The 222,002-nt window shown below is 60.3% G+C and carries 216 protein-coding genes, 1 tRNA gene and 1 riboswitch (2 of these 218 cut by a window edge); of the genes, 121 read left to right on the forward strand and 96 right to left on the reverse strand.

Annotation, left to right across the window (positions count from 1 at the left end; translation table 11 throughout):
* Positions 1-698, forward strand: the 3' end of a protein-coding gene (locus tag JDW18_RS00520) for a phosphoenolpyruvate carboxykinase (GTP) (protein WP_218241841.1). Its footprint begins 1,159 nt before the window's first position; 698 of the gene's 1,857 nt are visible here — the last part of the coding sequence; its start codon lies beyond the left edge, outside the window; the stop codon is at positions 696-698.
* Between the two features lie 296 nt (positions 699-994).
* Here JDW18_RS00520 and JDW18_RS00525 read toward each other — a convergent pair whose 3' ends face one another.
* Complete coding sequence (locus JDW18_RS00525; protein WP_218241842.1) at positions 995-1,438, reverse strand: hypothetical protein; 444 nt, start codon at positions 1,436-1,438, stop codon at positions 995-997.
* Between the two features lie 134 nt (positions 1,439-1,572).
* On the opposite strand from JDW18_RS00525, the gene JDW18_RS00530 reads away from it, so the two are divergent.
* Genes JDW18_RS00530 through JDW18_RS00540 form a run of 3 tightly spaced genes read left to right on the forward strand, consistent with a single transcriptional unit; the run spans position 1,573 to position 3,899 of the window.
* Positions 1,573-2,553 carry a LysR family transcriptional regulator gene (locus JDW18_RS00530; RefSeq protein WP_218241843.1) on the forward strand — a complete coding sequence of 327 codons (981 nt, stop codon included), beginning with the start codon at positions 1,573-1,575 and terminating at the stop codon, positions 2,551-2,553.
* 14 nt (positions 2,554-2,567) lie between these two features.
* Entirely contained in the window at positions 2,568-3,446 is an 879-nt protein-coding gene (locus tag JDW18_RS00535; protein WP_218241844.1) for a metallophosphoesterase, read from the forward strand.
* A 30-nt stretch (positions 3,447-3,476) separates the two neighbouring features.
* The gene (locus JDW18_RS00540; RefSeq protein ID WP_218241845.1) at positions 3,477-3,899 is read left to right on the forward strand and encodes a universal stress protein; all 423 of its coding nucleotides are present in this window, start codon (positions 3,477-3,479) and stop codon (positions 3,897-3,899) included.
* Positions 3,900-4,081: 182 nt separating this feature from the next.
* Here the strand turns inward: JDW18_RS00540 and JDW18_RS00545 are convergent, their stop codons facing one another.
* Positions 4,082-4,996: a LysR family transcriptional regulator ArgP gene (locus tag JDW18_RS00545; RefSeq protein ID WP_218241846.1), complete on the reverse strand. Its 915-nt coding sequence runs from the start codon at positions 4,994-4,996 to the stop codon at positions 4,082-4,084.
* A gap of 42 nt (positions 4,997-5,038) precedes the next feature.
* On the opposite strand from JDW18_RS00545, the gene JDW18_RS00550 reads away from it, so the two are divergent.
* The 15 genes from JDW18_RS00550 (at position 5,039) to gorA (ending at position 19,697) form a co-directional block, all read left to right on the forward strand.
* Complete coding sequence (locus JDW18_RS00550) at positions 5,039-6,421, forward strand: D-amino acid dehydrogenase (RefSeq protein WP_218241847.1); 1,383 nt, start codon at positions 5,039-5,041, stop codon at positions 6,419-6,421.
* Between the two features lie 103 nt (positions 6,422-6,524).
* Entirely contained in the window at positions 6,525-7,202 is a 678-nt protein-coding gene (locus JDW18_RS00555) for a fumarylacetoacetate hydrolase family protein (RefSeq protein ID WP_218241848.1), read from the forward strand.
* Positions 7,199-7,963, forward strand: a complete 765-nt coding sequence (locus JDW18_RS00560; protein WP_218241849.1) for a fumarylacetoacetate hydrolase family protein — start codon at positions 7,199-7,201, stop codon at positions 7,961-7,963. Before JDW18_RS00555 ends, JDW18_RS00560 begins: the two co-directional genes overlap by 4 nt.
* A gap of 26 nt (positions 7,964-7,989) precedes the next feature.
* Complete coding sequence (gene hpaE, locus JDW18_RS00565) at positions 7,990-9,447, forward strand: 5-carboxymethyl-2-hydroxymuconate semialdehyde dehydrogenase (RefSeq protein ID WP_218241850.1); 1,458 nt, start codon at positions 7,990-7,992, stop codon at positions 9,445-9,447.
* Between the two features lie 100 nt (positions 9,448-9,547).
* Positions 9,548-10,522, forward strand: a complete 975-nt coding sequence (locus tag JDW18_RS00570; RefSeq protein ID WP_218241851.1) for a Bug family tripartite tricarboxylate transporter substrate binding protein — start codon at positions 9,548-9,550, stop codon at positions 10,520-10,522.
* A gap of 147 nt (positions 10,523-10,669) precedes the next feature.
* A complete protein-coding gene (hpaD, locus tag JDW18_RS00575) occupies positions 10,670-11,593 on the forward strand; it encodes a 3,4-dihydroxyphenylacetate 2,3-dioxygenase (RefSeq protein WP_218241852.1) in 924 nt (307 codons plus the stop codon).
* A gap of 19 nt (positions 11,594-11,612) precedes the next feature.
* Complete coding sequence (locus tag JDW18_RS00580) at positions 11,613-12,047, forward strand: 5-carboxymethyl-2-hydroxymuconate Delta-isomerase (RefSeq protein WP_218241853.1); 435 nt, start codon at positions 11,613-11,615, stop codon at positions 12,045-12,047.
* 2 nt (positions 12,048-12,049) lie between these two features.
* Entirely contained in the window at positions 12,050-12,883 is an 834-nt protein-coding gene (gene hpaH, locus JDW18_RS00585) for a 2-oxo-hept-4-ene-1,7-dioate hydratase (RefSeq protein ID WP_218241854.1), read from the forward strand.
* Positions 12,884-12,927: 44 nt separating this feature from the next.
* The gene (locus JDW18_RS00590) at positions 12,928-14,382 is read left to right on the forward strand and encodes an NAD-dependent succinate-semialdehyde dehydrogenase (RefSeq protein WP_218241855.1); all 1,455 of its coding nucleotides are present in this window, start codon (positions 12,928-12,930) and stop codon (positions 14,380-14,382) included.
* An 18-nt stretch (positions 14,383-14,400) separates the two neighbouring features.
* Entirely contained in the window at positions 14,401-15,219 is an 819-nt protein-coding gene (locus JDW18_RS00595) for an aldolase/citrate lyase family protein (protein ID WP_218241856.1), read from the forward strand.
* An 82-nt stretch (positions 15,220-15,301) separates the two neighbouring features.
* Entirely contained in the window at positions 15,302-15,793 is a 492-nt protein-coding gene (gene hpaR / locus JDW18_RS00600) for a homoprotocatechuate degradation operon regulator HpaR (RefSeq protein ID WP_218241857.1), read from the forward strand.
* A gap of 23 nt (positions 15,794-15,816) precedes the next feature.
* A complete protein-coding gene (locus JDW18_RS00605; RefSeq protein WP_218241858.1) occupies positions 15,817-16,449 on the forward strand; it encodes a 3'-5' exonuclease in 633 nt (210 codons plus the stop codon).
* Positions 16,450-16,698: 249 nt separating this feature from the next.
* On the forward strand, positions 16,699-17,220 hold the full coding sequence (locus JDW18_RS00610; protein ID WP_218241859.1) for a flavin reductase family protein: 522 nt from the start codon (positions 16,699-16,701) through the stop codon (positions 17,218-17,220).
* 117 nt (positions 17,221-17,337) lie between these two features.
* Positions 17,338-18,249: a TauD/TfdA dioxygenase family protein gene (locus JDW18_RS00615; protein ID WP_218241860.1), complete on the forward strand. Its 912-nt coding sequence runs from the start codon at positions 17,338-17,340 to the stop codon at positions 18,247-18,249.
* 89 nt (positions 18,250-18,338) lie between these two features.
* Positions 18,339-19,697: a glutathione-disulfide reductase gene (gene gorA / locus JDW18_RS00620; protein ID WP_218241861.1), complete on the forward strand. Its 1,359-nt coding sequence runs from the start codon at positions 18,339-18,341 to the stop codon at positions 19,695-19,697.
* Positions 19,698-19,836: 139 nt separating this feature from the next.
* Here gorA and minE read toward each other — a convergent pair whose 3' ends face one another.
* The 3 genes from minE to minC are packed head-to-tail and all read right to left on the reverse strand — an operon-like array spanning position 19,837 to position 21,735.
* On the reverse strand, positions 19,837-20,112 hold the full coding sequence (gene minE, locus JDW18_RS00625; RefSeq protein ID WP_218241862.1) for a cell division topological specificity factor MinE: 276 nt from the start codon (positions 20,110-20,112) through the stop codon (positions 19,837-19,839).
* A gap of 5 nt (positions 20,113-20,117) precedes the next feature.
* On the reverse strand, positions 20,118-20,930 hold the full coding sequence (minD, locus tag JDW18_RS00630) for a septum site-determining protein MinD (protein ID WP_218241863.1): 813 nt from the start codon (positions 20,928-20,930) through the stop codon (positions 20,118-20,120).
* 58 nt (positions 20,931-20,988) lie between these two features.
* Positions 20,989-21,735, reverse strand: a complete 747-nt coding sequence (gene minC, locus JDW18_RS00635) for a septum site-determining protein MinC (protein ID WP_218241864.1) — start codon at positions 21,733-21,735, stop codon at positions 20,989-20,991.
* A gap of 148 nt (positions 21,736-21,883) precedes the next feature.
* On the opposite strand from minC, the gene JDW18_RS00640 reads away from it, so the two are divergent.
* Positions 21,884-22,633: an enoyl-CoA hydratase/isomerase family protein gene (locus JDW18_RS00640; RefSeq protein ID WP_218241865.1), complete on the forward strand. Its 750-nt coding sequence runs from the start codon at positions 21,884-21,886 to the stop codon at positions 22,631-22,633.
* On the opposite strand, the gene JDW18_RS00645 is transcribed toward JDW18_RS00640, so the two are convergent.
* Positions 22,630-24,801 carry an acetoacetate--CoA ligase gene (locus JDW18_RS00645; RefSeq protein ID WP_218241866.1) on the reverse strand — a complete coding sequence of 724 codons (2,172 nt, stop codon included), beginning with the start codon at positions 24,799-24,801 and terminating at the stop codon, positions 22,630-22,632. The two genes, JDW18_RS00640 and JDW18_RS00645, sit on opposite strands and share 4 nt — an antisense overlap.
* Positions 24,802-24,968: 167 nt before the next feature.
* On the opposite strand from JDW18_RS00645, the gene JDW18_RS00650 reads away from it, so the two are divergent.
* The 4 genes from JDW18_RS00650 (at position 24,969) to JDW18_RS00665 (ending at position 30,864) form a co-directional block, all read left to right on the forward strand.
* Positions 24,969-26,876, forward strand: a complete 1,908-nt coding sequence (locus JDW18_RS00650; protein ID WP_218241867.1) for a B12-binding domain-containing radical SAM protein — start codon at positions 24,969-24,971, stop codon at positions 26,874-26,876.
* Between the two features lie 233 nt (positions 26,877-27,109).
* Entirely contained in the window at positions 27,110-28,432 is a 1,323-nt protein-coding gene (locus JDW18_RS00655; protein WP_218241868.1) for a solute carrier family 23 protein, read from the forward strand.
* A gap of 234 nt (positions 28,433-28,666) precedes the next feature.
* Positions 28,667-30,181, forward strand: coding sequence for a succinyl-CoA:acetate CoA-transferase ScpC (gene scpC, locus JDW18_RS00660; protein ID WP_218241869.1), 1,515 nt, complete (start codon positions 28,667-28,669; stop codon positions 30,179-30,181).
* 209 nt (positions 30,182-30,390) lie between these two features.
* Complete coding sequence (locus JDW18_RS00665) at positions 30,391-30,864, forward strand: PaaI family thioesterase (protein ID WP_218241870.1); 474 nt, start codon at positions 30,391-30,393, stop codon at positions 30,862-30,864.
* A gap of 707 nt (positions 30,865-31,571) precedes the next feature.
* Here the strand turns inward: JDW18_RS00665 and JDW18_RS00670 are convergent.
* The 8 genes from JDW18_RS00670 to JDW18_RS00705 form a co-directional block, all read right to left on the reverse strand.
* On the reverse strand, positions 31,572-32,273 hold the full coding sequence (locus tag JDW18_RS00670; protein WP_218243725.1) for an ABC transporter ATP-binding protein: 702 nt from the start codon (positions 32,271-32,273) through the stop codon (positions 31,572-31,574).
* 43 nt (positions 32,274-32,316) lie between these two features.
* Complete coding sequence (locus JDW18_RS00675) at positions 32,317-33,087, reverse strand: ABC transporter ATP-binding protein (protein ID WP_218241871.1); 771 nt, start codon at positions 33,085-33,087, stop codon at positions 32,317-32,319.
* Positions 33,080-34,174 carry a branched-chain amino acid ABC transporter permease gene (locus JDW18_RS00680; protein WP_218241872.1) on the reverse strand — a complete coding sequence of 365 codons (1,095 nt, stop codon included), beginning with the start codon at positions 34,172-34,174 and terminating at the stop codon, positions 33,080-33,082. Before JDW18_RS00680 ends, JDW18_RS00675 begins: the two co-directional genes overlap by 8 nt.
* A gap of 2 nt (positions 34,175-34,176) precedes the next feature.
* Positions 34,177-35,049 carry a branched-chain amino acid ABC transporter permease gene (locus tag JDW18_RS00685; protein ID WP_218241873.1) on the reverse strand — a complete coding sequence of 291 codons (873 nt, stop codon included), beginning with the start codon at positions 35,047-35,049 and terminating at the stop codon, positions 34,177-34,179.
* Between the two features lie 155 nt (positions 35,050-35,204).
* On the reverse strand, positions 35,205-36,368 hold the full coding sequence (locus JDW18_RS00690) for an ABC transporter substrate-binding protein (RefSeq protein WP_218241874.1): 1,164 nt from the start codon (positions 36,366-36,368) through the stop codon (positions 35,205-35,207).
* A 178-nt stretch (positions 36,369-36,546) separates the two neighbouring features.
* Positions 36,547-38,118 (reverse strand): benzoate-CoA ligase family protein, encoded by a 1,572-nt coding sequence (locus tag JDW18_RS00695; RefSeq protein WP_218241875.1) that lies wholly within the window; start codon positions 38,116-38,118, stop codon positions 36,547-36,549.
* Positions 38,119-38,121: 3 nt separating this feature from the next.
* On the reverse strand, positions 38,122-39,684 hold the full coding sequence (locus JDW18_RS00700) for a 3,4-dehydroadipyl-CoA semialdehyde dehydrogenase (RefSeq protein WP_218241876.1): 1,563 nt from the start codon (positions 39,682-39,684) through the stop codon (positions 38,122-38,124).
* Between the two features lie 44 nt (positions 39,685-39,728).
* The gene (locus JDW18_RS00705; protein ID WP_218241877.1) at positions 39,729-40,223 is read right to left on the reverse strand and encodes a 4-hydroxylaminobenzoate lyase; all 495 of its coding nucleotides are present in this window, start codon (positions 40,221-40,223) and stop codon (positions 39,729-39,731) included.
* 167 nt (positions 40,224-40,390) lie between these two features.
* On the opposite strand from JDW18_RS00705, the gene JDW18_RS00710 reads away from it, so the two are divergent.
* Positions 40,391-41,293, forward strand: coding sequence for a helix-turn-helix transcriptional regulator (locus tag JDW18_RS00710; protein ID WP_218241878.1), 903 nt, complete (start codon positions 40,391-40,393; stop codon positions 41,291-41,293).
* Between the two features lie 21 nt (positions 41,294-41,314).
* On the opposite strand, the gene JDW18_RS00715 is transcribed toward JDW18_RS00710, so the two are convergent.
* The 3 genes from JDW18_RS00715 to JDW18_RS00725 form a co-directional block, all read right to left on the reverse strand.
* Positions 41,315-42,148 (reverse strand): M48 family metallopeptidase, encoded by an 834-nt coding sequence (locus tag JDW18_RS00715; RefSeq protein ID WP_218241879.1) that lies wholly within the window; start codon positions 42,146-42,148, stop codon positions 41,315-41,317.
* A gap of 35 nt (positions 42,149-42,183) precedes the next feature.
* On the reverse strand, positions 42,184-43,101 hold the full coding sequence (locus JDW18_RS00720; RefSeq protein ID WP_246610189.1) for a DMT family transporter: 918 nt from the start codon (positions 43,099-43,101) through the stop codon (positions 42,184-42,186).
* 231 nt (positions 43,102-43,332) lie between these two features.
* Positions 43,333-44,028 (reverse strand): helix-turn-helix domain-containing protein, encoded by a 696-nt coding sequence (locus JDW18_RS00725; RefSeq protein WP_218241880.1) that lies wholly within the window; start codon positions 44,026-44,028, stop codon positions 43,333-43,335.
* 105 nt (positions 44,029-44,133) lie between these two features.
* Between JDW18_RS00725 and JDW18_RS00730 the strand changes: the two genes are divergently transcribed.
* The 3 genes from JDW18_RS00730 (at position 44,134) to JDW18_RS00740 (ending at position 47,688) form a co-directional block, all read left to right on the forward strand.
* Entirely contained in the window at positions 44,134-45,486 is a 1,353-nt protein-coding gene (locus JDW18_RS00730) for an AmpG family muropeptide MFS transporter (RefSeq protein WP_246610191.1), read from the forward strand.
* Positions 45,487-45,611: 125 nt separating this feature from the next.
* Positions 45,612-46,358, forward strand: a complete 747-nt coding sequence (locus tag JDW18_RS00735; protein ID WP_218241882.1) for a response regulator — start codon at positions 45,612-45,614, stop codon at positions 46,356-46,358.
* Between the two features lie 109 nt (positions 46,359-46,467).
* Positions 46,468-47,688, forward strand: coding sequence for an ATP-binding protein (locus tag JDW18_RS00740; RefSeq protein WP_218241883.1), 1,221 nt, complete (start codon positions 46,468-46,470; stop codon positions 47,686-47,688).
* A gap of 59 nt (positions 47,689-47,747) precedes the next feature.
* On the opposite strand, the gene JDW18_RS00745 is transcribed toward JDW18_RS00740, so the two are convergent.
* From JDW18_RS00745 to JDW18_RS00755, 3 genes are read right to left on the reverse strand one after another with little or no spacing between them, the layout of a single operon-like run.
* Entirely contained in the window at positions 47,748-49,085 is a 1,338-nt protein-coding gene (locus tag JDW18_RS00745) for a UDP-glucose dehydrogenase family protein (protein WP_218241884.1), read from the reverse strand.
* Positions 49,082-50,092 (reverse strand): NAD-dependent epimerase, encoded by a 1,011-nt coding sequence (locus JDW18_RS00750; protein ID WP_218241885.1) that lies wholly within the window; start codon positions 50,090-50,092, stop codon positions 49,082-49,084. Before JDW18_RS00750 ends, JDW18_RS00745 begins: the two co-directional genes overlap by 4 nt.
* Complete coding sequence (locus JDW18_RS00755) at positions 50,089-51,588, reverse strand: ArnT family glycosyltransferase (RefSeq protein WP_218241886.1); 1,500 nt, start codon at positions 51,586-51,588, stop codon at positions 50,089-50,091. The genes JDW18_RS00750 and JDW18_RS00755 overlap by 4 nt, the downstream gene beginning before the upstream one ends.
* A 144-nt stretch (positions 51,589-51,732) precedes the next feature.
* On the opposite strand from JDW18_RS00755, the gene JDW18_RS00760 reads away from it, so the two are divergent.
* From JDW18_RS00760 to JDW18_RS00770, 3 genes are read left to right on the forward strand one after another with little or no spacing between them, the layout of a single operon-like run.
* Positions 51,733-52,752, forward strand: coding sequence for a glycosyltransferase family 2 protein (locus JDW18_RS00760; protein ID WP_218243727.1), 1,020 nt, complete (start codon positions 51,733-51,735; stop codon positions 52,750-52,752).
* On the forward strand, positions 52,749-53,681 hold the full coding sequence (locus JDW18_RS00765) for a lysylphosphatidylglycerol synthase transmembrane domain-containing protein (protein WP_218241887.1): 933 nt from the start codon (positions 52,749-52,751) through the stop codon (positions 53,679-53,681). The genes JDW18_RS00760 and JDW18_RS00765 overlap by 4 nt, the downstream gene beginning before the upstream one ends.
* Positions 53,682-53,714: 33 nt before the next feature.
* A complete protein-coding gene (locus JDW18_RS00770) occupies positions 53,715-54,665 on the forward strand; it encodes a WaaS/CpsH family glycosyltransferase (protein WP_218241888.1) in 951 nt (316 codons plus the stop codon).
* Here JDW18_RS00770 and JDW18_RS00775 read toward each other — a convergent pair.
* The 5 genes from JDW18_RS00775 to radA all read right to left on the reverse strand — a co-directional run bounded on the left by JDW18_RS00775 (position 54,658) and on the right by radA (position 59,206).
* Positions 54,658-55,893 carry an O-antigen ligase family protein gene (locus JDW18_RS00775; RefSeq protein WP_218241889.1) on the reverse strand — a complete coding sequence of 412 codons (1,236 nt, stop codon included), beginning with the start codon at positions 55,891-55,893 and terminating at the stop codon, positions 54,658-54,660. The two genes, JDW18_RS00770 and JDW18_RS00775, sit on opposite strands and share 8 nt — an antisense overlap.
* Positions 55,894-55,902: 9 nt before the next feature.
* Positions 55,903-56,646 (reverse strand): glycosyltransferase family 25 protein, encoded by a 744-nt coding sequence (locus JDW18_RS00780; protein ID WP_218241890.1) that lies wholly within the window; start codon positions 56,644-56,646, stop codon positions 55,903-55,905.
* Positions 56,647-56,866: 220 nt separating this feature from the next.
* Entirely contained in the window at positions 56,867-57,076 is a 210-nt protein-coding gene (locus tag JDW18_RS00785; RefSeq protein WP_218241891.1) for a zinc-finger domain-containing protein, read from the reverse strand.
* Between the two features lie 107 nt (positions 57,077-57,183).
* Positions 57,184-57,645: a glycerate kinase gene (locus JDW18_RS00790; protein ID WP_218241892.1), complete on the reverse strand. Its 462-nt coding sequence runs from the start codon at positions 57,643-57,645 to the stop codon at positions 57,184-57,186.
* Positions 57,646-57,820: 175 nt separating this feature from the next.
* Complete coding sequence (radA, locus tag JDW18_RS00795; RefSeq protein ID WP_218241893.1) at positions 57,821-59,206, reverse strand: DNA repair protein RadA; 1,386 nt, start codon at positions 59,204-59,206, stop codon at positions 57,821-57,823.
* Between the two features lie 180 nt (positions 59,207-59,386).
* On the opposite strand from radA, the gene JDW18_RS00800 reads away from it, so the two are divergent.
* Positions 59,387-59,463, forward strand: a tRNA-Met gene (locus tag JDW18_RS00800).
* A 198-nt stretch (positions 59,464-59,661) separates the two neighbouring features.
* Here the strand turns inward: JDW18_RS00800 and JDW18_RS00805 are convergent.
* Positions 59,662-60,945, reverse strand: coding sequence for a Glu/Leu/Phe/Val family dehydrogenase (locus JDW18_RS00805; RefSeq protein ID WP_218241894.1), 1,284 nt, complete (start codon positions 60,943-60,945; stop codon positions 59,662-59,664).
* Between the two features lie 210 nt (positions 60,946-61,155).
* Between JDW18_RS00805 and JDW18_RS00810 the strand changes: the two genes are divergently transcribed.
* Together JDW18_RS00810 and JDW18_RS00815 are read left to right on the forward strand one after the other, a co-directional pair.
* Positions 61,156-62,076 carry a fumarylacetoacetate hydrolase family protein gene (locus tag JDW18_RS00810; protein ID WP_218241895.1) on the forward strand — a complete coding sequence of 307 codons (921 nt, stop codon included), beginning with the start codon at positions 61,156-61,158 and terminating at the stop codon, positions 62,074-62,076.
* A gap of 209 nt (positions 62,077-62,285) precedes the next feature.
* Positions 62,286-62,789: a nuclear transport factor 2 family protein gene (locus JDW18_RS00815; protein WP_246610193.1), complete on the forward strand. Its 504-nt coding sequence runs from the start codon at positions 62,286-62,288 to the stop codon at positions 62,787-62,789.
* A gap of 18 nt (positions 62,790-62,807) precedes the next feature.
* Here the strand turns inward: JDW18_RS00815 and JDW18_RS00820 are convergent, their stop codons facing one another.
* Both JDW18_RS00820 and JDW18_RS00825 read right to left on the reverse strand, forming a co-directional pair.
* Entirely contained in the window at positions 62,808-63,707 is a 900-nt protein-coding gene (locus JDW18_RS00820) for a PPK2 family polyphosphate kinase (RefSeq protein ID WP_218243729.1), read from the reverse strand.
* Positions 63,708-64,066: 359 nt separating this feature from the next.
* Complete coding sequence (locus JDW18_RS00825; protein ID WP_218241896.1) at positions 64,067-64,981, reverse strand: LysR family transcriptional regulator; 915 nt, start codon at positions 64,979-64,981, stop codon at positions 64,067-64,069.
* Positions 64,982-65,075: 94 nt separating this feature from the next.
* Between JDW18_RS00825 and JDW18_RS00830 the strand changes: the two genes are divergently transcribed.
* A complete protein-coding gene (locus JDW18_RS00830; RefSeq protein WP_218243730.1) occupies positions 65,076-65,579 on the forward strand; it encodes a PACE efflux transporter in 504 nt (167 codons plus the stop codon).
* 124 nt (positions 65,580-65,703) lie between these two features.
* Here the strand turns inward: JDW18_RS00830 and gltS are convergent, their stop codons facing one another.
* Complete coding sequence (gene gltS, locus JDW18_RS00835) at positions 65,704-66,942, reverse strand: sodium/glutamate symporter (RefSeq protein WP_218241897.1); 1,239 nt, start codon at positions 66,940-66,942, stop codon at positions 65,704-65,706.
* Between the two features lie 387 nt (positions 66,943-67,329).
* Positions 67,330-67,424: riboswitch (S-adenosyl-L-homocysteine riboswitch) on the forward strand.
* 36 nt (positions 67,425-67,460) lie between these two features.
* Here gltS and metH point away from each other — a divergent pair.
* Complete coding sequence (metH, locus tag JDW18_RS00840; protein WP_218241898.1) at positions 67,461-70,214, forward strand: methionine synthase; 2,754 nt, start codon at positions 67,461-67,463, stop codon at positions 70,212-70,214.
* A gap of 39 nt (positions 70,215-70,253) precedes the next feature.
* Here the strand turns inward: metH and JDW18_RS00845 are convergent, their stop codons facing one another.
* From JDW18_RS00845 to cls, 3 genes are all read right to left on the reverse strand, one after another.
* A complete protein-coding gene (locus tag JDW18_RS00845) occupies positions 70,254-70,712 on the reverse strand; it encodes a hypothetical protein (RefSeq protein WP_246610195.1) in 459 nt (152 codons plus the stop codon).
* A gap of 39 nt (positions 70,713-70,751) precedes the next feature.
* Entirely contained in the window at positions 70,752-71,411 is a 660-nt protein-coding gene (locus JDW18_RS00850; RefSeq protein WP_218241899.1) for a HEPN domain-containing protein, read from the reverse strand.
* A 176-nt stretch (positions 71,412-71,587) separates the two neighbouring features.
* Positions 71,588-73,036 carry a cardiolipin synthase gene (cls, locus tag JDW18_RS00855; protein WP_218241900.1) on the reverse strand — a complete coding sequence of 483 codons (1,449 nt, stop codon included), beginning with the start codon at positions 73,034-73,036 and terminating at the stop codon, positions 71,588-71,590.
* A 214-nt stretch (positions 73,037-73,250) separates the two neighbouring features.
* Between cls and JDW18_RS00860 the strand changes: the two genes are divergently transcribed.
* Together JDW18_RS00860 and JDW18_RS00865 are read left to right on the forward strand one after the other, a co-directional pair.
* Positions 73,251-74,483, forward strand: a complete 1,233-nt coding sequence (locus JDW18_RS00860; RefSeq protein ID WP_218241901.1) for an ammonium transporter — start codon at positions 73,251-73,253, stop codon at positions 74,481-74,483.
* A 23-nt stretch (positions 74,484-74,506) separates the two neighbouring features.
* Positions 74,507-74,824, forward strand: a complete 318-nt coding sequence (locus tag JDW18_RS00865; protein ID WP_218241902.1) for a hypothetical protein — start codon at positions 74,507-74,509, stop codon at positions 74,822-74,824.
* A gap of 78 nt (positions 74,825-74,902) precedes the next feature.
* Here JDW18_RS00865 and JDW18_RS00870 read toward each other — a convergent pair whose 3' ends face one another.
* Together JDW18_RS00870 and trpB are read right to left on the reverse strand one after the other, a co-directional pair.
* Entirely contained in the window at positions 74,903-76,273 is a 1,371-nt protein-coding gene (locus JDW18_RS00870; RefSeq protein ID WP_218241903.1) for a glycerophosphodiester phosphodiesterase family protein, read from the reverse strand.
* 129 nt (positions 76,274-76,402) lie between these two features.
* Positions 76,403-77,605: a tryptophan synthase subunit beta gene (trpB, locus tag JDW18_RS00875; RefSeq protein ID WP_218241904.1), complete on the reverse strand. Its 1,203-nt coding sequence runs from the start codon at positions 77,603-77,605 to the stop codon at positions 76,403-76,405.
* Positions 77,606-77,781: 176 nt separating this feature from the next.
* Between trpB and JDW18_RS00880 the strand changes: the two genes are divergently transcribed.
* Positions 77,782-79,251 carry a DUF2868 domain-containing protein gene (locus JDW18_RS00880; protein WP_218241905.1) on the forward strand — a complete coding sequence of 490 codons (1,470 nt, stop codon included), beginning with the start codon at positions 77,782-77,784 and terminating at the stop codon, positions 79,249-79,251.
* Positions 79,252-79,253: 2 nt separating this feature from the next.
* Entirely contained in the window at positions 79,254-80,837 is a 1,584-nt protein-coding gene (locus JDW18_RS00885; RefSeq protein ID WP_218241906.1) for a DUF3482 domain-containing protein, read from the forward strand.
* Here the strand turns inward: JDW18_RS00885 and JDW18_RS00890 are convergent.
* The gene (locus JDW18_RS00890) at positions 80,812-81,984 is read right to left on the reverse strand and encodes a sensor histidine kinase (RefSeq protein WP_218241907.1); all 1,173 of its coding nucleotides are present in this window, start codon (positions 81,982-81,984) and stop codon (positions 80,812-80,814) included. The two genes, JDW18_RS00885 and JDW18_RS00890, sit on opposite strands and share 26 nt — an antisense overlap.
* Positions 81,969-82,691 (reverse strand): response regulator, encoded by a 723-nt coding sequence (locus JDW18_RS00895; RefSeq protein WP_425514759.1) that lies wholly within the window; start codon positions 82,689-82,691, stop codon positions 81,969-81,971. The genes JDW18_RS00890 and JDW18_RS00895 overlap by 16 nt, the downstream gene beginning before the upstream one ends.
* Positions 82,692-82,975: 284 nt before the next feature.
* On the opposite strand from JDW18_RS00895, the gene JDW18_RS00900 reads away from it, so the two are divergent.
* From JDW18_RS00900 to JDW18_RS00940, 9 genes are read left to right on the forward strand one after another with little or no spacing between them, the layout of a single operon-like run.
* Positions 82,976-84,334: an efflux transporter outer membrane subunit gene (locus JDW18_RS00900; protein ID WP_218241909.1), complete on the forward strand. Its 1,359-nt coding sequence runs from the start codon at positions 82,976-82,978 to the stop codon at positions 84,332-84,334.
* On the forward strand, positions 84,331-85,479 hold the full coding sequence (locus tag JDW18_RS00905) for an ABC transporter permease (protein WP_218241910.1): 1,149 nt from the start codon (positions 84,331-84,333) through the stop codon (positions 85,477-85,479). Before JDW18_RS00900 ends, JDW18_RS00905 begins: the two co-directional genes overlap by 4 nt.
* Positions 85,480-85,489: 10 nt before the next feature.
* A complete protein-coding gene (locus tag JDW18_RS00910) occupies positions 85,490-86,245 on the forward strand; it encodes an ABC transporter ATP-binding protein (RefSeq protein ID WP_218241911.1) in 756 nt (251 codons plus the stop codon).
* A 3-nt stretch (positions 86,246-86,248) separates the two neighbouring features.
* Positions 86,249-87,184, forward strand: coding sequence for an HlyD family secretion protein (locus JDW18_RS00915; RefSeq protein WP_218241912.1), 936 nt, complete (start codon positions 86,249-86,251; stop codon positions 87,182-87,184).
* Positions 87,177-87,890: an MtnX-like HAD-IB family phosphatase gene (locus tag JDW18_RS00920; protein ID WP_218241913.1), complete on the forward strand. Its 714-nt coding sequence runs from the start codon at positions 87,177-87,179 to the stop codon at positions 87,888-87,890. The genes JDW18_RS00915 and JDW18_RS00920 overlap by 8 nt, the downstream gene beginning before the upstream one ends.
* Positions 87,887-88,798: an alpha/beta hydrolase gene (locus JDW18_RS00925; RefSeq protein WP_218241914.1), complete on the forward strand. Its 912-nt coding sequence runs from the start codon at positions 87,887-87,889 to the stop codon at positions 88,796-88,798. The genes JDW18_RS00920 and JDW18_RS00925 overlap by 4 nt, the downstream gene beginning before the upstream one ends.
* Positions 88,788-89,156, forward strand: coding sequence for an EamA family transporter (locus JDW18_RS00930; protein ID WP_218241915.1), 369 nt, complete (start codon positions 88,788-88,790; stop codon positions 89,154-89,156). The genes JDW18_RS00925 and JDW18_RS00930 overlap by 11 nt, the downstream gene beginning before the upstream one ends.
* A 1-nt stretch (position 89,157) precedes the next feature.
* Positions 89,158-89,544 (forward strand): DMT family transporter, encoded by a 387-nt coding sequence (locus tag JDW18_RS00935; RefSeq protein WP_218241916.1) that lies wholly within the window; start codon positions 89,158-89,160, stop codon positions 89,542-89,544.
* A gap of 13 nt (positions 89,545-89,557) precedes the next feature.
* A complete protein-coding gene (locus JDW18_RS00940; RefSeq protein ID WP_218241917.1) occupies positions 89,558-90,769 on the forward strand; it encodes a DegT/DnrJ/EryC1/StrS family aminotransferase in 1,212 nt (403 codons plus the stop codon).
* A 9-nt stretch (positions 90,770-90,778) separates the two neighbouring features.
* Here JDW18_RS00940 and JDW18_RS00945 read toward each other — a convergent pair whose 3' ends face one another.
* The 6 genes from JDW18_RS00945 to JDW18_RS00970 form a co-directional block, all read right to left on the reverse strand.
* Positions 90,779-91,579 (reverse strand): ABC transporter permease, encoded by an 801-nt coding sequence (locus JDW18_RS00945; RefSeq protein WP_218241918.1) that lies wholly within the window; start codon positions 91,577-91,579, stop codon positions 90,779-90,781.
* Positions 91,576-92,247: an ABC transporter ATP-binding protein gene (locus JDW18_RS00950; RefSeq protein WP_218241919.1), complete on the reverse strand. Its 672-nt coding sequence runs from the start codon at positions 92,245-92,247 to the stop codon at positions 91,576-91,578. Before JDW18_RS00950 ends, JDW18_RS00945 begins: the two co-directional genes overlap by 4 nt.
* A 117-nt stretch (positions 92,248-92,364) precedes the next feature.
* The gene (locus tag JDW18_RS00955; protein ID WP_218241920.1) at positions 92,365-93,678 is read right to left on the reverse strand and encodes an SAM-dependent methyltransferase; all 1,314 of its coding nucleotides are present in this window, start codon (positions 93,676-93,678) and stop codon (positions 92,365-92,367) included.
* Between the two features lie 47 nt (positions 93,679-93,725).
* Positions 93,726-94,622 carry an arginase family protein gene (locus JDW18_RS00960; RefSeq protein WP_218241921.1) on the reverse strand — a complete coding sequence of 299 codons (897 nt, stop codon included), beginning with the start codon at positions 94,620-94,622 and terminating at the stop codon, positions 93,726-93,728.
* Positions 94,619-95,680 carry a GNAT family N-acetyltransferase gene (locus tag JDW18_RS00965; protein WP_218241922.1) on the reverse strand — a complete coding sequence of 354 codons (1,062 nt, stop codon included), beginning with the start codon at positions 95,678-95,680 and terminating at the stop codon, positions 94,619-94,621. The genes JDW18_RS00960 and JDW18_RS00965 overlap by 4 nt, the downstream gene beginning before the upstream one ends.
* 88 nt (positions 95,681-95,768) lie before the next feature.
* The gene (locus JDW18_RS00970) at positions 95,769-97,142 is read right to left on the reverse strand and encodes an aspartate aminotransferase family protein (RefSeq protein WP_218241923.1); all 1,374 of its coding nucleotides are present in this window, start codon (positions 97,140-97,142) and stop codon (positions 95,769-95,771) included.
* A 250-nt stretch (positions 97,143-97,392) separates the two neighbouring features.
* Between JDW18_RS00970 and JDW18_RS00975 the strand changes: the two genes are divergently transcribed.
* Together JDW18_RS00975 and JDW18_RS00980 are read left to right on the forward strand one after the other, a co-directional pair.
* Positions 97,393-98,301, forward strand: coding sequence for a SphA family protein (locus tag JDW18_RS00975; RefSeq protein WP_218241924.1), 909 nt, complete (start codon positions 97,393-97,395; stop codon positions 98,299-98,301).
* 164 nt (positions 98,302-98,465) lie between these two features.
* Positions 98,466-99,353 (forward strand): SphA family protein, encoded by an 888-nt coding sequence (locus JDW18_RS00980; protein WP_218241925.1) that lies wholly within the window; start codon positions 98,466-98,468, stop codon positions 99,351-99,353.
* Between the two features lie 15 nt (positions 99,354-99,368).
* Here the strand turns inward: JDW18_RS00980 and recQ are convergent, their stop codons facing one another.
* The gene (gene recQ, locus JDW18_RS00985) at positions 99,369-101,282 is read right to left on the reverse strand and encodes a DNA helicase RecQ (protein ID WP_218241926.1); all 1,914 of its coding nucleotides are present in this window, start codon (positions 101,280-101,282) and stop codon (positions 99,369-99,371) included.
* A 147-nt stretch (positions 101,283-101,429) separates the two neighbouring features.
* A complete protein-coding gene (gene hutC / locus JDW18_RS00990; protein WP_246610198.1) occupies positions 101,430-102,161 on the reverse strand; it encodes a histidine utilization transcriptional repressor HutC in 732 nt (243 codons plus the stop codon).
* Positions 102,162-102,308: 147 nt separating this feature from the next.
* Between hutC and JDW18_RS00995 the strand changes: the two genes are divergently transcribed.
* The 9 genes from JDW18_RS00995 to JDW18_RS01035 all read left to right on the forward strand — a co-directional run bounded on the left by JDW18_RS00995 (position 102,309) and on the right by JDW18_RS01035 (position 114,643).
* Complete coding sequence (locus tag JDW18_RS00995) at positions 102,309-103,691, forward strand: FAD-binding oxidoreductase (protein WP_218241927.1); 1,383 nt, start codon at positions 102,309-102,311, stop codon at positions 103,689-103,691.
* A gap of 48 nt (positions 103,692-103,739) precedes the next feature.
* Positions 103,740-104,489, forward strand: coding sequence for an N-formylglutamate deformylase (gene hutG / locus JDW18_RS01000; RefSeq protein ID WP_218243733.1), 750 nt, complete (start codon positions 103,740-103,742; stop codon positions 104,487-104,489).
* A gap of 35 nt (positions 104,490-104,524) precedes the next feature.
* Positions 104,525-105,187 carry a DNA oxidative demethylase AlkB gene (alkB, locus tag JDW18_RS01005; protein ID WP_218241928.1) on the forward strand — a complete coding sequence of 221 codons (663 nt, stop codon included), beginning with the start codon at positions 104,525-104,527 and terminating at the stop codon, positions 105,185-105,187.
* Positions 105,188-105,272: 85 nt separating this feature from the next.
* Positions 105,273-108,158 carry a tetratricopeptide repeat protein gene (locus JDW18_RS01010; RefSeq protein WP_218241929.1) on the forward strand — a complete coding sequence of 962 codons (2,886 nt, stop codon included), beginning with the start codon at positions 105,273-105,275 and terminating at the stop codon, positions 108,156-108,158.
* Positions 108,159-108,252: 94 nt separating this feature from the next.
* Positions 108,253-109,341, forward strand: coding sequence for a homocysteine S-methyltransferase family protein (locus JDW18_RS01015; RefSeq protein WP_218241930.1), 1,089 nt, complete (start codon positions 108,253-108,255; stop codon positions 109,339-109,341).
* A 133-nt stretch (positions 109,342-109,474) separates the two neighbouring features.
* Complete coding sequence (locus JDW18_RS01020) at positions 109,475-110,644, forward strand: Fe-S oxidoreductase (protein ID WP_218241931.1); 1,170 nt, start codon at positions 109,475-109,477, stop codon at positions 110,642-110,644.
* A 261-nt stretch (positions 110,645-110,905) separates the two neighbouring features.
* Positions 110,906-111,901 (forward strand): porin, encoded by a 996-nt coding sequence (locus JDW18_RS01025; RefSeq protein ID WP_218241932.1) that lies wholly within the window; start codon positions 110,906-110,908, stop codon positions 111,899-111,901.
* A 460-nt stretch (positions 111,902-112,361) separates the two neighbouring features.
* Complete coding sequence (gene bioB, locus JDW18_RS01030) at positions 112,362-113,444, forward strand: biotin synthase BioB (protein ID WP_218241933.1); 1,083 nt, start codon at positions 112,362-112,364, stop codon at positions 113,442-113,444.
* Between the two features lie 224 nt (positions 113,445-113,668).
* Complete coding sequence (locus JDW18_RS01035; protein WP_218241934.1) at positions 113,669-114,643, forward strand: porin; 975 nt, start codon at positions 113,669-113,671, stop codon at positions 114,641-114,643.
* A gap of 56 nt (positions 114,644-114,699) precedes the next feature.
* On the opposite strand, the gene alr is transcribed toward JDW18_RS01035, so the two are convergent.
* Complete coding sequence (gene alr / locus JDW18_RS01040) at positions 114,700-115,806, reverse strand: alanine racemase (RefSeq protein ID WP_218241935.1); 1,107 nt, start codon at positions 115,804-115,806, stop codon at positions 114,700-114,702.
* A 133-nt stretch (positions 115,807-115,939) separates the two neighbouring features.
* On the opposite strand from alr, the gene lplT reads away from it, so the two are divergent.
* Positions 115,940-117,241, forward strand: coding sequence for a lysophospholipid transporter LplT (lplT, locus tag JDW18_RS01045; RefSeq protein ID WP_218241936.1), 1,302 nt, complete (start codon positions 115,940-115,942; stop codon positions 117,239-117,241).
* A gap of 79 nt (positions 117,242-117,320) precedes the next feature.
* On the forward strand, positions 117,321-118,208 hold the full coding sequence (locus JDW18_RS01050) for a DMT family transporter (RefSeq protein ID WP_218241937.1): 888 nt from the start codon (positions 117,321-117,323) through the stop codon (positions 118,206-118,208).
* A 50-nt stretch (positions 118,209-118,258) separates the two neighbouring features.
* Here JDW18_RS01050 and JDW18_RS01055 read toward each other — a convergent pair whose 3' ends face one another.
* A complete protein-coding gene (locus JDW18_RS01055; RefSeq protein WP_218241938.1) occupies positions 118,259-118,774 on the reverse strand; it encodes an AmiS/UreI family transporter in 516 nt (171 codons plus the stop codon).
* Positions 118,775-118,823: 49 nt separating this feature from the next.
* Between JDW18_RS01055 and JDW18_RS01060 the strand changes: the two genes are divergently transcribed.
* Positions 118,824-118,982 carry a hypothetical protein gene (locus JDW18_RS01060; protein ID WP_218241939.1) on the forward strand — a complete coding sequence of 53 codons (159 nt, stop codon included), beginning with the start codon at positions 118,824-118,826 and terminating at the stop codon, positions 118,980-118,982.
* Between the two features lie 76 nt (positions 118,983-119,058).
* Here JDW18_RS01060 and JDW18_RS01065 read toward each other — a convergent pair whose 3' ends face one another.
* The 6 genes from JDW18_RS01065 to JDW18_RS01090 form a co-directional block, all read right to left on the reverse strand.
* The gene (locus JDW18_RS01065; protein ID WP_218241940.1) at positions 119,059-119,826 is read right to left on the reverse strand and encodes a ProQ/FinO family protein; all 768 of its coding nucleotides are present in this window, start codon (positions 119,824-119,826) and stop codon (positions 119,059-119,061) included.
* A gap of 87 nt (positions 119,827-119,913) precedes the next feature.
* Positions 119,914-121,167: a glycolate oxidase subunit GlcF gene (gene glcF, locus JDW18_RS01070; RefSeq protein WP_218241941.1), complete on the reverse strand. Its 1,254-nt coding sequence runs from the start codon at positions 121,165-121,167 to the stop codon at positions 119,914-119,916.
* Positions 121,168-121,184: 17 nt separating this feature from the next.
* Complete coding sequence (glcE, locus tag JDW18_RS01075) at positions 121,185-122,339, reverse strand: glycolate oxidase subunit GlcE (protein ID WP_218241942.1); 1,155 nt, start codon at positions 122,337-122,339, stop codon at positions 121,185-121,187.
* A 294-nt stretch (positions 122,340-122,633) separates the two neighbouring features.
* Positions 122,634-123,977, reverse strand: a complete 1,344-nt coding sequence (locus tag JDW18_RS01080) for an ammonium transporter (protein WP_218241943.1) — start codon at positions 123,975-123,977, stop codon at positions 122,634-122,636.
* Positions 123,978-124,006: 29 nt separating this feature from the next.
* Positions 124,007-124,345, reverse strand: coding sequence for a P-II family nitrogen regulator (gene glnK, locus JDW18_RS01085; RefSeq protein WP_218241944.1), 339 nt, complete (start codon positions 124,343-124,345; stop codon positions 124,007-124,009).
* A 17-nt stretch (positions 124,346-124,362) separates the two neighbouring features.
* On the reverse strand, positions 124,363-125,115 hold the full coding sequence (locus tag JDW18_RS01090; RefSeq protein ID WP_218241945.1) for a TorF family putative porin: 753 nt from the start codon (positions 125,113-125,115) through the stop codon (positions 124,363-124,365).
* A 346-nt stretch (positions 125,116-125,461) separates the two neighbouring features.
* On the opposite strand from JDW18_RS01090, the gene JDW18_RS01095 reads away from it, so the two are divergent.
* Positions 125,462-127,006: a YifB family Mg chelatase-like AAA ATPase gene (locus tag JDW18_RS01095; RefSeq protein ID WP_218241946.1), complete on the forward strand. Its 1,545-nt coding sequence runs from the start codon at positions 125,462-125,464 to the stop codon at positions 127,004-127,006.
* Positions 127,007-127,031: 25 nt separating this feature from the next.
* On the opposite strand, the gene JDW18_RS01100 is transcribed toward JDW18_RS01095, so the two are convergent.
* The 3 genes from JDW18_RS01100 to JDW18_RS01110 are packed head-to-tail and all read right to left on the reverse strand — an operon-like array spanning position 127,032 to position 129,435.
* On the reverse strand, positions 127,032-128,210 hold the full coding sequence (locus tag JDW18_RS01100; RefSeq protein WP_218241947.1) for a low temperature requirement protein A: 1,179 nt from the start codon (positions 128,208-128,210) through the stop codon (positions 127,032-127,034).
* The gene (locus JDW18_RS01105; RefSeq protein ID WP_218241948.1) at positions 128,200-128,472 is read right to left on the reverse strand and encodes a hypothetical protein; all 273 of its coding nucleotides are present in this window, start codon (positions 128,470-128,472) and stop codon (positions 128,200-128,202) included. The genes JDW18_RS01100 and JDW18_RS01105 overlap by 11 nt, the downstream gene beginning before the upstream one ends.
* A gap of 57 nt (positions 128,473-128,529) precedes the next feature.
* Entirely contained in the window at positions 128,530-129,435 is a 906-nt protein-coding gene (locus JDW18_RS01110; protein WP_218241949.1) for a LysR substrate-binding domain-containing protein, read from the reverse strand.
* Between the two features lie 108 nt (positions 129,436-129,543).
* Between JDW18_RS01110 and JDW18_RS01115 the strand changes: the two genes are divergently transcribed.
* From JDW18_RS01115 to JDW18_RS01130, 4 genes are all read left to right on the forward strand, one after another.
* Positions 129,544-130,725, forward strand: a complete 1,182-nt coding sequence (locus JDW18_RS01115; protein ID WP_218241950.1) for a YbfB/YjiJ family MFS transporter — start codon at positions 129,544-129,546, stop codon at positions 130,723-130,725.
* Positions 130,726-130,750: 25 nt separating this feature from the next.
* Complete coding sequence (locus tag JDW18_RS01120; protein ID WP_218241951.1) at positions 130,751-131,815, forward strand: NAD(P)H-dependent flavin oxidoreductase; 1,065 nt, start codon at positions 130,751-130,753, stop codon at positions 131,813-131,815.
* A 142-nt stretch (positions 131,816-131,957) separates the two neighbouring features.
* The gene (locus JDW18_RS01125) at positions 131,958-132,815 is read left to right on the forward strand and encodes an SDR family NAD(P)-dependent oxidoreductase (protein ID WP_218241952.1); all 858 of its coding nucleotides are present in this window, start codon (positions 131,958-131,960) and stop codon (positions 132,813-132,815) included.
* A gap of 68 nt (positions 132,816-132,883) precedes the next feature.
* Positions 132,884-133,711 carry a hypothetical protein gene (locus tag JDW18_RS01130; RefSeq protein WP_218241953.1) on the forward strand — a complete coding sequence of 276 codons (828 nt, stop codon included), beginning with the start codon at positions 132,884-132,886 and terminating at the stop codon, positions 133,709-133,711.
* Between the two features lie 6 nt (positions 133,712-133,717).
* On the opposite strand, the gene JDW18_RS01135 is transcribed toward JDW18_RS01130, so the two are convergent.
* The 5 genes from JDW18_RS01135 to JDW18_RS01155 form a co-directional block, all read right to left on the reverse strand.
* Positions 133,718-134,488, reverse strand: a complete 771-nt coding sequence (locus tag JDW18_RS01135) for an ABC transporter ATP-binding protein (RefSeq protein ID WP_218241954.1) — start codon at positions 134,486-134,488, stop codon at positions 133,718-133,720.
* Positions 134,485-135,246, reverse strand: a complete 762-nt coding sequence (locus JDW18_RS01140; RefSeq protein ID WP_218241955.1) for an ABC transporter ATP-binding protein — start codon at positions 135,244-135,246, stop codon at positions 134,485-134,487. Before JDW18_RS01140 ends, JDW18_RS01135 begins: the two co-directional genes overlap by 4 nt.
* Positions 135,243-137,150 (reverse strand): ABC transporter permease, encoded by a 1,908-nt coding sequence (locus JDW18_RS01145; protein ID WP_218241956.1) that lies wholly within the window; start codon positions 137,148-137,150, stop codon positions 135,243-135,245. Before JDW18_RS01145 ends, JDW18_RS01140 begins: the two co-directional genes overlap by 4 nt.
* 102 nt (positions 137,151-137,252) lie before the next feature.
* The gene (locus JDW18_RS01150) at positions 137,253-138,455 is read right to left on the reverse strand and encodes an ABC transporter substrate-binding protein (protein ID WP_218241957.1); all 1,203 of its coding nucleotides are present in this window, start codon (positions 138,453-138,455) and stop codon (positions 137,253-137,255) included.
* A gap of 238 nt (positions 138,456-138,693) precedes the next feature.
* Positions 138,694-138,849 (reverse strand): hypothetical protein, encoded by a 156-nt coding sequence (locus JDW18_RS01155; RefSeq protein WP_218241958.1) that lies wholly within the window; start codon positions 138,847-138,849, stop codon positions 138,694-138,696.
* Here JDW18_RS01155 and JDW18_RS01160 point away from each other — a divergent pair.
* Positions 138,848-139,621, forward strand: coding sequence for a ferredoxin--NADP reductase (locus tag JDW18_RS01160; protein WP_218241959.1), 774 nt, complete (start codon positions 138,848-138,850; stop codon positions 139,619-139,621). The two genes, JDW18_RS01155 and JDW18_RS01160, sit on opposite strands and share 2 nt — an antisense overlap.
* Positions 139,622-139,905: 284 nt before the next feature.
* Here JDW18_RS01160 and JDW18_RS01165 read toward each other — a convergent pair whose 3' ends face one another.
* A complete protein-coding gene (locus tag JDW18_RS01165; RefSeq protein WP_218241960.1) occupies positions 139,906-140,853 on the reverse strand; it encodes a LysR family transcriptional regulator in 948 nt (315 codons plus the stop codon).
* A 64-nt stretch (positions 140,854-140,917) separates the two neighbouring features.
* Entirely contained in the window at positions 140,918-141,901 is a 984-nt protein-coding gene (locus JDW18_RS01170) for a YihY/virulence factor BrkB family protein (protein ID WP_218241961.1), read from the reverse strand.
* A 380-nt stretch (positions 141,902-142,281) separates the two neighbouring features.
* Between JDW18_RS01170 and scpC (JDW18_RS01175) the strand changes: the two genes are divergently transcribed.
* Positions 142,282-143,823 carry a succinyl-CoA:acetate CoA-transferase ScpC gene (gene scpC, locus JDW18_RS01175; RefSeq protein WP_218241962.1) on the forward strand — a complete coding sequence of 514 codons (1,542 nt, stop codon included), beginning with the start codon at positions 142,282-142,284 and terminating at the stop codon, positions 143,821-143,823.
* Positions 143,824-143,936: 113 nt separating this feature from the next.
* Here the strand turns inward: scpC (JDW18_RS01175) and JDW18_RS01180 are convergent, their stop codons facing one another.
* The gene (locus JDW18_RS01180) at positions 143,937-144,632 is read right to left on the reverse strand and encodes an LrgB family protein (protein ID WP_218241963.1); all 696 of its coding nucleotides are present in this window, start codon (positions 144,630-144,632) and stop codon (positions 143,937-143,939) included.
* A 7-nt stretch (positions 144,633-144,639) separates the two neighbouring features.
* Positions 144,640-145,110 carry a CidA/LrgA family protein gene (locus JDW18_RS01185; RefSeq protein WP_218241964.1) on the reverse strand — a complete coding sequence of 157 codons (471 nt, stop codon included), beginning with the start codon at positions 145,108-145,110 and terminating at the stop codon, positions 144,640-144,642.
* 77 nt (positions 145,111-145,187) lie between these two features.
* Here JDW18_RS01185 and JDW18_RS01190 point away from each other — a divergent pair, with 77 nt between their 5' ends.
* Positions 145,188-146,060 (forward strand): LysR family transcriptional regulator, encoded by an 873-nt coding sequence (locus JDW18_RS01190; protein ID WP_218241965.1) that lies wholly within the window; start codon positions 145,188-145,190, stop codon positions 146,058-146,060.
* Positions 146,061-146,398: 338 nt separating this feature from the next.
* Here the strand turns inward: JDW18_RS01190 and JDW18_RS01195 are convergent, their stop codons facing one another.
* Together JDW18_RS01195 and JDW18_RS22825 are read right to left on the reverse strand one after the other, a co-directional pair.
* Entirely contained in the window at positions 146,399-146,860 is a 462-nt protein-coding gene (locus JDW18_RS01195) for a sialate O-acetylesterase (protein ID WP_218241966.1), read from the reverse strand.
* The gene (locus tag JDW18_RS22825) at positions 146,844-147,905 is read right to left on the reverse strand and encodes an acyltransferase family protein (protein ID WP_425514760.1); all 1,062 of its coding nucleotides are present in this window, start codon (positions 147,903-147,905) and stop codon (positions 146,844-146,846) included. The genes JDW18_RS01195 and JDW18_RS22825 overlap by 17 nt, the downstream gene beginning before the upstream one ends.
* 128 nt (positions 147,906-148,033) lie before the next feature.
* Here JDW18_RS22825 and JDW18_RS01205 point away from each other — a divergent pair, with 128 nt between their 5' ends.
* Positions 148,034-148,621 carry a pseudouridine synthase gene (locus tag JDW18_RS01205; protein WP_218241968.1) on the forward strand — a complete coding sequence of 196 codons (588 nt, stop codon included), beginning with the start codon at positions 148,034-148,036 and terminating at the stop codon, positions 148,619-148,621.
* Positions 148,622-148,626: 5 nt separating this feature from the next.
* Here the strand turns inward: JDW18_RS01205 and JDW18_RS01210 are convergent, their stop codons facing one another.
* The 3 genes from JDW18_RS01210 to JDW18_RS01220 form a co-directional block, all read right to left on the reverse strand.
* On the reverse strand, positions 148,627-149,733 hold the full coding sequence (locus JDW18_RS01210; protein WP_218241969.1) for a 7TM-DISM domain-containing protein: 1,107 nt from the start codon (positions 149,731-149,733) through the stop codon (positions 148,627-148,629).
* A gap of 134 nt (positions 149,734-149,867) precedes the next feature.
* The gene (locus JDW18_RS01215) at positions 149,868-150,386 is read right to left on the reverse strand and encodes a hypothetical protein (RefSeq protein ID WP_218241970.1); all 519 of its coding nucleotides are present in this window, start codon (positions 150,384-150,386) and stop codon (positions 149,868-149,870) included.
* Positions 150,387-150,523: 137 nt separating this feature from the next.
* On the reverse strand, positions 150,524-151,162 hold the full coding sequence (locus tag JDW18_RS01220) for an MBL fold metallo-hydrolase (RefSeq protein WP_218241971.1): 639 nt from the start codon (positions 151,160-151,162) through the stop codon (positions 150,524-150,526).
* A gap of 343 nt (positions 151,163-151,505) precedes the next feature.
* On the opposite strand from JDW18_RS01220, the gene JDW18_RS01225 reads away from it, so the two are divergent.
* Both JDW18_RS01225 and pntB read left to right on the forward strand, forming a co-directional pair.
* The gene (locus JDW18_RS01225) at positions 151,506-153,128 is read left to right on the forward strand and encodes a Re/Si-specific NAD(P)(+) transhydrogenase subunit alpha (protein WP_218241972.1); all 1,623 of its coding nucleotides are present in this window, start codon (positions 151,506-151,508) and stop codon (positions 153,126-153,128) included.
* 27 nt (positions 153,129-153,155) lie between these two features.
* Complete coding sequence (pntB, locus tag JDW18_RS01230; protein WP_218241973.1) at positions 153,156-154,571, forward strand: Re/Si-specific NAD(P)(+) transhydrogenase subunit beta; 1,416 nt, start codon at positions 153,156-153,158, stop codon at positions 154,569-154,571.
* 187 nt (positions 154,572-154,758) lie between these two features.
* On the opposite strand, the gene JDW18_RS01235 is transcribed toward pntB, so the two are convergent.
* A complete protein-coding gene (locus tag JDW18_RS01235; protein WP_218241974.1) occupies positions 154,759-155,394 on the reverse strand; it encodes a LysE family translocator in 636 nt (211 codons plus the stop codon).
* 104 nt (positions 155,395-155,498) lie between these two features.
* Here JDW18_RS01235 and JDW18_RS01240 point away from each other — a divergent pair, with 104 nt between their 5' ends.
* Positions 155,499-155,954 (forward strand): Lrp/AsnC family transcriptional regulator, encoded by a 456-nt coding sequence (locus JDW18_RS01240; protein WP_218241975.1) that lies wholly within the window; start codon positions 155,499-155,501, stop codon positions 155,952-155,954.
* A 177-nt stretch (positions 155,955-156,131) separates the two neighbouring features.
* On the opposite strand, the gene azu is transcribed toward JDW18_RS01240, so the two are convergent.
* Positions 156,132-156,587 (reverse strand): azurin, encoded by a 456-nt coding sequence (gene azu / locus JDW18_RS01245; RefSeq protein WP_218241976.1) that lies wholly within the window; start codon positions 156,585-156,587, stop codon positions 156,132-156,134.
* A 208-nt stretch (positions 156,588-156,795) separates the two neighbouring features.
* Positions 156,796-157,599 (reverse strand): exodeoxyribonuclease III, encoded by an 804-nt coding sequence (locus tag JDW18_RS01250; RefSeq protein WP_218241977.1) that lies wholly within the window; start codon positions 157,597-157,599, stop codon positions 156,796-156,798.
* 10 nt (positions 157,600-157,609) lie between these two features.
* Here JDW18_RS01250 and pyrE point away from each other — a divergent pair, with 10 nt between their 5' ends.
* Together pyrE and JDW18_RS01260 are read left to right on the forward strand one after the other, a co-directional pair.
* Positions 157,610-158,311, forward strand: a complete 702-nt coding sequence (gene pyrE, locus JDW18_RS01255) for an orotate phosphoribosyltransferase (RefSeq protein WP_218241978.1) — start codon at positions 157,610-157,612, stop codon at positions 158,309-158,311.
* A gap of 8 nt (positions 158,312-158,319) precedes the next feature.
* Complete coding sequence (locus JDW18_RS01260) at positions 158,320-158,979, forward strand: DUF4124 domain-containing protein (protein ID WP_218241979.1); 660 nt, start codon at positions 158,320-158,322, stop codon at positions 158,977-158,979.
* Positions 158,980-158,984: 5 nt separating this feature from the next.
* On the opposite strand, the gene JDW18_RS01265 is transcribed toward JDW18_RS01260, so the two are convergent.
* From JDW18_RS01265 to JDW18_RS01285, 5 genes are all read right to left on the reverse strand, one after another.
* Positions 158,985-159,332 carry a hypothetical protein gene (locus JDW18_RS01265; RefSeq protein ID WP_218241980.1) on the reverse strand — a complete coding sequence of 116 codons (348 nt, stop codon included), beginning with the start codon at positions 159,330-159,332 and terminating at the stop codon, positions 158,985-158,987.
* A gap of 67 nt (positions 159,333-159,399) precedes the next feature.
* Entirely contained in the window at positions 159,400-159,612 is a 213-nt protein-coding gene (locus tag JDW18_RS01270; RefSeq protein ID WP_218241981.1) for a hypothetical protein, read from the reverse strand.
* A gap of 78 nt (positions 159,613-159,690) precedes the next feature.
* Positions 159,691-160,839 (reverse strand): HPP family protein, encoded by a 1,149-nt coding sequence (locus JDW18_RS01275; RefSeq protein ID WP_246610206.1) that lies wholly within the window; start codon positions 160,837-160,839, stop codon positions 159,691-159,693.
* Positions 160,840-160,950: 111 nt separating this feature from the next.
* Complete coding sequence (locus tag JDW18_RS01280) at positions 160,951-161,517, reverse strand: nitroreductase family protein (RefSeq protein WP_246610208.1); 567 nt, start codon at positions 161,515-161,517, stop codon at positions 160,951-160,953.
* Between the two features lie 93 nt (positions 161,518-161,610).
* Entirely contained in the window at positions 161,611-162,654 is a 1,044-nt protein-coding gene (locus tag JDW18_RS01285; RefSeq protein ID WP_218241982.1) for a hypothetical protein, read from the reverse strand.
* Positions 162,655-162,952: 298 nt separating this feature from the next.
* On the opposite strand from JDW18_RS01285, the gene serA reads away from it, so the two are divergent.
* The gene (gene serA / locus JDW18_RS01290; RefSeq protein ID WP_218241983.1) at positions 162,953-164,182 is read left to right on the forward strand and encodes a phosphoglycerate dehydrogenase; all 1,230 of its coding nucleotides are present in this window, start codon (positions 162,953-162,955) and stop codon (positions 164,180-164,182) included.
* A 94-nt stretch (positions 164,183-164,276) separates the two neighbouring features.
* Here serA and JDW18_RS01295 read toward each other — a convergent pair whose 3' ends face one another.
* Genes JDW18_RS01295 through JDW18_RS01305 form a run of 3 tightly spaced genes read right to left on the reverse strand, consistent with a single transcriptional unit; the run spans position 164,277 to position 167,473 of the window.
* Entirely contained in the window at positions 164,277-164,774 is a 498-nt protein-coding gene (locus JDW18_RS01295) for a YcxB family protein (protein WP_218241984.1), read from the reverse strand.
* Positions 164,771-165,307, reverse strand: coding sequence for a YcxB family protein (locus tag JDW18_RS01300; protein WP_218241985.1), 537 nt, complete (start codon positions 165,305-165,307; stop codon positions 164,771-164,773). The genes JDW18_RS01295 and JDW18_RS01300 overlap by 4 nt, the downstream gene beginning before the upstream one ends.
* A gap of 57 nt (positions 165,308-165,364) precedes the next feature.
* Complete coding sequence (locus JDW18_RS01305; RefSeq protein WP_218241986.1) at positions 165,365-167,473, reverse strand: putative bifunctional diguanylate cyclase/phosphodiesterase; 2,109 nt, start codon at positions 167,471-167,473, stop codon at positions 165,365-165,367.
* A 231-nt stretch (positions 167,474-167,704) separates the two neighbouring features.
* Here JDW18_RS01305 and JDW18_RS01310 point away from each other — a divergent pair, with 231 nt between their 5' ends.
* The 5 genes from JDW18_RS01310 to JDW18_RS01330 all read left to right on the forward strand — a co-directional run bounded on the left by JDW18_RS01310 (position 167,705) and on the right by JDW18_RS01330 (position 174,147).
* Complete coding sequence (locus JDW18_RS01310; protein ID WP_218241987.1) at positions 167,705-168,541, forward strand: hypothetical protein; 837 nt, start codon at positions 167,705-167,707, stop codon at positions 168,539-168,541.
* 212 nt (positions 168,542-168,753) lie between these two features.
* Entirely contained in the window at positions 168,754-169,962 is a 1,209-nt protein-coding gene (locus tag JDW18_RS01315) for a hypothetical protein (protein WP_218241988.1), read from the forward strand.
* A 4-nt stretch (positions 169,963-169,966) separates the two neighbouring features.
* Positions 169,967-171,316, forward strand: a complete 1,350-nt coding sequence (locus JDW18_RS01320; protein ID WP_218241989.1) for a zinc ribbon domain-containing protein — start codon at positions 169,967-169,969, stop codon at positions 171,314-171,316.
* Positions 171,317-171,357: 41 nt separating this feature from the next.
* Positions 171,358-172,707, forward strand: a complete 1,350-nt coding sequence (locus JDW18_RS01325; protein ID WP_218241990.1) for a hypothetical protein — start codon at positions 171,358-171,360, stop codon at positions 172,705-172,707.
* 72 nt (positions 172,708-172,779) lie between these two features.
* Entirely contained in the window at positions 172,780-174,147 is a 1,368-nt protein-coding gene (locus JDW18_RS01330) for a transposase (RefSeq protein ID WP_218241991.1), read from the forward strand.
* Position 174,148: 1 nt separating this feature from the next.
* Here the strand turns inward: JDW18_RS01330 and JDW18_RS01335 are convergent, their stop codons facing one another.
* On the reverse strand, positions 174,149-176,086 hold the full coding sequence (locus JDW18_RS01335) for a hybrid sensor histidine kinase/response regulator (RefSeq protein WP_218241992.1): 1,938 nt from the start codon (positions 176,084-176,086) through the stop codon (positions 174,149-174,151).
* Positions 176,087-176,442: 356 nt separating this feature from the next.
* Here JDW18_RS01335 and JDW18_RS01340 point away from each other — a divergent pair, with 356 nt between their 5' ends.
* Positions 176,443-176,784, forward strand: a complete 342-nt coding sequence (locus JDW18_RS01340; protein ID WP_218241993.1) for a YegP family protein — start codon at positions 176,443-176,445, stop codon at positions 176,782-176,784.
* 57 nt (positions 176,785-176,841) lie between these two features.
* Here the strand turns inward: JDW18_RS01340 and JDW18_RS01345 are convergent, their stop codons facing one another.
* From JDW18_RS01345 to gatC, 6 genes are all read right to left on the reverse strand, one after another.
* The gene (locus tag JDW18_RS01345; protein ID WP_218241994.1) at positions 176,842-177,654 is read right to left on the reverse strand and encodes an alpha/beta hydrolase; all 813 of its coding nucleotides are present in this window, start codon (positions 177,652-177,654) and stop codon (positions 176,842-176,844) included.
* A 1,354-nt stretch (positions 177,655-179,008) separates the two neighbouring features.
* Positions 179,009-179,680 (reverse strand): SLATT domain-containing protein, encoded by a 672-nt coding sequence (locus tag JDW18_RS01350; protein WP_218241995.1) that lies wholly within the window; start codon positions 179,678-179,680, stop codon positions 179,009-179,011.
* A gap of 67 nt (positions 179,681-179,747) precedes the next feature.
* Positions 179,748-180,443 (reverse strand): excinuclease ABC subunit A, encoded by a 696-nt coding sequence (locus JDW18_RS01355; protein ID WP_218241996.1) that lies wholly within the window; start codon positions 180,441-180,443, stop codon positions 179,748-179,750.
* Between the two features lie 152 nt (positions 180,444-180,595).
* Entirely contained in the window at positions 180,596-182,053 is a 1,458-nt protein-coding gene (gatB, locus tag JDW18_RS01360; RefSeq protein ID WP_218241997.1) for an Asp-tRNA(Asn)/Glu-tRNA(Gln) amidotransferase subunit GatB, read from the reverse strand.
* Positions 182,054-182,156: 103 nt separating this feature from the next.
* Positions 182,157-183,647 (reverse strand): Asp-tRNA(Asn)/Glu-tRNA(Gln) amidotransferase subunit GatA, encoded by a 1,491-nt coding sequence (gatA, locus tag JDW18_RS01365; protein ID WP_218241998.1) that lies wholly within the window; start codon positions 183,645-183,647, stop codon positions 182,157-182,159.
* 21 nt (positions 183,648-183,668) lie between these two features.
* The gene (gene gatC, locus JDW18_RS01370) at positions 183,669-183,968 is read right to left on the reverse strand and encodes an Asp-tRNA(Asn)/Glu-tRNA(Gln) amidotransferase subunit GatC (RefSeq protein WP_218241999.1); all 300 of its coding nucleotides are present in this window, start codon (positions 183,966-183,968) and stop codon (positions 183,669-183,671) included.
* A 212-nt stretch (positions 183,969-184,180) separates the two neighbouring features.
* On the opposite strand from gatC, the gene JDW18_RS01375 reads away from it, so the two are divergent.
* The 4 genes from JDW18_RS01375 (at position 184,181) to mrdA (ending at position 189,044) form a co-directional block, all read left to right on the forward strand.
* On the forward strand, positions 184,181-185,224 hold the full coding sequence (locus tag JDW18_RS01375) for a rod shape-determining protein (RefSeq protein ID WP_218242000.1): 1,044 nt from the start codon (positions 184,181-184,183) through the stop codon (positions 185,222-185,224).
* A 169-nt stretch (positions 185,225-185,393) separates the two neighbouring features.
* Positions 185,394-186,410 (forward strand): rod shape-determining protein MreC, encoded by a 1,017-nt coding sequence (gene mreC / locus JDW18_RS01380; protein ID WP_218242001.1) that lies wholly within the window; start codon positions 185,394-185,396, stop codon positions 186,408-186,410.
* The gene (gene mreD / locus JDW18_RS01385; RefSeq protein WP_218242002.1) at positions 186,407-186,925 is read left to right on the forward strand and encodes a rod shape-determining protein MreD; all 519 of its coding nucleotides are present in this window, start codon (positions 186,407-186,409) and stop codon (positions 186,923-186,925) included. Before mreC ends, mreD begins: the two co-directional genes overlap by 4 nt.
* A gap of 166 nt (positions 186,926-187,091) precedes the next feature.
* Positions 187,092-189,044, forward strand: coding sequence for a penicillin-binding protein 2 (gene mrdA, locus JDW18_RS01390; protein ID WP_218243736.1), 1,953 nt, complete (start codon positions 187,092-187,094; stop codon positions 189,042-189,044).
* A 34-nt stretch (positions 189,045-189,078) separates the two neighbouring features.
* Here mrdA and JDW18_RS01395 read toward each other — a convergent pair whose 3' ends face one another.
* Positions 189,079-189,837 (reverse strand): sulfite exporter TauE/SafE family protein, encoded by a 759-nt coding sequence (locus tag JDW18_RS01395; protein WP_218242003.1) that lies wholly within the window; start codon positions 189,835-189,837, stop codon positions 189,079-189,081.
* Positions 189,838-190,293: 456 nt separating this feature from the next.
* Positions 190,294-192,024 (reverse strand): GMC family oxidoreductase, encoded by a 1,731-nt coding sequence (locus JDW18_RS01400; protein WP_218242004.1) that lies wholly within the window; start codon positions 192,022-192,024, stop codon positions 190,294-190,296.
* A gap of 320 nt (positions 192,025-192,344) precedes the next feature.
* Here JDW18_RS01400 and JDW18_RS01405 point away from each other — a divergent pair, with 320 nt between their 5' ends.
* From JDW18_RS01405 to JDW18_RS01425, 5 genes are all read left to right on the forward strand, one after another.
* Positions 192,345-193,439 carry an MlaE family ABC transporter permease gene (locus JDW18_RS01405; protein WP_425514762.1) on the forward strand — a complete coding sequence of 365 codons (1,095 nt, stop codon included), beginning with the start codon at positions 192,345-192,347 and terminating at the stop codon, positions 193,437-193,439.
* A gap of 122 nt (positions 193,440-193,561) precedes the next feature.
* Complete coding sequence (locus JDW18_RS01410) at positions 193,562-194,422, forward strand: ABC transporter ATP-binding protein (RefSeq protein ID WP_246610210.1); 861 nt, start codon at positions 193,562-193,564, stop codon at positions 194,420-194,422.
* Positions 194,422-195,375, forward strand: a complete 954-nt coding sequence (locus JDW18_RS01415; protein WP_218242006.1) for an MlaD family protein — start codon at positions 194,422-194,424, stop codon at positions 195,373-195,375. The genes JDW18_RS01410 and JDW18_RS01415 overlap by 1 nt, the downstream gene beginning before the upstream one ends.
* 28 nt (positions 195,376-195,403) lie before the next feature.
* The gene (locus JDW18_RS01420; protein WP_246610212.1) at positions 195,404-196,081 is read left to right on the forward strand and encodes an ABC-type transport auxiliary lipoprotein family protein; all 678 of its coding nucleotides are present in this window, start codon (positions 195,404-195,406) and stop codon (positions 196,079-196,081) included.
* A 160-nt stretch (positions 196,082-196,241) separates the two neighbouring features.
* On the forward strand, positions 196,242-196,742 hold the full coding sequence (locus JDW18_RS01425; RefSeq protein WP_218242007.1) for a hemerythrin domain-containing protein: 501 nt from the start codon (positions 196,242-196,244) through the stop codon (positions 196,740-196,742).
* Between the two features lie 98 nt (positions 196,743-196,840).
* Here JDW18_RS01425 and JDW18_RS01430 read toward each other — a convergent pair whose 3' ends face one another.
* Complete coding sequence (locus JDW18_RS01430) at positions 196,841-197,488, reverse strand: MarC family protein (protein WP_218242008.1); 648 nt, start codon at positions 197,486-197,488, stop codon at positions 196,841-196,843.
* A gap of 219 nt (positions 197,489-197,707) precedes the next feature.
* Between JDW18_RS01430 and JDW18_RS01435 the strand changes: the two genes are divergently transcribed.
* Positions 197,708-198,400 (forward strand): dienelactone hydrolase family protein, encoded by a 693-nt coding sequence (locus tag JDW18_RS01435; protein ID WP_218242009.1) that lies wholly within the window; start codon positions 197,708-197,710, stop codon positions 198,398-198,400.
* Between the two features lie 201 nt (positions 198,401-198,601).
* Here the strand turns inward: JDW18_RS01435 and JDW18_RS01440 are convergent, their stop codons facing one another.
* Complete coding sequence (locus JDW18_RS01440) at positions 198,602-199,798, reverse strand: magnesium transporter CorA family protein (RefSeq protein WP_218242010.1); 1,197 nt, start codon at positions 199,796-199,798, stop codon at positions 198,602-198,604.
* A gap of 118 nt (positions 199,799-199,916) precedes the next feature.
* Positions 199,917-200,927 (reverse strand): porphobilinogen synthase, encoded by a 1,011-nt coding sequence (hemB, locus tag JDW18_RS01445; RefSeq protein ID WP_218242011.1) that lies wholly within the window; start codon positions 200,925-200,927, stop codon positions 199,917-199,919.
* A 135-nt stretch (positions 200,928-201,062) separates the two neighbouring features.
* Between hemB and JDW18_RS01450 the strand changes: the two genes are divergently transcribed.
* From JDW18_RS01450 to JDW18_RS01555, 22 genes are all read left to right on the forward strand, one after another.
* Positions 201,063-201,479, forward strand: coding sequence for a CopD family protein (locus JDW18_RS01450; protein ID WP_218242012.1), 417 nt, complete (start codon positions 201,063-201,065; stop codon positions 201,477-201,479).
* 78 nt (positions 201,480-201,557) lie between these two features.
* On the forward strand, positions 201,558-202,655 hold the full coding sequence (locus tag JDW18_RS01455) for a VanZ family protein (protein ID WP_218243739.1): 1,098 nt from the start codon (positions 201,558-201,560) through the stop codon (positions 202,653-202,655).
* A gap of 12 nt (positions 202,656-202,667) precedes the next feature.
* Entirely contained in the window at positions 202,668-203,024 is a 357-nt protein-coding gene (locus tag JDW18_RS01460) for a (2Fe-2S) ferredoxin domain-containing protein (protein WP_218242013.1), read from the forward strand.
* Between the two features lie 187 nt (positions 203,025-203,211).
* Positions 203,212-203,850 (forward strand): alpha/beta hydrolase, encoded by a 639-nt coding sequence (locus JDW18_RS01465; RefSeq protein WP_218242014.1) that lies wholly within the window; start codon positions 203,212-203,214, stop codon positions 203,848-203,850.
* Between the two features lie 156 nt (positions 203,851-204,006).
* The gene (locus tag JDW18_RS01470; RefSeq protein ID WP_218242015.1) at positions 204,007-205,179 is read left to right on the forward strand and encodes a D-alanyl-D-alanine carboxypeptidase family protein; all 1,173 of its coding nucleotides are present in this window, start codon (positions 204,007-204,009) and stop codon (positions 205,177-205,179) included.
* Between the two features lie 205 nt (positions 205,180-205,384).
* Complete coding sequence (gene rpsL, locus JDW18_RS01475) at positions 205,385-205,762, forward strand: 30S ribosomal protein S12 (RefSeq protein ID WP_012202325.1); 378 nt, start codon at positions 205,385-205,387, stop codon at positions 205,760-205,762.
* A gap of 168 nt (positions 205,763-205,930) precedes the next feature.
* Positions 205,931-206,404 (forward strand): 30S ribosomal protein S7, encoded by a 474-nt coding sequence (rpsG, locus tag JDW18_RS01480; RefSeq protein WP_218242016.1) that lies wholly within the window; start codon positions 205,931-205,933, stop codon positions 206,402-206,404.
* Between the two features lie 145 nt (positions 206,405-206,549).
* Complete coding sequence (gene fusA / locus JDW18_RS01485) at positions 206,550-208,658, forward strand: elongation factor G (RefSeq protein WP_218242017.1); 2,109 nt, start codon at positions 206,550-206,552, stop codon at positions 208,656-208,658.
* A gap of 180 nt (positions 208,659-208,838) precedes the next feature.
* Positions 208,839-210,029 carry an elongation factor Tu gene (tuf, locus tag JDW18_RS01490; protein WP_218242018.1) on the forward strand — a complete coding sequence of 397 codons (1,191 nt, stop codon included), beginning with the start codon at positions 208,839-208,841 and terminating at the stop codon, positions 210,027-210,029.
* Positions 210,030-210,054: 25 nt separating this feature from the next.
* The gene (gene rpsJ / locus JDW18_RS01495; protein WP_003059431.1) at positions 210,055-210,366 is read left to right on the forward strand and encodes a 30S ribosomal protein S10; all 312 of its coding nucleotides are present in this window, start codon (positions 210,055-210,057) and stop codon (positions 210,364-210,366) included.
* A 211-nt stretch (positions 210,367-210,577) separates the two neighbouring features.
* Positions 210,578-211,252, forward strand: a complete 675-nt coding sequence (gene rplC, locus JDW18_RS01500) for a 50S ribosomal protein L3 (protein WP_218242019.1) — start codon at positions 210,578-210,580, stop codon at positions 211,250-211,252.
* Complete coding sequence (gene rplD / locus JDW18_RS01505; protein WP_218242020.1) at positions 211,252-211,878, forward strand: 50S ribosomal protein L4; 627 nt, start codon at positions 211,252-211,254, stop codon at positions 211,876-211,878. The genes rplC and rplD overlap by 1 nt, the downstream gene beginning before the upstream one ends.
* Positions 211,875-212,189, forward strand: coding sequence for a 50S ribosomal protein L23 (gene rplW / locus JDW18_RS01510; RefSeq protein ID WP_003059415.1), 315 nt, complete (start codon positions 211,875-211,877; stop codon positions 212,187-212,189). The genes rplD and rplW overlap by 4 nt, the downstream gene beginning before the upstream one ends.
* Positions 212,190-212,191: 2 nt before the next feature.
* Positions 212,192-213,016 (forward strand): 50S ribosomal protein L2, encoded by an 825-nt coding sequence (gene rplB, locus JDW18_RS01515; RefSeq protein ID WP_218242021.1) that lies wholly within the window; start codon positions 212,192-212,194, stop codon positions 213,014-213,016.
* Between the two features lie 10 nt (positions 213,017-213,026).
* A complete protein-coding gene (gene rpsS, locus JDW18_RS01520; protein ID WP_003059413.1) occupies positions 213,027-213,302 on the forward strand; it encodes a 30S ribosomal protein S19 in 276 nt (91 codons plus the stop codon).
* 10 nt (positions 213,303-213,312) lie between these two features.
* Positions 213,313-213,645 (forward strand): 50S ribosomal protein L22, encoded by a 333-nt coding sequence (gene rplV, locus JDW18_RS01525; RefSeq protein WP_158388828.1) that lies wholly within the window; start codon positions 213,313-213,315, stop codon positions 213,643-213,645.
* A gap of 16 nt (positions 213,646-213,661) precedes the next feature.
* Entirely contained in the window at positions 213,662-214,528 is an 867-nt protein-coding gene (rpsC, locus tag JDW18_RS01530) for a 30S ribosomal protein S3 (RefSeq protein ID WP_218242022.1), read from the forward strand.
* Positions 214,529-214,530: 2 nt separating this feature from the next.
* Positions 214,531-214,947, forward strand: a complete 417-nt coding sequence (rplP, locus tag JDW18_RS01535; protein ID WP_099739885.1) for a 50S ribosomal protein L16 — start codon at positions 214,531-214,533, stop codon at positions 214,945-214,947.
* 10 nt (positions 214,948-214,957) lie between these two features.
* Positions 214,958-215,155 carry a 50S ribosomal protein L29 gene (rpmC, locus tag JDW18_RS01540; RefSeq protein WP_003059403.1) on the forward strand — a complete coding sequence of 66 codons (198 nt, stop codon included), beginning with the start codon at positions 214,958-214,960 and terminating at the stop codon, positions 215,153-215,155.
* Positions 215,156-215,164: 9 nt separating this feature from the next.
* The gene (rpsQ, locus tag JDW18_RS01545) at positions 215,165-215,434 is read left to right on the forward strand and encodes a 30S ribosomal protein S17 (protein WP_218242023.1); all 270 of its coding nucleotides are present in this window, start codon (positions 215,165-215,167) and stop codon (positions 215,432-215,434) included.
* 118 nt (positions 215,435-215,552) lie between these two features.
* Positions 215,553-216,059 (forward strand): peroxiredoxin, encoded by a 507-nt coding sequence (locus JDW18_RS01550; protein ID WP_218242024.1) that lies wholly within the window; start codon positions 215,553-215,555, stop codon positions 216,057-216,059.
* Between the two features lie 13 nt (positions 216,060-216,072).
* Entirely contained in the window at positions 216,073-216,939 is an 867-nt protein-coding gene (locus JDW18_RS01555) for a hypothetical protein (RefSeq protein WP_218242025.1), read from the forward strand.
* Between the two features lie 56 nt (positions 216,940-216,995).
* Here the strand turns inward: JDW18_RS01555 and JDW18_RS01560 are convergent, their stop codons facing one another.
* Entirely contained in the window at positions 216,996-217,484 is a 489-nt protein-coding gene (locus JDW18_RS01560; protein ID WP_218242026.1) for a GNAT family N-acetyltransferase, read from the reverse strand.
* Positions 217,485-217,601: 117 nt separating this feature from the next.
* Entirely contained in the window at positions 217,602-218,294 is a 693-nt protein-coding gene (locus JDW18_RS01565; protein ID WP_218242027.1) for a cytochrome b/b6 domain-containing protein, read from the reverse strand.
* Positions 218,295-218,432: 138 nt separating this feature from the next.
* Here JDW18_RS01565 and JDW18_RS01570 point away from each other — a divergent pair, with 138 nt between their 5' ends.
* A complete protein-coding gene (locus tag JDW18_RS01570; protein WP_218242028.1) occupies positions 218,433-218,879 on the forward strand; it encodes a c-type cytochrome in 447 nt (148 codons plus the stop codon).
* A gap of 58 nt (positions 218,880-218,937) precedes the next feature.
* Here JDW18_RS01570 and JDW18_RS01575 read toward each other — a convergent pair whose 3' ends face one another.
* Both JDW18_RS01575 and JDW18_RS01580 read right to left on the reverse strand, forming a co-directional pair.
* A complete protein-coding gene (locus JDW18_RS01575) occupies positions 218,938-219,399 on the reverse strand; it encodes a hypothetical protein (protein ID WP_218242029.1) in 462 nt (153 codons plus the stop codon).
* A 104-nt stretch (positions 219,400-219,503) separates the two neighbouring features.
* The gene (locus tag JDW18_RS01580; protein WP_218242030.1) at positions 219,504-220,016 is read right to left on the reverse strand and encodes a TlpA disulfide reductase family protein; all 513 of its coding nucleotides are present in this window, start codon (positions 220,014-220,016) and stop codon (positions 219,504-219,506) included.
* A 153-nt stretch (positions 220,017-220,169) separates the two neighbouring features.
* Here JDW18_RS01580 and JDW18_RS01585 point away from each other — a divergent pair, with 153 nt between their 5' ends.
* From JDW18_RS01585 to ptsP, 4 genes are all read left to right on the forward strand, one after another.
* Positions 220,170-220,730 (forward strand): hypothetical protein, encoded by a 561-nt coding sequence (locus tag JDW18_RS01585; protein WP_218242031.1) that lies wholly within the window; start codon positions 220,170-220,172, stop codon positions 220,728-220,730.
* A 76-nt stretch (positions 220,731-220,806) separates the two neighbouring features.
* Positions 220,807-221,262 (forward strand): PTS sugar transporter subunit IIA, encoded by a 456-nt coding sequence (locus tag JDW18_RS01590; protein WP_218242032.1) that lies wholly within the window; start codon positions 220,807-220,809, stop codon positions 221,260-221,262.
* On the forward strand, positions 221,231-221,500 hold the full coding sequence (locus JDW18_RS01595; protein ID WP_218242033.1) for an HPr family phosphocarrier protein: 270 nt from the start codon (positions 221,231-221,233) through the stop codon (positions 221,498-221,500). The genes JDW18_RS01590 and JDW18_RS01595 overlap by 32 nt, the downstream gene beginning before the upstream one ends.
* Positions 221,501-221,688: 188 nt before the next feature.
* Positions 221,689-222,002 carry the beginning of a phosphoenolpyruvate--protein phosphotransferase gene (ptsP, locus tag JDW18_RS01600; protein WP_218242034.1) on the forward strand. 1,447 nt of this gene lie beyond the right edge of the window, so only the first 314 of its 1,761 coding nucleotides appear in the window; the start codon lies at positions 221,689-221,691; its stop codon lies beyond the right edge, outside the window.

The raw sequence follows: 222,002 nt of genomic DNA on the forward strand, positions 1-222,002 counted from the left end.
AAACTGGCGCCAAGGCTGCCCACCCCAACGCCCGCTTCACCGTGGCTGCAACCAACAACCCTGCGCTGGACGAAGCCTGGGACGATCCCGCTGGCGTGAAGATCGACGCCATGATCTTCGGCGGCCGCCGCTCCACCACCGTGCCTCTGGTCACCGAAGCGCGTGACTGGACCGAAGGCGTGTACATGGCTGCCACCATGGGCTCTGAAACCACCGCTGCAGCCTTTGGCGCGCAAGGCGTGGTGCGTCGTGACCCCTTCGCCATGCTGCCTTTCGCTGGCTACAACATGAGCGACTACTTCCAGCACTGGCTGGACCTGGGTGCCAAGATCGAAGCCCAGGGCGCAGCTCTGCCCAAGATCTTCACCACCAACTGGTTCCGCAAGAACGCCGAAGGCAAGTTCGTCTGGCCTGGCTACGGCGAAAACATGCGCGTGCTGAAGTGGATGATCGACCGTCTGGAAGGCCAGGCTCAAGGTCAGCAAACGGCTTTCGGCATTGCACCTCAGTACGCCGAAATCAACTGGAACGGTCTGGACTTCAACGCCGCTCAGTTCGACAGCGTGACCAATATCGACAAGGCGGCCTGGGCTGAAGAAATGAAGCTGCACGGCGAGCATTTCGACAAGCTGGCTTACAACTTGCCCAAGGCTTTGCTGGATACCAAGGCTAAGCTGGAAGAGCGCTTGAGCGCTTGACTCTCCCCCTGAGGCGCTGCGCGCCTTCCCCCTCTCTCTTCGGGAGGGGGACGACAGCATCGCTGCGGGGCGGCTGGGCCGCCCAGGCCTTGCTTGCTGTCTCTAAGTTGAGGCTGCGCCCATAAAAAAGCCCCGTAGATTTTTTCTGCGGGGTTTTTGTTTGCTTCTGTTTTTATAGCTTATAGCCAGTGTAGTTAGCTGACTGCAGGCCAATTTGATTGAGAATTCAATTCTGAATAGAAAAAAGCCGCTGGCCTTGTGAGCAGCGGCTTTTTTGTGGAGAAGCTATCGAGTGCTTAGCGGCTCTGACGATCCATGGCGCGGGCCAGGTCGGCCATCAGGCGGGCGTCTTGCAAAGCGGCATTCCAGACGCGCTCGTCGGCAGCGGCTTGCTGGCGGCTCTTGGTCCAGGCGCGGTAAGCAGAGCGAACCATTTGAATCGCACGGCGGGCAGGTGTGGAGAACAGAGCGATGGCGGCGAAAGCCATGGTCCACAGCACGACCCAGGCGGTCAGCATGGGGATGTTGCCTTGCAGCTCGGCAGATTCCAGCCACTTGGCGGCAACCAGCACCAGAACGGCAGCACCAGCGATCAGGTAGCTCAGCAGGGGCTGGCGTGGATATTCAACGCGACGGCGGGCGGGCGCAGCTGCGGCGGCCAGACGTTCTTCTTGCGTTTGATAAATGCGCACCTCACCGGGGTGCTCGACACAGTAGGAGTTGTAAATAAAGTTGCTCATGGCAGAAACCCTTTGACCCACGCTTTTGGCGACATGCCCGGGGAATAGGGTGAACTATAGGGATTACCCTAGTCATCTTCAAATTTATATTTTGAATCTGTAGCATTCATAGTGGTGATGTATTGGAGGCCGCCATGTCCTTGAACTTTCGTGCGCTTGACCTGAATCTGCTGCGTGTATTCGACGAAGTCATGTCCGAACGCAGCCTGACGCGTGCGGCGCACAAGCTCAATATCACCCAGCCCGCGGTGAGCAATGCCATGCGCCGCCTGCGTGAGGTGCTGGGCGATGAGCTGATGGTTCGCCAGGGGCAGGGCGTGGAGCCCACGCCACGCGCCCAGGCGCTGTGGCCTGTGGTGCGAGAGGCTATGCAGCAGCTGGAAGGCGTGCTGGCGCCGGACGACTTCAACCCCGCTACGGCTGAAACCACTTTTGTGATCGCCATGGCTGACGCCACCGCCGCAACGCTGATTCCGCCGCTGTATCCGATTCTGGAGAAAGAGGCGCCGGGCATCCATATCCGCCTGTTGCCGCTGATTACCCGCGACCCGCGCCCGCTGCTGGACGATGGTGAGGCCGACATGGCCGTGGGCTACTTTCCCGCCGTGCTGGCCGACCTGACGGCCCGTGCACAGGCGGGAGCTCTGGTGGCCTTTGATAACCGGCGGCTGTATGAAGGCGAATACCTGTGCGTGATGCGCAAGGGCCACCCGCTGGAGCATGTGAAGCTCACGCTGGACAACTACTGTGCCGAGCGGCATATGCTGGTCAGCTTTTCGGGGCGCTCGTTTGGGTTTATTGATGAGGCTCTGGCCTCGCTGGGGCGCTCGCGTGAAGTGGTGCTCACCGTCAACCAGTTCTTCACCGCTGCGCGCGTGGTGGCGCAGTCTGATCTGCTCACCATCTTGCCGCGCCACTTTGCGCCGGTGACGGGCATGGGTGAACAGCTGGTTCTGCGAGAGCTGCCTTTCGACGTCACGCCCGTGCATGTGGATGCGCTGTGGCGCCGCCGTGGCCCCCATCCCCAGGCGTATGACTGGCTGCTGAAAACGCTGACCCGATCCGCAGAAATCACCTTTGCGAATGGATCTGCGCAAGTAACTCAGCACGGTTGAATAAACTAGTGGCCATGAAGATTCAGCTGCTCTCCGATCTGCACCTTGAAGTTCACCCTCAATTCGAGGCCCGGCCTGCACAGGGCGCCGATGTGCTGGTGCTGGCGGGCGACATTGGCTCCTACCAGAGTGGCTCTCAGGTTCAAGGGGAATATTTCGGTCTGGAGCGCTTTTCGCCGCTGCCCCAATACGCCAGCTGGCCCACGCCAGTGCTGTTTGTTCCCGGCAATCATGAATACGACATGCAGGACTTTGACGAAGCCCGCATTCGCCTGCGCCGCACCTGTGACGCGCTGGGCCTGATCTGGCTGGACCGCGAAACCGTACTCATGAACGGTGTGCGCTTCATCGGCACCACGCTGTGGAGCGACTTTGACGCCATGGCCATGCACGAGGGCGTGACCGACATTACCCGCCTGCACAAGCTGCGCGAAAAGGCATTTCGTGCAGCAAACTTCTATCTGCAAAAAACGGGCGGCACGCGCCAGGGCGAGCCTTTTCTGGCCGAGCCCATGCGCGAGGAAAGCCTGCTGTGTCAGGACTGGTTGCGCGCCGCGCTGCAGCAGCCTTTTGATGGCCCCACGGTGGCTGTCACCCACTTCGCACCCAGCTTGCGCAGCGCCGATCCGCGCTATGGCCTGGTGCCCGGCACGGCGGGCTTTTGCAATGTGATGGATGACTGCCTGCCTTATGCCGATCTGTGGCTGCACGGCCATCTGCATTGCGCCAGCGACTACATCGCCCGCGGCCAGCGCGCCGACGGCAGCGACTGGCGATGCCGCGTGGTGGCCAATCCGCTGGGCTACGCCCGCAAGGGTGAGCAGCAACAGTTTCAGCCTGCATCCGTGATTGACTTGAGCCAAGTCAAGACGCCGGTTGCTGCAAATCATTAATCTCAAGTGATCAACAAGGAGGATCTGACCATGAAGATTTTGCTCGCCGTCGACGGCAGTGCCTACACCCAGAAAATGCTGGCCTACCTGACTTCGCATCAGGAAATGCTGGGCACCGGCCATGAATACACCATCATCACCGTGCAGCCGCTGCTGCCCCCCCGCGCACGCGCTGCGCTGGGCAAGGATGTGGTGGAGCAGTACTACGACGAAGAATCCACCAAGATTTTGCAGCCCGTGCAGGAGTTCCTGAAGGCGCGCAATGTGGAAGTGCAAAGCATCAGCAAGGTCGGCCCGATTGCCGACACCATCATCAAGGAAGCGCAGGAAGGCAAGTTCGACCTGATCGCTATGGGCACGCACGGCCACGGTGCTCTGGGCCGCCTGGTCATGGGCTCGGTCAGCTCGCAAGTGCTGGCCGGCTGCACGATTCCCGTGCTGCTGATTCGCTAAAGATCAATACTGATAGCTGCCTGCGCTTGATGTGCCTGTATATCAATATCAAAGCAGCTTGAAATCAAGGATGGATGAGCGACTCCAGCTACAAAAATCAAGATACCTCCGTTTGACTTGAAAATTCCCAAGGCCGTGCTGCAAAGCGCGGCCTTTTTTCTGGGCGCTTCATCAACAGGAATTCATGGCGCGTTCAGCAACTCTCGCGCCTTTGAGAGCAGGGCCTGACTCACCCGCGTCAGCACGCGTGACTCCAGATTCCAGCAGTGCCAGAACAGCGCAATCGGCAGCGCATGGCCGGGCGCTGCATCGACCAGATCACCGGCCTGCAGCGCTGGCTGCACCAGCAACTCCGGCAGCACCGCAAGCCCCCAGCCAGCGCGCACCGCACGCACCTGCGCTTCGCAACTGGGCAGCAGAATCTGGTGCTGCAGCGACAGCTTTTTCAGTCCTAAAAAACGTGCCACAAACTCCGCCTGCATATCGTCCTTGCGGTTGAAGGACAGATAGGGCAGCTGGTTGAAGTTCTTGCGCGTCAGCCCCTGCGGTAGCTTCTCCTGTGCGAATTCGGCCGATGCCACGGCCACATAGCGCATGGCGCCCAGCGGCTGCACCGTGCAGCCCCTCAGTGCCTGATTCAGCGTGGTCACGCAGCCCATGACTTGACCGGATCTCAGCAACTCCTGCGTGAAGTCCTGATCGTCCACCACCACTTCCAGCGGCAGGCCGCTGCGCACCAGCTCATCAAGCGCCGTCATGGCCCAGGTGGCAATGCTGTCGGCATTGATGGCGATGGAGACAATCTCGCCCGCCAGGCTCTGCCCCGTCTGTGGTGCCAGCTCCTGCAATTCATGCGCCAGATCAGCGCGCAGCAGGCGCAGCTGCTTGGCATGCTTGAGCAGCAAACGCCCCGCGCTCGTCGGCTTGACGGGGCGCGTGCGCTCCACCAGCACCGAGCCGACTTGCGCCTCCAGCGCACGCAGACGCTGAGATACGGCGGACTGGGTGATGTGCAGCTTTTGCGCAGCGCGTTCAAAGCCGCCTTCTTCGACGATGGCGGCCAGACATTCCAGTGCGGCAGGGTCCCAGGAATTCATGAAATTTCCATTAGTAAAACTGATGAAACTGCTGAAAATTTAATGATGCTTTTAGTCTGCCGCAAGAGTGCAGACACTGGGCGCATGAACATCATCGTCCTCGGCGCCGGCATTATCGGCATCAGCACCGCCTGGCATCTGCGCGAGCGCGGCCATCAAGTCACCGTGGTGGACCGCCAGGCTGGCCCCGCGCTGGAGACCAGCTTTGCCAACGGCGCGCAGATCTCTGTCAGCTACTGCGAGCCCTGGGCCAATCGCCAGGCGCCGTGGAAGGCGCTGAAATGGATGTTCGACAAAGAAGCACCACTGCTGTTTCGCCCGCAGCTTGATTCGGCGCAGTGGCGCTGGTGTCTGCAGTTCCTGGCCCAGTGCAATGACAAGGCGTTCGCGCGCAATGTGCAGCAGATTGTGGCGCTGGGTGCATACAGCCATGCAGCGCTCAAAGACATGGTCAAAAAGACCGGCATCGAGTTCCAGCGACTGGAGCGTGGCATCGCCCATTTCTACAGCAGCCAGAAAGCGTTTGACGAGGCTGCAGAAGGCGTGGAACTGATGCGCCAGTACGGTGTGCAGCGTCGCCTCGTCAGCCGCGAAGAGCTGCTGAAAATCGAGCCTGCATTTACGCCGTATTCCGATCACATCGCCGGTGGCACGTTTACGGAAACCGATGAAAGCGGAGATGCGCGCGTCTTCACCGAAAAACTGGCCCAGTTGTGTGGGGCAGCGGGTGTGAACTTCCTCTACCAGCACGACATTCTGAGCCTGCAGGCCGCACGCGCAGGCAAGCCCGCCAGCGTGCAGATTCGTGGCGAGGGCGGCACTGCTGCGCGCACGCTGAGCGCGGATGCGGTGGTGGTTGCCTGCGGCTCCTACACGCCGCTGCTGCTCAAGCCACTGGGTGTGAATGTGCCCATCTATCCGGGCAAGGGTTACAGCGCCACGCTGCCGCTGCTGCAGCCTGAAAAAGCGCCTGTGGTTTCCTCGATTGATGACAGTCGCAAGGTCGCCATGAGTCGTCTGGGCGATCATCTGCGTGTGGCGGGCACCATAGAGCTGGGCGGCTTCGATATGCGGCTGGATACGCCTACGGCGCGTGCACGCTGCGAAATGCTGGTCAAGCGCGTGGAAGAGCTGATGCCTGGCGTGTGCGACACGCGCCTGCCCGAAGAAGGTGGCGACCCGCAGTTCTGGTGCGGTCTGCGCCCTGCCACGCCCACCAACATCCCCTGCATTGGTGAGACACAGGCCGCAGGCATATGGATCAACGCAGGTCACGGCACACTGGGCTGGACGCATGGAGCAGGCTCTGGCAAGGCCATGGCTGCGCTGATGAGTGGCGAGCAGCCTGCGCTCGAATTCGGCTTCTGGGGCCGCAAATCACCAGTGCATGAACCTGCTGCGACTGCGGTATCCATGCGTGCTTGATGATTCACAAAATTAATGAATTTCTAGTAAAAACCCTGAACTACATCGGTTGACGAGTTGGCGTGGCGAGGATGAAAATTACCACGTTAACTAAATATCAACCATGCAGATTCAGCCCATTCTTCTGAGCAACGGTCTGCCGCTAGGCACCGTCTACGGCGTGTTGCTCAATGACCGCGCCACCGTGGCGCGGCTGTCACCTCAGTTCGACAGCGCGCCCTACAAGGCTGCGCCCAAGGCCCCGGTGCTCTACATCAAGCCGCGCAACACCTTTGCAGGTGAGGCTGCGGTGGTTGCTGTGCCTGCGGACCCCGGCTTGGTGCGCATCGATGCCACCATCGGCCTGGTGATCGGCAAAACTGCGACGAGTGTTTCTGTCGATCAGGCGCTCAGCCATATAGCGGGCCTGATGGTGGTGAGCGATGTCACGCTGCCGCACGAGAACTACTACCGGCCCGCCATTCGCCAGCGAGACCGCGATGGCTTTTGCCCCATGAGTGCTGTGCTGACACCGCAGGCAGGCTTTGATCTGGAAAGCGCCACGCTCAGCATTTCCATCAATGGGCAGAGCGCTTATGAACGCAGCTTTGCCAGCCTGGTGCGACCTGCTGCGCAGTTGATTGCCGATGTGACGGAGTTCATGACTCTGGCCGCCGGTGATGTGCTGCTGCTGGGCCCCGGTGAAGCTTCGCCTGAGGCACGCCCGGGTGACCAGATCAGGATTGTGGTGCCAGGCCTTGGTGAATTGAGCCACAGCGTGGTTGAGGAGAAGCTGGCATGAAGCACGGACGCGTTATCTACCAGGGCCAGACACTGGCGGTGACCGAAAGCGCCGATGGCCGCGTGCAGCTGCCCGATGGACGTCTGGTTTCCGATTCAGAGCTGCACTGGCTGCCGCCCATGGACTTCGGCACCATCTTCGCGCTGGGCCTGAACTACGCCGACCACGCCAAGGAAATCGCCTTCAACAAAGCGCCCGAGGAACCACTGGTTTTCCTCAAAGGCCCCAATGCCTTGAACGGCCACCGTGGCCACACACGCCGCCCGTCCGACGTGACGTACATGCACTTTGAATGCGAGCTGGGCGTGGTGATTGGCAAGACCTGCCGCAACGTCAAAAAGGAAGACGCATACAGTGTGGTGGCAGGCTATGTAACGGCTAACGACTACGCCATACGGGACTATCTGGAAAATTTTTACCGCCCCAATCTGCGTGTCAAAAACCGCGATGGTGCAACGCCCGTGGGGCCCTGGTTTGTCGATGCTGCCGACATTGCTGACCCCATGAATTTGCGCCTGCGTAGCTGGGTCAATGGTGAACTTAAACAGGATGGCAATACCGGCGACATGGTGCACAGCATCCCATCGCTGATCGCCCATTTGTCGAGCTTTATGACGCTCAATCCCGGCGACCTGATTCTGACCGGTACCCCCGACGGTGTGGCCGATTCCAAGGTGGGCGACGAGATCGTGACCGAGATCGAAGGCGTTGGCCGTCTCGTCAATTTCATCGGCGGCGACGAGCTGCTGGCACAGCGCTGAGCGCTGCAGAATTTCAGGAGAAAACCATGCGTATCGATCACCTGATCAATGGCAAGCAAGTCGCAGGAAAAGACTATTTCGAGACCGTCAACCCCGCCACGCAAGAAGTGCTGGCCGAAGTCGCATCCGGCGGTGCGGCCGAGGTGGATGCCGCCGTGGCTGCTGCCAAAGACGCCTTCCCCAAATGGGCCAATACACCAGCCGCCGACCGCGCAAAACTGGTGCGCAAGCTGGGCGAGCTGATCGCCAAGCATGTGCCAGAAATTGCTGAAACCGAGACCAACGACTGCGGCCAGACCATCAGTCAGACCGGCAAGCAACTGGTGCCACGCGCGGCCGACAACTTCACCTACTTTGCCGAAATGTGCACGCGGGTGGACGGCCACACCTACCCCACGCCCACGCACCTGAACTACACGCTGTTTCACCCCGTGGGCGTGTGCGCGCTGATCTCGCCGTGGAACGTGCCCTTCATGACCGCCACCTGGAAGGTTGCGCCCTGCATCGCCTTTGGCAATACGGCGGTGCTCAAGATGAGCGAGCTGTCGCCCATGACCGCCGCCCGTCTGGGTGAGCTGGCGCTGGAGGCCGGCATACCCGCAGGCGTGCTGAACCTGGTGCACGGCTACGGCAAGGACGCCGGCGAGCCGCTGGTGGCGCACCGCGATGTGCGCGCCGTGTCCTTCACTGGATCGACGGCTACCGGCAACCGCATCGTGCAGGCTGCAGGCCTCAAGAAATTCAGCATGGAGCTGGGCGGCAAGAGCCCGTTCGTGATTTTTGACGATGCAGACTTTGAACGCGCACTCGACGCCGCCGTGTTCATGATCTTCAGTAACAACGGCGAGCGCTGCACCGCGGGCAGCCGCATCCTGGTGCAAAAAGGCATTTACGCCAAGTTTGTCGATCGCTTTGTGGAACGCGCCAAGCGCATCACAGTGGGCGACCCGCTGGATGAGAAAACCATCGTCGGCCCCATGATCAGTCAGGGCCATTTGGCCAAGGTGCGCAGCTATATCGAGCTGGGCCAGAAGGAGGGCGCACAAATGCTGTGCGGTGGCCTGGATGCACCTGTGTTGCCCGACCGTGTGAAGAACGGCAACTATGTGCTGCCCACGGTGTTTGCTGATGTTCAGAATTCCATGCGCATTGCGCAGGAAGAAATCTTTGGCCCTGTGGCCTGCATCATCCCGTTCAGCGACGAGGCCGAGGCGATCCGCCTGGCCAATGACATTCAGTACGGCCTGTCCAGCTATGTGTGGACCGAGAACATCGGCAAGGCCCACCGCGTGGCAGCAGCGGTGGAAGCGGGCATGTGCTTTGTCAACAGCCAGAACGTGCGCGATTTGCGCCAGCCCTTTGGCGGCACCAAGGCCAGCGGCACGGGCCGCGAAGGTGGCACCTGGAGCTACGAAGTGTTCTGCGAGCCCAAAAACGTGGCCGTGTCCATGGGCAGCCACCATATTCCGCACTGGGGCGTGTGAGCGGTTTCAGGCGAGCAGGAAAAGCATCAAATTTGATAGCTGCAAGCGCTTTATTTAAAGGCGCTGAAGATATAAAAGATTAGCAAGTACAGGAGAGAGCATGCAACGTCGTCATTTTCTTCAGGCCAGCGCAGCGTGTTCGCTGGCGTCGGTGGCGGGCTTGTCCATGGCACAGCCCGGCGCCTGGCCCAGCAAGCCGGTTCGCATTGTGGTTCCGTTCACGCCCGGAGGCACAACCGACATGGTGGCTCGCCTGATTGGTGTGGAGCTGAGCAAGCAGCTGGGCCAGCCTGTCATCGTGGAAAACAAGCCTGGCGCAGGCACGGTGATTGGCGTGGACCATGTGGCCAAGCAGCCTGCTGATGGCTACACCTTTGTCTGCGTTGCCAACAGCTTTACCGCCAATAAAACGCTGGTGAAAAACCTGCCCTATGACACGACCAAGGACCTGCAGCCCGTGGCGCTGATGGGCTTGTCGGAGCATGTGCTGGCCACGCACCCCAAGAGCGGCCTGAAGACGCTGGACGACCTCAAGAAAGCGGCGCAGGCGAAGTCTGGTGCGTTGACCTATGCCTCGTTTGGCAACGGCACTTCGGCGCACCTGTCTGGCGCCTTGCTGTGCCAGATGATGGGCATTGACATGATTCACGTGCCCTACAAAGGCCAGGGGCCAGCGCTGACCGATCTGCTGGGTGGTCAGGTTACCGCCATGTTTGGCAACTGGTCTGAATTCCGTGGCCATATCGAAAGCGGCAAGCTGGTGGCGCTGGGCATGGCAACCAGACAGCGTTCGCGCTTCGCACCGAATGTGCCCACGCTGGCGGAGCAGGGCGTGGCGCTGGAATCGAATTCCTGGCAGGGGCTGCTGGCACCTGCGGGCACGCCAGACGCCATCGTGCAGCGCCTGAATGCCGAGGTCAGCAAGGCGCTGGCGTCACCCAATGTGGTCAAGGTGTTCAATGAAAGCGGCGTGGTTTCACAAGCCGGTTCCGTGGCGCAGTTCACCAGCTTTGTAGGCAGTGAAATTGGCAAGTACGGCGACATCATTCGCCGCGCCAATATCAGCATTGGATAGAAATGGCTCCCCCTGAGGGGACGGCAGCCTTTGCTGCGGGGCGGCGTGGCCGACCCAGGCACTTGCTGGTTGTCCTAGGCTTGAATTGCGTCAGTTTTTTGGGGCGCGGAAAAGTCTTTCATTGGTCAGGATTGCAAAGGAAAAGTTATGGGAAAGCTTGCACTGGCAGCCAAGATCACGCATGTGCCGTCCATCTATCTGAGCGAGCTGGATGGCCCGCGCAAAGGCACGCGCCAGGATGCGATTGACGGCCTCAAGGAGATCGGTCAGCGCTGCCGTGATCTGGGCGTGGATACGCTGGTGGTTTTTGATACGCACTGGCTGGTCAATGCCAACTATCACGTGCTGTGCGGGCCGCACTTCAAGGGCCTGTACACCAGCAACGAGCTGCCGCATTTCATCAGCCATATGCCATTCGAGTTTCCCGGCAACCCGCAGCTGGGCAAGCTGCTGGCGGCCGAGGCCAATGCGCTGGGTGTGGAGACACTGGCCCATGACGCCACCACGCTGGAGCCCGAATACGGCACGCTGGTGCCCATGCGGTATATGAACGCTGATCAGCACTTCAAGGTGGTGTCGGTATCGGCCATGTGCATGGCGCATTACCTCAACGACAGCGCACGACTGGGCTGGGCCATTCGCCGTGCGATTGAAGAGCATTACGACGGCACGGTGGCGATTCTGGCCAGCGGTTCCATGTCACATCGCTTTGCCCAGAATGGGCAGGCACCGGACTATGCATTCAAGATCTGGAGCCCGTTTCTGGAGCAGCTCGATCAGGAAGTCATCCGGCAGTGGAAGGCGGGCGAATGGGCCACTTTCTGCGGCATGCTGCCAGAGTACGCGGCGAAGGGGCATGGCGAAGGTTTCATGCATGACACCGCCATGCTGATGGGCGCTCTGGGCTGGTCGGCGTATGACGGCAAGGCCGAGATCGTGACCCCATATTTCGGGGCCTCGGGCACAGGCCAGCTCAATGCGGTATTCCCCGTCACACCGCAGGACGGGGCGGCCGTTCCTGCCGCGCAGGCATCTGCGGGCGCAGCGGCTTCGCTGGGTGCAAGACTCTAAGAAGAAGGAAGGCGAATTCATGCCGCATGTCGTGATTCTCTACACCGGCAATCTGGAGTCCTGCACCGACATGTCGGGGCTGTGCCGCAAGCTGGCGGACACCATGCAGACCGTGCGCGCCGAAGATGGCTCACAGGTCTTTCCCACGGGCGGCACGCGCGTGTTTGCCTACCCCGCGCCGCACTATGCCGTGGCCGATGGCGGCGCTGCTGGCATGGCTGCCGGTGGTGATGGGAACTATGGCTTTATCTACCTCAATCTGCGCATGGGGCGCGGGCGCTCTGATGCGGTCAAGAAGCAGGCTGGTGATGCCCTGCTGCAATGCGCCAAAGCCCATCTGCAGCCGGTGTTCGACAAGCATCACCTGGGGCTGACCGTGCAGGTCGATGAAGCGCCAGGGCAGGTTTATGACGGCAAGCACAGCACGTTGCATCCACTTTTTGCAAAGCACTGAATATGTTCTCTGAAGAACTCATCACACAACTGGCTCAGGAACTCGATGCCAGCGAAAAATCGCGCCAGCAGGTGGAGCATTTTTCCAAGCGTTTTGCGGGCATGACGATCGAAGATGGCTACCGCGTCTCGCGTGCCTGGGTGGCCATGCAACTGGCTGCTGGTCGCAAGGTCATAGGCCACAAGATCGGCCTGACTTCACGCGCCATGCAGATGGCCAGCCAGATCGACGAGCCGGACTACGGTACTTTGCTCGACTCCATGCTTTATACGGCCAAACCCGGCGCAGTGCTTGAGATAATTGCATCCAATTTCATAGCGCCGCGGGTGGAGGTGGAGCTGGCTTTTGTGCTTAAGTCACCGCTGCGCGGGCCGGGTCTTGCAGGTGGCAAGGAAGTGACGCTGCAAGACGTGCTGGCCTCTACCGAATACATCACCCCGGCGATTGAAATCATTGACTCGCGCATCGAGCAGTTTGACCGCCACACCAAGGTCATGCGCAAGGTGTTTGACACCATCAGCGACAACGCGGCCAACGCTGGCATTGTGGTGGGCGCAAAGCGCGTTGATTCTGCAAGTCTGGACCTGCCATGGTGCGGCGCCATCCTCCGCCAGAACGGTGTGGTGGAAGAGACCGGGCTGGCTGCTGGTGTGCAAGGCCACCCTGCGATTGGAGTGGCCTGGCTGGCCAACAAGCTGGCGCCATGGGGCGAGTTTCTGGAGGCCGGGCAGATTGTGCTGGCGGGGTCGTTTACGCGGCCTGTAGCAGCCAAGGCTGGCGATGAATTTGAAGCGGATTACGGCGCGCTTGGAAAGCTGCAGTTTCGCTTCGTTTGAGTTTGCATGGCTGGCGCGATCTGCGCGGCCATGAGGAGAGAGAAATGTCCTTGCAATTACGCGACCCCTGCCTGCTGAAAAGCCAGTGCCTGATTGATGGTCAGTGGCTGGCCGCCAGAGACGGCGCCACGATTGACGTGAACAACCCGGCTACTGGCGAATTGCTGGTGGCCGTGCCCAAGCTGGGCGAGGCGGAAACGCAATCTGCCATCAATGCTGCAGAGCGTGCTTTTGTGCAGTGGAAGGCCAAGACCGCCGATCAGCGCGCGGCTGTGCTGCACAAATGGTTTGAGCTGCTGATGGCCAACCAGGAAGATCTGGCGCAGATCATGACGGCAGAGCAGGGCAAGCCGCTGGCCGAGTCGCGTGGTGAGATTGCCTATGCAGCTTCTTATGTGCAGTGGTTTGCAGAAGAAGCCCGCCGCATCTATGGCTCCACCGTTCCTTCGCCCTGGGGCGACAAGCGCATTGTGGTGACCAAGGAGCCCGTGGGCGTGTGCGCTGCCATCACACCGTGGAACTTCCCTGCCGCCATGATTACGCGCAAAGTGGCACCTGCGCTGGCAGCGGGTTGCACCATCATCGTCAAGCCCGCGCAGCAGACGCCGCTGTCGGCGCTGGCGCTGGCCGAGCTGGCGCAGCGTGCTGGTGTTCCCGCAGGTGTTTTCAGCGTGCTGACGGGATCCTCGCGCTCCATTGGTGGCGTGCTGACGGGCAGCATGGCAGTGCGCAAGCTCACCTTCACGGGCTCTACGGAAGTGGGCCGTGTGTTGGCCGCGCAATGCGCACCAACGCTCAAGAAAATGTCGCTGGAGCTGGGTGGAAACGCGCCCTTCATCGTGTTCGATGACGCCGATCTGGATGCCGCTGTGGAAGGCGCCATGGCTTCCAAATATCGCAACACCGGCCAGACCTGCGTTTGCGCCAATCGTCTGCTGGTGCAGGATGGTGTGTACGACGCTTTCATGGCCAAGCTCAAAGCAGCGGTGCTGGCCCTCAAGGTTGGCAATGGCGCGCAGGATGGCATCACGCAGGGCCCGCTGATTGACGATGCGGCCGTGGAGAAGGTGGAGGAGCTGGTGCAGGATGCTGTGGCCAAGGGTGCAGAGGTCATCACCGGCGGCAAGCGCAGTGCACTGGGGCGCAGCTTTTACGAACCCACGATTTTGGGCAACGCGCAGGATGGCATGCGCATCGCCAAGGAAGAAGTCTTTGGCCCTGTGGCACCGGTTTTCCGCTTCAAGACTGAGGAAGATGCGATTCGCATGGCCAACGATACGGAGTTCGGTCTTGCTGCCTACTTCTATGCCCGGGATGTAGGCCGTGTGTGGCGCGTGGGCGAGGCGCTGGAATACGGCATGGTGGGCATTAACAGCGGCATCATCAGCACGGCCGTGGCACCGTTTGGCGGCGTCAAGCAGTCGGGCATGGGGCGCGAAGGCGGGGCGGCGGGTATCGAGGAATATGTCAGCACCAAATACCTGTGTGTTGGCTACTGATCGAATGAGGATTTTGTGATGCAGACCCCCGTAAATGCTTTCAAGGCTGCGATTGCCCAGGGGCAGCCGCAGATCGGACTCTGGCAGAGCCTGGGCAGCCCGTATTCGGCAGAAATTTGTGCGGCAGCAGGCTTTGACTGGCTGCTTATTGATGGTGAACATGGTCCGAATGACACGCTGACGCTGCTGAGCCAGTTGCAGGCCATTGCGGCCTACCCCGCAACCCACGCCGTGGCGCGCATTCCCATGGGGCATGGCGAGGTTGGCGAGATGCTGATCAAGCAGTATCTGGACATGGGCGTGCAGACGCTGCTGGTGCCCATGGTGGAGACCGCCGAGCAGGCTGCGCGCATCGTGCGCGGCTCGCGTTACCCGCAGGACGATGGCCGGGGCGGCATTCGCGGCATGGCGGGGGCGCGTGCTTCGGGCTGGGGGCGGCGTGCCAGCTACTACCACGAGGCCAATGCCCAGATCTGCATGCTGCTGCAGGTGGAATCGGTCGCAGGCCTGAACAATCTGGACGAGATTGCCGAAACCGAAGGCGTGGATGGCGTCTTCATTGGCCCGGCGGATCTGTCGGCCGCCATGGGCCATGTGGGCAACCCCGGTCACCCCGATGTGCAAGCGGCCATTGCCGATGCCATCGCGCGCATTCGCAAGGCTGGCAAGGCCGCAGGCATTCTGACGCCCAATGAAGAGCTGGCGCGCAAGTATCTGGCGCTGGGCTGCAGCTTCGTCGCCGTGGGGCTGGATACGGGCCTGCTGGTGCAGGCCACCAGCGCATTGGCAACGCGATTCAAGGATGTAAAGCCCGTTGCGCCCAGCAGCACTTACTGAGGGCGCAGGGCAGTAGTGACCTTGCGCTTGTTCGTGCGGCCGGGCTCTTACATACAATCAGGCCAGCAACCTCACCTTTGTTATGACTCAGCACGACACAACCAACGCAATTGAACCCATGCGCTCGTTTGCGCGTTCCCTGCCGATGGCCCTGCTCAAGGCCCGTGAGTCCGTCATGGTGCGCTTTCGCCCCTCCCTGCGCGCCCATGGCCTGACAGAGCAGCAGTGGCGTGTCATCCGCGCCATGTCGGCCGCCGATCACCGCCTGCGGCCCATGGAGCTGTCGCAGATGACCTTCATCAGCATGCCCAGCCTCTCGCGCCTGCTCAAGACGCTGGAAGGACGTGAGCTGATCAAGCGCGGCCGCCATGTGGGTGACCTGCGTGGCTCGGAGTTCGGACTCACCCCTGCAGGCCACGCCATCGTGGCTGAAATCGCACCGCACTCCGAAGAGACCTATGCCGAGATCGAGCGGCTGGTGGGCAGCAAGGAAATCGAGCAGCTGTACTACGTACTTGAGCATGTGGTGCAGCGCCTGGGCCTGCCCGGCGACGACGAGCTGGGCGCCGAATAGCCCGGCCACGGCACAATGCAGGCATGAGTTCTGCGATTGCCGTCATCGACTTTGAAACCACTGGCATGAGCCCCGCGCAGGGCGCGCGGGCGACCGAGGTCGCCATCGTGCTGCTGGAGCATGGCCGCGTGGTGGACCGCTACCAGAGCCTGATGCAGACCGGCGCCTGGGTGTCCCCCTTCATCACCGACCTGACCGGGATTACCAACGAGATGCTGCGCACCGCGCCGCCAGCCGCAGATGTCATGCGCGAAGCGGCGCGTTTTGTGGGCAGCGCGCCCATGGTGGCGCACAACGCATCGTTTGACAGCAAGTTCTGGCAGGCCGAGCTGGCGCTGGCCGGGCAAGCCGCTCCCCACGCCTTTGCCTGCACAGTGCTGCTGTCGCGCCGCATTTACCCGCAGGCGCCCAGCCACAGCCTGGGCAATCTGGCGCGCTATCTGCAGCTGCCCGACACGGGCCGGGCGCACAGGGCGCTGGCCGATGCAGAAATGGCAGCCGCCCTGCTGGCGCGCATGCAGCAGGACCTGAGTACCCGCCATGCACTGCCCTGGCCGCAGCACGAGCTGCTGATGCAGCTGCAGCGCTGCACCAAGGCCCGCATGCCCGCCTGGCTGGCCGAACAGGCTGCGCAGCGCAGTCTTACAGCAGGCTGATGCGAAGCGGCGCTGTCGCTTTCTGGCTCTGCTGATATTTCATGGTTTTTGGCCTCTTGCCATTGACAGTAAAGCGCAGACAGCTATGAATTGATGAGCGGGCTGGAGCGAATTGATCGCCTAAATCCTTACGGACCCTGAATGGGAGGGTTCCGCCCGATAATCCCCCTCTGCTGTTGCAGACCTCACGGCCTGCTGTTCGTGAACCGTGGCGCGCTTTTGCAGCGGCCATTTTGTGCTCCTGCTTTTGTGAACTCCGCCCTGCCCACCTCTGTCCTGCGTACTGCCGAGCCTTTCTCGCAGCGCGAATTTCGCGATGCGCTGGGGCAGTTCGCCACGGGCGTCACCATCATCACGGCGCGCAGTGCCGAGGGGCATGCGGTGGGCACCACGGTCAGCTCGTTCAATGCGCTGTCGCTGGCGCCTTCGCTGGTGCTGTGGAGCCTGGGCCTGAAAGCCAACTCCCTGCCCGTGTTTCGCGAGGCCACGCACTACGCCGTCCATGTCCTGTCGGCTTCGCAAAAGCCCCTGGCCGAGCTGTTTGCCCGCAAGGGTGCTGACCGCTTCAGCCACACGCCTCACCATGATTCGGGGCATGGAGTGCCCTTGCTCGAAGGCTGCAGCGCAATCTTTGAATGCCGCAATCTGCGCCAGCACGAGGAGGGCGATCACCTGCTCTTCATCGGTGAGGTCGAGCGCTGCGAGCACCATGCCAGCCGCTCCCCGCTGCTCTATCACGGCGGCCATATGCACACACACGGCCCGATCTGAGCCTGAGCCGCCTGACTGGGAAGCTACCTAGTCAGCTTGAACGATACGAGCTTCCAACGCCCGTCCTAGATTGCCCAGGTTCTCTGGACAACAACTTCACGGCATTGGAGGTTCATCATGATCGAGTGCGAAGACAGCGTTATCCGTACCCAGGCCCAGGTACCTACCCAAGGGCACAGCGGCATCCAGCTCAAACGAATTTCTCCCGTCATCGGGGTGGAAGTCTCGGGCATTGATCTGCGCCAGCCTTTGAACGACGCCCAGGCCCAGGAACTGCGCCAGGCCCTGGTGGCACACAAGGTGCTGGTGTTTCGTGACCAGAACATCACCGCAGCCCAACATGTGGCATTTGCCCGCCGCTTTGGCGAATTGGAACTGCACCCGGTTTTCCCGCATCACCCCGACCACCCTGAACTGGTGCTGCTGGGCGGCAACAGCAAGATTCCCGGCACCGAGAACGTTTATCACACCGATGTTTCCTGGCGCGAGACGCCTTCCATGGCCTCCATACTGCGCTGCGTGGAATGCCCCGAAGTCGGTGGCGACACGGTGTGGATCAATATGGAGGAGGCTTACGAAAAGCTGCCCGAGACGCGCAAGGAGCAGATTGCCAAGCTGTTTGCCGTGCACGACATCCTGCCCTCCTTTGGTGCCCGCATGACGCCTGAGGAGCAGGCCCAGGCCCGCTCCAAATATCCGCCCGTGGTGCACCCCGTGGTGCGCACCCACCCCGAAAGCGGCAAGAAAATTCTGTATGTGAACGAGACCTTCGTCACGCATTTCTCCAACTTCACGTCGGACTACTCGGGCTTCCGTTCGGCCAACGAAATCCATGCCCAGCAGCATGATCTGATGGAGTATCTGTTGCGCCAGCCCGGCATTCTGGAATACCAGATGCGCCTGCACTGGGAGCCCAACACCATCGCCATGTGGGACAACCGTTCCACCCAGCATTACGCGATTCAGGACTATTTCCCCGCGGTGCGCCGCATGCACCGCGCCACAGTCATTGGCGACAAGCCGTTTTAATGTGCGCTTAAACCGTTTGCTGCAAGCTGGATTGGGAAGCTGTTTAGAGTGAACGGCTCTGCACTCCCCATCCCGTTAGAGAGACATATATGCAGCAACAGGATTTTGATTTTCTGGTCATTGGCGGCGGCTCGGGCGGCGTGCGCGCCAGCCGTGTGGCGGCCAGCTTGGGTGCCCGGGTGGCTGTGGTGGAAGCTGCGCAACTGGGCGGTACCTGTGTCAACGTGGGCTGCATTCCCAAAAAGCTGCTCAGCCACGCCGCACATTTCAGCCAGCTGGCCGAAGAAGCCAAAGGCTTTGGCTGGCAGCTGGGTAAGCCGCAGTTCGACTGGCCCACGCTGATTGCCAACAAGGACCGCGAAATCACGCGTTTAAACGGCGTGTACGCCAAAATGCTGGCCGGGGCAGGGGTCAGCGTCATTCAAGGCCGCGCGACGCTCTCAGGCCCCAATAGCGTGCTTGTGAACGGCCAAACACTGAACGCCCGCCACATCCTGATCGCCACCGGCGGAACGCCCAGCCTGCCCGATATTCCGGGTGTGGAGCATGCCATCAGCTCCAACGAGGCATTCCACCTCAAGGAACTACCCCGGCGCGTGGTGGTCGTGGGCGGTGGCTATATCGCGGTGGAATTTGCCTCCATCTTCCATGGTCTGGGGGCTGAAACCACCTTGCTGCACCGCAGCCAGCAACTGCTGCGCGGCTTTGATGCGGATCTGGGCCTGCATCTGGCGCAGGAAATGGCACGCCAGGGCGTGGCCATACGCTGGAGTGAAGAGATTCAGGCCATAGAAAAGCAGGCCGATGGTCTGCACCTGCAGCTCAAGAGTGGCGAGCAACTGGTGGTGGACTGCGTGATGTATGCCACCGGGCGCGTGCCACTGACTGCCGGGCTGGGCCTGGAAGCCGCTGGCGTGAAGACCAATGACAAGGGTGCGATTGAGGTGGACTCGCACTTCACCACCCGTGTGCCGTCGATTCACGCCGTGGGCGATGTGATTGACCGCATGGCGCTGACGCCTGTGGCGCTGGCCGAAGGCACTGTCGTGGCGCACCATCTGTTTGGCCATGGCGGCAAGAGCGCGCCCGACTATGAGCTGGTGCCTACGGCGGTGTTCTCTCACCCGCAGGTGGGCACGGTGGGGCTGTCGGAAGAGGCGGCACGCCAGCGCTTTGGCGCGGTGCAGATCTTCCAGTCGAGCTTTCGCCCGCTGAGCAACCGCATGGGCGGCGAGCCTGAAAACGTGTTTCTCAAGCTCATCGTCTCCAAAGCCGACCAGCGTGTGCGCGGCGTGCACATGGTGGGCGAGGGCGCGGGCGAGCTGATGCAGGGCTTTGCCGTGGCGCTTCAATGCGGTGCCACCAAACCGCAGTTCGATGCGACCATTGGCATACACCCCACGGTGGCCGAGGAGCTGGTCACCATGCGCGAGCCAACCCGGGAATAAAAAATGGGCCTTTTCAGGCCCATTCCTTTATCTATCAAGCGCAAGCAGCTATGAATAGATGAGTTCTTTAGCGCGCACAGCGCAAGTGAGGACACCAAGCAAGAGCCGCCTCGCGGCGGGGCCGCCCAGGCGAAGCTCCTCAGGAGGTGGTAATCCTAGCCTCCGGCAGCTCGATCTTCACCTCCAGCACTTCCAGGTTTTCCTGGCGCTCCAGGTTCACCTTGATGTCATTGGGATCAATGGACACGTACTTGGAAATCACGGCCATCAGCTCTTTTTGCAGTGCGGGCAGATAGTCGGGCTTGCTGCTTTCGCCGCCGCCCACGCGCTCACGCGCGAGAATGATTTGCAGGCGCTCCTTGGCGACTGAAGCCGACTTCTTCTTCTCTCCCAGCAGAAACGACAACATGGACATTGCGCTTACCTCCCGCCAAAGATGCGCTTGAAGAAACCAGGCTTGACGGCTTCGGTAAAGCGCATGGGCTTGTCTTCACCCAGGAAGCGCGAAACCACGTCCTGATAGGCCTCGGCCACGTCAGAGCCCTGCATGTGCACGGCTGGAATGCCCTGGTTGGACGCCTGCAGCACGGTTTCCGATTCAGGAATCACGCCAATCAGCTCGATACGCAGAATGTCCTGAATGTCTTCCAGCGACAGCATCTGGCCATCTTCCACGCGGTTGGGGTTGTAGCGCGTGATCAGCAGATGCTCCTTGATCTTCTCGCCCCTGGTGGCGCGATCGGTCTTGGAGCTGAGCATGCCCAGAATGCGGTCCGAGTCGCGCACGGACGAGACTTCGGGGTTGGTCACCACCAGCGCTTCATCTGCGTAGTGCATGGCCATCAGCGCACCGCTTTCGATGCCGGCGGGCGAGTCGCAGACGATGTATTCGAAGTCCATGCCGGACAGGTCGTCCAGCACCTTCTTCACACCTTCTTGCGTCAGCGCTTCCTTGTCACGGGTCTGAGAGGCCGCCAGCACGAACAGGTTGTCGCACTGCTTGTCCTTGATCAGGGCTTGGTTCAGATTCGCTTCACCCTGGATGACGTTGATCAGGTCATAGACCACGCGGCGCTCGCAGCCCATGATCAGGTCCAGGTTGCGCAAGCCCACATCAAAATCAATCACAGCGGTCTTGTGACCGCGCAGAGCGAGGCCCGATGCGAAGCTGGCGCTGGTGGTGGTCTTGCCGACCCCGCCTTTGCCAGAGGTCACGACGACGATTTTGGCCATGTTTGCACGATTCCTTAAAGACAGATGAGGCAGGTTAATAGGTTGTTCGGTGCGTCTGTCACACCGGCTCGATGATGATCTTCTCGCCCTCCAGACGGACTTTGGCAGCCTTGCCAGAGACATCTGCAGGTAAATCGGTCTCGATTGTGCGATAGATACCTGCAATAGAGAGCAATTGCGGCTCCATGCAAGTGCTAAATATTCTTGCGCTGGTATTGCCACTGGCTCCGGCCACGGCGCGGCCACGCAGCGGCGCATAGACGTGGACGTTGCCGTCTGCAATCACCTCAGCACCATAGCTGACGATGTCCAGTACGACAATATCGGTTCCCTTGGCATAGACGCGCTGACCGGAGCGCAGAGGGCGGTCCACGATCAGGGCATCGGCCTGCGGTGCGGGGATTTCGACCTCGTGCACCACTTCCACTTCGCGGATGATTTCGTGAATTTCCGGCTCGGCGCGGCGTATGGGCGTTGCATCGGGGGCCGCGGTCAGGCCCAACGCGTGGGCGGCCTCCATCTGCCCGGGGCTGCCGCCGCGCACCGCCACAGGCACGGTGCGATGGGCACGCAAGGCATCTACCAGGGCCACAAAATCAATGCTTTCCCCGGCCTCGCGCACCTGGCTCAGGTCGATGAGCACGGGGTCGTTGTCGAAAAAGTCGGGGTCATCGGCAAGGCGACTGGCCAAGTCCTGCGTCAGGGCTTGCATGTCGGTGCTGCGAAGCACTACCGACAGCACCGGCAGTTGTGCGCTCTTGAGGTCAAAGCTGGGGCGCTCGGCGCCGGTCGATTCAACAGACATGGATGGGATCAGCGCACGCAAGGTGCTCTATGAGGACGCCAAAGTGTACCTGCCTGCCAGTGAAAGATATGGTCACCGAGTGTTTGCACAGCAACACTTGATGTGTCTCAGAGGGCGGACAGCCCCGGCTCTGGATGAAAATACAGTCATGTCTCCAGAGCTTTTGATCCAGGGCGCCTGTGCCAGCATCACCTTGCGCCGTCCTGAAGTTGCCAACAAACTGATGCCCGAAGACCTGATGGTGCTGCGCCGCCATATCGACGAGGTCAACGCCAACCCCCATGTGCTGGTGCTGACGCTGCAGGCCGTGGGCCGGCATTTCTGCAGCGGCTATGACATTGGCGAGATTGCCAACAGCCAGAACGAAGGCAGCTCCTTTGGCGAGATGGTGGACGCCATCGAAAACTGCCACGCCGTCACCATCGCGGCCATTCAGGGTGGTGTGTTTGGCGGTGCCACGGATATGGCGCTGGCCTGCGACTTCCGCGTGGGTGGTGCCAACAGCCAGATGTTCATGCCCGCAGCGCGGCTGGGCCTGCATTTCTATGCCTCGGGCCTGGAGCGTTATGTGACGCGGCTGGGTGTGGATACAGCCAAGCGCTTGTTTCTGACCTGTGAGAAGCTGCAGGCCCCGGCCATGAAGGACTGCGGTTTTCTGACCGACCTGGTGGATGGCGAAGACATTGCCCCGCGCGTTGCGCAATTGCAGAACACGCTGGCAGGCATGGCACCGCTGGCGCTGCTGGGCATGAAAAAGCACCTGAACGCCATCGTGCGCGGCGCGCATGACAGAGCCAGCATTGATGCGGCTGTGCAGGCGACGATTGAATCAGCCGACCTGAAAGAAGGTGGTGCGGCGTGGCGTGAAAAACGCCAGCCGCAGTTCACGGGCCGTTAAGCAGAGGCTCCGGCCTTTGCCAGGTGCTCTTTCGCAAACGCCTCATACCAGCCCAGACAGCCGGGGTTGGCCATGGCGTCTTTGTTGACAACTTTGTCCAGAGGCTGGCCCAGCAGCAGCTTTTTGATGGGCAGCTCCTGCTTTTTGCCGCTGAGCGTGCGCGGTATCTCGGCCACGGCAAAGATATCGTCGGGCACAAAGCGCGGCGACAGGGCGGTGCGAATGGCCGTGTTGATGCGCCCGCGCAGCTCTGCGTCCAGCTCCACCCCGGGGCGCAGGGCCACAAACAGCGGCATATAGCTGTCTTTGCCCAGATATTCCAGGTCCACCACCATGCTGTCCAGCACTTCGGGCAGGGCTTCCACGGCGCTGTAGATCTCGCTGGTGCCCATGCGCAGGCCGTGGCGGTTGATGGTGGCGTCGCTGCGGCCATAGATGATGCAGCCGCCCTGTGACTGGATGCGTATCCAGTCACCATGCCGCCAGACACCGCCCATCTCCGCCGGGCCATCGCCGCCACCGAGCTTGCGGCCGTGACCAGCGGGATACATGTCGAAATAGCTGCTCAGATAGCGTTTACCGAATGGGTCGCCCCCACGCTTCCCCACTGCGTGTGGGGCGCTGCCCCCCGAGGGGGCCTTCGCACCTTGAGGCGGCTCGGCGGTGCTCACATCACCCCACAGAAACAGCGGCATGGACGGAATGGGCTGGGTGCAGACTAGTTCGCCCACCTCGTCCATGACGGGCAGGCCTTGTTCGTTCCAGGCTTCCACGGCAGAGCCCAGCTGCAGGCATTGCATGACGCCCGGGGCCTGGGGCAGTTCGCGGTTGCCGCCGATAAAGGTGCCCGCGAAGTCGGTGCCGCCCGATAGGTTGTTCCACCAGATGTCGGGGTGTCCCAGCTTCGCAAACTGCGCTGTGCCCCATTGCTGAACGTCTGGCGGCAGCGGCGAGCCTGTGCTGCCCAGCCCGCGTATGCGCGAGAGGTCGCCGCAGCGGGAAAGCTCAACCCCGGCCTTCATGCAGTTGGTATAGAAGGCCGCGCCTGAGCCAAAGCTGGTCACGCCCGTCTCGGCGGCAAAGCGCCACAGCGTACCCCAGTCGGGCTTGTCTTTGCTGCCGCCGGGGCTGCCGTCAAAGATCACGCAAGTGGTGCCGCCCAGCAGGCCGGATACCTGCGCATTCCACATCACCCAGCCGGTGGAGCTGTACCAGTGATAGCGCTCGCCCCAGCTGTTGGGGTGGTAGCTGCAGCCAATGTCGTTGTGCAGCGTCTTGAGCTGTACGGCCACCAGCACCATGCCGCCATGGCCGTGAACAATGGGCTTGGGCAGGCCGGTGGTGCCGCTGGAATAGACAACCCACAGTGGGTGGTCAAACGGCAGCCACTCGGGCTCAAAGGCTGCAGTCTCAGCATCATTTCTGGCTGTAACGCTTATGTAATCAGCGGTGTCAGCTATCTTTATTGATATGTCCAGATTCGGCACCAGCACCACATGCTGCACGCTGGGCAGGCCTTCGCGCAGTTGCTGCAGCACTTCGCGGCGGTCAATGTCTTTGCCGGCGTAACGCACGCCATCCACGGCAATCAGCGCCTTGGGGGTGATCTGCGTGAAGCGGTCCAGCACGGCGTTGGTGCCCATGTCGGGGGCGCAGATGCTCCAGATCGCGCCCAGGCTGGCACAGGCCAGAAAGGCGATGATGGCTTCAGGAATATTGGGCAGATAAGCGGCCACCCGATCGCCCTTGCCCACGCCTTGCGCGCGCAGGTGCAGGGCCAGCGCGGCCACCTGGCGCTGCAGGTCGGGCCAGCTCAGCTCGCGGTGCAGGCCTAGCTCGTTGCGGCTGATGACGGCTGGCATGCCTGCCGCATGGGCGGGCTGCACATGGCGCAGCACCTGGCGTGTGTAGTTCATCTGCGCACCGGGAAACCACTGCGCACCGGGCATGACGTTCCTGGCCAGCACCGCGCTGTGGGGCGTAGGGGACTGCAGATCGAAGTAGTCCCAGACGCTTTGCCAGAACGCGTCCAGATCCGTGGTGGACCAGCGCCACAGCGCGTCATAGCTATCAAAGCTCAGGCCGCGCGTGCTGCGCAGCCAGTCCTGGTAGCGGCGTATCTGTGGAACAAAAGCGGGCGGGGTGGAGTGGGGATGTGCAGTAGCCATAAATTCAGCGTAGCGCCGCGCTTGTGGCGCGTCACCGGGACTCACCCCGGGGAAAGGTCACCGACTTGACACCGCGGCGCTGCAGACGCCCCTGCACGGCTATTCATGCATTGGGATAATCGGGGCTGTTTTCATCGTCACTGGCGGTCGCCCACGGCCCGCACTTCATGTCTGCTTTGCCCACCCGTGTGCTGTCTGTCATCCCGCCGATGACGCAGCTCAACACTCCCTATCCCTCCACCGCCTATCTCACGGGCTTTCTGCGCTCGCGTGGCATTTCGGCGGTGCAGGAAGACCTGGCGCTGGCGCTGGTGCTGCAGTTGCTCTCGCCCGACGGCCTGCGCGCCGTGGCCGCGCGCGTGGCGGCTCTGCCTCCAAAGAAGCGCACGCCAGCCGTGCAATCCTTTGCAGAGCAGCAGGATCGCTATCTGGCCACCATCGCGCCCACCATTGCGTTTTTGCAGGGGCGCGACTCCACGCTGGCCCACCGCATTGCGGGCCGTCACTTTCTGCCCGAAGGCCCGCGCTTTGCCACGCTGGATGTGTATGAGGATGAAGAGGGCGGTGACCCGCTGGGCTGGGCCTTTGGCGCCCTGGGTTTGCAGGACAAGGCCAAGCACCTGGCCACGTTGTATCTGAACGATCTGGCCGATGTGCTGCGTGACGCGGTGGATGAGCGCTTTGAGTTCGTGCGCTACGCCGAATCGCTGGCGGGCAGCCAGCCCACGTTTGACCCGCTGGCCAAGGCGCTGGCGGCCCCTGCGAATCTGGTGGACGAAGTGCTGGAGCGCCTGACGCTGGAGGTCGTGGAGCGCCATCAGCCCACGGTGGTGCTGCTGTCTGTGCCGTTTCCCGGCTCGGCCTATGCGGCGTTTCGCATCGCCCAGACCATCAAAAAGCACCACCCGCAGATTGCCACCGTGCTGGGCGGCGGCTTTGTGAATACCGAGCTGCGCGAACTGGCCGAGCCTCGCGTGTTCGACTACTTCGACTTTGTGACGCTGGACGCGGGCGAGCGCCCGCTGCTGGCGCTGCTGGCGCATTTGCGCGGCGAGCGCGGTAAATCGCGCCTGGTGCGCACCTTTGTGCGTAACGACCAAGGCCAGGTGCAGTACGTCAACATGATGGAGTCCGACATCGCCTTTGCCGAGGTCGGCACCCCCACCTGGGACGGCCTGCCGCTGGACAAATATCTGTCGCTGCTGGACATGCTCAACCCCATGCACCGCATGTGGAGCGACGGGCGCTGGAACAAGCTCACCGTGGCCCACGGTTGCTACTGGAAGAAGTGCAGCTTCTGCGATGTGAGCCTGGACTACATCGGCCGCTATGAAGGCGCCAACGCCAGCGTGCTGGCCGACCGCATTGAAGCCATCGTCGCGGAAACCGGCCAGACCGGCTTTCACTTTGTCGATGAAGCTGCCCCGCCCAAGGCGCTCAAAGCCTTGTCGCAGGAGCTGATTGCGCGCAACGCAGGCATCAGCTGGTGGGGCAATGTGCGCTTTGAGAAAACCTTCACACCCGAGCTGGCCGAGCTGATGGCCGACAGCGGCTGCATCGCCATCTCAGGCGGCCTGGAAGTGGCGTCTGACCGCCTGCTGGAGTTGATGAAAAAAGGCGTGACCGTCGATCAGGTGGCACGCGTGACCAAGGCGTTTTCCGAGGCCGGAATTCTGGTGCACGCCTATTTGATGTATGGCTTTCCCACGCAAACCGTGCAGGACACGGTGGACGCGCTGGAATATGTGCGCCAGCTCTTCCTCAACGGTTGTATTCAAAGCGGGTTCTTTCACCGCTTCAGCTGCACTGTGCATTCGCCTGTGGGCCTCAACCCCGAGGAATACGGCATTGAGCTGCCGCCGCTGCCAGAAGGCAGCTTTGCCAAGAATGACCGCCCCTTCATCGACCCCACAGGCGTCGACCACGATGCCCTGGGCGTGGCGCTGAAAAAAGCCATCTACAACTTCATGCACGGCATTGGGCTTGAAGAAGATGTGCGCATGTGGTTCCCCTTCAAGGTGCCCAAACCCACCGTCAAGCGCGACCGCATTGCGCGGGCGCTGCAGTCACGTTGATTTTTTTGATAGCTGATTGCACAAGCTAATTATGGGTTTTATGTGCATTTGAACCTAAAGTCCAAGATTGGATTGTGCTAGAAGCTATTGATTTGATAGTTGAGCCTTTGACGAGCGGGTTTTCCGCGTCAGAAAGAGACCACTGCGCGTGCAATACCAGTGCTTGCACGCCCCCATCAGACAAGCCCGGCTTGCCATAATCTGCCCCGTTTAATAACTCCAGGAGTGACGGGATGGGAATGTTTCAATGGACGGAGCGGTCGTCCGATGTCTTGCAGGGCGGTGGCGTCATTGGCCCCGATGAGCGGCTGCCCTGGGCGCAAACCGGCCTGATGGGCATTCAGCACGTGATTGCCATGTTTGGTTCCACCGTGCTGGCACCCATCCTCATGGGTTTCGACCCCAACCTCGCGGTGCTGATGAGCGGCATCGGCACGCTGATTTTCTTCATCATCACCGGTGGCAAGGTGCCCAGCTATCTGGGCTCATCCTTCGCCTTCATCGGCGTGGTGAACATCGCCACCGGCTATGTGGCCAGTCAGGGTCCAAGCAATGCCAACATCGGCGTGGCCCTGGGCGGCATCATTGCCTGCGGTCTGGTTTATCTGCTGATTGGCGTGCTGGTGCAACTGATCGGCACACGCTGGATTGAGCGCTTCATGCCGCCGGTGGTGACGGGTGCTGTGGTGGCCATTATTGGCCTGAACCTGGCGCACATTCCCATCAAGAACATGGCGGCCAACAACTTTGAAGCCTGGATGCAGGCGCTGACCTTTCTGTCGGTCGCACTGGTGGCGGTCTTTACGCGCGGCATGCTGCAGCGTCTGCTGATTCTGATTGGCCTGATTGTGGCCAGCCTGCTCTACGCGCTGTTCACCAACGGTCTGGGCTGGGGCAAGCCTGTGGATCTGAGCGGCGTGGTCAACGCTGCCTGGTTTGGCATTCCTTCCTTTCACGCCCCCGTGTTCACCACGAACGCCATGCTGCTGATCGTGCCCGTGGTCATCATTCTGGTGGCTGAAAACCTGGGCCACGTAAAGGCGGTGACGGCCATGACGGGCAAGAACCTGGACCAGTACATGGGCCGGGCCTTTATTGGCGACGGCGTGGCCACCATGGTCAGCGGCGCAGCCGGTGGTACGGGCGTGACCACCTATGCTGAAAACATCGGCGTGATGGCGGCAACGCGCATCTACTCCACTGCCGTGTTCTTTGTGGCCGCCTTGCTGGCCGTGCTGCTGGGCTTTTCGCCCAAATTCGGTGCGCTGATTCAGGCCATTCCGCTGCCGGTGATGGGGGGTGTTTCCATCGTGGTGTTCGGCCTGATCGCGATTGCTGGCGCCAAGATCTGGGTGGACAACAAGGTTGATTTCTCTGACATCAAGAACCTGATCGTGGCCGCTGTCACCCTGATTCTGGGCACGGGTGAATTCACGCTGAAGTTCGGTGAATTCGCACTGGGCGGCATTGGTTGCGCCACATTCGGCGCCATCATTCTGTATGCGCTGCTGACGCTGGGCGACCGCAAATCTGAAACTCAGATACCTAAAAAGTAAGCGCCAACATGTAATCGGGGGCATATGCCCCTGACAGCAGCGCAGGGCCTTTGCGGGTTAACCCGAAATTCGTGTTCCGCGCTGGTAACATTTCTCGCTGGAGATACGCCGCCCTACCCGGGCGGTTTTTTTTAGAGGTGCCGGCTCATCGCTGAGCATGGCCACAAGAACGCCACATCGTCCGTGCTGTCAGGCTCGAGTGTTCGGCCGGGACCTCTGAGTTTGGAGCATGCAATGTCCATCGCAGATCGCGTACGTTACCCAGAATTCCTCTCGCGTGTCATGACGGCAGAAGAGGCCGCCGCCATGATTCCCCACGGTGTCAATGTCGGCATGAGCGGCTTTACCGGAGCCGGTTACCCCAAGGCATTGCCGCAGGCCATCGCGGCCCGTGCGAAGGCAGAACATGCCCAGGGCAAGCCCTACAAGATCAATGTCTGGACCGGTGCGTCCACCGCCGCCGAGTGCGACGGCGTCATGGCAGAAGCCCATGCCCTGGGCCAGCGTCTGCCGTTCAACACCGACCCCACGGCGCGCAAGGCCGTGAACTCTGGCGAGATTGACTTCATCGACATGCACCTGTCCCATGTGGCGCAGCACGCATGGTTTGGCTTCCTGGGCCATATGAACATTGCCGTGGTGGAAGTGCTGGGCGTGACCGCCGATGGTCTGCTGATTCCCTCCACAGCGGTAGGCAACAACAAGACCTGGCTGGAAATCGCCGACAAGGTGATTCTGGAAGTCAACACCAAGCCGCCCGCCAAGATGGAAGGCATGCACGACATCTACTACGGCACGGCCATTCCGCCGCGTCGCATGCCCATCAGCATGACCCATGCCGATGACCGCATTGGCGAGCCGTATCTGAAGGTGGATCCCGCCAAGGTCATCGCCGTGGTGGAAACCCACAAGGGCGACCGTGACAATGTGTTTGCCGTGCCGGACGAGAACAGCAACAAGATCGCCAGCTACATCATCGACTTCCTCTCGCACGAGATGAAGATGGGCCGTCTGCCCAAGGAAATGCTGCCCATCCAGTCGGGCGTGGGCAATGTGGCCAACGCCGTGCTGGCAGGCCTGCTGCATGGTCCGTTCGAGAACCTGCTGGGCTTTACCGAAGTGCTGCAGGACGGCATGCTGGAGCTGATTCGCGCGGGCAAGATGAGCAAGGCCTCGGCCACCTCCATCTCGCTGGGCAAGGAAGCCTGCAAGGACTTCGAGGACAACATCGACTTCTACCGTGAACGCATCATCCTGCGTCCGCAGGAAATCTCGAACCACCCCGAGCTGGTGCGCCGCCTGGGCATCATCGCCATGAACTCGATGATCGAAGCCGACATCTACGGCAACATCAACTCCACCCACGTCATGGGCACCGGCATGATGAACGGCATCGGCGGCTCGGGCGACTTTGCGCGCAACGGCTACCTGTCCTTCTTCGTCACGCCTTCCGTGGCCAAGGACGGCAAGATCAGCTGCATCGTGCCCATGTGCTCGCACGTCGATCACACCGAGCACGACACGCAGATCATCGTCACCGAACAAGGTCTGGCCGACCTGCGCGGCCTGTCGCCCAAACAGCGTGCGCAAGTCATCATCGACAAGTGCGCCCATCCCGACTACCGCGACCAGCTGCAGGACTATTTCGACCGCTCGCGCCAGCAGGGTGCACAGCACACGCCGCACATCCTGACCGAAGCACTTTCCTGGCACCAGCGCTTCATGGACAAGGGCGATATGCGCGGGTAATAGATCCCCCCTGAGGCGCTTTGCGCCTTCCCCCAAGGGGACGACACCATCGCTGCGGGGCGGCCCTTGCTTGGTGACTCTGACTTGGAGTGTGGAGGTGGTGAAAGCTGTGCATAGTCCGCTTGGTGCTGGCGTTATGGCACCAAGCTTGTAGCATCAAAGGACGCTCTGCAAAGGGCGTCCTTTTTTCATGCACAACAAGGACTGGTATGGCGATCTGGACCCGCGAGATTGATCTCAAAGCACTGAATGCAGGCAGTGCCAACACCGCAATTTCCCACCTGGGCATTGAGTTCACCGAATACGGCGACGACTATGTGTGTGCCCGTATTCATGTCGATGAGCGCACCTGCCAGCCCTACGGCATTTTGCACGGCGGCGTCAGCGTGGTGCTGGCCGAAACACTGGGGTCCATGGCTGCCGCTTGCAGCATTCCAGAAGGCTACCGCTGCGTGGGCCTGAGCGTTACGGCCAACCATGTGCGCGCAGGCCGCAAAGGCAGTTGGATCACCGCCACAGCACGGCCTACGCATCTGGGGCGCACCACGCATGTGTGGGCGATTGAGCTGCGCGATGAAGACGGGAAGATGACCTGCAACTGCAGTTTGACGATGGCGATTCTGGCGCCGGAAGCAGCGAAGAATGTGCGGCTGGATCAGGCTTCTTTGGGTGGGGTGAAGTAGGTTTTACGCCGGTTTGTTTTTAGGGCAGGGGGCGGGTCTCGGCCCGCCAGCCGAGGTACTTTCTTTTGCTTCGCCAAAAGATAAGTACCCAAAGAAAAGGCGACCCGACTTTCTGCGTCCCTGCGCTTCGCTACGGGAAAACCTGCGTCACGCAATTCAGTCTGCGGTGCGGCAAAACTCGCTTTGCGCTGCGCGCGCCGCTCAAACAGTTGCCGCAAGTCAGTTCACGAAGCAATGCTGTCCTGCGGCAGCATTGCCCGCAGCCTGAACCGCGTGCCGCAGGCGCATCCACACGGGTGGGTACGGGCAGCCTGCAAGAGTTGTGACGAAATGGGCTTCTAGCGCTTATCCAGATTGCGGTATCAGCTATCAAATTTCACCCTGAGCTATCCCGAACCCGGTATTGCCCCTTGTGACCACGCCAGTGACGGCAAGCTCTTGGGGCTGGCAGTTGCACCGCAGAGTGCAACTGCTTCGTCATCAAATTTGCGGCAACTGTTTGAACGAAGAGCCAAAGGCGCGCAGTGAGTTTTGCCGCACAGCCTCAAGAGGTTGACGGCGCAGGTTGCCCGCAGCGAAGCGGAGGGTCGTGGACATCGGGGCTGGTGTTCTTTGCTTACTTTCTTGCACCAGCAAGAAAGTGAGTTGGCAAGGCGGGCCGAGACCCGCCCTCTGTCCTGAGCAAAACAGAGCAGTACTGAGAAAAATCACACCCCCAACAACGCCGACAATTTCTCCGGCTGCAGCAGCAGCTCAGCAGAATGTGCCTGCAGCGCAAGTCGCCCCTTTTCCATAACCGCCGCACGATCGGTGTGCGCCAGCACTTTCTTGTAGTCGCGGTCCACGATCAAGGTGGAGATACCGGTCTGGCGAATCTGCGCAATCACGCGCCAGATTTCGGCGACGACCAGCGGGGCCAGGCCTTCGGTGGCCTCATCCAGAATCAGCAGGCGGGGATTGGTCATCAGCGCCCGGCCGATGGACACCATTTGCTGCTCGCCGCCGGAGAGCTGATCGCCGCCATTGGTCAGGCGCTCCTTCAGGCGCGGAAAGGTTTCCAGTACGCGGTCATAGGTCCAGTTTTTTTGACCATCGAGACCTGCGCGTGCGCTCATCAGCAAGTTTTCCTTGACCGAGAGATTGGGGAAAACGCCGCGCCCTTCGGGGACATAGCCAATGCCCAGTTTTGCCATTTTTTCGGGGGCGAAATTCGTCACCTCGCGGCCATCGGCAAACACCTTGCCGGAGCGTGCGGGCACATAGCCCATTAGTGTGCGAATCAGCGTGGTTTTGCCCATGCCGTTGCGACCCAGCAGGCCCACGGCCTTGCCTTGCGGCAGAGTCAGCGAAACACCGTGCAGGATATGGCTGTCGCCGTAAAAAGTGTGCACCTCTTGCAGGCTGAACATGGCTTTCGCACCTTGATGAACTTCGCGCTTTTCGGCGGTGGCTTCAAGCATGTTCCTCCTCCCCTAGATACGCGGTTCGTACGACCGGATCGACGCGAATCTGATCGGGCGTACCGGTTGCCACCACTGTTCCGTTGACCATCACTGTGATGCGATCGGCAATGCGAAAGACGGCATCCATATCGTGCTCGACCAGTAGCACGGCGTGGCCTTTTTTGAGTTCCTGCAGCAGGTCCAGCATGCGCTCGGTCTCTTCGGCGCCCATGCCGGCCAGCGGCTCATCCAGCAGCAGCACGCGGGGCTCGGTGGCCAGGCACATGGCCACTTCCAGCTGGCGCTTGGCACCGTGGCTCAGGCTGCCTGCAATGCGCTCTGCATGGAGTGTCAGACCTGTACGCGCCAGCGCGGATTGCGCACGTGCCATGCTGCTGTCGCAATGCTGGGCGGGCTCCCAGATGCGCCATGGGCGCGGTCTGGACTGGGCCTGGGCGGTAAGGCGGCAGTTTTCCAGCACCGTGAATTCCGGGAAGATGGTGGTGCGCTGGTAGCTGCGGCCAATGCCTGCTTTGGCGCGTTGGGGCTGCGGCATCTGCGTTACGTCACGGCCTTCCAGCGTGATGGATCCGCTGCTGGCCGCTATCTCGCCCGAGAGCATATTGATCAGGGTGGACTTGCCTGCGCCGTTGGTGCCGATGACGGCATGGACTTCGCCCTGGTGCAGATCGATATCGACATTGTTGACAGCGACCAGCCCGCCAAAGCGCCGTGTCAGGCCGCGCACGGACATTCTGGGAGCGCGTGTTGCATCAACCATTTTTTGCTCCCGAATCAATAGCTATCAGCGCTTCATCCTTTTGCGCTGCAGCCTTTTTCTGCCATTTGTCGTTGATGCCCACCAGCCCCTTGGGCAGCAGCGCCACGAGCACGATGATGGCAATGCCCAGCGTCAGCTGCCAGTGATCGGCCGCATTGCCCATGACGGCATGGGTGCTCAGCACTTCCTTGAGCAGCACAAAGGTGAGTGTGCCCAGCACAGCGCCGCGCAGTGAGCCAATGCCGCCCAGAATCAGCATCAGCAGCACTTCACCAGAGTGGTGCCAGGCCAGCAATTCGGGGTTGACCACAGCGTCGCGTGCGGCCAGCAGAAAGCCCGCCAGGCCAGCCAGTGCACCGGCAATCACAAAGCCTGCCAGCTTGTACCAGTAGGTGGAAAAGCCGGCGGCGCGCATGCGCTGCTCATTGACGCGAATGCCCGATAGTGCATGGCCAAAACGCGAGTGGCGCAGCATGCCGATAAAGGCATAGACCAACACCAGCGCGGCCAGCACCACGTAGTACTGCACGCGGCTGCTTTCCATGTCCAGAGCGCCAATGGCAGGGCGTTGCATGAGGTAGATGCCATCGCTGCCGCCAAAGTAGCTCACGTCATGCACGACAAAAAAAGCCAACTGCGCAAAGGCCAGCGTGACCATGATGAAGTACACGCCTTTGGTGCGCAGGCTGAGTGCTCCAACCACCAGCGCATAAAGAGCGGATGCACCGACCGCTGCACCCAGCATGATGAGGAAGTTGCTGCCTTCCGTCCCCGCCGCTTTCACTGCGGCATAGGCACCCAGACCGAAGTAGGCTGCGTGTCCCAGGCTGACCAGCCCTGCGCCGCCTACCAGAATATGCAGGCTCAGCGCGAAGATGGACAGAATCATGATCTTGACGACCAGATCCGACAGATAGGCCGACCAGAAGGGCTGAGCCGCCGCCAGCAGCGCGGCGCAGGCCAGTGGCAGCACCACGCCTACCCAGATGCTTTTGGAGCGGATAGGGCGGCTTTGGTTGGTAACGGCAGGAGCTTCGGCATAGGCCTGATTGCTTTGCGGCACGGGTGTGTAGGAGGTGTTGCTCATGCTTAGCTCCGTTTACCTAGCAAGCCCTCGGGCCGCCACACCAGAATCACGGCCATCAGCAGATAGATGCTCATGCCGCTGAGCTCCTGAAAGAACACCTTGCCAAAGGTATCGACAAAGCCCACCAGCAGAGACGCAATCAGCGCGCCGGTGATGGAGCCAATGCCGCCAATCACCACCACCACAAAGCAGATGATGAGCACGCTGGAGCCCATGTTCGGATAGACCGAACTCATGGGCGCGGCAATCATTCCGGCCAGCGCTGCCAGGGCCACGCCCACGGCAAACACGATGCGGTACAGGCGCTTGATGTCTATGCCCAGGCCACGCACCATGTCGCGGTTGCTGGCCCCGGCACGAATCATCATGCCCAGGCGTGTGCGGTTGACGGTGTAGTACATCAGCAGGGCCACGACCAGGCAGGCCACGGCAGCAAAAACGTTGTACCAGGGGTACTGCATCATGCCCATCAGCGGAAAGCTGCCAGCCAGCCATGCGGGCTTTTCAAGGCCATGCACATCGTTGTCCACCAGGATGGCGCGCAGGCCTTCGAACACCAGAATCAGGCCATAGGTCATCAGCACCTGCTGCAGGTGGTCGCGCTCATAGAGAAAGCTGAAAAACGCCCATTCCAGCAAATAGCCCAGCGCCACGGCAATGAGCACGCCAACCACCAGCATGGTGATGAAATGCTGGCCCAGATAGGGCGCCAGTGAGAACGCCACATAGGCGCCAATCATGTAGAAGCTGCCATGGGCGAGGTTGATCACGCCCATGATGCCGAAGATCAGAGTTAGGCCTGAGGCCAGTAGAAACAGCAGCAGTCCGTACTGAATCGAGTTCAGGCACTGCACCACAAAGGTAGCGAGATCCACGGCAATCCTTGTGAAAGCGCGTTGACAAACTGGCGGTCAATACAGGCCAGCGAATCGCAGATTCGCGCTTGAGACGAGGCGCGTTGCCGCAGACAGCACCACAGGTGCGGCAAGGCAACGCAACGACGTATCAAAGCCTGTATTGGCCGCTTCCATTACATGCGGCAGCCGCGTGCGGGGTCTGCCAATGCCTTGACGGCAACGCCGATTTTTTTGTTTTCCTTGCCATCCACCTTGCGCAGATAAATGTCCTGCACGGGGTTGTGGGCCTTGCTCAGCGTGAAGTCACCACGAGGGCTGGGAATGGTGGCTTTTTCGATGGCGGTGCGGAACACATCTTTTTTGCTGATATCGCCACCAGCGGCCTTCAAGCCCACGGTCAGCATCTGCGCAGCGTCATAGCCTTGCACGGCATAGACATCGGGCTGCAGCTTGTAGCTTTTGGCGTAGTTGACGCGGAAGGTCTTGTCGCGTTCTGTGCCCAGTTCGTCCGCGTAGTGCAGCGTGGTCAGCATGCCCTGTGCGGCTTCGCCTTGCGCTTCCAGCGTGCCATCGGTCAGGAAGCCGGGGCCGTACAGCGGAATGGTTTTGGACAGGCCCGAGGCGTGATAGTCCTTGACGAATTTCACAGCACCAGCACCGGCGAAGAACGAGAACACTGCATCGGGTTTGGCTGCTGCAATCTCGGTCAGCAAGGCTTGGAATTCCACGTTGGGGAAGGGCAGTGTCAGCTGTTTGGTGATCTTGCCGCCGCTCTTTTCAAAGCCTTCCTTCATGCCGTTAACCGCTTCTTCACCGGCTGCGTATTTCCAGGTGATGGTCATGGCGGTTTTCTTGCCCTCCTTGGCGGCAACCAGACCCATGGGGTAGGCCGTCTGCCAGTTGCTAAAGGAGCTGCGGAAGATATTGGGCGCGCACATGGGGCCGGTCACCGCGTCGGCACCGGCATTGGGCACGATGAGCACGGTGCCGCTTTCCTTGGCAGCCTTGGCCATGGCCATGGCTACGCCAGAGTGGACCGTACCTACGATGACATCGACCTTGTCGCGCTTGATGAGGCGGTTGACGTTGTCCGTAGCCTTGGCGGGGTCGGACTCGTCATCCACCTTGAAAAATTCGATTTCACGCCCGCCCAGCTTGCCGCCCTGTTCGCCCACATACATGCGAAAGCCGTTTTCAATCGCATTACCCAGCGCCGCATAGGTGCCGCTGTAGGGCAGCATGAAGCCGACCTTGATCTTTTCCTGTGCCCAGGCACCGCTGCAGCTGGCGGCTGCGGCCAGTGCGATTGCGCTCCACTTTGCCCATTGTTTGCTCATGCTCGTCTCCTCGTGGTTGGTCTGAAATGCCGGGTTGAATCACTGGTGCTGACAGGGCGTGCGGGCCGCAAGCACACACGAGCGCACTCTAACAACTTTAGGTTTAAAGCAATACCGGCGATTGCCCTAGTGGGTGTGCTTCTGTATTGATAGCTGTGTGCGCCTGATAAATAAAGGGTTAGCTCTGTTTTGACTCCAATTCCCGCAGGCGAAAGCGTTGGATTTTTCCGGTTGCCGTCTTGGGCAGTTCATCGACAAACTCGATCAGGCGCGGGTATTTGTAGGCCGCCAGGCGCGACTTCACAAAGGCCTTGAGCTCGTCCTCTGTCGTGCTCTGGCCGGGTTTGCAGACCACATAGGATTTGGTCTTGGTCAGGCCCTGCCCATCGGTGATGCCGATGACTGCGGCTTCCAGCACGGCAGGGTGCAGTTGCAGAGTCGATTCGACCTCGAAGGGCGAGACATAGATGCCGCTGACCTTGAGCATGTCGTCGCTGCGTCCTGCGTAGGTGTAGTAGCCGTCGGTATCGCGCACATATTTGTCGCCGCTTTTGAGCCACGAGCCCTGAAAGGTGTCGCGGGTTTTTTCGCGGTTGCACCAGTACATCAGCGCGGCACTGGGGCCTTTGATGTAGAGGTCGCCAATTTCACCGTCACCCACGGGCTTGCCATCTTCGCCGCGCAGTTCCACCTCATAGCCCGGAACAGGCTTGCCCGTGCTGCCGTAGCGTATGTCGTCAGGGCGGTTGGAGATGAAGATGTGCAGCATCTCGGTGGAGCCAATGCCGTCCACGATATCGGCGTCGAAATGTGCCTTGAAGCGCTGAGCAATCTCGGCGGGCAGTGCCTCGCCAGCGGATGAACACATGCGCAGGCTGACCTGTTCGCGTGCAGGCAGCGCAGGGTGGGCCAGCATGCCTGCAAAGCCTGTGGGTGCGCCGAAGAACACAGTCGGCTGGTGCCGGGTCCAGCGCGCAAACGTGGCTTCTGGTGTGGGGCGCTCGGCCATCAGAACCACGCTGGCACCCACACTCAGGGGGAAGGTCAGTGCATTGCCCAGGCCGTAGGCAAAGTACAGCTTGGCGGCAGAAAAGCACACATCGTTTTCGGTCAGCCCCAGCACGGGCTTGGCATACAGCTCGGCCGTCCAGTAGGGGTTGGCATGGGTGTGAACGGCGCCCTTGGGCTTGCCGGTGGAACCCGAGGAATACAGCCAGAAGCCGGGGTCATCGCCCTTGGTTTTTGCGGCATGGGGCAGTGGCTGCTGCCTGTTCAGCCAGGGCTGCATGGCTTCGAAGGCGGCGGGCAGGGCGGCGCCAGATTCTTCCGGGTGAGCAACCCAGATATGGTTGACCTCATGCTGGGCATGGGCCAGTGCCTGCTGCACCATGGGCACCAGCGCGCCGTTGGTCAAAATGGCCTGAGCGCGGCTGTGCTCCAGCATATAGGCGTAGTCATCGGCGGTGAGCAGTGTATTGATTGCAACCGGCACCACGCCTGCATACATTGCTCCTAAAAACGAGATCACCCACTCGCGCATATCGTGCATGAGCAGCAGCACGCGCTCCTCGCGGTGAATGCCCGCTGCGGTCAGCCCCTGGGCCAGGCGGCGGGCCTGATCTTCCAGCTCGGCATAGCTCAGCGTGCCAACGTCGTCGGTATAGGCCGTCTTGTTGCCGCGTGCGCGGTTGATCTCAAACAGATGCTGGGCAAAGTTGAAGGGCTGGCTGAAATCGACGCTGGCGTTCATGGCTCATGCCTCCGCCGTTTTGCTCAGAGCCTGCAGTACCTGTGGCGCAGCCTGAATGGCGCTCTTGCGGTGGTAGAAGTCCAGCGCCCGCAAGCCGCCAAGCTCTGCACCGCCACCAGCGCGGCCCGGGCCGCCATGCTGGGACTGGGGCATGACATTGCCATGGCCGGAATGCAGCTTGGCCACATCGGGCGTGATGACATGAACGCGGCCGTGGCTGGCGGCCAGATCGCTGGCGGCAGCGCCCAGTGCACTGGCATCCTCGCCATACAGCGAGCAGACCAGAGAGCCTTGGCCGCGATGGGCCAGCGCCAGGCCATGCGCCAGATCGCGATAGGGCATGAGGGTGGCCACGGGACCGAAGACTTCAACGTCGTGCACCAGTGCATTGCCATCAGGGTCTTGCGTGCCCAGCAGCACGGGCTGGGCGCAGGCGGCAATGGCGGCGTCGGCATCGACCAGCGCATTGCCTCTGCCGTCATACAGCGCGCGGGTCTGGGTGAGCAACTGGCTCAGGCCTTGCTGCACGGTGTCGTACTGCGCACGGCTGACGAGCGAGCCCATGCGCACGGCTTCATTGCGCGGGTTGCCCACAGTGGTTTTAGCCAGCTGCGCGCCAATGGCCTGAGCCACGCTGTCATACAAAGCCTCGGGCACCAGCACGCGGCGTATGGCCGTGCATTTCTGGCCGGATTTGACGGTCATCTCGCGGGCCACTTCGCGCGCCAGCAAGGCCACGGCTTCGCTGTCTGCCGCATGGCCGGGCAGCAGCAACGCACAGTTCACGCTGTCGGCTTCGATATTGCTGCGCACCGAATGGCGGGTGATGGCGCTGTGGCTGCGAATGGTGGCGGCAGTATCTGCCGAGCCTGTGAATGACACCACATCCATGGGTTGCAGCTGGTCCATCAGCCCGGCCGAGCTGCCGCAGATGATGGACAGCGCACCGGGCGGCAGAACGCCAGCGTCGATCACATCCTTGACCATGCGCTGCGTGAGCCAGGCCGTGGCTGTGGCGGGTTTGACGATGATGGGCACGCCAGAGAGCAGGGCAGGTGCCGCCTTTTCCCACAGCCCCCAGCTGGGGAAGTTGAAGGCATTGATGAACAGCGCCACGCCGCGTGTGGGCACCTGTATGTGCTGCGACTGAAACGCGCCATCCTTGGCCAGAGCAACCGCATTGCCGTCCACCAGGTGATGCGCATCGCCCAGTGCTGCGCCCCACTTTGCATACTGGCTCAGTGTGTAGATGCCGCCATCCACATCCACGGCCGTATCGTTCTTCACCGTGCCGCTGTTGGCGGTGGAAATTTCGTAGTACGCATCGCGATGGGCCTGCAGCACAGCCGCAACATCGGCCAGCAACTTGGCGCGCTGGGCGTAGCTCAAGGCGCGCAGGGCCTTGCCGCCGGTTTCGCGGGCAAAGGCAAATGTGGCAGGCAGGTCCAGACCTGTGGCATCTACACGCACCAGCGCTGTGCCCAGTACGGGGTCCAGCAGGGTGGTGCCCTGGCCACTGCCGTTTTGCCAGCGGCCTGCAATATGGTTGGCGAGTAACTCTGTCATGACTTCAGCCTCTCGATGAGTGAAAGAGCGTTGGCGGCAGTTCTTCAGGCTGCGCGTCTTGTGAACTGGATTTGCCCTTGGGGTAGCAGATAGAGCACCCAGGCTTCGCCATTGCTGACCGTGGGGCTGTGGGCGCTTTGCGGGCCATAGACGCACCAGCCCGCGGCATGGCCGTCGAACAGGGCGCCGGGTGTGATGGGCAGGATGAGATCGATTTCACCCAATGGGTGGCTGTGGTGCGGGCCAGCAATGTTTTTCATCTGCACCACATCGACCGAGAAGTCGCCCAGCGCAGGGCAGGCTTCAAACACGCGGCCCCAGCGTATGCCTCCGTTTTCGCGCTGGCACAGCCAGCCTTGAGCAACGCCATCGGCACAGGCCGCATGCATCTGGGCATACCAGTCGCTGCCTGCACCATAGTGCGTGTTCAGCCAGGCCTGCAGCGAGCCATCCAGAGCGCGCCCGCGCAGTGTCTGGGCCACTGTTGCGACCAGCTGCTGAAATGTCTCAAGCGAGTACGTGGCGGTGGGGGCTGCCATGGTGTCTCCTGAAGTGCTGTTCTGAGCAGCATCAAACTCTTTGTTGAAACATGCAATATTGTGCGTGTATTTCAAAGATAGATAGGTGACAATGCAGTGTCAAGCAATATATTGCATGATTGGCGTTAACCCCCACTGTTTATCATTTACGCCCTCTGGGGAGGTTTATGGATCAGTTAGACATGGCGGCCGCATCAATGGCGGGAGTGGATGAGGCGGGCAGAAGTCCGCTGTTGCAGTCCTTGGGTGAGAGGGTGCGTGACCTGCGCGCGCGCCGTGGGCTGACCCGGCGCAGCCTCGCCTCTGCGGCGCAGGTTTCAGAGCGGCATCTGGCCAACCTGGAGTACGGCACGGGCAATGTCTCCATCCTGGTCTTGCACCAGATAGCGCTGGCGCTGCAATGCAGCATGGCAGAGTTGCTGGGCGATGTGACCACATCCAGCGCCGAATGGCTGTTGCTGCGCGAGCTGCTGGAAGGCCGCAGCGAAGACGATGTGCACCGCGTGCGCATGGCCGCCGCCGAAATTCTGGGCACTGCGCCGGGTGCTGATCCGCATCGCGGCACGCGTATTGCGCTGGTGGGTTTGCGCGGGGCAGGCAAGTCCACGTTGGGGCGCATGCTGGCAGAGCAGCTGAATGTGCCTTTTCTCGAACTCAATCAGGAAATTGAGCGCGTGGCGGGCTGCAGCGTGCGCGAGATTTACGACCTGTATGGCGCTGGCGCCTATCGCCGCTATGAACGCAGGGCGCTGGAAGAGGCCGTGCAGATTTACAGCGACGTGGTGATTGCCACGCCGGGCGGTATCGTCTCGGACCCGGCAACTTTCAATGTGCTGCTGAGCCACTGCACCACCGTGTGGCTGCAGGCCCAGCCCGAGGAACATATGGGCCGTGTGGTGGCGCAGGGCGATACGCGCCCCATGGCTGCCAACCCCGAAGCCATGGATGATCTGCGGCGTATTCTGGATGGGCGCACCGCTTTTTATTCAAAGGCAGATCACACGCTGGATACCAGCGGCAAGAGCCTGCAGCAAAGCGGGCGTGAGTTGCGCGCCCTGGTCACGCGCTGAACGCTGAGGGCGATTGATGCGCTATCGGCGGCGAGCCTGCTCATACAAGGCCATGACGCGTGGCACATTGCTCTCCAGCTGGCGAATGCGGTCCGGCCCTGTGGGGTGGGTGGAAAGGAAGCCGATGCCGCCCTCGCCCGTGGCTTCGCCCATCTTGCGCCACAGGCTGACGGCGGCCTGCGGGTTGTAGCCCGCGCGGGCCGCAAGTTCCAGGCCAACAAGGTCTGCCTCGCTTTCGTCATTGCGGCTGAATTTGAGACTTAGCAACTGACCGCCAAAGCGCGCTGCCGCGCTGCTGATATCGCCCAGCCCCAGCAGTTGCGCGCCCAGAGAAATGCCCAGACTGGTGGCCTGATTCTTGGCCATCTGCTCGCGTGAATGTTCGCGCAGCGCATGGGCCATTTCATGACCCATGATCATGGCAATTTCGTCATCGCTGAGCTTGAGCTGGTCGATGATGCCGGTGTAGAAAGCAATCTTTCCGCCAGGCATGCAGAACGCGTTGATCTGCTTGCTGCCGATCAGGTTCACCTCCCAGCGCCACTGGGCGGCGCGCTCGTTCCACTGCGGTGTGTAGGGAATGATGCGCTGCGCAATGCCCCGCAGGCGCTGCAGCTGCGGGTTGCTGGCTTCGGCCAGTGCACCTTGTGCCTTGGCTTTTTGCAGCAGCTCCTGATACTGGCCGGTGGCCGCGTTTTCCAGTGTTTCAGCGGGCACCAGCTGGCGCATCATGGACGAGCGCCCCACATCCACCTGGGCCTGCGCAGGCAGATGCATCAGTGAAGCACAGGCCCAGGCAAGCAGCAGGCCGCTACGGGTGGCGCACAGGCGCAGGGATGAGGTGGTGTTGTGCATGGGCCAAGTCTATGCGAGAGCCCGGCGTGGCAGGGTCAGACTGCGTCGTGATTCTTTTGTTCGGCTTTCACCACCAGCCACAGGCCTGCGATCACGGCCATCAGGCCCAGAATCGACCACCATGCAGGGCGCTCGCCCACGACCAGCAGCGACAGCGCAAAGGCTGTGATCGGCTCGGCCTTGCTCAGTGCTACGCCGGTCGCGGCAGACATGCCGCGCAGCCCAATGGAAAACAGCAGATAGGCCATGCCGGTAGCGACAACGCCCAGATACATCACCACCGCCCAGCCGCTGGCGCTGACTTGCAGCGGCCCGCCCAGCCAGGCGGCAAAGGGCAGAGAAAGCAGGGCCGAGTACGCGAACACGCGGGCATTGACCGAGGCGACCCTGGCCTGCACAACCAGGGCCTGATTGACCAGCGCATACGCGGCATAGGCCATGCCCGCCAGCAGGCACAAGGCCATGCCATGCCAGGGCAGTTGCTGCTGGTTGCTGGCCGCCAGGGCCATGATGATGCCGCCGCCCACACCGGTGCAGGTGCCCAGCCACCACAGGGGGCTTGGCATGCGTTTTTGCACCACCGCCTGCATCAGCCCGGCCCAGATGGGGCCGCTGCCAATGGCCAGCGCCGTGCCCAGTGCCACGCCACTGGCTTTGATGCCGGCAAAAAAGCAGAGGTTGTAGACCGCCATGCAAGCACCGCAAAACAGGATGCGCACCTGGTTCATGGGCTGGCGGGGCTGGCCTTTGTCCACCACCGCAGCCAGCAGTACAAAAAACAGAGCGGCCATGACCATGCGCAAAGCGCCCACCCAGTAGGGCGAGAGCTGCGCCGGTGCAAAGTGCTGGGCGGTGCCGGTGGTGCCCCATAGCATGGCGGCTGCCAGCACCAGACCGACAGGGCCGATGGTATTGCGGGGCGATGAAGTCAGGGATGCAGTGGTGCTGGACATGATGACTTGCATCATGCGTGGCAACGGACCTGCAAATGTCGAGAAACGCTTGTGCTGGAGCTTGTCTAGGGTCTGTTGAGATTTAGGCGAAGGGAAGGAATCTGGTCGCTGGCCACTCGTCGTTGCGCTTCCGTTATGGGGATACATCGGGTGGGCACCCGCACCGCGTCACGCGCCTAGATTAGCCAACGGCCAGAATCCTTCGCGACCTCGCTCAATTCTCAACAGGCCCTAATGACCAGCGCGCAATTGGCGCGAGGTAAGCCCGCGGTCGCGCCGCAGGGCATAGGCCAAGGCGCTGGCGGAGGCATAGCCGCAGCGCAGGGCCGTGCCTTCGAGGGCTACGCCCTGCCTGAGTTGTTGCACAGCGGTATCCAGGCGCAGATCACGCAGCCAGTCCTGAGGAGTGCTGCCCACCAGCTCTACAAAACGGGCATGAAACTGGGCCACGCTCAGGTGCACCAGCGCGGCCAGTCTGGCGGTGGGCCAGCTTTCATGCAGTGCGTTGCGCACCTGCTGCTGCAGCCATTGCAGATCAATGCTGCGCCGCTGCAAAAGCGAGGGGGCATCCAGCACCAGTGCCATTTGTGCGGCGGCTGACAGGCGTGTTTGCGGAAAGCGCAGCGGCGGCGGCACGGCAAAGCGGCGCAGTTTGTCCAGCCCCATGGCAACGGGCGCATCGATCACCAGAACCTGTGTCTGCGGTGCTGCCAGATAGCCGTGCTCGGTTCCTGCGGGAATGATCATGCCGCTGGCGCTGTCCACAAAGCTGGGCCTGCCACCCACTTCCAGCTCCATGCGCCCCTGCAGGGCAAACAGAATCTGTGCATGGCCGTGGGCGTGTGCCTGATGCTCGCCACTGTAGCTGCGCACCGAGGTCTGGGCCTGGTCTAGCAGTGGGTGCGTGGAGGAGGGCTCGCGGGTCATAAGACAAATTCTGCTTACAGCAAAGAGATGGGTAGCTTGGTGATGGTAGCGCCCGTGGGCTGGCGTGGGCAACCGATAATGGCTGCTGCCCTACCGAGCCTGACCATGACCGAGTCGTCCCAAACCAGCAGCACTTCCTCCGATACAAAAACCTCTGCCAAACGCAGCTGGGGCCAGGCCCTCAGGGTCTATGTGCAGCCCACCAGCTTGCGCATGCTGGCGCTGGGCTTCTCTGCAGGCCTGCCACCCTTGCTGGTGCTGGGCACCCTGAGCTTCTGGTTGCGCGAGGCTGATATTGATCGCACCACCATCGGCTTTTTGAGCTGGGTAGGTCTGGCCTATGCCTTCAAGTGGGTCTGGTCTCCGCTGGTGGACCGCTTGCCCCTGCCCATACTCAACCGCTTGCTGGGGCGGCGGCGCAGCTGGCTGCTGTTCGCGCAGCTCATCATCGTGGCGGGCCTGCTGGGCATGTCTTTGATGGACCCCAAACAGTCTTTGCAGGCGCTGGTCATCTGTGCGGTGGTGGTGGCCTTTGGGTCGGCCACGCAGGATATTGCGCTGGATGCCTATCGCATTGAATCCGCAGGGCTGGATGAGCAGGCGGCGCTGGCCGCGTCTTACCAAAGCGGCTACCGGCTGGCCATGATCTGGGCCGGTGCAGGCGTGCTCTGGGTGGCGTCCACCGTGCAGGGCGGAGGTGCAGGCTATGTGCTGCACGCCTGGCATGTGGCCTATAACGTGATGGCGGCCAGCATGCTGGTGGGCATGTGCATGGTGCTGTTTTCGCCTGAGCCGCAAGCCAGGCCCATGGCCCCTGCGCGCAACGCCGCGGAGTGGATCAAGGGGGCGCTGATTGCGCCGTTTGCAGACTTCATCGGACGCTATCGCTGGCAGGCCTTGCTGCTGCTGGCGCTGATTGCCCTGTACCGGGTCAGCGATGTGGTCATGGGCATCATGGCCAATCCCTTTTATGTGGACATGGGCTACACCAAGGAAGAGGTGGCAGCGGTTTCCAAAGTGTTTGGCGTCATCATGACTTTGCTGGGCGCCTTTGTGGGCGGCACCATGGCGGCGCGCTGGGGCGTGATGCGCATCCTCATGCTGGGGGCCGTGCTGTCGGCTTGCACCAATGTGCTGTTTGCATGGTTGTCCACGCGTGGCCATGACCTGACGGCGCTGATCTGGGTCATCAGTGCTGACAATCTTGCGGGCGGCATTGCTTCCGCGGCCTTCATTGCCTACCTGTCGGGGCTGACGAATGTGCAGTACTCGGCCACGCAATATGCGCTGTTCAGTTCCATGATGAATCTGGCCCCCAAGTGGCTGGCGGGTTATTCGGGCATGTTTGTGGATGCCTATGGTTACCAGTCGTTCTTCCACACCACGGCGCTGCTGGGTGTTCCGGTACTGCTGCTGATCTTTCTGGCATCAAGAGTGAAAATGAACTCTGGCGCTTGATACATAAGCGCTGGTAGCTATTGTTTTTGATGGTGGAGGCTGTTTACCCAACTTTACGCGGCAGACAAGCCTTCAATACGTGCGTGCTCCAGCATGACGCCTTGAACAAAATACAAGGCGCGAGCATGACTACACTGCCCCCTATGAGCACGCACCAACTTCTGATGATCGAGGACGATGTCCGCCTCGCCCAAATGGTGAGCGACTACCTGGGCAACAACGGACTCGAAGTGACCCACAAGGCCGACGGAAAGAGTGGCCTGGACCAATTGCAGCCCGCAGATGGCGGCAGCGCCGAGCCGCCGGATCTGATCATCTTGGACCTGATGCTGCCCGATATGGACGGGCTGGAAGTCTGCCGTCGCATTCGATCCATGACAGGTACCACTGCACAGGTTCCGGTGCTGATGCTGACTGCCAAGGGCGACCCCATGGACCGCATCATTGGTCTGGAGCTGGGTGCCGACGACTATCTTCCCAAACCCTTTGAACCACGCGAACTGCTGGCCCGTATCCGGGCCATTCTGCGCCGCAAGGGTAGCGATGGCCCCGCGCCATCGGCCGCAGTCATGCGTTTTGGCACGCTGGAAATAGACCGCGATGCACGCACCGTAGGAGTGGGTGAGCAGACGGCGGATCTGACTTCCTACCAGTTCGACCTGCTGGTCGCGCTGGCTGAGCGTGCGGGCCGTGTGCTGACGCGAGACCAGATCATGGAAGCCGTGCGTGGCCGTGAACTGGAGGCGTTTGACCGTTCCATCGACGTGCACATGGGCCGTATCCGTGCGGCCATTGAAGCCGACCCCAAGACCCCCAAGCGCATTCTGACGGTGCGTGGCGTGGGTTATGTGTTTGCAAAACAACAGGATTGACCACCTGAGCCGCTGCGCGACGACGCCTTCGCTTGGGCGGCCCCGCCGCGAGGCGGCTCTTGCTCGGCGTCTCTGGCCGGGTGTGTGCCATAACGACGAAGATGAGTGAATGAAACTGCTACATGTTTTTTCGCAGCGCCTGTATTTGCGCATCTGGCTGGCCGTGGTGGTTGGCGTGGCTGCGCTGACGCTGTGCGTGGCCTGGGCCTGGAAGATGGCCGAGGAGCAGCGTTCGCAGAGCAGCAGTGCACCACCCGCGCGCGAAATGGTGGTGCGCGGCCCTGATGGCCGCATCGTGCTGGAAGGCCGTGGCACGCGTGACCCCGGCAATCCTGCTGACGGCGTGACCTTCGAGATTGCTGGCAACGATGGGCAAGCCTACGAGCTGTGGATGGCGCCGCGAGAGTGGCGCGAAAACCGTCCACCACCACGCAACAGTGCTGTGGCGTTCTGGCTGCGTCCTCCGTTTGGCTTTCTGTGGATGCTGGGCCTGGTTGGTATTGCTGTGGTGGTGGGTGTGTTCCCCATCATTCGCCGCCTGCTCAAACGTCTGGAAAACCTGCAGCGCGGCGTCAAGCGCTTTGGTGAGGGCGACCTGTCTGTGCGCGTGCCTGAGAGCGGGCATGACGAAGTGGCCGATCTGGCCCGCCAATTCAATTCCGCTGCGGCGCGTATTGAAACGCTGATGACCTCGCACAAATCTCTGCTGGCCAACGCTTCGCATGAGCTGCGATCACCGCTGACACGCATCCGAATGGGCCTGGAGTTCATGGGGGACGACCCCGTCAGCGCCCGGGCCAAGGCGGAAATTCAGCGCAATATCAGCGAGCTGGATCAGCTGGTTGACGAGATCCTGCTGGCCAGCCGCCTGGATAGCCGAGAGGTGGATGTAGGCTCGGTGGAGTCGGTGGACCTGATAGGCTTGGCGGCGGAAGAATGCGCCCACATTGGGGCCGAGCTGGACATGCAGGCCGATGGCCCACTGGATGTCAAAGGCATTGCCAAGCTGCTGCGCCGTGCTGTGCGTAATCTGCTGGAGAACGCACGCCGCTACAGCCAGGGTGAAATCACGCTCTCTTTATCGAAGCAGGGCAATATGGCTGTTGTGCGTGTGGAAGACCATGGGCCCGGTGTGCCAGAAGCGCAGCGCGAGCGCATCTTTGAAAAGTTTTACCGCCTGCCTGGCGCCAGTGAGCGTTCTGGTGGCGTGGGGCTTGGCCTGTCATTGGTGAGCTCAATTGCCGAGCGCCATGGTGGCTCGGTGCACTGCGAAGGGCGTCAGGACGGCCAAAGCGGCGCAAGCTTTGTGATCATGCTGCCGCTGGCTTGATTAAGCCTCTGAAGACATAAAAAATCCCCGCCAACCTGAGGTTGGCGGGGATTTTGTTTTTAGCGTGGCAGTTGCGCTGGGCGCCCGATGGAGACATAGCCCAGCCCGTGGCTTGCTGGCAGCGCTGGCTCATAGAGGTTGCGGCCATCAAAGATCATTTTGTCGCGCAATGTCTGGGCCAGCAGATCAAAGTCCGGCGCACGGAATATTTGCCATTCGGTCACGATAGCCAGGCAGTCTGCACCCTGCACGGCAGCCAGAGGGCTGTCCACCAGTTGCAGATCGGCGCGCTCGCCATAGATGCGGCGCGCTTCTGTCATGGCCACGGGGTCATAGGCTTGCACCTTCGCACCCGCTGCCCAGAGAGATTCCAGCAAATTGCGGCTGGGCGCCTCGCGCATATCGTCGGTATTGGGCTTGAAGGCCAGACCCCACACGGCAATGGTCTTGCCTTGCAACTGGCCGTTGTAGAAGGCGTTGATGCGCTCGAACAGCACATTGCGCTGTGCGGCATTGCGGTCTTCCACCGCGTTGAGCAGCAATGGCTCGAACTCCACTTCCTTGGCGGTATGGATCAGTGCTTTCACATCCTTGGGAAAGCAGCTGCCGCCATAGCCCACGCCGGGGTAGATGAAGTGGTAACCAATGCGCGGGTCGCTGCCAATGCCACGGCGCACGGCCTCGACGTTGGCACCCAGCTTTTCAGCCAGGTTGGCGATCTCGTTCATGAAGCTGATCTTGGTGGCCAGCATGGCATTGGCTGCGTACTTGGTCAGCTCGGCGCTTCTCACATCCATCACCACAATCTTGTCGCGATTGCGGTTGAACGGCGCATACAGCTCGCGCAGCTTGGCTTCTGATGCGGCATTGCTGGTGCCGATGATGATGCGGTCGGGGCGCTGGCAGTCGCCCACGGCAGCCCCTTCCTTGAGAAACTCAGGGTTGGAGACTACATCAAAGTGATGCTTCACACCGCGTGCTGCCAGCCCTTCGGCAATCACGGCGGCAACCTTGTCAGCGGTGCCCACGGGCACGGTCGATTTATTGATGACGATGCGCGGGCCATTCATGTGCTGGGCAATGGTGCGGGCCACGGCCAGCACATATTGCAGATCGGCGCTGCCGTCTTCGTCGGGTGGTGTGCCTACGGCCAGAAAGATCAGCTCGCTATGCGCAACGCCCTCTGCGGCATTGGTCGTGAACTGCAAGCGGCCCAGTTGCTGGTTGTTAATGACCAGAGCATCGAGGCCAGGTTCATGAATGGGAATCTGGCCAGCCTTGAGGGCTGCGACCTTTTTCTCATCCACGTCCACACATAGCACCTGGTGGCCGACATCAGCCAGCACGGCGCCTTGAACAAGACCGACATAGCCGGTACCAAAAACAGTAACTTTCATACGCGATAAAAAGATCGATACCAATCCACAAAACGCTGCACGCCGGTGGTGACAGGCATGGCAGGCGAGAAGCCAACCCATGCCTGCAGTGCACGGGTGTCGGCGGATGTGCTGTGCATATCGCCGGGCTGTATGGGCATCATGCGCTTGTGGGCAGTGGTGCCAATGGCCGCTTCGATGGCAGCGATGTAGTCCATCAGCACCGTGGGTGAGTTGTTGCCAATATTGAAGATGCGATAGGGCGCGGTGCTGGTGCCAGGGTTGGGGTTCTGGCTGTCATAGCTGGCATCAGGTGTGGCAGGCTTGTTCAGCACGCGCATGATGCCTTCGACGATGTCGTCGATATAGGTGAAGTCGCGCACTAGCTGGCCTTCACCATACACATCAATGGTCTCGCCCGCCAAAATGGCTTTGGTGAACTTGAACAAGGCCATGTCAGGTCTGCCCCAGGGTCCGTACACCGTGAAAAAGCGCAGGCCAGTGGTCGGGATGCCATACAGATGCGAGTAGGTATGGGCCATCAGCTCATTGGCTTTTTTGGTGGCCGCGTAGTAGCTGATGGGGTGATCGACGGCATCGCTTTCAGCAAACGGCATCTTGGTGTTGCCGCCATAGACGCTGGAGCTGCTGGCATAGACCAGATGCTGGACCTTGTGCTTTCGGCAGCCCTGCAGAATGTTGCCAAAGCCCAGCAGGTTGGAGTCCGTATAGTCGTCCGGCTGGTCGATGGAGTAGCGCACGCCTGCCTGAGCGGCCAGATGCAGGACCCGGACGGGCTGTACTTCGGCAAACAGGGCCGCCATGCCCTGGCGGTCGGCTACATCCAGCTCCACAAAGCGGAAGTTGGCATGCGGGCGCAGCTCAGCAAGGCGCGCGTGCTTAAGCGCTACGTCGTAATAGTTGTTGAGGTTGTCGATACCCACCACGGACACGCCTTGCTCCAGCAATCGCTTGGCGCAGTGCATGCCGATAAAACCGGCGCAGCCGGTGATCAGGACAGTATTCATGGAGTGACCCAGAGGTATTGGTATTGCGCAGGTGTCGCGCTGGCTGGCATTTTTTCGAAGGGAATGCTCAGCGTTTGGGTGCTGGCCTGAGGCAGCACGGTAAAGACATCATCCCACCAGTGCGGGGCTGGCTTGTCAGCCCTGGTAATCAGCAGCACTGGCTGATCTTTGGTCTGCTTTGCCTGGCCCAGACATTGCTGCAGCTGTTTGCCGTCAGTGCAGCCCAGCGCATAGCTGGATGGAAACTGCGAATGCAGCATGGCGGCGATCATGTGATCCGAGCCCACAATCACGCCCTGGCCGCTGTAACCTGCATCACGTAACTGTGCCGCGAGCGCCTTGACGGGGTGGTTGAGTTCATCGGGGTCATTCTTGCGCCCGCCCTGCCAGGGGCGCAGCGTTGCCATGGTCAGAAAGACCAGCGCAAAGAGGATGACGATGCCTGTGAAAGCGCGTCCCACGCCTGGCTCCAGCAGGGCTGGTCGCCAGACATACAGAGCGAGTGGGGCAATTGCCATCAAGGGCAGCATCCAGCGCTGCTTGAAGTCTGTGACATCGGCGACCAGCACCATACCCAGCAGACAGGCCGCAATGATGAGCAGATAGCGCTGCAGCAAAGGCTTTGCCCAGTTGCTGGTTGCCAGTGGCTGCGGTGCTGCGGTCGATTTCCAGAGTCTGGAGCGATAGCTCAGCAAAACGGCGATCAGCCACAGGCCCAGAGTCGCCAGCAATGCCTTGGCCAGGTTGCCCAGACCTTTGAGATGAGACACCTCTGTAGAGATCGACATTTTCTGTACGGTCTCAGTGGTTGCCATACCCCAGTGGGATGCTAGCCAGGTGGCATGAGGCGCAAAAATCAGCAGACCCACCAGAGGTGCCAGCCACCAGCCTTTGGAGAAGATGGCGGAGCGAACTTGGGCCACCGTCATGGAGGCGATAAACAGCGCTGCGATCAGCATGGCATAGCTGTATTTGGAGAGCATGCCCAGCCCACAGAACAGGCCGATCCAAAGAAAGTTAATAGCACTGGGCGCTTTTATCTGGCGCAGTACCGCCCACCACAGCCCCATGGTCATGGCGGTAACCATCACGGTATGGGTCTGGTCACGCAGCGAATCCCAGCCGAAGGGCGGCATCAACAGCAGACTTCCTGCCACCCACCAGGCCCCTTTTTCATTGAGTAACTGGCGCCCTGCCAGCCAGGCCAGGCAATAGGTCACGGCAATCAAAATGTGCTTGAGCACCGCCAGCGCAAGCACGGACGGCCCCAGCAATTGACACACAGCCCACTGCATCCATGTGTACAGAGGCGGCTGCGGGCCATAGCCCAGTGCCAGACTCTGGGCCCAGAGAATTTGCTCAGACTCATCCCACTTCATGCCCGAAGAAATAACGACGCGGGAAACAATATGGGCAAGAGTCAGAAGCAGCAGGCCAAGCCAAGGCCTCTCATACAGCTTCTGTTGCCAGTCCTGAGAATTGGAGGATGAGTTCATGGGGCCGTGGTGTTGGGCAGGTACGCAAGGCAGATGGAGTGCGCACTCACGCTCATGCGGTGTCTGCGAAGCAAACGCTGAGTCTGACGAAATGGTACCGAGGGTATTCAGTTAGTATAGGTGACTGTTATCCCAATGCTGAGCATGACCTCCGTGCACGATTCAAATCCCGAAGTTTCCATCGTCGTTCCTGTTTACAACGAGTTCGACAACCTGCCCGATCTGGTGGCGCGCATCGACGAAGCCATGCGCAACCAGCCGCTGAGTTACGAGCTGATTGCGGTGGACGATGGATCAACGGACGGAAGTGCTAAGCGTCTGCGTGAGCTTGCCGAGCAGCACCCATGGGTGCGTGCAGTCTGCCTGGTGCGTAACTATGGCCAGTCCAGTGCTCTGCAGGCGGGTTTTGACCGCGTGCGTGGCCGCTATGTGGTGACGCTGGATGCCGACTTGCAGAACGAGCCAGGCGATATTCCCTTGTTGCTGGAACGACTGGAGAACGATCCGGATGTGGACATGGTCTCGGGCTGGCGCAAGAACCGCCAGGACAAGGCTCTTTCGCGTCGCTTGCCTTCCGTGCTGGCGAACAGGCTGATCTCCCACTTCACCCATGTGCAGCTGCATGACTATGGCTGTGCGCTGAAGGCCTATCGCCGCGAGATCATTGACCGCATTCGCCTCTACGGTGAAATGCACCGCTTCATCCCTTCGCTTGCGCGTGATGCGGGAGCTCGCATCACTGAGATTCCTGTGCGTCACCACGCACGCACGCATGGCGTTTCCAAGTACGGCATTGACCGCACCTTCCGCGTCATTCTGGATCTGATCTTCATCGTCTTCTTCATGCGCTTTCGCCAGCGTCCTCTGCATGCGTTCGGCGGCATGGGCCTGTGGCTGGCAACCCCCGGTTTTCTGATTCTCTTCTGGCTGCTGATTGAAAAGATCATGGGCGAGTCCATTGGCGGGCGCCCGCTGCTGATGGCCGGTGTCATGCTGGTGCTGATGGGCATGCAGTTCATCGCCGCAGGCCTGATTGGCGAGTTGCTGACACGTATCTATTACGAGTCTGGCAGTGGTCTTCAGTACTACGCCAAGGAATATGGCGCGGTTGAGACAGCCGAAGCACAACCGCGAGCGCCGAAACCAGTTACCACCGTATCGTGAACCGAGGCCACAAAGCAGCTGCCAAAGGTCTGCTGGGCCTGGCTCTGCTGGGTGCAGTCATCTATCTGGCCAACCCAGTACAGCTCTGGGGTCGTTTGCAGCAGGCCAACCCCTGGTGGCTGCTGGCGGGTTTGCTGGCCTCCATTGGGTCGAACATTGTCTCCGCTTGGCGCTGGCGTGCTATTGCCCAGTGGCTGGGGGCAGACATGTCTGTGGCGTCCAGCATGCGCTGGTACTTTCAGGCGATTGGCTTGAATGTGCTGCTGCCCGGCGCGGTAGTCGGCGGCGATGTCTATCGTGCAGTGGCTTTGCAGCGAACAGGACAGCCAAAGGCTGCAAGCAATCTGTCTGTGATTCTGGATCGGGTCAGTGGTTTGTGGATGCTTTGTGCTATGGGAGGATTGGGTGCGGCGGCCTGCGCTACGATCTTGGCACCTTGGCTACACATGCCTGTGATTCTATTTATTAGCCTGTTGCTGATGGGAACTACGGTGTGGCTGGTTTTGCCTTGGGGGCTGCTTCTGGGTATCCGTAAGTGCGGGATGAGACTTTCTTTCAGCTGGCTCGAGCCGGTTCGTCAAGCGGCTGAACGCCCTGACTTTTCTAGCCAACTTTGGGTACAGGCCTTTGGCTCGGCTTTGGTGCAACTGCTTTCAGCGACTGCTTTGGCTTGTGGTGCCGCTGCACTGGGTTTGATGCTTGAGCCTCAGGTGTGGGCTTTCACCATTGCTCCCATCTTTCTGATGGCAGCCCTTCCTCTTAGTGTGGGCGGTTGGGGGACTCGTGAAGCAGCGACAGTAGCCGCACTTGCTCCTTTTGGAGTACCTGCGGTAGTGGCGGTTGGTGTGGGCTTGCTTTATGGCATTTTTGCGCTGGCTCAGGGAGCACTGGGGGCTGCGGCGGTGGGCTTACCCGCTTCGCGCTCCTGAGCGCTAATCTCGTTTTAGCTGTTGAATATTGATATGCTGCACATCATTACTGATGAAAAATATACGTTGGCTGGATTTATTCTTCACCCTTTGCATGAAGAAAAAGAAGTTAATATTATTCAGTTTTCAAAAAAACGAAAAAATTTCATTGAGAAAGCAATAAGATATTTTGAATCTAAATTCTTTCTGGTAAATGGCGGTTTGAGCCTTCGTGAAGATACAAAAGCGGGATTAAAAAAAATATCAAAAAATGATAGTATATTATTTTTTGATATTGACTACATGAGAGATATTCAGCTTATCTCTCAGGCTATTCCAAAGGTGAAGAAAAAAAGCATATTCTTATGGAATCCATTACAAACCCATGATGGGAAGCTATCCAAGCTTCAGAGAAATCTCAAAGTATTTAAGAATCTCTTCGACAATGTTTCGACATTTGATCCTGTCGATGCAGAAAAATATAATATAAATTTGGTTGCTCAACCGTTCCTAGAGATTGATTTAAATAAATCAGAGAGAAAGATTGATATTTATTTTATAGGCTCGGATAAAGGTCGTTTAAATAAATTGATTGAGATTGAAAATATGGCGAAATCTCAAGGTCTGAAGTGTAATTTTCATATTACTCCTAGCAAGAGAATTAACTACTCTGAAGAGGAGAAGAAATATCTTAAGAGTTTTAATATATCTTATCCCGAGAATATCGATATTGCTAGGGATTCAAAATGTCTTCTGGAGATTGTGCAGGAAAATCAGGCTGGCCCCACGATGCGCTCAATGGAGGCAGCCTTCTTGAAATGCAAGCTGATTACAAATAGGAAATCGGCAAAGCATGATGTTTTTTATCATCCTAATAATACGTTGATTATTGAGGATGGAACTTCATATGATTTTAAAAGTTTTTTAGAATCTGAATATGTTAATTTTGAAAAAGAAATTAAAGAGACTCATTCCATAAAAAAATGGTGGCATCAGTTCAATTGATTTTTTTGGTGCTACTTCTTATATATGAGTAAAGTAGTGGAATGCTCAGTAAGAAAAATTGATATTCTCTTCTGACATATAGCGGAGAATTAATTAGGCTGTCTATTATTAAAATAATTATTAGGGCTGCTAAGGGGGCACCGTTGTTTTTGTCTCGATATCCTTGGCGCATCAGATACCAAAGAATTGCCAAATAAAAGAAGAGTCCTATAATTCCTAGTTCGACCCAGAACATCAAATATTGATTGTGCGGATGATATTTTGCAGTTTCATTGCACCAATATTCTGGGACAGTTTTGCACCATTGATGAGGGTAACTTCCAATACCCCATCCTGCAATGGGCTTTTGAGAAATTATTTTCCATGTTTGATCCCACATGTAAATGCGAGCACCTATGCTAGTAAGCTCTGGTGCCTTGTTGTTTTGAATGTCTGTAATCGCATTGTTTGCTTCTGTAACAGCCAACTTAACTCTGTCTGAGGCATGTTGAGAACTATAGAGAGCAATGGATACTGATCCAATAATGACAATCAGAACAGGCCATTTCCACTTGGATTGGATAGCCCATAAAGTGTAAATTCCTAATACACTTGTGAGTAGCACATAGCCTGTTCTTCCAATCGATAGGAATAGGATGGCATGAACACCCATGAAAAAACAAGTGGAAAAGAATATCTTCTGATGAAGGTTAATTGACTTCTTAAAAAAATCAAGTGAAAGAATAATGAAGAGGCATACGAAAAGATTTTGTGTAATGTAATCTCCCACAACAGTTTGATCATTCCCCCAGCCTTTGATGGTTGGGTTAGACCATGGAAGATTCCAGAATATATTTAAATGCATCGATATTACAATTAATAATATGGATGCAAAAAAAGCCTTGAGGCAGGCATCGCGTATATGCTTTTCATTCATTGCCGCAATGGCAAGTATGGAAAATATGTATTTATAATATCTCGATATGGAATCTGATGCGCTTGCACTCCAAATTTCAGGAGTATTGATTGTCTGGAAAATACATATAAGCAAAAAAGCAAGAATTAATTTTGTTAAAGGATCACTTAACCATTTTTTTATATTTTCTGATCTTAAATTAAATATTGCCCATGAGATCAGTCCTAGGCCTACAAGTGCAATGCCTTGATTGATCTTCCATGGAAATAAAAAATATCCAATAAATATTAATGAAAATGATAAGGCGTTAATTATTCGGTAGGCTGAGGACATTACACTTTTTTAAAAAATCTTATGAATGATGGCTAGAGATTTTTGCCGCCAAAGTCTCCACTGTTTTCTTAGGCCATAAGAAAACAGTCGCCCCTGTTTGCTCCGAGCCTTTATAGTACCACTGTCGATATCGCTTTCAGCACCTGTTGTTGAAACCAACGGAGGAACAATAGAAACACCAAGATTTTCCTGGCATTGCCATTCTCGCAGAGCATTGTCTACAGGGGCATAAATGGTTTGAGAGTATTCCAGAAATCGCTGGGCACCGGATCTTGTCCACACAATGCCTGTAGTTGTCATGGGAAAGTAATGTGCCTTGACAAGCTTATGTGTATCAATTTCTGTCAGTGTGGAGTAAATTTTATTTTTTTGAGCACCGAAGTTAATGACATCCCATTTGAGATTTTTTCCCTGTAGCCAGGACATCATTTTTTTTAATGTCTGCATAGCTTTGTTGGGAATGAAGACATCATCCTCAATGACAACGGCATAGTCATGGGCTGTGGCTAAAAATTGCCGAATGCACTCCAAATGACTGTAGTAGCAGCCCATTTCACCACCACGTAAACCTCGTCCCATATATGATTCGGCTTTTGCTTCATCGTAGTCTTTGAAATCTGACATGGATTTTCCACGACCATCAAAAGCTGATATTCGAATGAAATCTACGTCTTCTCGGGATAACTGTTCGGTGGCACTTTTCAGGCGCTCTGTGCTATCGTCCAAATTGATTAAATAAAAGACTGTACTCATGAGGTATCCGAGTGAGTGAATAGAGGTTGCTAGCTGAAGGCCAAAGCCCAAACATCAGCAGCCGCTGTAGTCACTAAAGTTAGCAAGTCGTGATGTGGCGACCAGTTAGAGCGGTTAACACAACCCTTGATATGCAGTTGCTTTGCATTGTTATCCGCTCTAAAAACAAAAGCACCTGGCTGCTCTGCTGAACAACCAGGTGCCCGGAATTGTGACGGGATCAATGTCCGCCAGCAAACACCTCGCCTGCCTTCAGGCGATACGCTGTACCGCAGTAGGGGCACTTGGCTTCGCCCGTCTTGGCGACGTCCAGATAGACCTTGGGGTGGCTGTTCCACAGCTTCATATCGGCCTTGGGGCTGGGGCAGAACACGCCGCCTTGGGCGTTGAGGTCCTTGGCAGCCAATTCGATAACGGTGTTTGTTGTCATGTTCTCGTTTCTTTCGCGTATTTCCAATGAAACATGGCCTGTAATACTGGCGCAGTTGAAGTCAGAAGCACCGGGCAGGCAGGTACTTGTCTCCGCATCCTGCCATTTTAGGGGGCCGGGCTGTCAGCTGCTGAAGATGTTGCTGCAGAGGTGGGCAGAGCTGTTGCAGATTCGTCCTTTTGTTCAGGGCGCTGCAGCGTCCATTTCATCAGGCGTCCGCCAACAAACTCGCAGGTGACATGCGATTGCGAGCCATCCGTCCAGCGATAAACCTCCGGCTCCTGACCCTCTTCGGACAGGCGCTGGCCCAGCGAGCGGGTCATGGCCACTACATGGACCATGGGCACCTTGGGCTTGAGCTTGGCGTTGAGCATCACGGCGCTGCCCACATAGCCGATGGGGCGGTTTGCCGCTTTTTTCATCACACTCATCAGGCGCGTGAAGTGCAGCAGCACCCACATGATGATGCCGCCAACCACGGCTGCTACACCGGGCCAGCCTGCCGAGCGGTGCGCTGCAATCACCAGCACGATTAGACCCAGCGGGACCAAAATATTACGTAAATTCATGGGCTTAATTGTCTTATGTCGTTCAGGTCTGTTGCCTGTGGGCAGTGCGTATGCCTCAATCGCTTGCGGGCTGCGGCGTTATTTAAAAAGCATAGCTGCTTGTCTATGCTCCCAAAGCAATACACATTGATATACGGATGATTTGCTTATGGGTACTGCGACAGCAGCTATCAAATTAGCCGATGCCTCGCACGATGTTCATGGCCTCATCCACACGCTCTACGGCATGGATGGTCAGGCCTGCAATCGCCTTCTTGGGTGCGTTGGCCTTGGGAACGATGGCGATAGTGAATCCTAACTTTGCAGCTTCCTTTAGCCGCTCCTGGCCGCGGGGGGCGGGGCGCACTTCTCCGGCCAGACCAACTTCGCCGAAGGCGATAAAGCCCTTGGGCAAGGCCTTGCCTCTCAGGCTGGAAGTAATTGCTAACATCACGGCCAGGTCGGCTGCTGGCTCATTGATGCGTACACCGCCCACGGCGTTGACGAATACATCTTGATCGGCGCAGGCCACGCCCGCGTGGCGGTTGAGCACAGCCAGCAGCATGGCCAAGCGGTCTTTGTCTAAGCCCACAGACAGGCGCCGTGCGGCAGGGCCACCCTGGTCCACCAGTGCCTGAATCTCCACCAGCATGGGGCGTGTGCCTTCCAGCGTCACCAGCACGCAGCTGCCGGGCACAGGCTCGCTGTGCTGGCTCAGAAAGATGGCGCTGGGGTTGGTCACGCCTTTGAGGCCTTTCTCCGTCATGGCGAATACGCCGATTTCGTTCACGGCGCCAAAACGGTTCTTGATGGCGCGCACCAGGCGGAAGTTGCTGTGCGTATCGCCCTCGAAGTACAGCACCGTGTCCACCATATGCTCCAGCACGCGCGGGCCGGCCAGCGCGCCGTCCTTGGTCACGTGGCCCACCAGAATGATGGTGATGCCTGTGGTCTTGGCCGCCCGTGTCAGATGGGCCGCGCATTCGCGCACCTGGGCCACGGAGCCCGGAGCCGAGGAGAGTTGGTCCGAATACACGGTCTGGATCGAGTCGATCACCACCACGGCAGGTTGAGTAGCCTCTACGGTGGCCAGGATTTTTTCCAGCTGAATCTCGGCCAGCACATTGACCTGGCTGTTATCCAGCCCCAGTCGGCGCGATCGCAGCGCCACCTGGGCACCGCTTTCCTCGCCCGTCACATACAGCGTAGGCAGGCTGATGCGATGCAGCGCATCCATGGCTTGCAGAAGGAGTGTGGACTTACCTATACCGGGGTCTCCGCCGATCAAGACCACGCCGCCTTCGACCACTCCGCCGCCCAGCACGCGGTCCAGCTCCTCAATACCGCTGGGTGTGCGGGCTACGTCCTGGGCCTCGATGGCGGACAGTGGCGTCACGGCCTGGGCATTGGCCAGGCCCGCGTAACCCTGAGGCTGGCTCAGGCGGTTCTTGCCACCCGAAGCGGATTCGGCCACTGTCTCGACCAAAGTGTTCCAGGCGCCACAGCTGGGGCATTTGCCCAACCAGCGCGGGCTGGTGCCGCCGCAGGCATTGCAGGTAAAGGTGGTTTTGTCTTTGGCCATGGGCGGCAACTATACCGACAGGCTCACCAATCTGATTGCCAGCCTGCCAGAGGCAGGGGTGACAAATCTCAGAGGGAATAACCATAAAAGACAAGCATTTATATAACTGCGCTGCATGACGCGCCAAACTGCGCTACAATTCATCTCATCGACACAGACACGGTGTAGACAAAAAATTACCGCGCGATGGAGCAGTCTGGTAGCTCGTTGGGCTCATAACCCAAAGGTCGGAGGTTCAAATCCTTCTCGCGCAACCAACAAAAAAGCCTTCTGAATTTCAGAAGGCTTTTTTCGTTTGCATCCCAGAAAACCGGCGTGCTCTGACAGAGAGATGCCGAGCAAGAGCCGCCTCGCGGCGAGGGCATCGTCCCCCTCCCATAGCGCGCAGCGCGTAGAGAGAGGGGGAAGGCGCGATAGCGCCTCAAGGGGAGTTCATAAAGAACTTCAGGGGGTGATCATGGATACAGTCCGCGCATCTCACGCGCATGGAGAATGCGCTTGCAGGCCACGATAAAGGTGGCAGTGCGCAGCGATACCTTGTGCTCCTGCGCCACGGCCCAGACGCCGGCAAAGGCCTCCTGCATGATGCGCACCAGACGGGCGTTGATCTCGTCCTCGGTCCAGAAGAAGCTGGAGAAGTCCTGCACCCACTCAAAGTAGCTGACCGTCACGCCGCCCGCGTTGGCGATCACGTCGGGCAGCACCAGCACGCCCTTGTCGGTGAGGATGTCGTCGGCTTCGGGAGTGGTGGGGCCGTTGGCGCCCTCAATCACCATCTTGGCCTTGATCTGGCCTGCGTTGTCCTTGGTGATCTGGCTTTCCAGCGCGGCGGGGATCAGGATGTCGCATTCCACGGCCCAGAAATCGGCGTTGTCCATGGCCTCGGCGCCCGCAAAGCCGCCCACACCACCGGTGTTGCCCACATGCTGCAGCAGGGCTGGCACATCAAAGCCGTTGTTGTTGAAGATGGTGCCGGTGTGGTCTTGCACCGCCACAACCTTGGCGCCTGCTTCGGCAAACAGCTTGCCTGCGGTTCCGCCCACGTTACCAAAGCCCTGCACGGCCACGCGTGCGCCCTGCAGGCTCAGGCCAGTCAGCTTGGCTGCTTCCACGCCCACGGTGAATACGCCACGGCCTGTGGCTTCCACGCGGCCCAGCGAGCCGCCCAGGTCCACCGGTTTGCCCGTGACCACGCCCGTAGCGGTGGCACCGGTGTTCATGGAGTAGGTATCCATCATCCAGGCCATGACCTGGCCGTTGGTGTTCACGTCCGGCGCGGGAATATCCTTGGAAGGGCCGATGAACAGGCCGATTTCGCTGGTGTAGCGGCGAGTCAGGCGCTCCAGTTCAGCAGTGGACAGTTTCTTGGGGTCCACGCGGATGCCGCCCTTGGCACCGCCGTAGGGAACGTTCACAGCCGCGTTCTTGATGCTCATCCATGCAGACAGGGCCATCACCTCGGACAGCGTCACATCCTGGTGAAAACGCACGCCGCCCTTGCCGGGGCCTCGGCTCAGGTTGTGCTGAACGCGGTAGCCCTCAAAGTGGGCGATGGTGCCGTTGTCCATCTCGATGGGCACATCGACGATGAGCATGCGCTTGGGGCGCTTGAGGGTTTCGACCCAGCGGGCCAGGGAGCCCAGATAGGGCGTGACGCGATCGACCTGCTGGAGATAGTTGCCCCAGGGGCCGAGGTGGTCGGGGTTCAGGTAAGAAGGCAGCGCATGGGCTTGAGACATGATGGGAGCCTGGTTGACTGATGTGCAGCGGCCTCGAAGAAGAGGGGCCGCCGTCCGGAATCACAGTGTGCGCGTGCTGTTTCTGGCTGTCCAAGGCCAGTTGTTTGCGGGCTTATGCATTTAATGCATAACGCTGCATCTCCGCTTTGCAGCTTGTGGTCAAGTGCGCAAGCGCTGACAGATGAAAGCGAAATTTGCCATCATCGCCCCATGGCTGAAAACAAAGATTGCTCCACCGGCTGGTGCGGCCCCGCGCCGTTTGCCAACACTCCCCCCATCGGTCTCGCCCCTGAACTGCAAACGCAGGAAGAGATGCTGCCTCAGTGGGAGGAACTGGCCCCCGACCTGCCGCTGGATGGCTATGCCACCGCCGATGCGCTGTGGTGGTCGCGCAAGCTGGGTGAGCCTCAGGCGTTGGGCTCTGATCTGGCGCCGCTGCTGGGCGATGAAGACACTGCCCGCGCGGTACAGCGCGCGCTGGCCCGCACCTGGGACTGGTGGCCTGCCGACCGTGCACCGCGCTACTGGAAGTCTGGCGGCGCGAGCCGCGAAGCCGCTTTGCTGCATGTGCCGCTGCCGGAAAACGGCATTCGCCAGGGGCAGGCGCTAGCCTCGGCGCCGGAGCCTGTTTTCAATCTGCGTGGTGCGGAGGCCGAGATCGCCCTGCGCATTGGCAAGGATGTGAGCGCCGAGCAGGCCGCCGCACTGGACGATGCGGGCGCACTGGCGCTGGTGGATGGTGTGACCGTTTCCATCGAATGGCTGGATGTGCGCTGGCGCGATGGGCTCAAGGCCCCGGCGCTGGCTTTGCTGGCCGATGGTCAGTGCCATGGCGGACTGGCGCTGGGTGAATGGCTGCCTGCCTCAGTCCTAGCCAGCCGCGACTGGTCGCAGCAGTTGTGCACAGTGGCTGTGAACGGTCAGGCCCAGATATTCACCGGCACCCACAGTCTGGGCGACCCTGCCTGGCTGCTGCGCGACTGGCTGCAGCATGTGGCGCGTGAATATGGCAGCGTGCCAGCCGGTACGGTGGTGACGACCGGTACCTGGTGCGGCAGCATGCCGCTGAATGCGGGTGACCTTTTCGAGGTGGAGTTCGACGGCCTGGGCCGTCTGGGGTGGCAGTTTTAAGCAAGGCTGCGCAGAACCCTGCATGGAATCATTCCTGATTTCATAGCTGCCAGCGCTTGTATTTATTGGGCTCTCGTGTTGCTTTGCCAATAGAGTGGCGGCCACACTGTGGTCGCTGCTCTGTTTTGAAAAGCAGGAAATTCCGGGGGCGTGAATGCGCCAAAGAACTCTCCAATCACTCACTTGATGACCAAGAGGGAGTTCAACAAGTGAGTGAGAGCGCAATCGCTGCACTGCAGCAAAGACTGGAGCTGGCCGAGGCCCGTCTGGAAATCATGGATCTGGAGGCCGAATACGCCAGAGCCTGGGATGCCGGCGATGCAGCAGGCTGGGCCGCCGTGTTCACGGAAGATGGTGTGTTCGATCTGGCCGCCGTAGGTCAGGGGCCGCGTCTGGTGCATACGGGGCGCCAGGAGCTGCAGGCCTTTTGCACGCAGGTGGATGCGTTCTACAAAGGCCTGCACTTCATGCACCTGCCGCGCCTGCAAATTGAGGGCGATACGGCGCAGGCGCGGGTGCATTTCCAGTGGCAGGGCTTGTTCAACGCTTCGGCCCAGTACTTCGGGCAGCGCACCGTGGTCGGTTACTACGATGTGACCTACCAGCGGGTGCAGGGCCGCTGGCTGATGAAGCACAGGCTGGAAAAAGCCGTCAGCGGCGTGACGACCGAGCACTACGACGTGTATCAGTCCGTCAGACCTGTGCAGGTCTGACGGGCGTGGGCTGCGGTCTTATTTCACCTTGATCTTGTCCAGCGCAGGGGCACCCGGCGGGTACTTCAGGTCAAGGTTGTTCAGTACCTCGCGCAGCACGGTGGCAATCATCAGATTGCGGTGGGTTTTGGAGTCTGCAGGCACGATGGTCCACGGCGCCCAGGGCGTGTGCGTGGCGCCCAGCAACTGGGCATAGGCCTGCTGGTACGCGTCCCACTGGGCGCGTACTTTCAGGTCGCCCTCGTCAAACTTCCAGTGCTTGCATGGGTCGTCCAGGCGCTCCTGCAGGCGCTCGCGCTGCTCGTCCTTGCTGATGTGCAGCATGAACTTGACGATGACCGTGCCCGTTTCGCTGAGCATGCGCTCGAAGTCATTGATATGGGCATAGCGCTGGGCTTGCTGTTCGGGTGTGATCCATTCGTTGACCACGGGCACCAGCACATCCTCATACTGGCTGCGGTTGAAGACCACGATCTCGCCTGCGCCGGGCATCTGCTGGTGAATGCGCCACAGATAGTCGTGGGCTTTTTCGGTCTCGGTGGGCGCTTTCCAGCCCACCGTGCGCACGCCCAGCGGCGTCATCTGGCCAAAAACGCCGCGCAGTGTGCCGTCCTTGCCTGCGGCATCCATGCCTTGCAGGATGACCAGCAGCTTGAAGCGGCGGTCTGCGTAGAACACGTTCTGAATTCCATCCAGCTCGGTGGCGAGCTTGAGCACGCTTTCCTTGTCGTGCTGCTTGCCCTTGTCCGAGGAAAAAGGCTTGGCCGACGGGTCAAAGGAAGCAAGGTCAATCGCAGCGGCTCCAGTTCTGGCCCCGGCTTCACGTGTCTCACGGCTATCGCGGGGCTGGCCGGGTTGCCATTGCTGCCACAGCTTGCGCAGCGCCTTGTGCTGGCTGTGGAAGGGATAGACGTTGATGCCGTTGTCGCCGGGCTTGTGCGCTGGCTCATTGGCAGCGGTAACGGCTGCGGCTGGCGCCGCCTCGGCCTCTGCAGGTCGGGGTGGCTTGGCAGGCGCAGTTTTGACAGCGGGAGTTTTGACGGCCGCTGTCTTGACGGCAGGCCGGGCGCTTTTTATGGACTCGCTGGTGGGAAACGGCAGGGTCTTGGCAGCAGGGCCTGTTTTGGCGGGTACGGCTTTGACGGGAGGCTTTGCGGGCGGGCGGGGCATGGGTAAAACTCCTGTGCGGGGCTGCGGTTGCTATGGATAGACGAGCGCAATGCGCTTCTGTTTACTGCGCTTGAAGGTGTTTTGCCACAAAAGACCTGGCTGTGTCGTCAGCAATTGTCTGCTTGTCTTTCGCGCAGCAGTTGCACAAAGCGGCGCGTGGCCAGCCCTTGTGCGCGTTCCTTGGACCAGACCCAGTCTACAAACAGTGTGGTGCCGTTGCTGAGGTTTTGCACCGGAATTTCCTGCAGCATGCCGGTGTTGATGTGGGGCTGAACTAGGCTGCGCGGCAGCCAGCCCCAGGCCAGGCCCGCGTGAATCAGGGACAGCGCCGCCTGGTGGCTATCGGTGCGCCACAGCTGGCGCGCAAAGACAAAACGCGGGTCGGTTTGCTGCGGGTCGCGGCTGGCTACCAGCACCTGGCGGGTGGCGGCCAGTTGCTCCACCGATAGCTGGGCCTGCGGGCCCAATTCGGCCAGCGCCTGCTGCCAGGGCGTGAACTGCGGGGACATGACGGCCACCAGCGTTTCGCGCCCCATTTCCTGAAAGCCTTCGCGCCCGTCCATGGCGGGCCGCTCAAACACCAGCGCCAGATGGGCGCGGCCCGCGTGAAGCAGCTCCAGCGCATCGGTTTGCGGTGCGGCCAGCACCTCGATGGGCAGGGCGGGAAACTCTTGCACCAGCGTTTGCAGCGGCTCAGTCCAGGTGGTGGTCAGCAACTCGGGGGCAATGGCCAGTGTCAGGCGCTCTTCCAGCCCTTCGTGCAGGGCCTGGGCCTGCCAGTTCAGCTGCTGCAATTGCTCTGCCAGCAGGCGGGCCTGCGGCTCCAGCGCACGGGCGGCAGCGGTGGGCACAGGCTCGCGCCCGCGCCGGTCGAACAGCTGCAGGTCCAGCTCGGCCTCCAGCTGGGCGATGGCCATGCTGACGGCGGATGGCACGCGCCCCAGCTGGCGCGCGGCAGCCGAGAAAGAGCCAGCATCGAGCACGGCAAGAAAGAGTGGAACCTGGTCTGCAGCAAAAGGCATGGCGCTGATCTATCAGAAAAATTGAAAAGAACTGACTTTTATCTTCAATTTTCAGAACATACACTGCGCAGCTATGTCTCAACAAGCCCCAGCGATGGCATCCGCTTCTTCTTCTGCCGCTTCTTCGTCTCACATCGCCGCCGCTGCTGCTCCCACCCAAGCCACAGGCCTGCAAGGCCCCAAGCGCCGCATTCTGTATGTCGGTCTGTACGAGACCATCGCCATCATCGTCTCCAGCCTGATTTTCATGGCCATTGGCCAGAAGGCCAGTGACTCCGGTGTCATGGCGGTAGCGGCATCTGTGATTGCCATTTGCTGGAATCTGACCTTCAACCATTTGTTTGAAAAATGGGAGTCGCGCCAGAGCGTCAAGGGTCGTTCCGTGTTGCGCCGTGTGGTGCATGCCGTTGGCTTTGAAGGCGGCATTGCTGCCATGCTGATTCCGCTGATGGCCTGGTGGTTTGATATCTCGCTGTGGGAAGCCGCAGTGATGGAAGCAGGCCTGCTGGTGTTCTTCATGGTTTACACCTTTGCCTTCAACTGGGTTTTTGACCGTATCTTTGGCCTGCCAGCATCGGCCCAGAAGCTGGCGGAGTAAATACGAAAATATGGCTGTAGTGCTTGAAGATAAAGCGCTGTCAGCTATTAAATTAAAAGCAATTGCTGCATAAAAAAGGGCGGGTCATCAGACCCGCCCTTTTGCATTGAAAGACCTCAACGGGTCAGCGCAGCAGACTGATAAAGCCCTGCAGCACGAAGGCGTTGATGATGTCGATGAAGAAGGCTCCCACCAGCGGCACGATCAGAAATGCCTTGTGCGAGGGGCCGTACTGGTTGGTAATGGCCTGCATATTGGCAACGGCCGTGGGCGTGGCGCCCATGCCAAAGCCGCAGTGGCCAGCGGCCAGCACCGCGGCGTCGTAGTTCTTGCCCATCACGCGGAAGGTGATGAAGGCCGCATACAACGCCAGCATAAGGGTTTGCGCGGCCAGAATGATCATCAGCGGGCCGGCCAGATCGGTCAGCTCCCACAGCTTGAGCGACAGCAGCGCAATCGCCAGATAGATGGACAGCGAGGCATTGCCAAACACGTCAATGGCACGGTCAAACACCTTGAAGCCAAACACATAGTCCAGCACATTGCGAATCACCACACCGCCGCCCAGCGCCCAGACAAAGGTGGGAAGCTGAATGGCGGTGCCCTTGGTCACCGCCGTCATGAATTCGGCAAAGGCCATGCAGCCTGCAAACAGGGCCAGTGTTTCCACGGCTGCATCGGCGGTAATCAGGCGCGGCGCCTTGTTGGACGATTCGAAATTGGCAACTTCGTTGCCCTCAGGCACCGTGCTGGCGCTGTAGCTCAACTGCTCGTCATCGGTGCGCGGCGATGCCAGCTGGTTCTTGGTAATCAGGCGCTTGGCCAGCGGCCCACCCAGCAGGCCGCCGATGACCAGACCAAAAGTGGCGCAGGCAATGCCCAGCGTGGTGGCGCCGGTCAGGCCGTGTTCGTTCTCCAGCACAGAACCCCAGGCACCTGCTGTGCCGTGCCCGCCGACCAGGGTGATGGAGCCTGCGACCAGACCAATGAGAGGGTCCAGCCCTAGCATGGTGGCCAGGCCCACGCCCACGGCATTTTGTGCGGCGATGAACACGACAATCACGCCCAGGAAAATAAACAGGCCCGAGCCGCCTTCGCGCAATTTGCCGAAGTTGGCAGACAGGCCAATCGACGAGAAAAACACCAGCATGAAGGCCGACTGCAAGCTGCCTTCAAAGCTCACCGTCAGACCGGTAACCTGGTGCAGGATGAAAATGCTGACTGCCACGACCAGACCACCTGAGACGGGCTCGGGAATATTGAAGTCGCGCAAAAAGCGGATGTGCCGCGTCATGAACTTGCCAAGCAAGAGCACGAGGACGGCCATGATGAGTGTGTAGTACGCGCCAAAGGTCACGTTCATAAAAGAAATCTCCAGAGGTTCCAGAAAGCGTCTGGTGGGGCAGCCGGCTGCGTAGCGGCGGGTTGCTGGTGCGTAATGCAATGCGGGGGGAGTGCACCGATGGTGCCAAAGCCCGCAAAAGGGCAGAGTAGGTGCGTATCCAGTTGTAGCGACAGCAGTCCATGAGGGTTGGGTGCTGCCTGAAGGCCTGTTGTGCACGAGGTTCCGAGCATCACAGCCATACCCTGAATATGCATTGAAATGCGATGTCTGCATTCGCGGTTGAAGAAATTTCCTGGGAGAGCGATTACTTTTTCAGAGCCCGTTGCTTCTATCTGCGATAGGCAAGTGCAGGTCAAAGCAGGGCTGAGCCCACGACAAAGCACCACCCCTTAGAATGACGGGCTTCGCCTCGAGGAGCGCTGCAGCTGCTGCCATGCATGGCCGGTCAGGCTCGGGGTCGGCAGGACATGTTCCTGTCTTATCAACGGCGCTCACCTGTTTTCGATTCTGTTTCTGGTTTTCACACAGGTGAGCTGATGTCTGCTGTTACCCCTTCCACCGCCATTCCTCCCATGCGCCTGTCGGGCCTGGAGCCCGTGTTCATTGGCGACGACACGCTGTTCGTCAACGTGGGCGAGCGCACCAACGTCACCGGCTCCAAGGCCTTTGCGCGCCTGATCCTGAACGAGCAGTACGAAGAGGCCCTGGCCGTGGCCCGCCAGCAGGTGGAAAACGGCGCCCAGGTGATCGACGTGAACATGGACGAAGCCATGCTGGACAGCAAGGCCGCCATGGTGCGCTTTTTGAACCTGATTGCCTCCGAGCCCGACATCGCCAAGGTGCCGGTGATGGTGGACAGCTCCAAGTGGGAGGTGATCGAAGCCGGTCTGCGCTGCCTGCAGGGCAAGGGCATCGTCAACTCGATCTCCATGAAGGAAGGCGTTGACGAGTTCAAGAAGCACGCAAAACTGGTCAAGCGCTACGGCGCGGCTGCCGTGGTGATGGCCTTTGACGAAAAAGGCCAGGCCGACACCTTTGCGCGCAAGACCGAGATTTGCGAGCGTGCCTACCGCATCCTGGTGGATGAAGTGGGCTTTGCGCCCGAGGACATCATCTTCGACCCCAACATCTTTGCCGTGGCCACCGGCATCGAAGAGCACAACAACTACGGCGTGGACTTCATCGAAGCCACGCGCTGGATCAAGCAGAACCTGCCGGGCGCCAAGGTGAGCGGCGGCGTGTCCAACGTCTCTTTCTCCTTCCGTGGCAACGACCCGGTGCGCGAGGCGATTCACACCGTGTTCCTGTACCACGCCATCAAGGCGGGCATGGACATGGGCATCGTCAACGCCGGCATGGTGGGCGTGTACGACGATCTGGAACCCCAGCTGCGCGAGCGCGTGGAAGACGTGGTGCTGAACCGCCGCCCCGACGCTGCCGAGCGCCTGCTGGAGATTGCGGACAGCGCCAAGGGCGCCGCCAAGGACGACAGCAAAAAGCTGGAATGGCGCGGCACGCCGGAGCACCCCAAGACCGTCAACGAGCGCCTGTCACACGCGCTGGTGCACGGCATTACCGACTTCATCACCGAAGATACGGAAGAGGCTTACCAGAAAATCGTGGTGCAGGGCGGTGGCCGCCCGCTGCACGTGATTGAAGGGCCGTTGATGGATGGCATGAACATCGTGGGTGACCTGTTTGGCGCCGGCAAGATGTTCCTGCCCCAGGTGGTGAAATCCGCCCGCGTGATGAAGCAGGCCGTGGCCCATCTGGTGCCTTACATCGAAGAAGAAAAGCGCCAGCAGGAAGCTGCGGGCCTGGATGTGAGCAGCAAGGGCAAGATCGTGATCGCCACCGTCAAGGGCGATGTGCACGACATCGGCAAGAACATCGTTACCGTGGTGCTGCAGTGCAATAACTTTGAAGTCATCAACATGGGCGTGATGGTGCCCTGCCACGAGATCCTGGCGCGCGCCAAGGCCGAGGGCGCAGACATCATTGGCCTGTCCGGCCTCATCACCCCCAGCCTCGAAGAGATGCAGTACGTGGCGGGCGAGATGGACAAGGACGACTACTTCCGCATCAAGAAGATTCCGCTGTTGATCGGCGGCGCCACCTGCTCGCGCGTGCACACGGCCGTGAAGATTGCGCCCAAGTACGACGGCCCGGTGGTCTATGTGCCCGATGCTTCGCGCTCCGTCAGCGTGGCGCAAAGCCTGCTGGGCGAGAACAAAGACAACTACCTGCAGGAAGTGCAGGCCGACTACGACAAGGTACGCACCCAGCACGCCAACAAAAAAGCCACACCCATGTGGTCGCTGGACAAGGCCCGCGCCAACGCCACGCCGGTCGATTTTGCGCAGCACGCGCCCGTGGTGCCCCGCGCTTTGGGCCGCAAGGTGTTCAAGAACTTTGATCTGGCCGAGATCGCCCAGTACATCGACTGGGGCCCGTTCTTCCAGACCTGGGATTTGGCTGGCCCTTACCCCGCCATCCTCGACGACGAGATCGTGGGCGAGCAGGCCCGTAAGGTGTTTGACGACGCCAAGGCCATGCTCAAAAAGATCATCGAAGGCCGCTGGCTGCAGGCCAATGGCGTGATGGGCCTGTTCCCCGCCAACCGCGTGGGTGACGACATCGTGTTCTACACCGACGAATCGCGCACGCAGGTGCTCTCCACCTGGTACGGCATGCGCCAGCAGACCGAAAAGCAGGCGATTGATGGCGTAATGCGCCCCAGCCGCTGCCTGAGCGACTTTGTGGCCCCTAAGGACACCGGCATTGCGGACTACGCCGGCATGTTTGCCGTCACCGCCGGCATTGGCGCCGAAAAGAAGGACAAGGAATTTGAAGCTGCGCTGGACGACTACAGCGGCATCATGTTCAAAGCCCTGGCCGACCGTCTGGCCGAAGCCTTTGCCGAATGCCTGCACCAGCGCGTGCGCAAGGACTTGTGGGGCTACGCGGCTGAGGAGAACCTCAGCAACGAGCAACTCATCAAGGAACAGTACCAGGGCATCCGCCCTGCGCCCGGCTACCCCGCCTGCCCGGACCATACGGCCAAGATCGACCTGTTCAAGGTGCTGCAGGCCGACGAAATCGGCATGACGCTGACGGAGAGCCTGGCCATGAACCCGGCCTCCAGCGTCAGCGGTTTCTACATCGGCAACCCCGATGCCGTGTACTTCAACGTGGGCCAGATCGGCGAAGACCAGCTGGCCGACATGGCGGCACGCCGCGATATGGATATTGAAGAGCTGCGCCGCTTCCTGGCGCCGAATTTGGGCTGATCGCTGATGATGTAAAAAAGGCCGCTGACGCGGCCTTTTTTATTGAGCACTACCTTGTTCGGCTGCGACTGTTGGTTGCCCTTCTTTTTCTGCGGTACGGTCAAAGACTAAGCTCTTACCAAAAATCAGCTGAATCCATGTTGGATAGGTGTATGCAGTGCCTTTATTGTGATCAATGATGGCGCCAATACCTCCGCCGAGAAGGATGTTCCCAAACATGCCTCCATTGGCTCTGGAAATAGCGCGGCCGGATGCATCCATTTGTTCCGGAGCTTTGCATACGATATCCAGATCTTTGCTGGAGCGACGTACTTGGACTGTGTCTCCAGATTTCGTACTAAAGCTACCATAGTCGTTTGTAAGCTTACAGTCGGCACCGTTTATAAGTTTGCCGTCTTCGGTTTTGGTTTCGATTTTGACTGGATGGGTTGAATCATTCACAACTGACGCGCAGCCTGTCATCAAAATCGCTGCACCCAGAACCACTAAGTATTTCAAAATGTATCTCCTTTGTTGCGAAATATAACTTAGTAGCTCTTAGCTATTCACCACGGGATAGCAGGCATCCCCCCAGATCGTGTCCGGGTTGGACATCATCAGATCAATCACCACCGGCACAAGTTGTCCCATGATGTTGGAGCAGTCCTGCACCTGGGCGCGGTTGATCTGGCTGTTCCAGGTGGCGCCGCCGTGCATGAGCTGGTTGCGCAAGGTGTAGATGCGCTGAAAGACCAGGCCCAGCAGCTCGGGCGTCTGGCTTTGTGCCAGCAGGATGGCGGCTTTGCGTTTGCCAGCGGCAAAGCGTTCCTGCCAGGTGGTTGCGTCGATTTCACCGCGCTGGTGGCTCCAGAAGGATTCGAAGACATAGGGGTTGTCCAGCAGCACGCGAATGGGGCCGCTGAAGGTGTTCCAGACCAGGGTGTGGAGCTGCTTGCGGGTGTCGAGCCCGTCGAGCTTGTGCAAAAAGCTGCGAAAGCTCTCCTGCTGCGACAGGTGCTGGCCGCGCGGGATTTCCTGTGCGTATGCAGCGTTGAAGGCAATCCACAGAAAGATAAAGCGCGCGTCCACATCGTCATGGCACTGGCTGGCGCGGTGCAGCCAGCTGAGCGAGCGGTGAATGCGCAGATTGAGTGCTTCCGGCATGCCATCACGTATGGCGCGGTGGCGTTCTTTGAGTGCGGTGTGTGTGGCCTGCATGACGTGGTTTCCTCTCTTGGTCTGGCCAGAGCTTAGAGAGCTATGGGAAACAGAGCAATGACTTACCTGCAGGCGGCAGCGGTATGAGGGTTCAATATGAATTTCATAGCGCGTAGCGCTTTATGGATCAGCGCTGCAGCCAGTAAAAGCCACTTCTCATGTTGAAGTGATGCCGTTCACAGCACAGGGCTCAAGGCGCTGAGAAGATTGCTCCAGATGCGTTTGTGCACCGGTGTCTTCATCACTTGCTCCAGCGTCACCTGCTGCGATTGCTGGATATAGCTTTGCTGGCGTTCGCGTATCGCTTGCGTGGTGACAGTGTCATACAGCAGCACATTGTTTTCAAAGTTCAGATCGAAGCTGCGCAGGTCCAGATTGGTGGAACCGATAAAGCTCACTTCGCCATCCAGACACAGCGTTTTTGCGTGCAGCAGGCCGGGCTGAAATTCGTGAATCTGCACCCCGGCCCTGAGCAGGCGCCAGTAGTGGCTGTGGCTGACGGCGCCGACGATCCAGGAGTCATTGCGCGCAGGCAGGATGAGGGTGACCTGCACATCGCGCAGTGCGGCAGAACACAGGGCATCCAGCACCGTGGTGTCTGGAACAAAGTAGGGCGTGGAGATGAGCACTTCACGGTGCGCACCGGCCAGCAGGTTCGCCACAAGCTGGGGCGTGGCCCGGGGGCGCTCTGTGGGGCCTTCGGCAATGCCAATGGCGTGAAAGCCTTGCTCACCGGCCTGAGCCGGTGCGATGGATGGGGGCTCGACGGCGGTCTGCGACTGCGCCCAGTCGCTGGCAAAGGTCTGCTGCATCTGGGCCACGACGGGGCCTTGCATGCGCAGCATGATGTCGATCCAGGGGGCGTAGCGGGGTTTGACGCGAAAGGCCTCGTCAGCGCAGTTCTGGCTGCCGATATAGGTGATGCGCTCGTCGATCAGCGTGATCTTGCGGTGGTTGCGCAGATCCAGCCGGCTGGTGAGCATGATGGTCAGCGGGCGGTTGATGGGCAGGGCTACGCTGAGGTGTACGCCGCTTTGCTGCATCTGCTTCCACAGGGGCGAGCGCACCAGTGCGCGAGAGCCCAGTCCATCGACCATGGCGCGGCAGGTGACGCCGCGCTGTGCGGCGCGCATCAGTGCCTGGGCCACATGGGTGCCGGTTTCGTCTTCCAGCCAGATGTAGTACAGCACATTGATTTCGCGCTGGGCTGCATCCATGTCGGCAATGAGTTGCGCGCGGGCGTGGTCGCCATCGCGCATCAGCTCGGCCAGATGGCCGGGCAATGCCTCAAAGCCGTTGATGGACGATGCATAGCGAAACGCTGGCTGCCACCGTGCAGGAATCGAGGTTGTGCCTGCGCTGGGTGTGGCAGAGGGCCTGTCTGCCGCCACGCTGCTGCCGTGCGCCTGGCAGAATTCCTGCACATTGAGCCGCTTTCGGCTGGGCACACGGCCCAGAGCGACTTCGCCAAAGAAGTAATACAGCGCGCAGCTCACATAGGGCAGCAGCACCATCACCAGCAGCCATGCCAGGCGCACATCGGGGCGCATGTCTCTGCGCAGCAGAATGCGCAGGCCAAAGCCCGTAATCAACAACACATGAAGAGTCAGTAGCAGCCAGGTCATGAAGCAGTGTCCAGAGGTTGACTGGCCCAGCATACAAGCAGTGGGCAATGCCATCTTTGCCACTGACTGAAAATCAATGCCAAAAGCCGCTGATGCCGTTGCGGATAAAGCGCAGCCAGCTATTGATTGATGAGCGACGTGTTTGCGCGCAATAGTTCTCTGGCATGGAACCTGCTTCGCCTTCCTGAAAAGCAAACAAGCAGGGAGGGTGTGCATGGAATTGGTGCCATTGACTGCCATAGACAAGGCAGATACCGCGTGGGTCATGACTTCTGCAGCGCTGGTGCTGCTGATGACGCTGCCGGGGATTGCACTGTTTTACGCGGGGCTGGTGCGCCGCAAGAACGTGGTCAACACCATGGCCGCCGTGTTTGCGGTGGCGTGCATTGTGGCGCTGACCTGGTTTGGCATCGGTTACTCGCTGGCATTTGCGGCCGATTCGCCCTGGCTGGGCAATCTGAGCCGGGCCTGGTTTGCCTCTTTGCACTTCGATGCCAAACGCAATGTGCTGGCGGTCAGCCATCTGGCTCCGCACCTGCCTGAAGCGGCCTATGCATTGTTTCAGGCGGCGTTCGCCATCATCACCACTTCGCTGATTGTCGGCGCCGTGGTGGAGCGCATGCGCTTTGCTGCGGTGCTGCTATTTGCGGCGCTGTGGAGCGTGCTGGTCTATGCACCAGTTGCGCACTGGGTCTGGGAAGGTGGTGGCTGGCTGAACCAGCTTGGTGCACTGGATTTTGCGGGCGGTGCTGTGGTGCACGTCAACGCGGGCGTTGCAGCGCTTGTGTGCGCCTGTGTGCTGGGCAAAAGGCATGGTTATGGCGCCGAGGCTTTTGAGCCCCACAGCCTGGGCTGGACGGCCATGGGCACGGCGTTGCTGCTTTTTGGCTGGTTTGGCTTCAATGCAGGCTCAGCCCTGTCGGCCGATGGGCGTGCGGCGCTGGCCTTTGTGGTCACGCTGGTGGCTGCGGCCGCAGGCGGGCTGTCCTGGATGCTGATGGAGTGGTTCAAACGCGGTGCACCGACCTTGCTGGGCCTGCTCTCGGGCATGGTGGGTGGCCTGGTAGCCATCACCCCTGCAGCAGGTTTTGTGCAGGTCAGCAGTGCCCTGTGGATTGGACTGATTGCAGGCGCCGTCTGCTACTGGGGTGCGACCTGGCTCAAGCGCCGCCTGGGGGCGGATGACTCGCTTGATGTGTTTGGTGTGCATGGGGTGGGTGGCATTGCAGGCTCCTTGCTGACGGCTGTGTTTGCCGACCCCTTGATGGCTGGCACCGGTGCCACCGTGCTCAACCAGCTGGTTGCCGTGCTGGCTGTGGCGGCCTACAGCGCTGTGGGCACGCTGCTGGTGCTGGCCCTGATTCGTTTGCTGATGCCGCTGCGGGTGGGCTCTGCACAGGAGCGGGAGGGGCTGGACATCAGCCTGCATCTGGAGCGGCAGCACTGATTCATGGATGCGAGGAGGTGTGTATGGAGGACAGCGAAAAATTGGCCATTGCAGCGCATTTGCATGTGCAGTTGCGCCGCAAGACCGGCCGCGTCACTGATACGGAATGGATGGCTGGCAATGAAGATTATGCACAGGCCATGGTGGCTTTCGCACTGGAACATGCGAAGGAAAATCAGGATGAGGAATTGACGCGTCTGGCGCTGCGCTTGCAGGAAAGCTGGGCTGGCAAGTCAATGCAGTCCGCAGGCGCAGCGGGGGTGAATGAAGACCATTCTGTTGCCACCAAGGCCGCCGAAATTCTGCGCATCTCGGCGCGCTATATCGGTGGTCTGAGATAGGGGCTGATATGCCTTGATGCCCTGATTTGATATGCGCATAGCGCTATCAAATCAGGAATCAACTTATCACCAGGCGACTTACTTTGCCTTCAGCTCTGCGATATAGGCATCGCGGGCTTTCACGCCATCGGCAGTGAAGTCGGTGAAGACGCCATCAATACCCAGGCGGTAGTAGGCCAGGAATTCCTGCGAGGGGTCACCCTTGAAGATGCCTGCCAGTCGGCTGGCTTCGCTGCGGAAGGTGAAGCTGTGCACCACCAGGCCCGCCTTGTGGGCGTTGGCAATGAGGGCGGTGTCTTTCAATGTGTTCACATCCTTCAGGCCGGCACCATCCTTGTAAGGCACGACGGAATGCGCGATGACCTGTGGCTTCCAGGGACCGATGCCGTCGGCATAGGTTTTGATTTCGGCCAGCCCAGCCGGGGTCTGCATGGCTGCAAAAGTGCGCGCATCGCCCGCCAGCGTCCAGCTATAGGGGCGGCCGCTGATGAAGGTCCACTCATCGCTGGTGATGTAGCCGACGGAGCCGTCCTTGAAGTTGTAATCGTTGCCATCAATCAGCTGCACACCCTTGGCCTTCATGCCTGCCTTGCGCAGGTATTTCAGACTGTCGGGGTCAAAGCTCTGGATGTAGATGGGTGAATCCTTGGCGTTGAGCTTGTTCTTCTCCAGCAGAGCCATCACGGCATCTTCAAACGGATGCTGGCCCGTGCCGCAGCTGTTGGCAATGGCCTGCTGGTTGTTCCAGTACGGGTTCTTGGTTTCCGCATAGACAGCAATGCTGCGCCCGGCTGCCTTGCCCTTGGCCGTTGCGATGTCGATGACGTCCTGCGCGCTGATCAGAGGCAGCTTGCCGTTCCACTCGGTAGGGCGATCGGCTCGGTTGTCCAGCGTGGTGCCGCGCACCAGAGAGCGCAGTTCGTTCAGGGTGAAGTCGCTGATGGACCAGTCGTTGCTATGGTCTTCTCCGTCCACCACCAGTGCCTGAAGCACGGATTTCTGGTTGTTCGGGTCAATCAGGTCGCTCAGATACTGGGCAGGGCCGTTTGCAGGTATGGCGGGGTATTTCACATCGACCAGCACGCCGGCGGCGGTGCGCTTGCGCCCGGCCACATAGGCATTGGTCTTGGCAACGTCTGCGATATTGGTGCTGTCGCTGAGCCATGCGTTATGGCGCGCCACCAACTGGCAGTCACGCGTCAGGTGCATGTCCAGCTCAATCATGTCGGCGCCTGCATCAATGGCTTTCTCATACGCCATCTGGGTTTGCTCGGGGTATAGCCCCGAGTAGCCACGGTGGGCGATCACCTGAGGCTGTTTGCCGTCCAGCGTCAGAAACTGGGGCTTGGTTTCTGGCTTGGGGCCATCACCGTCGCCACCGCCGCAGGCAGTCAGTGCCATGACGGCCAGCAAGATCAGGCCAGAGGATGCATTGCGAGTTGTGAGCATGTTTGTGTATTCGCAGATGGACAGACCTAGGATGCTTGCGGCGCTTTGTGAATCTTGTATGACAGCCCCAGAGTGATAGCCGAAATGAAACAAGCGGGGCATGCCCCGCTTGAGCCTTAGCGTGAGCGATCAGAGGCCCAGCTTTTTCGCCACATAGTCTGCATCCTTGTCACCGCGACCCGAGAGGTTGACGAGGATGTGCTGGTCCTTGCCCAGCTTGGGGGCTTCATGCATGGCCCAGGCCACGGCGTGCGCGCTTTCCAGCGCAGGAATGATGCCTTCCACGCGCGACAGTGTCATGAAGGCGTTCAGGCATTCCTTGTCGTCCACGGATTGATAGTCCACCCGGCCAATGTCTTTCAGATAGCTGTGCTGCGGGCCCACGCCGGGGTAGTCCAGACCCGAGGCAATGCTGTGCACGGCGGCGGGTGTGCCGTCTTCGTTTTCCAGCACATAGCATTGCATGCCGTGAATGGCGCCGGGCTTGCCGACAGACAGCGTGGCTGCGTGGCGGCCGGGCTTGTCAATGCCTTCGCCAGCGGGCTCCACGCCCACAAGATGCACGGATTCATCATTCAGGAAGGCGGTGAAGATGCCCATGGCATTGCTGCCGCCGCCCACGCAGGCGGCCACATGGTCGGGCAGCTTGCCGTGCTTGTGCTGGAACTGCTCGCGTGCCTCGCGGCCCACGATGGACTGGAAGTCGCGCACCATCATGGGGAAGGGGTGGGGGCCAACGACCGAGCCAATCGCGTAGATGGTGTTGACGGGGTCTTGCAGATAGACCTCGAAGGCACTGTCCACCGCCTCCTTGAGCGTGGCTGCGCCGCGTGTGACAGGCACCAGTGTGCAGCCCAGAATGCGCATCTTGGTGACGTTGGGGTGCTCTTTCTCGATATCCACCTGGCCCATGTGAATCTCGCAGGGAATGCCCACCAGCGCGCAGGCCGTGGCCAGTGCCACGCCGTGCTGGCCGGCGCCGGTTTCGGCAATCACTTTTTTCTTGCCCATGAACTTGGCCAGCAAGGCTTCGCCCAGGCAGTGATTGATCTTGTGTGCGCCGGTGTGGTTCAGGTCTTCACGCTTGAGGTGAATCTGCGCGCCGCCCAGTTGGTCGGACAGGCGCTTGGCGTGAAAGATGGGGCTGGGGCGACCCACATAGTCGGCAAACAGGGCGGCCAACTCATCCTGAAAGTCTTTGCGCTGCACGATTTCGGCATAGGCGGTCGAGATTTCGTCCATGCACTTCTTCAGATCTGGCGGCACCAGCTGGCCGCCGTAGGGGCCGAAAAAGCCGTTGGCATCGGGCATGGTCTGAGGGTTCTGGGTCATGCTTGTCTCTCCTGTATGGGCATGTTTTGGGAATGCACATTCATATCACAGGCCATGCCGTTCAGCGATGCATACAAGCCCCGAGATAGTTCATAAAAATGCTTGAACCGTATGTGTAGTAAGCGCTGGCAGCTATTGTTTTTATGAACGCCATGCGCCTGCAACACAATAGAGGCATGAAAGCCAGTTCTGCCCGCGATATCGTCTTTGCCCACGCCATGGAAACGGCCGCTGCCCATGAGGCGCTGCCCACGGCAGAGCGCTGCAGCGCCATCACTGCACAAAGCCTGCACGCGCTGGGCGCAGACAAGGGCAGCAGCCGTGCAGCCTATTTGCGCTTTTTGCAGGACAGGGCCAGACGCATCATTGAAGCGGCGCAGTTGCCGCCGGATATTCGTGCGCTGCGACAGCAGCAGGCAGGCATGTCGCGCTGGCTGCTGCTGGCGGTATTGCTGGGCGCACTGGCACTGGGGTTTGCCGGGCATGCGATTACCGATCCGCATCGCGTGGATCTGCTCTCGCTGTCGCTGATAGGCATCGTGCTGTGGAATGTGCTGGTCTTTATCGCGCTGCTGTTCAGCAGCGTGCGCAAGCTAGTGAAGCGGCGCAAGGCGGTGGTGCAGCCACTGGCCGCGACGCACGGCGCTGCTGCACCCGCTGCCAGTGGCTGGCTGCAGAAACTGCAGGCAGGCAAGAGCGCCATGGCGCGTGGCACGGGGCTGCGAAAAATGGCTTTGAACTACGAGCAGAACTGGTGGCAGATCAACCAGCGATCGCGCCATGCGCAGTGGGTAATGCTCATGCACCTGGGTGCGGCCATGCTGGCGCTGGGGGCCCTGGCCTCGCTATGGCTGACGGGGCTGACCAAGGCCTATCAGGTAGGCTGGGAGAGCACGTTTCTGTCACCCACAGCAGTGCAGAACTGGCTGAATCTGCTGTTTTCTCCCGTACATGCGCTGGTGGGGCTGGCCCCCTGGACGCTGGAGCAGATTCAGGCCCTGCAAGGGTGGGCGGCTGACGGCGCCCCAGAGCTGGAAACCAGCCTGAGCCAGATGCTGAAGTCTCCCACCGCGGGCCAGCGCTGGGTGCAGCTCTACACGCTGCTGCTGTTCATTGTGGTGGTTGCCCCGCGTCTGGTGCTGGCGCTGTATCAGGGGCTCAAGCTCTGGTGGTTCAACCGCCATGTGCAACTGCCACTGCAGCAGCCGTATTTTCAGCAACTGCAGCGCGACTGGGCGGGCCGCGCCACGGTGCTGCAGGTGCAGCCATACAGCCTGGAAATCACGCCCGAGCGCGAAGCCGCATTGCGCCGCTATGTGGCCGCGCATTACGGCGCGGGAGCGCAGCTGGAATGGCTGCCCGTGCTGGCCTATGGGTCGCCCTTGCCCGAGGCCAATCAAAGCGGCGCGCAGCAGGTGCTGCTGCTGAATCTGGCGGCCACGCCAGAGGCCGAAATACATGGCGCGCTGCTGGCACAAGTCTTTGAGCGCTGGGGGGCGCAAACCGATGTCTGGCTCTGGGCCGAGGATTTTCGTGCGCGCAACACGGGCGCACCATCACGCGTGCAGGAACGTGAACACCTGTGGCGTGAATTTGTACGCAGTGCAGGTCTGAATGCCAGTCTGGTGCCGGATGCAGGAGTGTGATGATGAGTGATGTGCAAGAACCCAGCGGCGGTGACCAGAGCATTCAGTGGTGCCTGCTATCGCACACCAATATTGGCAAGACCACGCTGACGCGCACGCTGATGGCGGACGATGTGGGCGAGATCGAAGACGCGGCCCATGTCACCAGCCAGTCGCAGCGCTATCTGCTGCAAAAAACGCAGCATGGCGATGAGCTGTGGCTGTGGGATACGCCAGGTTTCGGTGATTCGGTGCGGCTGTATGAACGCCTGCGTCAGCAGGGCAATCCACTGGGCTGGTTTCTCAGCAATGTGTGGGACCGCTGGCGCGACAAGCCGTTTTACCTGAGCCAGCGCGCCCTGCTGGCTGCGCGCGATCATGCCGATGTCATGCTGTATCTGGTCAATGCGGCGGAAGACCCGGCAGATGCGGGCTACTGGAGCGCCGAGATGAACATTCTGGCCTGGCTGAACAAGCCGGTTCTGGTGCTGCTCAACCAGATCGGCAGCGACACCACCGACGAACAGACGCAGCAAGACCTGCAGCGCTGGAAAAAGGCCACGCAAAGCTTTCAGACCGTGGTGCGCGATGTACTGGTGCTGGACGCCTTCACGCGCAGCTGGTGGCATGAACGCAAGATGATGCAAAGCATCGAGCCGCTTTTGCCACAGGCCAAGCGGCCCGCCTACCAGCGCCTGCTGCAGCAAAGGGCGCAGCAACAGCAACAGCGAGAGCAGGCCAGCCTGCAAGTCATGGCAGACCAGCTGCTGGCTGCCGCAAGCCTGTACGAAAAGCTGGACCCGGAGCAGGGCAAGCTATTGAGCCGTGCCTGGCAAAGCCTGAGCCAGATGACCAGCAAGCTGAGCAAGTCAGGGGCAGGCGAAGACCGTCTGGATGCCAAGGCGAAGGCTGCAGTCGAGCGGTTGATGAGTGCCTTGCGTCAGGCGGATGTGAGGGCGACGCAGCGCTTGCTGGAAATTCATCAGCTCGACGGGCAGGCGGCCAGCCAGATTCAGGAGCAATTGCGCAGCCAGTTGAAGATCAGCAAACCCGTGGATGCACAGGCGGCCAGCCTGTGGGGCGCATTGACAGCAGGTGCCGCCACGGGGCTGGGTGCAGACCTGATGGCAGGTGGGTTGACCCTGGGGGCTGGAGCCCTCGTCGGTGCTCTGGTGGGTGCTATGACTTTTGGTGGTGCAGCCTGGGGCGCGAACAAGATGTTCGACCAGGAGCAGCAGAGCTTTCAGCTGTCTCAGGACTATTTGACGAGTCTGGTGAGCCAGGTTCTGCTCAAGTACCTGCTGATCTCCCATTTCGGACGCGGCCGTGGCCGCTACACCAGCCCCGCTGCGCCTGAGCAGTGGAGTGCCCAGGTTCAGGCGGCTGTGCAGCTGCAGGCCGGGCAATGGGCAGACCTTTGGGATCAGCTGCGTGGTGTGCAAGGCACGGCAACGGGTTTTGATGCGGAAGGTGATGCTGCAGAAAAGACCGCTGAAATGCAAAACCTGCTGCAGCAAGCGCTGCGGCAGGTGATGGCCCAGCTGTATCCATCGCTGGCGCAGAGTACGGCGGGGCAAGTGCTCAGTAGCGGGGAAACTGCACGGTAAACAGGGCGCCGCCTCGCTCGGACTGGCCTGTGCTGACGCTGCCGCCCTGTGAGGTCACCAGCGCTTTGACGATGGAAAGGCCAAGGCCAGAGCCTTCGCGGCGGCGTATGCCCGGAGCCTGGGCAAAACGCTGAAACGGGTGGGCCCGCAGATCATCGGCCAGACCCGGGCCTGCATCGCTGACTTCCAGCGTGACCCAGGGCTCGCCCAGGGCGTTGTGGCTCGTCTGTACCCGGATACCCAGCCAGTGCCCGCTGCTGGCATGGCGCAGCGCGTTGTTGATGAGGTTGGTGATGATCTGGCGCATGCGGTCCGCATCGGCACGGATATCGGTGCTGCCATCACCATCCTGCACGGGCAGCTCCATCGACAAGGCCATCTTGCTTTGCTGCAGCTGGGGGCGCAGCTCGTCCACCACATCTCCGACCAGCGTGGCTAGATCAATGCGTTCTTTGCGCAGCGACAACTGGCCCGCATCGGCCATGGACAGGGTGTGCAGATCTCCCACCAGTCTGCCCAGATGCTCAACCTGGGACAGCAGCGTCTTCATTTCCGCCTGATTGCTCTCGATCACGCCATCGCAAATCGCATGCAGGCGTGCTTGCAGCACCGTTAAAGGGGTGCGCAGCTCGTGAGAGATGGAGGCGGCAGTGGCCAGGCGCTCTGACTCCAGCGTCTCCAGCGAGTCAACCATGCCGTTGAAGGCCTCGATCATTTCGGCCATTTCACCGTGGGCATTGCCTTTGACCGCTCTGGAGGCAAGATCTCCCCGTTCCACACGGGCGGCCACTTCCACCATGGATGCCAGCGGGCTGGTAATGCGCCGGGAAATCCAGAACCCTACGGCCATGCCAAAAGGCAGGCTGACGGCAAGCCCGATGACCAGCGACCATTTCTCGCCAAACAGGCGATCGCCTTCCCAGTATTCGGAATAGATCTGCAGCGCCCGGGGGCTGTCTTCCAGGTCCTGAGACTTCAGGGATTCCAGCTCGGTCTTGATGGGCGTTGGCAGGTGGCGGTAGAACTCGCGGTACTGCAGTTCGGAAAAAGCCAGTACGCCAGTGGCCAGTGCCGCAATGGCCAGCAGAACGGCCGCCGTGATCCAAAGACCAAAGCGAACCCAGATGCGATTCAGTCCCAGGGCCATAAACGGTAGCCTATGCCTCGAACCGTCTCGATCAGGCCGTCCTGCCCGGCCAGCTGGAGCTTGCGACGGAGTTTTGAAAGGTGGGAGTCGATGACCCGCTCCAGTGCATCGCTTTCCGGCAGGCAGTTTTCAATCAGATAAGCACGTGAAAAGCAGCGCCGGGGCTGGGCGGCCAGACAGGCCAGCAGGCGAAATTCCGTCAGCGTCAGGGCCCGCGGAATGGCGTGACCTGCATCGTCATACACGGCAGCGCTGTGGGCATCCACATCAATTTCGATAGGGCCGACACGGATGGGGGCTGGGGCCGTGGCTGGCTTGGCCTGGGTGCGGCGCAGCACGGCGCGAACCCGGGCCACCACTTCGGGCGGGTTGAAGGGCTTGACCACATAGTCATCGGCGCCCAGGCGCAGGGCCAGCAGCTTGTCCACATCGTCGGCCAGGGCCGTCACCATGATGACCGGAACTTCGCTGTCATTGCGAATCATGCGCAGTACGTCTATGCCATCCACCTTGGGCAGATGGATGTCCAGCAAAACAAGGTCGGGGCGCAGTTGTCTGAAGTGCTGCAGAGCTTCTTCGCCATCCTGTGCCACGCGGATGCGCAGGCCATCGCGCTCCAGATAGGCGCTGAGCACGCTGGCAATACCAGGCTCATCCTCAACGACGAGCACCATGGGGGTGGAAGCAGGTTGAACAAAGGTATTCATGGTTTTTTGCGCAGCAAAGTCATGCATGAGCGACTCTCTGAGACGTGTTATCTGCACATTATGTGCTTTGGCGCTGCAATAAATGATTGCAGGTGACTCTCCATAATTCCTACATAAATCTTGCAATCTGGCGAAAGCTTTTTTTCGTTCAATGGTGAACGGTGGAAAGCTGTCTCTGCTTTCCGTGGGTTTTCTCGGTGAAAGCCGATAGCTTGACTTGCTGCTCTGTGACACCTCTTTTCCGCGCTTCAAAAATTCGCATAGGTTGCTTGTGCCTGTGTGCGATGTCATTGCTGGCGGGATGTGCTGCGCCTGTGGCTGTCAAGCTGGACCAGACAACACCCGCCCAATGGCAGCAGCCTGCGGCAGCTGCAGGGCAGGCTGAGCTGGCCCAGTGGTGGCGAACCTGGAACGATCCCGCCCTGAATGCACTGGTGGATGAGGCGCTGGCACAGAACCTGGATGTGGCTCAGGCTGTGCTCAGGCTCAAGCAGCAGCGCCTGCTGGCTGGCACGGCCAATGCGCCTTTTATGCCGGTGGTGAGCACGGGGGCCAGAACCCTGCAGGATATTGCGGCGGTGGACTCCTACTTTCACGCCAGCATCGACGTGAGCTGGGACCTGGGGTTGTTCGGAGACTCCCAAGCTGCGCGTCGCTCGGCAGACGCCGGTGTGCTGGATGCACAGGCACAGTTGCATGCTGCACGGGTGGCCCTGGTTGCCGATGTCGTGCATCGTTATCTCGATATCCGGCTGGCCCAGGTGCAGCGTGCTCTGGCTGCAAAGCAGCAACAGCAGGCAGTGCGCCAACAGCAACTGCTGCAAGTGCGGCGCGATCAGCGACTGACGGATACAGATTCGCTTCAGCAGCAGCAATTGCAGCTGAATGCGGCTCAGGCACAGCTTGCCACTTTGGGCGAGGCGCAGGCCCGCTCGGCACATGCGCTGGCGGCCCTGCTGGGGCGCGACAGGCCTGATGCGCGCTGGTTGCAGCCAGACGGCGCAGCAGCATTGCCCAGCGTGCAGCCGGCAGCGGTGTTGCCGGCTGACTTGCTGCGCAGCCGACCCGATATTCAAAGCGCCGAGGCTGCGGTGGAGCAGGCCGCGGCAGAAGTGGGTGTATCGCATGCGGCGCTCTACCCCAGATTGACGCTGACCGGCTCCCTGCTGTTTGCCTACAACCTCACTCGCAACCACCGCACTACTTCGGACAGCATTCCCATGGTCGGCCCCCAGATCGACATTCCCCTGTTTGACTGGGGCCGTCGCCGTGCCGTGGCCGATGGCAAGGATCTGGCGCTGCAAGCTTCGATCAAGGCCTACCGTCAGGCCGTGCTCAATGGTGTTGCCGAGGCCGAAGGCGCTCTGGCTGCGGTGGCTGCACAGCAGCAGCGACAGCAGACCCTGCAGGCCGCGCAGCAGATACATGCCTCGCGTGACAAGACTCAGGCCATACGCCAGCAACTGGGCCTTTCCAGTGAGCTTGCGGGAATTGAAAACGCCAGAGCCAGTCTGCAAAACCAGAGCGACATCGCAACGGCCAAGGCTGCGCAGGCGCTGGCCTATGTTGCCTTGTACAAAGCGGTGGGCGCGGCACCCGTTGATGCCGTGGTTGCCGCGCAGCCCGCAGAGGTGCAGCCATGATTGCACTGGCGCGAAAAACGCTGATTCATGAGTGGCGACGCTTTGTGCCCTCGGTGTTCGCCGTGGGCTTTTCTGGCGTTCTGCTGGCCATGCAGGCTGCGCTGGTGCTGGGAATTTTCGGCTCGGCGGCGGTATATGTCACGGCCTCGTCTGCCGACCTCTGGGTGGGCTACCCAGGCACGCAAAGCGTCAATTTCGGCCGCAATGTGGGCAGCGATGTGGAGATGCGCCTGCGCATGGATTCAGATGTGGCCGATGTGGAGCCCTATGTCTGGGTGGATGGCGACTGGCGTGCCCGCACAGCAGAGCAGGCAAAGGCTGGCGGTGGCGTCTCCATTTACCTGTCCGGCATCAGCACTGCTGACAACTCGATGATGTTCACCAAGGTGCTCACATCCTGGCAGCGTCAGTTGCTGCGTGAGCCTGGCGCCGTCATCGTGGATCGTGCCGACCTGGGAACCCTGGGTGCCCAAGAGGGAAGCACCGCCTGGATCAACAACCATGCCGTCAAAGTTGTGGCTGCGGTGGATGGCCTGCGTGGGCTGGGTGGCGCCAATATTCTGGCTTCGCTCAGTACAGCGCGTGAAATTTCAGAGACTCACGCCGAACATGGCAGCACCTACTTTGTTGCCAGGCTGAAGCCTGGAGTCAAGGCTTCGGAAGTGCAGAAGCGACTGAGTCAGGGCGGCAGCAGCTTTGGTCCTTATGAGGTCTGGACTGCGGAAACGTTTGCAAGGCGCTCGCAGCGCTACTGGATGCTGGATACCGGCGCCGGTGCAGGCGTGCTCTTCATGGCGGTCATCGTGTGTCTGGTGGGCGCCATCGTGACCAGCCAGTCGCTCAAAGCCGTGGTTGCTGGCTCTGCCCGTGAATACGCGGTGCTCAATGCGCTGGGCGTTAGCCGTGGGGCGCTGGGCCGCGTGGTGGTAGAGCAGGCTTGCTGGATTGGCGGGCTGGGCTTTGTGCTGGCCGCGCTGACCAGTGCGGTGCTGCTGAGCATTGCATCCAGCTATCGCGTACCTGTTGCCATCAATCTGCCGGCGGTGCTGGCCTGTGGCATTCTGGTTGCGGTGCTGTCGCTGCTCTCGGGGCTGGGCGCCATGCGCAGTCTTTTGCGTGCCGATCCGGCCACTTTGCTGCGTTGAGGGGCATGGCATGCAAGAACAGATCCTAGAACGCCCCCAAGCCGCAACTGGCGCCAAGAATTCCACGCCCAGCCTTGAAGCTGTGCGGCTGGAGAAATCCTTTGTTTCCGGCATTGTGCAGGTGCATGTGCTGCAGGGCTTGTCTGTCAGCCTTTTTGGGGGAGAGCTGAGCCTGATTTCCGGGCCTTCGGGCTGCGGCAAAAGCACTTTGCTTTCCCTGATGTCCGGTCTGCAAAAGCCCGATGGGGGGCGCACGCTGGCTCTGGGGCAGGATCTGGCTGCCCTCAGTTCAGGGGCGCTGGAGAAATTTCGCTTGCGTCACACCGGGTTTGTCTTTCAGGGCTTCAATCTGTTTCCGGCCCTGACGGCACTGGAGCAGGTTCAGTTGCCGCTGGGGTATATGGGCCTGAAAGACGCTGAAACTCTGCGCCGCGCCAAAGAGGCGCTGGACGAAGTCGGGCTGTCTCACCGCAGTCATATGCGCCCCGCACAGCTGTCGGGTGGCGAAAAGCAGCGTGTGGCTATTGCCCGGGCCATGGCCAAGCGGCCGCAACTGCTGTTTGCCGATGAACCCACCAGTGCGCTGGATGCCGAGAGCGGCCAGCGCGTCATTGATCTTTTGCACCGTGCGGCGCGCACGCATGGCACCACGGTGCTGTGCGTCAGCCACGACCCGCGACTGGTGCGCCACGCCGATCGCGTGCTGGGCATGGAAGACGGCGCCATTCGTAATGACTGGCGCCAGAACAGCCCCATCAAGGAATAACTCATGAACCGTAGCCCAATGTCTCGCAGCTTCAGGTCGGGCATGCCCTTGCTGGCAGCCGCCTTGCTGGCGCTGGCCGGGTGCTCTCCGTCACAGAACTCAGCCTCGGTGGTGTCGCCTGCAGCGGCACAGGTCAAGCCGCAAAGCCAGGTGGCTGTGGCGCGTGGAAAGATTGATGTGGAAGGCGGCCTGCTGGAGCTCACATCTGCGGCGGCAGGCGTGGTTCAGCAACTGCTGGTCAAGGAAGGTCAGCAACTGCAAAAAGGCCAGCTGGTATTGCGTCTGGCAGATGATGCAGCGCGTGCGGATGTGTCCGTAGCAGAGTCGGAGTGGCAGCTGGCACAGGCCAAGCTCAAGGCTCGCCAGGAGCGCCTGCCCGCACTCAAGACCACGCTGACGCGCTGGCAGTCGGCTGCCAGACAAGGCGCTGCCGACCAGCAGAACGTGGATGAAGCCCTGCAGGCCCTGCGCGATGCGCAGGCGGAGGCCGATATTGCGGGCGCGGAAGTCAATGTGGCCAAGCGCAAGCTGGAACAGCTGCGCGCCTTGCAGCAGCGCCATGAGTTGCATGTCCCAGAGGCTGCCACCGTGGTGCGTCTGCAGGCTCAGGCAGGCAGCATGCTGCAAAGCGGTAGCAGCGTTGCGGTGCTGCTGCCCCAGCGCCCGCTGATTGTGCGTGCAGAGGTCAATGAAAGCTTTGTGAGCGCGATTCGCGAAGGCATGAAGGCTCAGGTTTCTGTGGACGGAGATGTCGCGGCGGGCAAGCAGGATCTGCCATCGGCCACGGTGCTGCGCGTCAGCCCCGTTTATGGAACCGCCCGTTTGCAGGACGACACACAACGGGGTCCGGTACGAATTGTCGAAGCGGTGCTGGCGTTTGACCAGCCACCCGTCAATGCCAAGGTTGGCCAGAACGTGAGGGTCAGTTTCCATGAATAAACGTATTCAAATTTTCCCTTCCTCGACGGGGCAATCCTCTACGGGCTGGATGGTGCAAAGCGACTTCGATGGCACCATCAGCCTGCTGGATGTGACGGACACCCTGCTCAACCGCTTTGGCAAGCCCGGCTGGCAAGAGCTGGAAGACGCCTGGGAGCGCGGCGAGATTGGCTCGCGTGAATGCATGAAGGGTCAGGTCGCGCTGCTGGATATGAGCGAGGCTGAGCTGCAGCAGCACCTGGACACCATCGAGATTGATGCGCACTTTGCAGGGTTCGTGGCCGAGGCCAAGGCGCACGGCGTCAAGGTGCAGGTGGTCAGCGATGGCATTGACTACGCCATTCGCCATGTGCTGGCACGCCACGGTATGGCGGATCTGGAGGTCATTGCCAACCATCTGGTGCAGACGGGCGAGCGCAGCTGGCGTCTGGATTCCCCATGGGCCAGCAACCACTGCACACGCGCCAGCGGCAACTGCAAGTGCGAGCGACTGGCCGAGCAGCAGGCCGTGCACGGTCGCGTGCTTTACATCGGTGACAGCACTTCGGATTTCTGCGTGTCTGGCAAGGCCGATTTTGTGCTGGCCAAGTACAAGCTCATTGTCTATTGCGAAAGCCGTGGCATTGCGCACGCCCGTTTTGAGCATTTCGGGCAAGCTACGCAACTGCTGGAACAAGTGCTGCTGGGCATGGAGCTGACAGCATGAATGTGGCTGACGGCTATGCACAACTGCAGCAGCAAAGCCTGCAGCAGCTGTGCCTCACGCCCCACGAATTCGTCATGGCTGGCGAAGGAGAGAACGCGCGCACTGGCATCTTGCTCATCCATGGGCTGACCGGCACCCCGGCAGAGATGCGCCTGCTGGGCAAGGGGCTGAACAAGCAGGGCTTTACCGTGTACGGTGTGCAACTGGCCGGTCACTGCGGCAGCATGGAAGACTTGGTCGCCGCCCGCTGGACGGACTGGATTGCCAGCGTTGAATCTGGCCTGCAGCGCTTTGCAGAGCATGTGGACCAGGTGGTGGTGGGCGGCCTGTCCATGGGCGCACTGCTGTCGCTGGCTGTTGCCGAGCGACACCCCGGCAAAGTCGCAGGTGTCTGCGCACTCTCAACCACCTTCCGTTATGACGGCTGGAGCATTCCCGCCTATACCAAGCTGGCGTTCCTGCTGCCGCTGTTTCGCCTGCTGGGCATTGGCCGGAGCAGTGTCTTCATGGAAGCGCCGCCCTACGGGATCAAGGACGAGGCCCTGCGCGCCCGCGTGGTGGAGCAGATGAACAGCGGCGACAGCTCTGCTGCAGGCCTGCCGGGCAACCCCTGGTGGAGCGTGATTGAGCTACGCGCCTTGTCGGCAGATGTGCAGGCCAATCTGCACAAGCTGCGCGCTCCCTGCCTGGTCATTCACGCCAAGGAAGACGATATTTCTTCGGTCAGCAATGCCCACGATATTGAGCGCGGCGCGACGAATGCAAAGGTGGAACTGGTGCTGCTGGACAACTGCTATCACATGGTCACCATCGACCGTGAGCGCCGCACCGTGATTGCCCGAATGAATGATTTTGTTGCGCGCATTGCCAGCTCGGCCGCGAAGACCCGAGGTATGAATGGGCAGTGATCTTTCGCCCCTGGTGGTGACACTGTGGGTGCTCAATGTGCTGGTGGACAGCGGGGGACAATTGGCCTTCAAGGCCGCAGCCAGCGAACCCGGTGAACGCGATGGCATGGAGCGCTGGCGCTTCATGCTGGCACGTCCCTGGCTGTGGATAGGCATTGCCTGCTATGTGGCAGAGTTCCTCGTCTGGCTGGCCTTTTTGTCGCTGGTGCCCTTGTCGGATGGGGTGCTGCTGGGCTCCATCAACATCGTGGCCATCATGATTCTGGGGCGCGTGCTGTTTCGCGAGAAACTCGCACCCATGCGCGTGGTTGGGATTGTGCTCGTGTCCATTGGCGTAGCAGTTGTGGGGCTGCATTGAAATGAAGCGCTTCTACATCATTGGCTTTCTGGTGCTCATGGCATTTGACACGCTGGCCCAGCTGAGCTTCAAGCAGGCAGGCGATGCGGCATTGCCGCTGGAGCTGTCTGTGGACTGGCTGGTGCGCGTATTCAGCCAGCCCTGGATCTATGGCGCTTTCGTCGGCTATATCGGTGCATTTTTTACCTGGATGAGCTTGCTCAAGCACGCGCCCATCGGCCCTGCGTTTGCGGCATCACACCTGGAGATCATCAGCGTGCTGGGCATGTCCTACTGGCTGTTCAATGAGCCCATTGGCTGGCCGCAGATCATTGGCTGCTGCTTTATCGTGGCCGGCATCATGTGCCTGGCGGTCAGCGAAAAGCAGGAGCTGGAACCCGCGCACTGAGATGCGCAACAAAATGGGTGAAACCACGGTTCCGCCAACCGCGGGCCTGCCGCTGACATGGAGCGACCTGCTGCCTTGGGGTGCGGGAGATTTTTCGCAGCAGCTGTCTGCATGGCTGGGCGTGCCGCAGGTGCAGCTGGAATGCTCTGGTACCTCGGCACTGATGGTGGCGCTGCGTGCGCTGCGCACGCTCAAGCCCGGGCGCAGCGAAGTCATTGCCCCTGCCTATACCTGCCCGCTGGTGGCCCTGGCCATTGCGCAATGTGGGCTGCACCTGCGCCTGTGTGATCTGCGCGCAGATGCGCTGGATATGGACTCTGCGCGCTTGCAGCAGCTGTGCAGCGACAAAACCCTGGCCGTGCTGCCCACGCATTTGTGCGGGCGAGTGGCGGATGTGGATGCCGCCCTGCAATGCGCACGAGCTGTGGGCGCCTATGTGATTGAGGATGCGGCGCAGGCACTGGGTGCACGCAGCAATGGCAGCACGGTGGGCATGCAAGGCGATGTGGGATTTTTCAGCCTGGCTGTCGGTAAAGGCTTGAGCACTTTTGAAGGTGGCGTGCTGCTGGCGCGAGACGCAGAAATTCGCGCCGCATTGCAGGCGCAAGGCCAGCGCACAAAATTCAGCTGGTGGTGGGAGCTGCGGCGCTCCGTGGAATTGCTGGGTTACGCAGCGCTGTATCGCCCATCAGGTTTGGGCGTGGCCTATGGCAAACCACTGGCTGCATCACTGGCGCGCGGCGACTGGGTGGAAGCCGCTGGTGATGACTTTGACGACATGATTCCGCAGCACCGCCTGGGCCGCTGGCGGCAGACCGTGGGCGCCCGTGCCTTGCAGCGGCTGGCCGCATTTCAGCAGCAGACGGCGGATCAGGCCCGCAATCGCATAGCGCAGCTGAAGGCTTGCGGCTTTGAGGTGGTGGAAGATGCAGTGCCCCACGCGCAAGGTGTATGGCCGGTGCTGCTGCTGCGCTTGCCCAGCCCGCAGAGCCGGGATGCAATGCTGCAGGCCCACTGGGGGGATGGCAGTGGCCTGTCTCTGCCCTTTGTGCATGTGCTGCCCGACTATGGCCGCTATGACCATGTGCTGGCCGCCGCGCGCCAGGACGATGTGACGCAGGCGCGTGACTGGGCGCAGCGCCTGCTGGCCATCAGCAACAGCCCATGGCTGGATGATGCAAGGTTTGCGCGCTTGCTCGGCGATCTGCAGCAGGTGGTGGCTTAAGTTTGCCGCTCAGTCTGATTGGAGCTTGTCCAGGCGCAGTCGCTCGCGGTCATCGCTGAGTGCACGAGCAGCCAAGAATACGCTGCCCACTGAGGCGAGCACGCCAGCGCCGGTCAAGAGAAAGAGCAGCAGAATCTGGTATTTGGCGGCCTCCAGTGGGTCCATGCCGCCCAGAATTTGTCCTGTCATGATGCCGGGCAGCGTAATCAAGCCTGCTGCAGACATCTGGTTGATGATGGGCACCAGCCCCCGGCGAATGGCGGCACGCACATGCTGCGCCAGGGCTTCGCGCATGGGTATGCCCAGAGCCAGCTGTGCCTCTATCGATGCGCGTGCTGACTGAACCCCGTCAAAAAAACTGTCCAGCCCCAGACTGGCGGAGTTGAGCACCGCCCCCAGCACAATGCCCGTGAGGGGAATGGCGTAGCGTGCGTCGTACCAGGGCTCGGGGCGCACGGCGGTCATCAGGGCCAGCACCACGGTGGCAATGCTGGATGCCGCAACCACCAGCGCTGCGATGGGATAGTTGCCGCCACGCCTAAGGTGTTTGTGTGGTCGCACGGCCACCTCTCGCGCTGCTGCCGCAATCATGAAAACGACGACCAGCACTGTCATGCCTGCCGATGCGGACTGAAATACCCAGCGCAGCACCCAGCCCACCAGCAGCAACTGAATGACCATGCGCACAGCGGCGATCAGCACCTGGCGCTGTATCTGAATTTTCAGGGCCCAGGATGCGGCTGAGCTGGCCAGCACCAGCAGGGCGGCAATCATCAGGTCGGTGAACTGCAGATGAATTGTGGGGCTCATGGCTGCACCTCGCTGCAGGCCGTGTTGTCATGCAGCTGACCATCCTGCAGCCACAGGCAGGGCCAGCCTTGCTGCCTGCCCATGCGCTGTGCCTGGGCACGCGAGTGGGTGACCCAGATCATGCCCATGCCGCTGCTGCGTTGTTCTTCCAGCAGCTCTTCCACCGCTTGAACGGATTCTTCATCCAGTGCCGCAGTGGGTTCATCCAGCAGCAGAACTTTGGGGCGGCGCAGCAAGGCCCGCAGCAAGGCAAGGCGTTGGCGCTCACCTGTGGAAAGCTGCGGCACTGGCGTCTGCAAGGCCTGCGCGCGCAGACACAGTCGCCGCGCCAGTGCGGGCAGTTGCTGCCAGGCTGCTGCGTCGAAGTGCGCAGCAAGATCCTGGCTCCACCAGGCGGGTTCTGCTGCCAGATACATGACCTGAGAGCGCCACTGGGGGCCTGTGAAACTGTGGCGTGGCTGGCCCTGCAGCCAGACCTCGCCAAGGCCGGGGTCCAGATCGGCAATCAGGCGCAGCAAGACAGATTTGCCCGCCCCCGATGCGCCCATGAGCATGATGCGCTCGCCCGCAGCCAATTGAAGATCAAATGGGCCGCAGTGCGGTCGATCCGGCAGACTTTGCAGCTGCTGCAGGCGCAGCAGTGGGGCTTGTTGCGGGGTGGAAGGCATGATTGGGCCAGTGTAGTGCGCTGCGGTTGAAAGCCCTGGGTGCTACCAAAAACATGAGCGCTTCGCGCTTGTATTGCGATGAGATACGAATGCCTGACAGGATGAAGCCCATGTACATCAAGCGCTGATTGCTTCATTTTTTGAAGCGGTATCCATCATTGGGCTGGATGGGCGCCAAGCAGATTCACGATGCTTGAGAGTGGCTTCGCGCTCGGCGATGTAATTGCGCGTCAGCGGAACCGCTTCTTGTCTGCGTGCCAGTTGTACCTGAAAGATGGCAATGTCCTGATAGCGAAAAGCGGTCTCCGACATCGACAGATAGAACTCCCACATGCGGCAAAAGCGCTCGTCATACAGAGTGGCGGCTTCGGCGCGGCGAGCCATGAAGCGCTCGCGCCACAGGCGCAGGGTCTGGGCGTAATGCAGGCGCAGCACCTCGATATCGCAGATCACCAGACCCGAGCGTTCAATCGCCGGGGTGAACTCCGACATCGACGGAATATGCCCACCGGGAAAGATATAGCGCTCAATCCATGGGTTGTTGAAATCGGGCACATCGCTGTTGCCGATGAAGTGCAGCAGCATCACGCCATCGTCGCTGAGCAGCTCATGGCATTGCTTGAAAAAGGCATCGTGAAACTGCGTACCCACATGCTCGAACATGCCGACAGAGACGATGCGATCAAACGGTCCGTGTGTTTCGCGCTTGATGTCACGATAGTCTTGCAGCCGGTATTCCAGTTGGTCCTTGCAGGGGGAAGTCGAAGCACGCTGCTGTGCACCCGCCAGTTGCTCTGTAGATAGCGTGACACCGGTCACATGACCAGCCCCGGCCACCTCGGCCAGATAGCGCGACAGCCCGCCCCAGCCGCAACCGATGTCGAGGACCCTTTGGCCGGGCTCGACCAAGAGCTTGGCCGCGATATGGCGCTTCTTGGCCAGCTGCGCGGTTTCCAGGTCTTCATCGCCCTGCTCAAAATAGGCGCAGGAGTATTGGCGCTCACTGTCCAGAAATAGCTGGTACAGCCGGTCATCCAGATCGTAGTGGTGGGCCACATTGGCGCGTGATTTGTTGCGCAGATTGTTCTGCAGCAGGGGGCGCAGCTTCATGCGCCAGGCGTCCAGCATCTGCACGGTGGCGCTGACGGGCACATGTTTAGCGCCGCGCAGCACCAGCTCCAGCACGTCATAGACTGTGCCTTGCTCAACCAGCAGACGCTGCTGCATGAACATCTCGCCGAAGTTCAGGTCGGGGTCGCGCAGCAGCGCAAACACGGCACGCTTGTCGGTAAAGCGGATGCGAGCCTGAGGCTGGCCACCATCGCCAAACATCAGCGCTTTGCCAGACGGTGCGATGACTTCCAGTTGCCCGGTTCTGACCAGTGGATCGAAGGCGCGTTTCAGCAAGTTTTCGGTCAACCGGTCCAGCATGTCAGCTCCTTGAAGCAAGGTGTTGATGAGGTGCTGGTGTACGCGTCCTAACAGGTGCTGCTGGCTGCAATGTGCTGCACCAGCCGCAGGTTCAGCGCGTGCTGCCCGGCCTGCCAGGCGGTCAGTGTGCTTGCATCAATCGCTGTGTCCTGACCGTCTCCGGCACTCATCAGGCGCTTCCACCAGGTTGCATAGTGCCATGAGGAAACATCGCCCGTAATGTCGCTTCCGATAATCTGACCGCCCAGTGCGTCGATGAGCTGCATGGCCTGAGCCGCCTGCATCTGGCCCTGGTCCCAGTTGGTGCGCACAACCTCGGGTGCGAACACATCTTTGTCAATGCTCAGATAGGTGTCTTGAGGCCAGTCGCGCAGATGCTGGGCCAGCGTCTGAACCAGCTCTTCGAGCGTGCCAAAGCTGCGAAACGCCTTGCTGCTGCCTATGCGTCTGGCCCAGCCCGTATCTACACCGCAGCTCCAGTAGGTGAGCTTGCCCGCCAGCAAGGGGCGCAGATAGTTTTCCCAGGAATGCCCGGCACCAATGTCTTGTGAAGTAATGCCCGCCACATGCACCTGCGACACGGCGGGGTGCATGGCTACACGCCGCACCCAGGAGCCGCAGTGCACCCCCCAGGGAAAGCGCATATTGTCCGGGTGGTTGTCCAGCACCAGCACGCGCAATGGGTGGTTTGCACTGCGCGCCTGTTGCGTGATGCAGCGCTCTATCAGCGGCCAGCTCAGGTGGTGAAAATCGCCGCTGCCCATGAGCACGGTACCGTGCTGCGGCGGCAGTTGCTCATGCAATGTCTGGCTGAAACGTTTGAAGTTGCGCAGGCTGCAGCCAAAGCGCACCAGCTCCTGCCAGTCAGTCAGCGGCAGGCGCTTTTCCTGTGGCAAGGTGCCGACCGAGCCGTCCACATCCAGAACTATGGGCTGCTGCATCATGCGGGTGGGCTCCACTGGCTGTCACTTTCAAAATGTCCGGCAAATCTTCGGCCCAGCGCGCGCAGCAGCGGGTTGCGGATAAAGACCAGGTGTTTTGTCATGGTGAAGTTGGCCCCCAGCTGGGCCTTGACTTCCGGGTCAGTCCAGCCCGCTACATAGTGGGACAGGCCGCGCTCCAGCGCGTATTCGAGATTGACCATCCAGCTCACAAAATACAGATTGGCTTCGCGTGCTGCGGGGTAGGACAGGCCTATGTATTTGTCGATCAGCTTGCCGTTTTCTTCAAAGCACAGGTTCCAGCCCAGCAGGGCATCGCTGTCCAGGTCGCGGTACTCGAACACCATGCCGCCGTTGCTGGCGTCGCGCAGCAGGTCGGCAAAGAAGGCGCGGGTGAGCTTGTCGAAATGAATCTCGCTTTGCGCGTAGACCGCATCAAACAAGGCGTAGTAGGCATCCACACGCGCATCACTGGCAAAGTTGCAGCCGGTGGGAATGCGATCAATCTTCAGGCTGGCGCGGCTTTTGAGCTTGCGTTTGAGATTGCTTCTGCGGCTTTTGGACAGGCGTGCCAGATAGTCATCCAGGCTGGCAAAGTTGATGGGCACATAGGCCAGCGCCTGGCCTTCGAGGGCAATAAAGCCTTGGCTTGTCAGAGCGCGGGAAAAATCCTTGGCAAAAGCATTGTCCGCATCACTGAGCAGGGGCGAGGCCTGAGGCAGGTCTTTGACGATGGTGAGCTGGGTACGGCCCGCGCGGGTGCGCAATTGGCCTGCCAGTTGCTCTGCACTCAGGTCTTGCGGCAGCAGTGCATATTCGCTGACCGTGGTGCCCACAAAGTCGGTCTGCAGGCGCAGCTTGCTGCCCAGCCATCGGCCCCCAGGTAACGACAAAAGACGCGCCTTGAGCGCGTCATCTGCAGTGGTCAACAAATCGAACGGAGCGGTAAATGCCGGGGCTGGCCAGTCCTGCAACAAGGCAAAGCCTTCTGGAGGATGGCTTGCAAACTGCGCCAGCAAGCCGCTGGGTTCGAGCTGGTTGCGATAAGGCGTGTTCCTCATCTCTTCATCGCAAAGGGTGCAATCAAATCAATAGCATCAAGTCAGTATAGATAAATGACTTGACGCTTGTTTGATTTGATTTTCCCTGTCAGGCCGCTTTTGCCTTGGTGATGAGCTGATCCAGCAGCACCATGGCTTCGTCGATCTCGCTGCGCGAAATCATCAGCGAAGGTGCGAAGGTGATCACGTTCTTGTAGTAACCGCCTACGTCCAGCACCAGGCCGCGCTTCTGGCCTTGGTATTCCAGACCGCCTTCAAGGCCGATGTCCACCATCTTGTCCAGCAGCGCCTTGTTGGGCGTAAAGCCGTCTTCGGTGCAGATTTCGGCGCGCAGTGCCAGGCCCAGGCCGTCCACATCGCCGATTTCCTTGTGGCGCTTTTGCAGTTCTTTCAGGCCTTCGAGGAAATAGGCACCCGATTCGCACACTTGCTTGCCGAAGTCCATCTCGTGGGTCATCTTCATCACTTCCAGACCCAGAGCCGTGCCCAGAGGGTTGGAGGCAAAGGTGGAGTGTGTCGATCCGGGTGGGAACACCGTGGGGTTGATCAGCTCTTCACGCGCCCACAGGCCGGACAGGGCGTTCAAACCATTGGTCAGCGCCTTGGCAAACACCAGCACGTCGGGCTGGATGCCAAAGTTTTCCACCGACCACAGCTTGCCGGTACGCCAGAAGCCCATCTGGATTTCATCGACCACCAGCAGCACGCCGTGATCGTCCAGCACCTTCTTCAGACCAGTGAAGAAGTTGGCAGGAGGAATGACATAGCCACCTGTGCCCTGAATGGGCTCGATGTAGAAGGCTGCGTATTCGCACTGGTTGGTCTTGGGGTCCCAGACCGCGTGGTATTCGTTTTCGAACTTGCGACGGAAGTCGGCCACGATGGATTCCGCATACTCCTCTGCCGTCATGCCCTTGGGGCGGCGGAAGGGGTAAGGGAAGGGAATGAATTGCGCACGGTCGCTGAAGTGACCGAAGCGGCGACGGTAGCGGTAGCTGGAGGTGATGGAGGACGCACCCAGCGTACGGCCGTGGTAGCCGCCTTCGAAGGCAAACATCAGGCTCTTGCCGCCGCTGGCGTTACGCACCACCTTCAGCGAGTCTTCAATGGCCTGCGCACCACCCACGTTGAAGTGCACGCGGCCATCATTGCCCCATTTGCTCTTGGCGTCTTCGGCGATGAACTTGGCCAGTTCGATCTTGGTGGGGTGCAGGTACTGGCTGGCGACCTGGGGCAGCTCTTGCAACTGCTCGATCATCTTGGCTTCAAGACGCTTGTTCTTGTAGCCAAAGTTGACGGCCGAGTACCACATCTGCAGATCGAGGTAGGACGTGCCTGCATCGTCGTACATATAGCTGCCATCGCAGCCCGTGAAAATCTTGGGGGGATTGACGTAGTGGACGGTGTCGCCAAACGAGCAGTATTTGGCTTCGTCAGCCAGCAATTGGGCAGTATTGATCACAGCAGAAAACGCTCCGCAAAAAGGAATCCGGTCAACGGTATACGGCAGCAGTGTGCGGTTTCAATATTTGCAGGCTGTCGAGCATTTGTGTGGGAATTGTGGAGAGTCGCCAGTCGTCAAGATGCTTGCCGTATTGACAGCAAAGTGGTGCTGCGTCAATCGGATTTCTGATGGGGCTTGTTGCTCAATTGGCACTTCTGTATTCGGTTCAACCCTTGTAGATTGACATCAAATTCCATCGAAACATCCCATGCAACTGAACTTGACTGCCCGGCACAAGAGGCAGCTCTCCTCTATTTTTCTGATGACGGCGCGCCTGCTTTGCGCACCCGATGAGGGGCTGGCGCCTGTTCAGCATGAGGCCATGGATGATGCAAGCTCCCCGCCTCCGGGCCTGTACTACCTGGGCTATCTGTTCAATTACCGCAGCAGCGATCTGTATATGCCGGGCAATAATGCGCGCCTGCCCGGTGATGTGCAGCTCAAGAGCACTAGCGTCATCAACCGGCTGATGTGGATTACCGATCACAAACTGCTGGGGGCGGACTACGGCATGGAGGTCATAGTGCCCATGGCACGCAACTCCCTGCAATCGCCAACCTATGGCGTTGATCTGAGTGAGTCCGGTGGCGCAGATATCTATGTCAGCCCTCTGATTCTGGGCTGGCATACACCGCGCTGGGATGCCAGTGTGGGCACTGGCGTCTGGCTGGATAACGCACGCGTGGGCGATGCCTTCCTCGGGCCTGGCGCGGGCTACAAGCGCTACGTCGTCAGCGGCGGGGCTACCTACTATCTGGATGAGGCGCGTAGCTGGTCCGCTTCTGCATTGCTGCACTACCAGCACAACGACAGGGCCAGCTATGGCTGGCGGTTTGGCGATCAGGTCAGCATGGACTGGGGCTTTGGGCGGCGCTGGGGGCCGCTGCAGGCGGGCGTGGTGGGCTACAGCCGCTGGCAGGTACAGCGTGACGAGGGGCTGGGCACAGCAGACAGCTATGCGCAAAACCATGCCGTGGGGCTGCAAGCGTCGTACATTTTTCTGCAAGCCAAGATGATGCTGCGCGCAGCGTATTACAAGGAGTTTGGCGCCAAGGCGGGCAGCCTTCCTGCGACACAGGGCGACCTGCTGCGACTGACGGTGATTAAAGCTTTCTGATCTGATATCGGCCAAGGCGCTGCTTGCCGGATATGGCAATCCCGGCATAGCTGATGTATGCAAAAGCAGCGCCTGTCTGCGTTTCCCGGCACTTATGCTCTGCGCGCCCATTGACTGGGCATTCATGCGCAACTCATAAAGCCCGGGGAGACGGGCGTAACACGATGAAAAAGCAAATCACAACCATTGCGCTGGCCACTATGGCCATGTTCAACGCTGCCCATGCAGAAGGTCACTATGTGCCTGGCGTGGAAGGCATGCAGGCTGCGAGTGCCCCGCCTGCGGGCCTGTACTACATCGGGTATCTGGTCAATTACGACATTCACAGCTTTCGCGCTCCTGGCTCCAGCAGCAATCTACCGGGAAGCAACAAGGGCAATGTCACGGCGCTGGCAAACCGTCTGGTGTGGATGACGGGAGCCAAAGTCTTGGGCGCGGACTACGGTGTGGAAACCATCATCCCTGTGATTGGTACCTCGCTGCACATCAACGCCGCTGGCGTGAACGATAACCACACCGGCGTGGGCGATGTCTATGTGGGTCCGGTGGTGCTGAGCTGGCATGGCCGCAACTGGGATGCGGTGGGGGCAGCCGGTGTGTGGTTAGACAACGCTCGCGCCAATACGCCCGCTGACCCTGGCAAGGGCTTCAAGAGCTGGATGCTGACGGGTGGCGGCACCTATTACTTTGATGACGCCAAGAACTGGTCTGGCTCAGCGCTGGCACGCTATGAGCGCAACACCCGCAACGATGCAGGCCTGCGCTTTGGCAACCAGCTCACGGTGGAGTGGGGCGTGGGCAAGCGCTATGGCGTGATGCAGGGTGGTATTGTGGGTTACAGCCAGTGGCAACTGACGAATGACAGCGGCGTGGGCGCAGGCGATGCCAGGAGTGCGCGCCACGCCATTGGTGCCGAGTTCTCCTATGCCATTCCTTCGCAGAAGATGAACCTCAAGGCCGCGCTGTATCAGGAAGTCAGCGCCAAGGCGGGTTCTCTGGGCCCTCAAGCCAAGGGCACGCTGCTGCGCTTTGGTCTGGTCAAGGCTTTTTAAACGCCTGCAGCAGCCTCAGTCCAGCGCCACGACTCTGAGCACTTCGGCGCCATAGGCATCGAGCTTTTTGGCGCCCATGCCGCTCACCCCTTGCAGCTCTTCCAGACTCCTAGGGTTGAGTTCGGCAATCGCCGTCAGCGTGGCATCGTGAAAGATCACATAGGCGGGCAGGTTGTGCGACTTGGCCACCTCGGCACGCCAGGCCTTGAGGTTGATGAAGCGCACTTGCGCATCAGGCCCCAGATTGACGGCGGCGGCATTGGCTGCCGACTTCTTGCTCTGCTTTTTGCTGCGCGATGCGGCTACTGCCTCGCGCAGCTGCACCTGTACCTCGCCCTTGAGTACGGCCCGGGAGCCGGGGGCCAGGCACAGCGTGTCAAACACATGGCCGCTGTTTTCGCTCACCACCTTGTGCAGGCCCAGAGCCCCCGTGGCCAGCAACTGGCGCATCACGGCGCGCAGCTGTGGCTCGGCATACTCCTTGCCAATGCCGAAGGTGGACACCTTGTCGTGCCCGTACTGCGTGACCTTGTCCGTCACCTTGCCGCGCAGCACATCCATGATGTGGCCTGCGCCATAGGTCAGGTTGCTGGCCTCATGCACACGGTAAATGGTGGACAGCAGCTTGCGCGCAGCATCCGTGCCGTCCCATAGCGCTGGCGGCTCCAGGCAGTTGTCGCAGTTGCCGCATTGCGTTTTGGCCACGGCCTGCAGCGGCCTGCCTTCATCACCGGCAGGGCCCAGGCCGTACTGCTCGCCAAAGTAGGCCAGCAGCCGCACGCGGCGGCAATCCGTGGCCTCGGCCAAGCCCAGCAGAGCATCGAGCTTGCCGCGCATGACCTGCTTGAATTCTTCTTCGGCCGGGCTTTCGTCAATCATGCGGCGCTGATTGACCACGTCAGAAAGGCCATAGGCCATCCATGCGTCCGCAGGCAAGCCATCGCGGCCCGCACGGCCGGTTTCCTGGTAGTAGCCTTCGATGTTCTTGGGCATGTCCACATGGGCCACAAAGCGCACATCGGGCTTGTTGATGCCCATGCCAAACGCAATCGTGGCGCACATCACCACGCCGTCTTCGCGCAGAAAGCGGTCCTGATGGTTCTGGCGCATTTCCTGCGGCAGACCGGCGTGGTAGGGCAGGGCGTTGACGCCGTTTTGCACCAGTGTCTGGGCCAGTTCCTCCACACGCTTGCGCGACTGGCAATAAACCACGCCCGCTTCGCCCTCGTGCTCGCGCTCGATAAAGCGCAGCAGCTGGTTGGTGACGTCTTTTTTCTCAGCAATCTTGTAGCGGATATTAGGCCGGTCAAAGCTGCTGATGAACTGCTGCGCGGCTTCCAGGTGCAGGCGCTCGATGATGTCGGCGCGGGTCAGTGCATCGGCCGTGGCAGTCAGCGCAATACGCGGCACGCCGCTGTAGCGCTCGTGCAGGACGGAAAGCGCCCGATATTCGGGGCGGAAGTCATGGCCCCACTGGCTGACGCAATGGGCTTCATCAATCGCAAACAGCGACAGCTTCCCCTGGGCATGCAGGTCGTCAAGCAGCCCCAGAAAACGCGGCGTGTTCAGCCGCTCTGGCGCGGCATAGAGCAGGGTGATATCGCCGCTTTGCAGGCGCAGCTCCACGTCCCGTGTTTCGTCGTAGCTGAGGGTGGAGTTCAGATAGGCCGCGCTGATACCGGCTTCATGCAGTGCGCCGACTTGATCGTGCATCAGCGCAATCAGCGGCGACACCACAATCGTTACCCCGTGGCCCAGTTGCTGGCGTGCAATGGCGGGCACTTGATAGCACAGCGATTTGCCACCGCCCGTGGGCATGAGCACCAGCGCATCGCCGCCGTTGATGACATGCGAGACGATGGCCTGCTGGGGGCCACGGAATTGCTCGTAGCCAAAAACGGCCTGCAGAATGGATTGCGCGGAAGACACCGGGTACTCTTAAAACAATAGCTGAATGCGCTTTAATTGACTGGGCTGGAGGCTGATATCGCTCTAGCCGTGGCGCACGGGATTGGGCTTATTGTGCGCCCGGGTGGGGCGCTGCGCCTGTGCCGGGTTATGGCGGGCCATGCCCGCTCAGCCCGCGCCCACGGAGGATGGGGAAAAGTGGGCGTCCAGCTCATACAGATCCGCCGGATAGGTCAGGCGCACAAAAGTAATGGGCAGCGGCCCCGCCCAGGTGCGCCGGTCGATGACCAGACAGGGGGATGCAACAGCGATCTTGAGCAAGCCTGCTGTTTCCTCGCTCGCGGCCTCGGCGCGAATGCGGTGCTCGGCAGAACTCCAGGGCACATGGTTGACCATCCAGGAGCTGGGGCTGTGCACGGTGAACATTTCATGCTCGGCATCGGGCACGGACTCCAGATTGATCAGGCGGTCCTCAATGCAAAACGGGCGCGTGCCCGCCATATGCAGGCACAGCGCATGCACGATGGGGCCCGCCTTGGCCATGCGCATGGCATCCATGTCCTCGCGGGTGCTGCGGCGCTGGCGGCGGCTGAGCAGCTGGCTGGAATACTCCTGTCCCATGCCGCGCACCACTTCGCGCAGATCGGGAATCTCCAGCACGGCCGAGCTGGTGTGCGGGCGCGTGACAAAGCTGCCCGCCTTGCGCTTGCGCTCCAGCAAGCCTGCCTGCGCCAGTTGCGTCAGCACCTTGTTGACCGTCATGCGCGAGCAGCCATAGTGCGCCGTCAGTTCCATCTCTGAAGGAATGCGGTAACCGGGCGGCCAGCGGCCACTGAGAATGTTCTGCTCGATCTCGGTCAGGATCTGGCCGTGCAGCGACATGGAGGAGTTTTTGTCCATATGGCAATTACACCAGAGGAAGCGTCGCTTTCCCACGGGCAATTGACGGATTGTGGCTGGTACTGACGGCAGGAATGGGCGCTGCGCCGCACAATCGATGCATTGGTCCTGGCGGCAGCGTGCTGCGGGACTGCGAAAGGCTAGCTGATGTCCCAAGAACAATTTCTCTCTGAACTGATTTCCACCCTGGGCGCTGATGTGGCGCAGGCTGCGGCAGATGTGCCCGAGCGCTACTGGACGGACTGGAGCGGCACACCGCCCCAGCAGCCGCTGGCACTGGTGCGCCCGCGCAGTACCGAGGACGTGAGTGCCCTGCTGCGTCTGTGCTCGGCGCATGGCGTTGCCGTCGTGCCGCAGGGCGGCCTGACTGGTCTGGCGGGTGCTGCCGTGCCCACCGAGGGCGCAGTGGCCGTGTCACTGGAGCGGCTCAACGTCATTGAAGACATCAACACCCGCACAGGCCTGATGCAGGTGCAGGCAGGTGTCACGCTGCAAAACGTGCAAGAGGCGGCGGTGAATGCAGGCATGGTGTTTGGCGTGGACCTGGGCGCGCGCGGCAGCTGCCAGATTGGCGGCAATGTCTCCACCAATGCGGGCGGCAACGGCGTGCTGCAGCACGGCATGATGCGCGAGCAGGTGCTGGGTCTGGAAGTGGTGCTGGCCGATGGCTCGGTGCTGCCCATGCTGCGCCCCATGATCAAGAACAACACGGGCTACGACCTCAAGCAGTTCTTCATTGGCGCGGAAGGCACGCTGGGCATCATCACCCGCGTGCTGCTGCGTCTGCGCCCCGCGCCACAGGCCACGGCCACCACGCTGGTGGCTATGCCTGACTTTGATTCCGCACTGGCCGTGCTGCAGCGCATGCAAGCCCGCTTTGGCCACAGCGTGGCGGCGTACGAGCTGATGTGGGACAGCTTTGTGCAGGCCTCGCTGTCATGGCTCAAGCTGTCGGCACCGTTTGCCGATCGTCATCCGCTGCTGGCGCTGATCAATGTGGATGGCAAGAGCGAAGCACAGTTGCAGGAAGATATTGGGCAGGTGCTGGAAGAAGCCATGGAAGCGGGCGAAGTGGTGGACGCCATCGTGGCCCAGTCCGTAGCCCAGGCCCAGACGCTGTGGAAGCTGCGCGAAGCCCCGGCAGAGCTGAACAACAATATGCACCCTGCTATCAACTTCGATGTGAGCCTGCCGCAGGCCGACATTGGCCGATTTGCGGATGCCTGCGAAGCCGCCTTCAGCGCCCGCTGGCCGCAGAAACATGCGCTGTACTTCGGCCATGTGGGCGACGGCAATCTGCACGTATCAGTGGATGGCGCCACCGTGAATGGCGAGTGCGAAGCGGTGGAGGACGAGCTGTACCGTCTGGTGGGCGAGTTCAAGGGCAGCGTCTCGGCAGAGCACGGCATTGGCCTGCACAAAAAGCCCTATCTGAACCACAGCCGCACGCCCGCCGAGCTGGCTGCCATGCGCGCCATCAAGCAGGCGCTGGACCCGCTGGGCCTGATGAACCCCGGCAAGGTGTTCTGAGTGCGGCCTTTTGTCTTTCACCAGGGCACGGCGCCGCTGCTGATCTCCATGCCCCACACCGGCACCCATGTGCCGGCTGATATCGCTGCCAAGCTCACGCCTGCAGGCCGCGAGGTGCATGACACCGACTGGCATATGCCCACGCTGTATGACTTTGCCAAGCAGATCGGCGCATCGACTCTGGTGGCCACGCATTCGCGCTATGTGATTGACCTGAACCGCTCGCCAGACGGTGCCAGCCTCTACCCCGGACAGAGCGTGACAGGTCTGTGCCCTATTGATGGTTTTGATAGCAAGCCTCTCTATCTGCACAAGGGTGACGAGCCGAATGAGGCAGACATTGCGCGCCGCCGTGCACTGTACTGGCAGCCCTATCACGACCAGTTGCGTGCCGAGCTGAATCGCATCAAGGCCGCGCATGGCGTGGCCATGCTGTGGGATGCGCACAGCATTCGCTCGGTGCTGCCGCGCTTTTTTGAAGGCAAGCTGCCTGACCTGAATCTGGGTACGGCCGATGGTCAAAGCTGCGACCCGGCGCTGGCCCTGCAACTGCTGGCGATTGCGCAAACCGCCCTGGCGCACACCAGCGTGCTCAACGGTCGCTTCAAGGGCGGCTACATCACGCGCAACTATGGTCAGCCCGAGCAAGGCTTCCATGCTGTGCAGCTGGAGATGACACAGTCCAGCTATATGCAAGAGCAGATGCCGTTTGACTATCTGCCCGCCGTGGCCGACCAGATCAAGCCCACGCTGCAGCAAATGCTGCAGGCGGTGCTGAGTTTTGCGCAAAGCCGCTGAATGCGGTGCCCGGGCCTGCCTATGATGGGCAGGCCATGACTTACCCTCTGTTTGACACTGAAGCACGCGAGCCCGAAGCGCTGGACAAGGGCGCGGTGCTGCTGCGCGGCTTTGCGGCGGCCGAGGCTGAGCGCTGGATTGCCGAGGTGCAGCAGGTGCAGGCCCAGTCCCCGTTTCGCATCATGACCCGACCCGGCGGTGCAAAGCTTTCTGTGGCCATGACCAATGCGGGTGACTGGGGCTGGGTGTCGGATGAAAAACGCTATAGCTACAGTAGCGTTGACCCATTGACCGGTAATGACTGGCCTGCAATTTCCCCCTTTCTTTTGCAGCAGGCAGGGCTGGCGGCTGCGCAGGCGGGTTACGAAGGCTTTGTGCCCGATGCCTGTTTGATTAACCGCTATCGGCCCGGCACCAAGCTCACACAGCACCGCGATGAAGACGAGGCAGACTTTGCCGCGCCCATCGTCTCGGTTTCGCTGGGCTTGCCCTGCACCTTTCTCTGGGGCGGGCTCACGCGGCAAGACCCCGCCCGGCGTCTGCAGCTGACCCATGGCGATGTGCTGGTCTGGGGTGGGCCTACGCGGCTGGCCTACCACGGGGTCAATCCGCTCAAGGATGGGCGCCATCACCTGCTGGGTGCAGAGCGCTGGAATCTGACCTTTCGCATGGCCAAGGCACGCTACCCCGGGCGGTGAAGCAATTGCAACACAGTGAAAGCGGCAGTGCCCAAGGGTGCGCGGCTTCGTACCATGGTGCGCAACTCTCAGCTCACCAAGGTCTATGTCCGATACCAGCTCCGCACCACAGCATCTGGCGCAAAGCCAGGCCGTTATTGATCGTCTGCAAGCGCTGACCACACCTTTTGCCAGCGCCGACAAGGGGCTCCGAGAGCACTTGCTGGCCGCTTGGCTGGAAAAGCTGCAAGCCCTGCGGGAGCTGGGCCTCCATGCCGAGGGCGCACAGGCTGCGGATGCACTGGCCCAGCACCTGGAAGGCGCGGCCCCTGAAGACTGGCACTGGCTGGCTCAGGCCCTGTTTCAGAAAGGACTGGCGCAGGCCCGCCATGGTGACTATGACGAGGCGCTGGCCACATGGCGCACGCTGGCGCAGCGATTTGAGCAAACCGAGTCTGCCCAGGTGCGTGAATGGCTGGTGCGGGCAGGCTACGAAACCATTGCGCTGACCGTGTACCGCGGCGCGACCTTTGCCCGCGTGGACATGGTGCGTGAGGCTGATCGGCTGGAGGAAAAATTTGGCAAGGACGAATGGCCTGCCACGCAGCAGCAGGTAGCCAGAATTCGTTTGCGCAGGGCCGAGCTGCTGGAAGACCTGGAGTACTACCCGCAGGCGCTCGATGCCTATGAACAGCTGAGCCGGGATTTGCCGCACAGCCGCTTTGACGACGTACGTGAAGTGGCGGCCGATGCCGCGCTGGCCCGCGCCAGGTTGCTGAAAAAGCAGGAGTCACCCGCCGCCAATCAGGCGCTGGATGAGCTGCTTGCCACCTATGCGGGCAGCCAGCACACCGGCATTCGCCAGACGCTGGCTTTGGCGCAGGTGGACCGTATTCAGCGCCTGCAGGATGAGGGCAACTGGCCATTAACGGTGGCGGCCTGCGAGCAGATGGAGGCGCAGTTTTCAGACTCTGACAGCGCTACCGAGGTGCGCAGTCTGGGCCGCTGCCTGCAAGTGCATGTCGATACCCTGTATCAGATGCTGGATGAAGCCAGTGATGAAGATCCGGCAGAAGAATGGGAGGCGCAGGCCAAAGCCTTGAGCGAGCAGCACTGGCAGCGCCATGCCTTGTATCCGAATGCGCAGGTGCGCAGCCTGGCGCTGAACGCCTGGATCAATGCCTGCGAGCGCATGGATGAGCAAGAGGCACTGGACGCGTACGAGCAGGCGCTGCAAAAGCTGGGTGACGATGAAGCCCCAGAGCTGCAAGCCGCTTTGGCCAGAGCCTGGATCAACAAGCTCAACACCGAGGCCCAGGTGCGCGGCGCAGCAGAAACCTTGCCTGGCATTGCAGTCATGGAGCAGCGCTTTGCCAGCAGCGAAGACGCGACGGCCCAGGTTTTGTTGGCGCGTGCCCAGAGGCTCAAGGCCCGTTTGCATCATCGCCTTGGCGATCTGCCTGCGGCATTGGCTGCCTTGCAGGCTTTGACAGAGCGGCCTGAGCCTGAAGATATGAGCGAAGGCCTGCAAGGCACCTGGCACAGGCAGATCGCCGAGGCCATGAATCTGGAGGCCGAGATATGGGCCAAGCAATCTCCACCGGCGCACGAGAACCCCAGTGGCCGGGACGCGAGTGGCGAGCTGCTTGAGCCACCCGCCATCAGCGATGCAGAGCGCCAGCATGTTGCAGTGGCCCAGCGCATGTTGCAGCGCTTTGGCGACAACCCAGACCAACGTGTGCGTGCACTGGTGCTGGAGGTTTTCTACAACCTGGCCGTCAGCCAGCGCGACCGTCTGCATTTTGAGGATGCGATTGAGACCTACCAGACAGCGCTGCAGAAATTTGCGGGCGACCCGGGTGAAGCGCTGGCCCAGAATGTGGCCGGCTGCTATCTGAATCTGGCTTATGTGCAGATGCAGTTGCTGCGGCGCAATGCAGAAGCGCTCAAGACCTATGACGCGCTGATTGCGCATTTCGGCAGCAGCACGCGGCCGATTGCACGCGATACCGTGGCGCGGGCCAACGCCAGCCGCCTCACCTGCCTGAACCGGCTGCAAAGTCAGGGCGTGGAGGTGAACTATGGCGATCAGTACGAAGCCATGACCGCTGAACAGCTCAAAGCGCTCAGGCGCTTGCAGGACGATGGAACGCAGCTGCAAAAAAAGGAGCAATACCGCGAAGCCATTGCAAGCTATGACCAGATCATCGAGCCTCATCTGCAGTCGCTGCACCCAGAGCTGCGCGCCCTGTGTCTGGATGCGCTGGTCAACAAAGGCTTTTGCCTGGGGCGTCTGGGTCAGCGCGAGGCGGCGCTGGCCGTCAACGATGAAGTCATTGAGCGCTATAGCGGCGACATGAATCTGTCCTTTGAAAAAGACGTGGCGCTGGCCCTGGCCAACAAGGCCGTGCAGCTGGACAAGCTGGGCCGCCCGGATGAGGAAATTGCCGTCTATGACGAAATCATTCGCCGCTGGCGGGGCAACAGTCTCAGCTATCTGCGCATGCGTGTGGCGCGTGCCATGTGGAGCAAGGCCTTCACGCTGGCCGAGCGCGATGTGCAGGCCGCCGAGGCGCTGTATCGCCAGACCATAGACCGCTATCTGCCCGCCGCTGAGCCCGAGGTGCGGCTGGAGGCGGCCAAGGCCTGCGTCAGCCTGGGGTCGCTGCTGCGCAAGCAGGGCCGCTATGAAGAAGCTGCGGCCGGCCTGGAGATGCAGCTGCAAACGCTGGACAAGGACAATGCCCCGGGCTTTGCCGAGCAGGTCAACTGGCTGCGCCTGCAACTGGCACGCAATTACGGCAAGACCGGCCAGAGCGAGCCACAGCTTGCCATGTATCAGCGCTTGCTGGCGCTGCCTGAAGGGGCGCTGAACAGCCAGCAGCTCAAGGCGGCGCAGGAGGAATATCAGGCCTGCAAGCCGCCCGAGGGGCTGCAGGCGCTGCGCCAGAAAGCAGCCAGCGCCATTCTGGGAATGTTTGGCAAGCGCTGAATATCGCTGCGCCGCAGGCCGATCACCTTGGGTATGACTGGTTTACCCAGAAGCTGTGGCCCGGTGCGGCCCGACCTTCCTACAATGGCGGGCTATGAGCCAGCCGAAAAACCTTCCTGCACAGCTACCGGTTTATACCCGGGCCCAAGAGCTGCCCGCCACTCTTGCCAAGCGCATTGCCATTCTGGACGGTGCCATGGGCACCATGATCCAGCGCTTCAAGCTGGGCGAGGCCCAGTACCGTGGCGAAGGCTACACCGGTGCCGACGGCGCGGGCGACCGCTTCAAGGACTTTGCCTACGACGTCAAAGGCAATAACGAGCTGCTGTCGCTGACCCGCCCCGACGTGATCCGCGATATTCACGAAAAATATCTGGCCGCCGGTGCCGACCTGATCGAAACCAATACCTTTGGTGCGACCACGATTGCACAGGACGACTATCACATGGCCGATCTGGCCTATGAGATGAACCTCAAAAGCGCACAACTGGCGCGCGCGGCCTGCGACAAGTACAGCACGCCGGACCACAAGCGCTATGTGGCTGGCGCTCTGGGCCCCACGCCCAAGACGGCTTCCATCAGCCCCGATGTGAACGACCCCGGCGCTCGCAACGTCACGTTTGAATCGCTGCGCAAGGCTTATCTGGAGCAGACGCTGGCGCTGATCGAAGGCGGTGCCGACGTGATTCTGGTCGAAACCATTTTTGACACCCTGAACGCCAAGGCCGCGCTGTTTGCCGTGGATGAAGCGTTTGAGCAGACCGGCGAAGTGCTGCCCATCATGATCAGCGGCACGGTGACCGATGCCTCGGGCCGTATTCTGAGTGGCCAGACCGTGACGGCCTTCTGGCACAGCGTGCGCCATGCCAAGCCGCTGTCCATTGGCCTGAACTGCGCCCTGGGTGCCAGCCTGATGCGCCCCTATGTGCAGGAACTGGTCAAGGCCGCGCCTGATACCTTCATCAGCTGCTACCCCAACGCCGGCTTGCCCAACCCCATGAGCGACACCGGCTTTGACGAAACGCCCGAGATCACCAGCCGTCTGGTACACGAGTTTGCGGCCGAAGGACTGGTCAACATCGTCGGCGGCTGCTGCGGCACCACGCCCGACCACATTGGCGCGATTGCCCAGGCCGTGCAGACCACGCCAACGCGCAAGCTGTTCTATCCCGCTGAAGCCTGATTCAGCGATTTAGATAAAAAAGGGCTGCAGCGCTTTACCAGTAAGCGCGAGCAGCTCTTTTTTTTGATAGTTGCAAGCTGGGGCGTCACAATGGGCTGACCCAGACTTTTTCTGCTTTCAAACAGACTGCTGCATGACTGCACCCCTGAAACCCATTGCGCCTGCGCTGCCAGTGGCCTTGCCCACGGGCCAGAACGCTGCTGCATTGGGTCAGGCGCAGGTGAATGTGGCGGCAGCCCAGGCCGCTGCGACAGTGGCAGCATCGCAGGCGAAACCTGCAGTGCCAGCGCCACCAGTGGTCAGCACCCCAGTGCAGTGGTCGCCGCAGACCTTGCAAAACCTCAAGCTTCAGGCATTTGAGCATCTGATTGCCCAGCTGGCGCTGCAGGTGCAGGGTCAAAGTGGAGCATCAGCCGTGAAGTGGCCCAGCCAGGGCTTGCCTGCGGCGGTGCAGCAGTTTGTGCAGAACCTGCTGGCGCAGGTGCAGGTCAGCATTCAGGGGCAGGCTTTACCGCTGCAACTGCTGGCGGGGCAGCAAGGCTCGGTCGCCTTGATGCAAGCCGTGGCGCACTCTGCGACGCAATCGGCATCCTCAGGCGTGCAGCCTCCCAGCTCTGCCTTGCAGACGGCTGCAGCCCTTTCGCCCACCGCAGCTGTGGCGCTGGAGCAGGCCCAGCAAGGCTCAGCGCCCGCCAGTGCGGCACCGCGTCTGCCGCAACTGCAGAACTGGCTGGTGCAGCAGGGCACGCTGGTCACGCCGCAAGGCGAGCGCGGCTTTTTGCTGACCCTGCAAGTGCCCGCCGCCTGGGCGCAGGCAGCAGGGGCGGCGTTGACGCCTGCGTTGGCAGCAGGCACGGCACTGCGCCTGCCGGTGGCTGATTTCAGCACCTTGAGCAACGGCCCGCTGGCGCTGGTGGTGCAGCCGCAGGCTCCCGCAGCGGCAGCAGTCGGCACGTCAGCGCTGGCCACCAGCGCCTTGCTGTGGCTGGAGCTGCAACCCCTCAGCGCAGCCACGGCTGCGGCTGGCCCTTCGCAGCTTGCAGGTTTGCCACTGGCCATGCCTGCCCCAGCGCTGGCTCAGGAGGTGCAGCAACTGCTGCAAAACAAGTCAGACCCTTGGCTGATGATGGCGGCTGCACAGGCTGCCAACGCGTTGCCAGTGCCGCGCCGCAATAGCGAACATCGCTCGCACTTGTGCAGCACCGAGGGTTGCCAGTACCAAGGGCTGGCACCTTGTGCGCAGCCGTTTTGCAGCGAGATGAACCGCATCTGGGCCAGTCAACGCGTTGCAGCCAGCCGCTGAGCGGGCCTGAACCAAGCTGACGCAGGGGTGGACTGGGTACCAGCTCGCCTTTCATAATGCCCGTGTTGCCTGCTTTTTAAGCAGGTTTCTCCAGCCGGAACTGGCAGCAGCGCTGCCCCGCAAGTTCCGCCTGTCCTCAGTGCAGCCGCGTGGCTGCCAGCCTTTGTCTCATCCCACAGGTCACCGACCTGCCTTCTGTCTGTTGCGGCGCTTGATGCCCGCAGGGCAGAGCGTCATCACAACTCAAGGAGAACCCCCGGCATGCGCTTGCGTATTGGCATTGCTTATTCCACATGTTTCACCCTTCTGGCGGCAGCCCTGCCCGCCGCCGCGCAGACTTCCAGCGTCAGCATCAGCGGCCTGATTGATGGCGGCATCTATCGCGGCTTTGATGGCACGGCTCAGGCGGGCACCATTCAGCGCAGCAATCTGGCCATTGCAGGCTGGGAAGATCTGGGTGGCGGCCTCAAGGCCACGTTCCGGCTGAGCACGCGCTTCGATATCGATACCGGGCGCATGGAAGACGCGGGTAGCAAGCCCTTCTGGCATGACGAATCCACCGTGGGCCTGCAAGGCAGCTGGGGCCATGTGCGCATGGGCCGTGCCCTGTCGGCCATGTGGTCGCAGGACTGGAAGTTCGACCCCTGGGGCAATTTCAACCGCATTTCTTCGCCAGCCTGGCAGCAGTGGCACTACCTCACGCCCACCGACCGCTACAGCAACAACGGTACGGCGGAATACGGGCGCATGGCCAACGGCATTTTTTATGACTCACCGACTTTCGGTGGCTTTACCGCGCATTTGAGCGCATCGCCAGAGCGCACCGAAGTGCCGCTCACCTTGCGCCGTGAAGGCCGTGGTTATTCGGCATCGCTCAACTATGACTCGAACAGCCTAAGCGGCATGCTGGCCTTTGAGCGCAATGGCAGCGGCGACAAGGACACGTTTGCCGCCGCCAAGTACAGCTTTGGCGCAGCTGCCGTGATGGCCGCCTGGGATTACACGCGCGTGGCGCAGACGGCGCTGTCTGCCAAGGCCGTGACGCTGGGCGCCAGCTACCAGATGGGTGCGACCACCCTGAAGGCGGGCTATGGCCGCCAGCGCATGCAGGAGCAGACCAACCACTTCTACTCCGTGGGAGCGGACTACGCGATGTCCAAACGGACCACGCTGTACGCCAGCCTGGGCCGCAAGAGCTATGAGCACGGCGCGGATTCTGGAACCTCGTTTGGCGTGGGCATGGCACACGCGTTCTGAGCTTGAGCGCATTCCAAAGCCGCAGCACCGCAAGGCCGCTGCGGCTTTTTTGTGCCTGTAGCGAATTCCCCCTAACTTTAGACGGAATTAAATCGGCCTTTCTGGGCGCTTGTTGTGACTTTTTGCGGGTGGATGCGAGTCTTGTATACCTCTTTCCTGGCCTGGTGCAGGCCAAAAAACGCTAAAAACCCAATTTTTTGCGCGCATCTCCGCTCTTTTGCAGCGATTTATGAGGTGGTCTCTGATTCTGAACGCTGCAGTTGAATGCATAAGCAGGACTGTTGAGGGAAGTTAGCGCGGGCTGTTCTGAATGAGGGGCGAAATTCTGGCTTCTGCGTTCAATTTACGTTCAAAGATGGCGTAACTTCTGACAACGTCTTGCTGGGTGACTATTTGCACCTTGGCTCTGTAAATCCTTGATTTTTTTGACCAGAATTCGCTGCATTCCCCCGATTGAGGAGTGACAGCCATGTCCTATAGCGAATCCACCACCCTGACACAAGCCACCACCGCCTGCACCACCCAGACCATGCACTGGCATGCACCTGCCAAGGGCGTTGCGGCGCCTGAGCAGCAGCCCTGGCCTGTGGAGGCTGTGCAGCAGCTGCTGGACATGCCTTTCCTCGATTTGCTGCACCGCGCCCAGAGCGTGCACCGTGAGCACTGGCCTGCAGGCGAGATCGAGCTGGCCACGCTGCTGTCCGTCAAAACCGGCGGATGCCCCGAAAATTGCGGCTACTGCCCGCAGTCGGCCGAGTTCGACACCGGTGTGAAAGCCGAAAAGCTGATGAGCGTGGATGAGGTCACCCGCGCCGCGCAGGCTGCCAAGGATGCGGGCGCCACCCGCTTTTGCATGGGGGCCGCCTGGCGCGCACCCAAGGACCGCGACATCGAAAAAATGAACGAGCTGATCGGCGCAGTGAAAGGCCTGGGCATGCAGACCTGCGCCACGCTGGGCATGCTGCAGCCGCATCAGGCGGCATCGCTGCGCGAAGCGGGGCTGGATTACTACAACCACAACCTGGACACCGCGCCTGAGTACTACAAGGACGTTGTGAGCACCCGCCAGTACCAGGACCGGCTGGATACGCTGCAGGCCGTGCGCGGCGCGGGCATCAGCGTGTGCTGCGGCGGCATCATCGGCATGGGCGAGGCACCGGTGCACCGTGCAGGTCTGATTGCCCAGCTGGCCAATATGCAGCCCTACCCCGAGTCCGTGCCTATCAACAGCCTGGTGCCCGTGCCCGGCACGCCGCTGGCCGATAGTGACCCGGTCGATCCTCTCGATTTTGTGCGCGTGATTGCCGTGGCCCGCATCACCATGCCCAAGGCGCGCGTGCGCCTGTCCGCAGGCCGCCAGCAACTGGGCGAAGCCGTGCAGACCCTGTGCTTCACGGCTGGTGCCAACTCCATCTTCTACGGCGACAAGCTGCTGGTGACCGGCAACCCCGATGCCGAGGCCGACACGCAGCTGATGCGCAAGCTGGGCCTGCATGGGCTGAAGACAGCGCAGGCACAGATGCAGGCACAGACGCAGGTCTGAATGCATTGATATCTTTTTGATAGCTGCTAGCGCTTAATTAATAAGCGCAGTGGCCTGATTTCATTCAGAAAAACCTGCTGGCTGCTGCCGTGGCCAGTGACGTTGCGGCGTGCTCGTTTCAGGGCTGCAGCCTTTTTTGTGGTGCCCTGATGCAGATCGCGTGATCTCTGCAGGGCGGAGCTTTGCCTGTGCCAGCACAGGCCTCATGTTCTGGAGTGTTTCTCATGTCTTTTCCTCGCGGCCTTGCGGCTTTGATGGCAGCGCTTCCTCTGACGGGCGTCTGGGCGCAGGCGTCATCGGTTCAGATCAGCGGCTTTCTTGATCTGGGCATTTATCGTGACTTCAAGGGCACGGCTCAGCTGGGCACGATTCAGCGCAGCCACATCACTTTTTCGGGTGTGGAGGATCTGGGTGGCGGCCTCAAGACCACGTTTCGCCTTAGCCATCGGCTGGATCTGGACACGGGTCTGAACGAAGGCTTTGGGCAAAAGCCGTTCTGGCATGGCGAATCCACCGTGGGCCTGCGTGGCGACTGGGGCCATGTGCGGCTGGGCCGTGCGCTGTCGGCCCTGTGGGCGCATGACTGGAAGTTTGACCCCTGGGGCCATATCAATCGGGTGGCGTCATCGGCCTGGTACCAATGGTTTTATTACGTGCCCACGGACCGTGTCAGCAACAACGGCGCGCCAGAGTTCGGGCGCACCAGCAACGGGATCTTTTATGACTCGCCCACGCTGGGCGGCTTTACGCTGCACCTGAGTGGCTCGCCCGAGCGCACGCTGGGCCCGGGTGGCGGTAAGCCGTATGCCGCGTCGCTGGAATATGCGCAGGGGCCGCTGGCGGGCATGCTGGCGTTTGACCGCAATGGCAGCGGCGACCGGGCTTCGTTTTCCGCCTTCAAATACAAGCTGGGCGATACCTCGCTGATGACTTCTTATGACGACAGCCGAAAAGCCCAGAACCAGGGCCGTTCGCGCGTGGTCTCTATCGGCGCAACGCATAAGCTGGATGTACAGACCACACTGAAGGCGGGCGTGGGGCGGCAAAAGCTCAATGAGGATGTCAACCTGTTCTATTCACTGGGGGCGGACTATGCGCTGTCCAAGCGCACCACGCTGTACGCCAGCCTGGGCCACCAGCGGCCTGCGAACAGCGGGGCAAGAACCTCTCTGGGCGCAGGCATGTCGCACGCTTTCTAAAAGCAAAAAAGCCGCTGAATGGCGTCAGCGGCTTTTTGGGGATGGGGCAGGGCGGCTTACTTGCCTGTGCCTTCCACGATCTTTGGCACGCGTGGTGCCACATGGCACATCAGCTCATAGCCCAGAGTGCCTGCGGCGGCGGCGATTTCGTCAATGGGCAGCACGGCGCCATTGCTGGCACGGCCCCAAAGGGTGACTTCGCTGCCCAGCTTGGCCTTGGGCAGATCGGTCAGGTCCACGGCCATCATGTCCATGCTGACACGGCCCAGCGTGCGGGTGCGCACACCGTCCACCAGCACCGGCGTGCCCGTGGGGCAGACGCGGGGGTAGCCATCGGCATAGCCGCAGGCGACTACGCCCAGACGGGTGGGGCCTTCGGCCTTGAACTTGGAGCCATAGCCCACGGTATCGCCAGCCTGCAGCATCTGCGTGCCGATGATTTTGGAGGACAGCGTCATCGTGGGCTGTAGATTCCAGTGCGCAATATCGTGCGAGGGGAAATCTGGCGAGCTGCCATACAGCACGATGCCGGGGCGGGCCCAGTCGCAGCGCACCTTGGCATCGTCGCCATGCAGCAGGGCTGCAGCGCTGTTGCTGATGCAGCGCTCGCCGGGCAGGTCGCGCGTGGTTTCATGGAAGACCTGCAGTTGGTGGTCTATGCCATGGTCCACATCGGCGTCGCTGAAGTGGGTCATGAAGGAAATTTCATCCACCTGGGGCAGGGCGTTCAGGCGCGCATAGGCTGCACGAAAGCGCTCGGGCGTGAAGCCCAGACGGTTCATGCCGCTGTTCATCTTCAGAAAGACTCGGTGGCCGACCTGGGTCTTGTGGGCGGCCAGCCAGTCGATCTGTTCGTCGCAGTGCACGGCGTGCCAGATGGACAGGCGTGAGCAGATCTCCAGATCGCGCAGCTCGAACACGCCTTCCAGCAGCAGAATCGGGCCGCGCCAGCCCAGATTGCGTACGCGCTGGGCTTCGTCCAGGTCCAGCATGGCGAAGCCGTCGCTCGCTCGAAGGCCTTCAAACACGTTTTCGATACCGTGGCCATAAGCGTTGGCTTTGACCACGGACCACAATTTGGCATCGGGCACGGCTTGCCGTACCCGCTCCAGATTGTGGCGAACGGCTTCAGGATGGATGGTGGCAGTAATGGGACGGGGCATGGCTTTTCTCAATCAGACCAGTGGGATTCTGGCACTGTCAGGCCAAGCCTGCGTGATATAACCGCCAGTCACTTGCCACAGGGTCTCTTATTTCCTTGGCATCGGCCCAGCCGGTGCCAGTTACAGCTAATTCATGAAGCGCGGTTTCTACACCATCATGTCAGCGCAGTTTTTCAGCTCGCTGGCAGACAACGCCTTGTTTGTGACCGCTGTCGAGCTGTTGCGTGCCAATGGCGCCCCCGAGTGGCAACGTGCTGCTCTGGTGCCCATGTTCGCCCTGTTCTATGTGGTTCTGGCGCCGTTCGTCGGCGCATTTGCAGACGCATTGCCCAAGGGCAAGGTCATGCTCATCAGCAATGCCATCAAGGTGGTGGGTTGTCTGATGATGCTTTTTGGCCATCACCCGCTGGTGGCCTATGCGGTCATCGGTCTGGGGGCTGCGGCCTATTCGCCCGCCAAATACGGCATTTTGACGGAGCTGCTGCCTGCATCGCAGCTGGTCAAGGCCAATGGCTGGATCGAAGGCCTGACCATCACTTCCATCATTCTGGGTGTGCTGGTGGGCGGTCAGCTGGTTGGCCCCACTATTTCCGATCATCTGCTGGCTTTTGACTTCCCGTATTTCGACACCGGCGTGGATACCCCGGCGGAAGCCGCCATCGCCGTGCTGATCCTGATCTACGCGATTGCCGCCTGGTTCAATCTGCACATTCCGCTGACGGGCGTGGCCATGCGCCCGCTGCGCCAGGACCCGGACAAGAGCCTGGCCGCCAACGTGCTGGGCCTGCTGCCAGACTTCTGGCAGTGCAGCAAGCGCCTGTGGGCCGACAAGCTGGGCCAGATCTCGCTGTCCACCACCACGCTGTTCTGGGGGGCATCCGGCAATCTGCGCTACATCGTGCTGGCTTGGGGCGCTGCAGCGCTGGGTTACAGCACCACACAAGCCTCGGCGCTGGTGGGCGTGGTTGCCATAGGCACAGCCGTGGGCGCCGTCGTCGCTTCCATGCGCATGCGCCTGGACAACGCCACACGCGTTATCCCGCTGGGCATGATGATGGGCCTGCTGGTGGTCTGCATGATTTTTATCGACAACCTCTGGGTTGCCATTCCCTTCCTCATCGTGCTGGGCGGGCTGGGTGGCTTTCTGGTTGTTCCCATGAATGCGCTGCTGCAGCACCGGGGTCACAACCTCATGGGTGCTGGGCGCTCAATTGCGGTGCAGAACTTCAACGAGCAACTGGCCATTCTGGCCATGGGCGCGTTCTACAGCCTGTCTACCAAGATGGGGCTCACGGCCTTTGGTGCGATCACCGTCTTTGGCCTGCTGGTGGCCGCTACCATGGTGTTGATCGGCCTGTGGCACCGCCATAACTGCAAGCATCATCCACAGGAAGTGGAAAAGCTGCTGGAAATCGCTCGCCGCGACTGCCATTGATACCTGCAGCCACGGCTGCAAAAAACTACTGAATTGATAGCTTCTAGCGCTTTATGCAAAAGCGCTAGAAGCATTTTTTATGCATAGTCCTCTGCCCATATTTGCGCTGCTGCTCAACGCCCTGATCTGGGGGCTTTCCTGGTGGCCGTTTCGCCTGATGCACGATGCCGGCCTGCACCCGCTGTGGGCCACGGCGTTCATGTATGCACTGGTGCTGGTTGGGCTGATGGCACTGCGCCCTGGTGCAGTCAGGCAGGTCTGGCGGTACCCGGTATTGATTTTGCTGGCAGTCAGTTCGGGCCTGAACAACGTGGCCTTTAACTGGGCCGTGACCGTGGGCGACGTGGTGCGCGTCATTTTGCTGTTCTATCTCATGCCCGCCTGGGCGGTGCTGCTGGCCTGGAAACTGCTGGGTGAAAAACCCACACCCATGGCGCTGCTGCGCCTGCTGCTGGCGTTTGCGGGCGTGGTGCTGGTGCTGCTGCCCGCAGATGCATCGCTGGCGGGCCTGTTTTCCGGCCTGTCTCTGGCCGATGGGCTGGCGGTGTTCGGCGGCTTCATGTTTGCCTTGACCAATGTGCTGCTGCGTCGCTTTCAGCACATTCCGGCCCAGGCACGCATGCTGGCCATGTTTGCGGGCTGCATGAGCATGGGCTTGCTGAGCGCAGTCGCCGCTAGCGCCGTGGGCGCGGTTTCAGGCTTTCCTGCGCTGCATGCCGACTGGCTGCTGGTGGCAGTCGGCCTGTCGGTTTTGCTGATGCTGGGTAACTGGGCGCTGCAGTTCGGCGCAGCGCGCCTGCCCTCGGGCGTGACCTCGGTGGTCATGCTGTCCGAGGTGGTGTTTGCCAGCGTGTCATCGGTGCTGATTGCTCACAAGACCCTGTCTGGCCGCACGCTGGCTGGTGGGGCGCTCATCATGGGGGCCGCGCTGCTGGCGTCTCTGGGTAATCTCAGAAAGCAGCGGTAAACAGGCTGAAGCGCTTATGTATGAAGCGCTGAAAGCTCTGCTTTCGATAGTTAAACCAGCTTTTCCGCAAGTATCAGATATCCCGGCACCCAGCCGGTCAGCACGCCCTGCGCAATGCACAGCCAGCCTGTCATGCGGTCAATGGGTTTTTTGAGGGCCAGCAGAACGAAGAACAAGGCCCAGAGCACGGCCCAGGCAGCCCAGTTGATGCCCATCCACCAGTCCAGTGCGCTGTGGGCGCTCAGCAAGCTGTCAATGGCTACGGGCACAGCGGTGATGGCGACAAACAGGCTGAACCAGCCCAGTCCCCGGCCATCTGCGCCTGTGAAGCGATTGAAGGCGACCCAGAGGTACGTGAAGGCAAACAGCAGCGTGAGTGCACCGCTCTTGATGGAGGCGGCATCAGCCGCAGGGCCAAAGATGCTGGCCAGCCCGATGCACAGCGACACCACGCCGGTGAAGATGTTGATGACCCAGATTTCCTTGTCGGCAATCTTGCCCAGCATCCACAGGCCGTTGAGAAACAGCACGGCACCCACGTAAAACAGCGATAAACCCAGCCACATAACAGTCTCCTTCTTTTCTCAAAAAGCCATGCGGCGGTTTGTGAAAAGAATGAGGCCCGCGCACGGCAAACGCGAGCAGGCCAGCCTGGGCGGATGGCATGTGCGCGAAATCGTCATCGGGCCTGTCTCCGGTGCAGCAACTGCGCGGGCAGGCTGGCAACTGGGGCAGGTGTGCCGACCAAGCCGGGCGCGGTCAGCGCTGGCCTGAGCGGTCTTTGATGCAGAAGCTCCAGGTGACTGGGCATTCTGCGAGCAGCCTTGCGCGGAGCAAAGCTGCTTTCACATCAAGCAGCGGTCTGGCGGCGGCGCGCACGCTCCAGTTGCTGCGCTACCTGACGGGGGTTCATGCCGTACATCTCGGCAAAATCCTGCTCGGAAGTCTGACCGCTCAGGGTGAAAGAGCGCAGCAGTGCTTCGTCCTTGGCGGCGCGGGCATCGGCTTCAGTCAGTGCTTCGGCGACCAGGGTGTTGGTGGCTTCGTTCTTGCCCAGCACGCGCTCGGCGTACTCTTCGCGGGTCAGGCCAGAGGCTTCATAGGCCACGATGATGCGGTTGCGCAGCTTGGGCGTCAGGTCTTCCTGCGAGCGCTGCTGGCGACGGCGGAACACCTCAATCAGCGCGTGGTGCACATGCTCGGGCAAGGTGGCTTCCACGGGCTGACCATTCAGGTCATGGCGAGGCTGGCCGCTGGCCATGGCTGCCAGATAGCTGCCAGAGCGTGTGTGCTGCTGAATGGCGGCCTTCAGGGCTTCCTTGTCCAGCTCGGGGTGAGCGGCCATCAGGTCTTCAAAAATACCGCGCTTGAAGGGAACGAGCTGCTCGCCAAACAGGGCTGGGTGCCACTGGGCCAGTTGCTCCAGCAGTGGATTGGCGGGGCGTTGTGCCTGCTGAGGCTGGGCTGCCTGGGCCGACTTGGCGGCATTGCCACCGCGGCCACCGCCACGGCGCGAGCGGCGCACGGCAGAGCCTTGTTCCTGCGCAACGTTCTGTGCCTCAGGCTGCTGGGCGGCCTGGGCTTGCTGTTCTTGTGGTTGAGACACGATTTCAGTCATGGCAAAGCCCGTGGGCTTGAGGGAAAAAACCTCCCATCATGCCAGCAACGGCAAACTGCAGTGGCAATCGGGGGTGTCGGGCCGTGCTTACCCGGCTGTCAATGACTGGTCCAGCAGCTCTACCCAGTGCATCACGGGTACATCGGTGCCGTTTTGCAGATGCACGATGCAGCCCATGTTGGCCGACAGAATCGCCGCTGCTTTGGCCGGTGCAAAAGGCTCGTCCAGCGCGGCGATCTTGCGTTGGCGCAGCTGGTGCGAGATTTCGGGCTGCAGCACCGAATAGGTTCCTGCAGAGCCGCAGCACAGGTGCGATTCGGTACGCGCCACGCGCACGTCAAAGCCCAGCTCACGCATCGCGCCTTCCACGCCGCCGCGCAGCTTCTGGCCATGCTGCAGCGTGCAGGGCGGGTGGTAGGCCACAGGGGCCTGGGGCGTCTGCAACTGGCCTTGCAGCTTTTTCACCAGTTCAGGCAGCATGGCGGGCAGCAGCTCGCTCAAGTCCCGGGTCAGCGCGCTGATGCGTGCGGCCTTGTCGGCGTACTGCGGCTCGTGGCGCAGCAGATGGCCGTAGTCTTTCACGGTGGCGCCGCAACCCGAGGCATTCATCACAATGGCTTCGACCTCGCCGCTCTCTACCAGCGGCCACCAGGCGTCGATATTGGCGCGCATCTGGGCTTTGCCGCCTTCCTGGTCGTTGAGGTGAAACTTCACCGCGCCGCAGCAGCCTGCATTGCCTGCAATCACGGTCTGCACGCCCACGGCATCCAGCACGCGGGCAGTGGCGTAGTTGATGCGGGGCATCATGGCGGGCTGCACGCAGCCTGCCAGCAGCAACACCTTGCGCGCATGTTCGCGTGTGGGCCAGAGGCCAGCATCCTGCGCAGCAGGAATCTTCTCGGCCAGTGACTCTGGCAGCAAGCCTTTCACTGCCCGGCCCAGCTTCAGCGCGGGGGCAAACAGCGTGGAATTCATGCCCTCCTTGAGCAGCCAGCGCTGCAGTTTCTCGCCTGTGGGGCGTTCAACCTGTTCGTCCACAATCTTGCGGCCAATATCCACCAGATGACCGTATTGCACGCCACTGGGGCAGGTCGATTCGCAGTTGCGGCAGGTCAGGCACCGGTCCAGGTGCTCTTGTGTGGAGCGTGTGGGTGTCTGCCCTTCCAGCACCTGTTTGATGAGGTAGATGCGGCCGCGCGGGCCGTCCAGCTCGTCGCCCAGCGTCTGGTAGGTGGGGCAGGTGGCGGTGCAGAAGCCGCAGTGCACGCATTTGCGCAAGATGGCTTCGGCTTCAAGCCCCTCGGGGGTTGCGCGGTATTCGGCGGCAAGATTGGTTTGCATGGCGACTCTTTTCCTTGTTACCAATTCGCCGACAGACGGCCCACGTTGAAGATGCCTGAAGGGTCAAACGCCTGTTTGAGCCGGGCGTGAATCTGAGCGCTGGTGCGGCCTGCGGCGCTGCTTTGTGCATAGGTATCAAAATCGCTGATACCGCTTATCTGATGTGGGCTTTCAGCTCTGAAAAGAGAAGCAGAACCACCTACGGACTGGGCCAGTTGCTGCAACGTGGCCGCTGCCGAACGTGGAGCCTGCACCCAGCGCTGCGCGCCGTGCCACTCAATGAAGGGGCCGGTGGCATCGGCAGGCAGCGGCAGTGGTGCTGCGGTGGCGGGCACGGAAAGCCGCCACAGGCAATGGTCGGCGGCACGCGCTGCGAACCAGGGTAGCGTCAGGTCGCGGCTGGCACGCCAGTCAGCCGCCGTGGTTTCGGCGTTCAGCAGTTCGCCGCCCAGGCGCAGGCAGGCGGCATGCACGGCAGCGCGTGCACCGCGCAGGCGCAGGTACAGCGTGCCCTGGCTTTGCGCATCTTCCTGCAGCCAGTTGCTGGCATTTAGCGGCAGGGGCTGGCCGCCCCAGTGGTTCAGATGCTGCAGCGCCTGCTGCTGGCTGCAATCGGCAAAGCGCAGCGTGGCTTCGGCCACGGGATGGGGCAGCACCTTGAGGCTGACTTCGGTGATCAGCCCCAGCGTGCCCCAGCTGCCTGCCATCAGCCGCGATACGTCATACCCGGCCACGTTTTTCATGACCTGGCCGCCATAGCGCAGGACTTCGCCCTGGCCGTTGATCATTTCCAGCCCCAGCACAAAGTCGCGCACGGCCCCCACATTGGCGCGGGAGGGGCCGGACAGGCCCGCAGCCACCATGCCGCCCACGGTGCTGTGCGCGCCAAAGTGCGGTGGCTCGAATGCAAGGCACTGGCCCTGGGCGGCCAGCGCGGCTTCCAGTTCGGCCAGCGGTGTGCCTGCCAGCACGGTGACGACCAGCTCGCTGGGCTCGTAGCTGACGATGCCGCTGAGCGCGCGGGTGTCCAGCAACTCGCCCTGCAGCTTCAGGCCATAGAAGTCCTTGCTGCCACCACCGCGAATGCGCAGGGGGGTCTTGTCATGGGCGGCGGCGCGAATGCGCTCGCTGAGGGCTGTGGTGTGGCGTGCGGCTGAATCCATGGCTTGCATGGTAGCGGCTGCACCTGTGCGCTGGGCATGGGGCTGCTTTGATTTTTTTGAAACGCCCGCGTGAATAAAAAAGCCCCGCAGTGGTCGCTGCGGGGCAATGTAATGAAACTGAACTTGCGAAGAAGTGGGTACCCTGAGCTGTATGCCCTTTGATTTGCTGACCGACGCGCTGTTGCGTGAGAGACAGCAAGCAAGGGCCTAGGCGGCCCCGCCGCCCCGCCGCGAGGCTGTCGTCCCCCTTCCTTAGCGCGCAGCGCGTAGAGAAAGGGGGAAGGCGCAACGCGCCTCAGGGGGTTACCGTGTATACGCGACTTCACCGTGAGAAGTGATGTCCAGACCTTGACGTTCGGACTCTTCGGAGACACGCAGACCCACGGTCAGAGCGGCGATCTTGTAGGCCACAAAGGACACCACGCCCGACCAGACAATGGTCACCAGCACGCTCTTGAGCTGCACCCACACTTGATGGGCCATGTTGTAGCCATCGGGCTCGATACCGCCCAGACCCTTGGCGCAGAACACGCCGGTCAGGATGGCGCCCAGAATGCCGCCCACGCCATGCACACCGAATACGTCGCAGACGTCATCCACCTTGAGCAGGCGCTTGAGACCGGACACACCCCACAGGCACAGAGGGCCAGCGATGATGCCCATCACGATGGAGCCCATGGGGCCGACAAAACCAGCGGCGGGCGTGATGCAGACCAGACCGGCCACAGCACCCGAAGCAGCACCCAGCATGGAAGCCTTGCCGCGGTGCAGCGCTTCGGCAGCAATCCAGGACAGGGCGGCAGCGCCGGTGGCAACAATGGTGTTGATGAAGGCCAGACCCGCAGCGCCGTTGGCAGCACCGGCAGAGCCTGCGTTGAAGCCAAACCAGCCCACCCACAGCAGGGATGCGCCCACCATGGTCAGCGTCAGGCTGTGAGGGGGCAGGGCTTCCCTGCCGAAGCCAATGCGCTTGCCCAGCATGTAGGCACCCACCAGACCGGCGATCGCGGCGTTGATGTGCACCACGGTGCCGCCCGCAAAGTCCAGCGCGCCATCAGCGGCCAGCAGACCACCGCCCCACACCATGTGGGCCATGGGGATGTAGCTGAAGGTGAACCACAGCACCGAGAACACGATGACGGCGGCGAACTTGATGCGCTCGGCAAACGCGCCCACGATCAGTGCCACGGTAATGGCGGCAAAGGTGGACTGGAAGGCCACGAACACATATTCAGGAATCGTCTTGAGCATGCTCGACAGCGTGTCTGGCGTGATGCCCATCAGGAACAGCTTGTCAAAGCCTCCGAAGAACTTGCCTTCACCGCCAAATGCCAGGGTGTAGCCGTAGATGACCCACAGCACGGTAATCAGCGAGAAGATGATGAACACCTGTGCCAGCACCGACAGCATGTTCTTGCTGCGCACCAGGCCGCCGTAGAACAGCGCCAGGCCGGGGATGATCATCAGAATCACCAGCATGGTGGAGGTCAGCATCCAGGCCGTGTCGCCAGCGCTCAGTGTGGGAATCGCTTCCACAGCGGCGGCAACAGCGGGCGCGGCTGCAGGGGCCGCGTCTTGCGCCACAGCGGCGGCGCTGGCTGCCAGCAGGCCCAATCCAAGGCCTGCACTCAAGAGTTTCTTAGTCATGGCAATTTCTCTTTAGCGGAAGTAGTGACTCAAAGTGCCGATTCGCCGGTTTCGCCGGTGCGGATGCGCAGGGATTGCTCCAGCGGCATGACAAAGATCTTGCCGTCGCCGATCTTGCCGGTGCGCGCAGCGCCTTCGATGGCGTCCAGCACGGAGTCGAGCAGCTCGTCGGCGATGGCGACTTCGATCTTGAGCTTGGGCAGAAAATCGACCACGTATTCGGCACCGCGGTACAGCTCGGTATGGCCTTTCTGACGGCCAAAGCCCTTCACTTCGGTCACGGTGATGCCTTGCACACCGATTTGGGACAGCGCCTCGCGCACTTCGTCCAGCTTGAAGGGTTTGATGATGGCGGACACCATTTTCATGACAGGCTCCTCAGAGATTAAAAAGTCTTGGCCAGCGTCACGATCAGACGGGCTTTGTTCACATCGCCGAAATAGGCTTTCTTGTTGGCGCCGGTGACTGCGGCTGCGAGAGAGAAGCCCTCGCCCAGGTCATAGGCACCACCCACGCTGTAATCCACATAGTTGGGCACGCCCAGGTTCTTGATGTCGCTGGAGAAATGCGTGTAGCCAACAGATGCTTTCAGTGTCACCTTGGGGGCGACCTCCTGGCTGTAGGCCAGTTGCAGATATCCGGTGTTGCGACCCTTGAGACCCGAGCCATCACGCGCCCCAGCCCAGCCGAAATAGTCCTTCGAGACCGTGTGCGAGTACTTGGCTGTGAAAGGCCCGTAAGTGCCCGAGCCATAGATTTCCGTGGTGTTGCCTCGGGCGTTGCCGGAATAGACATAGGTCAGCGCACCCACATCCCAGTCAATATCACCGGCCTTGAACTTGTAGCCGCCGTAGAAATCGGTTTCCAGCGAGTTGCCAGGCAGCCAGTCCACCGAGGAATTCCAGTTGCCCACATAGAAGCCGGTCTCGCCAAACGTGTAGTCAAAACCGCCTTGCAGCGCAGGCTTGACGGTGCGGTTGCGGCTGCTGTCCTGGTCCTGACCACGGAACTTGTAGTTGGTGGTCAGCGCCACGTTGGCAGACAGTTGCGCATGAGCCCACAGAGGGGACAGCACGGCACAGGCCAGAGCAGTGGTTTTGGCGAAGGTTTTGAAACGGCTGGCAGCGAGACGGGTCATTCTGGGTTCCTCCGGTTTGCAAAAAATTCTTGGATACAGCAGATAAAGCACAGACCGTGCCAATCGTGTTCAGGGGCTGTGATGCGACTGCTTACAGAGAGGAACGCCTGCAAACAAGACGCTCTTGAGTCGCTGCGCCAAGGTTGAAACTGGCTTGCACCTCTTTGGTGCATCAAGGGATTGGAATGTCGTGTGCCTGACAGAGTTGTGATCTGCGCACCAAATCAGGGCGATGTTTGGGGGGCTACGAGGCACAAGGTGGGCGCAGCCGTGTGCTGCTCGCCCCTATTGCTTCATGCGCTGACTCGCGTCTAACCTAGACGCTCATCATGGATCGGGGGCGCTTATGGGGCTTGCACTGGTTCAAAGTCGTGCCTTGCTGGGGCTGGATGCGCCGGGAGTTACCGTGGAAGTCCATCTGGCCAACGGTTTGCCATCTTTCACCCTGGTGGGCCTGGCTGATGTGGAAGTCAAAGAAGCCCGCGAGCGGGTGCGTGCCGCCATCGTCAATTCGGGGCTGGAGTTCCCCAACAACAAACGCATTACGGTCAACCTTGCACCGGCAGATTTGCCCAAGGATTCGGGGCGATTTGACTTGCCGATTGCGCTGGGCATTCTGGCGGCCAGCGGCCAGATCGAGGCCGCCAGACTAGCGGATTACGAATTTGCAGGCGAGCTATCGCTGACAGGCGCATTGCGCCCGGTGCGTGGGGCATTGGCCACTGCGCTGGCGCTGCAGCGTCAGCAGCGCGATGTGCGGCTGGTGCTGCCAGTCGATAGCGCGCAGGAGGCCGCTTTTGTTCCGGCCATTGAAGTCTTTGGGGCAGAGCACCTGCTGGATGTGGTCAAGCAGTTCATGGCCCATGCGGCGGCAGCGCCAGACGATGCGAATGTGGACGCAGAGGGCTGGCAGATCATGCAGCCCAGGCCCGCCGAGCCAGTGCCCTATGTGCAGGACTTGAGCGAGGTGCGTGGCCAGATGCAGGCCAAGCGTGCTCTTGAAATTGCAGCAGCTGGCGCGCATGGGGTCTTGATGATCGGGTCCCCGGGCTCTGGAAAGTCCATGCTGGCCCAGCGCTTTGCCGCCCTGCTGCCTCCCATGACGGATGATGAGGCACTGGAGGCCGCAGCCATCGCCAGCCTCAGCGGCCGCTTCACGCTTGCGCAATGGCGGCAGCGCCCTTTTGCGGCGCCCCATCACACGGCCAGTTCGGTGGCGCTGGTGGGCGGTGGCTCACCACCCCGGCCCGGAGAAATTTCCTATGCGCACTGTGGCGCGCTCTTTCTGGACGAATTGCCGGAATTCGCCCGTAGTGCGCTGGAAGCCTTGCGTGAGCCGCTGGAGACCGGGCGCATCACCATTGTGCGGGCTGCGCGGCGTGCAGAGTTTCCCGCGCGCTTTCAGCTGGTGGCTGCCATGAACCCTTGCCCCTGTGGCTACTGGGGATCGTGGGTGCGGGCCTGCCGCTGCACGCCCGATCAGGTGGCGCGCTATCAGGCGCGTATCAGTGGCCCCTTGCTCGACCGCATTGATCTGCATGTGGAAGTGGCGGCCCTGCCGCCTGAGGAATTGCTGGCAGCGGCAGAGGGAGAGCGCAGCGCCACTGTGCAGCAGCGCGTAAGCCTGGCGCGTGACAGGGCTTTGCAGCGCCAGGGAACCAGCAACCATTTGCTGCAAGGCGCGCAGCTGGATGCACATCTGCAGTTGGAGCCCGAAGCCCTGGCCTTTGCCCACAAGGCCGCTGCCCGGCTGGGCTGGTCAGCACGCGGCACACACCGTGCGCTGAAGGTGGCGCGCACGATTGCTGATCTGGCAGGCTCTGACACCATTGCCCAGGCGCATGTGGCCGAAGCTTTGCAATATCGCAGAGCCTTGCTGCAGCCGCATTGAAGGCCGCTGCAATGGCCGAGGTGGATCAGCGGGCCGCCTGACGGCTGCGGCGCAGGCTCCAGATATCCCACCAGCTGACAGCCAGTAGCACCACCGTGGTCAGCCATCCTATGGTCAGCAAATCCAGACGAACGGCAACCGGCACCAGTGCGAGAAGAACTACGGCGCCCACAACATGGGAAGCAGTGATATGGCCGTACACCACTTTTTTGTAGATGGCACTGCCCAGCAGATAGATGGCGGGCCCGCCCACCAGCACAGCGATGTAGGCCGCAGAGGCCGCCTCATGCGGGTGGCTCAGAATCAGGTCATTGGCGACCGCGCTGGCAATGATGCCGGCCACCAGAATAGCGTGGATGTAATGGAAATAAGCGGCAATACGACCTGGATCATCGGAATGGGTGATTTTTTCGGAAGCGTCCCGGTGAGTGGTGCCGAAGTACAGCCACCACAGCGCAAGAGTGCCCAGAAACGTGGCCAGCAGGGCCGACACCACAGAGCCATCCCATTGCGCCTTGGCAAACATGGCGCCACTGGCCAGCAGGGTCTCGCCCAGTGCCACGATGACAAACAACTGGCTGCGCTCGGCCATGTGGGCGCCTTCAACGGTCCACTCGCTGGTCTGCGAGCGGCCCAGCCCTGGTAGCGCAAAGCCGAACATGGGGGAGACATATTCACACAGCACAGCAATCAGCCATAGGGCTATGCGTGCTTCATGCTCCATCAGGCCGCCGGCAATCCAGAACATGGCAGAAATTGACAGCCAGCCCAGCATGCGTGCGTAGTTGCGTCGCAGCGCGTGGCTTGCGGGCAGCATGACGAGCACCAGCGCCGTTCGTCCCACTTGTATGCAGCATAAGGCCAGGGCAAAAATCAGCCCGCGTGAGCCAAAAGCCTGCGGAATGCTGGAAGCCATGACCAGCGCAAACAACATGGAGCCAAAAACCACGCCCCGGATTTTGGGGTTTTCAGGGTCGAACCAGTTGGTGAACCAGCACGTGTATTGCCAGCCCAGCCAGACGGCAAACCAGAGAATCAGCGTCTCCAGTACGCCCATCCAGGTCAGGTTGTGCAGCAACTCATGGCTGATCTGTGTGACGGAAAACACATAGACCAGATCGAAGAAAAGCTCTTCAAAAGTGACGCGTGCATGGTGGCCGTCGCGGTGGCGCAGCACGGAGAGGGGGGCGGTTTCAGTGCGCATGAGAGAGTCTCCAGTCCACAAAGACAGCCAGTGCCACAGGAATCGCTGCGTTGAGCAGCAAGATGGGGAACTCCTCTCGCACTGAATAGCCAGCGTGGCTCACGCCAATCCACATATTCACCGCAGCAATCAGGCACCAGAAGGGGATAAACCACTTGGCGGCCAGCGCCATGGCGGTGGTGCTGGCCCCCCAGAGCCAGCCAAACAGAACGAAGAGAGCCAGTTGCAGGACGCCGCCTGCGAGCACCAGAGCAATATGCATGTGCTACTCATCAGCAAGTTGTATAGCTGGTAACTATCGCTCAGGTGGGTGCTCGCTTCAATCGCTGTTTTCGTGACTGAGGTCAATCCCCAACACCTGCGCAAACGCATGCATGGCCGGGGACCAGCCGCTGACAGCGCCCGTCACAAAACAGGTGTTCACCCAGGCCAGATCCTTGTCAAAAGGGGCGGGCAGGGGCATCCAGTGCACATCAAAGCGCTGCTGCTGTGATTCGACCAGCGCGCGTGACATCAGGCCATAGCCCATGCCTGCCGCGACGCAGCCCAAAATGGTGTCCAGCATGCCCAGTTCCATGATGCGCACGGCGCTGATGCCCATGGCGGCCATCAGCAGCTCAATGCGCTGGCGGTAGCTGCAGCCCTGGCGAAAGGCCAGAAATACGCAGGCGCTGAACTCGTCAGCTGTCGGGAATCTCTGCAGCGGCTGGCCGCTGACCAGAACCAGTTCTTCCTTGAACAGCGGCCAGGATTGCAGATCGCTTTGCGGCGCAGCACCGTTGATGAAGGCGCAGTCGATGCGTCCAGCGGTCAGTTCGGCCAGCTGGCTGGCCGTGGGGCTGACTTGCAGCTCCAGATCAATGCCGGGATGCTGTTGTCTCAGTTTGGATAGCAAAGGTGGCAGGCGCGTAGCAGCGGTAGTTTCCATGGAACCTAAACGCAGCGCTCCTCTGACCTGAGCAAGCCCGGTGTGGTGCGATTGCAGCTGCGCCAGCGCCTCATCATGAGACTTCAGCATGTGCTGCGCATGGCGGCGCAGTGTGTGCCCGGCGGGGGTGGGAAAAACGGGGTTGGCGCGCACCAGCAATTGCGCGCCTACTTCGTCTTCCAGCTTCTTGATATGGGCCGTGATGTTGGACTGCACCGTGTGCAGCTGCTGGGCGGCCGCACCAAAATTGCCGCTGTCGCAGACGGCTTCGAACATACGCAAGGATTTGAGTTGCATGCTGTGCTCCAGTATCTCCTTTGGCGATTCAATCGATCATTTTGAATCATTGGACATGATTGCAGAACTGCGTTTACGCTCCCTCTGTAACTGCAAGGGATGTACCGAGTGATTCAGCGCCAAGAACTTCCTCTTTTGTGGACCGGCTTCATGGCCACGCTCAGCGGCGTGGGCTTGGCCCGGTTTGCATACACCGCGCTGATGCCGCAAATGGTGCATGCCGGCTGGTTCAGCGGCGAGCAGGTGGCTTATCTGGGCGCCGCCAATCTGCTGGGCTATCTGCTTGGTGCACTGGCTGCTGCACCTTTGGCTGAGCGCATCGGCGCCTTGCGTGTGCTGCTGATCTGCTGGATTGCGGTGGCACTGAGCTTTGCAGGCTGCAGCCTGCCCCAGCCCATGGCGGTGTTCTTTGTCTGGCGGCTGATATCTGGCATGGCCGGCGCGGTGCTGATGGTGCTGGGTCCGTCGGTGGCCATGGCAGCCGCCGATCCTTCGCGTCGCTCTATCCTGGGGCCGCTGATGTTCTGCGGCATTGGCGTGGGGGCCCTGCTGGCGGCCACGCTGGTGCCCATGTTTGCGCGCACCAGCCTGAGCGCCGTCTGGTGGTCGCTGACGGTGCTGTGTGTGATGGCGCTGTGGACAGGCTGGTGCGCAGCGCGCCAGATTTCGCTGCATGCACCGGTTCCAGCATCACCCGTTGCAAGTGCTCCAGCCCCTTCTGCATCGCTCTGGAGCGCCGCCGTCGTGCTGGTCTTCATCGCCTATGCCTGCGACGCCTTTGGCTTTGTGCCGCACACCGTGTTCTGGGTGGACTATCTGGACCGCGAACTGCACCTGGGCGCAGCTTATGCATCCACACAGTGGGCCTTCTTCGGGCTGGGTGCCATTGCCGGGCCGCTGTGCGCCGCCTACTGCGCCACACGCTGGGGCTGGTGGGGCACAACCACCGGCGCCTACATCGTCAAGGCCGTTGCCATTGGCATGCCGCTGCTGTTTGCCAGCTTGGGCGCGCATGCGGTCTCGGGCTTTTTGGTGGGGGCGCTGTCGCCCGGCATGGCGGCCATTACCTCGGGCTATCTGATGCAGCTCATAGGCCCCGCACGGCATAAAAAAATGTGGGGCTATGCCACGGCAGCGTTTGCGTTGCTGCAGGCTACATCGGGCTATCTGATGGCGTTTATCTACGCGCAGACCGGCAGCTACCGCCAGCTGTTTGTGCTGGGCTGCGCAGCGCTGGCGCTGGGGGCGGTGCTGGTCGCATCCAGCCGCCTCGCCCGCACAGCTTCTTGAGTATTGATTGAGTGAGAAAAATGCGATGAGCAATATGCCTTTGTGGATGGCCCGTCTGGGCCTGCAGCACCCCATTATTCAAGCGCCTATGGCTGGGACATCGACGCCGCAACTGGCCGCCGCTGTCAGCAATGCAGGTGCGCTGGGTTCGGTGGGGATTGGTGCTTATGGGGTGGATCAGGCGCGTCAGCACATTGCGCAAACGCAGGCGCTGACCACACGCCCGTTCAACGTCAACCTGTTTTGCCACCAGACCGCAACACCTGATGCAGAGCGCGAAGCGCAGTGGCTGCGCTATCTGGCCCCCGAGTTTGCCCGCTACGGCGCGCAAGCCCCGTCAGGCTTGCGCTGCATCTACGAATCTGCAGTAGGCAACGCGCAGCTGCAGGCCATGGTTTTGCAGCAAAAACCCGCAGTGGTCAGCTTTCACTTTGGCCTGCCAGAACAAAGCTTTATCGATGCTTTGCGCGCTGCAGACATCACCACACTGGCCTGCGCCACCAACCTGGACGAGGCACGCCTGATTGAGCAGGCCGGGGTGGATGTGATCGTGGCGCAGGGCATGGAGGCAGGCGGTCACCGCGGCACTTTTGTGCCTGAGCAAGACCGCCTGATGGGCATGCTGGCATTGGTGCAATTGCTGGCGCGTGAATGCCGCCTGCCTGTGGTGGCAGCGGGCGGCATTATGGATGGCGCGGGCATTGCCGCTGCGCTGCAACTGGGGGCCAGCGCGGTGCAGATGGGCACGGCCTTTATCCTCTGCCCCGAGTCTGCTGCCAGCCCCGCTTACCGGGCCGAACTGCAAAGCGATCAAGCCCAGCACACGGCGATCACGGCTGCGATTTCTGGCCGCCCTGCACGCGGCATGTTCAACCGTCTGCACCAGTTGGGGCGCGACTATGCGGGGCCGTTGCCCGCCTATCCCATGGTTTATGACGCAGGTAAGGCGCTGCATCAGGCTGCGAGTGCGCAGGGCAGCAGCGACTACGCCGCGCACTGGGCGGGCCAAGGTGCACCGCTGGCGCGGGCCATGCCTGCGCAGCAGCTGGTGCAGACCCTGATGCAGGAACTGCATCAGCATCAAAAATGATAGTTGTAAGCGCATGATGCGAGTGCGCTGGAACCTGTTTCTATCAATATTTCACAGGCCTGATCTCTAGTCCTTATAGAGGTAGCCAGCAGCCGGAGACTGTCCCAAATTCATCCGATCAATCACAAGACGGAGACAAGGGATGAGCAAGGCTTTGGTTTGCGTGGTCACAGGTGCCAGCCGTGGCGTGGGCCGTGGTGTGGCGCTGGCGCTGGGTGCGGCAGGCGCCACTGTCTATGTGACGGGGCGCAGCGTGAAAGAAGGCGACTCGCCCCTGCCCGGCACCGTGGGCCAGACGGCAACTGATGTGACGGCCGCGGGTGGCAACGGCGTTGCCGTGGCCTGTGACCATGGTGACGATGCCCAGGTCGCCGCGCTGTTCGAACGTGTGCGCCGCGAGCATGGGCGTCTGGACATTCTGGTGAACTGCGCCATTGCCATTCCCGACCCATTGACCGAAGTGGGCCCGTTCTGGAAAAAGCCACTGGCCATGACTTCGCTGCTGGATGTGGGCCTGCGCTCGTCCTATGTGGCCTGCCACGAAGCGGCAGATCTGCTGATTGCCGCACGCGGGCTGGTCGTCAATATTTCGTCCGCAGGCAGCCGCTGCTATATGCACGGCCCCGCCTATGGGGCGGGCAAGGCGGGCTCGGACAAGATGACGTTTGACATGGCTTATGACTTCAAACCCGAAGGCGTAAGCGTGGTGGCGCTATGGCCCGGGCTGGTCAAGACCGAGCGATCCGAGCGCGTCTGCGCCGCCGAGCCCGACAAATATGGCGACAGCTTTGACAGCGCCGAAACACCGCAGTTCATCGGCCGCGTGGTGCTGGCGCTGCATGGTGATGCGGAGTGCCTTGAAAAGCGCTCGGGCGGCGTGTTCTACACGGCAGAGCTGGCCAGCCAGTACGGCGTGCAGGACATCAACGGCGCGCAGCCACCGTCGCCACGCGCTTACTTTGGCGCGCCGCCAGAGTTCTGCCCGGTGGTGGTGGAGTAAGACGCAGGCGGGTGGCATATGCCTGTCTATCATGGGCAGGCATATCGCAACTACTCAGGTGCCTGCACATGACTTCAAACTGGCGCATTTCTTTGCTGGCCATCCTTGTCTGCGCCACGGGGTTGGGCAGGGCTGAAGAGTCCGAGGTCGATACCCGCAAGAGTCCCCCAGACAATGCGCGCTGGCTGACGCTGATCGTGCAGGCTGAGGACGATATCGCGCCGCAGCCGGTGTCGCTTGAATACCAGGCGGGCCAATGTAGCGAACTTCGCAGCTACGGCGTGGGCGGTCAGTCGCAAAGCGGCCGCACGCGGATGCCCGCCGTGCATTTCGAGAAAATCGATCTCAGCAAAGAACCCTCCCGGCAGCGTTATCGGGCGCGCATTGCGTTGGATGCGGGTGGCAACTGCCAGTGGAAGCTGGTGGGCTTGAGCACGCAGTTCAAATACACCAGTCCGCATGCGCAGACCTGGGGGCAGGAGTTGCTATCGCAGCGCATCCAGGTGGTCTTCGCAGATCGCAAGAATGCGGTGCGCAAGCTCAATGTTCGGATGCGTTTTCAGTACTTTCCGGTGATCTATCTGGCAGATAAGCCCGAGCAGAACAGCATCAGACTGCAAAGCAGCGGCTTTCCCGATCTGCCGAGTTTTGACCCCGAAGAGTCCGGCATCATGATTCTGCAGTTCAAGGTCTTCAACGATTTGGCGATGACGGCCACGGCTGATCCGCAGAATCGCTATCTTTACCGCACGACCTACCCTGATGGCGCGACCGGTTCAGCCAATTCCGTGGGTGTGATGGATGAACGAATGATTTGCCTGATGGAGACGCAAGCGGCCGGAGGTACGGACTTTCAGCGCTGCAATCGGTTCGCACCGGTGAACGATAAGCGCTGAGGTGTTTTAAACGCCCAGATACTGCTGGCGTGCGGCCTTGTCTCCTGCCAGCTCCGCCATGCTGGCCTGGTGCACGATCTGCCCCTTCTCCAGCACATAGGCACGGTCGGCCACGACTTCGGCAAAGGGCAGGTTTTGCTCGCTGAGCAAGATGCCAATACCTTGGGCTTTTAATTCCAAGATTGTGCGGGCCATCTGTTCCACGATCAGCGGCGCCACGCCTTCCGAGGGCTCATCGAGCAGCACCAGATAGGGCTGGCCCATCAGTGTGCGGGCCACGCTCAGCATTTGCTGCTCGCCGCCGCTCATGCGCCCGCCCAGCCGGTCGGGCATCTCGCCCAGGTTGGGGAACAGGGTGAACAGCTTCTCGGGTGTCCAGTGCGGAACGGCGGCGCCATCGGGCCACTGGCGCGGCTTCTGGCGGCCCACTTCCAGGTTTTCCAGCACGGTCAGTTCGGTGAAGATGCGGCGGTCTTCGGGCACATAGCCCAGGCCACGCTGGGCGATCTGGTGCGAGGCTTTTTTGCCAATCGCTTCACCCATGAAGCGGATCTCACCTTCGCGGCGCGGCACCAGCGCGGCAATGCTTTTGAGCGTGGTGGACTTGCCTGCGCCGTTGCGCCCCATCAGTGCCACGACCTCGCCGCGCCCCACGTTCAGCGATACGCCATGCAGGATATGGGCCGCACCATACCAGGCGTTGAGGCCTTGAATTTCAAGCAGTTTTGCGCTCATGCCTTTGCCCATCAATGGCTGGCTGCTATGAATTTGATTCATTTTTGTTTTTCCAGAACCAAGCCAGTACCCAGATAGGCTTCTTGCACACGCGCATCGTCACGTATGGCTTGCGGCGTGCCTTCGGCCAGCAGCTTGCCGCGCACCAGCACGGCAATGCGGTCGGCCTGGCCGAAGACCACATCCATGCTGTGCTCGGTGAACAGCACGCCCATGCGGCGTTCCTGCGCGATGCTGCGGGTCAGCTGCATCAGCGCCACGCGCTCGCCCGGGGCCATGCCAGCGGTGGGCTCGTCCATCAGCAGCAACTGCGGGTCGTGGGCCAGCGCCATGGCCAGTTCCACCCGTTTGACGTCGCCATAGGCCAGGTCGCTGCAGGGGCGGTCGGCCTGGGCCTGCATATTGACCTGGGCCAGCAAAGCCAACGCATCGGCCCTGCGGTGGCTGGCGGCGCGGGGCCACCAGTGAAAGATTTTGCGATTGGCCGACAGCAGCGCCATCTGCACGTTTTCAAGCACGGTCAGCGAGGCAAAGGTCTGCGCAATCTGAAACGTGCGGCCCACGCCCAGTCGCCAGATGGCACGCGGCGGCAGGCCGGAGATGGCTTTGCCGTTGAGCAGTACCTGGCCGCTGTCGGGCTTCAACTGCCCGCCCACCATGTTGAAGCTGGTGGTTTTGCCTGCGCCATTGGGGCCGATCAGGGCCAGCAGTTCACCCGCCTCAAGGCTGAACGAGACGTTCTGCACCGCTTTCACGCCGCCAAAGGCTTTGCTGATGTTTTCCACTTGCAGCAGGCTCATCGTGCGGCTCCTTCTCTCTTTTTAGGAGCTAGCCGCGCCCACAGCAACTGTGCATAACCGGCAATTCCCTGCGGAAACAGCAGCACCAGCACCAGCATGGCGGCCCCCATCAGGGCACGCCAGTATTCGGTGTTGCGGGCCACGGTGTCGTGCAGCCAGGTAAAGGCTGCGGCGCCCACCACGGGGCCAGCCAGGGTCTGCACGCCGCCCAGCAGCACCATGACCAGCCCGTCCACCGACTTGGTGACAGACATCACATCTGGCGCTGCGCCGCCCTTGCTGAACGCAAACAGCGCACCTGCCAGACCCGCAAACAGGCCTGCGATGACAAACGCCGTCCACTGCACGCGGCGCACATCAATGCCAATGGCGTCTGCACGCAAGGCCGAATCGCGCGAGGCACGCAGGGCATAACCCAGTGGCGAAAACAGCACGCGCCGCAGCAGCCAGATACCCAGGGCGCACACGGCCAGCGCCAGCCAGTAGAAAGCCGCCCCGCTTGATGCCCATTCGGGCGGCCACACGCCGGTCACGCCATTGCTGCCGCCCGTGAAGTCATCCCATTGAAAGACGATGGCCCAGCTGATCTGGGCAAACGCCAGCGTCAGCATGGTCAGGTACACGCCCGATAGCCGCACGCAAAACCAGCCGTACAGCAGCGCACCCGCTGCGGCCACCAGCGGCCCCAGCAGCAGGGCTGCGGGCATGGAGAGGTCCAGACTGCGCACGACCAGCGCTGCGCCATAAGCGCCCAGACCAAAGTAAGCGGCATGGCCAAAGGAGTGCATGCCACCCGGGCCGAGGATGAAGTGCAGGCTGGCCGCAAACAGCGCGGCGATGAAGATATCGGTCAGCAGCACGGTGCTGTAGCTGCTGGCATCGCCCGTCACCAGCGGCAGCAGCACCAGGGCAGCCAGCAGCGCCACCCAGCCCGAGGTGGCTGCACGCCCAGCGGGCTGCAGGGGGCGTTCATGCTCGCCGCCATTGCGGCTGAGCGACTGGGGCTTGCCCAGCAGGCCCCAGGGGCGCCAGATCAGCACCACTGCCATCACCAGAAATTCCACCACCAGCGTGAGTTTGGAGAACGAAATTTCCACGCCGCCAATCTCCTGCACACCCAGCCAGATGCAGATGGCTTTCAGCTCTGCCACCAGCAGCGCTGCGATGAAAGCGCCGGGAATGCTGCCCATACCGCCCACGACGACCACCACAAAAGCGGCGCCAATGGTCAGCATGTCCATCTCAAGGCTGGCAGGTTCACGCGGCAGTTGCAGCGCACCGCCCAGGCCCGCCAGCAGCGTGCCCAGTGCAAACACGGCGGTGAAGAGCCAGGCCTGATTCACGCCCAGGGCGCCCACCATTTCGCGGTCTTGCGTGGCGGCTCGCACCAGTGTGCCAAAGCGGGTTTTGGTCAATAAAAGCGTTAAAGCCAAGAGTACACATGGGCCAACAGCTATCAAAAACAGATCGTATGTGGGGAACTGGCGACCCAGAATTTCTACCGAACCCTCAAGCCCTGCCGCACGCGGTCCGAACAATTCTTCCGGCCCCCACAGCCACAAGGCGGCATCTTTGATGACCAGCACCAGCGCAAACGTGGCCAGCAGCTGAAACAGCTCGGGCGCCTTGTAGATGCGACGAAGCAGCAGCATCTCGGTCAGCGCACCCAGCACGCCGCAGGCCAGCGGGGCCAGCACCAGTGCGGGCCAGAAGCCGATATGGGGTGAGAGCACATCCACACTGCTGTAGGCAATGAAGGCGCCCAGCATGTAGAACGAGCCGTGGGCAAAGTTGATGGTGCGGGTGACGCCAAAGATCAGCGACAGCCCCACAGACACCAGAAACAGCGACGATGCGCTGGCCAGGCCATTGAGCAACTGGGCCAGCAGGCCGGATGCACTCATGCGGTGATGCTCCTGTTCATCAACATGTCTCCTCGCACAGATGGGTGCAGATGTGAAAAAGCCACCGTTCGCGGGTGGCTTTTCATTGTCGCAAAGCCGTGCTTAGTTGGCAGCCGCCGGACGCAGCTTTTTCACTTCTTCGTCTGTAGGCTGATAGTCCTTGCCGTCGGCATAGTGGTAGTTCACCAGCACGCCACGGCCCAGCTTGCTGTCGTAAGCCGTCTTGCCGATATAGGCGCCCATGGTGGACTGGTTGTCCTGCGCACGGTAGGTGATGGGGCCGAACGGCGTGTTCACTTCCAGGCCCTTGAAGGCGGCAATCAGCTTCTCGGTATCGGGGTCGCCGTTGGTCTTGCGCAGGCCTGCAGCAATCGACTGAATGGCGTTGTAGCCCACGATGGTGCCCAGGCGTGGGTAGTCCTTGTACTTGGCCTGATAGGCCTTGAGGAAGGCGGCGTGCTCAGGCGTCTTGATGGAATACCAGGGGTAGCCGGTAACCGTCCAGCCCACGGGTGCTTCCTTCTTGAGCGGATCCAGGTATTCAGGCTCGGCCGTCAGCAGACCCACAACTTCGCGGCCCTTGAACAGGCCACGGGTGTTGCCTTCGCGCACAAACTTGCCCAGGTCCGTGGCAAACAGCACGTTGAAGATGGCGTCGGGCTTGGGATCGGCCAGCGCCTGCACCACCGAACCGGCATCGATCTTGCCCAGTGCGGGCGCTTGCTCGGCCACAAACTCGATATCGGGCTGCTTGGCCTTCATCAAAGCCTTGAAGGTGGCGACGGCAGATTGTCCGTATTCGTAGTTGGGGTACACGATGGCCCAGCGCTTTTTCTTGAGCTTCAGGGCTTCTTCCACCAGCATGGCAGTCTGCATATAGGTAGAGCCGCGCAGACGGTAGGTGTAGTGGTTGCCATTGGCCCAGACGACCTTGTCGGTCAGTGTTTCGGAGGCCAGGAAGAAGCGCTTTTTCTGCTTGGCGTAATCAGTCAGCGCCAGGCCTACGTGCGACAGAAAACTGCCGGTCAGCACATCAATCTTTTCGCGGCTGTACAGCTCTTCGGCGGCGCGTACGGCATCGCCCGGCGTGGCGTTGTCGTCGCGCACGATCAGCTGCAGCTTTTTGCCGGCAATACCGCCTGCGGCGTTGACCTGCTCAATGGCCAGTTCCATGCCCTTTTTGTAGGGCTCCAGAAAGGCGGGCTGGGCCTTGTAGCTATTGATTTCACCAATCTTGATGACGCCCTGTGCCCAGGCGGGCAGGGCAGCCAGTGTCAACAGGGGCAGGGTCCAGCGCAACTGCATTGTCAATCTCCTCGGTGGCGGCCTTGGGCGATGCGCACAAGGCTTGTGAAATATGTAATGCTCAAAATGAGCATTTATCTAGACAAATAAAGCGCTTTTTGAAAGCGCGTGGGCGGCCATGGTAGAGCAGCGTTGTATGTGCGTCAACAATGGCGTGGCCGTTGTGTCCTTGCAAAGGGCGTCGTGAAAGGCGTCATTCTGCATATCACTATTCGATCTCAAGACATTGGCAGGTAACTCACCCACTTTCGTGCAATTGCCGGACAATATGGGACTTGTCCCGCTTGGCAACCGGCAGCCAGCGCGCTACCAGCTTTTCTGCAGCGCCCAGCCACCGCCCAGCATTTGCCGCGCAGGGTTCCCTGCCCAGAATTTTATTTTTCAGACGAATCATGAGTGCTTTTCTTGAAGAACGCGTGCTGTCCGTCCACCACTGGACTGACCGTCTTTTCTCCTTCACCACCACCCGCGATACGTCGCTGCGCTTCTCTAACGGCCACTTCACCATGATTGGCCTGAAGGTGGATGGCAAGAACCTGCTGCGCGCCTACTCCATCGCCAGCCCCAATTACGAAGATCATCTGGAGTTTCTGTCGATCAAGGTGCCTGAAGGCCCTCTGACCTCCAAGCTGCAGAACATCAAGGTGGGCGACACCGTGATCGTGGGCAAAAAGCCCACAGGCACGCTGCTCATCGACTATCTGCTGCCCGGCAAGAACCTGTACCTGATCGGCACCGGCACCGGCCTGGCCCCCTGGCTGGCCGTGGCACGCGACCCCGAAACCTACGAGCGTTTTGACAACGTGGTCGTGGTGCACGGCGTGCGTCAGGTCGAAGAGCTGGCCTACCAGGAGCTGTTCGAGAAAGAACTGCCAGATCACGAATTTCTGGGCGACATCGTCAAGGGCAAGCTGCACTACTACCCCACCGTGACGCGTGAGCCCTTCCGCAACCAGGGCCGCATCTCCACACAGATCAACAACGGCACCTTCCCACAAAACCTGGGCCTGCCCGATCTGAACCCCGAGACCGACCGCGTCATGCTGTGCGGCAGCCCTGCCATGCTGGCCGAGTTGAAGGAACTGCTGGAAAAGCGTGGTTTCAAGGAAGGCAATACCACCACGCCTGGCGATTTCGTGATTGAGCGCGCTTTTGTGGAAAAATAAGTAAACGGCTGAATGCAGGCAACTGCGTTCACGCTGAACACAGGCCACGCCCTGTTCTCTGAGCAAGAGAGCGGGGCGTGGCTTTTTTCATGGCCGCCTCTAGGGTCTGTTGAGAATTGAGCGAGGTCGCGAAGGATTCTGGCCGCTTGCCAATCCAGGCGCGTGACGCTGTGCGGGTGTCCACCCGATGTATCCCCATAACGGGATCGCAACGACGAGTGGCGTGCGGCCAGAGTCCTTCCCTTCGGGTTGCAACGCGATCCCCGCCTAAATCTCAACAGACCCTAGGTCTTGAGCGCCACCGGCGGCACGCCGAACGGCAGCAGTTTGCTGACGTTGCGGTTGGTGTTTTCGGCCAGAAAATCCAGCAGCGCCCGCACACGCGCAGGCATGAACTGCCGCGATGGCATGGTGGCATAGAGCGTGAACACGCCTGTGGTCCACTCGGGCAGCAACTGCACCAGCTTGCCCTCGCACAGGGGGCGAGAGATCAGGTCTGAAGGCTGGGTGCTGATGCCTGCACCATCGAGCGTGGCACGCAGCAAGGTGCCTGTGTGGTTGGCTACCAGCATGGGCGTGACGTGCACCTCCTCCTCGGGCAGGGTGTTGTCGATGCGGCGCAGGCGCAGCACATTGCCGCGGGCATAGGCGTAGCTGCGCAGCAGCATCTGGTGCTGCTGCAGGTCTTGCGGATGGGTGGGCGTGCCGTGCTGCTGCAGATAGCTGGGCGCGGCGCAGACCATGCCGTAGGTGCTGACGATGGGGCGGGCGATGACATTGGCGTCGTAGTCTTCGCCAGCGCTGACAAAGGTGATGTCGTATTCGCCCAATGCGGCTTCCGATGAGGACTCGACCACGACCTCGATCACCACCTTGGGATAGCGCTGGTGAAACTCGACCACCAGCGGCGCAAGAATATGCTCGGCAAACACTGGTGGCATCAGCACCCGCACCAGCCCTGACAGCTCGGCGGTATGCGCCTGGGCCATGGAGAACGCATCGTCCACGTCGGTCAGAATGCTGCGCACCCGGTGCAGATAGGCCTCACCCGCTTCGGTCAGCGTCACGCTGCGCGTGGTGCGCTGCATCAGGCGCGTGCCCAGGTGCTGCTCCAGATCGGCCACCAGACGGGTGACGGTGGGCACGGACATATCCAGTTTGCGGGCGGCTGCAGAAAAGCCGCCTTCGTCCGCAACGGACTGGAAAACGCGCATGGTGAGCAGGCGATCCATGGGAAATACTTTTGACTAAATTGATAGCTGCTGGTGCATATAAATAGTAGGCTTTAGCCACTTTTTATATGTTTTCTCCGGCATGTTCTGGCAGCGTGCCAAGGTTCTGAGGCGCTGGTGTGCCGGTCTTGGGGCGCGGCATGAAAGGCTTGTGAAATTTCACCCCGGCGCGGCTGCAGGCCTTGGCGGTGGCCGCCGCAAACAGCAAAACGGCAGAGGTGAAGTAAAACCACATCAGCACCACCACCAGCGAGCCGGCTGCGCCATAGGCCGAGACCACGGCGGCGGTGGACAGGTACCAAGCCAGCGCCTGCTTGCCAAGGGTAAAGAGAATGGCGCCCATGACGGAGCCCAGCAGCAGGTATTTCAGCGTGGGTTTGAGGCCGGTGCCCATACGCATCAGGCCCAGAAACAGCAGCACCGAGATGCCGAAAGACACGCTTTCGTTGATGATGCCCATCACCGGGCCCAGCGGCACCAGTTGCAGCTCATCATTGGCCCATTTGGTGACCATCTGGATGGCGGTAGACAGCACCATGGACACCAGCAGCAAAAAGCCCAGGCCCGCCACATAGCTCAAGCCCCGCAGGCGGGATATGGCCATGCCCCACCAGGCGGCCTTGGTCTGGGGCGCGGGCTCTTCTCCCATGGACCAGAGCTTGTCCAGCGAGGCCTGCAGCTCTACAAACACGCCGGTGGCGCCCGAGAGCATCATCACCAGACCGAGGATGGAGGCCAGCGAGCCTTCGCCCGAGCTTTTGGCGCTGGACAGTGCGCCTTGAATGACCTGGGCAGCACGCTCGCCGACGAGGCCTTGCACTTGCTCGATCAGCGTGGACTCCACATAGCTGCGGTCCATCCACCAGCCCAGCAGGCCAACCACGGCCAGCAGCAGCGGAGCCAGACTGAGCATGCCGTAGAAGGACATGGCCGCGCTCATGCGCAGACCATCGGCCTGCAGCCACAGCTGCACGGCGTCCATCAGGGGTTGAAAGGGCTTGCTCCAGCGCGTCAGGCGCTGTTTCCACAAAGAAAAATCCATGGCCATGCTGCATTGTGTCTGCAAGCGCTGTAATTCCCCTGTCAGCCCAGACCGCCCCTGAGGGCTGAGTGCATGCTTGCTAAGTTTCTGTCGTATCTAAAAATATTCAAATTTGATAGCGCATATCGTTTTATCTATCAAAAAAATTAATTGATACATATTTGAAATGTCGAAAATATAAGCGATAAGCGCTATCAATTTGAGAGTCTATGCGTTGGTTACATTCCTCGTTTGGCAAGGATGGGTACCCGGGTTTGTACTAGTCAAGTACGCTGGAGTCTGCGTCGTGAGCGTGGTCCACTTCGGGTTTGCACCGATGGCGGTGCACGCACTGAATCTAAAAAAACGCTGCCTTACAGGCGGCACTGCTCGACGAGACACCCTCCATGCAAACCACCTTCACTCAGGCATCCCCCGCGGATCGCGTGCTGTGCACCGCATTGCGCGAACGCATCATGACGGCCGACCAGGCCGCCAGCCTCATCCAGTCCGGCATGACGCTGGGCATGAGCGGCTTCACTCCCGCAGGTGCCCCCAAGTCCGTGCCGCAGGCGCTGGCGCGTCGCATTGAGGAACAGAACGCCAATGGCGGCAACTTCCGCATCAGCCTGTGGACGGGCGCATCCACCTCGCCCGAGCTGGATGGCGCGCTGGCCAAGGTGCACGGCATTGAGCGCCGCCTGCCCTACCAGAGCGACCCCACGGTGCGCAAAGAGATCAACGACGGGCGCATGCAGTACGTGGACATCCACCTGTCCCACGTCGCGCAGTACGTGTGGTTTGGCTTTCTGGGCCACCTGGACGTGGCGGTGATCGAAGTGGCAGGCATCCTGCCCGACGGCCGCCTGATTCCATCGACCTCGGTGGGCAATAACAAGACCTGGCTGGAGCAGGCCGACAAGATCATTCTGGAAGTCAACAGCGCCCAGCCCGCCGAGCTGGAAGGCATGCACGACATCTACTACGGCGCTGCCGTGCCGCCCAAGCGCAAGCCCATCCCCATGGAGCACCCGTTTGACCGCATTGGCGACCCGTATCTGCATTGCGACCTGAGCAAGGTCATCGCCGTGGTGCCCACGCAGCAACGCGACAAGCTGGCCGCGTTTACCGCGCCCGACCAAGACTCGCAGCGCATTGCCCAGCACATCATCGACTTCCTGCAGCAAGAGGTGAAGATTGGCCGCCTGCCGCCCGAGCTGCTGCCTCTGCAGTCCGGCGTGGGCAATATCGCCAACGCCGTGCTGGCCGGCCTGAACGATGGCCCGTTTGAGCACCTGACCGCCTACACCGAAGTGCTGCAGGACGGCATGCTGGACATGCTGGAATCCGGCAAGCTCGATACGGTCTCAACCACCTCGCTGGCGCTCAGCCCTGCGGCCATGGAGCGGTTTCTGGGCAATATCGAGTACTACCGCCAGCGCATCATGCTGCGCCCGCAGGAAATCTCGAACCACCCCGAGCTGATCCGCCGCATGGGCCTGATCTCGATGAACGCGCTGATCGAGGCCGATATGTACGGCAACGTCAACAGCACGCACGTCATGGGCTCGTCCATCATGAACGGCATTGGCGGCAGCGGCGACTTTGCACGCAACGCTTACCTGTCCATCTTTATGACGCCCTCCATGGCCAAGGGCGGCAAGATCAGCTGCATCGTGCCCATGGTGTCCCACGTCGACCACACCGAGCACGATGTGCAGGTCATCGTGACCGAGCAAGGGCTGGCCGACCTGCGTGGCCTGGCCCCCGTGCAACGCGCCCGCCTCATCATTGAAAAGTGCGTGCACCCCGACTACAAGGCCGAGATGACCGACTACCTGGAACGCGCTTTGCGCGATGCCCCGGGCAAGCACACGCCGCATCTGCTGGATGAAGCTTATGCCTGGCACCAGCGCTATCTGAAGACCGGCAGCATGCAGCGCGGTTAAAAGCGTTGGCACCCTATGAAAAAGAGCGACCTTGAGTCGCTCTTTTTCATGGAACAGGTTTTGAATCAAACAGGCTTGAAGCCCATAACTATCAAGCGCTATCTACTATCAAATCAGAAGAGCAGCGTCTTAATCCACGGCGCAGCCAGCACATTCAGCGCACCTGCAATCAGCATCACCAGCGAGGCCATCACTGCCTGCACCTCGCCCGCCTGACGGGCGCGGGCCACGCCGCTGCCGTGGGCGGCACCGCCCCAGCTGGCGCCGGTGGCCAGTTTGCTGCGAATACGGGGCAAAAAGCGCAGCACGGTCTGGCCCAGCAGCATGGCGCTAACGCCGGTCAGCAGCACAAAGAGGGCGGCCAGGTCGGTAGGGCCGCCCAGCACTTTTTCAGCCTCAATGGCGAATGGCGTGGTGATGCTGCGCACGGCCAGGCCTTTTTCCAGGTCTTGCGACAGGCCAAACCACTGGGCAAACAGCACCGAGGTGCTGATGGACACCACAGTGGCGGCGATGACGCCGGTGGTGATGGACATCCAGTGTTTTTTGAGCAAATTGCGGTGCTCATGCAGCGGCAGCGCAAAGGCCACGGTGGTGGGGCCCAGCAGCCACACCAGCCAGTGCGTCTGGGCGTAGTACTGCGGGTAGCTCACCTGCGTGAGCAGGGCCAGCGCAATCAGCACCACGGGCGTGGCGATGATGGGCATCAGCAGCACATGCGGGTGCTGGCGGTACAGGTGCTTGTTGACGGCGTAGCAGGCAATGGTGACCACAAAGGACAGCAGCCCGATCATTTCATTGGAGAGCATGACAGCCTCACTCCTTGTCCGCAGCGGCTTTTGCCGTACTGGCGTGCGCTTTACGGCGAGCCAGCGACAGCTCAAAGCGGTAGACGCGGTCCACCGCCAGGGCCGTGACCGCCATCACGCAGGCGGTGCTGGCCACAATCACCACCAGAATGCGCAGGCCTTGCTGGCGGATCAGGTCGGGGTACTCGGTCACCACCAGCATGGCGGGCACGAAGAACAGCAGCATCTCGGCCATCAGCCAGTTGGTGCCTGCCTGCAGCCAGCTGGCCTTGACCAGCCCCGAAAACAGGCCCGCAGCCAGCAGTGCAAAGCCGGTCAGGCCTGCGGGCAGGCTCCAGCCAAAATGCTGGCGTAGCGCGTCCATGACGATCCAGATGGCGCTGAGCGCTGCAATCTGCAGCACCACTTTGGCACCCTGACTCCAGCGCGAAGGAAGCGCAGCAGCCTTGGGCGAAAGCACTTCAGAAAAATATGACATGGCCCTGATTCTAGGGTTTTCACTTATATTCTAAAAATGGATTATTTTCATTTTTTCGATTCATTTAAGGAATAGAAATGGACCTGCGTGCCCTGCGCTATTTCATCGAGGTCGTGCGCCAGAACGGCTTTACCCGCGCTGCGGAAACCCTGCATGTGACCCAGCCCACCATCAGCAAGATGGTCAAGGCGCTGGAAGATGAATTTGGCGGCCCGCTGCTGCTGCGCGAAGGCCGGGGCGTGCAGCTGACCGATGCGGGGCAGGTTGTCTATGACCAGGGTATGGCCATCCTGGAGCAGGCGCAGCTGCTGCGCCGCCAGGTGGCCGAGGTGGACAACATCACGCGTGGCGAGCTGTCTGTGGGCATCATGCCCACCACGGGGCACTACATGGCGCCGGTGATTGCGCTGTTTCAGCAGCGTTATCCGGGCGTGAACCTGCAGGTCAACGAGCAAGGCGCCCGCGCCCAGTACCAGCTGATTCAGGATGGCAAGCTGGACATGGCGCTGGGCCTGTTCTCGGAGCCCGATCCGGCGCTGGAGCGCTACACCGTGGCACGCCAGAAAACCCGGGTTGTCCTGCCGCTTCACCGCGTGGGCAATACAGACCAGCCCATGCGCTGGAGCGATCTGCGCGACCTGCCCTTTGTGCTCTACACCAGCGACTTTGCACTGCACGAACATGTGCTGCAGCAATGTGAGGCTGCGGGCTTCTCACCTAGGGTCAAGTTGCAAAGCCGCTATTGGGACTTTATCGGCCAGCTGGTCGCCGCCGATGTGGGTGTGGCCGTGATGTTCGAGCATGTCATCGCACGCTACGACCCAGAACGTGTGGGTAGCCGCCCGCTGGTCGATCCAGAAATCACCTGGGATGTGGCGCTGATGTGGCGCCCCGGCTACCTGTCACGCGCTGCGCAGGCCTGGCTGGACTGCGTGAAAGAGGTCTATTGACTCTTCTTTTGGGTAGAAAATATTATTCTATCTGAAATAATTGATTAATATTTCACGGTCATACTTCGGTTGAATTTCGTTTGCTTCTATCATGGATTCAAACCAAAGTTCAGCCATTTTTTCTTGCCCGGATTTATTTAAATGACATCCATCAAATCTGTATTCATCTCCTAACGCGTTGGTGTCTGGTCCCGTGAAGAAATGATACCCATGATTATTGGAGATAATTTTTTGTACACTGGAAATTTTCTCACTGAAAGCATTGCCGCACCTTGAGTGCTGAGCGATTATTATTTTTTCAGGGTGTAAATTAAATTTCAAATTTTTTAGAACAGAATTTAATTTTTTCTGTAAGTTATTGGTGAAATATTTACATCCGACGAGCCTTGATGCCAGAATAAATAATCAACATTTATAGATTTTTCTTTGGTCATAGATATGGCGCTGGAAAGCTTTGCAAAGGCCGCGCCACCTTCTTTCCAGTCACTTACAGAAGTTCCTTTTACACCAATAGGCATAAATGTTACATTATCCGCTAATCCATTTTGAATGATTTTTTCGCCAAGCGGTATCCACATTGAGCCTTGTGAGCAATCACTCCAATCGAAAGGATCTTTTGCAGGTGTCTGAATGCCATTTTTGTTGAGTTGATAGACACCGGGAACCTGCTGAAATATATGTTGATTGCAGTTTGCAGAAATTGATTCTCCCACAACCAATATAAAAATATCCTTTGCTTGAGTGGAAATATTTATTGATAGCAAAGAGAGAAAAAAGATTAATTTAGCAACCGATGACATACCTTGTCCTGTGTTTTAGTATTTTCTTTGAAAATTCAATTGTTATTATTGATGATAAAAAAACGAATATAAATTCTAGGAGCGCTGAATAGAAAGGATTCTGTAAATTAATTTCGATATTTTTATTAAAAATTCGTATGAAAATTCCATGCAAAAAAAACAATCCAAAACTAATACTGGAAATATATCGAAGATACTTGTTTGGGATATTGAAATATTTTTCCAAAAAAACAAATATTGATATAAGAAGGACGAGTTTTCCTAAAGTTGTTGAATTTGGTAAACCTATAGCCTCAAAAAAAGGGATGTATTCTTTTCCATTTAAGTCAAAATCTGAATTAAATGAGGCAATTATTGCGTATAATAATATTCCTGAAATTATTATTTGCGTAGATAATGATTTTGAAAGTGATTTAATTTCATTTCTTATTTTGAAAAAAAATAAGCCAAGCATATAAAAACCAAAAAAATGTATAAAAGAGTATATGGGATTTGAATTGAGTGTTGGTCTAGATGAAAAAATAGAAATAATAATTCCTGCTGCCGCTGTTAATAATAATATTAAAGTATTTTTTTGGGTTAAATTGAGAAAAACAGGGGATGCCAAGAAAAAAATCGCAATCATGGGAGTAAACCACATGGGGCCATTTACTAAGCCTCCTACTAATAATGACCAGGCTATGTATTTTTCAGTGGAAATTTCATAAATCTGTGGCTGATGAAAATAGATGCCTGCTAAAATGCAGGGGGCGGAAATTATCAAGTATGGAGTGATGACAAATTTAATTTTTTTCTTTAAATATTTAAAATAAGAAAAATTCTCATTCGACTCTACTTGAAAAAATAAATATCCAGAAATGAATAGAAACCAAGTCGTAGCATCTGTGAGGAAAAAATTCAAAGAATTATTAAGTAGTGATAAGTTCACTAAATGGGATAGTATGACAAATAATATTGATATTGCTCGGAAATTATCTGCAGAATAACTGAAGTCTCTTTTATGCATTGATATAGATTTTAAAAGTCGGCAATTGTAATGTACCATAAAAATAGTGCATTACTCTAATTTGAATATCCTACTGGACGGCTGTTTTGAGTAGTTTGGCTACTCTTCATTGCCAAGATAGCCTGCGCAATCATAATGAAACTGACTTCCTTGTAAGCTCAGGGCTTATGTCAGGATTATTTCCACTTTATCGATTTAAGCCGAAGACTCGGTCGCGCCTGCTGTGCTTTCACAAGCCCTATGGTGTGCTGAGTCAGTTCACGCCCGAGGGCAAATGGCAGGGCCTGAAAGACTGGATTGATGTGCCCGGAGTCTATGTGGCAGGCCGCCTGGATGCCGATAGCGAAGGCCTGCTGCTGCTGACCAATGATGGCCAGTTGCAGGCCCGCATTGCCGACCCGCGCCACAAGATGGAAAAAACTTACTGGGTGCAGGTGGAGGGTATCCCCGACGAGGCCGCGCTGCAGCGCCTGCGCGACGGGGTGGAGCTCAACGATGGCAAGACCCTGCCCGCCAGAGCGCGCCTGATAGCGCCGCAACCCGCCATGTGGCCGCGCAACCCGCCGATTCGTGTGCGCCAGAACATTCCCGACTGCTGGATTGAACTCATCATCCGCGAAGGCAAAAACCGCCAGGTGCGCCGCATGACGGCGGCGGTGGGCCACCCCACGCTGCGCCTGGTGCGTATGGCCGTCGGCCCGTATTCGATTGAAGGGCTGGAGCCGGGGCAGTGGGTGGATGTGCAGCCCGGCTGATGCAGTTAGCGCAATGTGTCCAGCTCGGACAAAGCGTCATCGTCATCTGGCAGCTCTAAGGCTTTCCAGCCCTGCAGCTTGAGCCAGTTGCTCTGTTTGGGGTTGAACCAGTTGCTTTCCAGCTGCACGGGCTGCAGCTGGCCTTTGAGCTGCTCCATCATGCTGCGCATGGCGGAAGCCTTGGTGTGCACGCAGCTTTGCATTTGCGCCATCAGATCGCGGCCCTGGCTCAGAAAGCGGCTTTTCGCCAGTTTCTCGCGCGAGGGCTGGCATTGCGCATAGGCCAGCAGCATGGGGTCGGGCATGTCGCCTTGCGCCACCATGTTGATGGCTTCTACATGCTGGTTGAGCTGCATCTCGGGCATCAGGCCCGCAAGCTGAATTTCCAGTGCACCATCATGAAAGCGGTAGCGGGTGGGAACGGCGGCCCGCAAGGTATAGCTGCTGCCACCGCGTGATTGGGCGTGGTAGCTGATGACGCGGCTGCCTTGTTGCATCAGCGGCTCGACCAGCGCCAGTGCGGCAGCGCGGGTTGCCTCGTCATCAGTCTTGAGAGTCATGCGCAGCTGGGTGCTGGGGTAGCCGCGCCACGCCTCGCGCCAGGCCATCCAGCCTGCAGTGTTGGGCGCAAAAAAGATCAGCACGACGATGGCGAGCATGGGCAGAAGCGACGCTGTCAGTGACCAGATGGCCTTGGTGTTGGCCGCCTCCTGGGGCTGCTGGCCCACGCTGATGAGGTTGCCAATCAGCCGGATCAGGGTGCCCAGCGCAACCCAGAATGCAGCGCCAATGCCCAGCGAAAGTTGCTCGGCCGAGAACATGCTCACTGGCAGATGGATGAGCGTCGCCAGCATGGCGATGCAGCCCAGCCAGATGACCAGAGCAGAGAGCAGATAGAACAAGGCTGGTGGCTGCAGCAGCTCTTGCTCCAGATCCAGCGCGGGGTTTTGTGCCAGTGCTTTTTTCAGCTGTCTGCGCCGCCACAGGTTCAACACCAGCCACAGCAGCGCGCTGGTGGTCAGGCCCGCGAGTATGGAGATCAGCACGGCGGAGAAGGCCCAGAGCATCAGCAGCCCTACGAACAACATCAGCACGCCTGCCACTGCACTCATTCTTTTCGACCTCTCTATTGAATTGATAGCTGGCAGCGTTTGCTGGACCAAGGTTAGACGTTGTTTTTACCGCAAAAATAAAAACGCGCTTGCTGCAAAAGCAGGCAAGCGCGCCGGGTTTTGTGAGTAGCGCTTTATGAGCAGTTCTTGCTGCTCTTGGAGGCGTGGGCACCGGCTGCCTTGGCATCGGCTGCGCTCATGAACTTGCCGCTCTTGGTCTTGCCGTAATAGCGGTCGCCCTGGCAGTGATAGACCTTGGTTTCCTCATTCACCCAGACCTGGCCGGGGCCGCCAGCGGCGGCACCTGCTGCACCGGCGGCGGGCGCTGCAGCTGCTGCAGGCTTGGCTGGAGTTGCGGGTGCGGCAGCGGGGGCTGCTGCGGGTGTGGGGCTGGTGGTCAGCTTGGCGGTGGCGTCTTTGTCGATGCCTTTATGGCCTTTGCAAGTGCCCTGAGAGCTGGCGGCGCTGACGCTGGTGCCGTCCTTGCACACAAAGGTCTGCATGGCTGCTGCTGCGGGTGCAGCGGCGGGCGCGGGTGCTGCTTTGGCCGCTGGAGTTGCCGCGGCAGGTGCAGCCGCAGGGGGTTGGGCAAAGCTGGCAAACGCCCCGCTGACCAGGGCGGAAGTCAGCAAGACTTTCCATGTATTGCGCATAAAGACACTCCCAGAGGGTTGGCATCACAAACAGTGTGATGCGGCACATGCTGCTACGGCGGCAGGCAATCTGCAATAGGCAAGTGTCAACATCTGTTGCCGCCTGGGACTTCAGTCTTTTTTAAGCTGAGCGCAGCTCAGGTGCCGCTGACATAGGGGTTCATCTTGCGCTCGCGGCCAAAGCTGCTCTCAGGCCCGTGGCCGGGGATGAACACCGTCTGATCGCCCATGGGCCACAGGCGCTGCACGATGGAGTCAATCAGCTGCTGGTGGTTGCCCTGGGGGAAGTCTGTGCGGCCAATGCTGCCCGCAAACAGCACATCGCCCACAAAGGCGCGGTCAATCTGCGGCGCGTGAAACACCACATGGCCAGGCGTGTGGCCGGGGCAGTGGCGCACGTTCAGCGTTTCCTTGCCGATAGTTACTGTATCGCCGTCGTGCAGCCAGCGGGTGGGCACAAAAGGGTCGGAGTGCGGAAAATTGAACATCGCGCCCTGCTGGGGCAGGCCGTCAATCCAGAACTGGTCGCCCTCATGCGGGCCGATGATGGGCAGCTCGTACTTGGCGGCCAGTTCGCTGGTGCCGCCAGCATGGTCGATGTGGGCGTGGGTAATCCAGATGGCCTTGAGATTCAGGCCCAGACGTTCGACTTCCCATTCAATCTGCTCCAGATCGCCGCCGGGGTCGATGACGGCGGCATCCATGGTCTGGTCGCACCAGACCAGAGAGCAGTTTTGTTGGAAGGCGGTAACGGGGACGGTGTGATATTGCAACATGGGTGACTTGTATTTTTTGGGCGTTTGCGTAGTCTCGCGGGGCGCGAACCCCGCAAGCATGACACGGCAAGGCTCAGGCATCAAAAATGCCCGCCCAGTTTCTGGAGTCATACCCCATTTGAGCTAGCATAGATGCAAGTGCCCCATTTTGGTGCGGGCTGCTACAACGTATTTGTGCTGCAAGGCAGCGGGCATTCGCTTCATCGGAAGCGGCCCGACACAGTTTCAAGATCGTTCAGGCCGTGCCAATGCCCGTGTGAAGCACTTTCCTCCCGCAGGAGGAATGGCTGGGGGCGAGTCGGCCTGGAGAGAACCCATTTTTAAACTCCAGGAGACTTGTCTCATGTCCAGCAACCCCCAACCCGTGCAGCCCAGCAGTGGTGCACAGCGCATAGGCGTGCTGCGGGAAACCTTCCCGCTCGAAAAACGCGTGGCCACCGTGCCCGAAGTGGTTGAAAAGCTCATCAAGCTGGGCTTTAGCGTCTGCATCGAATCCGGCGCGGGCGCAGCCGCCAACTTCAGCGATGACAGCTACCGCGCCGCTGGTGCCGAGGTGCTGCCCGATGCCGCCGCCGTCTGGGCTGCGGCGGATATCGTCTTCAAGGTGCGCCCGCCCACCCCGGAAGAAGTGGCGCTGATGCGTGAAGGCCAGGTGCTGATCGACTTCATCTGGCCCGCGCAGAACCCCGATCTGATGCAGCAACTGGCCGCCAAGAAGGTGACGGTGCTGGCCATTGATTCGCTGCCTCGTACGCTTTCACGTGCGCAGAAGATGGATGCACTGACCTCAATGGCCGGTGTCTCTGGCTACCGCGCGGTGATTGAGGCGGCCAACGCCTTTGGCCGTTACTTCAACGGCCAGATCACGGCTGCAGGCAAGGTGCCTCCGGCCAAGGTGTTTATCGCTGGCGCTGGCGTGGCCGGTCTGTCGGCCATTGGCACGGCAGCCAATCTGGGCGCCATTGTGCGCGCCAACGATACGCGGGCTGAGGTGGCCGATCAGGTCGTGTCGCTGGGCGGTGAATTCGTCAAGGTCGATTACGAAGAGGACGGCGCGGGCGGCGGCGGCTACGCCAAGGTGATGAGCGAGGGCTTTCAGGCTGCGCAGCGCCAGATGTACGCGCAGCAGGCCAAGGATGTGGACATCATCATCACCACCGCGCTGATCCCCGGCAAACCCGCGCCCAAGCTGATTACGGCGGAGATGGTCGAATCCATGAAGCCCGGCAGCGTGATCGTGGACATGGCGGCCGAGCAAGGCGGCAACTGCGAGCTGACCGTGCCCAACGAAGCCGTGGTGCGCCATGGCGTCACCATCATTGGCTACACCGATCTGGCATCACGCCTGGCCAAGCAATCGTCCACCCTGTACGCCAACAACCTGCTGCGCCTGACTGAAGAGCTGTGCAAGGCCAAGGACGGCGTGGCTGTGGTGAACATGGAAGACGACGCCATCCGTGGCCTGACGGTGGTGAAGAACGGTGAAATCACCTGGCCCGCACCGCCCATCGCGCAGGCGCCCAAGCCCGCTGCCAAGCCCGCCGAAGCGCCTGTGGCGCAGAAAAAGGGCGGCCACGGCCATGGCTCTTCCGGACCGCTGCCCGCCAAGACGCTAGCCATCATCTTCGCTGTGGCAGCGGTGGCCTTCTGGTTCATCGGTGCTTATGCGCCTGCGGCCTTCCTGGGCCACTTCACCGTCTTCGTGCTGGCCTGCTTCATCGGCTACATGGTGGTGTGGAACGTGACGCCTGCGCTGCACACGCCGCTGATGAGCGTGACCAACGCCATCTCCTCCATCATCGCCATTGGCGCGCTGGTGCAGATTGCGCCGCCTGGCACGGTGGGTACGGGTCGCCCTGATGAGCTGATTCGCTGGCTGGCCTTTGCTGCGGTGGTGCTGACGGCTATCAATATGTTTGGCGGATTCGCAGTGACCCGTCGCATGCTGGCGATGTTCCAGAAATAAGAAGAACGAGAAAAGAGAGAAACAACCATGTCCCAAAGTCTCGCAACGGTGGCCTACCTGGGCGCCGCTATTTTGTTCATTCTCAGCCTGGGTGGCCTGTCCAACCCTGAAACCTCACGCCGCGGCAATCTGTTCGGCATGGTCGGCATGGCGCTGGCCGTGGTCGCTACCGTGTTCGGCCCGCGCGTAGGCCCCACCGGCATGGCCTGGATCGTGGGTGCGCTGGTCGTGGGTGGCGGCATTGGCCTGTATGCGGCCAAGGTCGTCAAGATGACGCAGATGCCCGAGCTGGTTGCGCTGATGCACAGCCTGGTCGGTCTGGCGGCCTGCCTGGTGGGTTTTGCCAGCTATGTGGATACTTCCATTCAGCTGAGCGGCGCAGAAAAAGCCATTCACGAGGTGGAAATCTATGTGGGCATTCTGATCGGTGCCGTCACCTTCTCCGGCTCGCTGATCGCTTTTGGCAAGCTCAACGGCAAGATCGGCGGCAAGCCGCTGCTGCTGCCCGGCCGCCACTGGCTCAACCTCGTCGCATTGCTGGTAGTCATCTGGTTTGGCCGCGAGTTTTTGCGTGCTGAAACCATTGCCGACGGCATGCTGCCCCTGATCGTGATGACGGTGATCGCGCTGCTGTTCGGTATCCACATGGTCATGGCCATTGGCGGTGCGGACATGCCCGTGGTGGTGTCCATGCTCAACAGCTACTCCGGCTGGGCGGCTGCTGCCACCGGTTTCATGCTGGGCAATGACTTGCTGATCGTCACCGGTGCGCTGGTGGGCTCGTCCGGCGCCATCCTGAGCTACATCATGTGCAACGCCATGAACCGCAACTTCATCAGCGTGATTGCGGGTGGCTTTGGCTCCGGCGCACCAGCCAAAAAGAGTGGTGATGCAGCGGCGGCCGAACCGCAAGGCGAAGTCGTGCCCGTGAGCGCGGCTGAGACGGCCGAGATGCTGCGCGATGCCAAGAGCGTCATCATCGTGCCCGGCTACGGCATGGCCGTGGCCCAGGCCCAGCACACAGTCAACGAAATCACGCGCACCCTGCGTGACAAGGGCGTGCAGGTGCGCTTTGCCATCCACCCCGTGGCGGGCCGCATGCCTGGCCACATGAACGTGCTGCTGGCCGAAGCCAAGGTGCCTTACGACATCGTGATGGAGATGGACGAGATTAACGACGACTTCCCCGATACCGATGTCGCCATCGTCATCGGCGCCAACGACATCGTGAACCCTGCTGCGCAGGACGACCCCACCAGCCCCATCGCCGGCATGCCGGTGCTGGAAGTGTGGAAGGCCAAAACGTCTATCGTGATGAAGCGTTCCATGGCATCGGGCTACGCCGGTGTGGACAACCCGCTGTTCTACAAAGAAAACAACCGCATGCTGTTTGGTGATGCCAAGAAGATGCTGGATGAAGTATTGGGCGCCCTGAAGGGCTGATACCCCCTGAGGCGCTTTGCGCCTGGGCGGCCCCGCCTTCCCCCTCTCTCGCTTTGCTCTGCAGTGCGGGAAGGGGACGACAACACCGCTACGGGGCAGCGGGGCCGCCTAGGCCCTTGCTGGCTGTCTCTGGGTTGGGTTCTGCTTGTTTCGAACGCCTGTGGCTATGCCGCAGGCGTTTTGTTTTTTACAGATGCTGAACTGCGATATCGCCCAGCAGCAAGGCGGCAATCAACAGCATCAGCGTGCCGGACAGGCGCGACACAGCCAGCGCGGCTGCGGGGCGCGATCTCAGCACGCTTTGCGAACTCCAGCCCACGCCGTAATAGACAAAGCAGCAACTGGCTGCATGCACAGCGCCCAGCGCCATGATTTGCGCAAACACGGGCCAGGGTGCGGCGGGGCGCACAAACTGGGGCAGCAGGGCCAGCAGTAGCAGCAATAGCTTCGGGTTGAGCCCGCTGACGCTGGCTCCCTTGACGGCCCAGCGCCAGGGCCGCTCCTGCATGCTCTGCGCATGGGCAGATTCGGCACTGACCACAGAGGGATGGCGCAGCATGGCCACACCCAGCCAGGCCAGATAGGCGGCGCCAGCAATGGTCAGCAGCGTCAGCAGCATGGGGTACTGCTCCACCAGTGAACCCACGCCTGCCGCCACGGCCAGTGTGGCCAGCAGTGCACCGCAGGCCAGACCCACCACGGAGGGAAGCACAAAGGGGCGACCGCGCAGGCCCGCAGAAATCACATAGGCCCAGTCGGCCCCGGGGGTGATAACCAGCAAAAATGAAACCGCCCAGAAGGCGGTGAGGGCGGCGAATGACACAGTCTTCTCTTTCCTGCAGCAATGCAGAGAGAATATGAAGAATTCAGGGGAATGTGCTTCCAATATTCGCCCTGAAAATGCAGATCTGTGGAAGAAAGCACCTGATGAATTCGCTGGATAGAAAAATTCTTGCTGCGCTGGAGAACGATGGCCGCCTGACGGTGACCGAGCTGGCAGAGCAGGTGGGCCTGAGCCTCTCGCCTTGCCACCGCCGTGTGCGGGCGCTGGAAGAGTCGGGTGTGATTCGCGGCTACCGCGCCGAGCTGGACTCGGCGGCGCTGGGGCTGGATTTTTCCTCGCTGGTGTTTGTCACGCTCAAGGACAGCAAGTCCGTGCCCGCATTTGAGGAAGCCGTGGCTTTGCTAGACAACGTGATTCAGGCCCAGCGCCTGTTTGGCGACCCCGACTACCTGCTGCAGGTGGTGGTGCGCGATTTGCCTGCCTATCAGCGTCTGTACGATGAGCACCTGACGCAATTGCCGGGCGTGCTGCGCATGACTTCCACGCTGGTGATGAAGCATGTGGTGGTGAACCGGCCGCTGACTTCTGCGATGGAATAGCCCATGAAAAAGCGCCGGTGACTTGCATCACCGGCGCTGTAAGCACGTTCCAAATTCTCAGGTTTGCTCTTGATTTAAAAGCTGCAAGCGCTTGTTGTTCAATGTTTTCAAGTCAATAAGATCATAAAAACCATTAAAAACAAGCGCTACCAGCTCCTGAATCAGAAGCAGATGAGATTAAGAGCCCAGCTTGAGCGAGCCCTTCATTAGAGCCGCGTGGCCGGGAAAGGAGCAGAAGAAGGCGTAGTCGGTGCCAGCCTTGAGCTTGCTCACGTCGAGGTCGAACTTGGTGGTTTCACCGCCGCCAATGACCTTGGAATGCGCCAGAGCGCGCGCGTCGCCAGCCTTCACGTATTCGGCAGCAGCGCCTGCGGCCATGCCGTCGGTGATCACGCCTTGCATGTCAGCGGCAGTGCTGACCACGATGTTGTGGCCCATGGCGGTCTTGGGCAGCTTGCCCACGTGCTTCAGCGTCACGCTGAACTTCTTGCAGGACTTGGGTACGTCGATGTTCTTGACGTTGAACTGCATGGCATCGTTGCTCTCCACAACGGCTTCGCAGCCTGCGGCCATGGCGGGCGCGCTCAGAGCGCCAATTGCACACAGGGCCAGAGTGCTCAGGATCTTCTTCACTGGTTATTCCTTTTCCTAAAAGCAAAACGGGAGTCGGTGTGGCGCGGGCGCCATCCAGATTCCGCAATTCATTTTTTCGGCAATCCTGCGCAACCGGCTCAGTACAACTCATGCTCGCATGGGTTGTACTGTTGCACCTTGCGGTAAAGCAAGATGACGAGCATGCACTCTCGGCGGCGCTGGCCTGCAGCGCCTCAGAACGCCATGATCAGAGTGTCATGTCGTAACCAATGGTGATGGGCGCGTGGTCCGAGAACTTCTCGCCCTTGTAGATGGATTCCGTGCGGGCAAGGGCCGCAATCGCTGGCGTGGCCAGGTGGTAGTCCAGACGCCACCCCACGTTGTTCGCATAGGCCTGGCCCCGGTTGCTCCACCATGTATAGCAGGCATCCGTTGTCTCTGGCTGTAACTGGCGGTACACGTCAACCAAGCCACCGGTGATTTCAGTCTTGTGCAACAACTTTGTCATCCAGTCGCGTTCTTCGGGCAAGAAGCCGCTGTTTTTCTGGTTGCCACGCCAGTTTTTCAGGTCTTCCTTCTGGTGGGCGATATTGATGTCGCCACACAGCACAAAGTCGCGCTCGGCTTTGAGGCGCATCAGATGCGTGTGCATCTTGGCCAGAAAGCGGAACTTGGCCTCCTGGCGCAATTCGCCCGAGCTGCCGCTGGGAAAGTAGGCGCTGATAATCGAAAACTTGCGGCTGGGCGTATCAAAGCGCAACTCTACATAGCGGCCTTCGGCATCGAACTCCTCGGTGTCAAAGCCCACAATCACGTCTGAGGGCTCGTGGCGCGTGTAGACGCCCACGCCGGAATAGCCTTTTTTTTCAGCAAACTGGAAGTGCCCTTTCAGACCGGCCAACACCTCGAAACGCCCGGCCATATCCGAAGCCTGGGCCTTGATTTCCTGGACGCAAATACAATCCGGCGCAGTAGCTGCTATCCAGGCTTCGGCGCCTTTGGTGGTGGCAGAGCGGATACCGTTGAGGTTGAGGCTGGTTAATTTGAACAAGGATGAATCCATGGTGGTAGATAAGCAGCCAATGGACGGTGCAGACCGTCTGGCGCAGGAATTTGTGCAGTTTGCCGTCGATGCAGGTGTGCTGCGTTTTGGCGAATTCAAGACCAAGGCCGGGCGCCTGAGCCCGTACTTCTTCAATGCAGGCCTGTTCGACGACGGCGCCAAGATGGCACGTCTGGCTGAATTCTATGCAAAAGCCATTCTGGCCAGCGGCATGGAGTTTGATATGGTCTTTGGCCCTGCGTACAAGGGCATTCCTCTGGCTGCTACCGTGGCTGTGGAGCTGGCCCGCGCTGGCAAGAACGTGCCCTTTGCTTACAACCGCAAGGAAGCCAAGGACCACGGCGAAGGCGGCACCCTGGTGGGTGCGCCGCTGAAGGGCCGCGTGCTCATCATTGACGATGTGATGTCGGCTGGCACGGCGGCGCGTGAGTCGATTGCCATCATCAAGGCTGCAGGTGCCGAACCCCACGCAGTGGCGATTGCACTGGACCGCCAGGAGATGGCGACCGAAAATGGTCAGGATGTTCCCCACAGCGCTGTGCAATATGTGCGCAACCAGCTGGGCATGCAGGTTTGCGCGATTGCAAAGCTGGCAGACTTGTTGCTTTATCTTGAGCAGCAAGGCGGCGATGCAGGCCGCGAGCATCACGAACGCGTGCTGGCCTATCGTCAGCGCTACGGTGTCGAAGACAAGGAATAAACAGATCCATGAATCAGGCGCGGCAGGCAAAAATGGGTGGCTTCTTGGTGGTGGCAGTCTGGGCAGGCACAGCGCTGGCCCAGGCGCCCGCTGGCTCGGGCTCCATCTACACCTGTACGGACGCCAATGGTCGGCGCATTACCGCCGACCGCCCCATCGCCACCTGCGTGGACCGCGAGCAGCGCGTGCTGGGCAATACCGGCGTGGAGCTGCGCCGTGTGGCCCCCACGCAGACCGAGCAGGAGCGCAACGCCTATGAGGCGCGCCGCCGTCAGGAGCTGGCCGATCAGGCCCGGCTGCGCGAAGAGCGTTCACGCGACAAGGCCATGCTGCTGCGCTACCCCAACCAGGCCAGTCACGACGCGGCGCGCAATGAGGCGCTGAGCCAGAGCACGGACGTCAGCGCCGTGGCCCAGATGCGACTGGGCGAGCTGAAACAGCGCCGCAAAAAAATCGATACCGAGCTGGAGTTCTACCAGGGCAACCCTGCCAAGGCGCCGGCCAGTCTGCGCCGCCAGATCAAGGACAACACCGAATCGCAGGAAGAGCAGCAGCGCTTCATCCAGCAGCAGGAAGAAGAGCAGCAGCGCATCAATCAGCGTTTTGATGCAGAGCTGCAGCAGCTGCGCAAGCTCTGGGGCCAGACGGCAGCCAATCCGGCGCGCTGAAAGCCTTATTCAGACAGCCTGTGCAGGCCCATCACGCGCCCCAGCAGCAAGGCCGCGACCCAGGCAATGGCGCCCACGATCAGCGGAATCTGCGTCAACAGCGATGACTGTGCCAGCAGCATCAAGGCATCGGCACCCCACAGCGTGGCATAGCCCTTGAACAGGCCATAGGCCAGCCACAGCAGCAAGCCCGCCGTAGCCAGTGCCGCCATATTGCGTGCGGCGCGGCCATCGCGGTGTGCGGCAGAAATGCGCAGCGCCCTGCGCCATAGCCAGGCCACCGCAGCCAGCACCAGCAGCACACAGGCGCCCACAGACAGCGGCAGCCACAGCGAAAAAGGAATCATGGACATGGCGCGGCACTTTAGCCCAGACATGAAAAAACCCACCGAAGTGGGTTTCTGGCTGAGGCGGTCTGAATCAGCTGGCCTTCCACACGCCTGCGCTGACGCTGTGTACGCCCAGCACGGCTGCATGGCGCTGCAGCAGCTCTTCAAAGGTTTTGCTGGATTCGCTGCTGGCGGCGGCGCCTTCGTATTCGGTGGCAACCTGCCCAGCGGTGAAGGAATGCGGGCCAAAGCGCTGCACGATGTTGCGCAGCTTGTCGAGGTTGGGGGTGAACACGGCGTTCATGACAACTCCTTTCAGGCAATCAAGAGGGCATGCATCACAGTGTAGTGCCCGGCGCGTGATGGGCAAGAGGCCGATTCTCTAGGAGTTGATGCTCAGCAAGGTGCGAATCACGTCTGAGCGTGTGATGACGCCCACCAGCAAGGGGCCGCGCTGCACGGCGATGAACTGCACGGTATGGGAAGCCAGCTCGTGCAGCAACTCGCCCACGGGCGTGGATTCCTGCACGCACAGCTCGGGCTCGCGCATCAGATCCCGCGCAACAGCCTGGGGGCTGCGCTGACTGGATGGCTTGCGCAGGCGCTGCCACAGGCTTTTTTGCTGCTGGTCGCGGTGGCCTTGCCACAGCCAGTCAAACAGGTCGGCGCGTAGCACGCGACCTGTGAGCTGGCCTTTGTCATCCACCACGGGCAGGCTTTTGATGAGATGGCTGTGAAACAGGTCGGCCACGGCTTCCAGCGAAGTCTGGGCGGTAATGGTCAGCAACTGGGACGACATGACCTGGCCGCAGGTGATGGACGCAAAGCGGCGCTGGATGGCTTCTTCCTCAGCGGCGGCCAGCAGGGCGCCCAGGTCATCGGGCGTGAGGTTGTAGGACTGGTCAAAGCGCGTGAGCAAGGTCTGCAAATCGCCTTGCGACAGCGCCAGCTTGCTGCCCTTGGGCGAAGTGGAAGCGACTGCTGCTGGCGCTGCTGCCGGGCGGTGCAGATAGGCGCGGCCTGTGGCGCGGTGAAACAGCACACCGGCCAGCACCAGGCAGGCGGTCATGACCGCCATGGGCACCAGCAGCAGCCAGCCCAGGGGCAACAGGCTGGGCGCAGACAGCACCGTCAGCAGGGCCACAGCGCCGCCGGGCGGGTGCAGGGCGCGGCAGGCCAGCATGAGGGCGATGGCACCACCCACGGCCAGCGCTGCACTCAGGGGCAGCGGCATGGTGGGCGCCAGATGCAGCAGGGTCAGCGTCCAAAGGGCAGACAGTGTGTTGCCCACCACGCAGTTCCAGGGCTGCGCCAGCGGGCTGCTGGGCACGGCAAACACCAGCACAGCGGTGGCGCCCAGTGGTGCAAAGAGAAACAGCAGGCCGGTGTGGGCAAACCGGTCGGCCCAGGCCAGCAGGCCGACGATGGCCATGCCAAGGCCCGCCCCAAGGGCAGCACGCAGTAGTTCGCGGCGCGCGGGGCGGGTGCTGACAGGGCCTAGCCGCTGCCACAGGGCTTGCAAAGCAGTCATGAATCTAAATTGATAGCGCCATGCGCATTGTTTTATTAGGCTTTATGGCATTTTCAATAAAAAAGCCCCACCGGGTTGTCGATGGGGCTTTGTGCGCTGTGCTGAATGGAATCAGGCGTTTTTCAGAGCGCCTGCGCTCAGCACTTCGGCCAGAGGCTTGCGATCGGTGGGCACTTCACGCTCGCGCAGGTCATCGGGCAGGGTGGATGCGTCGGCGCGCTGGCCCACGGCAATCACGATCTCGGGCACCAGGTGCGCGGGCAAGCCCAGCACCTTGCTGGCTTCTTCGGCCGAGAAGCCACCCATGGCGTGCGTGGCCAGACCCATGGCATGGGCCTGCAGCGCCAGATAGCCCCAGGCGCAGCCTGCGTCAAAGCTGTGCTTGCCGGGGGAGGCTTCGGTATCGGACACCAGCACGATCAGCGCGCCAGCATTCAGGCACCAGCGGCGGTTGAATTCATTGGGAATCTGCGAAAAAGCTTCCCAGTTCGCATCGCCGCGCAGTGCATAGGCAAAGTGCCAGGGCTGCTTGTTGCTGGCCGAGGGGGCCCAGCGGGCGGCGTCCACCAGTTGCTCGATCTGGGCGGTGCTCAAGGCTTCGGGCACAAAGGCGCGGGGCGACATGCGCTGCAGAAACTGGGGCTGGATGGCTGTAGTGGTGGTTCTGGTGGTCATCATGAAATCCTGCAAACAAAAAGGCCCGGCCTGCAGTGGGCAAGCCGGGCCTGAAACGATAGCGCAAGCGGAGCGAGGCTATCGTTCGTACGGGTTTCAGGGCTTGGGGTTGTGGCCCGCCTGCTGGCTCATGGTGCGCATATGGCGCTCCATGCGAATCATCACCAGCACCATGACCACCATGACCAGGCAGGACACCAGCATGGTCAGGAAAGCGGTTTCCACGCTGGTGAAGTCCCACTTCTCTTCATCCGGGTTCTCGCCGCGCATGGTCTGCGCCGTGCGGTCAAAGGCCATGGTGTAGTTGGTTAGCAAGGTCGTGACGATCTGCGAAGCCGATTGCTGCTGCAGCTTGGCGCTGAGCTTTTCATTGGCCAGCACTTGCTGCAGGCCTGCAGGCAGGCCCTTGATGTAGGCGGCGTAAGAGCCTTCACCATGCTCCATCTCGGCCATCTGGGCGCGGTCATTGATTTCGGATGCCAGATTGACCGGGTCGTTCAGCATTTCGTCTTCGCTGGCACTGGCGGCTTCGGCGGCGGCCTCGGCTGCTGCCTCCGCGGCTGCGCGGGCCATCTTGTCTTCACGCGTCAGATTGATGCGGCGGGCTGTCCAGGCGGCATCTACAGCGGCAGCGGCTTCGTCCGCGGCTTCCTTGTCGCAGCAGGAGTTTTCGCGGGCCTCGCGCATCTTGGTCTGACGGGCTACTTCGTCAGCCGAGGGAATGGCATCGCCCTTGAGCAGCGGGTGAATGGGCTCCAGACCCTGGCCGCTGTTTTCCTTTTCGATGCGCTTGCGGGCGGCTGTGTCCTTGTAGATAAAGCCGCGCAGCAGGCCATCGGCCTGCTGGAAGGAGGGGCGCAGCTCTGGGCTGGCCAGACGCTTTTCAATGGCGACCTGGCTGGACATGCCATTCAGATCGCGCCCGGTTTCCTCTTCCATGAACTTCAGATCCAGCTTGGCATCTTTCCAGTCCAGCGGCGTCTGGGGGGTGAAGGCCGAGACGGCATCTGGCTTCTTGGGCTTGAAGTGGTTCCAGCCCCAGGTGGCCATGCCGATCAGGGCAAAGATCGTGAACGCGAGCAAAACAAGGCGCACGATGAAGACCATCACGTCTTCGATGCGGCGAAAAATAGTGAACATGCAGCCAATCCTTTGAAAAAATGAGTCAGAAACAGCGCTTCAAGCTATGAAATTCGCAGCATCCGATGCGAAGGCATTCTAGAAAACGAAAGCATGGGTCTTAGTTTTTTACAAATTGGAAACGACTTCTGGTAGGCACTTGCTTCGCACGAATGGCCGGGTGCGTCGCACTTTGGTGACCGGTCTGGCGTTGAAGCATCCCGGCATCGCAGCGCAAATGCAACAGATTGAACCCAGAGTTCGTAGCGAAATACCCAATTCGCTTTAATAGGGTATTCACTGATCGGAGGGTAGGCACATGGCCAAGACATCGCTGGACAAGTCGAAGATCAAATTTCTGCTGCTGGAGGGCATTCACCCCTCGGCGCTGAAAGTGCTGCATGACGCGGGCTACACCAATGTAGAAGCGCTGAGCGGCGCGCTGGAGGGCGAGGAGCTGAAGGCAAAGATTGCCGATGCGCACTTTGTCGGTATCCGCTCGCGCACGCAGCTGACCGAGGAAGTGTTTGCCGCCGCGCACAAGCTGGTGGCCGTGGGCTGCTTTTGCATTGGCACCAATCAGGTCAATCTGAACGCTGCGCGTGAGCGCGGCATTGTGGTGTTCAACGCGCCCTTCTCCAACACCCGTTCTGTGGCCGAGCTGGTGCTGGGCGAGGCGATTTTGCTGCTGCGTGGCATTCCCGAAAAGAACGCCGTGGCCCACCGCGGTGGCTGGAAGAAAAGCGCCGACAACTCCTTCGAGATTCGCGGCAAGACGCTGGGCATTGTGGGCTACGGCTCCATCGGCACCCAGCTGTCGGTGCTGGCCGAAGGTCTGGGCATGAAGGTCATCTTCCACGACGTGGTGACCAAGCTGCCCCTGGGCAATGCGCACCAAAGCGTGGGCTTGAACGCGCTGCTGGCGCAGGCCGATATCGTGACGCTGCATGTGCCCGAGCTGGCTTCCACCCACGGCATGATGGGGGCAGAGCAGATCGCGGCCATGAAGCAGGGCAGCATCCTCATCAACGCATCGCGCGGCACGGTGGTGGATATTGATGCGCTGGCCGAAGCCCTGAAAAGCGGCAAGCTGCTGGGCGCCGCCATTGACGTGTTCCCGGTCGAGCCCAAGAGCAACAAGGACGAGTTCCTGTCGCCCCTGCGCGGCATGGACAACGTGATCCTCACGCCGCACATCGGCGGCTCCACCATGGAAGCCCAGGCCAATATCGGCCTGGAAGTGGCGGAAAAGCTGGTCAAGTACAGCGACAACGGCACGACCACCTCGGCCGTGAACTTCCCCGAAGTGGCGCTGCCCGAGCACCCCGGTCACAACCGTATCCTGCACGTGCACCACAACCGCCCGGGCATGCTGTCGGCCATCAACCAAGTGTTTGCCGACAACGGCATCAACGTGGCGGGCCAGTACCTGCGCACCGATGAAAAAGTGGGCTATGTGGTGATCGATATCGACGCGCAATCGTCGGCGCTGGCGCTGGAAAAGCTCTCGCAGATTCCCGGCACCATCCGCTGCCGCGTGCTGTTCTGAGGCAGGCGTAGCTGAAGCAAGAAAGGAGACCACCGGTCTCCTTTTTTCATAGCTGCCTGCGCTTTATCTATCTGGACTGCAGGGGAAAAAGACTTTATGCAACCGGCGGGCCAACCTGGGCCTGCAGCTGTTCGCGCAGTGCGCTGAAAAAGTCTGGCAGGGCATCGCTATTCTTCGGCACGATGATGAAAAGCTGGGGCTGCAGATATAGCAGCAGGCTGTGCTCGTTTTCGGCCCACTGAATGATGTGGCTCCACGGCAGGGTGCTCTCGGCCTGATCGGTACCGGTGCAGAGCTGCCCATCGCGCAGCGCAATGCAGTTGCTTTGCTGCAGCGCGGGCGAGCTGCGGTAGGTCTGCAGCAACCTTGGCAAGGTGCTGAAAGTCCAGCTCAGCCATGGCGCAAAAATGGCAATCAGCCCGGCCAGCAGCAGCCAGTAAGTGTGCTCGTAAAGGCTGCCCGCCACCACGGCAACGCCCAGCAGCAGGGTCAGTCCGCGCAGCAGTTTCTGGCCACGGCTGCGCAGGGAAACATGCAGGCGCTGCGCGGCAATGAACTGGGCCTCGGTCAGCGTGTACGGGAAGGCGGTCATCGCTGGCGGCGTGCAGGGCCAATGTGCTCAAGCAACTGCGCCCGCAGCGCGGTGACAAACTGGGATTGCGGGTCCGCCTCCTTGGGCACGATGATGAACAGGCGCGGCTGCAGGTACAGCAGCATGCTGTCTTCATCTTCGGCCCACTGGGTGATGTGTTTCCACGGCAGCACGCCTTGCCCGGTTTCGGACTGCAGGTGCATCTCGCCATTGCGCAGCTCTACATGGCTTTGCTGGTGCAAAGAGGGCGAGCGGCGGAAGATGCGCAGCAGCCGGGGCCGCATCAGGCGTTCAATGCCGCGCTGCACCAGGCGAGCCATGGCCGGGATGTAGAGCAGCAAAATGCTGCTGTAGATGAAGCCTGCGATGCTGAGCATGACATCGCTGTGGAACAGGCCTGTGCCAAGAATGGGCAGGCCCAGAATGCCCACCAGCGTAAAAATCCAGCGCACCCAGCGGGGGCGAAACGAGAAGTGCAGGCGCTGCGCGTTGCAGAACTGTTGCTCACTCAGTGAATAGGTCATCTGTGCCATGCGCACATGATAGGAAAGAGTGAGCGGCGGTTGAGGCTGGCAGGTTTTAGGGCCTGCTTACAGCCGCTGCAGGCAGGCTTGCACTTCCTCGGCATTCCAGGGCTTGCCAAACAGATAGCCCTGGCCCAGCTGGTAGCCGCAGTCTTTCAGAATGCTGCGCTGGGCCTCGGTTTCCACGCCTTCGGCCACCAGGTCCAGCTGCATGCTGGGGCCAAGACAGCCCACGGCTTTGACAATGGCGCGAATCGTGGATTCCTGCTCGATGCGCTGCACAAAGTCCTTGTCGATCTTCACGCAATCGACCGGGTAGTCGCGCAGATGGGCCAGAGAAGACTGGCCTGTGCCAAAGTCATCCAGCGCAATGCGCACGCCGTGCTGCTTGAGCAGTTTGAGCGCACGAATCACGTATTCAGAGCCGCGCTCGCCCAGCATGTGTTCGGTGACTTCCACCTCCACAAGATTGGCGGGCAGGTTCATATGCTCCATATGGCCAATCAGGCGCTCGGCATAGTCGTCGCGCAGAAACTCAACAGGCGCGGCGTTGATGGACACGGGCACGACCGGCAGGCCCGCACGGCGCCACTGGCGCAGGTGGGCCATGACCTTGGTGCGCATGACCTCGCCGATGCGCGATGCCAGCTCGTAATCATTGAAGGCCGCCCAGATGGAGTCCGGTGCATGCAGCTGGCCGTTGGCATCTTTCCAGCGCAGCAGCGCTTCAAAACCGGCAACTTTGCCGTCGTCCAGACGAACCTTGGGCTGGAAATAGGGCGTGATGGCATCGTCACGCAGAATCTGACGGGCGCGCTCCAGGTGGGTGGCGGCTGTTTCCGCCATCTCCAGCATGGCGATGTTGAACATGCGCACACCACCGCGGCCACCGGCCTTGAGGTCGTTGAGCGCGGTGTCGGCACTTTTCATCAGAGAGGCCGCATCGGCAGCATCCTGCGGATAGAGGGCGCAGCCAATGCTCATGCCCCCGTTGATGTGCTTGCCCGAGTAGGTGATGGGCGCCTCGATCTGGGCGCAGACCTGCTGCGCAAGGTCGGCCAGTTGCTGCGGGCTGTCGATGCGATCCACCACGATGGCAAATTCATCGCCGCCCAGCCGCGCCACGCTGGTGTGCGGGGGCAGCCATGCCTGCAGGCGGCGCGAAAGCACACGCAGCAGGTGGTCGCCAGCCGGGTGGCCCAGTGTGTCGTTGATATGTTTGAAATGGTCCAGATCCAGCAGCATCAGGCCCAGCATGCCGTGGCTGGATTCAGCGGCGCTCAGGGCCAGTTTCAGATGGTGATTGAAGCTGCGGCGGTTGGGCAGGCCCGTCAGCTCGTCGCTTTCGCTGCTGATGCGCAGACGCTTTTCCGCCTGACGCTGTGCCGTGACATCGCGTGAAACGCACAGAATATTGGCGACTTCGCCCCGGGTATTGAGCACGGGGGTCAGGATGTTGTCCCAGAACTGCGGCGGCAGGCCGGGAATGACACTCATGCCCGCAAAGCGTGCGTTATGCCCTTGCTGCGCCTGCTTGAGTGCGCGCTGCCCTTTGATGCGGATATCGGGGGGCAGCAGCGAAAGCCAGCGTTGGCCAAAGCCCGTATCCGGGTTCACGCCCAGCGCCTCGCAGCCGGACTTGTTCATATGGGCCAGCGTACCGTCGGGGTTCAGAATTTTGATGCAGTCCACACTGGCGTCCAGCATGTCTTTTTGCATGCCCAGACTGCGGTACAGGTCCTGCTGCGCCGTAATGCGGTCGTGGATATCCATGCCGCTGACATGCCAGTGGCCCTGATGGGGCTGCACCGCCAGCAAGGCCCATCGCCAGGTGCCGCTGTAGTGGCGCAGCCGATACTCCCCCTGAAAGCTCTGACCCGTCTGCAATGCCTGTTGCCAGAGCTTGGCGGCTGGCAACTCATCATCGGGGTGCAGGCAGCTCATCCAGTTGTCTGCGTTATGGCAGTGGGGCACATAGCGTTGCCAGGCCAGATTGCAGTGCAGGGGGTCGCCTTGCGCATCGGTAATCCAGATCATCTGGGGTAACGCATCAATAGCGTTCTGGTCGATGCGAGACAAGGCAGGAGCCACCCGGCCAAGCTCCAGCTTGGGCAAGGTGTCGCTGGGAGAGAGAATTGAAATCCCTCCAGGGCGGCGGTGGGTCGAGAAGCCCATGAAAAACTCCTAAGCACAGATCCTGCGAATTCACCTGAGATTAAAAGCTGTCACTTTCGTTGTCAGTCAGACATATTTGATACAAAGAAAAACTGTCGTAAATACGACATAAATATCAGTGACTCAGTGCCTGCGAGCCTCTCAAAAGGAGTAAGCATTAACCGTTGACGGCTTTGAAGACCGCATTGGCGGTTACGCTGCAGAAATCGTGATCTCTTCGGATGTAAAGCCATGAAACGTGGATTTTTTGTGACTGCCGAGCAGGACAGCAGTGATGAGCAACCGTACCGCCGCGGCAATTTCAGCTGCGTGTATGAGTGGCTGGAAGGCGTGGACAGCGTGCTGGCCCTGGTGGAGGAACTGGATGCGCTGAGACAGGCCGATGCGCAGCACCGCTACCTGTGCACGCTGGACGACATCAGTCAGTGCAGTTACACCTGCGGCCATGCCGGGCAGGATGACCGTCTGTATCTGGAAGAGCCGGACGATGACGATGAGAGCGACATCGACTGGGACGACCCGGCGCAGGAGGCCGCCTGGGAGCAGGCCTCGCTGCAGCACCGTGTTCAGCAACTGGGACGGCCCGAGCTGGCGCAAAGCTGGGATCAGGTCTGCGGCACGCTGAGCACGTCTGGCCTCGATGTGAAAGCGCTGCTGCAGGCCAACCACGAGCCCGATGCGCTGCTGGACGAGGTGGTCTATGTGCAGCGCATTCCGGTGGCGGGCGATGACCTCATGATCGCAGCGCAGCCCAATGGCTACTTCAGCGCTGACTGGGACACGTTTCAGAACCACGCCATCATTCGCCATCTGGCTACCCAGCACGGCTATCGTTTCTTTGGCATGGGTGCGAGCTGGATGGGTTTTGTGCGCCCCGCGCCGCCCAGTGCAAACCAGTGCGCGCAGCTGGTGGCCGATCTGAAAGACCTGTATGGCCGAAAGCGCGAAGAAGTCTTCGCCCACGCAGGCTGGGCCGAGCTGCAGCAACTGCTGCAAGGCCAGCGCCTGCTGATGCTGGGCTATGTGGAAAACATGGCGGAGTCGCTGGGGCTGGAGGATGAGGACTGAGGCACTTTCAAATTGATAGCTGACAGCGCTTGTATATCAAAGGCTTGAGACCTGAAATGGTTTGAATTGAAAGCAGGCGTGTGCCGGGCCGGATGTGCGCTGGTTACAAGGACTTACCGCACGTTGTCCCTGTGATACCGTGTTTTGGCGGGGTAAAAGCCGGGGCTGCGCTTAAGCTTGGGCATAAGTCCCTGTCCAAGCTGTGTTGCTGCATGCGCTTATTTCCCAACGATTCATCCCGGTCAACGGCAGCCCGCTGGTGGGTGCTGCTTTTGTTGATGCTGGCCGTGGCCGTGGTGCTGGCGGTCGGGCCACTGCGCCCCTTGCTTCGCTCTGCGGCCCCTGCGGTGTTTGAGCCGGATTGGGGGCATCTGCAGGGCAGCTCTGTGGTGGAAAACAGCGGCAAGATCAGCCTGATTCGGTTGCTGGAGAGTCAGGATGACAATGACCAGATCGTCTATCGCAGCGTGGTCACCGATGTGGCAACAGGCCAGAAGCTGGCTGAGCCGCAAGTCTTCACGCTCAGCCGTCACAGCCCCAATGACCGCGCCCAGATGCGCTATTTTTCGGACGGCAATCTGTACCTCACGCTGCGCAGCCGCATGTTGCTGCGCTATGACCCCGGGGCCATGCGTTTTGTGGACATCACACCGCAGCTGGTGCAGCGCTTTGAGGCCCAGCTAGGCGCGGGAGTGAGCAAGGTGCAACTCAAGTACAGAGACTGGCATGACGCGCTGGATGTCTATGGCGCCGATGGGCAGCGCTGGGCTGTGCACTGGCTGGCGGGCGAGATATGGCCCTATCAGGGGGAGAACCAGCAGTATTACCAGCAGGTGCAAACCTATACGCATACCCAGCGCTTTTACCGTTATCTGCCTGTGCTTGATAAGCGTGCCGGTGAGCTGCTGGTGCAGTATGAAGCGAAGGCGGAGCCCGGAAAGGCGCTGTTCTCCTTCGATGTTGAGTTGATTCCCGTGACGGCAACGGAGCCACTGCCCAAGAGCGTGGCATCCGGAAACATCGTGGAGGGCGGGCAGTACTGGGTGCGGCCTTACCGGGTTCAGGATCTGGGGCTGGTCAAAGTCTGGCCTGTTCAGCCGCAGGAGCGGCGCTTTCATGCCGAAGTGCTGGGCGAAAACAGCCAGCGCGTGCTGCTGGCCTACAGCAGCAGCCCCGTCAAAGAGGAAGGCCGCGTGTTGCAGCTGCTGGACAAGAGCAGCCAGCAGATTGTCTGGAGCCGCCCTGCCTCCCAGATTCCAGCGCTGGCTGCGGACCGCAACGGCGGCTCCTATGTCGTGGCCACCGCGCTGACGCAGGGCTTTTTCATCAATCTGTATGGCTCGGAGCCTGCGCTGCTGATCGACAACAACGGCGCGGTTCTGAAAGACTTTGCAGAAAATACCGGCAGCAAGGGCCGCTAGACATATGGAACAGTCTTCTTCCGATGCTTCCTCGGCATATTTTTGCCCCCAGTGCGGCGCGCGGCGCAGCCATGCAGCAGCGGGGTTGCGTGGTCAGCATGTCTGTGAAAACTGCGGCACCACGTTTGCGGTGGGCCAGAAGAAAGTACCAAGTGACACGCAACTGCCACACGGTTTGGCCGCCGCCGTGCCGCATGGGCTGGCAGCGCAGTTGGCGGGCAAATACCGCAACGTTGTGATTGCAGTGCTGCTGGCGCTGGTGGCCGTCGTGTTTTTGCTGCCGCAGCTGATGAATGTGAACAAAGCCAGCCGCCCGGCTGCTGTGCAGAGCAAAGGCCGGGCGGATTTCTCGGCCCTGTATGAAGCGGCAGGCAAGTTCAGTCGTGTGGATGTGTACAAGCGCCGTACGGAAGAGTCGCTCGACGAGTTCCGCATCGAAGTCAGCGATATGCAAAGCGGCGCAGCACTGTCAGAGCCGCAGTTCTACCGCTTTCCCTGGATACAGCACGGCGGTGAGTTTCGCAATTTCAGCGACGGCAATCTGTACCTGCAGCTGAAAGAAGCCATGGTGCTGCGCTTTGACCCCGGTGCCAGCCAGTTTGTGGACCTGGGGCCGCAGCTGATGGCGCAATTTCCGCGCGAGCTGGGCGGGGGCATGGCGCAGATCAAGTTCGCCTACAAAGACCGCCCGGACTGCCTCAGCGTTGTGGCCAACGATGGCCGCAAGTTCTATGTGTACTGGCTGGCAGGCCAGATTCTGGATGCAGACAACAGCAGCCGCCTGGATGCGCAAAGAGCCGCCAGTGCCAGCCAGTTCCGCAAGTACTACCAGTTTGCGCCCCTGTATGGGGGCAGCAGTTCAGACGCGCGCTTTTTGCTGGTGCAGTACTGGAATAAGTACGAAGAAGGCCAGCCCCAGTATCTGAGATTTTTTGAACTCAAGCCCTTGCCAGAGGGACCACAGACAGGGCGCTCTGACCAGGCCGTGGGTGGCGGTTATGCCGTCAGCGCGCATGTTATTGAGGGTGGCCTGCAGCGGCTGGAGGTGATCGAGCCCACGCCGCGCTTTCATGCAGACATCATGGCTGAGAACGCCACGCGCCTGCTGTTGTCGTACAGCGCCACGCCAGAGGAGGGCAAGGGCCGGGTGCTGCAGTTGCTGGACAAACAGAGCAACCAGATCGTCTGGAGCCGGGATGTGGCCCAGATTCCCCTGCTGGCGCGTGAGCGTGGTGGCATCTACACCCGCGCGCAGGCCCTGCCATCCGGCTTTTTCATGCAAGGCAGCAGCCTGGAGCCCGGCTACCTGATGGACAACCAGGGCGCGCTGGTGCGCGAATTTGCCTGGCGCTAGACCTGCAAGACCTGCAAGACCATAGAAAGAACCCATAAGACATGGCCGTACAGATCAAAACCCTTGTCTGCCCGCAATGCGGATCGGGCCGCTGCACCAAGGTGGCGGGCACGCCCAATCTGTTTGCCTGCGGTGCCTGCGGCACGGAGTTTGTGCTCAGTGACAGCAATGCGCCCAAGGAGATGCGCGTCATCCACAGCATGGATGAGGGGCAGTTTGAAAAGCTCAAAAACGCCAAATATCTGGCGCTGGGGCTGGCGGCTGTGGTGGTGCTGGCCATGGTGGCGCCGCTGCTCTGGAGCCTGATTCGCTCGGCCATCCCTTCCGCGCCGGACCATGGGCAGCTGCAGGCATCCACCGTCTATGAAAGCGCGGCGGGCCAGTTCAGCGTGGTGCGTGTGCTGGAAAAGTCGGACGGACGCGACGATCACTATCAGCTGCTGATCAACAGCCTGGAAAGCGGTAAGAAGCTGGCTGAACCTGTGGCGCTGAGCTACCAGCGCACCACGCTGTCGCAAGAGCCGCTGCTGGCGCATTTCTCGGATGGCAGCGTCATGCTCATCATGAATGGGCAAAAGCTGTTCCGGCTGGATACGGGCACTGCGCGGTTCATCAGCCTGGACGATGAACTGGTCAACCGCCATGCGCAGCAACTGGGCACCGGTGTTTCGCGCATCGAGCTGGCCAGCCGTGACAAGCCTGATGCCCTGATCGTGACCAACAATGCGGGCGAGCGCTTTTACGTGTACTGGCTGACGCGGCAAATTCTGCCGCTGGCGCGCCTTTACGACGATTTTCGCCAGCGCCCCTTTGCCAGCTACAGCCAGACGCAGCAGGGCTATGCCTTTGCCGCGCTGGACGGCATTGGCGACCTGAGCGGCGCGGCCAGCTCGCCCAGCCTACTGGTGCGCTACACGCAGAAAGTGCGTGTTGGTGAATATCTGAAGCTGCCGGAGCTGAGCATGCAGTCCAGCCAAGAGGAGCTGGTCAAGCTGCTTCCTGCCGACTATCAAAGCATCACCCCCGACTGGGTGGCGACGCTCAGGCCGCTGCAGGAGTCTGGCGTCACCCAGCTCAGTTTGGTGGAGCCGGTACAGAAGCGTTTTCGCGGCGTGGTGCTGGCGCAGAACGCGCAACGGGTACTGCTGGTCTTCAACACCACGCCGGTGACCGACCAGGGCCGTGTGCTGCAACTGCTGGATGCTGGCAGTGGCAAGGTGGTGTGGAGCCGCACGCTGGAGCAACTGCCGCAGATTACCGGCACGGGCGGAAGTCTGTCTGCGGATGGTTTGCCATCAGGCTTTTATTTGCGCTCGGACAGCAGAACACCGGCGCTGCTGATTGATAACCAGGGGCAGATCCTGCACGACTTCAGCCCCAAGCGCAGTTGATGCTATTCAATTGATATCTGCAAGCGCTTTTAAAACAAGGGCTTCAGCCCTGAAACACTGAATAAAACAGTAATGGGATTGATCAATCACCGCTCCTGCCCGAACTGCGGCGTTCATGCACATCGCCAAGTCTCGGGCCGCCTTGGCTGGCATGAATGCCTGAGCTGCGGCGCCCAGTTCAGCGAGCATGGCCATGTGGTGGTGCCGCGTGAGCAGCTCTGGAGCACAGAGGCGCTGACAGCGCAGCGCACGCAGAAGCTGCTGGGCTGGTTCAAGTGGCTGTCAACCGTCGTTATCGGCAGCGCGCTACTGATTGGGGTGGGGTCGTGGCTGGCTTCATGGCGCAAGTCTGCGGGCACTCCGGCGGGCGCCGTGCCGCATTTGCTGGCCAGCACGGTGATCGACCTGGGCAACCCGCCCGCGCTGCTGCGGGTGTTTGAGCGCTACACCGAACAAGGCAGGTCGCTGCAAACCGTGCTGGACAGGCTGGACAACGGTCGGCGCGTGGGCCAGTTGCAGGACTTTCCTCTGACGACAGATGAGACCGAGAAGACGGTGGAATTTCTGCGCTATGCCAGCGGCAACCTCTGCATGGTGCTGCAGGCGCGGCAGTTCTGGTGTCTGGATGCGCCGCAGGCCCGCTGGCACGACCAGACAGCCGCCATTGAGGGTTTGCTGCCCGCAGGTGTGCAAAGCCTGGCGGTGCAGGGCGAGGAATGGCCGGATGCGCTGCGTGTGCAGGGGAACGACGGTCAAAGCTATTACCTGAATCTGCAGGCTGGCAAATTCATGCCCCAAAGCCAGGCGCTGGCGCAGTTTGCGCAGGAGTCAGAGCATTACACCGAGAACTGGCAAAGCTTTGGCCTGGCTCCGGTGGGGGGCGCGGACTCGTCAGATGCATCGCTGTCCTATCTGGTCAGCTACGGGCTCAAAGGTGGCACAACCCAGATGCGCCACCAGCCCCGGCTGCCGCTGTACCGCTGGAACAGCGACACCATGAACGTGCAGCAGTTTCAGCCCATAGGCGACGGTTTTGCATTGCGCGCCGCCGATGCCCGCACGCCCGGCTTTTTTCAGATGCGCGTGCCGATTCCCATGCGGGCGCGCCGCGATGCCCGTGTACTGGCCAGCAATGCGCGTGCGGCGCTGGTGATCTATACCCCGCAGAGCATTGATGGGAGCGATGGAGCGGTACTGGATATCGTGGCCCGCGACACGTTGCAGGTGCTCTGGACAGAAGTTGTGGACCGGGTTCCCCAGCTGATGCTGGAAGCCCCCACGCTACAGGCCGATGGCTTCAGCCAGGGCTTTTACCTGCGCAGCGGCCCAGCCCAGCCGCTGATGCTGATCGACACCCAGGGAAAGATGGTGCACGACTTCAGCAGCGGCAAGGGCAGTGAGCAGGGCAGCTGGCTGGCCCGGGTGCAAAGCTGGTTCTGATTCAGACCGTGAGCTGCGGATCTCTGCTCTTGCACTGGGACTGCAGAATGGCGCGGATTCTGTGGCTCAGCTCGTCGATGGAAAAGGGCTTGAACAGCACATGTTCTGCCTCATCCCGCAGGCCCAGTGACTCCACTTCGGCGGGGCCGTGGCCGGTGACGAACAGCACCGGAGTCTTTCGCTTATCTGCCTTCAGGCGCTGCAGCAGGTCGGGGGGCTGAATCTCTCCGGACATGCGCACATCGGACAGAATCAGGTCCACCTTCATGCCAGAGCGCAGATATTGCAGCGCCAGATCGCAGCTGAACGCGGTGGTCACGCGGTAGCCCAGGCCCAGCAAAGCCAGTGCAAGGGCGTCGCGCACATCGGTGTCGTCTTCCACAATCAGCAGCGACTCATCGCCGCGCAGACTGTCGGCAGGCACGGGCAGGCCGGGTGCGGTTGCTTCATCGCTGCAAGGCAGGTGGATGAAGAAGCTGGTTCCCTTGCCCAGCTCGGACTGCACCTCGATATGACCGTTGGACTGGCGCACAAAGCCCTGCACCATGGGCAGGCCAAGGCCTGTGCCCTTGCCATCGGCCTTGGTGGTGTAGAAGGGCTGGAAAATCTGCGCCCGCACGGCATCGCTCATGCCTGTGCCGTTGTCTTTGACATGCACCACCACCTGCGGTGCGCTGCCCGGCTCTGGCGGCTGGTTGTAGATGCTGATATCCACCTGCCCCTTGGCGCTTACGGCGTCGCGGGCATTGATGGCCAGGTTGATCAGCGCGTTTTCAAAGTAATTTCTATCGACCTTGACGCAGGCAGTTCCCTCCGCCACGGAAAGCGTCAGCTGCACGCCGGGGCCCACGGTGTTGCGCAGCAGGTCGTCAATATCGTCAATCACCTCGCGCAGGTTCACCACCACGGCGCTCTGGGGCTTGCGGCGGCTGAAGGTCACCAGCTGGCTGGCCAGACGGCCGGCTTTCTTGATGGTCTTGTGAATGGAGTCCAGGTGCGACAGTGCCTGCTCGTCATGAATGCGCTTTTTCAGCATATTGCTGTTGAGGTTCATGATGAACAGCAAGTTGTTCAGATCGTGCGAGACACCGCTGGCCAGATGGTCCACCAGCTCGCGTTTTTGCACCGTAATCAGCTCCTGCTGCACATGCAGCATCTTGTCCAGGTTGAGCTGGTTTTCCAGGCGCATTTGCTCCAGCGCCAGTGCCTGCGCGGCTTCCTTGTTCTTGAAGTCATCAATGTCGATGGACAGCCCCATCACATAGGCCAGCTGATCGTCGTCGCGCATCACCTTGATGGCGGTGCTGTAGAACCAGCGGTAGCTGTCGTCATGGCGCTTGAGGCGGTAATCCACCCCGGAATCGCCGGACTGCAGCATGAAGTCCATGAACCAGGAGTTGGTGCGCGTAATGTCGTTGGGGTGCACCGAGGTGATCCAGCGCTTTTCCTTGAGCTCTTCCTCGGTGGGATGCTCGCCAAACAGATACCGCTGCAGTGCCTCGTTGAACCAGTAAATCTCTCCATTGGGCTTGTACAGCCACACATGCAGCGCAGTGCGGTCAATGAACTGCAGCAGCTTTTCGTGCAGATTGCGCTGGCGGTCTGCCTTGGGCGGGGCGGGCATTTCCACCGCAAAGCACTGCAGGGCCAGCAGCTCGTTTCCCTGCATGAAAGGGCTGATGCGCAGCTGCACTTTCAGGGCCGAGACGATCAGTTCCCGCTCCTGGCGCTGCTTGGCACATTGCTGCAGGGTGCGGTGCACTTCGGGAAGCGATTCCAGCGTCTGCATGCCCAGAGACAGTGAATGCGCCTGCAGCCATTTTTTGAGCGTGGCGGAAAGAAACAGCGGCTGGAGCGTGACTGGATCAAACAGCGCATACCGCATGGAGCTTCTGTCCATGTTCTCGGCAACGCTTGCCAGCAGCTGGGATGGGTTCATAAGAGCAGAGTGGTGTAGTTTTGGTTTTGCAACTCCGGGGCAGACATTGATTAAAGGAGTTAATCACGTTATGGCCCAGTTCTTGTCGGCGATCAAGATGGCGAGGGCAGAAATGCCGCAGGCTAAACTGAATTTTTGATAGCGACAAAGATAGTGTTCATCGCAACTTCAGCGATAAACACCGTGTTCGCAGGAAGCATTTAGACACACTCAGCTTACAAATTCTGACTCAATCGTGCGCAGCCATCTGCGCCTGATGCCGCGTCACAAGGCTGTCGCCAGACTTCTGTAGCAAACGCTTATAGTGTTTCTTCCCCTGTGGCCCAGTGCCGCTTTTGCAACCCCAAGGAGAATTCATGGCTGCCTATTTCGAGTTGAGCAAGAGCAAAGATGAGCAGTACCGCTTTGTGCTGAAAGCGGGCAATGGCGAGATCATCCTCACCAGCGAGCTGTACAAAACCCGCGCCTCGGCGGAAAACGGCATTGCTTCGGTGCAGACCAACAGCCCTCTGGACGAGCGCTACGAGAAAAAGACCGCCAGCAATGGCAAGGAACACTTCAACCTCAAGGCCGCCAACCACCAGGTCATTGGCTCCAGCCAGCTCTACGCATCTGCCGCTTCGCGGGATGCAGGCATTGAATCGGTCAAGAAAAACGGCCCTGTGGCGACGGTCAAAGACCTGACCAGCCAAAGCTGAAATTCATAGCTGCCCGCGCAAGCGGGGCCAGCGAAAGAGGCCTTTCAGAGCATGCTCTCAGGCCTCTTTTTTATGGGCGCTGACAAACTGCGCAATGCTGGCCCAGAAGCCCGATTCGCGAAAAATCGTCGAGTGATTGGCCTGCGCAAATTCCTGCACCTGCACCGCCTTGCTTTTGAGCTGTGCCAGCAGCGCATCGGTGCGCGCAGGCTCCACCACCTGATCGCGTCCCGCACGCAGCACCAGAATCGGCCCCTGATAACTTTGCAGCCGCGCCGCAGAATCAAACGGGTCGCGCAGCAGCAGCTTCACCGGCAGCCAGTCGTACATGCCGCGCACCGTATTGAGCATGCTGTCAAAAGGCGTCACCAGCACCAGCTGATCGGGCTGACGCAACCCCGCCACCGCCGAAGCCACACCCGTGCCCAGGCTGCGCCCAATCACCGTTACCGGCTGCTGCGGGTGCAGGCGCTTGACCTCATCGAACAGCGCCACGGCATCCTGCTCCAGCAAGGCCTGCGTCGGCGTGCCCTCGCTGGCGCCATAGCCCCGATAGGCCAGCAAATAGACATCGCTGTCGGGAAAAGTCTGCGCCAGCTTTGGCAGGCGCCGCTCGATGTTCTCGGCATTGCCACCAAAGTAAATCACTGCCCCGCGTGCCCTGCCATCCACCGGTTTCAACTGCCAGCCACGCAGCAGCACCCCATCGCGCTGCAGCGAAAAATTCGTCGTATCCGCAGACACCTGCGTGCTGTCCCCCTGATAAATCATGCTGCGCTGCTGCGCAAACATATAGCCGCAGATGCCCAGATAAATCGTTGCGCACAGGGCAATCAGCAAGAGCAGGGCTTTGAGCAGCTTGGAGAGCATGGGAGGGATGCGTGGTGCAGCGGTGGGCTGGATTTTGCGCAGATTTGTGTGACTTTGGTGTGTGCTTTACCTGGGGTTTATGTAAGCGTAGCTTGGTGAAATTGATAGCTGCTAGCGCTTGATGTGGTTGGACTAGAGGCAGATTTGGCTCGATTTTTGTTTTGGCGATATGCCTGAGTTGATTGCAGAGGGCGGGTCTCGGCCCGCCATGCCGACCTACTTTCTTCGCAAGAAAGTAGGCAAAGAGCCTGCCCCGATGCCCCCGACCCTCCGCTTCGCTGCGGGCAACCTGCGCCGCCAAGCTCTTGGGGCTGTGCGGCAAAACTCACTGCGCGCCTTTGGCGCTCCGTTCAAACAGTTGCCGCAAGTCAGATCACGAAGCGTCTGCACTCTGCGGTGCAGCCGCCAGCCCCAAGAGCTTGCCGTCGCAGGCGTGGTCACAAGGGGCAATACCGGGTGCGGGATAGCTTCTTTATCTATTTTAATAGCTGTGACCGCAATCAGTGATTGGGCTAGAAGCCAATTTCATCATCTATCTCGCAGGCCGTCCGCACCCGCTCCATCCCGTGTGGATGCGCCTGCGGCACGCGGTTCAGGCTGCGGGCAACGCTGCCGCAGGACAGCGTTGCTTCGTGCTCTGACTTGCCGCCGCTTGTTTGAGCGGAGCGGCGTGCCGCGTAGCGAGTTCGGCGGCACCGCAGAGTGAATTGCGTGACGCAGGTTTGCCCGTAGCGCAGCGAAGGGACGCAGGAAGTCGGGTCGCCTTTTCTTTGGGTACTTATCTTTTGGCGAAGCAAAAGAAAGTACCTCGCCTGCCGGGGCGAGACCCGGCCTCTGTCGCTGGCGACAAAGCAGACGTTTTATTTGATAGCTGCCTGCGCTTGCTGTGGTTGGGCTAGAGGCTGATTTAGCTCATATGAATTCGTCAGCCAGGGCGATGAGCGAAGCGAATGGCATGCTTGATTTGTGAGCAGGAGGCGGGTCTCGGCCCGCCATGCCGACTTACTTTCTTGCTGGTGCAAGAAAGTAAGCAAAGAACACCTGCCCCGATGCCCCCGACCCTTCGCTTCGCTGCGGGCAACCTGCGCCGCCAAGCTCTTGTGGCTGTGCGGCAAAACTCACTTCGAGCTTCGCTCTCCGTTCAAACAGTTGCCGCAGAAATGATCACGATGCAGTTGCACTCTGCGGTGCAACTGCCAGCCCCAAGAACTTGGCGTCACAGGCGTGGTCACAAGGGGCAATACCGGGTACGGGATAGCTTCGGTATCAAATCAATAGCACTTTCCGTAATCAGAAATTGGAAGTAAATTCAATTTAATTACAAATGCCACTGACTAGGATGAGGCTTGGTCATTTACGAAGAGTGCAAGGAGGTCAAAATTTTTGTTGCATCGACCATATCAAGAATAAAAATGGCCTCAAAGAAAAGGAGTGATGCGGGGAGAAGAAGTGGCGAAAATTTTTGAAAATTCGCCTTGAATTTTTTGATAACTCTTTTTATACCTGTGAACTTATAGTCAAGAGGCATCTCAAGTTGAGAAAGAAAAAAATCACAATTCTCATGATTTTCTACTTTTTCTAAGATTAATGAGTATTCTTTCTTGTACTCTTTTAAATCTTTGATAGGTTGATTTTTTAAATCTTCCTCGATGTTTCTGATAAGTTTTTTGATTTCATTTGCACAGTTTAAAAGCTCTTGTATTCGCAAGTCATACTGGGCACTATTCAGGTTCATTGAGTAGACCAAAACCGCGACGGCAAGAAATACTTGCATACTGGCAAGAACTTCTGGGGAAAAGTTCTTGGATATTTGAGCCATTTGCAGCAAAGGTATTAATATCAGACCTAATGAAAAAATGGTATTTGTAAAAAATGAAAATTTACTCTTGATTGATATTCGTCTTGATGCATTGAATCTACAGCGTGCAGTGACTCTCAAGGTTCTAAGAAATTTATCATTAACATCTTTGAATTCTGATTCCTCTGGATAGTTTGAAAAAATCCAATTAAAAAACTTTATGTGCATAAAAAAGCCTCCCGGAGGAAGCTAATTTATCAGAAGTAACAATTGGTTTGGTGAGCAAGATACACTATCACGCTCCCGGCAAAAAATACCCCGCCTTATGCTGATTCCGTGAACTGCTCACACACAGCTTCAACCGCGCCTCCATGTACTGCCGCACTTCTGATCGATCACACATCTGCGCCAGATCTTCCCAGTACAGCAGGCTGGTGAACGCGTCCTTGGCGGCAGGCGCGGCGCCATCGCCCGCAATAGCTTCAGCAGCAACGGGAGCAGTGGGCACAAAGCTGGTGGTGCTGACGGGCGTGTAATGGCGCACAGGGCGGTCAGCCGCTTCTTCCTTACGGCGGGAGGTCAGCAGAAAGTAGTGCTGGCGGGCATCGGCCAGATGGGGCTTTTTCTCGGCATCAAAGACTTTGTCCAGGCGCTCCAGACCTTTGGCCACGTCGGCGGCGTAGGTCCAGTTGCTCAGGTACTTGGTTTCAATGAACAGAAAGACCTGGCGGGCAGGGTCGCTGATAAGGACGTCGCTGAGCTTGCTACGCAGACGCTCGTGGCACAGGTAGGCGTGGGTGTCGAACGAGACGTTGAGGCTTTGCAGGGCCAGGTCGTCGCGGCCCGAGACTTCCTGGATGTAGCGGTTGAACTGGACGATGCGCTTAGCATAGCCGGCCGTGAATTCGTTGAAGAAGTAGCCTGCAAAGAACTTGGTGCAGAGGTTGCGCTCTTTTTCGGATTCGATGAGGGGGGCGTTCGAGAAGATCACAGAATTTTTCCGGGGCGGGCGGCGCAGGGCAGGGGCGCGGCAAATAACAAGGCCGCAGGCATGTGCTGCCTGCGGCCTTTAGAGTGTGTTCCCATTATCTGGGCTTACAGGCGCGTCTTTGGGAGACTTGCCTGTCACAAAACTGCTGGCTCTCAGGCCAGCTTGGCCTTGAGCAGCTCGTTGACCTGACCGGGGTTGGCCTTGCCCTTCGAAGCCTTCATCACCTGACCGACCAGGGCGTTAAACGCCTTGTCCTTGCCAGCGCGGTATTGCTCCACGTTGCCGGGGTTGGCGGCGATCACTTCGTCAATGATGGCTTCCAGCGCGCCGCTGTCGTTCATTTGCTTGAGGCCCTTGGCTTCAATCACGGCGTCTACGTCGTTGCCTTCACCGGTCCACAGCACTTCAAACACCTGCTTTGCGGCGTTGTTGCTGATGGTGCCGTCGCTGATGCGGGCAATCATGGCGCCCAGCTGGGCGCTGGATACCTTGACGGCGTCCATGCCGATTTCTTCCATGTTCAGGCGGCGCGAGATTTCGCCCATCACCCAGTTGGAAGCCAGTTTGGGCTGCTGGCACACGGCGGCGGTCTGCTCAAAGTAGGCGGCCACGGCCTGGCTCTGGGTCAGGATGGTGGCGTCGTACTCGGGCAGGCCATAGCTTTCGACAAAGCGGGCAGCCATGGCGCGGGGCAGCTCGGGCATGTCGGCCTTTACACGCTCCACCCATTCGGGGGCGACGACCAGCGGGGGCAGGTCGGGGTCGGGGAAGTAGCGGTAGTCGGCCGCGTCTTCCTTGGTGCGCATGGCACGGGTTTCGCCCGTGTCGGGGTTGAACAGCACGGTGGCCTGCTGGATTTTGTGGCCGTCTTCAATCTGCTCGATCTGCCAGAGGATTTCGTAGTCGATGGCGATCTGCATATTCCTGAACGAGTTCAGGTTCTTGATCTCGCGGCGGGTGCCCAGTGGCTGGCCGGGCTTGCGCACGGACACGTTGGCGTCGCAGCGGAAAGAGCCTTCCTGCATATTGCCGTCGCAGATGCCGATCCAGGTGACGATCTTGTGCAGTTCCTTGGCGTAGGCCACGGCTTCAGCAGTCGAACGGATATCGGGCTCTGTCACGATTTCCAGCAGCGGCGTGCCGGCGCGGTTCAAATCGATGCCGGACTGGCCGATGAACTCGTCGTGCACCGATTTACCTGCGTCTTCTTCCAGGTGGGCACGCACCAGACGCACGGTCTTGAGGACGTTTTCCTTGCCTTCTTCCAGATAGAAGCTGACTTCACCGCCTTGCACCACGGGAATCTCGAACTGCGAGATCTGGTAGCCCTTGGGCAGGTCGGGGTAGAAGTAGTTCTTGCGGGCAAAAATACTGCGCGGCGCAATCACCGAGCCCAGCGACAGGCCGAGCTTGATGGCGCATTCCACGGCCTTTTTGTTCATGACCGGCAAGGTGCCGGGCAGGGCCAGGTCCACGGGGCTGGATTGGGTATTGGGCTCGGCACCAAAAGCGGTGCTGGCGCGGCTGAAGATTTTGCTGTTGGTGGCCAGCTGGGCGTGGGTCTCGAAGCCGATGACGACTTCGTAGCCATTGATCAGTTTCACAGTCATTGTTCTGTGTGTCCTAACTGCTAAAAGAGAAGCGGCTTGCGCATGTTTTTTATCGATTTCAGTCTGAAGTCCAATAAATACGTGCGCAGGCTGCTATTAATTTTTAAATGCCCTTGGGGCTCTTCAGGTGGAAGTCGGTCGCTTGCTGGAAGCGGTGGGCCGCGTTCAGCAGCTTGGCTTCGCTGAAGTAATTGCCGATCAGCTGCAGGCCCACGGGCATGCCGCCTTCACCAAAGCCTGCGGGCAGGCTCATGCCGGGCAGGCCGGCCAGCGATGCGGGCAGGGTAAAGATGTCGGCCAGGTAGTTGGTCACCGGGTCGGCCTTGCCGCCAATAGCCCAGGCCGTGGTGGGGGCAGCGGCACCGGCGATCACGTCGCAGTCCTTGAAGGCGGCCTGGAAGTCGTCGGCAATCATGCGGCGGATCTTCTGGGCTTGCAGGTAGTAAGCGTCGTAGTAGCCTTCGCTTAATACATAGGCGCCGATCATGATGCGGCGCTTGACCTCGTCGCCAAAGCCTTCGGCGCGGGTCTTTTTGTACATATCGTTGAGGTCGGTGTAGTCCTTGGCGCGGTGGCCGAACTTCACGCCGTCAAAACGGCTCAGGTTGGACGAGGCTTCTGCGGGCGCCAGGATGTAGTACACGGGCACGGACAGCTCGGTGCGCGGCAGCGTCACGGGCACCAGCTTGGCACCCAGCTTTTCGTATTCCTTGAGGGCAGCGTCCACGGCGGTGCGCACATCGGCGCTCAGGCCTTCGCCAAAGAATTCGGCGGGGATGCCGATGCGCAGGCCTTCGATCGAGTCATTCAACTTGGCGCTGAAATCTTCGGCAGGGTAGTCCAGGCTGGTGGAGTCGCGGTCCAGATCGGGGCCGCACATCTCGCTCAGCAGCAGCGCGCAGTCTTCGGCGCTGCGGCCCATGGGGCCGGCTTGGTCGAGGCTGGAGGCAAACGCGATCATGCCGTAGCGGCTGGCGCGGCCGTAGGTGGGCTTGATGCCGGTGACGCCGCAGAATGATGCGGGCTGGCGAATCGAGCCACCGGTGTCGGTGCCGGTCACGGCCGGGGCCAGACGCGCGGCCACGGCTGCGGCAGAGCCACCGGACGAGCCGCCGGGCACGCGATCTGTGTTCCAGGGGTTGCGCACGGGCTGGGCCGCGTCAAAGCCTACGGGGGCGATAGCCGAGTTTTCGTTAGCGCCGCCCATGGCGAATTCGTCGCAGTTGAGCTTGCCCAGGGTGACCACACCGGCGTCGGCCAGTTTGCGCACCACGGTGGCATCAAACGGCGACTTGTAGCCTTCCAGCATCTTGCTGGCGGCGGTAGTGGGGAAGTCCTTGGTGACGAAGATGTCCTTGTGCGCGATGGGCACACCGGCCAGCTTGCCGCCCTTGCCTTCGGCGATCAGGGCGTCTGCGGCCTTGGCTTGCGCCAGGGTGGTGTCTTCGTTGATGGAGACAAAAGCTCCCAGGTTCTGGTGCTGCTTGGCGCGGGCCAGAAAGTGCTGGGCGGCTTCCGTGGCAGACACTTGCTTGGCACGCAGTTGCGCGGCCAGTTCGGCCACGCTTAGGTTGTGGAGTTCGGTTTGGCTCATGTTCTTGTGCTTCCTGCGCGTTTACTCGATGACCTTGGGCACGAGGAAGTAACCCTTTTCGGCTGCGGGGGCGTTTTGCATGTTGGCGTCGCGGTTATTGGTCTCGCTTACCAAATCGTCACGTAGCCGTAAGGCGATGTCCTGAATCGCGGCAACTGGATGTGACAAAGGGCTGACGCCTGAAGTATCCACAGCCTGCATCTTTTCGACGATGCCGAAAAAATTGTTTAGTTGCGCGAGCATGCGCTCACTTTCGTCTTGCGACAGTTCGAGGCGGGCCAGATTGGCGATACGCGCAATGTCTTGATCGTTCAGTGCCATAGAAATTATTTAACAGGGCAGCCGCATGTAAAGCAGTGTTTCTAACCCTGACAGTAGAAGTTATTCACAGGGGATACGGTATTATCTCGGCTTTGCCGCAATACCTCCGACCGGCTGGTCATTGTGCAAAAAAAGCCCACCCACCCAGACTCCATTACCTTACACCCCGGCGACGGTTGCCGACGCGCTAGCCGTGCCTGAGAGGACCTTGAATGTTCGGAGCTTTCCGTCGGTACTTCTCCACCGACCTTGCCATCGACCTTGGCACAGCCAACACCCTCATTTTCGCCCGAGACAAGGGCATTGTTCTTGACGAGCCTTCGGTCGTTGCCATCCGCCATGAAGGCGGCCCCCATGGCAAGAAGGTGATTCAGGCGGTTGGCGGCGAAGCCAAGGCCATGCTGGGCAAGGTGCCCGGCAATATCGAAGCCATTCGCCCCATGAAGGATGGCGTGATTGCCGACTTCGTGATCACCGAGCAGATGATCAAGCAGTTCATCAAGATGGTGCATCCACGCTCGGTGCTGACACCCAGCCCCCGCATCATCATCTGCGTGCCCTGCGGCTCCACCCAGGTTGAGCGCCGCGCCATCAAGGATGCAGCCGAAGCCGCTGGTGCCACTGCGGTGTACCTGATTGAAGAACCCATGGCCGCCGGTATCGGCGCCGGTCTGCCCGTGTCCGAAGCTTCGGGCTCCATGGTGGTGGACATCGGCGGCGGCACGACCGAAGTGGGCGTGATCTCGCTGGGCGGCATGGTCTACAAGGGCTCTGTGCGCGTGGGTGGCGACAAGTTTGATGAAGCCATCATCAGCTACATCCGCCGTAACTACGGCATGCTGATTGGCGAGCCTACGGCTGAAGCCATCAAGAAGCAGATTGGCTCCGCCTTCCCTGGCTCCGAAGTCAAGGAAATGGAAGTCAAGGGTCGCAACCTCTCCGAAGGCGTGCCCCGCAGCTTCACCATTTCTTCCAACGAAGTGCTGGAAGCGCTGACCGATCCTCTGAACCAGATCGTCTCTGCCGTGAAGAACGCGCTGGAGCAGACGCCTCCCGAGCTGGGCGCCGACATTGCCGAGCGAGGCATGATGCTGACCGGTGGCGGTGCGCTGCTGCGTGACCTGGACCGTCTGCTGGCCGAAGAAACTGGTCTGCCCGTTCTGGTGGCTGAAGAGCCTCTGACCTGCGTGGTGCGTGGCTGCGGCATGGCGCTGGAGACCATGGATCGCCAGGGCAGCATCTTCACTAGCGACTGATCGCTGGAGAATGTAGAACTCAGCAGCGCGCAGCCCGTATGCGTGCTGCTGGCCCCATTGACCAAACAGGGCTTGAGTCCGTGATACGCCTGCACACCGCGCTCTCTTTTTGCATGTCTTCTTCCCGGGCAGGGAAGCGGGCATCCCTGGTCACGCAAACGGGACGCTCATGACACTGGAAACGCTGGATCATCGTGCGCCATCGCTGTTCAAGCAGCAGGCTTCCCGCACCTCGCAGCTAGCTCTCTACAGCGCCTTGGCGCTGTTTTTGATGGTGGCGGATGCGCGTTTCAAGATCACGGCACCAGTGCGCGCAGCCGTTTCTGCGGCCCTGGCGCCCGTGCAGTGGCTGGTGGCCCAGCCGGTGCAGGCCTACCAAAACGCCAGCCGCTATGCCGAAGTGCAGCAGCAGGCCGTGGCCCGCGAGGACGCAGCGCGCAAGGATCTGGTGGTGATGGCTCAGCGCGCCGAGCTGGCGGAAGAACTGATCAAGGAAAACGAGCACCTGCGCGCCATGCTGGAGTTGCGCGAGCGCACCTTGACCCCCGGGCAGGTGGCCGAGGTGGTCTATGACAGCCCCGACCCCTATACGCGCCGAGTGGTGATCGACAAGGGGCAGGTGGACAAGATTGCGCCGGGCTCCCCCGTGCTGGATGAAAAAGGTGTGATCGGGCAGGTCACACGCGTCTATCCGGCGCGTGCAGAAGTGACCCTGCTGATTGACCGCGATCAGGCCATTCCCGTCTTCAACCCACGTACTGGTGCACGCAGCGTGGCCTATGGCGATGCATCTTCCACGCGTGCCGGTGGGCTGGAGCTGCGTTTCATGCCCAGCAATGCCGATGTACAGGTGGGCGACCTGCTGACCACCAGTGGTGTCGATGGTCTGTATCCCCAAGGGCTGCCCGTGGCCAAGGTGATTACCGTGGACCGCCGGGCCGACTCGGCCTTTACCCGTATTTACTGTGAGCCCGTGGGCAAGGTGCAGGGTGTGCGCCATGTCATGGTGCTGCAGCCGCTGAACCGGGCCGAACACCCCGAAGCCGCAAATATGGCCGCGCAGGCCGAGGCTGAAAAGGCCGACCGCGCAGCTCGGGCGCGCAGCAAGAAGGAAAAAGCGGCTGCCGAAAAAGCCGAAAAAGCAGCAGACAAGCCTGCTGCACAGCCTGCAAAGGACCCCGCATGATCATGCCGCGCGGCCAGCAGCTGTTGCTGCCGGTCAACCCTCTTTTCATCGTTTTTACGCTGCTGCTGGCGCTGATCATCAACATGCTGCCGCTGGGCCGCATTGTCTGGCTGCCTGACTGGCTGATGGTCTTGCTGGCCTTCTGGAGCCTGAATCAGCCCCAGCGCGTGGGCCTGGGCATTGCCTTTGTGCTGGGTCTCATCATGGATGTGGACCGTGGCTCGCTGCTGGGTCAGCATGCGCTGGCCTATACCTTGCTGGTGTATGTGACTGGCTGGATGAGTCGTCGTCTGCTCTGGTTCTCCAGCCCCATACAGGCGCTGCATCTGCTGCCGCTGTTTGCGCTGGCCCATGGCGTGCAGGTGCTGCTGCGTGTGGCGGTGGGTGGCATTTTCCCCGGCCCGCTGATGCTGATTGCACCCGTCATTGAAACGGTGCTCTGGCCCATCGTCAGTGTCCTGCTGCTGGCGCCGCAGCGCCGTGCGCCGGATAGTGACGAAAACCGACCGCTGTGACCATGTTGCTCCCCCTGAGTCGCTTCGCGCCTTCCCCCTCTCTCGCTTCGCGGGAGGGGGACAACAGCATCGCTGCGGGGCGGCCCTTGCTCGCTGTTTCTGAGTTGCGGCAGTGGCAGCTTCACACATCGCTCTCGGTTGAGCGTCGATGCTTGGGATCCCGCAGATGATGGAGATTCGCAATACCGAGGCTGAGCTGCAGCGCTTTCGGCTGCGTGCTGTTGTCATGGGCGGGGTGGTGCTGCTGGCGTTTTGCGTGCTGGTGTCGCGCCTGCTGGTGTTGCAGGTGGAGCGGCATGAGGAGCTGGCCGAGCGGGCCGAGAGCAATCGCACGGCGGTGGTGCCGATTGTGCCTAACCGGGGGCAGATTCTGGACCGTAATGGCGTAGTGCTTGCGAGTAATTACTCCGCTTACACGCTTGAGATTACGCGATCCAAGGTTGAGGATCTGGACGAGACGATTGATGGCTTGTCCGAAATCATGGAGATCACTCCGCGTGACCGGCGCAAGTTCAAGCGGTTGATGGATGACTCCAAAAGCTTTGAGTCCATCCCCATTCGTTCGCGTCTGACGGATGAGGAAGTCGCCAAGTTTGCGGCGCAGCGCTATCGCTTTCCGGGCGTGGATATCAAGGCGCGTCTGTTCAGAACCTATCCAATGAAGGAGACGGCCAGCCACATCATTGGCTATATCGGTCGTATCAATCAAAGGGAAAAAGAAGATATTGATGACTCCGACGACGCGGCTAACTATCGCGGTACCGAAGTCATTGGCAAGCTGGGCGCCGAAAAAAGCTACGAGCAGCAACTGCATGGCCAGACTGGCTGGGAGGAGATGGAAACCTCGGCAGGTGGCCACGCCGTGCGCAAGCTGGGCAGCCGCCCCGCGACGCCGGGCAACAGCCTGCAGCTGTCCATAGACATCAAGCTGCAGAAGATGATTGAAGACCTCTACGGCAACCGCCGTGGGGTGGCGATTGCGATGGACCCGCGCAATGGCGAGGTGCTGGCCATGGTCAGCAAGCCCACGTATGACCCGAATCTGTTTGTCGATGGCATCGACCAGGAGAACTGGAAGGCGCTGAACGAGTCTCTGGATCGCCCCTTGCTCAACCGTTCCATGCGCGGCACATACCCCGTGGGCTCAACCTACAAGCCGTTCATGGGGCTGGCGGGCATGGAAACCGGCAAGCGCACCCCGGGCACGGTGATTCAGGACGGTGGCTCCTGGACTTTTGGGGGGCACACCTTCCGCTCCGGTCACGCGCTGGGGCCGGTTGATCTGGTGCGCGCCATTCAGCACTCCAGCAACGTCTATTTCTACACGCTGGCCAATGAAATGGGCGTGGATGCGATTCACGACTTCATGAAACCCCTGGGCTTTGGCCAGATCACCGGCATTGACCTGCCCGGTGAAGTGCGCGGCGTGCTGCCCAGCAAGGAGTGGAAGCGCAACACCTACAAGCGCGCCGCCCAGCAGCAATGGTTTGCGGGCGAGACGATCTCGCTGGGCATTGGTCAGGGCTACAACAACTTCACCATCCTGCAGCTATCGCATGCGCTGGCTACGCTGGTGAACAACGGCATCAGCAACACCCCGCATGTGGGCAAGGAACTGATCGACTCTGTCTCTGGCACCCGCACGGCCATTGTTCAGCCTGCGCCTGTCAATCTGGGCTACAAGCAAAGCAATGTCGATGCGGTCAAGCGCGGCATGGTGGGCGTGGTGACGGGGGGCACAGGGCGCGCCGTGTTCGGTGGCGCGGCCTATATGTCAGGCGGTAAGACGGGTACAGCCCAGGCCGTGACCGTGGGCCAGAAGGAAAAGTACAACGCCGCGCGTCTGGCCGAATACCAGCGCGACCATTCGCTCTATATCGCCTACGGCCCGGCCGAGAACCCCAAGGTTGCGGTGGCCGTGATTGTGGAAAACGCCGGTTTTGGTGCGGCTGCAGCCGCACCTATTGCGCGCCGCATTCTGGACTACTGGCTGGTGGGCAACTACCCCAGCGAGGCCGACATTGCCGCTGTGCGCATCGGCAAGGCTGGTGCGCCCATTGGTACGCCACGCCGGGTGGAAGATATCTCGGTGCACCCGGAAGAAGAGCCTACGCCCTGATTTTGATAGCGCCTGGCGCTTGTCTTATAAGGGCTTAACGCAGAAAAGCGTCATATCCCGTCTTCAGAATCAGCAGGCTCACCACGCCGATGAAGATGGTGCGCACAAAGCCCGTGCCGTGGCGCAGCGCCATCCAGGTGCCCAGCATGCTGCCCAGCACATTGGCCACGGCCAGCGGCACGGCAAAGTGCCACCACACATGGCCTTTGAGCGAAAACAGCAGCAGCGCCGCAGCGTTGGAGGCCAGGTTCAGCAGCTTGGCGCTGGCCGATGCGTTCAGAAAGTCATAGCCCAGCAGGCGCACGAACAAAAACACAAAGAAGCTGCCCGTGCCGGGGCCGAAGAAACCGTCATAAAAGCCGATCAGCAGACCAATGGCGCTGGCCGTCAGCATTTCGGCGCGGCCAGCCAGACGTGGCTCGTGGTCGCGGCCCAGTTCCTTCTTGGCCAGGGTGTAGAGCAGCACGCCCAGCAAGATAAAAGGCAGCAGCTTGCGCAGAAAATCCGGAGAAATTTCCGTCACAGCCCATGCGCCCGCAAAAGCACCCACCAGTGTGGTGCCAATGGCGGGCAGCAAGGTGGCCCAGGTGATGTGCACGCGTTTGCTGAACTGCCAGGCCGAGATACCTGTTCCCCAGACGGCGGCGCTCTTGTTGGTGCCAAACAGCGTGGCTGGCGTGGTTGTGGGAAAGGCCGCAAACATGGCCGGCACCAGAATCAGGCCGCCCCCGCCCACGATGGCATCCACAAAGCCGGCCAGTGCCGAGGCGAGAGAAACAAGAATCCATTCCATGGTGCAGTGCCCGCAAATAGTGCATGGCCCATGTGCTGAGATCTGGGGCATGCGGGTGATGACCCGGGTGCCGAATTGACCTGGATCGTGCGGGCAAGATTGTCGCACCTCTGAAAGGCATAAAAAAAGCGCCCTGTGAGGGCGCTTTTAAATGCATCTTTGATGCTTTTTTTGAATGTAGATCTGATTGTGTGTCGAGTTGTCTCCTCGGCCCCCCATGCCGCTTCGTAGAGCAGCGAGAGTGGGGAGAATGTAAATGTTGCACCGCACTGGTGCATTGGGGAATTCCCTTGGGTTGCACCAAAAAAATCTGACAAAGAAAGCCGTTGTCTGGACTACAGAAGGTGTCGGATTGAGATTATTCAAAAACGATAGCACTCAGCGCTTTTGTGACAAGCGTTTGACAGATTTGTGACAAAAACGATAAGCAGACATGACTTTCTGGTGAGTTTCGTTTTAAAGGGTGAGCCGGAACAGCACTTCGGGTTCTGCCGCACCGGCTTCTGCGTTCTGTTTGCCATCTTCAAGAATCCAGCCTGCCGCCTTCTCAGCCATCATCAGCGTGGGGCTGTTGGTATTGCCGCTGGTAATGGTGGGCATGGCGCCCGCATCAATCACACGCAAGCCCTGAACGCCGCGCACGCGAAAGCGGCTGTCCAGCACAGCCATGGCATCGCTGTCCTTGCCCATCTTGGTGGTGCCCACGGGGTGAAAGATGGTGGTGGCAATGTCGCCGGCCAGCCGGGCCAGGTCTTCATCGCTCTGATATTGAATGCCGGGCTTGAACTCTTCGGGCTGGTAGCGCGCCAGCGCCGGCTGGCCGACGATGCGGCGCGTCACGCGCAGGCTGTCGGCTGCGACCTGGCGGTCTTCGGCAGTGGATAGGTAGCGCGGCGCAATGGCCGGGGCTTGTCTGAAATCGGCGCTTTGCAGCTGCACCGTACCCCGGCTGCTGGGGTTGAGGTTGCAGACGCTGGCCGTGAAGGCTGCGAAGTCATGCAAAGGCTCGCCAAAGGCGTCCAGCGACAGGGGTTGCACGTGGTATTCCAGATTGGCGTGGGGCTGGCTGGGGTCGCTGCGCGTGAAGGCGCCCAGCTGCGAGGGCGCCATGCTCATGGGGCCGCTGCGCTTGAGGGCGTATTCCAGCCCGATGGCGGCCTTGCCCATCAGGCTGCTGGCCATGGTGTTGAGGGTTTTGGCGCCTTGCACCTTGTAGACAGAGCGGATTTGCAGATGGTCTTGCAGATTGGCGCCCACGCCGGGCAGGTCGCGCCTGACCTCAATGCCGTGGCGCTGCAGCAGATCGCCCGGGCCTATGCCCGAGAGCTGCAGAATCTGCGGCGAGTTGACGGCTCCGGCGCACAGCAGCACTTCGCGCTCGGCATGAACGGTGACCATTTCATCGCCCGTCCAGACTTCGGCACCCGTGCAGCGCTGGCTGCCGTCGGGCAGGTCTTGCAGAATCAGGCGGCTGACCTGGGCATGCGTCCACATCTCGAAGTTGGGGCGGCCATAGCAGGTGGGGCGCAAAAAGGCCTTGGCGGTATTCCAGCGCCAACCGCTTTTCTGGTTGACCTCGAAATAGCCCACGCCTTCGTTGTCGCCGTTGTTGAAGTCGTCCGATGCAGGAATGCCAGCCTGCTGCGCGGCCTGCGAGAAAGCGTCCAGAATGTCCCAGCGCAGGCGCTGGCGCTCCACACGCCACTCCCCATCGCCACCCTGGCTTTTGTTGCCGTGCAGGCGGCGAAATTCCTCGCTGACCTGGTCCACTTGATCGGCGTCCAGCCGCCAGTGGTCCTCATGCTGGCGAAACGCGGGCAGCACCTGGCTCCAGCGCCAGGTGTCATCACCCGTCAGGTCGGCCCATTGCTCATAGTCGCGCGACTGGCCGCGCATATAGATCATGCCGTTGATGCTGGAGCAGCCGCCCAGCGTCTTGCCGCGTGGGTAGCGCAGGCTGCGGCCGTTGAGGCCGGGGTCTGGCTCAGTCTGGTACAGCCAGTCGGTGCGCGGGTTGCCGATGCAGTACAGGTAGCCGACGGGGATGTGAATCCAGTGATAGTCGTCCTTGCGCCCGGCTTCTATCAGCAGCACCCGGTGGTTTTTGTTGCGGGACAGACGGTTGCACAGCAAGGCACCTGCAGTGCCGCCGCCGATGACGATGTAGTCAAAAGTGGTGTCGCTCATGGGCAGAGATCAAGGGGCGGAACAGACGCCACTGGCAGTACCAGTGGCTGATTGATTGTGCTGAGCTGATGCTGGCTGTCGATAGGGAAAGTGCGCTGGCACTCCTGTTTTTGAAGCTGCTTGTGCTTTATGGTTGCGGGGTGGCGCGATTTTTTGATAAAAATTGCATCCCGTTAGAGCACCGCTTGCGCTGCGGGCCTACGCGGTGCAGCCCTTCGCTGACAGTTCTCAGGGCCTGGCCTGGCGCTATGCTGGGCGCTGCCCCGTCTTTGTTTTAGGAAGCTTCTTTGTCCAGCACTGACTCAAATCCTCAATGCCCCATGCAGACCCAGGAAGGGCGGCCGTGGGCCGTGCCTGTGGGCCGCTGGAGTGCCGCAGAGCTGGGGGATCGCACACTCTGGCGCAGGCTGGCTCCGCAGATCAAGGCGGTGCCCGCCAATGCGGGCTGGGATCTGGAGCAGTTGCAGTGGCTGGACCATGTGGGCGCCCAGCTGCTGTGGCAGCAATGGGGCAAGCGCTGGCCCGAGCAACTCAAAATCAATAGCAACCAGCGCGCCATGCTGGAGCGTGTGGCCCGGTTCAGCGAGGTGCCCGAGCCCCAGCCCGCCCCCTCGGGCCTGATGTGCCAGATCAACAATCTGGGCCAGATGGTCATCAATGCGCGTGCGCATTTCATGGGCTTGATCGAGCTGATCGGCCAGTTGCTGCTGGACTGTGTGCGACTGGCGCGCAACCCATTTCGCGGGCCGTGGCGCGATATTTCAGGGCATCTTTACGCAACCGGCGCCACCGCCTTGCCCATTACGGCGCTGGTGGGTTTTTTGATCGGCGTGGTGCTGGCCTATCTGATGGCGCTGCAGTTGCGCCAGTTTGGCGCCGAGTCTTTTATCGTCAATATTCTGGGCATCTCGCTGATTCGCGAGCTGGGGCCGCTGCTGGCCGCCATTCTGGTGGCGGGGCGCAGCGGCTCGGCCATCACGGCGCAGATTGGTGTGATGCGGGTGACCGAGGAGCTGGATGCCATGCAGGTCATGGGCATCTCCAAAGGCTACCGCCTTGTCATGCCACGGGCGCTGGCGCTGGCGGTCTCCATGCCGCTGGTGGCGCTGTGGACCATTCTGGCCTCGCTGGCCGGGGGCATGGTGGCCGCAGACCTGACCATGGACATCACGCCCTCGTACTTTTTTCAGTCGCTGCCTGCCGCGGTCAAGATCGGCAATCTGGGCTTGGCCATGGGCAAGTCCGTGGTGTTCGGGGTGCTGATTGCGCTGATTGGCTGCCACTGGGGGCTGAAGGTGGAGCCCAATACCCAGAGTCTGGGGCAGGGCACGACGGCATCAGTGGTGTCGTCTATCACCATGGTCATCATCGTGGATGCGATTTTTGCCATCCTGTTCCGTAATGTGGGGTTTTAGCATGCGATACCCCCTGAGTCGCTTCGCGCCTTCCCCCTGGGAGGGGGACGACACCCTCGGTGCGGGGCGGCCCTTCCTCGGTGTCGCTTTCTTGGCTTGTGTCGGTTTAAGAGGGGGCGCGCATGGCTGAGACCTTTAAAAACCGCCTGATTGATGGCGCTGTGGGGGGCTATGAGCCGCCGCAGGATAAGGCGCCGCTGGTGCAGGCCAAGGATTTGTGGACCGAGTTTGGCTCCGGCGAGAACCGCTTTGCCGTGCACCAGGATTTGAATCTGGATGTCTACCCGGGCGAGATTCTGACGCTGGTGGGCGGCTCGGGCACGGGCAAGACGGTGCTGCTGCGCCAGATTCTGGGTTTGCTGTCGCCCTCTCGCGGCACGGTGACGATTGATGGGCGGCCTTCGAGGGAGGTTATCAGTGGCGAGCTGGCGGCCAGCCATGTGGGCATGCTGTTCCAGCAGGGGGCGCTGTATTCGGCCTTCAATGTGCTGGACAACATTGCCTTTGCGCTGCGCGAGCAGGGCACGCTGCCCGATGCAGTGGTGCGCGATGCCGCCATGGTCAAGTTGCAGATGGTGGGCCTCAAGCCCGAGCACGCCACGCGCATGCCGGCTGATCTTTCGGGCGGCATGATCAAGCGCGTGGCGCTGGCGCGTTCGCTGATGATGGACCCGCCCCTGCTGCTGCTGGACGAGCCTACGGCGGGGCTGGACCCCAAGGGCTCGGACGAGTTCTGCGAGCTGCTGCGCGACATTCATGACGAGCTGGGCCTGACCGTCATCATGGTCACCCACGATCTGGACACGCTGTTTGCGCTGTCCACACGGGTTGCCGTGCTGGCTGAAAAGCGCGTGCTGGTGACGGGTGCACCACGCGATGTGGCCCAGGTCAAGCACCCGTTTATCGAACATTTCTTCCAGGGAGAACGTGGCCGCCGCGCCATGGCCCCGGTGCAAGGCGGCGCGGCCGCAGAGGAAAGCTGATGGAAAACAAGTCCCATGCCATGGCGGCCGGCATTTTTGTGCTGGTCGTCGCAGCCCTGCTGGCAGGGCTGGCCGTCTGGCTCACGCGTGACAACCGCGAATACCAGCTCTATGAAATGTCCACCAAGGACGGGGTCAGCGGCCTGCAGCCTCAGGCCACGGTGCGCTACAAGGGCGTGCCTGTGGGCAAGGTGGTGCGCATCAGCTTTGACCCGCAGATTCCGGGCAATGTGCTGATCCGCATTGCCGTGGGCGAGAACACGCCCGTCACCCCCGCAACCTATGCCCAGCTGGGCTATCAGGGTGTGACGGGCCTGGCCCATATCCAGCTTGACGATGACACCAAGCTGCCGCAGCAGCTCAAACCCGGCCCCAGCGGCCTGCCGCGCATGCCCATGAAGTCTTCGCCGCTGAACATGCTGGCCGACCAGGGCCCGGTGCTGCTGGAGCGTGTGGATGAAATCTCTCGCCGCCTCAATGCCATGCTGGGAGACGACAACCAGAAGCGGGTCAGTGAGTCTCTGGAAAACATTGCTGCTGCCGCAGGCAGCATCAATGAGCTGGCAGGCACCATGAACAAGGCCGCTGCTGGCTTGCCGCAGATTACGGCGGATGCCCATCAAACTTTGCAGTCGCTGACCAGAGCGGGCAATTCCGCCTCGGGTGTGGCTGGTGAGCTGCAGCAGACCGTGCGCCGCATCAACGCGCCTGACGGCCCGCTGCAGCAGATTGCGGCAGGCACGCAGTCGCTGACCGTGGCCGCTGATGCACTGGGCCGCAGCACCCTGCCTCGCGTCAACCGCGCAGCAGACGATTTTTCGCGCGCTTCGCGCAGCCTGAGCAATATGGCCAGCCGCATTGGCGACAACCCGCAGTCCGTGCTCTACGGGCAAGGCGTGGGCCAGCCCGGCCCGGGCGAGCCGGGCTTCACCGCCCCTACCCCTGCGCACTGAACTGGCAGCGTCTTCTACAGGAACTCTTATGGCTCAAGCTATGAACGTCTCAACAAGTCTGCTGCGCGCGGCGGGTCTGTCTGCCGCAGCGCTGGTGCTGGCCGCTTGCTCGGCGCTGCCCACACCGCCCGTTCAGCCCACTCGCTACGACCTGGGCGTGACCGATACCACCGTGCCCGCGGCAACGGCAGCCGCCCCCAGTGTGGCGCCGCCCCCGCTGGTGCTGGCAGAGGTGCAGACCCCTGCCGGGTCTGACAACTCCACCGCCATGCTCTACCGCCTGAGCTATGCCGACAACCAGGAGCAGCGCGCCTATCAGCATGCGCGCTGGACCTTGCCGCCTGCCCAGATGCTGGAGCAGCGCTTGCGCACCCGTCTGGCGCTGGAGCGACCTGTGCTTTCGGAGAAAGACAACCTCAGCCCCAACCCCAATGACTCGCGAGCGCTGGGCCTGCTGAGGCTGGAAATTGTGGAATTCAGCCAGGTCTTTGACAGTGCCAGCAGCAGTCAGGGCGTGGTGCGCGTGCGTGCCAGCCTGATCGGCCAGGACCGTCGTGGCGGCAATGTGCTGCTGGGCCAGAAGCTGTTCAGCGCCCAGACCCCGGCTGCCACTGGCGATGCAGCCGGTGGTGCCCGTGCCATGGCCGTCAGTGTGGACAGGCTGACCATTGATCTCAGCAACTGGCTGCAGAGTCAGGGCCGATAAGCTCGCTGCTGCACTCCCAGGCCCTGCAATGCAGGGCTTTTTTGCGGGCGATTGATCTGCCCGGGTCCTGTGGCGCGGCTTTGCTGATGTGGGTCAATGGGCGCGGGCGTCTATCTTTCTAAGCTGCGACTTCCGCAACTCGCAAAGCAAAGGAATCGCAATGGCCAGCTTGGAATGGACTGCTGCTCTGGTGTTGGACCTGCCCGCCATGGATTCGGTGCATGAAGAATTTGTCACTTTGCTGGCGCAGGTAGAGGCGGCTGATGATGCACAGCTATGCCATCTTTGGGACGAGCTGATCACGCATACCCAGCACCACTTTGACCAGGAAGACCGCTGGATGCAGACCACAGGCTTTGCCACCGGCAACTGCCACAGCCAGCAGCACAAAGTGGTGCTGGCCGTCATGCGCGAAGGCGCGGCCAAAGGAGCAGAGGGCGATCTGGGCACCATTCGCCACATGGCCGCAGAACTGGGCCCCTGGTTCAGCCACCATGCCCAGAACATGGACGCCGCCCTGGCCCTGCACATGCGCCGCGCAGGCTTTGACCCTGTCAGCGGCGAAGTGCTGATGCCCGAAGCCCTGCCTGCCGAACCCATCACTGGATGCGGCGGCGCCTGCAGCACTGCAGAGCACAAGGAAGAAGCTGTAGCCGCCTGAAACCGGCGCACCCCAACCCAGTGGCACCGAGCAAGAGCCGCCTCGCGGCGAAGGTGCCGTCCCCCTCGGGGGGAAGGCGCGAAGCGCCTCAGGGGGGGCTATGGATATATCGCCGGCGAAGCCAAGATAGGAAAGATCTTGACCAGCCCGCCCGCCATCACCTCAATGGCCAGCGCCGCCAGAATCAGGCCCATCAGCCGGGTCATCACGTTGATGCCGGTCTTGCCCAGCACACGGGCAATCGGGTCGGCCAGCGAAAAGCAGACCACGACTGCAATGGCCACCACCACGCCATAGCCCACCAGCGCCACATGCTGCCAGATGGTGCGCGCCTGGTCGGCATAAATCACGACGGTAGACATGGCGGCTGGCCCCGTCAGCAGCGGTATGGCCAGCGGAACCACGGCAATGCTGTTGCCCTCAGCGGCTTTTTCGGCCGCAGCTTCCAGTGTGGGGCTGTGCGGGCGGTCTTCTGCGGGGCGCGAATTCAGCATATTCATCGCGCTGATCAGCAGCAGCAGACCGCCGCCCACCTGAAAGCTCTGCAGCGAGATATTGAAGAACTGCAGAATCTGCAGACCCAGCAAGGCACACACCGCAATCACGCAGAACGCCGCAAAGGCGGCGGTGTGAATGGTTTGCTTGCGCTGCTGCGGGCTGAAGCCTTCGGTGTAATGAATGAAGAAGGGGATGATGGCCAGCGGGTTGATGATGGCCACCAGCGTGATGAGGGGCTTGAGATCCATTACAGACCACCTTCAAAAAAATCGATCGCAACGGCTGGGTAAAAAAGCGGCTCGGGCACAGGAAGCTGGCGAGATTTCATGGCAGCGTGGCGTGTGAAAGAATGGCTGGATTGCCGGGGCAGCGCTGCCATTACAGCACTCGCTTGGCGATTTGCGTGTAATTGCCGCAAAGCGCGCACCGGCTGTACGACTTGTGCAACAAAAACAGGAGCTAGAACAATGGGCAGCTTTGTCGAACTGACCGCCGTGGACGGCGTGAAAATTCCCGCTTATGTGGCCATGCCTGAAGGCACGCCGCGTGGCGCCATCGTGGTGCTGCAGGAGATTTTTGGCGTGAACTCGCACATTCGCTCCGTCGCCGATCGCTACGCCGCCCAAGGCTATGTGGCCGTGGCACCAGCCATGTTCCAGCGCGTGCAGCCCAATGTGGAGCTGGGTTACACCGAGGACGATATGAAGCAGGGCTTTGCCCTCAAGACTGCCGTGGAAAGCCTGCCCGTACCTGGCGCACTGCGCGATGTGGAAGCCGCTGCGGCCTACGCTGGCGAACAGGCGCAGGGCGGCAAAGTGGGCGTGGTGGGCTTTTGCTGGGGCGGCCTGATGACCTGGCGCACGGCCTGCAACCTGAGCAGCGTCTCGGCAGCGGTCTGCTACTACGGCGGCGGCATGACAGGCGAGCAGGAAGCCAACCGCCAGGCGCTGGTGCCAACGCTGGCGCACTTCGGCAGCAAGGATCACTACATCTCGCTGGAATCTGTCGAAGCCTTCAAGCTGGCCCAGCCCAAGGTGGAAGTGCATGTCTATGAAGCCGACCACGGCTTCAACTGCGACCAGCGCGGCTCTTACAACGAAGCTGCTGCAGCGTTGGCAGGTGAGCGCACTCTGGCCTTCTTCAAGCAGCACATAGGTTGATTGCTGGACTGATAAAAGTCAAAAACAGTAGCTGCTAGCACTTTAACCATAAGCACTAGCCGCTATTTTTGTTCAAATTACAGAGTGAGCCACAAGGCGCGGCCCAAAAAACAGAGACACCGAGCAAGGGCCGCCCCGCAGCAAAGGTGTCGTCCCCCTCCCGAAGAGAGAGGGGGAAGCCGCAAAGCGGCTCAGGGGGTGTTACTCCCGTTCTTCACTTTCAAGGTACCGCCGCCGCCAGAAGTAAGCCACCAGCACCACGGTGATGACGACCATGGCCACCAGTGCCCAGATAAAGCCGTCCTTTTTGTGCACAAAGGGAATGAACTCGAAGTTCATGCCAAAGATGCCCGCCATCAGGTTCAGCGGCAGAAAGATGGCGGTCACCGTAGTCAGCGTGCGCATGATGTCGTTGGCACGGTTGCTCTGGGCCGAGAAGTGCATTTGCACGGCGGTCTCGGCGCTTTGCTCCATGCGGTGAATATGGTGGGTCACGCGCTCTATGTGCTCCAGCACGTCGCGTGAGCGCACGCGCAGCAGCTCGCGCTCATGCTGGCGGGCGGGCGTGCTCTCTGGCGGCCAGCCTTCCAGCGCTTCCGTCCAGTCCTGCATGGCGGCGCGCTGGTCTTCGCAGATTTCATCGAGCTGGTGCAGCGCCAGGCGCACATCCAGCACGCTGGCCCAGTTGCTGAAGCGCTTGTTGGGCTTGAGCAGCGCCATCTGCCAGTGGTCGATCTGGCGCGTCAGCGTGCGGCGCAGGTCCAGATAGCCATCCACCATGCCGTTGACCATGCGCAGCATCAAGTCGGCAGGCTCGACGGGCATCTTGCTGCTTTGCTGGCGGCCATCGGTTTTGCCGGGGCCGGTGATGAGGCGCTGCCAGAAGTTCTCCATCACAAAACAGCCGTCGGGGTGTACGGACAGCAGCACATGGTCGTACAGCGCAAAGCCCACAGGCTGGGTTTCCACGCGCTGCAGCACGGGGGCATCCGCCGCTGGCTGAGTGTGGGCCGGGCGGTGCGATGCGGGAGCGCTGCTGATGGCAGGCGCAGGGCTGGAACTGGTCGCAGGCGAAGCTGGGATTGCGCTGGCTGCTATGGTTTCATGTGTGCCATTGAGCGGCGGCAGATGGGCATTGGCCAGCCTGCGGAACACCAGAATGTCGTACACCGAGGTGTAGTCATAGTTCGAGGGCAGGGTGGGGTTGAGCAAGTCCGAGACATGCAGGTCCACCAGTGGCGAGCCGCCAATCTGCGTCAGCATGTGCTGAATGGCGGGCAGCTGGCTCTCCAGTTCCGCACGGGTGCAGGAAACCCAGTAAAAGCCGGTCATGGGCTCCTGCGTGGGCAGGGCTTCGACAGGCTGGGCATAGAGCGGAGAAATGTGCAGAACGCGCATGGCAGGGCTGGAATAAAGAAACGGCCCGGAAGAAAGCTCCCGGGCCGTGAAATCATGCCTGAAATGGCTTTGAGCGCAAGCGTATCAAGCGCTTGCAGCTATCAAAACCATTGTCGTCTTACAGGCCGCGCAGCTTCTTGGCAGCGTCAATGGCGAAGTAGGTCAGGATGCCGTCGGCACCGGCGCGCTTGAAGGCCAGCAGGGCTTCCATCATCACGGCGTCGTGGTCCAGCCAGCCATTGGCGGCAGCGGCCTTGAGCATGGCGTACTCGCCCGACACCTGATAGGCGAAGGTAGGAACCTTGAACTCGTCCTTGACGCGGCGCACCACGTCCAGGTAGGGCATGCCGGGCTTGACCATGACCATGTCTGCGCCTTCGGCGATGTCCTGGGCTACTTCGCGCAGGGCTTCGTCGGTGTTGGCGGGGTCCATCTGGTAGACGTTCTTGTCGGCCTTGCCCAGGGCGCCACGGGTGCCCACGGCGTCGCGGAAGGGGCCGTAGAAGGCGCTGGCGTACTTGGCGCTGTAGGCCATGATGCGGGTGTAGATATGGCCTTGCAGTTCCAGCGCTTCGCGGATGGCGCCGATGCGGCCGTCCATCATGTCGCTGGGGGCCACCATGTCCACGCCAGCTTCAGCGTGATTCAAAGCCTGGCCGACCAGCACTTCCACGGTCTCATCGTTGAGGATGTAGCCGGTCTCGTCCAGGATGCCGTCCTGGCCGTGGCTGGTATAGGGGTCCAGCGCCACGTCGGTCATCACGCCCAGATCCGGAAATTCCTTTTTGAGCGCACGCACCACGCGGGGGATGAGGCCGTCGGGGTTCAGGGCTTCCTTGCCGTCCGGGGTCTTGAGGCTGGCGTCGATATTGGGGAACAAGGCCATCACGGGGATGCCCAGCTTCACGCATTCTTCGGCCACGGGCAGCAGCAGGTCCAGGCTGACGCGGTCCACGCCGGGCATGGAGGGCACCGCTTCGCGGCGGTTCGTGCCTTCGTGCACAAACACCGGGTAGATGAAGTCATGGGGCGTCAGCACGCTCTCACGCACCAGGTTGCGGGTAAAGGCATCGCGGCGCAGGCGGCGGGGGCGATTCTGGGGGAAGGGTGTAGGGCTGGACAGATGCATGGGGAAAATTGTGCCCCATTCAACATGGCTTGGCTTGCCAGTGCGCGACTAACCCACGTTGGCTGTCACTTTGCTGCCTCGTAAAGCCAGCGTCTGCAACAGGCGCTGCGGCCCTGCGCGCTTTACACTGACTGCATGCTCTGGGTCAAAGCCTTCCATATCGTCTTCGTAGCCAGCTGGTTTGCTGGTCTGTTCTATCTGCCGCGTATCTTCGTCAACATCGCCATGGTCACGCCGGGCTCGGTGGCCGAGCGCGAGCGCCTGCTGCTGATGGGGCGCAAGCTGCTGCGCTTTACCACCATGCTGGCCGTGCCCGCACTGGGCCTGGGCCTGTGGCTGTGGCTGGGCTGGGGCTTCAACGGCGGCTGGCTGCATGCCAAGCTGGCCGTGGTGCTGCTGGTCATTGGCTACCACCACAGCTGCGCGGTGCTGCTGCGCAAGCTGGCAGACAACACCTGCCACAAAAGCCATCGCTGGTTCCGCTTCTATAACGAGGTGCCGGTGCTGCTCTTGATCGCTGCCGTGATTCTGGTGGTGGTCAAGCCGTTCTGAACGTATTGATTGCCGGGAGCTGTCTTGTCTGAATCTTCGGTGCCCGAAACGGCCCGCCCGTCGGTGCCAGTGATCTCCATGCGCCATACCTCGGCCTGGCCGCTGGCGCTGGTCTATTCGCTGCTGATCGTATTTGCCAGTCTGTTCCCTTTTGACGGCTGGCGTGCGCAGGGCATAGACCCGCGGGTCTTTCTGTTCGCCAAGATTCCGCCTCCGTACTGGACCTGGTTCGACGTCAACACCAATATCGTCGGCTACGCGCCGCTGGGCTTTTTTCTGGCGCTGGCGCTGATGCGCTCGGGCAAGCCCGTGGTGGCCGTGCCGCTGGCCTTCGTCTGCGGCACGCTGCTGTCGCTGTGCATGGAGTTTTTGCAGATCTACCTGCCAAGGCGGGTGCCGTCCAACCTCGATCTGGTGCTGAACGCAGGCGGCACGCTGATAGGCGCACTGCTGGCTGCGCTGCTGGAAAAGCTGGGCGCCGTCTCGCGCTGGAGTGCGTTTCGCGGCAAATGGCTGGGCGAGGACGGGGCGGGCGTGCTGGTGCTGCTGGCGCTGTGGCCGTTTGCGCTGCTGTTTCCGGCAGCCGTGCCTTTTGGTCTGGGTCAGGTGCTGGAGCGGCTGGACGAAACCCTGCAGGATTTGCTGCTGAATACGCCGTTTGAGGAATGGCTGCCGCTGGGTGACTTTGCGATGACACCGCTGTCGCTGGCGTCCGAAATGCTGTGCGTGATGCTGGGCCTGTGGATTCCCTGCCTGCTAGCCTATTGCGCCGTGCGCCATATGGGGCGGCGGGTGCTGGCGGTTGTGGTGCTGGTATCACTGGGTGTGGGTGTGACGGCCCTGTCTGCCGCGCTGAGCTGGGGCCCGGCCCATGCCTGGGAATGGGTGGACCTGCCGGTGCGCCTGGGCATCTGGGGTGGGCTGGGGCTGGCCATTATTTCGTTGCCAGCCTCACGCCGTATCTGTGCCGTGCTATTACTTTTGGTGCTGGTGCTGCACCTGAGCATCCTCAACCAGGCGCCCACCAATGTGTATTTCGCCCAGACCTTGCAAGCCTGGGAGCAGGGGCGTTTCATCCGCTTTTATGGTCTGGGTCAATGGCTGGGCTGGCTCTGGCCTTACGTGACACTGGCCTATGTGGTGGTGCGCGCCTCGCGTCGTCAACAGCCTGCCTAGAATGACTCCACTATGAGTGACACCCAAAGCCCAAACAACGCCGGTGGCTACTACCAGCGCCATATCTTCTTCTGCCTGAATGAGCGTCCCAATGGCGAGGATTGCTGCGCGCTGCATGGCGCCAAGGCGGGCTTTGACCACTGCAAGAAGCGCGTCAAGGAAGAAGGCCTGGCGGGCAAGGGGCAAGTGCGTGTGAACAAGGCCGGTTGCCTGGACCGCTGTGCTGGCGGCCCGGTGGCAGTGGTTTATCCCGAAGCCGTCTGGTACACCTTTATCGACGACAGCGATATCGACGAAATCGTTGAGTCCCACCTCAAGAATGGCAAGGTGGTCGAGCGTCTGGTGTTGCCGGATAGCGTGGGTAGATAAGGCTCCCCCCTGAGCCGCTGCGCGGCTTCCCCCTGAGGGGCGACGTGCAACGGGACGGCAGCATCGCTGCGAGGCGGCTCTTGCTCGCTGCCCCTTTGTTGGGGTGTGCTTGTTCGAGGAACTTTAGGTATTTTTAGGTGTCAGCCTAATAACAGCAAGCGCTGGTAGCTATAACTAGGATAGCGTAGTGAATTCTCAGACTGAACGACTGACCTTGACTGGCAGCGCTGGTGCCATTGAAGCCCTGCGCGATGCGCCGCAGCTGGCCGAGGGGCAAAGCCCCAAAGGCGTGGCCATCATTGCCCACCCTCATCCGCTGTTTGGCGGCACCATGGACAACAAGGTGGTGCAGACCCTGGCGCGGGCCTTTGTGCAGGCGGGCTATACAGCGGTGCGTTTCAATTTCCGTGGCGTAGGTGCCAGTGCCGGCGAATATGACGCTGGCAAGGCCGAGCTGCAGGATCTGCTGGCCGTGGTGCAGCAGGTTGCCCCCGAAGGCCCGATTGCCCTGGCAGGTTTTTCCTTTGGTGCGTTTGTCACCAGCCATGCGCTGGCCCAGCTGTGGCCTGAAGGCCGGGTGCAGAAGGCGGTGCTGGTCGGCACGGCCGCCAGCCGCTTCGACGTGGCCCCGGTGCCTGCGGATGCGCATGAAAAAACGCTGGTCATTCACGGCGAGGCGGATGACACCGTGGAGCTGTCCGCCGTCATGAACTGGGCGCGCCCGCAGATACTGCCTGTTACCGTGATCCCGCAAGTCGGGCATTTCTTTCACGGACAATTGCCTCTGCTCAAGAGCCTGGTGGTGCGCCACCTGCAATCCCAATAAGCATCTGCATGGACAGACTGCCACGACGAACGTGAACCTTTCGCAGCGTCTTGGTTTTTCCTATTTTCATAGCGCCAAGCCAAGGTCTATCCTTGGCTTTGGCCGTTCTGGCGGTAAATCACCGCACTTACCTTTGCTTTAGCGAGAGTCGTCTTTATGAAGCCCATCTATTCCACACTGCGTGTTCTGGCCGTTGCTGCCGCTGTGGCGCCTGTGTTTGCCATGGCTCAGGTGGCTGCCCCTGTGCCTCCCGAAATTGCTGCCCGTAACTACCTGCTGGTGGATGTCACCGCCGGTCAGGTGCTGGGCGCCAAGGATGTCGATGCTCCGGTCGAGCAGGCATCGCTGACCAAGCTGATGACTGCCTATGTGGTGTTCGATGCCCTGCGTGCCAAGAAAATCACGCTGGAGCAGAAGATGCCCGTGAGCGAGCGTGCCTGGAAGATGCCCGGCTCGCGCATGTTCATCGACCCCAAGATGCAAGTGCCCGTCAATGACCTGGTCAGCGGCATGATCATCCAGTCCGGCAACGACGCCACCATGGCGCTGGCCGAGGCGGTGGGCGGCACGGCCGAAAACTTCGTCAAGATGATGAATGACCAGGCCAAGGCCCTGGGCATGAAGAACACCTCGTACAAGAACCCCGAAGGTCTGACCGAACCCGGCCACCTGACCACGGCGCGTGACCTGTCCATCCTGGCGCAGCGCCTGATGCATGACTTCCCCGAGTACATGCACTACTACGCCACCAAGCACTACGCTTACCCAGGTACCCCAGCATCGAACGGCAACAACCGCAATGCGCTGCTGTTCCGCGACCCCACGGTGGATGGCCTGAAGACCGGCCACACCAATGCCGCAGGCTACTGCCTGGTGGCCACTGCCAAGCGCGATCTGCCCAACGTCGGCCAGCGCCGCCTGCTGTCCATCGTGCTGGGTACGGCCAGCGAAAAGGCCCGCGCCAACGAAAGCCAGAAGCTGCTGAACTGGGGCTATACCGCCTATGACGCCGTCAAGCTGTTCGATGCCGACCAGCCCGTGGCCACGCCTGCCGTCTGGAAGGGCGCTGCCAATGCCGTCAAGATCGGCCGTGCCGGTGGCCCCATTGTGGTGACTGTGCCTGCTGGCAGCGGGGGCAAGCTCACGACCGAAGTGGTGCGCCAGGACCCATTGCTCGCTCCCATCACCAAGGGCCAGTCCATGGGCACCCTGAAGGTGAAGATGGGCGCCGACACTGTGGCTGAAGTGCCGCTGGTGGCGCTGGAGGCCGTCGAGCAGGCAGGCTTCTTTGGCCGTCTGTGGGACACCATCCGCCTCTGGATCAAGTAAGTCTTTTGCTCTGGCGCCACGCAGCGCCAGAGCCTCATCTCTGATGAAATTTTCGGCAGCCCGGCTGGGGCTATTGCAGGGCAGCAGTTGTGCTGATCTTTGCAAGCTGGTACAGTCGAGGGCTTTTCGGAATTTCCGAAGGGATTCACGTTTTCGTTTTCCAGCGAGGGAAACGAAGAAAATTCACGTTTAGGGACGTTTATTAATGCCAACCATTAACCAACTCGTGCGTCAGGGCCGCACGGTAGAAGTTGTTAAATCCAAGAGCCCTGCTATGGAAAACTGCCCCCAACGCCGTGGCGTGTGCACCCGTGTGTACACCACCACTCCTAAGAAGCCTAACTCGGCTCTGCGTAAGGTGGCCAAGGTTCGTCTGACCAACGGTTTCGAAGTGATTTCGTACATCGGCGGTGAAGGCCACAACCTGCAAGAACACAGCGTTGTGCTGGTTCGCGGCGGCCGTGTGAAGGACTTGCCAGGTGTGCGTTACCACATCGTGCGCGGCTCTCTTGACCTGCAAGGCGTCAAGGACCGTAAGCAGTCCCGCTCCAAGTACGGTGCCAAGAAGCCTAAGGCTAAGTAATCAGCCCTGGTTTTTTGAAAATAAACGGTGTTTGATTCGCCTGACTGGCGCGGTCAAACGTAGTGACCCGAAGTGCAAATTGTTTGCATGGGTCGAGTAAGTGAGAGTTTTGAATAGCTCTCGCGGTATCTGAAAAGATGCCAACTGAAGCAAAGATAGAGGTAAAAAATGCCACGTCGTCGCGAAGTCCCCAAACGTGAAATCCTGCCGGATCCTAAGTTCGGCAATGTAGAGCTGTCCAAATTCATGAACGTGATCATGGAAGGCGGCAAGAAGGCAGTTGCTGAGCGCATCATTTACGGCGCTCTGGAACTGATCGAGAAGAAGCACCCAGGCAAGGATCCTCTGGAAGCCTTCGTGGTTGCTATCAACAACGTCAAGCCCATGGTGGAAGTGAAGTCCCGCCGCGTGGGTGGTGCTAACTACCAGGTGCCAGTGGAAGTGCGCCCTGTCCGTCGTCTGGCTCTGGCCATGCGCTGGATCAAGGAAGCTTCGCGCAAGCGCGGTGAGAAGTCCATGGCTCAACGCCTGGCCAACGAACTGCTGGAAGCCACGGAAGGTCGTGGCGGCGCCATGAAGCGTCGTGACGAAGTGCACCGTATGGCCGAAGCCAACAAGGCATTCAGCCACTTCCGCTTCTAATCGGAATCTCGCTCGAGATACAGGGCCGCATGCAACAACTTGCTGCGGCCTTGTGTCGATTCTGAGCGCCCCCATATAGAGCTGCTGCCTCCTGCGCACAATGCGGGGCCGGCAGTACTCCCATACGATCAAGCAAGGATCCATCATGGCTCGCAAGACCCCCATTGAGCGCTATCGCAACATCGGTATTTCCGCTCACATTGACGCAGGTAAGACAACCACCACAGAACGTATCCTGTTCTATACCGGTGTGACCCACAAGCTGGGCGAAGTGCACGACGGCGCTGCCACCACCGACTGGATGGAACAAGAGCAAGAGCGTGGTATCACCATCACTTCCGCTGCAGTGACCTGCTTCTGGAAGGGTATGGATCTGTCGTACCCCGAGCACCGCTTCAACATCATTGACACCCCCGGCCACGTTGACTTCACGATTGAAGTTGAGCGCTCGATGCGCGTGCTGGACGGCGCTTGCATGGTCTATTGCGCTGTGGGTGGCGTGCAGCCCCAGTCCGAAACCGTGTGGCGTCAAGCTAACAAGTACAAGGTGCCTCGTCTGGCCTTCGTGAACAAGATGGACCGTACTGGCGCCAACTTCTTCAAGGTCTATGAAGGCATGAAGACTCGCCTGAACGCGAACCCTGTGCCCGTGGTAATCCCAATCGGCGCTGAAGACAACTTCAAGGGCGTGGTCGATCTGGTCAAGATGAAGGCCATCATCTGGGACGAAGCTTCCCAGGGCATGAAGTTCGAATACCAGGACATCCCTGCTGAGCTGGTGGAAACCGCCAACAAGTGGCGTGAAAACCTGGTTGAAGCCGCTGCTGAAGCCTCTGAAGAGCTGATGAACAAGTACCTGGAAGAAGGTACTCTGACTGAAGAAGAAGTGAAGCTCGGCGTGCGTACCCGTACTCTGGCCACCGAAATTCAGCCCATGCTGTGCGGCACTGCGTTCAAGAACAAGGGTGTTCAGCGCATGCTGGACGCCGTGATCGACTATCTGCCCGCTCCTGTGGACATCCCTGACGTTACCGGTACTGATCCCGATGACGAAGAGAAGAAGCTGGCACGTAAGGCCGACGACAACGAGAAGTTCTCTGCTCTGGCATTCAAGCTGATGACCGACCCGTTCGTCGGTCAGCTGACTTTCGTGCGCGTTTACTCCGGCGTTCTGACCAAGGGCGACACCGTCCTGAACTCGGTCAAGGGCAAGAAGGAACGTATCGGCCGTATCGTTCAGATGATGGCTAACGAGCGTATCGAAATTGAAGAACTGCGCGCTGGCGACATTGCCTCCTGCGTGGGTCTGAAGGACGTGACCACTGGTGAAACCCTGTGCGATATCTCTGCACCTATCGTGCTGGAGCGCATGGTGTTCCCTGAGCCTGTGATTGCACAGGCTGTGGAACCCAAGACCAAGTCCGACCAGGAAAAGATGGGTATCGCTCTGTCGCGTCTGGCTGCAGAAGATCCTTCCTTCCGCGTGCGTACCGACGAAGAATCCGGTCAGACCATCATCGCCGGTATGGGCGAGCTGCACCTGGAAATTATCGTTGACCGCATGAAGCGCGAATTCAACGTGGAAGCCAACGTGGGCAAGCCCCAGGTTGCCTACCGCGAAACCATTCGCAGCACGGTCAAGGACGTGGACGGCAAGTTCGTTCGTCAGTCCGGTGGTAAGGGCCAATACGGTCACGTGGTGTTCACGGTTGAACCTCAAGAAGCCGGCAAGGGCTTCGAGTTCGTCGACGCCATCAAGGGCGGTGTGGTTCCTCGCGAATACATCCCTGCAGTGGAAAAGGGTGTGATCGAAGCCCTGACTTCCGGCGTGCTGGCTGGCTACCCCGTGGTGGACGTGAAGGTCACTCTGACCTTCGGTTCGTACCACGATGTGGACTCGAACGAAATGGCGTTCAAGATGGCCGCTATCTTCGGTTTCAAGGAAGCTGCCAAGAAGGCCAACCCCGTCATCCTGGAACCCATGATGGCTGTGGAAGTGGAAACGCCCGAAGACTACGCCGGTACCGTGATGGGCGATCTGTCCTCGCGTCGCGGCATGGTGCAGGGTATGGACGACATGGTCGGTGGCGGCAAGGCCATCAAGGCTGAAGTGCCTCTGTCCGAAATGTTCGGCTACGCCACTTCGCTGCGCTCCATGACTCAAGGTCGTGCCAGCTACACCATGGAGTTCAAGCACTACGCTGAAGCTCCTCGTAACGTGGCCGAAGCCATCGTTGCAGCCCGCGCCAAGTAATTGACGCAGCTTTGACGAATCGGTCATAATCCCCGGTTCTGATCGCGACAGCTCCCGAAAGGGGGCTGTCGCGATTTTGCCGGTCTGCGATCCCATGCCGTCCTGTCCCTGTGCGGGGCGATCCAGCAATGAGGTGCAGACCTTAAACATCACACAGGTTTTTGCTCTTTCGGAGAAATCATGGCAAAAGAAAAATTCGAGCGCACCAAGCCCCACGTGAACGTGGGCACCATCGGTCACGTTGACCACGGCAAGACCACCCTGACTGCTGCTATCGCTACTGTGCTGTCCAAGCACTTCGGCGGCGAAGCCAAGGACTACTCGCAGATCGACAACGCGCCTGAAGAAAAGGCCCGTGGTATCACGATCAACACTTCGCACGTTGAGTACGAAACCGCTGCTCGTCACTATGCTCACGTTGACTGCCCCGGTCACGCTGACTATGTGAAGAACATGATTACCGGTGCTGCTCAGATGGACGGCGCTATCCTGGTTTGCTCCGCTGCTGACGGCCCCATGCCCCAGACTCGCGAGCACATCCTGCTGTCCCGCCAGGTGGGCGTTCCTTACATCATCGTCTTCCTGAACAAGGCTGACATGGTGGACGACGAAGAACTGCTGGAACTGGTCGAAATGGAAGTGCGCGAGCTGCTGTCCAAGTACGACTTCCCCGGCGACGACACCCCTATCATCCGCGGCTCCGCTAAGCTGGCCCTGGAAGGTGACCAGTCCGACAAGGGCGAGCCTGCTATCCTGAAGCTGGCCGAAGCTCTGGACACATACATCCCCACTCCCGAGCGTGCTGTTGACGGCGCCTTCGTGATGCCTGTGGAAGACGTGTTCTCCATCTCCGGTCGTGGTACCGTGGTGACTGGCCGTATCGAGCGCGGCATCATCAAGGTCGGCGAAGAAATCGAAATCGTCGGTATCAAGGACACCGTCAAGACTACCGTCACTGGCGTGGAAATGTTCCGCAAGCTGCTGGACCAAGGTCAAGCTGGCGACAACGTGGGTCTGCTGCTGCGCGGCACCAAGCGTGAAGACGTGGAACGTGGCCAAGTGCTGTGCAAGCCCGGTTCGATCAAGCCCCACACTCACTTCACCGCTGAAGTGTATGTGCTGTCCAAGGACGAAGGCGGCCGCCACACTCCTTTCTTCAACAACTACCGCCCTCAGTTCTACTTCCGTACAACTGACGTGACCGGCTCCATCGAACTGCCAGAAGGCAAGGAAATGGTGATGCCTGGTGATAACGTGTCGATCACTGTGAAGCTGATCGCTCCTATCGCTATGGAAGAAGGTCTGCGCTTCGCTATCCGCGAAGGTGGTCGTACTGTTGGTGCCGGTGTGGTTGCCAAGATCATTGCCTAATTCTTAGAAAAGCTAGGAATTAACAATGTCTAAGCAAAAAATCCGTATCCGCCTGAAGGCATTTGACTACAAGCTGATCGACCAGTCTGCAGCCGAAATCGTGGACACCGCCAAGCGCACCGGCGCGATTGTCAAGGGTCCCGTGCCCCTGCCAACACGCATGAAGCGTTTCGACATTCTGCGTTCGCCTCACGTCAACAAGACCAGCCGTGACCAGTTCGAAATCCGTACGCACCAGCGTCTGATGGACATCGTTGATCCGACTGACAAGACAGTTGACGCTCTGATGAAGCTGGACCTGCCCGCAGGTGTGGACGTCGAAATCAAACTGCAATAAGAGTTTTGGAAGTCCTCTGAGGTGATCCTCGGAGGCTTTTGAGGGTCTTTGTTTAACGCGGACTTGCTTGCAAAAGCAGTTCGCGTTAAACTTTAGGGCTTCGCCTTTGATGCGAAGTTTTATTAACCTTCTTTTGTGCGGCAAGCCTTAGGGCTAGGCAGCAACGCTGGGCCAATTGCAGTTTCAGCGGCAAAAGTATTGGAGCAAACAAATGAGTCTGAGCAACTCCCTGGGGTTGCTGGGTCGCAAGGTGGGCATGATGCGTCTGTTCACTGATGATGGGGACGCAGTGCCTGTCACAGTGGTGGATGTTTCTAACAACCGCGTTACCCAGGTCAAAACCCAAGAGAACGATGGCTACGTGGCCCTGCAGGTCACTTTCGGTGCACGCAAGGCTTCTCGCGTGACCAAGCCAGCAGCTGGCCACCTCGCTAAGGCAGGTGTTGAAGCCGGTGAAGTGACCCGTGAATTCCGCGTGACCGATGAAACCGCTGGCAAGTATGCCGCTGGTGCTGTTCTGCCTGTGGCCGAACTGTTCAGCGTTGGCCAGAAGGTGGACGTGCAAGGCACTTCCATCGGTAAGGGCTACGCCGGCACGATCAAGCGTCACAACTTCTCGTCGCAGCGCGCATCGCACGGTAACAGCCGTTCGCACAATGTCCCCGGCTCGATCGGTATGGCACAAGACCCAGGTCGCGTGTTCCCCGGTAAGCGTATGACCGGCCACATGGGCGACGAAACCGTCACTACTCAAAATCTCGACGTGGTTCGTATCGACGAAGCACGCCAACTGCTGTTGATCAAGGGTGCTATTCCTGGCGCCAAGGGTGGCTTCGTTTCCGTGCGCCCCGCGATCAAGGCTAAAGCTTCCAAAGGAGCGAACTAATGCAGCTCGAACTCCTGAATGAACAAGGCCAGGCAGCTTCCAAGGTGGAAGCTCCCGAGACTGTGTTCGGTCGTGAATTCAACGAAGATCTGGTCCACCAGCTGGTGACTGCCTACCGTGCCAACGCACGTCAAGGCACTCGCGCCCAGAAGGACCGTGAACAAGTGCGTCACACCACTGCCAAGCCTTTCAAGCAAAAGGGTACTGGTCGTGCACGTGCTGGTATGTCCTCCTCGCCTCTGTGGCGTGGCGGCGGTCGCATCTTCCCGAATCTGCCTGAAGAAAACTTCGCGCAGAAGATCAACAAGAAGATGTACCGCGCTGGTATGGCTTCCATCCTGTCTCAGCTGGCCCGCGAAGGCCGTCTGGCAGTTGTGGAATCCCTGAAGCTGGATACCCCCAAGACCAAGGTTTTGGCCGACAAGTTCAAGGCTATGAATGTGGCTTCGACGTCGGTTCTGGTGATCGCCGATGAAATCGACGAAAACCTGTACCTGGCTTCCCGCAATCTGAAGAACGTGTTCGTGGTTGAGCCGCGCTATGCAGACCCCGTGTCTCTGGTGCACTACAAGAAAGTGCTCGTCACCAAGGGTGCGATCGACAAACTCAAGGAGATGTTCGCATGAGCACTACCAAGTTTGACGAAGGTCGTCTGATGCAAGTGCTGGTCGCTCCCATCGTGTCCGAAAAGGCCACTCTGGTTGCTGAAAAGTCCAATGCTGTGACATTCAAGGTGCTGCAGAACGCTACCAAGCCCGAAATCAAGGCCGCTGTGGAATTGATGTTCAAGGTTGAAGTGGCTGGCGTTTCCGTGGTGAACACCAAGGGCAAAACCAAGCGTTTCGGCAAGACCGTTGGCCGTCGCGACAATGTTCGCAAGGCATACGTGATGCTCAAGCCTGGTCAAGAGCTGAACCTGTCTGGGGAGGCTGCGTAATCATGGCTGTTATCAAGCTCAAACCTACGACCCCCGGCCAGCGTGGCGCGGTTAAGGTCACACGTGACCACCTGCACAAGGGTGAAGGTTTCGCCCCCCTGCTGGAAGCACAATTCCAGAAGGCCGGTCGTAACAACAACGGTCACATCACAACTCGCCACAAGGGCGGTGGTCACAAGCACCACTACCGTGTGGTGGACTTCAAGCGCAACAAGGACGGTATCCCCGCCAAGGTTGAGCGCATTGAATACGACCCTAACCGTACTGCTCACATCGCTCTGGTGTGCTACGCAGACGGCGAACGTCGCTACGTCATTGCTCCTCGCAACCTGGAAGTGGGCGCGACCATCATCAGTGGTGCTGAAGCTCCTATCCGCGTTGGCAACACCCTGCCTATCCGCAACATCCCCGTGGGCTCGACCATCCACTGCATCGAACTGAAGATCGGTGCTGGTGCTCAGATCGCTCGCTCGGCTGGTACCTCTGCCACTCTGCTGGCTCGCGAAGGCATCTACGCTCAGGTGCGTATGCGTTCGGGCGAAGTCCGCAAGGTGCACATTGAGTGCCGTGCCACTATCGGTGAAGTCGCCAACGAAGAACACAGCCTGCGCCGTCTGGGCAAGGCAGGTGTGAAGCGTTGGATGGGTATTCGTCCTACCGTTCGCGGTACGGTCATGAACCCTGTCGACCACCCGCACGGTGGTGGTGAAGGCAAGACCGGTGAAGGTCGTCACCCAGTTGACCCATGGGGCAATCTGACGAAGGGCTACCGCACCCGTAACAACAAGCGCACACAGACGATGATCGTGTCGCGTCGTAAAAAGTAAGGGGTAGCAAATGACTCGTTCTCTTAAAAAGGGTCCGTTTGTTGACCATCACTTGCTGGCTAAGGTCGAAAAGGCCATCGCCACCAAGGACAAGAAGCCAGTGAAGACCTGGTCGCGTCGCTCCATGGTTCTGCCCGAGTTCATCGGTCTGACCATTGCCGTGCACAACGGCAAGCAACACGTGCCGGTTTATGTGACTGACCAGATGGTTGGCCACAAGCTGGGTGAATTCGCGCTGACTCGTACCTTCAAGGGTCACCCCGCGGACAAGAAAGCCAAGAAGTAAGGAATAGAACATGTCTGAAACACGTGCTGTTCTCCGTGGCGTCCGCTTGTCTGTTGACAAGGGTCGCCTGGTCGCGGATCTGATTCGCGGCAAGAAGGTGGATCAAGCTCTGAACATCCTGACTTTCACACAGAAAAAAGCTGCTGTGATCGTGAAGAAGGTTCTGGAATCCGCTATCGCCAACGCCGAGCACAATGACGGCGCCGACATCGACGAATTGAAGGTCAAGACCATCTTCGTTGAGCAAGGCACCACGCTCAAGCGTTTTACCGCTCGCGCCAAGGGCCGCGGCAACCGCATCAGCAAGCCTACCTGCCACATCTACGTGACAGTCGGTAACTGAGGCCTTAAGGAAGAATATGGGACAGAAAATCCATCCTACCGGCTTCCGTCTGGCGGTCAGCCGTAACTGGGCAAGCCGCTGGTACGCAAGCAACCGTGACTTCGCCGGCATGCTGGCTGAAGACATCAAGGTTCGCGAGTACCTGAAGGCCAAGCTGAAGAATGCCGCCGTGGCTCGCGTTCTGATCGAGCGTCCTGCCAAGAACGCCCGCATCACCATTTTCTCGGCTCGTCCAGGTGTGGTGATCGGCAAGAAGGGTGAAGACATCGAGAACCTGAAGAAGGAACTCGCTACTCGCCTGGGCGTGCCTGTCGCAGTGAACATCGAAGAAGTGCGCAAGCCTGAAATCGATGCCAAGCTGATCGCTGACTCCATCTGCCAGCAGCTGGAAAAGCGCATCATGTTCCGTCGCGCCATGAAGCGTGCGATGCAGAACGCCATGCGTCTGGGTGCTCAAGGCATCAAGATCATGTCGTCCGGTCGTCTGAACGGCATCGAAATCGCTCGTACCGAGTGGTATCGCGAAGGCCGCGTGCCTCTGCACACTCTGCGTGCTGACATCGACTATGGCTTCTCCGAAGCCAAGACGACATACGGCATCATCGGCGTGAAGGTCTGGGTCTACAAGGGTGATACCTTGGGCCGTAACGATCTGCCCGCCGTGGAAACGCCCCGTCCTGAAGACGAGCGTCGTCCTCGTGGTCCCCGTCGCGACGGTCGTCGTGATGGCGATCGCGCAGGCCGCGGTGGTCGTCGTCCCGCTGGTACCAACGCCGCTCCTGCCGATGGCAGCGACAAGCCTGCTGGCGCTGGTGCTGATTCCGTTAAGCGCGTTCGCAAGACTGACGCGCCCGCTGCTGCAGCGGACGGTAAAGGAGAATAAAGATGCTGCAACCTGCTCGCCGCAAATACCGCAAGGAGCAAAAGGGTCGCAACACCGGTATTGCAACGCGTGGTAACTCCGTTGCTTTCGGTGACTTCGGCCTGAAGTCCACTGACCGCGGCCGTCTGACGGCCCGCCAGATCGAAGCTGCACGTCGTGCAATTTCCCGTCACGTCAAGCGTGGTGGTCGTATCTGGATCCGCGTGTTCCCGGACAAGCCAATCTCTACCAAGCCCGCCGAAGTGCGTATGGGTAACGGTAAGGGCAACCCCGAGTACTACGTGGCCGAGATCCAGCCCGGTAAGGTGATCTACGAAATCGTAGGCGTGCCTGAAGAGCTGGCCCGTGAAGCGTTCCGCCTGGCTGCTGCAAAGCTGCCTCTGCGCACGACCTTCGTGTCCCGTCACATTGGTGCTTAAGGAGATCAACATGACGAAATCTGCTGAACTCCGCCAAAAAGACGTGGCTGGTCTGGAAGCTGAAGTGAAGTCCCTGCAAAAGGCTCACTTTGGTCTGCGCATGCAAAAGGCCACGCAACAACTGGGCAACACTGCGACCATCAAGGCTACACGCCGCGACATCGCTCGTGCCAAGACCATCCTTGCTGAAAAGCAAGCCGCCAAGTAAGGAGCCGACATGACGGAAGCTAAAACATCCCTCAAGCGCACCTTGGTTGGCAAGGTCGTGAGCGACAAGCGTGCCAAGACTGTGACCGTTCTGGTTGAACGCCGCGTCAAGCACCCCATCTACGACAAGATCATGATCAAGTCGAGCAAGTACCACGCTCACGACGAGCAAGGTGAGTACAAGCTGGGCGACGTGGTTGAAATCACCGAGAGCCGTCCTCTCTCCAAGACCAAGAACTGGGTTGCTACCCGCTTGGTGCAAAAGGCTGCTCTGGTGTAAGCCTAACTGGCTTTCCCGGCTGCAATGCCTCTAAAAACGACCCACAATGCGTGGGTCGTTTTTTTTATTTGGGCTGTCAATTCCGGTGGTCCATGCTGACGCAACCAAGGAGAAATTTATGATCAAAGTTGGAGATACATTGCCTGCAGTCGCACTGACCGAGTTCGTGGAAGTGGAAGGCAATGGCTGCAGCATTGGCCCCAACCCCGTGAAGCTGCCAGAAGCCCTGGCCGGCAAGACCGTGGCTCTGTTTGCCGTGCCCGGCGCATTCACGCCCACTTGCTCTGAGCAGCATCTGCCTGGCTATGTAGCCAAGGCTGAAGAACTCAAGGCTGCTGGCGTTGACGAAATCTGGTGCCTGGCTGTGAATGACGCCTTTGTGATGGGCGCCTGGGGCCGAGATCAGAAAGTTGGCGGCAAGGTGCGCATGATCGCTGACGGTGATGCTGCATTTGCCAAGGCTGTGGGCCTGACGCTGGATCTGAACGGCAAGGGTCTGGGCCTGCGCGCTAACCGCTTCTCCATGCTGGTCAAGGACGGCAAGGTTGCCACCCTGAACGTGGAAGGCCCTGGCAAGTTCGAAGTCAGCGGCGCTGACACCATGCTGGCCCAAGCCAAAGCCTGACGGGCGACTGCCTATGCTGGAGATATCGGCACTGAAGGGCATGCATCCAGTCGTGATGACGCCCAGTCATGATGGCAAATATTTTCACAACTATGTGATTTCACTGCTGAATTTCTCCAGCGCCGCACGAGAGTGCGGAATGCCGCTGGACGTTTTTCTGCACCGCGGTGAAAGCCTGATCACTCGGGCGCGAAACAATTGCGTGGCTGATTTCCTGGCCAATCCTAACTGGACGCATTTGTTCTGGATCGACTCTGATATCGGATATTCGCCGCAGGCTGCATTGCGTCTGCTCTTGAGTGACTATGACATTGCTGCCGGTGTCTATCCGCTCAAGACCGAACGCTGGCCTGGCGATGAAGCTCAGGTGAAGAGCATGACGCCCGAGCAGATCCTCACACGTTATGCGCGCTACACAGTCAATGCGGATGCCTCGGAAGAAACCGGCGACATCAACATGGAAGTGCTGCCTGATGGCTTTATGCGCATGACTGAGGCGCCCACGGGCTTCATGGTCATCAAGCGTCATGTGTTCGAGCGCATGATGAAGCACTATCCTGAGCTTCAGTACATGCCTGACAGCGTGGGCGTTGAGGACAAGGGCCTGCACTACCGCTTCTTCGATGTGATGGTGGACCCCAAGACCCGGCGCTATCTTTCGGAGGATTACGGCTTCTGTCGCCTCTGGAGCGGGATGGGTGAGTCGATGTATATCGACTGCAACTCCAACCTCAGCCACCAGGGCTCAAAGCTCTACCGCGGTGATTTCGCAGACAGCCTGACCCATGCGCTGTCCTATGCTGTCAATGGCACAGAAGGTTCGCTCATGAGGCTTTCGGGGCTGGAGTATCTGCGCTCCAACGATTTGCCCTCGGGTTGATCGAAAGCGCTCTATTCACGAACACCCGGTCTTTGGCCGGGTGTTTTTCATGGTGCCTAGAAAAGATCTACCTTGAGGTAGTGCGCACCCGGCAAGGGGTTGTGATAGTAAGGCTCGATGGACTCGAAGCCCAGGTCCACATAAAGCGCGCGGGCGGCTTCCATGTCATCAAGAGTGTCGAGCAGCACATGGTCGTAGCCCGCCTGGCGAGCACTATCCAGTATGGACTCGACGAGATGACGACCCAGACCAAAGCCGCGAAATGCCTTGCGCACAAACAGGCGCTTCATTTCGGCAGCATTGGGGTAGTCGCAATCATCGAGCGGGCGCAGAGCGCAGCAGCCCGCCAGTGCTCCATCCACATGGGCCAGCAGGATCTGGCCACGAGGTGCAGCATATTCGCCGGGGAGGTCGGCGATTTCGGATTCGAACCCTTGAAATTCCAGGTCTATGTTCAGGCTGTCTGCGTACTCCTGGAAGATCTGGCGCACTGCGTCCATATCGTTGGGAGTCGGAGCCAGCAAGTCCACGGCAGGCTTGTCCACGGCAGCTAGGCGATGATGAAAGAAGAGCCAGTGTAGCGGCAAGCGCAAATCAGGGTTAAAGCAGCTGCCCTGGGCACCTGGTGTGCGGATGCCGAAGTCCGGCGCAAAAGCTCTTTGCTAGAACCCTGAAACCTGGCCCAGCTGATGCACCCACCACGCGATACCGCTGGCGACTACCGCCAGTACGGCCGCCAGCAGGCGCGAGCCAGCGCTGTCCTGTGCGGCGGTGACGGGGGCTTCCAGTTGCTTGTCGCCGGTGACCATGGCTGGCACCAGACGCTGGCCGCGCAGGCTGTACCAGCCGATAGCCACCAGATGCAGGCCGACAAGGGCATAGATCAGGTACTGCCCCCAGCGCGCATGGAAATTTGTGGCGATGGAGACGGCGTCGCCAGAGACGAAGCGTGTCAGCGGCCCGCTGAAGGCAATTTCGTCGTCACTCAGCATTCCGCTTGCGACTTGTGCTATCAAAACCATGAGCATGGCAATGACCGAGAGCGCGCCCAGAGGGTTGTGACCCGCACGGTCATGCGCGCTGGCTTGCCCGCGCAGATAGCGCGAGAGTGCTGCAGGCGAGGTCAACAGCCGTGTAAAGCGCGACCAGTAGCCGCCGACAAGACCCCAGAGCACGCGAAAAATCAGCAGTGCCAGCACCACCTGACCCAGGATCAGGTGCCAGTTCATGGCATTGCCGCCCACCTTGGCAGTCACCACCATGGCAATGATGCAGATGACCAGCAGCCAGTGAAACAGGCGCGTGGGCAAGTCCCAGATACGAACGGTATAGGCGCTTGGGCTGCTGGAAGTCATGGATTCATGGGGTGAAAGTGGCTCTGCCAGCCATTGTGCCTTGCAGCGATTGCGGCAGTGCACGCTTTCATATGCGTCTGCCATACTGCGCCCACTGTCGCCCGCGGCAGCTTGACGAAACTTAGAAAGGATACCCCGATGAAAGTTTTCTCCACCCTGGCACTGGCCGCTGTGGTTGCCACCGTGGCTTTGCCTGCTTCGGCACAGTTCGCCAAGCCTGAAGATGCCATCAAGTATCGCCAGAGCGCATTGAGCGTGATGGGAACGCACTTCAGCCGTCTGGGCGCCATGGCCAACGGCAAGATGCCTTTTGATGCCAAGAGCGCACAGGAAAGCGCGGAAATCGTAGCCTTTATGTCCAAGCTGCCATGGGCGGGCTTTGGTGCAGGCACGGAAGGCGGCAAGTCCAAGCCCGAAGTGTGGAAGGAACAGGCCAAGTTCAACGACCTGGCAGGCAAGATGGAAGCCGAAGCCGTGAAGCTCAACGCTGCCGCCAAGGCTGGCAATGTGGACAGCCTCAAGGCGGCTTTCGGGCCTGCTGCCAGCAGCTGCAAGAGCTGCCACGACAGCTTCCGCAACAAGTAAGCCTGACCCGGGCGGGGAAGGTCAGTCTGACCTTTCTGTGCCGGGTTTAACGCGGAATTTAAAGCGACGGGGCGGAGATATCGCGTGTCTCCGTCATCACCCCATTGCTGTCATATTCATAGCGCATGACGCCCGCTCCCTCTGCTTCAGGCTGGCTAAAGCGTATGGTCTGCTGGGAGTCGATCTCGGGAACAATCGCGGTGCTGCTGCAGGTGCCAAGATTCGCCAGACCTCTGGCGCCTTCGCGGGTCACCCGGACAATGGAGAATTTTTGCGGACACTCTTCGCCCTGGTTCTGGCGAAGGAAGATGACGTCGGCATCATTCTGCTCAAAACGCACCATCGTGTAGTCGGGGCGTTCCAGATGAATCGGCTCCTCGAACGGTTGTCCATCCAGCTGCAAAACGCCCTGAGCATCTGCGGCAAGCAGGCCAAAACGGGTGGGCTGAACCATCTGGGCGATAGCGGGGATCTGCGCGGAACCCGCCAGCAGTATTGCCAGCAGCAGGCTTTTTTTCATGGTGCTCCCTCTGATGATGTGGTCTGCCCCGATTTTCTATGGGCAGACCCTCCACCGGGCATCAGCCGCTGTAGGCCGAAGGAGCAACTTCTGTGGTCAGCGCATCAGGCGCTGGCGGGCTCGGTCAGCAGCTTTTCAATCAGCTTGTGCAGCTCTTCAAAGTTGGGGGCGCCCACATAGCTCTTCACAATCTCGCCGCGCTTGTTGACGATGAAGGTTGAAGGAGTGAGCTGTACATCGCCCCAGGCTTTGGCCACGCCGCCGGTGTTGTCCAGTGCCACCTGGAAGGGAATCTTGCGCGACTCGACAAAGTTCACCACATAGCTGGGTGGGTCGTAGCTCATGGCCACGGCCAGGGTATCGAAGCCCTTGTCCTTGTACTTGTTGTGCGTGCTGATGATCTCAGGCATCTCGGCCACACAGGTGGTGCAGCTGGTGGCCCAGAAATTCACCAGCGTGACCCTGCCCTTGAGGTCTTGCGTGGTCTTCTGGCTGCCATCGAGCAGCACAAATGTGGACTGAGGTGCTGCCGACTGACCGGCGCCCGAATACACCCAGGCCCCGACGCCAATGACGGCGGCAGCCACTACGCCTGCGATCCAATGTTTGCTTGCCATGATGGGATTGTGCACAAATGATCAGCACCTTGCTGGTCTGTAGTTTTGGAGCTGCAGTCTTGCGTAAAAGTTCAATCTGTCCATCAATACCCTCGGGTCAACCCTAGCGTTTTCTGAAAGCGAGGGGGTATGGGCGCTGCAGATAATGCTTGAATGAACATTAAGGGACTTGCCGCCATCGCAATACTCGCCAGCAGCATCACGCTGCTGGCGGGCTGCAGTCCTTCTTCGAACTGGCGTACCGTGCAACTGGAAGGTGCACCGGTGCAGATCTTGCTGCCGTGCAAGCCCCAGACGCAGACGCGCCCCGTTGCGCTGGGCGCGGACGCGGTGCAGATGAGCATGGTGGGCTGCGAGGCCGAGGGCAGCACGTTTGCCGTCATGCATTTTCTGCTGGCGGATCCCACGCGGGCCGGTGAAGTTCTGGGCTATTGGCAAAAAGCCACGCTGGCTCAGGCTCGGGTGGAGGATGCAGGCGATCCGCGCAGCGTGGTGACCGATGCGCGCTGGGTACCGAAGCAGGCGCTGAATCTGCCGCAGTCGCGGCATATTGTTTTCAGCGGCGTGAGCAGCCAGGGGCAAAAGCTGATGGGCGACGGGCTGTGGTTTGCGCGCATGGAAGGCTCATCGGCCCGCCTTTTCCATGTGGTGATTTATGGAAACACCGATCCCAAGGTCGCTGAGATGTTCTTTCCCAACCTGAAATTGCAATAGCTGACGATCCTTGCATGCCACACGCCCAAGCCCGCACGCTGACAAGCCATAATTTGCTATCAAGAACTGTGACTACATGACCACGCGCATTCTTTTGCTCACCCACGCACCGCTGGCTTCTGCTTTGCGCGAGTGTGCCCTGCATGTTTTTGCCGACAGTGCGGATGATGTGCTGGCGCTGGATGTGCCCGCGCATGAAGCGCCCGAAGTCACGCTGGAGCACGCGTTGGCCTTGCTGACGGAAAAGGGTGGGCTGGATGCATCCACGCTGGTGCTGACCGATTTGTTTGGCGCCACGCCCTGCAACGTGGCTCAGCGCCTGACGGCTCAGTTGCCTGCACGGCTGGTGGCGGGGGTGAATCTGCCCATGCTGCTGCGCTCCATCGGCTATCGACATGAGGCGCTGGATGCGCTGGTGTCCCGCGCCATGGTGGGGGGCAGCCAGGGTGTGATGCAGGTAGCCAGCAGTTCACGACAAAATCAAAGCGCACGACCCTCTCATGATCAAGACCAATATCACCATCAGCAATAAATTGGGCCTGCATGCCCGCGCATCGGCCAAGCTCACCAAGCTCGCTGGCAGCTTTCCCTGCGAAGTCTGGCTGACCAAGGGCGAGCGCCGCGTCAATGCCAAAAGCATCATGGGCGTGATGATGCTGGCTGCAGGCATCGGCTCGGCGCTGGAGCTGGAGACCGATGGCGATCAGGAGCAGCAGGCCACAGATGCGCTGGTGGCGCTGATCAACGACAAGTTTGGTGAAGGCCAGTAAAAGCGCCTCTTACATGACGCCTGCCTGAGAGTGCGGGCGCAGGATTGACGACAGGCAAGAGCGGTTGGGGCTCTGCCGGTGCGCAGCAAAGAGCAGGTTTTCGTGCCGTAACGAGGCAGGGATACGTGCTGTCTGCTGCGAAAATAAGAGCAAGAAGCAATCGCGGGATTCGCGAAAGGGCATTCGCTATGACATTTGCAATCCATGGCTTGGCTGTCTCCAGAGGCATTGCGATTGGGCGCGCGGTGGTGGTCGCCTCCAGTCGCATGGAGGTGGTTCACTACTTCATCAGCCCCGATCAGGTTGATGCAGAGGTTGCACGCGCACGCAATGCGCGCAATGCAGTGATTGAGGAACTGCGCAGGCTGCAGGAAGAAATGCCCAAGGATGCGCCCGGCGAGCTGGATGCACTGCTGGAAGTGCACCTGATGCTGCTGCAGGACCAGGCGCTGGCCGAGGCTATTCGCAACTGGATCTCCGAGCGCCTGTACAACGCCGAATG

Source organism: Comamonas fluminis (genome assembly GCF_019186805.1).
Classification (GTDB): Bacteria; Pseudomonadota; Gammaproteobacteria; order Burkholderiales; family Burkholderiaceae_C; genus Comamonas; species Comamonas fluminis.

What these genes read in the sequence shown, in the direction of transcription:
- tuf (WP_218242018.1), top strand. Translation starts at nt 208,839, where the DNA reads ATGGCAAAAGAAAAATTCGAGCGCACCAAGCCCCACGTGAACGTGGGC.
- JDW18_RS22825 (WP_425514760.1), bottom strand. Translation starts at nt 147,905, where the DNA reads ATGGTACATTACAATTGCCGACTTTTAAAATCTATATCAATGCATAAA.
- JDW18_RS01035 (WP_218241934.1), top strand. Translation starts at nt 113,669, where the DNA reads ATGTCTTTTCCTCGCGGCCTTGCGGCTTTGATGGCAGCGCTTCCTCTG.
- JDW18_RS01020 (WP_218241931.1), top strand. Translation starts at nt 109,475, where the DNA reads ATGACTGCACCCCTGAAACCCATTGCGCCTGCGCTGCCAGTGGCCTTG.
- JDW18_RS01095 (WP_218241946.1), top strand. Translation starts at nt 125,462, where the DNA reads ATGGGGCTTGCACTGGTTCAAAGTCGTGCCTTGCTGGGGCTGGATGCG.
- rpmC (WP_003059403.1), top strand. Translation starts at nt 214,958, where the DNA reads ATGACGAAATCTGCTGAACTCCGCCAAAAAGACGTGGCTGGTCTGGAA.
- JDW18_RS01440 (WP_218242010.1), bottom strand. Translation starts at nt 199,798, where the DNA reads ATGCGCGTTCTGCACATTTCTCCGCTCTATGCCCAGCCTGTCGAAGCC.
- rpsQ (WP_218242023.1), top strand. Translation starts at nt 215,165, where the DNA reads ATGACGGAAGCTAAAACATCCCTCAAGCGCACCTTGGTTGGCAAGGTC.
- JDW18_RS01110 (WP_218241949.1), bottom strand. Translation starts at nt 129,435, where the DNA reads ATGCAACTCAAATCCTTGCGTATGTTCGAAGCCGTCTGCGACAGCGGC.
- rpsJ (WP_003059431.1), top strand. Translation starts at nt 210,055, where the DNA reads ATGTCTAAGCAAAAAATCCGTATCCGCCTGAAGGCATTTGACTACAAG.
- JDW18_RS01450 (WP_218242012.1), top strand. Translation starts at nt 201,063, where the DNA reads ATGCTCTGGGTCAAAGCCTTCCATATCGTCTTCGTAGCCAGCTGGTTT.
- JDW18_RS01090 (WP_218241945.1), bottom strand. Translation starts at nt 125,115, where the DNA reads ATGACCCGTCTCGCTGCCAGCCGTTTCAAAACCTTCGCCAAAACCACT.
- JDW18_RS01420 (WP_246610212.1), top strand. Translation starts at nt 195,404, where the DNA reads ATGGCTCAAGCTATGAACGTCTCAACAAGTCTGCTGCGCGCGGCGGGT.
- mreD (WP_218242002.1), top strand. Translation starts at nt 186,407, where the DNA reads ATGATCATGCCGCGCGGCCAGCAGCTGTTGCTGCCGGTCAACCCTCTT.
- JDW18_RS01170 (WP_218241961.1), bottom strand. Translation starts at nt 141,901, where the DNA reads ATGGCCATGGATTTTTCTTTGTGGAAACAGCGCCTGACGCGCTGGAGC.
- hpaD (WP_218241852.1), top strand. Translation starts at nt 10,670, where the DNA reads ATGGGAAAGCTTGCACTGGCAGCCAAGATCACGCATGTGCCGTCCATC.
- JDW18_RS00570 (WP_218241851.1), top strand. Translation starts at nt 9,548, where the DNA reads ATGCAACGTCGTCATTTTCTTCAGGCCAGCGCAGCGTGTTCGCTGGCG.
- JDW18_RS01425 (WP_218242007.1), top strand. Translation starts at nt 196,242, where the DNA reads ATGGCCAGCTTGGAATGGACTGCTGCTCTGGTGTTGGACCTGCCCGCC.
- JDW18_RS00705 (WP_218241877.1), bottom strand. Translation starts at nt 40,223, where the DNA reads ATGGCAGCCCCCACCGCCACGTACTCGCTTGAGACATTTCAGCAGCTG.
- JDW18_RS01105 (WP_218241948.1), bottom strand. Translation starts at nt 128,472, where the DNA reads ATGCATATTGCTCTGGTGCTCGCAGGCGGCGTCCTGCAACTGGCTCTC.
- JDW18_RS01060 (WP_218241939.1), top strand. Translation starts at nt 118,824, where the DNA reads ATGAGGCCCGCGCACGGCAAACGCGAGCAGGCCAGCCTGGGCGGATGG.
- JDW18_RS00525 (WP_218241842.1), bottom strand. Translation starts at nt 1,438, where the DNA reads ATGAGCAACTTTATTTACAACTCCTACTGTGTCGAGCACCCCGGTGAG.
- rpsS (WP_003059413.1), top strand. Translation starts at nt 213,027, where the DNA reads ATGACTCGTTCTCTTAAAAAGGGTCCGTTTGTTGACCATCACTTGCTG.
- JDW18_RS00925 (WP_218241914.1), top strand. Translation starts at nt 87,887, where the DNA reads ATGAATGTGGCTGACGGCTATGCACAACTGCAGCAGCAAAGCCTGCAG.
- scpC (WP_218241869.1), top strand. Translation starts at nt 28,667, where the DNA reads ATGTCCATCGCAGATCGCGTACGTTACCCAGAATTCCTCTCGCGTGTC.
- serA (WP_218241983.1), top strand. Translation starts at nt 162,953, where the DNA reads ATGGCCAAGACATCGCTGGACAAGTCGAAGATCAAATTTCTGCTGCTG.
- JDW18_RS00530 (WP_218241843.1), top strand. Translation starts at nt 1,573, where the DNA reads ATGTCCTTGAACTTTCGTGCGCTTGACCTGAATCTGCTGCGTGTATTC.
- JDW18_RS01160 (WP_218241959.1), top strand. Translation starts at nt 138,848, where the DNA reads ATGAGTGCTTTTCTTGAAGAACGCGTGCTGTCCGTCCACCACTGGACT.
- JDW18_RS00735 (WP_218241882.1), top strand. Translation starts at nt 45,612, where the DNA reads ATGACTACACTGCCCCCTATGAGCACGCACCAACTTCTGATGATCGAG.
- JDW18_RS01550 (WP_218242024.1), top strand. Translation starts at nt 215,553, where the DNA reads ATGATCAAAGTTGGAGATACATTGCCTGCAGTCGCACTGACCGAGTTC.
- JDW18_RS00995 (WP_218241927.1), top strand. Translation starts at nt 102,309, where the DNA reads ATGTCCCAAGAACAATTTCTCTCTGAACTGATTTCCACCCTGGGCGCT.
- JDW18_RS00760 (WP_218243727.1), top strand. Translation starts at nt 51,733, where the DNA reads ATGACCTCCGTGCACGATTCAAATCCCGAAGTTTCCATCGTCGTTCCT.
- JDW18_RS00780 (WP_218241890.1), bottom strand. Translation starts at nt 56,646, where the DNA reads ATGAGTACAGTCTTTTATTTAATCAATTTGGACGATAGCACAGAGCGC.
- JDW18_RS00755 (WP_218241886.1), bottom strand. Translation starts at nt 51,588, where the DNA reads ATGAACTCATCCTCCAATTCTCAGGACTGGCAACAGAAGCTGTATGAG.
- JDW18_RS00915 (WP_218241912.1), top strand. Translation starts at nt 86,249, where the DNA reads ATGAACCGTAGCCCAATGTCTCGCAGCTTCAGGTCGGGCATGCCCTTG.
- JDW18_RS00850 (WP_218241899.1), bottom strand. Translation starts at nt 71,411, where the DNA reads ATGCAGGCCACACACACCGCACTCAAAGAACGCCACCGCGCCATACGT.
- rpsL (WP_012202325.1), top strand. Translation starts at nt 205,385, where the DNA reads ATGCCAACCATTAACCAACTCGTGCGTCAGGGCCGCACGGTAGAAGTT.
- JDW18_RS01145 (WP_218241956.1), bottom strand. Translation starts at nt 137,150, where the DNA reads ATGAGTGCATCCGGCCTGCTGGCCCAGTTGCTCAATGGCCTGGCCAGC.
- JDW18_RS00905 (WP_218241910.1), top strand. Translation starts at nt 84,331, where the DNA reads ATGATTGCACTGGCGCGAAAAACGCTGATTCATGAGTGGCGACGCTTT.
- JDW18_RS01395 (WP_218242003.1), bottom strand. Translation starts at nt 189,837, where the DNA reads ATGGAATGGATTCTTGTTTCTCTCGCCTCGGCACTGGCCGGCTTTGTG.
- JDW18_RS00590 (WP_218241855.1), top strand. Translation starts at nt 12,928, where the DNA reads ATGTCCTTGCAATTACGCGACCCCTGCCTGCTGAAAAGCCAGTGCCTG.
- JDW18_RS01270 (WP_218241981.1), bottom strand. Translation starts at nt 159,612, where the DNA reads ATGAACGCCGTGTTCACCCCCAACCTCGACAAGCTGCGCAACATCGTG.
- JDW18_RS01415 (WP_218242006.1), top strand. Translation starts at nt 194,422, where the DNA reads ATGGAAAACAAGTCCCATGCCATGGCGGCCGGCATTTTTGTGCTGGTC.
- JDW18_RS01375 (WP_218242000.1), top strand. Translation starts at nt 184,181, where the DNA reads ATGTTCGGAGCTTTCCGTCGGTACTTCTCCACCGACCTTGCCATCGAC.
- JDW18_RS00930 (WP_218241915.1), top strand. Translation starts at nt 88,788, where the DNA reads ATGGGCAGTGATCTTTCGCCCCTGGTGGTGACACTGTGGGTGCTCAAT.
- JDW18_RS01595 (WP_218242033.1), top strand. Translation starts at nt 221,231, where the DNA reads ATGATCAAGACCAATATCACCATCAGCAATAAATTGGGCCTGCATGCC.
- gltS (WP_218241897.1), bottom strand. Translation starts at nt 66,942, where the DNA reads ATGAACGTGACCTTTGGCGCGTACTACACACTCATCATGGCCGTCCTC.
- JDW18_RS01315 (WP_218241988.1), top strand. Translation starts at nt 168,754, where the DNA reads ATGCGCTTATTTCCCAACGATTCATCCCGGTCAACGGCAGCCCGCTGG.
- JDW18_RS00605 (WP_218241858.1), top strand. Translation starts at nt 15,817, where the DNA reads ATGAGTTCTGCGATTGCCGTCATCGACTTTGAAACCACTGGCATGAGC.
- rplP (WP_099739885.1), top strand. Translation starts at nt 214,531, where the DNA reads ATGCTGCAACCTGCTCGCCGCAAATACCGCAAGGAGCAAAAGGGTCGC.
- JDW18_RS01125 (WP_218241952.1), top strand. Translation starts at nt 131,958, where the DNA reads ATGAGCAAGGCTTTGGTTTGCGTGGTCACAGGTGCCAGCCGTGGCGTG.
- trpB (WP_218241904.1), bottom strand. Translation starts at nt 77,605, where the DNA reads ATGACCCAGAACCCTCAGACCATGCCCGATGCCAACGGCTTTTTCGGC.
- JDW18_RS01240 (WP_218241975.1), top strand. Translation starts at nt 155,499, where the DNA reads ATGAATTCGCTGGATAGAAAAATTCTTGCTGCGCTGGAGAACGATGGC.
- JDW18_RS00955 (WP_218241920.1), bottom strand. Translation starts at nt 93,678, where the DNA reads ATGCTGGACCGGTTGACCGAAAACTTGCTGAAACGCGCCTTCGATCCA.
- JDW18_RS00980 (WP_218241925.1), top strand. Translation starts at nt 98,466, where the DNA reads ATGAAAAAGCAAATCACAACCATTGCGCTGGCCACTATGGCCATGTTC.
- JDW18_RS00810 (WP_218241895.1), top strand. Translation starts at nt 61,156, where the DNA reads ATGGCTGAAAACAAAGATTGCTCCACCGGCTGGTGCGGCCCCGCGCCG.
- alkB (WP_218241928.1), top strand. Translation starts at nt 104,525, where the DNA reads ATGACTTACCCTCTGTTTGACACTGAAGCACGCGAGCCCGAAGCGCTG.
- JDW18_RS01140 (WP_218241955.1), bottom strand. Translation starts at nt 135,246, where the DNA reads ATGAGCCTGCTGCAAGTGGAAAACATCAGCAAAGCCTTTGGCGGCGTG.
- JDW18_RS01590 (WP_218242032.1), top strand. Translation starts at nt 220,807, where the DNA reads ATGACCACGCGCATTCTTTTGCTCACCCACGCACCGCTGGCTTCTGCT.
- JDW18_RS00535 (WP_218241844.1), top strand. Translation starts at nt 2,568, where the DNA reads ATGAAGATTCAGCTGCTCTCCGATCTGCACCTTGAAGTTCACCCTCAA.
- JDW18_RS01410 (WP_246610210.1), top strand. Translation starts at nt 193,562, where the DNA reads ATGGCTGAGACCTTTAAAAACCGCCTGATTGATGGCGCTGTGGGGGGC.
- JDW18_RS00675 (WP_218241871.1), bottom strand. Translation starts at nt 33,087, where the DNA reads ATGGTTGATGCAACACGCGCTCCCAGAATGTCCGTGCGCGGCCTGACA.
- JDW18_RS00655 (WP_218241868.1), top strand. Translation starts at nt 27,110, where the DNA reads ATGGGAATGTTTCAATGGACGGAGCGGTCGTCCGATGTCTTGCAGGGC.
- JDW18_RS01180 (WP_218241963.1), bottom strand. Translation starts at nt 144,632, where the DNA reads ATGCTCTCCAATGAAATGATCGGGCTGCTGTCCTTTGTGGTCACCATT.
- JDW18_RS01310 (WP_218241987.1), top strand. Translation starts at nt 167,705, where the DNA reads ATGAAACGTGGATTTTTTGTGACTGCCGAGCAGGACAGCAGTGATGAG.
- JDW18_RS00900 (WP_218241909.1), top strand. Translation starts at nt 82,976, where the DNA reads ATGTCATTGCTGGCGGGATGTGCTGCGCCTGTGGCTGTCAAGCTGGAC.
- JDW18_RS00940 (WP_218241917.1), top strand. Translation starts at nt 89,558, where the DNA reads ATGGGTGAAACCACGGTTCCGCCAACCGCGGGCCTGCCGCTGACATGG.
- mreC (WP_218242001.1), top strand. Translation starts at nt 185,394, where the DNA reads ATGACACTGGAAACGCTGGATCATCGTGCGCCATCGCTGTTCAAGCAG.
- JDW18_RS01225 (WP_218241972.1), top strand. Translation starts at nt 151,506, where the DNA reads ATGTCCAGCAACCCCCAACCCGTGCAGCCCAGCAGTGGTGCACAGCGC.
- rplB (WP_218242021.1), top strand. Translation starts at nt 212,192, where the DNA reads ATGGCTGTTATCAAGCTCAAACCTACGACCCCCGGCCAGCGTGGCGCG.
- JDW18_RS00830 (WP_218243730.1), top strand. Translation starts at nt 65,076, where the DNA reads ATGGCATCCGCTTCTTCTTCTGCCGCTTCTTCGTCTCACATCGCCGCC.
- JDW18_RS00695 (WP_218241875.1), bottom strand. Translation starts at nt 38,118, where the DNA reads ATGAACGCCAGCGTCGATTTCAGCCAGCCCTTCAACTTTGCCCAGCAT.
- scpC (WP_218241962.1), top strand. Translation starts at nt 142,282, where the DNA reads ATGCAAACCACCTTCACTCAGGCATCCCCCGCGGATCGCGTGCTGTGC.
- JDW18_RS01570 (WP_218242028.1), top strand. Translation starts at nt 218,433, where the DNA reads ATGAAAGTTTTCTCCACCCTGGCACTGGCCGCTGTGGTTGCCACCGTG.
- JDW18_RS01215 (WP_218241970.1), bottom strand. Translation starts at nt 150,386, where the DNA reads ATGCGCAATACATGGAAAGTCTTGCTGACTTCCGCCCTGGTCAGCGGG.
- JDW18_RS01405 (WP_425514762.1), top strand. Translation starts at nt 192,345, where the DNA reads ATGCAGACCCAGGAAGGGCGGCCGTGGGCCGTGCCTGTGGGCCGCTGG.
- rplV (WP_158388828.1), top strand. Translation starts at nt 213,313, where the DNA reads ATGTCTGAAACACGTGCTGTTCTCCGTGGCGTCCGCTTGTCTGTTGAC.
- JDW18_RS01010 (WP_218241929.1), top strand. Translation starts at nt 105,273, where the DNA reads ATGTCCGATACCAGCTCCGCACCACAGCATCTGGCGCAAAGCCAGGCC.
- JDW18_RS01435 (WP_218242009.1), top strand. Translation starts at nt 197,708, where the DNA reads ATGGGCAGCTTTGTCGAACTGACCGCCGTGGACGGCGTGAAAATTCCC.
- JDW18_RS00880 (WP_218241905.1), top strand. Translation starts at nt 77,782, where the DNA reads ATGAAAGCCAGTTCTGCCCGCGATATCGTCTTTGCCCACGCCATGGAA.
- JDW18_RS01165 (WP_218241960.1), bottom strand. Translation starts at nt 140,853, where the DNA reads ATGGATCGCCTGCTCACCATGCGCGTTTTCCAGTCCGTTGCGGACGAA.
- JDW18_RS01015 (WP_218241930.1), top strand. Translation starts at nt 108,253, where the DNA reads ATGAGCCAGCCGAAAAACCTTCCTGCACAGCTACCGGTTTATACCCGG.
- JDW18_RS01340 (WP_218241993.1), top strand. Translation starts at nt 176,443, where the DNA reads ATGGCTGCCTATTTCGAGTTGAGCAAGAGCAAAGATGAGCAGTACCGC.
- JDW18_RS00750 (WP_218241885.1), bottom strand. Translation starts at nt 50,092, where the DNA reads ATGAATACTGTCCTGATCACCGGCTGCGCCGGTTTTATCGGCATGCAC.
- JDW18_RS01185 (WP_218241964.1), bottom strand. Translation starts at nt 145,110, where the DNA reads ATGTCATATTTTTCTGAAGTGCTTTCGCCCAAGGCTGCTGCGCTTCCT.
- JDW18_RS01350 (WP_218241995.1), bottom strand. Translation starts at nt 179,680, where the DNA reads ATGCACATAAAGTTTTTTAATTGGATTTTTTCAAACTATCCAGAGGAA.
- JDW18_RS00710 (WP_218241878.1), top strand. Translation starts at nt 40,391, where the DNA reads ATGGATCAGTTAGACATGGCGGCCGCATCAATGGCGGGAGTGGATGAG.
- JDW18_RS01190 (WP_218241965.1), top strand. Translation starts at nt 145,188, where the DNA reads ATGGACCTGCGTGCCCTGCGCTATTTCATCGAGGTCGTGCGCCAGAAC.
- pyrE (WP_218241978.1), top strand. Translation starts at nt 157,610, where the DNA reads ATGGTGGTAGATAAGCAGCCAATGGACGGTGCAGACCGTCTGGCGCAG.
- rplD (WP_218242020.1), top strand. Translation starts at nt 211,252, where the DNA reads ATGCAGCTCGAACTCCTGAATGAACAAGGCCAGGCAGCTTCCAAGGTG.
- JDW18_RS00785 (WP_218241891.1), bottom strand. Translation starts at nt 57,076, where the DNA reads ATGACAACAAACACCGTTATCGAATTGGCTGCCAAGGACCTCAACGCC.
- JDW18_RS00715 (WP_218241879.1), bottom strand. Translation starts at nt 42,148, where the DNA reads ATGCACAACACCACCTCATCCCTGCGCCTGTGCGCCACCCGTAGCGGC.
- JDW18_RS01025 (WP_218241932.1), top strand. Translation starts at nt 110,906, where the DNA reads ATGCGCTTGCGTATTGGCATTGCTTATTCCACATGTTTCACCCTTCTG.
- cls (WP_218241900.1), bottom strand. Translation starts at nt 73,036, where the DNA reads ATGACCTGGCTGCTACTGACTCTTCATGTGTTGTTGATTACGGGCTTT.
- JDW18_RS00960 (WP_218241921.1), bottom strand. Translation starts at nt 94,622, where the DNA reads ATGATGCAGCAGCCCATAGTTCTGGATGTGGACGGCTCGGTCGGCACC.
- JDW18_RS00730 (WP_246610191.1), top strand. Translation starts at nt 44,134, where the DNA reads ATGACCGAGTCGTCCCAAACCAGCAGCACTTCCTCCGATACAAAAACC.
- alr (WP_218241935.1), bottom strand. Translation starts at nt 115,806, where the DNA reads ATGCCCCGTCCCATTACTGCCACCATCCATCCTGAAGCCGTTCGCCAC.
- JDW18_RS00615 (WP_218241860.1), top strand. Translation starts at nt 17,338, where the DNA reads ATGATCGAGTGCGAAGACAGCGTTATCCGTACCCAGGCCCAGGTACCT.
- JDW18_RS01080 (WP_218241943.1), bottom strand. Translation starts at nt 123,977, where the DNA reads ATGACTAAGAAACTCTTGAGTGCAGGCCTTGGATTGGGCCTGCTGGCA.
- JDW18_RS01210 (WP_218241969.1), bottom strand. Translation starts at nt 149,733, where the DNA reads ATGAGTGCAGTGGCAGGCGTGCTGATGTTGTTCGTAGGGCTGCTGATG.
- metH (WP_218241898.1), top strand. Translation starts at nt 67,461, where the DNA reads ATGTCTGCTGTTACCCCTTCCACCGCCATTCCTCCCATGCGCCTGTCG.
- pntB (WP_218241973.1), top strand. Translation starts at nt 153,156, where the DNA reads ATGTCCCAAAGTCTCGCAACGGTGGCCTACCTGGGCGCCGCTATTTTG.
- rplC (WP_218242019.1), top strand. Translation starts at nt 210,578, where the DNA reads ATGAGTCTGAGCAACTCCCTGGGGTTGCTGGGTCGCAAGGTGGGCATG.
- JDW18_RS01195 (WP_218241966.1), bottom strand. Translation starts at nt 146,860, where the DNA reads ATGTCATCGGTTGCTAAATTAATCTTTTTTCTCTCTTTGCTATCAATA.
- JDW18_RS01295 (WP_218241984.1), bottom strand. Translation starts at nt 164,774, where the DNA reads ATGACCGCCTTCCCGTACACGCTGACCGAGGCCCAGTTCATTGCCGCG.
- JDW18_RS00965 (WP_218241922.1), bottom strand. Translation starts at nt 95,680, where the DNA reads ATGAGGAACACGCCTTATCGCAACCAGCTCGAACCCAGCGGCTTGCTG.
- JDW18_RS00885 (WP_218241906.1), top strand. Translation starts at nt 79,254, where the DNA reads ATGAGTGATGTGCAAGAACCCAGCGGCGGTGACCAGAGCATTCAGTGG.
- JDW18_RS01430 (WP_218242008.1), bottom strand. Translation starts at nt 197,488, where the DNA reads ATGGATCTCAAGCCCCTCATCACGCTGGTGGCCATCATCAACCCGCTG.
- lplT (WP_218241936.1), top strand. Translation starts at nt 115,940, where the DNA reads ATGAAGCGCGGTTTCTACACCATCATGTCAGCGCAGTTTTTCAGCTCG.
- JDW18_RS01305 (WP_218241986.1), bottom strand. Translation starts at nt 167,473, where the DNA reads ATGGGCTTCTCGACCCACCGCCGCCCTGGAGGGATTTCAATTCTCTCT.
- JDW18_RS00640 (WP_218241865.1), top strand. Translation starts at nt 21,884, where the DNA reads ATGTCTCCAGAGCTTTTGATCCAGGGCGCCTGTGCCAGCATCACCTTG.
- JDW18_RS00745 (WP_218241884.1), bottom strand. Translation starts at nt 49,085, where the DNA reads ATGAAAGTTACTGTTTTTGGTACCGGCTATGTCGGTCTTGTTCAAGGC.
- gatC (WP_218241999.1), bottom strand. Translation starts at nt 183,968, where the DNA reads ATGGCACTGAACGATCAAGACATTGCGCGTATCGCCAATCTGGCCCGC.
- JDW18_RS01260 (WP_218241979.1), top strand. Translation starts at nt 158,320, where the DNA reads ATGAATCAGGCGCGGCAGGCAAAAATGGGTGGCTTCTTGGTGGTGGCA.
- JDW18_RS00825 (WP_218241896.1), bottom strand. Translation starts at nt 64,981, where the DNA reads ATGCCTTTTGCTGCAGACCAGGTTCCACTCTTTCTTGCCGTGCTCGAT.
- JDW18_RS01470 (WP_218242015.1), top strand. Translation starts at nt 204,007, where the DNA reads ATGAAGCCCATCTATTCCACACTGCGTGTTCTGGCCGTTGCTGCCGCT.
- JDW18_RS01130 (WP_218241953.1), top strand. Translation starts at nt 132,884, where the DNA reads ATGACTTCAAACTGGCGCATTTCTTTGCTGGCCATCCTTGTCTGCGCC.
- JDW18_RS01330 (WP_218241991.1), top strand. Translation starts at nt 172,780, where the DNA reads ATGGGATTGATCAATCACCGCTCCTGCCCGAACTGCGGCGTTCATGCA.
- JDW18_RS01135 (WP_218241954.1), bottom strand. Translation starts at nt 134,488, where the DNA reads ATGAATCAAATTCATAGCAGCCAGCCATTGATGGGCAAAGGCATGAGC.
- gorA (WP_218241861.1), top strand. Translation starts at nt 18,339, where the DNA reads ATGCAGCAACAGGATTTTGATTTTCTGGTCATTGGCGGCGGCTCGGGC.
- rpsG (WP_218242016.1), top strand. Translation starts at nt 205,931, where the DNA reads ATGCCACGTCGTCGCGAAGTCCCCAAACGTGAAATCCTGCCGGATCCT.
- JDW18_RS00550 (WP_218241847.1), top strand. Translation starts at nt 5,039, where the DNA reads ATGATGCTTTTAGTCTGCCGCAAGAGTGCAGACACTGGGCGCATGAAC.
- JDW18_RS01325 (WP_218241990.1), top strand. Translation starts at nt 171,358, where the DNA reads ATGGCCGTACAGATCAAAACCCTTGTCTGCCCGCAATGCGGATCGGGC.
- JDW18_RS00890 (WP_218241907.1), bottom strand. Translation starts at nt 81,984, where the DNA reads ATGGCCCTGGGACTGAATCGCATCTGGGTTCGCTTTGGTCTTTGGATC.
- JDW18_RS00860 (WP_218241901.1), top strand. Translation starts at nt 73,251, where the DNA reads ATGGAATTGGTGCCATTGACTGCCATAGACAAGGCAGATACCGCGTGG.
- JDW18_RS00595 (WP_218241856.1), top strand. Translation starts at nt 14,401, where the DNA reads ATGCAGACCCCCGTAAATGCTTTCAAGGCTGCGATTGCCCAGGGGCAG.
- JDW18_RS00870 (WP_218241903.1), bottom strand. Translation starts at nt 76,273, where the DNA reads ATGCTCACAACTCGCAATGCATCCTCTGGCCTGATCTTGCTGGCCGTC.
- JDW18_RS00740 (WP_218241883.1), top strand. Translation starts at nt 46,468, where the DNA reads ATGAAACTGCTACATGTTTTTTCGCAGCGCCTGTATTTGCGCATCTGG.
- JDW18_RS00650 (WP_218241867.1), top strand. Translation starts at nt 24,969, where the DNA reads ATGTCTGCTTTGCCCACCCGTGTGCTGTCTGTCATCCCGCCGATGACG.
- JDW18_RS01150 (WP_218241957.1), bottom strand. Translation starts at nt 138,455, where the DNA reads ATGCAGTTGCGCTGGACCCTGCCCCTGTTGACACTGGCTGCCCTGCCC.
- hutG (WP_218243733.1), top strand. Translation starts at nt 103,740, where the DNA reads ATGCCCCACACCGGCACCCATGTGCCGGCTGATATCGCTGCCAAGCTC.
- hpaR (WP_218241857.1), top strand. Translation starts at nt 15,302, where the DNA reads ATGACTCAGCACGACACAACCAACGCAATTGAACCCATGCGCTCGTTT.
- JDW18_RS00805 (WP_218241894.1), bottom strand. Translation starts at nt 60,945, where the DNA reads ATGTCTCAAGCCCATGCGCTGCCTTCTTACCTGAACCCCGACCACCTC.
- hemB (WP_218242011.1), bottom strand. Translation starts at nt 200,927, where the DNA reads ATGCATCTGTCCAGCCCTACACCCTTCCCCCAGAATCGCCCCCGCCGC.
- JDW18_RS00895 (WP_425514759.1), bottom strand. Translation starts at nt 82,691, where the DNA reads ATGAATACCTTTGTTCAACCTGCTTCCACCCCCATGGTGCTCGTCGTT.
- gatA (WP_218241998.1), bottom strand. Translation starts at nt 183,647, where the DNA reads ATGAGCCAAACCGAACTCCACAACCTAAGCGTGGCCGAACTGGCCGCG.
- minD (WP_218241863.1), bottom strand. Translation starts at nt 20,930, where the DNA reads ATGGCCAAAATCGTCGTCGTGACCTCTGGCAAAGGCGGGGTCGGCAAG.
- JDW18_RS00670 (WP_218243725.1), bottom strand. Translation starts at nt 32,273, where the DNA reads ATGTTCAGCCTGCAAGAGGTGCACACTTTTTACGGCGACAGCCATATC.
- JDW18_RS01275 (WP_246610206.1), bottom strand. Translation starts at nt 160,839, where the DNA reads ATGACTGCTTTGCAAGCCCTGTGGCAGCGGCTAGGCCCTGTCAGCACC.
- glcE (WP_218241942.1), bottom strand. Translation starts at nt 122,339, where the DNA reads ATGCAAGCCATGGATTCAGCCGCACGCCACACCACAGCCCTCAGCGAG.
- JDW18_RS01565 (WP_218242027.1), bottom strand. Translation starts at nt 218,294, where the DNA reads ATGACTTCCAGCAGCCCAAGCGCCTATACCGTTCGTATCTGGGACTTG.
- glnK (WP_218241944.1), bottom strand. Translation starts at nt 124,345, where the DNA reads ATGAAAATGGTGTCCGCCATCATCAAACCCTTCAAGCTGGACGAAGTG.
- JDW18_RS00920 (WP_218241913.1), top strand. Translation starts at nt 87,177, where the DNA reads ATGAATAAACGTATTCAAATTTTCCCTTCCTCGACGGGGCAATCCTCT.
- JDW18_RS01065 (WP_218241940.1), bottom strand. Translation starts at nt 119,826, where the DNA reads ATGACTGAAATCGTGTCTCAACCACAAGAACAGCAAGCCCAGGCCGCC.
- JDW18_RS01265 (WP_218241980.1), bottom strand. Translation starts at nt 159,332, where the DNA reads ATGTCCATGATTCCTTTTTCGCTGTGGCTGCCGCTGTCTGTGGGCGCC.
- hutC (WP_246610198.1), bottom strand. Translation starts at nt 102,161, where the DNA reads ATGGACAAAAACTCCTCCATGTCGCTGCACGGCCAGATCCTGACCGAG.
- JDW18_RS01320 (WP_218241989.1), top strand. Translation starts at nt 169,967, where the DNA reads ATGGAACAGTCTTCTTCCGATGCTTCCTCGGCATATTTTTGCCCCCAG.
- JDW18_RS00865 (WP_218241902.1), top strand. Translation starts at nt 74,507, where the DNA reads ATGGAGGACAGCGAAAAATTGGCCATTGCAGCGCATTTGCATGTGCAG.
- JDW18_RS01300 (WP_218241985.1), bottom strand. Translation starts at nt 165,307, where the DNA reads ATGGCACAGATGACCTATTCACTGAGTGAGCAACAGTTCTGCAACGCG.
- JDW18_RS00975 (WP_218241924.1), top strand. Translation starts at nt 97,393, where the DNA reads ATGCAACTGAACTTGACTGCCCGGCACAAGAGGCAGCTCTCCTCTATT.
- JDW18_RS00540 (WP_218241845.1), top strand. Translation starts at nt 3,477, where the DNA reads ATGAAGATTTTGCTCGCCGTCGACGGCAGTGCCTACACCCAGAAAATG.
- JDW18_RS01100 (WP_218241947.1), bottom strand. Translation starts at nt 128,210, where the DNA reads ATGCGCACTGAAACCGCCCCCCTCTCCGTGCTGCGCCACCGCGACGGC.
- JDW18_RS01055 (WP_218241938.1), bottom strand. Translation starts at nt 118,774, where the DNA reads ATGTGGCTGGGTTTATCGCTGTTTTACGTGGGTGCCGTGCTGTTTCTC.
- radA (WP_218241893.1), bottom strand. Translation starts at nt 59,206, where the DNA reads ATGGCCAAAGACAAAACCACCTTTACCTGCAATGCCTGCGGCGGCACC.
- JDW18_RS00690 (WP_218241874.1), bottom strand. Translation starts at nt 36,368, where the DNA reads ATGAGCAAACAATGGGCAAAGTGGAGCGCAATCGCACTGGCCGCAGCC.
- minE (WP_218241862.1), bottom strand. Translation starts at nt 20,112, where the DNA reads ATGTCCATGTTGTCGTTTCTGCTGGGAGAGAAGAAGAAGTCGGCTTCA.
- JDW18_RS01455 (WP_218243739.1), top strand. Translation starts at nt 201,558, where the DNA reads ATGCGCCATACCTCGGCCTGGCCGCTGGCGCTGGTCTATTCGCTGCTG.
- JDW18_RS00545 (WP_218241846.1), bottom strand. Translation starts at nt 4,996, where the DNA reads ATGAATTCCTGGGACCCTGCCGCACTGGAATGTCTGGCCGCCATCGTC.
- JDW18_RS01050 (WP_218241937.1), top strand. Translation starts at nt 117,321, where the DNA reads ATGCATAGTCCTCTGCCCATATTTGCGCTGCTGCTCAACGCCCTGATC.
- hpaE (WP_218241850.1), top strand. Translation starts at nt 7,990, where the DNA reads ATGCGTATCGATCACCTGATCAATGGCAAGCAAGTCGCAGGAAAAGAC.
- JDW18_RS00935 (WP_218241916.1), top strand. Translation starts at nt 89,158, where the DNA reads ATGAAGCGCTTCTACATCATTGGCTTTCTGGTGCTCATGGCATTTGAC.
- fusA (WP_218242017.1), top strand. Translation starts at nt 206,550, where the DNA reads ATGGCTCGCAAGACCCCCATTGAGCGCTATCGCAACATCGGTATTTCC.
- JDW18_RS00790 (WP_218241892.1), bottom strand. Translation starts at nt 57,645, where the DNA reads ATGAATTTACGTAATATTTTGGTCCCGCTGGGTCTAATCGTGCTGGTG.
- rpsC (WP_218242022.1), top strand. Translation starts at nt 213,662, where the DNA reads ATGGGACAGAAAATCCATCCTACCGGCTTCCGTCTGGCGGTCAGCCGT.
- JDW18_RS01205 (WP_218241968.1), top strand. Translation starts at nt 148,034, where the DNA reads ATGTCAGGATTATTTCCACTTTATCGATTTAAGCCGAAGACTCGGTCG.
- JDW18_RS00720 (WP_246610189.1), bottom strand. Translation starts at nt 43,101, where the DNA reads ATGTCCAGCACCACTGCATCCCTGACTTCATCGCCCCGCAATACCATC.
- gatB (WP_218241997.1), bottom strand. Translation starts at nt 182,053, where the DNA reads ATGACTGTGAAACTGATCAATGGCTACGAAGTCGTCATCGGCTTCGAG.
- JDW18_RS00645 (WP_218241866.1), bottom strand. Translation starts at nt 24,801, where the DNA reads ATGGCTACTGCACATCCCCACTCCACCCCGCCCGCTTTTGTTCCACAG.
- JDW18_RS01345 (WP_218241994.1), bottom strand. Translation starts at nt 177,654, where the DNA reads ATGCTCTCCAAGCTGCTCAAAGCCCTGCTCTTGCTGATTGCCCTGTGC.
- JDW18_RS01460 (WP_218242013.1), top strand. Translation starts at nt 202,668, where the DNA reads ATGAGTGACACCCAAAGCCCAAACAACGCCGGTGGCTACTACCAGCGC.
- hpaH (WP_218241854.1), top strand. Translation starts at nt 12,050, where the DNA reads ATGTTCTCTGAAGAACTCATCACACAACTGGCTCAGGAACTCGATGCC.
- JDW18_RS00910 (WP_218241911.1), top strand. Translation starts at nt 85,490, where the DNA reads ATGCAAGAACAGATCCTAGAACGCCCCCAAGCCGCAACTGGCGCCAAG.
- JDW18_RS00945 (WP_218241918.1), bottom strand. Translation starts at nt 91,579, where the DNA reads ATGAGCCCCACAATTCATCTGCAGTTCACCGACCTGATGATTGCCGCC.
- JDW18_RS00950 (WP_218241919.1), bottom strand. Translation starts at nt 92,247, where the DNA reads ATGCCTTCCACCCCGCAACAAGCCCCACTGCTGCGCCTGCAGCAGCTG.
- JDW18_RS00680 (WP_218241872.1), bottom strand. Translation starts at nt 34,174, where the DNA reads ATGAGCAACACCTCCTACACACCCGTGCCGCAAAGCAATCAGGCCTAT.
- glcF (WP_218241941.1), bottom strand. Translation starts at nt 121,167, where the DNA reads ATGCAAACCAATCTTGCCGCCGAATACCGCGCAACCCCCGAGGGGCTT.
- JDW18_RS01580 (WP_218242030.1), bottom strand. Translation starts at nt 220,016, where the DNA reads ATGGCAAGCAAACATTGGATCGCAGGCGTAGTGGCTGCCGCCGTCATT.
- JDW18_RS00775 (WP_218241889.1), bottom strand. Translation starts at nt 55,893, where the DNA reads ATGTCCTCAGCCTACCGAATAATTAACGCCTTATCATTTTCATTAATA.
- JDW18_RS01220 (WP_218241971.1), bottom strand. Translation starts at nt 151,162, where the DNA reads ATGTTGCAATATCACACCGTCCCCGTTACCGCCTTCCAACAAAACTGC.
- JDW18_RS01285 (WP_218241982.1), bottom strand. Translation starts at nt 162,654, where the DNA reads ATGTTCACTATTTTTCGCCGCATCGAAGACGTGATGGTCTTCATCGTG.
- JDW18_RS01155 (WP_218241958.1), bottom strand. Translation starts at nt 138,849, where the DNA reads ATGATTCGTCTGAAAAATAAAATTCTGGGCAGGGAACCCTGCGCGGCA.
- JDW18_RS01575 (WP_218242029.1), bottom strand. Translation starts at nt 219,399, where the DNA reads ATGAAAAAAAGCCTGCTGCTGGCAATACTGCTGGCGGGTTCCGCGCAG.
- JDW18_RS00560 (WP_218241849.1), top strand. Translation starts at nt 7,199, where the DNA reads ATGAAGCACGGACGCGTTATCTACCAGGGCCAGACACTGGCGGTGACC.
- JDW18_RS00770 (WP_218241888.1), top strand. Translation starts at nt 53,715, where the DNA reads ATGCTGCACATCATTACTGATGAAAAATATACGTTGGCTGGATTTATT.
- JDW18_RS00555 (WP_218241848.1), top strand. Translation starts at nt 6,525, where the DNA reads ATGCAGATTCAGCCCATTCTTCTGAGCAACGGTCTGCCGCTAGGCACC.
- mrdA (WP_218243736.1), top strand. Translation starts at nt 187,092, where the DNA reads ATGATGGAGATTCGCAATACCGAGGCTGAGCTGCAGCGCTTTCGGCTG.
- JDW18_RS01280 (WP_246610208.1), bottom strand. Translation starts at nt 161,517, where the DNA reads ATGATGACCACCAGAACCACCACTACAGCCATCCAGCCCCAGTTTCTG.
- JDW18_RS01585 (WP_218242031.1), top strand. Translation starts at nt 220,170, where the DNA reads ATGAACATTAAGGGACTTGCCGCCATCGCAATACTCGCCAGCAGCATC.
- JDW18_RS01120 (WP_218241951.1), top strand. Translation starts at nt 130,751, where the DNA reads ATGAGCAATATGCCTTTGTGGATGGCCCGTCTGGGCCTGCAGCACCCC.
- JDW18_RS01555 (WP_218242025.1), top strand. Translation starts at nt 216,073, where the DNA reads ATGCTGGAGATATCGGCACTGAAGGGCATGCATCCAGTCGTGATGACG.
- JDW18_RS00725 (WP_218241880.1), bottom strand. Translation starts at nt 44,028, where the DNA reads ATGACCCGCGAGCCCTCCTCCACGCACCCACTGCTAGACCAGGCCCAG.
- JDW18_RS00580 (WP_218241853.1), top strand. Translation starts at nt 11,613, where the DNA reads ATGCCGCATGTCGTGATTCTCTACACCGGCAATCTGGAGTCCTGCACC.
- JDW18_RS01400 (WP_218242004.1), bottom strand. Translation starts at nt 192,024, where the DNA reads ATGAGCGACACCACTTTTGACTACATCGTCATCGGCGGCGGCACTGCA.
- JDW18_RS00700 (WP_218241876.1), bottom strand. Translation starts at nt 39,684, where the DNA reads ATGACAGAGTTACTCGCCAACCATATTGCAGGCCGCTGGCAAAACGGC.
- rplW (WP_003059415.1), top strand. Translation starts at nt 211,875, where the DNA reads ATGAGCACTACCAAGTTTGACGAAGGTCGTCTGATGCAAGTGCTGGTC.
- JDW18_RS01335 (WP_218241992.1), bottom strand. Translation starts at nt 176,086, where the DNA reads ATGAACCCATCCCAGCTGCTGGCAAGCGTTGCCGAGAACATGGACAGA.
- JDW18_RS00665 (WP_218241870.1), top strand. Translation starts at nt 30,391, where the DNA reads ATGGCGATCTGGACCCGCGAGATTGATCTCAAAGCACTGAATGCAGGC.
- minC (WP_218241864.1), bottom strand. Translation starts at nt 21,735, where the DNA reads ATGTCTGTTGAATCGACCGGCGCCGAGCGCCCCAGCTTTGACCTCAAG.